Below are 230,686 nucleotides of genomic sequence, written 5' to 3'. Positions count from 1 at the left end.
AACCCGGGTAATTGATAGCAACGAACCTGAGAGTGATTTGGAAATTTATTTAAATAATGTTGCGATCCTTTCCAATCGCTCACCCATTAAGGTGAATGGGAAAACCGTCGGAGCCATTGCCGTCTTCCGGGATCTGACAGAAGTCCGGAAATTGGCAGAAGAGCTGACGGGAGTCAAGAGCTATGCAGATGGATTGCGGGCCAAAACGCACGAGTTCATGAACAAGCTGCAAACGCTATCAGGCCTTATAGAGCTGGAAGAATATGATGAAGCCAAGCGATACATTTACCAAACCACATCCAAGCAGCAGAAAATGCTGCAGTTTCTCAATCGGCAGATTCGCGATGCCAAAACCGCTGGTCTGCTGATTGGCAAGATTCAGCAAGCCGAAGAATTGAAGATAAGAATAACGATGGATCCCGGAAGCTATTTGGGAGAATTGCCACCTGCCATTTCCAGCGATACGCTGGTCCTGATCCTGGGCAACCTGCTGCAAAACGCGATGGATGCCTTAAAGCAGGAATGCGAAGGCGGAGAAATCATCATTAGCCTGGTCGATAACAAGGAAGAGATCTTAATCGTCATAGAGGATAATGGCCCGGGTATCCCTAAAGATAAACTCCCCTTGATTTTTCAGAAAGGCTATTCTTCCAAAGGGAATGATCGGGGTTATGGACTCTACTTAGTAAAGAATCAGGTAGAGCAGGTTGCCAAGGGCGAGATTCATGTATCCACGGATGTTGGTGAAGGGACAAGCTTTTTTGTCCGTCTTCCTAAAAACTGCAAATCCAAATCAACCGGGTAGGAGGTATAATCCATGAAGATTAACGTGCTGATTGTGGAAGATGACCCAATGGTTTCTAGCATCAATAAAAGGTTTTTGGGGAAAAGTCATGAGTTTTCGCTGATTGGAACCGCAAAAAATGGAAAAGAAGCCCTGGCCAAAATGGAAGATGCACCCATCGACCTTTTGCTGCTGGATATGTATATGCCTGTTTTGAACGGCATGGAATTGCTCAAGGAAATCCGCCATTCCGGATACCAATGCGATGTCATCATGATCACCGCAGCAGATGCTCCTGATGTGGTGGAGGAAGCCCTGCGGCTCGGGGTTGTCGATTTTATTCTTAAACCGTATGATTACAAGCGCTTTCAAGATGCGCTGATCGCTTACAAAAGAAGATATGATATGTTTCGGGCTCACTCCTCTGCCGTCAATCAGGAGGTGATTGATTCGCTGCATAGGCAGCCTGCAGCTAAACCTAACAGGGAAGACGAGCATACCCCTAAAGGAATCGACCCCATTACCTTGAATTTGGTTCGCGAAACGCTGCAACAGTCGGCTCAGCCTCTATCCGCACAAGACATCTCGGATCGAACTGACTTATCCAGAATTACGACCCGGAAATATTTGGAGTATTTGGCCGAGTTGAATGAAATCATCCTGGATCTGAAATACTCCAATCAAGGAAGACCTACGAAGCTCTATATTTATGCAAGATAAAATTCAAAAGGAAAAACGAGACCGTACGCGCAACAGTCTCGTTTTTCTCTCTATTCTATGATTCTCTCTTCCCTATATTTGCTTCCTTTTTCAACATAATGCCGGTTGGTTCCCCTCAGCATCTCCATATCCTTATCTGTCAATTCCCTGACCGCTTTGGCCGGCGAACCCATCACGAGGGTGTGTGGGGGAATCTTTTTCCCCTCAGGAACGAGAGCTCCCGCTGCTACTAAAGCATATTCCCCGATTTCTGCCCCATTCAAGATGACAGCTCCCATCCCGATCAAGGCTCCTTTCCGAACTGTACACCCATGAAGGATAACATGATGGCCAACGGATACATCATCCTCGATCACCATCGGATACCCCGCATCCACATGACACATCGTGAAATCCTGAATATTGACTCTCTCCCCTATTCTCATGCTGTCATTGTCTGAGCGCAGGACACTATTGAACCAAATCGACGAATCCTTTCCGATGGAAACATCCCCAATCAGTTTTGCCCCTGGCGCCACATAAACACTTGAATCTAGTATCGGCTTTTTTTCCTCAAATGAATATAGCATAACAAGATTCCTCCCACTTTCTAATGACTAGCTCGCGACTTCGCTTTCCTGATCCGCTGCTTTTTTCTTTCTTAACACTCGTCCGATGAGCGGAGATATGCAGATTAGGACAACGATGGACAGAATAGTAGCGGATATCGGGCTCTTGAAAAAGATGGATGGATCCCCATTGGATAAGTCCAGCGACTGACGGACAGACATCTCTAGCCTTGGAGCCAAAACAAACGCCAGAAGCAATGGGGCTACAGGATACTGATGGATGTTTAGGAAGAAGGCAACTAATCCTGCAAAGAGCATGAACCAAACATCGAACATATTGTTATTTACGCTATAGGCGCCTATGATGCAGAGAACCGCCACGACCGGAATCATAATCGCAGTAGGTATTTTCAGCATTTTAACGAGAATGGGAATAACCAATAAGGACGCCAGCAAGCTGATCAAATTCCCTACATACATGGAGGATATCAAGCCCCAGACAAAATCCGGACTTTCCGTAAATAATAATGGGCCTGGCTTTAATCCCCACATGATCAATCCGCCCAACAAGATCGCCGATGTTCCGGAACCCGGAATTCCAAGGGCAAGAAGCGGACCAAAGGAGCCTACGGCGGCCGCGTTATTGCCGGACTCTGCGGCAGCTACACCCGCCAAAGAGCCCTTCCCCATCGCCGTTCGATCTTTTCCCACTCGCTTTTCCAAAACATAGCATAAAAATGCTCCCGTGGTGGCTCCGGCCCCTGGCAAGATCCCGATGAAGTTGCCCAGCAGACCTGATCGAACGGATGGGCCCACAATCCCCTTCATCTCACTTTTATCCAGAAGGCTGTCCTTGAAGGATAATTTGGCCTTCAGGTCCTTGACATCCAGTTTTTGCGACATCATCTCCATCACCTGTGCAAAGCCGAACATCCCAATGACTAAAGGAATAAAAGAGATTCCGCTTAGGAGATTGATAGAGCCAAAGGTAAATCGCGTTTGACCCATGGCGGCATCGACCCCAACGGTGGCCAACAGCACCCCTAAAAAGGTGGTAACCATTCCTTTGGTCGGGCTATCCCCCAACAGCCACCCGATCGAACACAACGCCAGCAGGATGATTGCAAAAATTTCCGCCGGACCAAAGGCCAATCCGATATTGGCCAGCCAGGGCCCAATAAAAGTAAGGGCAATGATACCTATCGTTCCTCCAATAAACGAAGAAAGGTTTGAGGCATACAGCGCTTTGCCCGCTTTTCCCTTTTTGGTTAGAGCGTTTCCGTCGATGGCCGTCATCACAGCCGGCGAGTCTCCCGGAATATTGATTAGAATCGCGCTGAATGATCCGCCATACATGCAGCCGTAGTACAGGGCAGCTAGCATGATAATCCCTGTTATAGGGTCCATCTTGAAAGTCAACGGAAGCAGAAGCGCTACCCCCGTTACAGAACCTAGTCCAGGAAGGGCACCGACAACGATCCCCAGCAGGGCTCCGATTAAAGCGGCAAACAGGTTATCCAATGATAGAGCGGTACCGAAGCCGTTCATGAGTAATCCGAAAATCTCCAAACCGATCATCCCCTTCCGTAATCATTAAGTGCCTAACATACCCGTTGGAAGCGGCACATTCAGCCACACTTTAAAGATGAGATAAATGGCCACCGTCGTGCCTACCCCAATGGCTGAAGCTCGTCCGAGGCTATATTGCTCAAGGTATTTCAGCCAGGCAATGATGAACAGGCAGCAGGCAATCATCATTCCGAGATACTTGATGAAAAGCAGAACTATGAACACCGCGAACACGGGAGCAAAGTTCTTCCGCTGATAGGCCACCCTTACTTCCTTTTTCAACAGCGCAAGCAAGGAAGTAATGATTAGCAGCAACCCCATAACGGCGGGCAAAAAGCCTCCTCCTGGTCCCTTGTTGATCCAAAGCCCATACTCAAACGAACCCTTATAAGCCGCGTACCCTCCGATCAAAATCATGACAAGGGGAGTAATTTTGGTCATCATGGCATCTCTCCTTTGCAAAAATGGAACCGATAGGATAAACGAGCCCTCGCGCGAGGGCTCGTCCTCCAAGATCCTACTTGATTGTCCCTAATGCTTTATGGATATCAATATACTGATTCAAACTTTCTGTAAAATACTCCTTGCTTTCTGCCGCATCTTTAAAGGCTGGCTGCAAGCTGTACTTTTGAATGTAATTTTCCTGCCATTCCTTTGTTTCGCTTACTTTCTTGAAAACATCTGACCAGTATTTCACCGCTTCCGCCGGCATATCTGGCGGTCCTACAATGCCACGGTACATTTCGAGCACGACATCCGGATAGCCTAGTTCTTTGATCGTCGGCAGCTCGGCATAAGCTCCCGGCAAGCGCTCCGCCGATGAAGTGGCAAGAGCTCTAATTTTTCCGGCTTCGATTTGTGAGCCGATTTCATTCGGGTTCGACAGCACTACGTCGATATGTCCTCCTAGCAAAGCGGAAGTCGTCTCTCCTCCGCTATTGAATGTCACATATTTGAATTTCGCCCCAGTATGCTGGTTGATTAAGTAGAAGAGGAGATGATCCTCGTTTCCGACGCCTGAACCCCCTACAGCAATTTGATCCGGATTATCTTTCGAGGCTTGAACGAGTTCCTCCAGCGTCTTGTATTTACTCTCTGCATTCACCGAAACCAGGAACGAATCGACCGCCATAGTGGCAATAGGCGTTAAATTATCCAACGTCACATCATTGTTATTCACAACTGCAGAAGCCGCTTGACCGGATACCCAGGTTTGGATGGTATAGGGGTCTCCTTTCTTGCTAAAGGTATAGGCATTCCCTACCGCTCCCGATCCGCCCGGCTTGTTCACCACATTGATCTGCTTGTCGGTGAATTTGTTTTCTGTAATGACTTGGGCAAGCACCCGTGCATTCGTATCGCTTCCTCCACCGGCACTATAAGGAACTACAAATTCAAAATCCCGTTGCGGAACAAAGCCTGCCGCCGCTTCTTTGCTATCCGGTTTAGCGCTGCTATCTGTTTTTGGGCTGCTATCCGAACCTTGCTTGGCTGTATCGGTGCTTGATGAACAACCGGAAAGGAAAGAAACGGCAAGAACAGCTGATAATAGAACACCATAAACTTTTTTCACTGGAAAAACCCCCTATTTTAGTTTGAATTCCTTTGGTAAGCGTTTTCTTAATTTGAGTATATAACAATTCTAAAAATTTGCGCTTTTATGGAACTAAGATGTATTTATGTAACTTTTGATAAATCATTTAGAAAGATATGAATCTTTGAAAGCGGGAACCAAATCCTATCAAAATGCCAGAATGCACGATACCACCATTTGACATTATGGGCCGATCTCGTCGAAAAGCATACGGGCATCAGATTGCATGAAAAGCCCGGTGCTGGTGCTGCTGGAGGAATCGGTGGCGCCTTTCAGGCCTTTTTCCCATCGGTTACGAAGCGCGGCATCGATATCGTGATTGAATATACAGGGCTTAGCGAGAAGCTTTCCAGAGCTCATCTTGCTTTCAGCGGGGAAGGACAAATCGATTTTCAAACGGCCTCAGGAAAAACCCCCATGGGTGTAGCGCAGGTAGCCCAAAAGCTCGGGGTTCCTGTTTTTATTCTTGCGGGCTCCATCGGAAAAGGCATTGACAGCTTGTACCAATACGGCATTTGCAGCATACACAGTATCGTCAACGCTCCCATGTCTCTGCAGGAAGCCATGGAACGCGGACCTGAGCTCCTGTCCCTTGCAGCTGAACAGGTTCTTCGTACCTACCTAACTTCCTCCCCGAATCGTTAAAGTCTCAAGAAAAAAACGGCCCCATCCCTGGGGCCGCTATATTTATTTATTAATTAATTCTGTACCATATGAGTTATCAATTGCACACAGCCATTTGCCTTGTGAATTTTTCATGGTGAATATACCTGCAATGAAACCTAGTCGATGTCCTTCTTCTGTTGCGATCGGCAGCATCAGGAGAAATGTACCGATTAAAATTAATGTTCCAAATCCAAAAATCATCAGGTGAGCAGGGCGAAGTTCAATAATATTATCCTATATTTTTATTCGTCTAATGAGTCGCAACCACAGGCAGAAGTTATTCAGTAAATTCCCACTGCGGATTCCAGACTACTTCCCATAAATGACCATCAGGGTCTTGGAAATAGCCTGAATAACCACCCCAAAAAGTATCATGCGCCGTGACCGTTATAGTAGCACCAGCGTTCTTTGCCTGTTCCATGACCTTATCAACTTCATCTTTGCTACCCACATTGTGTCCAATTGTAAATTCTATAGGGCTTGGTCCAGTGTGCCTAAGCTTTGTATCATGTGCGATATCCTTCCGATTCCAGATTGCGAGCTTTAAGCCAGCTTGTAAGTCAAAAAAGGCAACTGCTCCATGTTCAAATTCTTTCCCAACGATTCCTTCTGTCGGCAACCCCAATCCATCTCGATAAAATTGCAAGGATTTTTCCAAATTATCTACACCAAGTGTAATCACCGAAATTCTTGGTTTCATACTACCCTCCCTAATATTTTACTTGTGATCCATTTCGACATCTAACAAATAATACCTTTTTTTATGGACATGTCCCAATCTATTAGGAAACGATTATGTATTTCGCCAGATAGAAGCATATTTTTTTCGATATTTGATTTCTTCTTCCGTTTCAATCAAATCTAATGCTGTTTGCTTAATATGTTCATCCTTAACTTTATCGAATAATTTTTTTAAGCCTTCCATTACATCGTATCGAATCAAAGTATAATTTTCCTCATGGGCACTTTTTTGAAAACGATCAACCAAATGATTCATTACCAGCTTTTTTTGTTCTGGTCCAGCTAAGCCTACTTTCCAAATAGATTGCAAGGCATGTCTAGCTGTAACAAATTTTGGATCTTTTGTAACTTCCCATAATGCTGAAAAATCATTGAGCATCCGACTTTCTGGGTCACTGATTGCTAGATGGGAGAGGAACTGAGCAGCTCTAGATCTTCGGTGATTATCCCGATCCTTTAGCCATTCCAGTAATAGATCCCAAACTTCATAAGCCCAATCCACTTCTTTTTCTGTTTCTGCTAATATATTTTTAAAAGCTTCATATTGGATATCCTTGTCCGCGGATTCTAAATCGTCAAAATATTTACCGATTAATGGTTCCACAACATCAACTCCTTGAAAGAACTAATCCTTATTTTTACACACTCATTGTTAAACTAAACCACTCTTTAATTCGATGTAAACAGAAGAACGGCTGCCAAAGCAGCCAGGTGGAAGTCCTGTACCTCTAAACGGAACCCGTTAACGTATCTTCTGATTTCTTCACGATAAATCTTCTGTCAATATAGAACGCGAGCAGTAACGCGATGAGCCCGGTCAGAAGAATATTGCCGTACGTTTCAAAAGGAAACGGTTGGCCATCAAGCTGGATATCATTCGCACGAAATTCGAGTCGTCTCACCGCATGTTCAGCCGTAAGAAGGTCTTCTTGCTTGGCTAAATCCTCGAATTGAACTTCAAAGATAAACCGGTTGGGCGATTCGCTGTGAACGAACTGAACTTCCTTGGTATTCCCTTTTTCGTTCCAGGCCTTAATCTCCTCCACAGCCAACGATTGGGCTTCTCTTCCCGGAATAATCATTTTATCTAATGCTGGGACATTCGAGAACACATATCTTGGAATCAAATTCAGGCCATGTTTCGTCACAATTGCTTGCTCGGAGCTGGAAATGGCAAGCACGTTGGTCGTTCCCGTGTCCGAATAGATATCAAAGACGGAAGCCAAAGCCATTTCCTCCACACCGTTATACAGCAGGACTCCCGCCTTGGTCTTGTTCCATTGATAGGCGTTATTCAAAAGATAGGTGCGCATATCGTAATCAAAAGGGTCCATTTTCGGATTTTGAACGTAGTGGTAGGAAGGATACTTCATCTCTTTGGCCATGTTTTCAGCCACGGAGTCGCCTAATCTTTGCGAAATCACATAGAGAACGGCATCGATACCAGATGAAACACCTGCCGAGGATACCACGTTTCCGTCATGAACCCAACGCTGATCTCTCAGCCAATTCGTCTCCGGATATTGCTTAGGGAAAAACGGCATGTTTTGCCAGTGCGATGCGGCTGACTTTCCTTTTACCAAACCTGTTTCTGCCAGATTTCCCGAACCCCCGCAAATGCTTAATAAAGTAGTTTCGGAATGTTGTTGGATCCAATTTCGAACGGGCTCAAACTTCTTTTCATCCTGCATGGTCATATAGGGGATGGCAATAATATCAGGGCTTTTTCCCAATAACTGATCCATCTCCTCAAAGGAGTAGTGCGGCACCACATCAAGGCCTCCCGTTAATGACCTCACCTGATTATCGGAGGCCACGGCATAAACATTAAATGCCCCTGTCTTAGAAAACAATTCGTAGGGAATGGCAAAATCGGAACCCTCTGTCGTTTCGTTCCCCAATAGGACGGCAACGGTTGGTTTACTCGGATCATATTTAGGCCTCACTACTCCTTGTAAAGAAGGGATGGGCATTTCGCGGATCGAACCGTAAAAATCTTTCCGGGAATGAATCAAACCGAACAACCCTACCCCGCCTACAAACACCGTAAAAACACAGACATAAACAACAATACGCAAGAATAACCTCTTCATATTTTCGTCCTCCTTTTATTTCTACTGTACCCCTGTAATGTATTTAGAAGTTATAAAAAAACCAACTTACCAACCGTTATTCACCCATGCCATCATGACATAACCGATGCCCACTAGCGATGAAATAACTGTCATCACAATCATTCCTTTATGCTTAAACCCATCTTTCACTACTTGGTAAACGGACCATAGTACAGATACGAGCGTTAGCACGATCATGACTCGCTGAACAGGCAGCATCGCATCCGCGCTCATGCTCATTAATTCATTGGCAGTACCTCCCAGCATGATAAAAAGAAGTCCATGCAGCCAGTGTTGAGTAGCTAAAAAAGTAATAATCATCGGCAGAAACGCTGATACTTTTTTTCCTGTTTTTATCTTCGCCCCCTTTTGTTCTGATTTCATCTTTGTGCAGCAGAGTTTCATTTTTCATTCCTCCTGTAAAATTTTTGCTTTAACTTCCTCTAAAGGTACTATAAACCAGCGATGTGAACTCAATATGAACGAACTAAACTAATTTTGTATTGAAAAAACCCTTCCTTGATCGTGTCTTTCCACGAAGGAAGGGTTGCACTTTATATTGGCCTATCCTTTATACTAAGCGTAACGATTCCCTTGGCTGAGATGTCGAATCAATAGATAATAGCCGATGGAGACCTTTTCATACGCTGTCAATTCGGCATAGGTGAAATGTTATTTTTTTCTTTTGATTTCAAAATTAGCATAGTCAATCACTACGATCTTTTTCTTTTTCTGTAAACGCAAATTTGCTCGCTTTGGTTTGCTATGGTGATGGGTGATCAGACGGTATTACACCTTTCTTTTTAAATTTGGAGATTAATTTAAAAAGTAGTTTTTTATATTTTTTTGATTTGGGGAATTTCCTTTTATATTTCACCATGACTAGCCAACCCTTGCCGTGATCTATAATTCTTGCAAGATATTTTTTTAGGGAGGATGGACATGATTTATATATTTTAACTTCACTTTTATTGAATCTTATTCCTTTCTTGTCTTTAGCTACCTTTAGCACTTTACCTTTTCCCATATCATATACTACTCGTCGTCTTCCAGCCCCCAGCAATTTTTTCTGCTTTATAATTTTTCTGACTCTTTTATGCAAGATTTTTAAAACTTTTTTGCTGATCTTCTTTTTCATTTAAATTCAGATCACCACCTTATAGTTTTTATATTATTTTTTATATGTTGCTGTATAGTAAGTGGTTTGTTAGATACATCATTTTTCCTCTAATAGGAGTTAATAGGACAATAAAAAGCCAAGGATACAAAATAGCTTGGATCCCTGCATATCTATCCGCCCAGCAGGAAAACAGAAAATGATTATATAGACTTGCCAAGAGGAATAGAATTTTCACAAACATTAAAATCATCCATGGATAAACATCCTTTTGGGTTAGGAGGAGGAAAAGATTGGGCTCAAGATCATTATTTGCCGAGTATGTGAGCTTAAACAAAAGAAAATATCTCTTCGGAGCGGTATTGCTCTCTATCTCTTGTCTATTGCAGCTTCTCATCCCGCGAATACTTGAAAAGTTTGCGAACGGGGTGCATGCCTTAACGATCAGTTCTCTTGGGATCCTCCAGTTTGCCCTGTTGATTAGTGCTGTCGGATTTGGGGTTGCTTTTTTTCGCTCGACGAGCCGGATTTATATTTTCCGCTTATCCCGGCAGCTGGAAAGAAGCATAAGGGATCGTCTGTTTCAACAATGGGAAAGGATGCCTCAAGAATATTACAAACGCCAGCGCATCGGAGATCTGATGTCTCATGCCATCAATGATGTGAATGTAACGAGGGATGTGGCCATGCAGGGGGTTTTCATGACGGTGGAGGCGGCCATCTTGATCAGCGTGACCGTCATCGCCATGTCGACGACCGTCCATGCCACCCTCACCCTCCTAGTCATGCTTCCTTTGCCTGCTCTCTCCTACATTGCCTATAAATTCAGGTTCGACATTCAGGAACGATCCCTCAAGGTTCAAGAAGCCATCGGTCTCCTAGCCAGCCGGGTTCAGGAGTTTTGTGCAGGAATCAGGGTGGTCAAAGCCTATGTACAGGAACAGGATCAGATGAAAAAGTTTATGGAGGATAATCAAAACAATGTCGCGGCCAATCGGAATTTGATTCGCTCCAACTCCTTGTTTACTTCCATCAGTCAAGGCATTGTCGGGTTAAGCTACCTGATTTCGGTTCTCTTCGGCGGGATCTTAACCATGATAGGCGCCATTACCATTGGGGAATTTGTCGCCTTCAATACATATCTATCGTTCCTGGTATCCCCTGTTGAAAATTTGGGGAAGGTCATTAATACCTTACAAAGAGGAAGAGCAGCCGATCTGCGATTACGAGAAATTCTAGCCATGAAGCCCCAAGTGGAAGATGAAAAAGATGTGCTGCCCATCACTTCGATAAAGGGCGGCATTCAAGTGTCCCATTTAACCTTCACGTATCCAGGCGATGATGCGCCAACACTCCTTGACATTAATCTCAGTATTCCCCCTCAAAGCAGCCTTGCGATCGTTGGCCGAATCGGCAGCGGAAAAACCACGCTCGTGAACCTTTTGATGAGAATGTACAATCCGCCGCGAGGCACGATTTTCATTGATGGCATGGAAATTTCCCAGATTCCTCTCCGGGTCTTGCGGGAAGGGATTGGGTTTGTTCCGCAAGAAAACTTTTTGTTTTCCACGACGATCGCTGAGAATATCGCCTTTGATCCTAAGCTCTACGAGCAAAGTCACATTGAAGAGGCGGCCAAACTGGCTCAGGTTTACGAAAATATCCTCCACTTTCCGCTGAAATTCGAGACTCCCTTAGGCGAACGGGGATCCTCTTTGTCTGGCGGACAGCGTCAGAGGGTGAGTATTGCTCGAGCGATCATCAAGGATCCGGCTATTCTGATCTTCGATGATAGCTTGTCCGCTGTCGATGCCCGAACTGAAGCCCGGATTCTGGAGGGGCTTAAGCAGGTCAAAAAAGGGAGAACCACCATTATGGTCAGCCATCGCATTTCCACCATCATGGATTGTGACCAGATTATCGTCATGGATCAAGGGAGAATCACTGAACAGGGAAATCACTATTCCCTTCTCCGGAAGGCAGGCTTGTATGCCCAAATGTACCGAATTCAGCAGGTAGGGTTTGACATCGATCCTCGTTCTTCTGATCTTGATATGCACCGAAGAAGCTAAATGAAGGAGGAACATCCAATGAGAGATCGGCAGTTATGGCAACAGCTGTTTCAGTTCGCCAAACCCTATCGAAACGTCATTATGTTGGCTATCTTCATGGCCGGTTTGATTGTCCTTGCTGCACTGGCCCGCCCCTATATCATCAAAGTAGCCATTGATGACCGAATCAACGGCATTCATCAACCGATGATTGCGGGAACCAAAGAAAATCTGGAAGAACATGGACTAAACGGCAGCATCGACTGGCATCAACGGGCCTTTGCTCGAGTCAATTCAACCGCCGCGCAAGAACAACTCAAGCAGGTTGAAGAGCTCTCCCCTGCGCAAATCGTTTATGTGCAAGAACAGTATTATCTGATTTTCGGATGGATCGAAAGTGGAAGTGACCTGATTCTATTAGAGAAAGGTCAGCAATGGCTCATTTCCTCAAATAACCACGTTTATTCTGCTTTAAAGCTAAGCGAAGCCGATCTTGACCTTTTTAGAGAACAGGATTTTTCGGGCTTGCTGTATTTAGGCTTCTTCTTCCTCCTTACGGTCGTCGGCGCTTCTTTGCTGGAATACTTCCAAACCAACCTGCTTCAATATTCAGGTCAGCGCATTATTTTTGATATCCGGGAAAAAGTGTTTCATCACCTTACCCAGATGCACATCGGATTTTTTGACCGCAATCCGGTGGGACGCATTGTAACGAGGGTTTCCCATGATGTGGAGGCCCTTAACCAGCTTTATTCCCAAGTCATCGCCAACCTCGTGAAAGAAGTTTGTATTCTCATCGGCATAGTCGTGATTATGCTTAACATGAGTATGAAGCTGACGATGGTCTGTTTTGCCGTCATTCCCATACTCATAGCCAGTACCCTCTACTATAAAAAAGTGACCCGGGAAGCTCAGCGATATATTCGCACGGTGCTTTCCCGCTTAAATTCCTATCTGGCGGAGAACCTTTCCGGAATGCAAATCATTCAGATGTTCACGCGAGAATTCAAGCAATGGGAAAAATTTAGGGATCTCAACGAAGAGCACTACAAGGCCGGCATGCGTACCACCGTGATCAATTCCATCTTCAATCCCCTCATCGGGCTGCTCGGCAACATCGCCCTTGCCCTGATCATCTGGTATGGAGGAAGATCCATGTTAGGCGGGGACATTACCTTTGGGATCGTCTATGCCTTCACCCACTATTCCCAAGAGTTCTTTCAGCCCCTTATGAACCTGGCCGATCGATATAACCAAATCCAGACGGCGCTGGCCTCATCCGAGCGCATCTTTGAAGTGCTGGATGAGAAACCAAACGTTGTCAATAAAGACCAGGTCACTCCCTTGCCGAGCAGGATTCAGGGAGCCATTGTCTTTGATCGCGTGTGGTTCGCTTATGAGGAGGAGAATTGGGTCCTGCAAGATCTGAGTTTCCGCATTGAGCCGGGAGAAACGGTTGCCTTTGTCGGCGCTACGGGCGCTGGCAAAAGCTCGATTATTAATCTCATCAATCGCTTTTATGACATTCAAAAGGGATCGATCCAGATCGATGGCTTCGATATCCGGGACATCTCCATGGAGGAATTAAGGGGCCATATCGGTGTGATCCAGCAGGATACGTTCATGTTTAGAGGCGACGTCGACTTTAATATCCGCTTAGATCATCCGGGTCTAACCGCTCAGGATATTAAACAAGCAGCCCAAGCCCTGCAAGCCGACGACTTTATTGAAAGGCTGCCTAACCAATATCAGACCCCTCTTGGGGAGCAAGGCTTAACCTTATCCTCCGGGCAACAGCAGCTGTTATCCTTTTTAAGAGCCTTCATTACCAAGCCGGATATCCTGATTCTTGATGAAGCCACAGCCCATATTGACACGGAAACCGAACAAAAAGTGCAGAAGGCGATCCGCCAAATTGCCAAAGGGCGAACGACGCTGATTGTAGCCCACCGTTTATCCACCATCCAGCATGCAGACAAAATCATCGTTCTTCACCAGGGCCGTATCCGCGAAATGGGAAACCACCATCAGCTGCTCAAGAAAAAAGGACTCTATGCTCGCCTGTACTATAAGCAAAACCGTGGACCTGACTCAACCTCCCGAATCCTTTAATTTTAAAAAGGGTGCTCCTGCTAAGCTTTCGGGACACCTTCCTCAAAGACCTTAAAATATGTTATTCTTTTGCTAATATTGACACTAAAGATAGGAGTCCAATCCAAGAAATGAGTATCATTCATGTTCAAAATGTAAATTATCGAAGAGAAGATCGGGAAATTTTGACGGATATATCCTGGCGGGTGGACGAGGGCAATTAAAATGGCGGAGTTTATATAAAAACACAAGCCACTATTTCCTAATCTTAAGGAAATAACGGCTTTATGTTTAACTTTGGCTATCTTTTTATATTCTATTTTTTTAATTACCATCAACCACTTCTTTGAACAGTTCATAAGAACGTATTTGCTTATCCTGATCGTAAATATAAGTTACCACCATGAGTTCATCCACGTTATACTTTTCTTGAAATTTCACCAACTGCTCTCGAATCGACGTTTTACTTCCTAAAAACGTCATGCTGCACATGGATGAAGCGATTGCTTTCTCCTGCGGAGTCCAATGGTAGTCCATGTTTTCCACTGGAGGACGCAAAAACTCTTGTGTGCCTCGTACAACATTGCAGAAAAATTGCTGCATCGTTGTCAATTCCAATTTTGCCTCTTCATCCGTTTCAGCTGCAATGACATTAAGACATACGATCATATTAGGAGAATCCAAGTATTCCGATGGCTTGAATTGGTTCCGATAAATGGAAATGGCTTCCTCCATATATCTTGGGGCAAAGTGGGAAGCGAATACGTATGGCAATCCCAATTTAGCTGCCAAAACAGCTGAATCCGTCGATGAACCAAGGATATAGATTGGAATATCCGTGCCAACAGCAGGATAGGCTTTCACATAATCTTGAACCTCTTCGGGACCAAAATACCGCAACAAGGCTTTTACATCTTCCGGAAACGCATAAACAGAATCATGTTGGGATCGTCTTAGCGCACTTGCTGTCCTCATGTCTGTTCCTGGCGCCCGGCCAAGACCCAAGTCCAATCGATCGGGATAGAGGGTTGCCATCGTTCCAAACTGCTCGGCTACTGCCAGAGCGGAATGGTTAGGGAGCATAATTCCGCCAGATCCAACCCGTATATGCTGCGTATGTTCCAAGGTATGTTTAATCAAGATAGAAGTAGCCGAACTCACTAGAGTCGGTGTATTATGATGCTCAGCAATCCAATAACGCGTATAGCCCAATTTCTCGGTTGCTTGCGCCAAATCCACCATGGCTTCAATGGCTTCCTTTGACCCTTGCCCTTCGCGAATAGGGGCCAGATTCAATACAGATACAGGTATTTTTATATTTGCCATTCATTAATCTCCTTGAATTTAAATATCTAGAAATATCGATATATATCTTAAAATAACATTACCGTTAAAAGAGCAGCTTTTTAAATTTCTTTTTCAAGAAATGCTGCAACCTTTCTTATAGTCTCTTCATTTCTTCGATAATATGTCCATTGACCATAACGCACGGCTTCTAACAGCCCTGCCTTCTGCATCATCGACAGATAATGGGAAATAGTTGACTGAGATAAATTTGCTTTTTCTTGGATAACGCCAACACACACACCACCTTCTATACTGACCTCCTTCGGAAGGTGTGCTTGCTGCTTTGGGAAATTTTTCTCAGGTTCTTTCAACCATTTCAATATATTAAGGCGCGTTTCGTTAGAAAGTGCTTTGAAAACATCGATGAGTTCCATGCGAAAGATTATATATCGATTTATATCGATATGTCAAATTCACTAATGCTTAATGTAATAATAATGCCATCTCATCACAGGAAATAATTACATAAAAAACGGCTGAATCCCATAACTTCCATCCATTATAGGTTAAATAACCGAAATATATTGTCGTCCATTCGAAGAAAGTGGAAAAGGAAGCCCGTAATAACCAATAGGAAACGAAGCGAGTAAAGTTAGATGGCATAAAGTTTAGAAAAGTAATGGCAAATAGCGGTGCCATAATTAGTTTTATGGCTACCGCTTCAGGACTAACTTTATTTTCTCCTGCAAAATAATACAAATCTAGAAGAGGAACCGCTAAAATGGTATCCATCAAAATTTCTATAAATGACGTAGTAATCCATATCATATAGATGTCCCGTCGGTCCATATACTTGGGCATGAACCAAACAATCAATAAAAGTATAACTAAAAATAGTATCATTCTTCATGTACCTTAATGCTCTGCCGCTACGCAGTAATATTCAATCGACTTGTCCCTAAAATGGTGGATGCTGATGCTCGAATAACCTGTTTCTTTTAGTAAGTTTTCGACTTCTTCTGCTTCCGGCGTATACAGAGAGAAATCATATTCACCGGATGTTCTTTGCGACATGATGGCTTTGGAACGAAATGTAATGACTAATCTTCCCCCCGGCTTGAGCACTCGTTTTATTTCTCGTAAGGCCAGAATGGGGTCAGACCAAAAGTAAATCGTGTTTACTGTGAATATTTTATCAAACAAGACATCGCCAAAAGGAATTTTTTCAATATCTCCCTGTTCGATATGAACTCTCCCTTGCTCTATGAAAGCCTTGTTGAGTTTAGTTGCAGTCTGTACCATCGCATCGGAAAAGTCCAGTCCATGCACATGAGTTCCCTTCACTTTTTGTATAATTTCTGCGATATATTTTCCGTTTCCAAAGCCGATTTCCAGCACATAATCTCCCTCATCAATACCGAGCAATTGGATCGTTGTTTCGTTCATTGGCGCATTGATTTTGAACATCAAAATACCCATTAATTTACCGATGATACCCTTGGGTCTACGGGATTGACTAGCTAGATACGTTTTAATAAATCCCATGCACCGCCCCTCCAATGCTTACTTAATCCAGATTTGATGTTGTGCAGCCATTTATTTATGCCCTCCATTTTTACCTTTCTCTTCTATATAATTTATAATTATGATTTCCTATCTTCAGTTAGTCTCAAAACAAAAAAGATTGTCGAAACAAATTAACAACCGCGATTCACAACAAAAAGGAACAGCTTAGACAGCAGTTCCTCAATTATTGACTCGGTCGCAAGGAGTTAAAAAGTGACTATCGTCATCCGATATCACCTTACTTAAAGCTATTGCAATTTCCTTCCAAACAAAACTACGAAATTAAAATACTTATAAATACAATCAACATCTGAGAATCCAACGGACTGGAGCCAATTTAGCTGATCGCCCAAAGTTGACATCTTATCCAATTTAGTCCTTTCGTAAGCAGATAATATTTCGTCTTTGGATAACCCGCTGCTTTCAACTTTCTTTTGCCAATCCAATTTATATAGGGATTCAATAAATGGAGTAGAACCGAGAACTTGATCTGCATTAAGAAATATACCATGGGGTGTCAATATGGAAAAAACCTTTGCATACAAGTCCTTCTTTTCTGTATCTGTTAAATGATGGATAGAAAGAGAAGATATAACAATATCAAATGTATCTTTAAATTCGTGTTTAATGTAATCATCCACAATGTATTTTACATTTGATTTGTTATGAAATCGCGACTTAGCCACTTCTAACATTTTTTCCGAAATGTCGATGAGAGTCACATTTGCTCTAGGATGCTTTTCCAGCATCTTGGCGGAGAATAATCCTGTTCCAGCTCCGATGTCCAATATATTGGGTGAATCGCTGTTCGTTTCTGCAATAGATACTGGAATTTGGTAAAAGTCATCAAAACATGGTATTAGCTTTCTTCTCTGTTTATCATAATCGCCAGCAATCTGATCAAACTCTATCCTTACTTTACTCGGTTTATGTTCCATCGTTCTTCTCCTCCGATCCTTTATTGTTCTACTAACAGGATAATGGAGTTATTTTCATAAAACCAATATTTAAAAGTAATACCGATTATTGTTTTAACCTATAGACATAATCTACCGCTATTACTTTTATCAATAATAAACGATACATATTTCTGCTTGATAGGAATTAAATGGAAATCCTTCCAACTAAACCTTTCAATCGTTCCTTTTCCTTGCAAATAGTTGGAAAATCTCCCACTATGGGCCGTGGAACAACCAAAATGAGGGAACTCGCTATATTAATTGGCATTTTTCCCACTATTTCATCTTTATCTTGGTTGCTTTGGGTTTTAAGTGTCATTTTTCCACCTATTCAACATGGGAGAAAAAATCGACCGTCCCCCTCCAGTCGGTTAGAAAGGAACTTCCTGCGATTAACATAAAGCAAGGGACGGATGTTGATCCCCTCCCCTGTTATCGACCCACTTTGTGAAGCCCCGTTATGCACTTACCGATCCCATTTAGCCATTTCTTCAATAATACGAATCATTCTATATAACTGCTCATTAATCGGTGTGGGTACGTCATATTTTTTCCCTAACTCGCATACCTTTCCGGCAAAATATTCGACTTCTGTTTTCCTTCCCGCTTCAACGTCTTGGAGCATAGAGGTTTTGCCCTTGGGTGAAAGATTATTAATAATCGGCCAAAACTTCTTTATATCTTCTTCCTTCAAATCAATGCCTACTTTTTGGGATAGCACAACCACTTCACGCATAGCGGACTCTACCCATTCATAGGCCATGGGCACTGACTGAAAGACTCCATATGGTGCTTTCAATACAGCAGATGTCTGGTTAATTCCAACGTTGATCATAAACTTCCACCACATCGTGCGTGAAATATTTTCAGAAATCTTGTAATCAATCCCAGCTCTTTCAAATAAATCTTGAACAGCTAAAACATCATCCGATAGTGAATTATTCCTTTCCCCATATTCAATTCTTCCGAGCGTACTAAAATGAATTTCATGATTATCTCGAACGGCATCAATCTCAACACTCATACTGTAAAGAATATGTTCATTTTCATAGGCAGCATAGATTTCTTCTTCACTTGATATTCCGTTTAATAGTGATAAGATGATCGTATCTGGTCCAACATGATGTTTTATATCTTCGATGGCTTGAGGCAGTTCCGCATTTTTCACGGCAAAAATGACAAGATCAGCGGGCTCCGTTTTGGTTTCTGGCGTTATGTAAGGAAAATGATAGACACGATCGTTAACCTTTATTCCATTGCTTTCATGTTTTTTGATTCGCTCTTCATTAGCAACAACTTGAAAAGAGTCTTTCAATAAATCATGCAGTTTGCTCCCATAAGCCGCTCCAATGGCACCCAGACCAACTAATGATACTTTTTCGATTTTTTTCACCGTGTTCTCCCCCACTTCTTCACTTATCCTTATGACACTGATTTTCCGATCAATCTCACTATACCAAAAACCAAGATGTTTTTTGAATATTTCAAGCATCTTGTCTATAACACGTAATTTTCAATTTTCTGTTCGAGGTCTCGATACGTGTTTAAGCTTACCTAAATCTTCCGTGCACTGTGTGGCATCCAATCGGGATTCGATGTCGATATTGACGCCGATGTGGGGCTTATTATCCCGGTATGTAGCCGTAACATCGGCATGAGACCGAAAAACGCGAATCGTTATCATCTTGTTTTTTTCACATGGAATGGCAAGGCTGGTTAGCCTTAATTTATTCTGTGTCCACTGATAATTTCGCTTATCTTTACGAAGCGGTCACGGGCTGGCGTCCTTCTGAAGAGATTTCCGCTTGATTTTCAGGAGCTTCACTGTTCATGAAGTGAGGGCGCGACTTCATCTGTCAAAGGGCAGCCGCACGGGACATCCTTCTGATCTTCCACAATAAATGGAGCCATGGGAGCCAAATAAGGAACCCAAACGAACGCAGACTGACGAGGAACAAAAAAGGAGTAGACATCATGCCTACTCCTGAACAATCGTATCCAATGAAAAGGCTCTATTGTTTCTAGCCTATCGGTGTACCGTTTCTAACAGGTTCATCTGGCTTTAGTAGCACCACATCACCTTCTTCCGGAATACCGCCAATGACCAACACCTCAGATTTAAAGCCTGCGATACGCCTTACAGGGAAATTTACTACTGCGACCACTTGCCGTCCAATCAGTTGTTCAGTTTCATATCTTCGCGTAATTTGAGCCGAGGAGAATTTAATCCCAACCTCTCCAAAATCAATCTCTAATTTTATGGCTGGATTTCGTGCCTCCGGAAATGGTTCTGCATTAATTACAGTACCCACGCGGATATCTAACTTCAAAAAGTCCTCAATAGTTACCATCAGTTTCCCCCCTTTTTTATCAGTTTTTTGATATTACCCTAAAATTGTTTTTCAGGCAATCCATTCCAATAAATTATCCCTTCTGATACATTGTCTTATATTTTATAGACGTATAATGGAGCATAAAATGTTTTATAAGATTAAAGAATTTAATTTCAGAGTACGAAAAAAAGCCCGTTCTTCCTTGACAGGATGAGCGGGCATTGTCAGTTCAGAAACTACAACCATTCCCATGAAGGATGGCAATCATTGTATTCCATTTTCTTAATATAACCTTAAAGGTTAGTTAACAAAGAATCCACCTGTGGGACACTGCTTCCATATATAATGGGTTGCAAGTAGAACGAATGCAGATAAGCTAGATACAAATGTTTACTTTTCTGGGGGGCAGACAACATGAATTACAACAGAGAAACTGGAAAAGAAATAATTAAAACATTGGGAACCAGTCCCTACGTTCTATGGTGTTACTTAAAGGATAGAAATTTTGTTACCCCTTCCATTAAAGAAATGGAGCAACACTTTGGCAGAAACCAAAGGACCATTAGAACTTGGATAAAAAAATTAGAAGAGCATGGGTATCTTAGTGATTCTGCTTAAATCGCGGTTGATTAGACGAACCACTTTCCCCTGTACATAAAAACGAGAATAGAGATGTTCTCGTTCTTTTTTACTTTATAAACTACTCCATAATCCCCATATGCAGCAAAACCAAATAATGTATTTGTGCTGTTATTGGCAAATTATGCTCCTTTTGATATAAACAAATCGACGTAGCCTATATCATCCGTGATATTGGACGAACCGTAACTGCTCCATTTAGATAAAAAGTTGTTTATAGACATGAAAAGGTTCAGTGTTTCATTAACACTGAACCTTTATTATATCTAAAACCGCTGATAGCCTGTCATCAGCGCTATTGAAATATTTATTTTGTCAAAACTTCCCTGTTGTTAAGCGGTTGAACTGGTCGATGGTTATCTGGGAATATGGCACCAAAGGCCTCAACTTGCTCTTTCGACATTTCTATAGGCTTTTCAAATAAGATCCATTTGACCCCTTCTGAACAAGGAGGAGTAGTTAATGACCCGCTATAACGGAATGTTTTCATTTCTTTAGGCAGCAAATTTACTAAATCAACTGGATTTTCTAACTCTACATCTTCTTTTGTTTGTTGCTTCGGTAGTTTAGACCAAATTTCGGCCAATTCCTTGTTCCCGTCGCCAACTTTTATTAAGAAACCGAGGACCGCAAGGTTTCCTTCACTATTTTTATGTACGAGATGCCCTTCCATGTCGAAGGTTTGTCCATTTATGGTGTTCTCGCTAGGCTTGTGAAAGTGCATTTGTACCAGTTTATATTCTTCACCTTCCACTACAATAGAATTGCTGCCTGACTTATCGTTGGCTTGAATGGTATGCCCGTTATTCATAACTGTAAAAGTAGTAGGGCTGTAATTAATTTCTATATCTTCTAAAGATTTATCCAACTTAACATTGGACAGCTCAATGTCGATGGGGGATTGCTCTCTTCCATCTGCACACGTTGAAAAACTGGGGTCTAATCCAGCCCATTTATTAGGTCCAGTTTCTCCTTCGTAGGACCAATGGGGTTTCGTGTGGGTTTCGCTGGTTTTGCTTGTGACGATAACCGCCTTTTGATTCGAATCCCACTCCACTTTGGCTCCAAGTTCCTCAGCAAGGAAGCGTGCAGGAACCATAGTCCGTCCGTTCATCATTTGTGGAGGCACATCTGAGTGAATTTCTTTTCCATTCACAATAAGTTTTACTTCGGAAGGCGCAGCAAAAGCAATCCCTGTAAACAGAATGGCTCCTACGGCAACCCCGCTTATAAAGTCTTTGGCTCTGATCTTTTTCAAACTCTCCAACCCCCAAGAAAATATTTTAATAATTAAATAACATCAATATTATACCAATGGGGGAAAAAATGTGTAATTTTGTTCATAAAAAAAATATTTACTATTAATTCAGAGAAGTTGTTAACTCAATAACAAAAAGAGGAGCCGTCTTCAACGCAGCTCCTCAATCTATCAATCCCTATTTTTCTTGGACATCAACTATGATGGTACCCAACAACTCTACTTCAATGTGAGCTTCTTAGTTTCCTTTTGAAGATAAATTCAAGTATTCTGCCGATTCAGCGTATTGTCTCCCGTTAGACAACGAATAATTCGCTTTTCATGACAGTTACGGCTTGTCCTCCCATGACAACCCTGTCGTTCTGCAAATTGATTTTAAGCACGCCGCCTCGTGCAGAAGCCTGATAGGCATACATTTCCGTTTTGCTCCAATAAGGTGCTAGGCCACAGTGCGCAGAGCCCGTAACGGGATCTTCATTGATCCCAACAGCCGGGAAAAAGCATCGCAAAATAAAATCAAATTCATTCGATTTGCTTGTTACAAGGATCCCTCTGGTTGGAATCGCCCCTAACAATGAAAAGTTAGGACTTAGATTCTTGATGACCTCTTCGGATTCAATTTCAATTAAGTAATCAAATCGATTTCTGCCCACGTATATAGGATCAATATGTACACGGGGTAACGGGGGTATTTAGGCTTGGAAATAGTGCGTAAAAATATGCACAATAATTTTTTATCTTCGGGGGTAGTGTTGAAACAACGTCAAAAAGTAAGGACTTCTTGAATCAGGAAAGAAAGTCATTCTGATACCTCTTTTACATGCTTCATAACCCACTTGTGGTGCATGTAAAACAAGCTAAATAAAATCCAATCACTAAGATAAGAATAACCCAAATTCCACCATAAGCCGTGTTCGATGTAATTGATTTTTAGGGATATCCACTCCAGTAGGATACATGGAATCGTCCAATAAAAAATATGTCGTGCTACCGTTATAAAAGTTTGTTTTCTTGGAAGTGCTTGAATAAACAAAAATACAACCACAGGATATACAGTGTACGTGTGAATCAATTGCTTAAAATACAAGTTCCACGAAGTTTGACTGGGATAATTCCACAATGGATAAGGAATCATTAGCAAATCGGTCATGGTAGCGATCAGTGAAGCAACCAAACATGTATGGATAAAAACAGGAAATTTAATCTTATCACCAAAAAATAAAAACAGAAGGAGTGACGTGATACACAGACCAATAGCAAAAGGCATATTTGCAACCTCGGTAATTAGGATAATAAGATATTTGTTTTTATTATCCCCAATTTTCCTCCTTTCTCCACCCTGCCACTTATACATGGGAGTACATGCGGAAGAACAAGCGGTCTCCCTGTTGAAATAAGAATTGAAAATACAGGGTTCCATTATTTCTTAAAGAAATAAAATTAGTCTCCGAATATCCTTTATCCAAGTTTTAGCGTGCATAGACCTTTTTACCTATTGGGAATCTATATTGAAATTATTAGTTTTTAGTTTCTTTGAACGCGAAGGTGAGTGGCTTTCAAACGATGGATAACAAGGTTACAACATACGAGGACTTAAAAAAAATACGAACAGAGTTAAAACATGCAATGTTGGAACAATGGAAGAATGACACAGTTTTGACATGGAAATGGTGGTTGCTTGTTTTTTTAACTGTCGTTACGTTTATCTGCCAAAAACGCACGCATAAAACAAGATCTTAAACGGGTTTCTACTCACCATATTTCCATTCAGAACTGTTAAGCCAAACGTTATTGTACAGATTACCTTTGAAGCGCCTAAAGGTGGAACTGTGATTAGTGCAGGACGGGATTTCATTGGTAAGATAGATCAACCGCTTGTCCAATCTAGTGCTCCGAAACCTAACAACCGTTGGTTTATGGCTGTCCTTAATTCAGGCAACACCAATAAATCATTCAGACCTTACCTAATAACGAAACAGGATAACTTTAAAAGCAAATAGAGAATCCACCCTCAGTTTCCAAGTCCAATGGGGGTATAGCTTACTACAATATTTTGTCGTACTAATTAAATCGTCCAATCAAAACTTATCATTCTACCGTCTAATATAATGAGGATTATATTATATTGCCACTTGGCAAGGGGTGGTTCGAATGATTATCGAAGTTCAGGAAATTGTCCCCCGAGTTAATGAACTACTAAAATACGGCCAAACGATAGCACCTACGGAACAGCATGCAAGCTTAATCATGCGGTGGCACATTTTGAAAGACAAAAAGTTCACGGTCGAAAAAATAGGAAATGGATGGCTGGTCAAAATTAATAAATAGCCTAATAAAGGAGGTACGTTTCCATATGGAGAGACGTGCCTCCCATTATTTCGCCTTTATCTTATTTGTTTTTGGTTTTAATTGACGATTTTCCATCTATTCACCATCCCCTTTTCCCGACCGGACCCACTGGCTCTCTAATATCCTTCCCCTTGATCAATTCGGAGGAAGTAAAAAAAAGCCTAACGGTTTTACCGTCAAGCTAATATGCATGCTATTGGATATCGAAAACTTGAATCATCCCTGTATCCTTTCCATCATGTCCGTGAACATGAGAGAGTAAGTGGCAGTGGAATAGCCATTTGCCTTTCTCATTCGCCGTAAATTCTATATCATATCGGTCACCAGGCATAAGATCAACCGTATCGGCCATATATTGAGCTGCCTCAGGAAGTTCATGGCCGTCTTTGGCTACGATCTTGAAAGAATGTCCATGCAGATGGAATGGATGAATTTGATTTCCTACATTGGCAAGGCGGACGCGCATCCATTGTAACAACAATAGATATAGTTTTATGTGAGAAATATCACATATAATGTGAAAATGTGATCATAAATAAATCCCCATTTCGTCTTCAAATATAAAAAGACCTGAATCGTTAAAACGATAGAGGTCAATGTAATCTGTAAAATTAGATTGCCACATAAAAAAAGCAAGCTATTCAGCCTGCTTAAATCTTGATGAATACATTACAGCCAGCTTCTCCTCTGATTCCGCGGATTTCTTGATCATCGTTCAAACATCGAACGGAACAGCACAGCATGAGCGACTTCTTCTGACTTCCCTAAACGGCCGATCGGATGTAAAGCAATCAGCTGATTCTTCGCTTCTTCATCTCAAGTGTGAAAAATTCCTCAATTCAGCCATCTTTTTTCACTAAAAGATCGACGATTTCCTCTCTTTCCCTTTCAGCAACAAGGGCGGACAGAACATGCCGCTTGGATAATTGGTCTACGGCTTCATGTTCGGCATACAGCACTTTCTTCATGGCCGTTTCAATCTGCTCTAGCTGCAGCTCAGGATGCATTTCGGACAATTCCTCCAATTTTTTGTAGGCCCCATCTAATTTATTCCTGTATTCGTGATCCAGCCGTGCAAACACCACTTGGGAGATGATCGCTTCCTCCCTCATCGCTTGCAATTCCTGTCGTCCCGCTAAATACCGATGAACTTTACTGATAGCCGCTTCGTATTCAGCGATTTCCTCCCCTTCACTTCGCACCCCTAGAATGGCAACGAGAGGCTTGATCGTAATCCCCTGGATGATGAGGGAAAATAGAACGACACCGAACGCAAGCACAATCACTTCTTCGCGGCCCGGAAACGTAAGGGGCAAACTCAAAGCCAAGGCAATTGAAAGCGAACCTTTTAAACCGCCCCAATTGAAAATATGCTTCCACGAAGAAGGAATATATTTACTAAAGGCCAAGCTGGCATAAACTGCAACACTTCTCGCGATGAGAACAACCACAATGGCCAAAGCGATCATCGTCCATTTATCGGACAAATCAATCCGCGTAATCTCCAACCCCACCATTAAGAAAACCAGGGAGTTCGCTACTAACGCTGTAACATCCCAAAAGGTTCCAATATTTAATTTCGTTGTAGGTGACATCCCAATTCGCGCTCCATAATTACCGAAAATAATTCCTGCAACAACAACTGCGATGACACCCGAGACGTGAAAATATTCCGCAATAAAGAAGCTTCCGTAAAACAAAATCATGGAAAATATAATCTCCAGCGGATAGTCATCGTAGAATCGGGTGACATGAGAAAAGATGTAGGCCAAAACCGCCCCGATCACGATGCCGCCGAATGCGACTTTAAAAAACAAACCGATTCCAAGGACGAGTCCTCCCCAGCCCATTTCCATGTATTGCAGCAAATACACAGAGGATATGCTAAAAAGAACGACAGCTACACCGTCATTGACAAGACTTTCCCCTTCCATAACAGTAGCCAGCCGGTGACTGACACCGAGTCGCTTGAAAATGGAAAGCACACTTACTGGGTCCGTGGCAGCCATCAGGGCTGCAAACGCGAATGCGACTTGCAGGGAAAGACCTAACAATTGAAAGGCCAAAAATCCCGTAACCATAAAACTGATCAAGGTCCCTGGAAGAGCCAAGGCAAGAATCGGTTTCCAGTTCTCCTTCAAATGGTAAAACGGGAGCTTCAAGGTCGCTTCACCCAACAGGGACGGCAAAAAGATGGATATGATGGCAAATCGAAATACTTCATCTTCGGCCACGAATTCCTTTAGTTCGTCCAATCCGGGAATGTGGACCAGACCGATAATAGTCCCTACGACAACCAGTGCGATCGGATACGGCTGATCCAGCTTTTTGGCGATCGCCGTGACTCCTGCTGCGATGGCAAGCAGCAAAAGCACTAATTCGAATTGACTTTCCATGAATATCACTCCACTCCATTTAGAACATAGCATTATTTTACCATTTATTTGTATTTGTTATTTTCACGGTGGAACCGGCTTTGTTGGTTTTGTTACAACATTGTCGCAATTGATATGACGACATTATTTAATAATCACGATTCCTGTAGGCATCCAAGAATAGCACATTGACGGTTATTGCGTCCAAATGGGCACAATAAAACCGAATAAATCTTGAGGAGTTGAAAACCGTGGAGAAAAAAGAATCCAGCCTAAGAAGGTTTATGGTTAGTGAGGATACCGTCCCTTTGGAAGCACCTGTTGTGGAGGATGGAAAAGACCCCATCATAACGAATCACCCTTATTTTACGGAAAGGCCTGCGGAAACCTTTCTTGATGAAGATGCTGCTGTCAATATTAATAATAGTGAGATGACAACAACCCCTAAAGAATACGAATAAACGAATAAATCCCCACCGCCGTGCGAGCAGTGGGGATATCCTATGTTATCACATAAACTAAACGTTATACTCTTCGATTTTTATTATTTTACCCGTATCTGAATCAATCAAGATAATTAATATTGCCGGATAATTGTAGCCATAGCTCCCTAAACTCACAAACCAGCAGCGTCCTTCTCTTAACTCGGTTTGGGTAATCCGAAAGGATTCTCTCTTAGTCTGAGGGTATTGCCTGTTGGCATATTCCATCGCAATCGCTTGAGCTTCAGTTAAGGTGACGCTTATCTCCGGAGTTTCCTCCGAATCGATATCCGTCAGAACAGGGATAAATATCGCAATAGCAATAGCAATGAAGAATGCTAATATAGCTAGGTTTAATCTATTCATTGCTGCTTCCCTCCCCGACCGATCAACTTTGTTTAATTTAAACTTTTCTATACACCCTATAATAAAACATACTCCATTTATTGCTCAATATAAAATAAAACAACACTGGAGTTCCTTCGAGGTTTTACCACAAAGACATACCACAACCCTTGGCACTGCTATAATTTAAATTGGCTTACCAGTCCTTCCAGTTGTTCCAAATCCTACTTCCTAACCGGAACCCAAACCTCACATTTATAATCCGATGCATAGATATCACCGGCTGGATAGACCTCAAGCTCTGGTGCACAATCATGCTGATATCCAGTCGAAGGGAACCACTCGGTGAATATCCTTCGTGTTACGTCCTGAATAGCGCCAGGCAAGGGTCCGACAGCTTCAAATACAGCCCAGGTTGCTGCCGGAATGGTTACGGAAGTATATCCTTTCGGAAGGGTGTCTTCGGGTGTCTCCGCTCCTATCATATAAGTGAAAAATCCTTGATTAAAGTTTTGCAAATCCATGCTTACCCCCAAGACACCTAACTGGCCTGCCTTTGAGCAAATCCACTCGTATGAGCCCTCGTTCATGCACTCCTCCCAGAATTTGGGCACCTGTTTGAAGTTTTCTCCATCAACTGCCGTTATTCTGGTTTGTTTGCCCACTACGGAAAAGCTTTCTTTATCCACAATTTTATAATTCATATTTTTATCTCCTTTAATTGAAATGTGAAAGGAGAGCTTGGGATAGGCCATGAGTTTCGCTCCCGGCTCGCGCGCAGCCGAAGGGCTTATTCCATGCATTTTCCTAAATGCTTTTGTGAATGCTTCTGGTGTTGTATATCCATACCGAAAAGCGACATCGATGATCTTTTCACCAGATAAAATATCCTGTGCAGCGAGCGTAAGCTTTCTTCTGCGTACATATTCAGCCACTGTCACACCCGTTAACATATAGTACATCCGCTGAAAGTGAAACGAAGATGACAAAGCAATTTTCGCTACCTTCTCCATTTCCAGCTTTTCTGTCATGTTAGCCTCAAGATATTCTACTGCATTGTTCATTGCGTTAAGCCAATCCATAAAATCTCTCCTCTCCATGTCTATCTTAAATGTTGCTTATTTATAATGTCCTGTCTTTAAATGCTACGCAGTGACAGGTATCGCTCCTTTAAAAGAAAAACAGCCGCCGGCAAAAGCGGGCAGCCTCAAAGTATATGACAAGATTCCGTTTATTGGATAGCCGTTTCATCCATATAGAAAACTTCCCAGATATGGCCATCAATGTCCTGGAAGCTCCAACCGTACATAAACCCGTGGTCCTGCGGATCGTTCGCCGGGCTTCCCCCAACAGAAAGTGCTTTGTTTACGATCTCATCAACCTGCGCCCGACTATCAGCGGACAGGGCTACAAGCACTTCCGTGCTTCTCGTCGCATCAGCAAGTTCTTTTTTCGTAAAGGTCTGAAAAAACGATTCCACCAGCAGCATCGCGTAGGTATTCTGGTTGATGACCATACAAGCAGCTTTGTCATCCGTAAACTGCAAATTAAACTCAAAACCGATTTGCGAAAAGAAGTCCATCGTTTTCTTGAGATCTTTGACCGGCAGGTTAATAAAGGTTTTGCTCAATTGGAGTGCCAACATGAATCACCTCAACGCATTATTGGAAATACAAATTTTTCCTCATCCCATTATAGCATATTTCATCTGCTAGATTTCTATATTTTAGCAATAGCACTGACAGTACAAGAAAAAAGAGTGACTCCTTATGACCGCAAATTGCGGAAGAGAGCCACTCTTTTCGAAAATATATTACTCAGTCATTTTAGTACACATCACGCTGGTAACGCCCTTGCTCTTGCATATCATTCAGATACGCTTCGGCTGCTTCACGGGTCATGGCGCCTTCTTTTTCGATCACATCGATCAACGCGCTGTGGACATCTTTCGCCATATATTGCTTATCTCCACAAACGTAGAAGTATGCTCCATTTTCTAGCCATGCGAACAACTCTTTGCTGTTTTCAAGCATTTTGTGCTGTACATATACTTTTTGCGCCGTATCGCGAGAGAATGCAGTATCGATTTTTGTCAGTACTCCATCTTTTTGATACTGTTCTAACTCGTCTTGATAAAGAAAATCGGAAGCGGCATGCTGGTCTCCGAAAAATAGCCATGATCTTCCTGGTGCTTTAGTCACTGCACGCTCCTGGATAAAGGAACGGAATGGTGCAATGCCTGTCCCTGGCCCAACCATAATGATATCTTTATCTTGAGATTCTGGCAGATGGAAGTGTTTATTTGGCTGAATAAATACTGGAAGCGTATCTCCTTCTGGAAGACGCTCAGCAACTAATACAGAACAAACTCCTTTTCTTTCGCGTCCGTGAGTCGTGTAGCGCACGGCACCGATGGTTAGATGCACTTCCTCAGGATTAGCGGCAATGCTACTTGCAATGGAATAAAGACGCGGTGTCATTTTTCTTAATAGAGACACAATGTCTTGGGCAGATGCGTTCCATGGACCGAAATCGCGCAGCATATCGAGCAAATCACGCCCGTTGGTATATTCTTTCAGTTGGTTTGCATTTTCAACCAGCAAAAGCTTTCGGAACTCTTCATTTTCTGTAAATTCCACGGCCTGCTGTAAGATCTTTTTCGACAGGAGGGTAATTTCAAAGTAGGTAGTTAGCGCTTCCTTCAGTGAAAGGGTATCCCCTTGCTTATTAATTTCTACTAGCGTTTCATCATCCCACTTCATTTCCTCAAGAAGGGCAGCCACTAGTTCTGGATCATTTGAAGGGATAATGCCAAGCGCATCACCCGGGATATACGAAAGGTCAGATCCTTTTAGCGATAACTCGAGATGCCTCGTTTCTTTACTGGAACCCGCACCATTTAAATTTACATTTTTGAGAACTTTCGCCTGAAATGGGTTGGTCCTAGAATATGTTGTTGGCACCTTATTGACTGCATTAACTTGCTCAGTAATTTGCATGCTCTTCACCCCATAAATGTTTATATAAATCTAGGATAACACAGGATGAGAAATTCAGATATATGTTTTTTTCACACAGATGTCAAATTTATTTATATTTATACATTGTAGCAAGTTAACAGTCTTATTATACTAACATCCCATTTGGGGATGACAAACGGAGCGATGATTCGCTCCCCGATACTGGATTTAGTTAAGAAGCCATTCCCACACTTCGCCATCTTCATCATCAAGAACAACACCTTGCAGATCAAAGCCATTTTTTCTTAGTATGGATTTAGATGCATTTTGTTCAGGCAATGTTCGGGCTGTAACCATAAGTTCTGGATCGAATGATTTAGCAATATGAACCAAAGCAGCACATGAAATGACCATATCCCTGACCCTCGTTCTTTTAAAAAGCGAAGTAACTGATCCAAGGCGGATTATAGCCTATTTTCTTATAATACTCATCCTGATTCTCTAGAACCATGGAACAATATGGGTCATCCGTTGCCAGTGGTTCACCGATGCCAATGGGTTTAAGGGTTAATTTCAACGTATTTTCCTCCATTTTATCAAATGAAGTATCCTCCGCTGCAATTCCACTTGGAGGATACTTAGTTAAGCTAAGACATCTTCTCCGTACACCATATTTCATCTCTCCTTGAATAAGACAAAATCATTCTATCAAATTTCTAAAATGGTCACCATTCCGCTCCATTACGCTTTAGCTTTGTTATATCCGCGCTCACCATAAGGCTGAAGCTGATCCAGCCACTTTTGTTCCAGCTTTTTCAACTCATCCTTTGCATCAAAGTATCCGTCCTCTTTCTTTTTTAGGGTTTCTAACACTTCAAAGACAAAGGCTTCTTCTCCAAATTGATTCCATTCCTCCTGAAGCAAGCGGTTGTAATGACTGCCTAATCTCAAGGTAAGGAGCTTTCCATTCATGGTTTTTAAATTCATTGTACTGTCGACAAAAGCCTTCTGATTTTTGGTATTTTTTATCTGGTAAACTCCTGCAGGTCTTTCCGTTTCTTTATATTGTTGTTTCAGTTCCTTTCGGCGATCCATGGGTGCCTCATCCTTCCTTTATCTCATTTTTTACGCCAATAAAGGCTGCCGTCAGCCTTTCGGTCTAAAAAGCCGTATTCGATCAAATATCTCCTGATCGTGACATAGTCACTATACACGCCTTTCAATATCTGATTGATTTCTTTCTCATCATAGGTTTGTTCACTTTGAAAATGCTTGGCAATCTCCCGCAGGACGATCAGCTTTTGTTTTTCTCTTGGGGGAAAGGTTTTCAATGGTCCCTTTGTGCCTTCCGGAAAGTATTTGTTCAAGATTTTATCGTTCTCTTCCTGGGTGACATTGTATCGATCATCGACCATCCTTGCCGTTTTATGAACTCCTATGAAGGTCGGGGCGTGTTCATCCTTCTCTTTCAAGAGCTCCATGATGGCCAAGAATACTTTCGACTGACGTTCCTTCTCTTTTAATACAAAGCGATGATTCCGAATCGTGGAAGCACTGCCGATGTTCATTTCCGCTTGGACTTCTCGATCACTTTTCCCCTGATAAAAAAGCTGGAGAAGAGTATTTTGATGCTCGGTCAAACCTGTGAGTTTCTTATCCAATCGGATCAGATAATCGAATACCGATTGATGTCCCTTTTCAATATGAGTGCGCATAAAACGTTCTGCTTCGTAGAAGATACCTTCATCTGAATAAATGATCCCTCTTTCCGTCACTGTGCCGCAAAGCAGGCAGCTATAGAGATCTCCCTCTTGTATATACCCACGTTTCAGTTCCTCCAGCGATGCATTCCAAAACTGTTCCGAAACATCCACTTTACAAACACTCCCTTAAATTGTTTGGTTATTATATAGACATATTACATTTTTATCCATTAATATTCAAGAAGGTATTTTAATACATGATCCGAACTCCCCGAGGTCGATCATTTTTTAGCGAAAGGTCGGTTTGAGTTGGAGATTCTCCAATTAAACGTTGAAATCATTACTTTTTCTTGTAAATAGGTGGAAAAAAGACCACTATTCGCGGTAATCGTACCAACAATATGGGACCTAGACTGAATTAGGTGGAGCCACTATTTCGCCTTTATCTTAGTTGATTTTGGTTTTAAGTGTCGTTATTCCACTTATTTAACCTTCGAACAATGGACCAGATCCCCAAAATGAAAAGGCTGCTCCCCAACAGATCGCTACCGACCTTTAGGGACAGCCTCATCCTTCATACCAAGCTCTTTAATACTTTTTCTAATTATGTTAATATTTGGTTGATTGGTAGACCAGCCATAATGATGAATTTATATCAGTTGAAGAAGGAGAAATCTTCGCATGCCTCAATCCATACTTATCGACCATTCGCAAAAAGAATTCCCGGAATTTTTGTATATGACATTGGACTCAAATAGCTATACTCAAACGATTTTCAAAAATGATATAGATATTTTTAGCTATAGGCTTTATATACCTAAAGGGATTCGAAGCCACTCCAGTGGAACATCAGTTCCCTTAGTCATCATGCTTCATGGGTGTGACCAAACGCCAGAAGAGTTTGCTGAAGAAACGCAAATGAACGAGCTTGCTGAAAAAGAAAACTTTATTGTCCTATATCCTGAGATGAATAACCTGGCAGATTGGTTTATTTTTAGGTCTTTGCTTTTTAATCCTTATCTTTTTTATTTCCTGACCCCTTTACAGATCAGATGGTTAAGGGATTATGTTCGACTACATGGACCGGTTCTAAAAAAGAATGTTCTTCAGTCTTACCCGGGTTTGTTGAATTGGGTCAGTCAGTATATCAAGATGTATCCATTTTTCAGTGACTATTATGAAGAATTGAATTCAACCGATTGCTGGAATTGGTTTTTTGATGAAAATCAGCATCGTGACAAAGGACAGCCTCAAATCATCATTGAAATCATCGACCAAGCGAAAAGCTTTTTAGAAGATGAATATCATATTCTGATTGATGAGAAAAAGACTTATGCTGCCGGTTTTTCCGCTGGCGCGGCGATGACAGCAATTCTCGGGGCCACTTATCCCGATAGATTTCATAAAATTGCGATCTGTGCTGGCGTACCGTACAATGCAGCAAAGCCACGCAACAGAAATGATCTTAAAAATATTTTTCAGGATGCGGCTTCTGTGATGGAGACTGGCGTCGAAGATCCCTATGAATGTGGTGACAAGGCCTTTGAGGAAATGGAAAAAGGATTTGAAAAAGCAGGAAAAAGAACTTTGCCTGTCCTTATTTTGCAGGGAACGGATGATAGCATCGTACGTCGAGTGAATGGGGATCAAGTTTTTATCCAATGGGCGCAAACCAATTTTCGCATTGAAGGTGGCCAGGGACGTGTACCGACCAGTTTCAGCCATCCTGTCCAAGCCCATGAAAATGGACGAGACTATAAAGAATATATTTATAAAGATAAAAATGGTTACCCTTTAGTCCAACTCCGGGTCATCGAAGGGCTAGAGCACAAATGGTCTGGCGGAAATGTTGAGGGTTCGTATACCGATCCCCATGGCCCCAAAGCAACAGAGCATATTTGGAGATTCTTTAACGAAAAAACTCCTTCATTGTAAACCCATACAAAAGAAGGAGCACTAAATTTATTTAAAACGAATCATCATACCAATAGAAAGGATGATCATCCCAGCTATGCCAATATAAAATACACTTTGCCAAAGTACATAATTCATTGATACTTACCCCCCATAAGTTTCACATGATATTTTCTTCATCTACAGATAATCTCACACTTCGTATCCTTGTCGTATTTTTTGGGGGTCGTTTCTATTTTTCTTTTTCTATATCGTTATTGTGGACTGTCAAATGAAAACAAAGGAACGGCATATGTTTGCCTGATGCAATAAAACGTAAAACCGCCTAACGGGTTAGACGGTTTTACAGGACTAAATATATAGCAAGCTAAGCACTAATAAATCATATAAAACCAACGGCAGGATAAACGCACTTCCCCATTGCCGACCATTCCCTTGCATTGCCGGAACGCTTAAGTACACATGGTTTCACCCATTCCCTACACGATTGGACGGATGTCTAGGATTTTCATTTTAGGCTCATATTTTAATGCCCATTGGTCCCCTTCGGAGTAAGAAACAGGACTACTACTTTAAAGGAATTGCAGGGATCCTTTGTTTCTCAACTTTTTAGTTCCCAAATAGCCATCGAATAGCCTCTTTCACTTTTCCTTTGATGTTCTTTTGGCGAATTTCCCTCTGAATTAAAGAGTACTCACGTCTCAGCTGTTTCAATATCCTCTTCTTTGCTTCTTCGCTCTCTGCAATAATTTCAAAAATTCTCATCTGTATCTTCCTTCCTAACCAGCCAATAGTAAATAGCTCTTAATAAGAAGACGGTTCAAGGAGGTAAAATGTTACAAAAGTACTATAAAAAGAAATAAAAAAAGAGGTTGTCCCAAAAGCTGGGATGAATATCTAGAAGGCTGGTTTCAGATAACAGGAGGAAGTCCGAATATTTTTAAAAACGGGAACCTTTCAGCTGAAATAAGCGGAGGGGATATATCCACAATACAACAAATATTCAAATTTTAAATATCAAACTCCGTTGCGGAGGAGAATCCCTTGACTAGCCTTAACCCAAATGCATAAACGGGCTGACTAGAACCAGCCCGTTACCCTCATCTGTCTAAGTGTTTATCCTCTCATACTGCATCCAGCCCGCTTCGGTCCTTGTTGCTTTATACTTTCCGTATGAAAGCAACTTCAGGGCCGATCGGTAGGCGACTCCAAACCCGACCGACAGCTTTTGGCCTTCATCCAAGCTCTCCGGGTATCCGGTCGATTCAAACACATAATAAGCTGCATGCAGGCAAGGCAACGTTTCTTCTGCATTAAAGCCGTATGAACCGGCATCCTCCAAAACAGAATCCAATACTGTTCTCCTCTGCCCCTTTGAATCTACCCATTCTCTTTGCAGCAAATCCCGTATCGGCTTTGACAAGATCGTTAACAATTCCTCTTTCACGAATTCAACCTCACTTGAATAAAAATGTTTGTCCTGTTGTATTATTCCAAGACCTTATCTTCCCAATTCTTAACCGTATATTGGTTTCAGCCCATAAATAAAAGGACTTGAGTCTCAAAGTAAGTTGCTTTTAGACTCAAGCCCCATTTCTTTATTTTTGGAAATCATTCAATAAGGGAAGTTGAATAGTAAAGACAGTGCCTTCTCCTTCTCTGGAAACAAAATGGATTTGTCCTTGATGTTGGCTGATGATATTATAACAAATCATTAATCCGAGCCCTGTCCCTTTAGCTTTTGTGGTATAGAAAGGCTCACCTAATTTGGCTTTAATATTTTCGGGAACCCCTTTTCCATTATCTGCTATTTTAATGATAACTTCATCTTGATGAGAATAAGCTGAGATCCAAATCGACCCGCCATCTTCAAGGGCTTCTATAGCATTTTTTATTAGATTCATAATAACTTGCTTGATTTGTTCTTCATTGCATTCGCAGTAGAGGTGGCGATCCACTTCTCTAAAATCTATCAAAACATTTTCCATATTCGCTTGAGACTGCATTAAAATGCATACGTCATTAAGAAGTTTGCCGACATCTGATTTTTTCATTTCTAAGGAAACGGGCTTGCCCAAGACTAAAAGCTCACTTGCGATGGTTTCAATCCGGTCAATCTCTGCATCGATAATGGGTTGGAAATCTGTAAAATTATTCGTTCCTTCATTGGCTAATTTCAGAAACCCTTTAATTGCTGTCAGCGGATTTCGGATTTCATGGGCAATGCTCGCAGCCAGTTGACCGGCAATTCCTAACTTTTCATTTCGGATAAGCAGCTTTTGATATTCTTTTCGTTCCCGAATATCCCTTACGATGGAAATCGTAGCTTCTTGTAAATCTTCAAAAACAAAGGGATACGATAAAACCTCTACATTAACCTTTTTTCCTTTTAATGTATTTAGTATTTGTTCAACAGCTTTAAAACCGGTTTCCTTCATTCCACCAGGAAAAGTAGGATCGGTCAGGTCCCGTAATGATTTTCCTATTAAAAGCTCTTTTTGCTCAGCTTCCATGAGTTTTAATGCTGATTTATTCGCATAGACAATCGTTCCGCTTGATATGATGAAAGTAGCATCCGGCATTTCTTCTATAAAATGCAAATAGTGAGCATGCGCGGCTTGGAGGTGAGAGATCGTCTCCACATAGTTTGCCTCCATCATAACGGAGGGAGAAAGTTTTTCCTCTTTATAAAAGCCGGATACGGTGAACTCTGTATCCGTCATGATGTATTGGTGATGCTTCATGAGTTCCATATAAAGATCCAATGGGAGCTTCATGCCATCATAGGCACATACTCCAAAGGAATTTACTTGATTTATAAATTCGTCTGCAGACATTTCGTATTTTTTTATCTTTTCCAAAAGGTCAACTTGCCCATCTAACCACTTTACCTTACCCCAGTGTCTAATCGGACCTTGTTCCAATAAGGGCTCTAACAGACTTGAAAATGTACGGATGACACTCTCCGTATCAAAAATTTCATTCGTTTTATAGAATTCATCATGATCATTAAAAATAATGGTCTCCAGCTGTTCCTTCGTATATCCTTTTTCAGTTAACCTTTGCTGGACAGCATGAAAAACAGACTGTTCATCTACAAAGATGATTCCCTGGTTTAACGACAACCCGCTAGATATAAAATGAAACGCATTTTCTAAGTACTTTTCCTTATCCATAGAAACATATAAAATATGTGTGCCATTTGTAATTTTCGTGTTACATGTAAGTGCTACTTCAGGGTGCAAAATATTTTTGGGCGTTAGGATAGCCATATAATCCCTCTCGATCCTCAAGCTTTACTACCCATTATAGCATGGAATGATAATCTCTGGTCTAAATGTCCGCATTGTGTCTCCTCCGCTATGGATTCCATCAGAAGGGAAAAAGAAAGGCCCTATCTCTAATTGATAGCGAAGCCCTCTATTCTTTCTACAATGAATCCATTTCCCAGACAGAATACAAGCCCATCACTCCTCAATGGCAATTTTAATTCCTTAAACAAATAACGCGCGGAATCCTTGTATCCCTCCGATACAAAAATCATGTTCTACAATGGAACATGCGATACACTTCCTCGTCCTACAATGTCTAATTTGAATGCGTTTCCAACTTGGCACACTTCTTGCTACTCATAACAAGTGTAAAAACAATTTCTTAGGAGGGATCCATGATGATCTATGTACAACCCAATCAAGCCGGCTCAAAAGTATCCTTTAAAAAACGCTATGAGAACTTCATCGGCGGCCAATGGGTCGCACCTGTCAAGGGACAATACTTCGATAATATTACGCCTGTGACAGGACAAGTATTTTGTGAAATTCCACGCTCTTCTGCAGAAGATATTGAACTTGCACTCGACGCGGCCCATGAAGCTAAATCAGCTTGGGGACGTACTTCCGTCACCGAAAGAGCCAACATGCTCCACAAGATTGCTGATCGAATCGAAGCCAATCTTGAAATGCTTGCTGTAGCAGAGACTTGGGATAATGGGAAGCCTATCCGCGAAACACTGGCAGCGGACATCCCTCTTGCGATTGATCATTTTCGATATTTTGCATCATGTATTCGCTCCCAAGAAGGCTCCCTTTCACAAATTGATAACAATACAGTAGCCTATCATTTCCAAGAGCCGCTTGGTGTGGTGGCACAAATTATTCCTTGGAATTTCCCTCTTCTCATGGCAACTTGGAAGCTCGCGCCAGCCCTTGCTGCCGGCAACTGTGTCGTACTCAAACCAGCAGAACAAACACCTGCTTCCATTCTTGTCTTAATGGAGCTCATAAGCGACTTGATTCCTCCGGGGGTAGTTAACGTTGTCAATGGCTTCGGCGTAGAAGCCGGCAAACCATTAGCTACTAGCAGCCGCATTGCAAAAGTAGCCTTTACTGGCGAAACGACGACAGGACGTCTCATCATGCAATACGCATCCCAGAACCTCATCCCCGTCACGCTGGAGCTTGGTGGCAAATCACCCAATATTTTCTTTGAGGATCTCCTTGCCAAAGATGATGCCTTCTTCAACAAGGCGATAGAAGGGTTTGTCCTGTTTGCCTTGAACCAAGGCGAAGTGTGCACATGCCCCTCTCGTGCCCTTATTCAAGAGTCGATCTATGATCAATTTATGGAACAAACCCTTGCTCGCGTAGCGAAGATTGTCCAAGGTAACCCTCTTGATACCACTACAATGATCGGCTCGCAAGCTTCAAGCGAACAATTGGATAAAATTCTCTCTTATATCTCCATCGGCCAGGCAGAGGGTGCTGAAATTCTTGCCGGCGGAAAAAGAAATCAGCTTGAGGGTGATCTTGCTGGCGGATTCTATGTGGAGCCCACTGTATTATTCGGCCATAACAAGATGAGGGTTTTCCAAGAAGAAATCTTCGGTCCAGTCGTCTGCGCGACTACCTTTAAAAATGCCAGCGATGCCCTCGAAATAGCCAATGATACGCTTTATGGCCTCGGTGCTGGCGTATGGACGCGCGATATGAATACCGCCTTCCGTATGGGCCGCGGTATTGAAGCGGGTCGGGTCTGGACGAACTGCTATCATGCTTACCCTGCTCATGCTGCTTTCGGCGGATATAAAATGTCTGGTATTGGTCGTGAAAACCATCGAATGATGCTTGACCATTACCAGCAAACGAAGAACCTCCTTGTCAGCTACAGCCCAAACGCCCTTGGTTTCTTCTAATACCAAAGGATATCTCCATTCGTTAAGATATCCTTTGGCAGGAAGGAGGTTCCTGATGATTCTAAAGGTCCTGGCAACAGAGGAAGCTTTCATCTTAATCGAGAAGCTAAAAAGTCAACATGGTCCTCTCCTCTTCCATCTATCCGGCGGATGCTGCGATGGAAGCGCGCCGACGCGCTATCCTCAATCGGATTAGATGATTGGCGATGCGGATGTTTAGCGATGAAGAATATGCTTTTCTCAGCCAAGAGTGGGAGTCATCCTCGTAATATGCGATCTGCCATGGTGAGCTTTCCATGGCAGATCCTTTTCAATTTAACCCTTGTGAAGTTAATTCGACGTTTTTTCTTCAGAATCCCACTCGAATATTCCCTCCTTTACTCTGATAAGGCTAGACCATAGCTATTGTTCAAAGTTCCCGATAATTCCCAATTCTCCATTCTTAAGAACCTCATAACTTCGATTTGTAAAGCACCTTGATATCGTGGTAAATACCAAGATGCCTTTTTCTATGTTTCCGTTCATATGGAGTTCACAAAGCTGATTTATGGTGTTCATAGAAGCCCATACGTCTTATAGATAAAATAAGGATTTTCAGATAAGACCAGAGAGGAAATGCAGAAACGACTTCGAATAAAATCATATGAAGCTTCTTCATTTCATTAACTGGGATCAACAAGGGGAGGATTCAATATGCCAAACGTATTCGCGGAGGATGATACCGCTCACCGCTGTAAGTTTTTGGAGGTTTATACGCGATGAAGTCACTGTATACTCGCATTGTTCTCATATTTGTCAGCATTGTCATGTTTAGCCTGTTCGCGGCGTTTATTCTGAGTTCCTGGCTGTTTGACAGCAGAGCTCAAATTTTAATAGAAGAGATTCTTGCCACGAACGGCAATCAAATGATACACACCTATCAATCCACACCCTCTGCACAATTGGTTCCGTTTATGCAAAACCTATCCGGTCTTTCCTTTACCCATCTCCAACTTTACGATCAGACCGGTAAGCCCCTGCTTGACCAAAGCGAGTGGACGGTTCAGGTTCAACCGGATGATATTAAGCGTGTGATTGCAGGCGAGAAGGTAAGCGATACCCATAGCGCTGGCCACATGGCTACCCTTCCGGTCATCGGACTTCCGTTTCAGGCGGATGGTCAGCCTTATGCCTTATTTGTCACGATGAAGAGGAATAGTGTGGACGAGGAACTCATGAATTCCGTTCATCTGATGTACGTCCTGATTCTGTTTTTAGGAAGTTTTCTAATTCTTGTTGCAGCACGTTATCTCGTAACTCCCATTCTTCGGCTAACGGAAGCAACCAAAAGGATGGCGAGAGGAAATTTCGATGTGGTATTGCCCACTAACCGCAAAGACGAAATCGGAATATTAAGCGTTAGCTTTAACCAGATGGCAAATGAACTAGCGAAGCTGGATCAAATGCGTCGAGATTTTGTATCCAACGTCTCCCATGAAATTCAATCTCCTCTAACTTCCATTTCAGGGTTTAGCAAGGCGTTAAAGCAGAAGAAAATGAGCGAGGAAAGCCGCCTCCATTATTTAACCATCATCGAAAAAGAGAGCGAGAGATTATCGCGGTTAGGTCAGAATTTGCTTCGTCTGTCTTTTTTGCAGCAAGAGAATGAACCGTTAAAGGTCAGTCGTTACCGATTGGATGAGCAGCTTCGAAAGGTTATGATTGCATTGGAGCCTCTATGGTCGGAAAAGCAAATCGAAATCGAGCTTCAGCTTGAACCTCTTACCGTTCAAGCGGATGAAGACCAGCTTAGTCAGGTGTGGGTGAATCTGCTGAGCAATAGTATAAAGTTCACTCCAACACAAGGGAAAATTTTAATCGAAGCGGTCATGAAAAATAATCAGCACATTGTCTCCATAACGGATAATGGAATCGGAATTCCGGAAGAAGAACGGAAAAATATTTTTAAGCCGTTCCATAAAGTTGACAAAGCTCGCAATTCATCTGTAAAAGGGAATGGCCTCGGTTTAGCGATCGTAAGAAAAATCATCGATATTCATAAAGGAGATATTCAAGTATCCGGAAAACTGGGAACAGGTGCCACTTTTGAAGTGACATTGCCGCAGTGATTTCAGGAATTGCCGCCATTTGCTCACTTCTCCCCAAAACGCTTCGCTAATAAAACACAGTGGCACGGCTCATATTACAGTTGAGCATTGCTGGAATATTTTCAAGTGATTTCAACCATGGTATTTTATTATCAGGCAGCTAAGGTAGCTGGTATCATAGATTCACAAGACATCTGAACATGATTGGGGTTAAAATAATGAAATTTGGATTTGATATCGATGATACTCTTATTAATTTAAGGGAACATGCATTTCATTTGTACAATCAGAAGTTGAACCAAAATGTATCTTTAGATGTTTTTAATTCCTTAAAAACGCTGGAAATCCATGAGGCATTTGGTTTATCTGCTGAGGAAGGAAACCGGATGTGGATGAATCTTGCAGACGAAATTTATTACTCTTCCTGTCCTTCATTTCCACATGCTGTAGAAACGCTGCAAGAATTAGACAAGCAAGGTCACGAAATCTATTACATAACCGCCAGAAAAAAGGAGCATGGGGAGCGAACCATGAAATGGTTAAAAGAAAAAGGCTTCCCCGTTCAGGAAAGCCGATTCTATTATGGAATGAATGATTCGGAAAAAGTGCATATTATTGAAAAATTGGGATTGGATTATTACTTTGATGATAAACCCGCTGTATTAGAAACATTATCCGACATCCCCTTAAAGGTATATGCCAAAGATACATCCTATAACAGGCATCTAAAAATTCCACGCATAACAACTTGGTCTGAATTAGAAAAAATTGTTGAACAAGATATGAAAGGAAGGCAAAAAAACTAAAAGAGAGTCTCAAAAATAATAGTTGAAAATCTCTTTACCGTAGTCGGCGGGAACTCGATCCCCGTCCCTATGGGCTGATAGGATTAACCAATTAAAATTTTCTCCTACTGTCCCGAAAGCCAAGAATTAATAATAGGGAAAAGTTTCCATTAAATATCTTTCCCCTAAAAAACAAAAAAAGCCATCGAAAGAGACACCGTTTTCATTGTTACTTAAATAATAAAATTCTATCAAGTTCTCTTTCTGAGAGAACTTTTTTGTTTTTATATTACTCATTTATTTAAAACTTTGCATGATTGTGATCAACTATAGAGCATATCGGAACGTTGGGATAGCCATCATACATATAGTTTGCCTAGCGCAAATAGTATGCGCAGATAAAAAAGTATTTTATTTATGAAAAAACATTTCTCTAGACCCACATAAATTTCCATTGCTATAATCACTAAGTATAGATCAACCGGAGGAAAAATTAATGGTTCTGAATAACGTGAACAATAAAGTTGAGTATGGGGTATGGATAAGTATAGGGGCGTATATCTTTCTATCTATCATCAAATTAATTATCGGATATATTTCAAATTCCGAAGCGCTGACAGCCGATGGATTAAATAATTCGACTGATATTATCCTCTCTATTGCGATATTAATTGGAATTCGAATATCGAAGAGACCGCCAGATGCAAATCATGCCTATGGACATTCTAAGGCTGAATCTATTGCTTCCTTAGTTGCGTCCTTTATTATGATTAGTGTTGGTCTGAATATTATGTTCAAGACATTGCAACAGGTATTCAATAACACAGTAACTGCTCCACCGAATTCTTTCGCAGCATGGATTGCTATATTTTGTGCTGCTGTTATGTATACGGTTTATCGTTACAACCGCAAGTTAGCACTCAAAACAAACAGTCAAGCTTTGCTTTCTGCGGCAAAAGATAATCTTTCTGATGTCTGGGTAAGTGTCGGTGCAGCGGTCGGAATTCTAGGGTCCCAACTAGATATGCCTTGGTTAGACCCTGTTGCAGCTTTTGTTGTCGGTCTTATGATCTGTAAAACCGCGTGGGAAATTTTTCGTGAATCTGCTCATGTGTTAACAGATGGATTTGACGAAGAAGAATTACCTCGATACACAGAAACTATTATGCAAATTAAGGACGTTAGAGTCGTTGATGATATAAAGGCTCGAAGCAATGGCACAGATATATTTGTCGATGTAGTTATACATGTTGACCCGAATATAGATATTGTGGAGTGTCATGATATCTGTGATAAGATTGAAGAACTAATGTTAGAAAAGCATAATGTTTCAAATGTACACATTCATATTGAACCTGACAGAAAATTCCCATTAACCTCTTAGCTAATAATCCTTAATCAGCAATTTCCCCTCTCACGTCGAGAGGGGATTGATTTCCCGGTAATAGTTCATTGAATATCCCCCCTTTCCTCCTGCTTCCTATTTATTTTGCTCCTGCTTGTATAGTATCATCTGCTTCTCTCCAATCATCAATATAGCTATTGGTCCCCGGATTCAGCTACTCTTTTAACTCGCTCTACAAATTGAATGACTACTTTTTCATTTGCAAACAACAACAGTAATTTTACGAACCATTTTAAGGGTCGGTTAGTTACTGTATATCTGAAAAGAGTTTTATTATTCATTTGAATCAGTTCATAGAGAGCGGTAATCTCAAACATGTTTGCAAGTGTAAAACCGACTTTTAGCTTTTTATTATTCTCGTCATCTAAAAATTCCAGAGTTTTTATATCATACTCTTCAATTCGGTTACCTTCTTTATATTTTTGGCGAAAAACACTCCCAACCCCTTCCTCTGTTATTTTGACAGGCTTGTGTTCAACAACTTGAGGCATAATTTTTTGCATGTTAGCGAACGAACCATCAAATAGCTTCCAAACCACTTCAATTGGAGCATTTATTACAATCTCTTTCGTCCATTGTTTCATTATTAACTCCTTTATCGTAATTTTAATCGCACACTATAAAATCCCATCGCTTCAAGACTACCTTCCGCATGAACTCTTTCCTCTTTTTCTTTATCTAAATCAATCAATGCCGCCTTTTAACTAGCCAATGCTGATGGGTCAAATAGGATATGTACCATGTTAGGAGCTCCTTTCAGTAAATCTTTAAAAAAAGATAAAGATCCTTGAAAAAGGATCTTACTTTATTTTTATCGGACTTCCATCTTTTATATGGAAAAAATATCGTTTACTGAAAAATAATGGGTATTGCCTATACATATATTATTCGCTTCCTTTGGTTTGGAATAACCGTTGCTCTTTTCATTTTGTTCCGCTTCGGCCAATGGGTGGCACGTATATTTTTTTCATTAAATGCAATATATTTTTATCAATTCTCTGTCCAAAGCGGACATCAAGGTGTCCGTGAAAGTAACCATAGGTAGTATGGGGCCTGTAAAATGACTTCCTTTGGTTCCCCATAAAAAAAGACGCCTTAAAAACACAAGGCGCTTCTTTTCCGTTGTTTCAGTTGCTAAAAAACCAGTTTACATCCGCTGAGCAGAATAATCATCGCCATTACCGTTCTTAAAGGTTTCGCTGGAACTTTTGCAGATAGCGTACTGCCTACGATAACACCAGGAATGGAACCAATCAACAGGTTAGCAGCCAGCAAATAATCCACATTACCAATCCCTGCATGCAATAGTCCAGCGACCGAAACCAAAAGGAAAGCGTGAGCTATATCTGTGCCAACTAACTCTGATGCAGTTAATCTATAGAGATAGAGCATGGCCAGAGCAAACAAGGATCCTGAACCAATCGAGGTCAAGCCCACTAAAAATCCCAATACAGCGCCGATCGCAATGGTCAAACCGCGCTTCTCATGCAAAGGCTTCATTTGAATACTGCTGAATTCTTTTGTATTCTTCATAAACGTTTTGATGAGAGTAGCTAATGCAACAAAAATCAATACGTACCCTAATGCATGCTTGATGATTTGTTCTTGATTATGAAAGAACGAATCAAATAAATGTAGTAATCCAACTGCACAAATAGCACTTGGAATACTTCCCAATGCCAGATACTTCATCAATTCGAGGTTGATCGTTTTTTGTCTCCAATGTTGAATGGATCCAAATAATTTGGTTACCGAATTATAAAGAAGATCTGTTCCCACTGCAATAGAAGGGCTAATTCCTAACATGATTAGCACCGGAGTAAGTAAAGCAGCTCCTCCAACTCCAGTCAAACCCACCAAAAAACCAATCATTAGCCCCATTAATACGATTCCGATACTCATGGATCATGCTCTCCTAATTCAAAGTACTCTGCTAGGATTATACTACATTAACCAGATTCCTGTATACAGATAATTCAATATATGGGGGAGCATCTTCATGTGTCCCTAAATTGAAGCATCTTTTCCCCTTCGATTTATCGATGTTTCATAGAAAAAGAATCTCGATAAAAAGACGCACCTGTTTTATAGGTGCGTCTTTTGTTTAAGCAATGGGCATTGGTCCTGTTGATGCCCTATCTCCCACAGCACTTTTTAAACTTCTTTCCACTCCCGCACGGGCATGGATCGTTTCGGCCCACTTTTTGCTTGGTTCGAAAATCGATTACCTTTCCGCCATCTTCCGGTAAAGGACGCAAAGACTTTCTTTCTCTAGACGCTAGCTCTTTGGGGGTATATCCCTTCAGAATCCATTGTCTCGTATTGTTCATCAAAGCAACCAACCGATCGACCAGATGTTGTACCTGTTCGAGCTTTTCTAGCTTCAGTTCACTTTGGAGGTATGGCACGATATCCCCTAATTCGTTTCCGTTAAGGATCCCCTCCATTACATCTCGGACGAGCACATCCGCTTCTTCCTCATGAATACCGCATTTCTTCTCGATAAATTCCTGAAAGGATTGATAAAAAGGGTTGCGGTCGACGAATTCCGGTATGGAGGCTTGAAGCAGCTGGTCCTTGGGAAAAGGGTAAAAGTCCAGATTGGATCTGGATTCCTGCTACATCTTTAGCCAGTCGGAGTCCCCGACCCTATAGTGAATAAAATCGTCTGCATTGCGCTGAAATTCCTGATAGTAAGAAGATGCATCAAGCAGCAGGGACAGGCAGTGACTGTTTTCTACCTGTTTACCCACTTACCATGTCTGCCAGTTGGTCGAATTCAAGCAAGCCGTAATAGAAAAGCAATCCGTGCGTGAGATGAATGTGCTCGGTATTTCTCGCCACAAGAGCATGCAGTGAATGTTCTTCCATCTGTTTGAAGGCTACCGAGATTTCCCTAGGCATAAACAAAACCTTTTGATCCTTATACAAACCGGAAAAAAACAGGCCAAACCCTCTGAAGTACTCGACTTGGTCATCCTCAAGATCAAAATCAAATAATAGTCCATCGCCATCCGCTAAACTATCCAGCAAATCATGCCTAGATTCGTCAAAGAGCTTAATCTTTGATTCCATATGCAACGGAATCTGGCGAACGAGCTCCTTCACCAGCTCTTGCTTAGAAAGCTGACTGACGTTTTTGATATTCAAATTCTTCCTTATGTGACCCAGCTCATCCTTCGTCAACATAGAAAGGGCCTCTTCAAGAGACATGGGCAAATCGATCCTGGTCCAAAGCCTGGATTCTTGTCTTTTTATCCTAGCTTCTTCCTCATCTAGCATGGCAATGAATCTGGAAGCCGCTTGATCTAAATCATGATTATTATTCATGGGTAGTCTCTTCCTTTGACAAAACATAGTTTCTTCTATTATGTTCAGCTCCAATGACAAAAGCAAGGAATTACCCCTAGAAGACACACACTTTCCCGGAGATCTTTGATGGATTTGGAGGATGATCGTTATAGAATGGAAGAAAGTTCTCCTCCAAGGCTTTGTCCCCACACCAAATAAAGGGAGATTAGGTAGAGGAAAATTCCTGCAAAGCAACTAGAGATGGCAATCATGATATGGAATAAGATGTTTTTCATAACGAATGGAACTCTCTGTTAAAGCAAGCTCATTTATTCTTTATTCTCTTTTCCCTTGCACTAAGCAAAACTAGAAACAAGAGCCCCTGAAAATAGGGGCTCTTGTTTCTTCGTACTAATATTTAAATCCACAATAATGATAGTGCCAACAAAGTATACAAGGGCAATACATAGTAACCGGGATAGACGCCGTAAGGACCGGGGCCATAATACTGAACGTTTTGATATTCAGGCTTTTCGGATTGAGCCGATCCCTGGACTTTTAATTTGTTCGATTTAGCTTTTACCGGAACGGCTCCAGGATCGATTCCTCTAAGTACGATATGATCCGAATTGACAGATTCCACTACGCCATAGTACCGTCTTCCTCCCGCACAATGCGCAATCACCGCGTGCCCAATAAAATTTCGACAGTAATGATAAGATAATCCCATGTGGACCCCCCTCATTTGCTAAACTAATATATACTATTAATCCATGGGAATGGGGGGACTAGACGATTGTACCATTATATAATTCTTCTTTCGCACAACTTGAAACTAACGAATATCCGCTAATGACTAGGAAATCCGCCCTTCCATTGTCTTGAATATGACATATGATAAAGTATCCCGAATGAAAGGAGGCACTATCTAATGAGTGCTTGTGGAGCAGGAGCGGGTGTATACGGAGGTATCGCGTTTATCCTTGTCCTTTACGTACTTCTAGTCATTGTTAGCCGCACGGGCTGGGCATACTAATTTATCCAATCTCAATTCCATCCTATCATTCCTATTTCCTTTTATTTAAGGGGGTGTAATTATGGGAGCAGCTGCTGGATATGTTGGAGGTAGCATTGCGTTTATCCTTGTCCTTTACGTACTTCTAGTCATTGTTAGCCGCACAGGTTGGGCTTACTAAAAGGAGACTAATCATGTCTCCTCTTTTTCATTGATTAAACCCAAATGAGGTTACACATTTCACAAAAAATCCACGTTTGCCTAATGCCTTATTCTACTTGCTTACATACTATATAATACCTCCAGCACCAAAAGGTACACTCATTAAATCCTCTTTTTCGAAAGAAACGACACGAAATCGGTCGTTTCTTTTTTAATTGCTGAAGAGCCGCTATTCCTTCAATCCGATTGCAACTCACGGCGCGAAATGGAATCAATCCCATATGCTGCTTCCTTTACCCATTGAGTTATATCTTGAGTAGGATGATCTTTTAGAAGATTGAGGGATATTTGAGCGAATGCCTGAAAATTCGCCAATAATCTAGGGTTAGATAATCCCATCATAGCACTATCTTGGTTCTCTATTTTTTCTTCAATATAGGACAAGATGTCAATTAATTGGTCTCTCGATAAAGCTTCATGATTATGTATTAATTGATCAAACGATTTTTGTTCCATGAAGTAGTCACCTCAAAATTTGGAATTCTTGCTATGCTACGATTTAATATTTTCCGTTTTTCTGAAAAGTATCCAGATGACGCAGCAGAACCTCATGAAGGTACCATAAAAAGTTGGTACCTTTTTTTATTTCCATCTTCCCTTATACTGTTGGCAAGAGCGATGGCCTGGAGGTTAATGATGAAAAAAGCCCTGTCGTTAGGCTTGTTAACCCTTTTATGCATACTCCAGTATGTACATACTAATCTCCCCGATCAAGATCCTTATTTGATCACCGATTATAGCCGTCTTCATCCTGTCAAAGTGGATCGTGTCATACCAGGGAGACAAGAAGAGCAATTGATGACGCTCGTAAGAGAAGCCAAAGAGAAAAAACTCAAGGTATCTATCGCTGGCCAGCGTCATAGTCAAGGAGGGCACACCTACTACAAGGACAGCATTGTGATCGATATGACCCCATATAACAAGATCCTTTCCCTTGACCCGCGCGCAAAAACCATACGCGTCCAATCCGGAGCCACATGGAGGGATATTCAAGAAGCAATTCATCCCTATGGGTTATCCGTGAGGACGATGCAATCCCAAAATATTTTTACGATTGGGGGTTCCATAAGCATTAATGCGCATGGGCGTGATATTCGCCATGGTTCAATGATTTCTTCCGTAGAATCCTTTCGGCTGTTGACGGCAGAGGGCGAGATTTGGGAAGTCAGCCGTACGCAGAACTCCGAGCTGTTTCCGTTGGCGCTTGGCGGCTATGGGTTGTTTGGCTTGATTTTGGATGTGACTTTGAGGCTTACGGATGATGCGATGTATGCGGTGACCATCGATGAGCTTACTGTTGAGGAATATAGCCGCTATTTCTTGGACCGCGTCCTGGCAAATCCGGATATCCGCATGCATATCGCCCGCCTATCCGTAGCCCCTGGAAGCTTTTTGAAGGAAATGTATGCGATCAACTATTCCATCGAGCCCTCGATTCCGCTAGAATCGCACCTCCCGCTGAATTTCCGGGAAAAATGGGTCATCCCCACCAAGCTTTTTTTTCATTTGAACCGGTCTTTCGATGGGGGGAAGGACTCTTTCTGGCAGGCACAAAAGTACTACTTTCGCACGAAGCAGAATTCTCTGATCAGCCGTAATCAAGCCATGGGCTCCGAGTCGGAATTTATGGAGTATAGGCAAATCGGGAAAAACGATCTGCTGCAGGAGTATTTTATCCCCGTCGAACAGTTTGCTGACTTTGTACAAAACCTAAAGCTGATCTTGCATGAAGAAGAGCTGAATCTATTGAACATTACCGTTCGTTATGTGAATCGCGATGAGGAAGCCGTGCTCTCCTATGCCAAAGAAGATATGCTCGCCCTCGTTTGCTTGTTTAACGTCCCGCTATCGGATCAAGAGCAAATCAAGTTTAAGCACAGTATCCAAAGGATTATTGATACCGTAATTGCCCATCGGGGGTCATATTATCTCCCGTACGCGGCTTATCCCAGCATCGAGCAATTCCAAACCGTTTATCCCCGGTACAAGGAGTTTTTTGCGAAGAAGTTGCTTTATGATCCAGAAGAGATCTTCACTAACTATTTTTATGAACAATACAAGGGGGAATAATGGTATGCCCGTCAACTGGCTCATTCGATCCCAAAGCCTTTTTACCCTGTCCGCTGGCATGATTTATCCGTACTACTTGCTTTTTCTGAAAAATCTGGGGAATAGCTACTCAAAGTATGGCTTGGCTTTTGCTGTGTTTACCATTAGCTCTGCCGCGATCTCGCAATGGATTCAGCGTCATTTGGATCAAAAAAGCCCACGGCTTCTCACTCTCAGCTCCCTCGGTATGATGATAGCCATGCTCGCTTTTCCCTGGATTTCCTCTTACTTGTGGGTGATTCTCCTGCAAGTGCTGATGGGAGCCTGCAATGCCATGCAAAAAATGAGCGAAAGGCAGCTCCTGGCTGACCATACGAAACCTGGTGCCCGCGGAGAAACGATCGGCTCTTATCACTTCTGGACCTCGGTCGCTTCCGGGTTGGCTGTCCTGATTGGCGGCTATGTGATCGACTGGCTGACCATCCAAGCGCTGTTTTGCACTAGCGCCCTCTTATATGGAATCAGCGCATGGGTTGTTTGGCGAAATTCGGGTCCAATCCTATAAAAAATAAAGGCATCTTCCCTTAATCAGAGAAGATGCCTTTATTTTTTATTCCTCAACTAAGCGGTTAAGCTGCTCCAAGCTAGGCATGTCTTTAAAATGGTGAACCTGGATTTCACCGCTTGCACCTACATATGAAGGAATGGTCCAAATGTGATTTTTACTGGCTAATGTGAAATCACGTTCTACCATTTCTATGTATTCTTTATTCGCCAAGGCTTCTTTAAAATCATTGGTGTCCAAACCAACTTCCTTTGCGATCGCACTTAAAACAACGATATCTTCAATGTCTTCATCCTTTTCCCATACCGCTTGGAATAGTCGGACATGATATTCATTAAATCTCCTATTTAAATGGGCATATTTGGCACCTACATGAGCGAGAAAGGTATCCCTTTTCTGGGACGGAGCTTGAATCGTTAATCCTCGCTCCTCAAATAAACTCTTCATAAATTGCTTAGCTTCCATCATATATCCATCAGGTTTTGCAGGTGGATTGGCATCCGCAGGCATCCGCCAAGCTTTCCATTCCACATGAACCCCTTTTTGTTCCAATGGTTTGAGAGACACCGTCTCCGTATAGCAAAAAGGTCATGTATAATCAAAATAAATTTGCAAAAATTTCTGCATAATGCCCCTCCTTACTTTTGATCGGTTAAATACGTGGAGAAACTATAACTTTGACGAAGTTCAGCACTGAAAGGTTTCGTGGCGTGCCTTGACTCATTTATAATAATCGAGCCATCCTTTTCGCTTGAACCATAAGAACATCCCTATACCCACGATGGCCATCACACCTAAAACGATAAAATAACCGTAACGCCAAGTTAATTCTGGCATATACTGGAAATTCATCCCATAAACCCCTGCAATAAAGGTCAAAGGGATAAAGATAGAAGAAATAATCGTTAGGGTCATCATAATGGTATTCATACGGTTAGACGTAATAGAAATATAACTGTCGCGCATATCCGAAGTTAAGTCACGGTTAGAGTCAATCATTTCCGTGAGTTTAAGCAAATGGTCATAGATATCAGCGAAGTATGGCTTGTGCTCTTGAATTTCCTTAATGCGATCAGAATTCAGTATGCGGTATAACAAATCCCGCATCGGAACAATGGTACGCCGCAAATGTAGCAAATCGCTTCTAATATCGAACACTTCATCCATGAGTATTCGTATGGATTGCTTTTTTTCTTTATTTTCTATTTCACTTAACTGGTCCTCGATTTGATAAACCGTTGGGAAGTAATCATCAACCAGTTTGTCGATTATCATATAAGATATGTAAGCCGAACCTTTACCCCAATATTCTGCATTAGATTCTACTCTATGCCAAACGGTGTCTACCTCCCGCAAAGGTGAAAAATGAAAGGTAATAATATATTTTTCTCCAATAAACATATCCACTTCGATCGGTTCTAATGTCTTATAATTTAAAGCATGCAGGACAAAAAAGTCATATCCCTCATAATAATCGAGCTTCGGACGTTGCAGAAAGTTAAAACAATCCTCAACCGCCAAGTGGTGGAAATGAAAATGATTGGATAACAACATACTTTCCTCTTCAGAGGGTTCGTTAAAATCAACCCAATACCAAGCGATTTCAAGATCGGATAACTTTTCTATCGGCAAATCTCGTAAGAGTTCAAGATTATGAGTGATGGCCAAGTTTCGAATCAAAAAAATCTCCCCTGATTACCCTTATAGTTGCTATAATCCTCACTCTATCCACCTGGTCTGACTATTATACTTATATAGCGTAAGTGTACAAATTCCATTTATAGGGTTATTATGAAGGTAAATCATTTTATCTTAAGAAGGGGATGATGCTCTCATGGATAGTCGAAGTTACAACGAACCCGAACCGGAACCGAATGAGGAAGTCATGAACCTGCCTCATTTCGGAAGTTTGATTCCAAATGTAAGCATCAACTCCTTTATGAATAGGTAATTTCTTTTCGTGACTTCCTCCAATCTGAAGAGGAGGTGTTTTCACATGCTAACAATCTATCAAACCCAAGATGCGGGAATCCTGCAGGAAACAAATGAAATAACCAGCGGCTGTTGGGTTCATATGATTGCACCTAACCAAGAAGAAATAAATCTGGTCACATCGAAATTGCAAATCCCCTTAGACGATATTAAAGATTCTCTTGATGAGGAAGAACGGTCCCGGATCGAAAAGGACGAAAACCATGTCTTAATCATTATAGATATGCCTATCGTTTTGCAGGATGAAAGCAAACCGCAAATCTATGATACCATTCCGCTGGGAATCATTATAACCAATGAATGTTTTGTAACGGTTTGTTTGAAAGAGAATCCTATTTTCATACATTTTCTCAAAAATAAGGTGAAGCGTTTCTCCACGAGCAAAAAAACGAGATTTGCCCTACAGATTTTATATTTAATTGCCACTTATTATTTAAAATACCTCAAACAAATCAACAAGATGACTAACGATATCGAAAACGAACTGCACCAATCCATGAAAAACAAAGAGCTATTTTCCTTATTAAATCTTGAAAAGAGCTTGGTCTATTTCACCACCTCACTTAAATCAAATAATATCGTTCTGCAAAAAATGCTAAAGGGAAATTATTTGGCGATGTTTAACGAGGATCAGGAACTCTTAGAAGACGTGATTGTGGAAAACCAGCAGGCCATTTCCATGGCCGAAACGTACAGCACGATACTAAGCGGAATGATGGATGCTTTTGCTTCAGTTATCTCCAACAATCTAACGATTGTAATGAAGTTTTTAACTTCTATTACCATTATCTTATCGCTGCCCACAATGGTCGCCAGCTTTTATGGGATGAACGTACCGATTCCCTTTCAGGAATACCCCCACGCTTTCTTTGTAGCCATTATTATTTCTGCCTGTCTTTCCAGTATTACAGCCCTGATTTTCTGGAAAAGGAAATACTTCTAAAAATTATGGGACTGCTTGAGTCATAAACACAAAAAATGATGAGCCCTTCTAGAAGGGGTTCATCATTTTTTAGATTGTTATATCGCTTAAACCTTTGCAAATCTATCCCTCATACATAAAAAGTGAGCAATCAAATAAGTATCTATTCCCTTGTTGGTATTCCGTATTTTTCAGGATGAGTGAAAATGTCTTGATAATTCCTCCGTTAGCTGGAGGGCTATTTTATCATGGGAATTTAAGTTATGGTATATTATAGAAAGAAAAAAAAGGAGGAGAAAAGTGAAACAGAAAGACCATTCAAGAGCGATCGGCTTGCCATTAGTCATTTCTATTATCGCCATATCGTTTGCAGCTATTTTCGTGAAATGGTCAGATGCACCAGCCACTATTTTAAGTATGTATCGCATGTGGCTAGCATCTATACTATTAATACCGATGGTTTGGCTAAAACGAGAGGAACTTCGAAATATACCAAAAAAAGATTGGTACTTTTTATTTTTTTCAGGTTTGTTCTTAGCCTTGCATTTCGCCCTTTGGTTCGGCTCTTTGAAGTTCACAACAGTAGCAAGTTCGACCATCATTCTCGCCTTGCAACCCATTGTAGCGTTGGTAGGCGGTTTTTTTCTGTTTGGGGAACGAACAACCGTTTCTGCATTGATAACGATGGGAACAGCAGTTACCGGTGCCGTGATGGTAGGCTGGGGCGACTTCGGATTAAGTAAGGAAGCCATTATTGGGGATATCCTTTCTTTTCTGAGCGTCATTGCGGTTGTCGGTTACTTATTAATCGGACAAAGCATAGTGAAAAAAGTATCCCATTGGATTTATAGCTTCTGTGTATTTATATTTGCATCCCTTGTATTGACTGTATACAACATCGCTGCAGGAGTGGCCCTTGGTGGATATGATGCCCAGGAATGGGGTATTTTTCTTTTATTGGCAATCGTCCCTACTATTGCTCATGTTATTCACAACTGGCTCTTAAACTATGTCAATGCAACGACGATCTCCATGAGCATTTTAGGAGAACCCGTAGGAGCGACGATTTTGGCGGCCCTATTATTAGGCGAGCTGCTAATCGGCTGGCAGATTGTCGGAGGCATTCTCGTGCTCACTGGTGTCTTTTTATTTTTGATTCAACCAAAGATCAAGGAATCCACCGCTTATTTAGAAAGCAATAGATTCCTCGATTAAACAGCCCATTAAGGCATATTCTTCTGTGGAATGTCGGGATTGATACTTTCATCATCAAATTGAATGGAAGGATCCACCGGAAATTGGAGATCTTCATTATCTCCTGAATTGCGGTCTATATTTTCGATCTGATATCGACTGGGTTGAATCGGTTCTTCATAGGTCCCGCACCCCATAAGAATAGAGAAGATCGAGCAGGATACAGTGAGAAAATGGAGTTTGGATTTCACGGCACTTACCTCGACTTTCAAGATGGTGTGATGTTATTATGATTCAATTCCCGTCCTAACCATTCATAAAATTTTACAATCCATCTACATTTCATCCACTTAATCTTTATACTTCTTTGTTAGAGTTAAAAAGGATGTTAAACGCAATAGGGGGGCTGGGACGGTGGATGTAAAAATTGAAACGGCAAGCAGAGAAGATTTCGTAGAAATGATTCAGCTGGCAGACATGACTCTTCCTGACCGCATGAATCTTCACGAGTTAAAAAAGTACTTTGAGTTGTTTCCCGAACTGATTTTCAAGGCTACATTTGATAACCGGTTAATTGGGTTTAGCTGTGCTGGGATTGATATGTATCAGCTGACAGGATGGCTTTTGTTCAGCAATGTGATCAAAGAGTTTCAAGGGCATGGAATTGGCAAAAAACTGATTGAAGCACGTTTAAGAGTTCTGCGTCAGTTTTCCACGCTCCGCAAAGTTCTTGTCACTGTCAGCGAAACCAACACATCGTCCATTCGTGCATTAGAATCATTTGGCTTCAAGCTCGCTCACGTTGAATGGGATTATTACGGTCCAAATAAACATCGAAATATTATGGAATTATCCATTGTTCCTAATCGTCCCCCCGTTATGCAAGAGTCAGTTCTTACAGTAGGAAGCCGTTTTATTTCATGAATAAAAATTGGTGAAAAGAAATAATGGAGGAAAACGTCATGTTAACCGCAGATGTGGGCAGAAGTAAGGAAGCTACGGGGATAGCGGAGTCGGTAAATCCTAAAACATCATTTATCGCCGGACATCTTCAGACCTTTTTGAATGCATCCTTGATTTTACTGGCTCTAATTTTATGTTACTTGCTATCTAAGGAAATTTATTTATTAATCAAGACCATTTTCATTGAGTATAACACCAACTTTCAACACTTTTTGGAACAAATCCTAGTCTTTTTCCTTTATTTTGAATTTATTGCTATGATAGTCAGATATTTTCAAGAGAATTATCATTTTCCTTTACGCTATCTTCTCTACATCGGGATTACTGCCATGATACGACTAATTATCGCCGACCATTATGATCCAATGAAGACGTTGATTTATACTTTCGTTATTTTAGTTTTGACTATCAGTTATTTTATTGTGAATTTCACTCCGTTGAAAAGGTAAAATGTATGTCGACGAGGGTGTCCCATGATTGTGGACACTCTGCTACAAAAGCTAGTACTCAATCCGTCACCTAGGTTAAATAAGTGGAGAATCTGAGACTTATATGTCTTTTCCGCATTTTGGACAAAAATCAAAATCATCCTGTACCTTTGTACCGCAAAACGGACAAAATCACCTTGATATTTCCGCACAGAATCGTTGACATTACCATCTTCTTCAGTAGATTGAGATGTAGAGGAGCTTCGATTGCCATTAAACCTAACATTTAAGGGATCTGGCTCTTCCCTCTCATCTGTAATATCCAAAAGAGACATTCTGTTTTTGGATGTAGCATTTTTATAATGGAATACTGTATTTGCAATTCCGATTCCAATAAACACGAAACCAAACAATGGAAAAATGATTCCAACCAGCGGAAACGGGGTATCCCTTGTAATGCTGAAAGCCATAATCGTCCAAAAAACACCGAATATGACTGCCCCTAAACTTCCCGCAGCCCCTACCGCTGAAGGTCCACGACCTGGTTTAATACTTTTCATCCCAATTCCTCCTTTCCCCATTTATTATATATACGGATAAAACTTCCTTTCGTTTCAACTTCCGTAAATATTCGGCATAACCGTTTTATGTTCGCATGAGGATTAACACCGAGTGTTTGAGTGATTAATTGGACAACCTATACTATTAAACTTGTCATTATTAGAGGTGAACAATGATCACTTGGAAAATGAATGAATGGGGTAATATCGAGATTTGGAACGGGGAGATAAACCTTCATCAGCCCGACATTCCTAAAAGAGCTATATTCTTGCAAGCGGAGACCGACGTAAGGGCCTTCCTGGAAATCATTGGCCTTTCCCATGATCAGGTAAAGCCAGGGCAATGGGGCTATGCGAAGGAAACCGGATACAATACCTATGATCCAAAAGAGGATGATGAGGATTGGTAGAAGTAAAAAAAGCCAAGCTCCGTATAACATGTTAGGGAAACTTTAGAGATTAAGCCACTTAGAAAGTAAGTAAAAAGACAGGATCATCGATCCTGCCTTCAGTTATATTAATGTATAATCCTTTTTCTCAGAGATGGCGGTGAATGAATTGTGAATGACTACCAAATGAAATTGTTTCATTTGAAGGCTTTCACATAACCTTCAAAGAAACTTAACTCCTTGTCCACATAAATAAGCCTACTTTCCGTTTATAATAGTAAACAGGAGAGGCGACAAACGTGGTCGCCATGACCGGACAGCGTAGGTGGGGCTGACGGTAACATTGTAATCGCACCAATCCATCCCCTTTAACCTAGCCCTTATGGGGCTTATTTTTTTTGACCAAAAAACAAATCCCCACCACCGAAGCGGTGATGCGGATTCCTGTCACTTTATTAAGACTTCAACAAAGTTTGTTTTCATGCTTTCAAAAATAAACCTTGATCCTTTTCATACGATTTCGCAGCATGACTAGATAAAGCACATCGAAGAAAAACGTAACAATATAAAGGTACATAAGGAGAACAGAGGACGGATAAAATGAATAGCTCAGTATAGATGCGAAAACCGTACCTATTAATTTAAAAACGGCAATATACATCGATTGCCCTCGAAGATCATTCCTGCGAAGGAGCATCGCAACAAACAGTAAGGACATCATAAGGTTCAATCCATAGGCTGAGTATCCGCCATCGAAATTGGAAAATTCTAGAGCAATAAAATAGTGGAGAGTGAAAGCGATGAAAAGAGCTGTAACGAGTGTGGAGAAGAAAAATCGGCCAGATAGCGGTTTAGGAAGATCATCCCTGGAATAAAGAATAAATTGAAATAAAATGACAACATCCAGTACTAGCCATAGAAAGATAATATAACTTGCAGGCGGTGGATGGGGAAAAATGAAAGTATAAATATATTCCCACGTGACATTTCCACACAGAGCGGCAAATGGCATACCGCAACGCTTATCTTTATACCCTTTTAAAATGATTATGACATATGTTAAAACCCAAAAAACACCAGCCATCAACGCAAGCCATAATTCCATTTCTGGCGGCAGCAAATGCTGTCTGGTCAGTGCCATATGATCCTCCTATTCTCCCATTTGGTTATTTAATTCATTATACATATTCGAACGATTAATTATGCTAATGCTTGATTGGGCGGAAAATGCCAATGATCAACAATATTTTTTCGCTAAGCACTCAAAACAAAAACCGCCTAACACAGTTAGACGGTCTAGTTATTGACCTTTCGCTTCACTCCGTCGATACCAAGCATTCTCTGTACAGTCCACGAAAGTTTAATTAGAAGCACAATGGCTGGCTCGACTAAATTCAATTATAGCTTGGCTTACAATATACTATTCTATTCACAAGCTAAATGTTAATAGAATCAAAGAAAAAAAAATCCCTTCATTTTTCCTTTTCTTCTTTAGAATGCTCTTGCTGGCCGGAACTTTTCCCAATGGAAGTGAAGGTGATAACAGATAAATGAATGTGCCGATAATATCGATTTTCCTCTATGCCCCTCCCATTGGCGAATCGTGATATAATCAAACTGGTAAAATTTTTGAAAAGGAGTATCCATATGCCTTTACTAGTCGTCAGAGGAATTGATGCAAATCAAATGAAAACCATCAGTACTTCCCTGGTGGAGAAATTAGCTAGCATTTGTGAATGTGATATCGATAACTTTACGATTGAATGTTTACATACAACCGCAGTTTTCGGTGGGGAAATCGTCGATTCCTTTCCTTTTATTGAGGTGGCCTGGTTTGATCGCGGTCAAGTGGTAAAGGACCATTTTGCCAAAGCCGTGTCTGATAGTGTAATGTCCTTAGGGATAAAAGAATTCGAGATGGCTTTTACCGCTTATCGTGAGGATAGTTACTATATTAATGGAAAACGTTTTTCTTAACCGTGGATTTAAAACAGGCTGTCCCGTTTATTCAGGACAGCCTGTCATCAGCTTACTTTTCAGTCTGAGACAACGAAAATGCAAATATCTGTGATTTTTTATACAGCCAAATTAAGAACAATCTATTCCACCATTGCAATGCATGAATTTGCCGTTTGAGAGTTATGATGCTCAACACAAAAAACAAGCCATGCGATTGCGAGGCTTGTTTTTTCTCTTTTGGCTACATCCTAAATACCCAATCCATTGGAAGCCGAATAAAATGGGGCATATAGCAGTCGGCCGCTACCATGCCGATCGGGTGGCTTGAACAAACTTTATACTGCAAACCCGTTTCTTGCATCATCACAACAAATGGCATGATTGATTCCCACTCTTCTACGGTATGAACCGTAAATTTCAATAGACAATCTTAATAATAAAAACGGTTACCGAATAGTGATTGACGGATACATTCCAACTGGCTTCCCTGTTGACAATCCTTCCGCTGTAGCTTTCGTTTGGATCCAGTTCCTGTGGTTCCCCTATGGTCTTTAGTTGTTCAATCGTGTTCGCTTTTGGCAAGCCAGTAGCCTACGGTGAGGAAGGCCGAAGCGACCATGTTCCGTTCGCGGTAGCCGGAATCGATGCCGCCCTTTGTTATATAAGAGCAGGGCGCTTTTCCCTTTAAGAATCATTTACACCCTTGTTCAAATAAACAGGTCCTTCGGCCATTATAACACGGTGTTCATACAAACGATCCGCCAAAAAGTTCTTCGTAAAAACATGGGTCTCAAAATGTTCGGTATCGACAACGGTGGCAACTATCCTGTATACCAAACCGTGCGCATTCATATAAAACTCATGGACCCCAAAGGAACGGAAGGCTTCCTCGGGTTCTCCATCGGCATTCCGGTAGAGAATGGGATCAAAACGTTCATTCAATTCCATGCATGAAGAGTCGAGTATTTCCCGTATACGCGCCGGATTTTCGCGGTAACTAATCACCATGCGAATATCAATCCTTCTCTTCGAAACATTTCCATTGGAAATGTTTCGAATTTCCCCATTGGAGATCGCAAAAAGGGTTCCGTCGATCAACCGAAGCTTCAGAGCCCGCAAACCTGGCTCCTCCACAAATCCTACCACAGTTTCGTTGACCGTAATCAAGTCTCCTTTATGAAATTGACGTTCATAGACAAAAAACAACCCATAAAAAAAGTCTTTGATTAAGCTTTGTGCTCCAAAACCAATGACCGCACCAAGGATCCCCGCTCCGGCCAGCACTTTTCCCAAATCAACGAAAGGAGAGACAGCAGCCACAATCACAATAATGATAGCGATGAGATTACTGCCCGTCCTAAAGATAATTTCGATAGTCTCCTCGCGTCTTTCATCCAGAAATTCCGTATTCTTAAAAAATAACCGGAGAGAACGCTGCAGCAGCATAACAATCAAATAAGTGCTGAACACAATGATGATAAACCGAACAAGTTCCCGATGATCTAAACCAAACATGGCATTAAGATCATAGAAAAAGGAAAGAGTCAGCAATAAACCGCCAAAAAAGATAAAAAATATCAGAAACCGAAAAATAAACTTTCTATTCACTGATGCCTCCTGCTCCTGTTCGTGATTACGCCCATCATCCACAAGATCTATAATGGGTAGGTTTTCCGTTATTTTGCATCTCTAATCACGAGTTCTCTTGGATACAAAAAACAGGTGCAGCGATAGTGTCATTATCTTAAATTACTTTGATATCCAATATAATGACTTATTCAATATATCTTTATCGCTTCCCTCTGTGGGAATTAGTTAGTTTACTTTTGCTTTTTTTCCATTCCTTTTGCTTTTCCATTAGCCTTCCAATATTTAACCGTTCCGGTATTAACGGCCTCATCCGCTGTGTCCCCTTCAACAGAAGATTCATCACTTTCTTTTGTCTTCACAGCGGTTCCGTCAGCTTTCTTTGCAGCCTGTCTTTCCATATTTCTCTTAATTACATCACGCGCGGTATCGTTTTTCAGCCCCTGATTTAAAGCATTCGCTAGACCCGTTTGCTTTTCAGTTGGCTTCTTTTCTTTGACTTCAGCAGGAGCAGATTTTTCTGTTTGAGTTTCGGTTTCTGTGGCGCTATCAGTAATTTTCTGATCGGTTGAATTCTGGGTTCCTTCTTCTGACTCTGTTTGATTTTTATAATCAGCGTCTTCATCAGCAGAAGTTTCATTTTCTGTTCCTTTTTCTTGGATTTTTACATGGACTGAATTTGTATTTTTATTCGCATGCGTTTTAGCTGCATCAGCTGCATCAGCTGCATTAGAAGATTGAGCAGCATATACTCCACCAGTTGCAACAGTAGCTGCTAGAATACCAGATAAAATAGTCAATTTTTTCATATAGCATTACCTCCAAGTTGTGATAATAGACTATTCGACTCTATTTTCCACTTATGGGGGGTTCGACTTTATAACAATTTCCGCTTAATAAAAACAACAATGGCGATCAATAAAATCACGGGTGAAAGGATTTCGGACAGTTCACTTGATTCAGGTAAAAATCCAAACTCTACAAAAATAGCCCAAATGGCATGTTCAAAAACCATGAAAAGAAATATTGTAATGGCCCCTACAATGAAGCCTAAGATGGTGTATAGGATGATTTTAAGTTTTATTATAATAAGCTCCTTTCGCGCTTGGAGATTTACTTTTTCATCCGTGAACTATAGATTGCCCAAGCCACAAAAGCAAAAAGCAGTGCCATGATGAATATCAACAACGCGTTAACCTTGTGGTAACCCAAATACTCGCGAGATCCATTAATGATTAACAATGACATAGCGATCAGAACGAAAAATCGACTTTTTAATTTGCTCATATTATCTCCGCGATTCATTTGCTGGAAATAGTATTGCCGTATTGCCAGACCTATAACGATTGAAATGAACACAAAAAGAAGAGCAGACGTTCAAATCTGCTCCTCCATCAATCCAAACTATTGTAATTTTCATATACATAAGATACCAAATAAGAAGCTAAGTAAAATAAGTAACTGAAACGTATTTTTACGCTTTTTCATTAGCTGTTATCAAGCTCCTTTAGTCAACAAAAAAGCGGTTACGGAAGCAACCACTTTAAATACGCTATTTAGTGTTACTCTAACTCGATATGTTGATCTGGTCCTTGGGTAATTAGATAGCTTCATTGTAAAGGTACTTATCTATCTGTTCATACGCTAAATCAATTAAATCATCAAGCTTATCCCGTTGAGTACTCAACATCTTGACCTGATGCCAAAACTCATCCCTATTATAGGGATCATTCCTATCTATAAGCTCATAAATTAAATCAATAGCATCGTCCAATTCGTCTCTCTTGGCATTCCATTCCTTAATTTGTACATATAATTTTTGTTGATAATAATTCACCTTTTCCACTCCTCCTCTTTTTGTTTGATATCCCAATTTATGGTTATCATAACACCTAACATAGAAGTTTATTCCATGACTTTCCATAAACGAGGTGACATATTAATGTCAGATTACAGTAAGAAATCGGTGGAAGAGCTTGAAGAATTAAGCGCTCATTATGAGCGTGAAAATTTCGAAATCATGAAAGAGTTGCTTCGCCGTGGTGTAGGTAAAGATTTACCCGATACGCTTGAACATCCAAGCATGTTCCCTACTGAAGAAGATTTTTAGGTTTATGAAGAACTTCAACTCATTAAAAGGGACTTCCTTAATCCGAGGACTACTAAGGTTATCACTTTCCTTACATCTCTGATAAAGGACTTTGATTTGGAAAGATTGTTGGTTCGTGAGAATGGAACGATTGTTTGTGACTAATTCTTAAAATTTGTGAGTTAGTGCCCTACTTGGGTGTGATCCCGCCTTTGCAGAGAACTTAATCAGGAATCATTACACCTTTAGGAGCAAAAAGGTCATTTCCGGGAGTAAATAACTCTTGCTATGAAAGTTTGCTGTCCTTTTTCGTGACAAAAACAGAGGATTTTGGGACCTTTTTTAAAAAATCGTATTTTTCGTCCCTATCAAGTTACCATCTGCCTGCCAAGATGCTCTTCCTCACGACACAAAAAAAAAACGACTACCCGATGTAGTCGTCATCCTGTCTAGCGTTTCAAAAATCCTATCACCTGTTCCGCAAAAGCCTGGGTCTTCTCGATTTGCGTCCAATGTCCGCATTGGGAGAAAACATGGAGTTCGGCATCAGGCAGCAGCTGGGCCAGCTTCCAGCTTGTTTGCTCGATTGGAATCACTCGATCCTCTCGTCCATGAATCAATAAGGCAGGAATGTTCATCTCTTTCAAAACCTCTTCACTCAGCGCTAAGGCATCGACACCCCGTTGCCGCGGAGCTGGGAACATGGCCGAAAAAGCTTCTTGGAACCCTTCCTGGATGCTGGCCTGATAGCGCAGCTCCACCAAATCATCGTTATCCGCCATGGACTGGTCGTAGGAAAAGATGCGAATGAGATTTTTCATATTTTCAAAGCTCGGTGTGTAGCCCCAAACTTGATCCAGTTCCTTTGTAAGAGGAAAGGATATGCCCGCACTGCCCATGAGAACCAGCTTGTTAATTAAGTCCGGACGACGGTGAGCGATATGAAGCGCTAAGGCTCCTCCCATCGAATTCCCAACAATGGAGACCCTGTCAAACTTTAACGTTTCAATAAAGTCAATCATATGATTGACCCAAACGTCCACAGAATATTGGATTCCATCTGGTCTTTTCGTATAACCGAACCCGACCACGTCTGGAGCGAATACGTGAAACTTCTGAGATAATATCGGCAGCACCAATCGCCAATTAGCCCAAGCCGATACGCCCGGTCCGGATCCATGAATCAAGATCAAAGGTTCCCCTTGACCTGCTTCATGGTAATGGGTCTCGATTCCACCCGCGATGATATATTTCCCTTGATCTGCCATCCTCTACCACTCCATTCTTTAAATGATATCCCTTGCTTTATTTTTAATAGGAAGGAACAACTTTACTTTGGCTTGCCGGGTACAATAAGTGCATGTTTTCATCGTATTCTTGGGCATAAATTCAACATGAGGGACGGAAATGGCTTTTAGCCCTCTTGTTACATGATCTTTACAAACCTTGAGAATTTTCCTCCCCTCCTTTCCAGGGACTCCAAGAGATAGAATAACCACGGCTAGGCTGTTCATAGGTAATGATTTTTTGTAAATTCTCTCGTACTTGTTCCAATTTTTCACCGACTTGGATGACTTCCGGGTCACTCATCCCCTTCAACTTGGCTAAATCTAGCATCTTCAAGCGATTCTTGCTTAAACTATTATTTAAATCCAGCACTTTTGACAATAACAAAGTATCTCCCCCATTCCTTCTTGCCTTTGAATGTTTAACTCTTCGCTATCTGATATGAGGTGGTGTGTTCCCTTTATCTCTCATCGCCCCATATCAGACAGCGATGATGAGAAAGTCTACAAATATGCCTTTAAAACACTCAAAGCGCTTTCTGCACAAAGGCTATCTTCTTCGGCAGAACCGCCGGAGACCCCAACTCCGCCAGCCAGCTGATCTCCAAAATAGATGGGAATCCCGCCGCCGAATATCGTAAGTCTGTTCGTATGAACAATTCCGTGCAGGAGCTCCGGCTCATCTTTGATAATCGGATACCATTCGGATGTAGGCTTGCCGAACGCGGACGCGGTATAAGCTTTGTTTTGGGATATTTCTGCACTTAATAGGGGAGCCCCATCCATTCGGATGAACCCTTTTAAGTTTCCTCCATCATCTGTGATGGCCACATTGACCTTGATTCCTAGCTCATCCGCCTTTTGGCAGGCGGCCTCAAGCATTTTCATGACAACCTGCTGCGTGATCGCCTTTTTTTCATAGCATATCTTCATGGGACACTCCCCCTTTTCTTTTTAGATCTCCAATTCTCCTAATACGATCAACGACTGCAAGGCCAGGTAAATCTGATGCATGACCGAAGGTTCGTTTATTTCCATTTTCAATATTTCAGTAAGGCGCTGTAAGCGGTATCTTAATCCCGTAACGGAAAAATTCATGACGTGTGCTGTTTTTTTCACATTGCAGCCATTATGGAGATAATGATAGAGCGTTTTCGTCAGTTCCATATTTTTGGCCTTGTCTTCTTGAAGCAAGCTTCCCAGCGTTTTATATGCGAATTTTTGCAAGCCTTCCTGATTTCGGGTTTGAAATAAAATCCCCACAATGCCTAAAGAATCAAAAAAGACGATGTCTTGATTGTGAACCGCGATATTCAGGCATGCCTGTGTTTCTTCATATAAATTAGAAGCGTCTTCAATGGAATCCGTGCTTGAACTAACTCCTAACTTTAACTGGTAATCCTTATACTTCTTTGAACAATAGTGAAGAAGTGTCGAACATAATTCTTCTTTCCCCCGCTGATCGGTCCACTTCTCCTCTTCCGTCATTAGAATAATGACATGACCGGACTTTTGCCCGATAATGGCATTTAAATCTCTACTGTAAAAGAAGTCGGACAGATCATTGATCAATTGATCGTTAAACTCCAACTCTTCTTTAATCGTTCGGTGACTGATCACCCGGTTAAAGGCAAGCATGAAGAAGCCGGTGTCACGCCATTGGAAATCAATATGATGAGCACGCTTCATGATTTCTGCCTTGGTAATTCGCTTGCTTAAGATGTCCTCCAGCAGGCTTCCTCGCATTCTCAGCTCCGCCTGGAGACGAGTGCGTTCATTTAGAAGGTAAAGCGAAGAGGCCATGGAAGCTTGCTCCAGGATTAATCGGTCCACTTCCGTTAGTGTCGAATCCGAGTGGAGAAAGGAACAATATCCAATAATCTTTTTTCGCAGATAAATCGGCGTAATCGCCCGCCGATGTTCAGAGGACACCTCTAATAACCGGGTTGTTGTTATTGGATTTGGATGCCGCTTTGACGGGCGGGACTGTTTTAACTGCTCCGAATACGTGTAAGCCTCTTCGGGTGACATGCCGCTGAAAGCCAGCAAATGAAAGCTGCTGTCCTCAATTAAAAAAGACCGGCCCGTATGTTGGTATATCACATTGGCGATGGATTCCAGATCGTTTTCGCGAAGAATTTCCGTCATCAGTTTCTGATGCACATGATAAGCCTTGCTTAGATTGTCGCGCTCGTATTTTAGATCTTGGTACGTTTGGTCCAATTCATCAATGATATTGTTAATTTCATAGTATTTAATCTCCTTCTCGATTTCCGCATCCCATTCTTCTTCGGTTTTGCAGACCCAATGACAGTGATCATGCCCCATCCCCTCGCATTGGACTTCTTTTGCAATGACCTTTTTCCCCATCACCAGAGAAAGGAATCCGCTTGCATATCCCGCAAGGGTATGACATACCGGCTGATCGCTGGGTCCAAATAGCTTCAAATGCTCCCGTGCCTCATAAGAGTTCTTCCAATGTCCCTCAAAATGGATAAGACCTTTCTTGAGATCGACCTCGGTGATCATTGGAATCACTTCCACATAACCATGGAGGGTATGAAGACGCGTACCGGCCAAGATCATTTCCTCATCATTCTCCCATGCCTTTTGCTTGGCCATCGACCCATCACTCACACCGCAATGCCATCCGTAGCGTAAAAGAAACCCTTTTGCACGCTCCGCCCCAATGGTTTCCATGAGTTCTCTGCGCAAAGTCCCTAGCGCCGAAGTGGGCACCGTGATCACGCGCTCGTAGTCTGATCCATAGCTTTCCAGGGATGGATACAGTTCTCTTAGATTCAGATCCAAAGCTTTCATTATTGTCTCACCACCAAAGAAGATTCGCTTTTATCCGGTTTGAATGCGTAGTTTGATATCACCCTTGGGGTACGTCTTGCAGGCCAAGGAATAGTTCATCGTTCTTTCCGTATCAGGCAGCACGTCTTTCGAGCTCAGCCCTCTTTCGAACAGGCCTTCCTCTACCTTGATCTTGCACATCCCGCACCCCCCGCCTTTGCAGGCGTAGGGGATGCGGATTCCTTGCAGGAGGGCGGCATCTAATAAGCTTTGAGAATGGTTGCATGTAAAAGCATCTTTTTCATGACTCGAATCGATAATCGAAACCTTGTACATATTCACCGTCTCCTATTTAAAATTCGTCATAGAGTATATCTGAACCTTTAATGCCGCCCTGACTTAATGCATCGACTGTTGTTTCTATCATAACAGGAGGCCCGCATAAAAAGGCATCCATATTCTTCATGCTTGTCATGGTTCTTTTGACTACCTCCGCAATAAATCCCGTCTCTCCCGTCCATCCATCCGAGGCATCCTGATGCGATAAAGCCGGTATAAAGCGGAAGTTCGCATGCTTTTTCTCCAATTCCCTCCACTCTTCCACCAGATACAAGTCCTTTTCGGTACGCGCTCCATAGAAAAACCAGGCATTTCCTTCATAGGGGGCGGAGAAAAGCTCCTCTATAAGCGCCTTGATCGGTGCCATTCCCGAACCGCCTGCAACAAAAATCATGTCCTTCGAGCGATCCCGCAGCTGCATTTTTCCGTAAGGGGCAGAACCGCTGACTTGATCCCCTGGCTTCAGCTCACACATGTAATTGGAGCCTTTTCCGTTCGGAATCCGCTTGATATGGAATTCAATGATCCCCTCCTCCGAACAAGGATTAGCCATCGAATAAGCCCTTGTATCATCCAGTCCCGGAATATCGAATTCAAAAAACTGTCCGGCTGCATACTGGATCCTATCGGGATCGTTCAGCTTGAGCTTGATCATATGAATATCCGGCGTGCAGGGCACATTTTCCACCACTTCGGCCTGAAAATCGTACACCGGAAAGAACGGGACATCCGATTCGTCTTCTTCAATCTCCACCACCAGATCGCTTTCCGCAACTGTGCTGCACAAGAGGACGAATCCTTCCTCCCTCTCAAAGCTCATGAGCGAATACTCCGATACGCGATCCATCAGCTGGTAGTCGCCCTCCAATACCTGCGCCTTGCAGGCCGAACAGCTGCCGTGCCGGCACCCGTACGGAATTTGAATGCCGTTGCGAATCGCAGCATCTAGCAGGGTTTGCCCTTCTTTTGCTATAATGGTTTTACCGCTAGGTTCCAAGGTGACTTCATACGTTTCTACTTTCGTGTTCGATAGACTCATGTTCGACTCTCCTTTCGGATCATGTGAGGTAGAACCCTCTTACAGGCCGCCACCTGAAAGAGGGAACGTGAAGAAATTAGCATGCCATGATTTCTAATGGATCACCGTTTCTTAGCCCGATTTCCCGGATGCTTTGATTCGAATCTAGTGGGATCTCTGTTTGCCGGTCAGCGCGTATCAAGCACAATTTATACTCCTGGTCCTTCTTCAGCTGCCATGCATCCAGACAAGCCTCCAACAGCTCTCTGCTCGTCATGTCATATCGGGCCCTGACTCCGATATTGCAGAAAAACAGATCGTTTTCAGCGTATTCTTTAAAGACCGGCCATACAATCAAGTGATTGGAATCTTTCAAGTAATTTGCCACGATAGTCACCTGCTTTCTTAATTAGCGTGTTATTAGAATTTTATCCATGCCTAAATGCTTGCGATGCTCCTTCCAGCGTGCGTGGTCTCGAGAAGAGTAGTATTCACCCGCCTCTTCTGGAGAAAAGCCGAAGTAATTGAATAAATCGCCAGGCAAATTCTCGCCGAATTCTCCGCTGATATACGCTTCGGCCGGCCACCAGAACTGCATATACTTGGTTGGTTCCTGATCGAAAATATGCTTGCATCCGGGAGAGCAGGTCATATACGTCTTATTGTTGTACTCACTGTATTGCGTCCACATTTTGGTTGGATTGTTCGGGTCCGGGAATTGAGTCGGAATTTGGCATACCGAGCAGACTGCCGGAATTCCCGGACTAGCTACCGCCAAAACGTGATCATCCATTCGACGGAAGAACGGGGCGTAATAGCGTTCAAATGTGTCTGGATATTCATTGGACAGCCATTCATAATCATCCGGCTGCAATTTGAAGCCTCTAAATACGTTGGCGTGCTTAAAGCAATCTAAAATCCGCATGACCGTATGCGAATAATGCTCTTTTTCTTTGATGCTGTCTTCGGCATGCAATGGCAAACGAATGCCGTATTTTCTTAAATCTTTAAACAGCCCGTCAAACACCTGATCTTCTACATAGATTTCGAACGCTTTCTTCCAGGAGATCGGGCGAATGCGCGGATAGTAGTCTACTAGAGTAGAGATCACGGAAAAGATGCGATAAGCTCTCCAGTACCATTTATCCAGCCATTTTTGAATAATCGGTATGTTCCGGTCGTCCTCCTCCAGCAGCATTTTCAGCGCAGACATCCCTAAGGCCATATGGCGGGATTCGTCAGATTGCACACTTTTTCCGATCGCGACAAAGCTGTCATCCCCAACGGCACCTGCTGACTGCGCAAAAGGCAGGAACAGGATATTCGTAAACACGTATTCGAATGAGAAGGAGATCGCCATCAGGGCTTCAAACGGACCGGATGTCATAGCATCGTCAAAGAAGGATTTCGGCACGGTATTGAACCAGTTGTTTTCATTCGTTTGGGCATACGCATGAAGGCCATCGATTTGCCGGCTCATATGCGCATAATGCTTAATCTCGATTTGCGCATGGCGCAATTCATCAATACATTGATTAAAGGTTGCAAAACGGATCGCTTCAATCGGGATATTCCTTCCTACATAAGCCATTAAGCGGTGGGCTTGGTACTCAGCCGGCTGAACGGCCACGGCAAACGCCTTCACCCCTTCATACCAGCGGCCATCAATGACCTTGGCATGTCCGTCGTTCGCTTCGAACGCATTCCGTACGGCGTGAAACAAAAGGTCTTTCTCTGCTTGAACCTTCACATATTGATTGTAAGCCATCCGGAACGGATCTTCCCACCGGCTCGGATCCTTCAGGATAATGCCTTCCTTCTCTAGCATCGGGTATACCCGATTCATGTCAAAATCTTTCGGATCCCACATCAGATCTCTGGTCATGGAATGATATTGCTGCTTGACTCCCATCTTTGCTGCCATTTTCCCGCCTCCCTTATTCTTCGTTATCCCAGCTTATAATCAAGCGCTCTTCGTCCCAATCCTCAATAAACCCAAAATAGGAGGTCATATACAGGTGGATTCCATCCATGTCCCAGTCACTGCCCAGGCATTCTTCCACGGTCTGGCGGCGCAGCACGATCTGACCCGGAGCCTTGACCTTTTTATAAACCGCGTAATCCTCCACCACAACGCCTTCATTATCTACTTGGATCGCCTCTATGATCGCGCGGATGATATCCCCTCCGCTTGTACTCAAATCCATCCCTACATACGCCTGTTTGGTTGTCATTGGCTTCCACTCCTTGTTCTCAGACTAATTGGTTACTTTTAAAAGGGACACCATGCTTTTTATAGGCTGGAATAATGTTTTCCTCTTCAATCTCCTTAAGGGCGGAAGGAACATCGATAGCGATCCCATGCTTCTCAAACAACGAAGATAAAGAGAGAACGGCTTCGAAAGCTTTCGGGTACCACTTGCTGACCCACTCCCCGATGATCTCGGCATTCGACAGCTCTTCTTCCGGAGTCTCCCGCGGATCGCTGAGCGTCAATCCCCAACGATAATCTCCCGGCCAATTCTCATACCCTAAGGATTTCAGATAATCCCAGCGGCTTTCCGCTGTATCCTTCGCCAGGTAGCCAAACAAGGAAAAGGCCCAATCCCGATGCCAGTCCATCTGCTTCTGGATCGTCAAATTCAGAATCGACAGATGCGTATCTCCATGCTTCATCGCTTCCTGATTCAATTTTCGGTACATCAGATTGCCCAGCAGCAAATCAAATGTCAGATTCTCCGCCACTAAAACCTCTGCCCAATCCTCCGTTACCAGGATTTCCTCGACATAGCTTCGCAAAGGCTGGTAAGCCGGCTCCTCCATCAACACCTGCTTGCCATGAGACAAGAAATCGCCATGATGCTCTTCCATGTTCATTCCCCAAAGCGAGATCCACTGGGCTCGCCCTGTTTTATCGTAGGCTTGAAAGGTGGCGCACTGCTCAATCGGCGTTCCTAGGGCATAGCGGATCACATACTGCATTTGCACATTTTCTCCGTATTCCAGATGGCGCAAGGGTGTATACAAATCTCTTAAAGCATTTACCCACTGAGGGCGAAGATTTTCAATGACCTGCAGCTCACGGGCATATTCAAATCCCTTTTCTACTTCTTCGGCTAATTTCTTCCGATTACTGACGTACGTCGTATACCAAAACTTTTTCGGATCCCGGAAACCCTCCCAATTGGAACACTTTAGTTTCGTATAGCGAGGATCAAAGACATCATAGTCACGCTGATCGTAGGCATTTCGGTAATGGCCATGAAGATAAGGCTGCTGGCGAAGCGTGACCTCTTCATATTCATTTTTCGTTTTCCAATCCCACGGCTGCTCGCGAATCGTTTTCTTAAAGGAAGTTTCTGCTGACATCGTGCTCTCCCCTTTCTGAAATTAGGTTAATGCTTTCCCAAAGGATTCCACCAATTCTCTTCGATGATAGAAGATCCCTTGACCGATCTTGTCTTCTGTCCACGTAATCGTCGGGAAATCCTGATACGTAATATAACCGCTTGCAAAAGCTTCGTTCCGGTTACCGGAAGGATCAAAGAAATACACGGTTTGGCCTCGGGTGATCCCATGCCTGGTTGGTGTGACTTCAATGGTAATATCGTTTCGGGCTAAAATATCTGCTGCCTTTAACACATCGTACCAGTTGTCCACAAAAAAGGCGGCATGGTGCAATTTCTTATCCGGACCCTTGACAAAGGCGATATCATGCGGCTTTCCGTTTCTCGCATGCATGAAGGATCCTACCATCACTTCTCCATCGACCGTCATAATTTTCTCGCTTTGATGCAGATCCAGCACCTCCGTAAAAAATCTTGTAGCCGTTTCCAAGTCATCTCCTGTCAAGAGGCAATGGTCCAAGCGATGCGGCGCAATTCCCCTGGTTTCTGTCGGCCAAGGATGCGGATTGACCACCCCTACTCTCGTACCGAGATGCTCAATCTCATGATATAACTCGAGCTGATGGCCCGTCGGGATCTCCACGCGAAGCGCTTCGCCTTCTCCGATTCTTGTTCCCTTAGAAATTCGTTTCACCGTGCAGCCAAACTGCTCGATTTTCTTTTCAAAGTGCTCCAGATCCTCTGCCTTTTCCACTTTAAAGCCCATATGATCCAAGCCTGCCGATTCCGCGTGCTGAAGAATAAGACTATGGTGATCCCATTCATCCCATGCTTTCAGATAAACTCTTTTATCATCCCGAGCCACAACATCCAACCCTATGATATTGGTGTAATAATCTACCGATTTCTCCAAATCCAGTACTTTCAATTCGGCTCGTCCCAATCTCATAATGCTCATCAAATCAACCCCCTTAGATTATTGGCTTCATGTAAGCGTATACCTATTCTAACCTACGGTATATTCAGAAAATAGATATGATTGTGCTGATTTTTTGGTGTTCTTAGTACTTTTAGTACTAATGGAACGGTTTTAAATGTCCTTATAATGAAATGAAAATTTGGACGCCATGTGATTATCACGTTTCATACAAAAACATGTTATTGATTAGACATATTGTGTCGTATTTTTACGAATCATCAATCAATTAAGATAAGCATACGCTTACAAACAATTTGAAGGAGGAACATTCATGGACGCGAAGGACACCCAAAAGAAGTCTGCCATGATGAAGGCGATGGCTTTCAGTTCAGCTGTGGCACTCGCCGCGAGCTTAACGGTAAGCTCAACGATCAGCTTTGCAGCCGAAAATCAGGGCTTAAGCAAAATGGAGGAAAAAACCGCTCACGTAGCAAAAGCACCTAAACCGAACATTGTCTATATCACCCTAGACGATTCAGGTTTTTCTGACCTAGCCAGTTATGGGTCAGAAATCAAAACGCCGAATATAGACAAGCTGGCTGCTAATGGGATACGCTATAACAATTTTAATGTCACCCCCCTATGCTCGCCGACTCGTGCTTCCCTTCTCACGGGGAGGAACAACCATGCCGTGGGAATGGGAACGGTAACAAATTTTGATTTGGGCCCGGATTACCCCAATAAACGCGGTCAGATTACGCCTGCTGCAGGAACCGTTGCCGAAATATTGAAGGAAAATAACTATAGCACCTTCGCCGTCGGCAAATGGCATTTGGCTCCAACCCATCAAATCACGCCAGCCGGACCGTTTCATAACTGGCCGCTGGGCAAAGGCTTTGAAAGGTACTATGGATTTATAGAAGATTCAACGGACCAATTCCGACCTGAGCTTGTCTATGATAATCATTCCATCGAAACGCCAAAGCGTGAGGACTACCATGTGTCCGAAGATGTGGTGGATCATGCCCGCCAGTTTGTGACGGATCAAATCTCGGTGGCGCCCGATAAGCCTTTCTTCCTCTATATGAATTTTGGTGCCCAGCACATGCCCCATCAGGTGCCGCAAAAGTACATAGACATGTACAAGGGGAAGTATGACAAGGGATGGGATAAAATCCGGGAAGAGCGATTTAGCCGGCAAAAACAGTTGGGGATCATTCCAAAGGATGCCGAGCTGACCCCCAATAATCCGGGCGTACAGCCCTGGGATAGCCTTACCGCGGCGGAGAAACGAGCTTTTGCCCGTTTTCAGGAGACGTACGCTGGCTTTCTCACCCATACGGATGAACAGATCGGCCGCTTCATCGATTACTTGGAATCTGTCGGTGAGTTGGAAAACACGATGATCGTACTGATCTCAGACAACGGCGCCAGCTCCATCGGCAAAAATACAGGATCGATCAACCATATGCTGGCTTATAACTTCATGCCGGAAAATTTGAACGATATCCTGCCTCGCCTAGATGAAATCGGCAGCGATAAAGCCGGTTCGGACTACCCTGCGGGTTGGGCTCAGGTAAGTAATACGCCATTTAAGTTATATAAGAATAGCGCTTATGCAGGGGGTACCCGTACACCGCTGATCATTTCCTGGCCAGCAAGGATCAAAGATAAGGGATCCATTCGTACCCAATATGCCCATGTAAGCGACATTACGCCTACGGTGCTTGATGTAGCAGGGATCACGGCACCTGAAACGCTAAAGGGAGTCCAACAGATGCCTTTGCATGGTACAAGTCTGGCTTACACTTTTGACGATGGGAAAGCCCCATCGCAAAAGAAAACCCAATACTTTGAAGTAACGGGACACCGGGCGATCTATCATGATGGCTGGAGAGCCATTGCGTTTCATAAGAAAGGAGATCCATACGAAAAAGATAAATGGGAACTCTATCACGTGGAGAAAGACTACGCAGAAGTGCACGACCTAGCCGCTCAATATCCGGACAAGCTAAAGGAATTGCAAGATCTATGGTGGGAGGAAGCCAAGCAATATAATGTCCTTCCGATTACGGATATCTTCATTGAAGGGTTTAAGAGCATCCCCGAAGACTCTTCGCGGGCGCGAGATACCTTTGTCTATTATCCTGGCATGTCCCATCTTAGCGATTCGGCTTCCCCTCCGATCATGGATCGTTCGTATACGATTTCGATTCCGATTGAGAGGTCAAAAACATCCGAACAAGGAGTTTTAATTGCTTTAGGGAGTCATGAAAGCGGATATACTCTCTACATCAAGGATAACAAGCTTTTCTATGACTATAATGCGGGTACGGCCATTTACAGAGTTGAGTCGAATGTGGAGGTTCCTCGAGGAAAAGCAGTCGTTCGCTATGAATTTAAGAGAACAGCCCCGAACAAAGGGGTAGGGACTCTCTATATCAATGACAAGAAAGTCGGGGAAGCTTCCATCGACCAGACGATCCCTTATAAAACTTCCTTTGAAGGACTAGATATCGGTCGGGATACCTTATATCCCGTGAGTCCGAATTATGCTGATCGGGATGAATTCACGTTTACCGGATCGATCGAAAGGGTGGTATATGATTTGCAAGATATGCCTTAATTGAGCATCCGTAAATGGGGGCGATCTTAAAGCCCCCTCTTCTTCATTCATCAAAGAAAGGGCGTAGAAATGCATGAAAACAAACCAATCCACTCTTCCGGGCTTTCATATCCTCGCTAAGCCAACAGGACCGCAATGTAATCTAGATTGTCATTATTGCTTTTATACAGAAAAAGAGACCCTATTTCCGGGTAAACCCAGTTTTCGGATGTCAGACGAGGTTCTGGAGGCTTTTATTCGAAATTATATTGATTCGCAACGGACTCCGGAGGTTTCGTTTGTTTGGCAGGGTGGAGAACCTACCCTTATGGGGCTAGATTATTTTCATAGGATCATAGAGCTGCAAGATAAATATTCCCAAGGAAAAAAGATCACGAATTCTTTGCAAACGAATGGTACGCTCCTCACTGATGAATGGTGTACCTTCTTAGCGAAGCATGACTTTCTGGTAGGACTGAGCCTGGATGGGCCGGAAGACCTTCATGATCACTACCGCGTGGATCGCGGGGGAAAGCCAACCTTTCATAAAGTCATGGATGCCCTGAAGCTATTGCAGGAATACGCGGTTCAGTTTAATGTCCTTTCTTGCGTCACCAAGGAGTCTTCGCAAAGACCTTTAGACGTTTATCGTTTCTTGAAAGCACAAGGGGTTAAGTTTATTCAATTTATTCCGATTATCGAACGAAAACCGGATACCACGGCACACCAACTTGGATTGCGCTGGGCTGCCCCTCCTGTTTTAAATGCGGTCGGCGTCCAAACGGCGGTAACCCCGTGGACCGTTGAACCTGTTGCTTACGGAGATTTTCTGATTCAGGTTTTTGATGAGTGGGTACGCCGGGACGTCGGCTCCATCCACATCATGAACTTCGAATGGGCCCTTTCTTCTTGGCTCGGCTTACCTTCGTCCATCTGTATTTTCTCCGAGCATTGCGGCCGTGCGGCTGTTATGGAACATAATGGGGATCTCTATTCATGCGACCACTTTGTCTATCCCGAGTACCGGTTGGGTAATGTCCTGACGGATGCCTTAAGTGATCTGATCGAAACGGAACAGCAAAAAAACTTTGGGACAAGCAAAAAAACAGCTCTTCCCAAAGCCTGCATCGCTTGTGAAGTACGTTTTGCCTGTCATGGAGAGTGCCCCAAGCATCGTTTTCTCCTCACGGACGATGGAGAACCGGGATTAAACTATCTCTGTGCGGGCTACAAGAAATACTTCCGGCACATCCATCCTTTCATGAAAGTAATGGTTCAGCTGCTTGAGCATGATCAGCCCGTTTCCAGGGTGATGGACGTTATCCGCGGACCGCTTGTGATAAGAGCGCAGTAAGAAAAACTCGCTCCTTCGAAACCTGTTCGGCAGGAGCGAGCCTATCCTTTCCCCCTATCACCTAACTCAAAGCGAATTGATTAGTCATAATCAAATATTTCAGCGCAAAGTATAGCTGAAAACGCTCTTCGGCCATAGTCAAGTCTCCTTGATACAGCTCGGCAATCCGTTTGAGCCGATAGCGGAAGCCTCCGACTGACATTTTCATTTCCTTGGCAGTTTTATGCAAATTGCATTCGTTCATCAAATAGAAATAAAGCGTTTTCGTTAATTCACTATTATTTTCTTGATCATAGCTAAGGAGCGGTCCTAGTTTCTGCTCAGCAAATCGATGTAATTCCGCCGGGTTCTCGTGCTGCAGTAAAATATGCAAAAGCCCAAGGTCCTCATAGGCCGCAACAGATTCAGTCTTTTTCAGCTGTTGGTGAATCTTCAGGACTTGTTTAGCCTCTTCATAGGCCCTCTTCACTTGGGAAACATCGCTGTATCTGGAACTGATTCCAATTTTCCACGCACTTGAATTTTGAGATAATAGCTTGAGCAAAACATCGGCCATCTCGTGTTTCGTTATTCGTTGTTTCTGCAAATAGGGTTCGGGAATAAGCAACAGAATAAAATGGGATCTTTCAGTAATCAGCCACTTTTCGCCTTGTCCTTGAAAATGACTTTGTAACCTCTTAATGAAGCTTTCTCTTCCATGAAAAGGCTCCTCCCTTTGGCCTCCTTCTATTAGGTATGCATATCCTGGAACCCCTAGATTGTATCCTAACATTTTCCCCTGCTTCAGCCATTTTTCTGCGGAAAGAGGATCAGAAAGCATTTCATCCAGGAACTTGTCCGCCATTCGGTATTCCATCTCGACGGTTGTCTTTTGCTGAAATAAATAAAGAGAGCAGGCCCACGATGCTCTTTCTAGACATAATAAGTGGCTTTCACTGGCACTAGGATCATCCGAAATAACGGATATATAGCCAAAAAGCTCATTTTTCAGCACAATCGGTGCGATGACGCGACGATGGCTTGCCCCATAACGTTCAGATACATGTAATTCAATCGGTTCCTTATGCTCAACTAATTGATGAAGTGACATGCGGGAAGAAGTTCGTTTATCCTGATCTTTCCAAAAATCTGATAAGGACTTGGAATAATTTGTGGACTCCAGTTTAGATAATCGCGCATAAGCCAGCGGCATAAAGTCTTGATTCTCAATGAGGACTGGGAGCTCGAGCAAGTCGCTTAAAATGCTGCTAATATCATCAAACCCGCCGCCATGAAGAATATTCTGCATGAGCTTTCTATGGATCCTATGGGTGAGCTGCAAAATCTCCTGCTGCTTTTCGATTTTCCGGTAAGCCTCGTCCAGCGGATCTTGCAGATTATGTTCTTCCAAATACCCCCTTTCCGCATCCACCTCACTTCCCCATTCCTCCACGGTTTTCCCTATCCATTGGCAGTATGGATCTCCCATCCCCCGGCATTTCACTTCTTTGAAGATTACTTGTCTATTGAAATGAGTCGAAACATATCCGCTGGCATAACCGGTCATGGTAGTACAGACAGGGTAAACCCCTTTTCCGAAATGCCTGATATATTCTTCTGACTCATAGGTATCTTTCCATATGCCTTCCATATAAAAATTCCCATTGGCCCTATCTATATCCGCTTGCAGGATTTCAACCTTGGCCACGCCAAGCATTTGGTTGATCTTCGGTCCCGCCAGCAGCCATTCGAGATCATCCTGATAACTGTAATTGTTCAAGACAATGCCGACATTGTGAACTCCGCGATTCCAGCCATGGCGAAACATAAAGCCCCTTGCGCGCTCAAACCCAAGCACATTGATTAAATCACGCCTGAGCAGACCAAGGGAACGATTATCAAAGAAAATGACGCGAGAATTATTCATCAAAATTTTCCCGTTTTCCGGGTCATACTGCAAGATATCCCGTATATCAAGATCCATCGCATTTTTTTGAAACATCCTTTTCTTATGCCCCTCTCCGGTGAAGTTTCAACTCATGCAAATTTCAATCTATTCTATCGATCCATTATACTATAAAGTAACACTCTTTTTGATTATGTAACGGTTAATGATATAATTTTACAAACAATCAATTAACAATAATTAGCAATTTAATGTTAAGGAGTGATTCATGTGGCTGTTGAAGCGTACATTAACTTTAATGGAAACTGTCGTGAAGCAGTATAGTTTTATGCTCAGGTTTTTGGAACAGAACAACCTCAATTTATGACCTTTGGAGATGCGCCACCTGACCCGAATTTTACCCTTCCAGAGGAAGCTGAAAATTTAATCATGCACACTAGGCTGAACATTAATGGAAGCAATGTGATGTTTTCTGATGTTTTTCCCGGAATGCCATATGTTGCCGGAAACAACATAAGCCTTGCAATAGTCAGTAAGAACATAGAAGAAATTAAGGCCTATTTCAGTAAACTGAAAGAAGAAGGCACTGTCCGCATGGATCTTCAAGAAACATTTTGGAGCAAATGCTACGGAAGTTTAACAGACAAGTATGGAATTGAATGGCAATTTAGCCACGATAGTGGCGAAATGAAAATGTAATTTTCCGAATTCATTTGGGAAAGGATATAAGCAAAACAAGGAAAAGACCCGTAGCGTAAATTACGGGTCTTTTCTCTCATCCCTCTATCTGCCTTGAGTAGACTCGGATGAACTATTGTTGTTATTGCGATATTCATTGTCATATCCATACCCGTACGGTGGTCTTCCGTAAGGGGGCCTTCCGAAGCCGCCAAAGAAAGGAAAAGGAAAAGGCAAGTAATAAGGTGGATAATAATAAGGAGGGTAGTATGGATATGGATAATAATAAGGCGGATAAATTGGTGGCCGTGGGCGAGGGAAAAAGAGCCCTAACTGTCGATCATCTGCCGGAACCTGCGCACTAACGGGAACAGCCTTTCTTTTCTTCAAGATAATGATTACCTCCTGTTTTTATCATGACATTCATCTATAGTTATATATGCCGGTTGATGAACAAATGCTTGGGCTCTTGCCAAAACTTTGGAGCAGTGCAGTCCAAAAGGATTGTTCCTTTTGGACTGTTGTACTATTAAAGCAATCCTTCCCTCGCTAGTTGCTCTATTACTTTATGGTCAGTTGGAAAAGCAAGCGAGGGTAACTCGTCGTAGCCAAAAAAATCAATTTCATCAAGGTCATCAGCAGGTGCCATTTGACCTTCCTTTACCTGAGCCAAATACCAGATTCCTACTGTGTGCTGTTTAGGATTATGAAAATTAGAATGTACAGCATAAACCCTTATTAAATCCACAGCCAAGCCTGTCTCTTCCTCAAACTCCCGTTTGCAAGCCTCTTCAACATCCTCTTTCCATTCTACATAGCCGCATGGAATGCACCAAAGCCCTTGATACGAAGCATTTCTTTTGCCAAGAAGGATCTTTCCATCGCATAACACGATGGCAGCCACCCCCACAATCGGGTTTTGATAGAAAACAAAACCACAACTTTCACACTGCGGTTTGTCTTGATCAGCCATCGTTCTTGCAAGGAGCTTTCCCCCACACTTTGGACAATAAGAGTAGCGTGTTGGAATCATGTTTTCACCTCCGATTCATTATGCCTGAATGTTAATCACCTTCACACCCCACCATTCGACATCCCTGTATAATAAGCTGTAGTAATTTGTCGAATTGTTTTATTACACAAATGCTTATCGTTATATTATATTGTATGTAATGCTTTTTGGTTGACCGTCAAACCAACAAGAAATTCTGACAGGATAAAAAAAAGCCGCAAATTGCGGCAATTAGGAGTTATGCTCACAATGAATGAGCATAGATGTAAAAACATAAAAACATTCGACAAGCAGTATCATATTAGAATTATTCTAATAAGTCAAGGGAAAACGTATATATATAACACATTGACGGTCATTAGGGTGCATGGTTTATTCCATGCACCCTTTAAGTTATACATAATACTATGATATCAGCTTCAGCCCAATGGCAGCCATTAGCACCATACTTATAAATAAAATCCGCTTCCAGTCTTTAGATTCTCCGTAAAAAAACATGCCTACAAGCGTTCCCCCTACCGTGCCAATTCCAGTCCAAACCGCATAGGAAGTTCCCATGGAGATGGTTTTCATGGCTTGAGTCAAGAATAGGAAGCTTAATAAAAAACCGCCGAACATCATGATAAATGACAGCAAGTTTCTATCCTTATTTACTTTATTCATGCCTGTAACCCCAACTACTTCAAACACACCTGCTAAGACAAGGTAAATCCAGCCCATTATGCTGCAGCTCCTTTCTCATCCCGCTCTTTCGTGACCACTTTCAGTCCGAATACACCAGATAACAATAAGAGAATAAGGAGCAATTTGAGCCAACTGAATGGTTCTCCGAAAAAAATCACTTCGATCAAGACCGTCCCCGCTGTTCCAATGCCTGTAAACACAGCATAAACAGTCCCGACCGGCAGCCTTTTCGAGGCGCGAATCAATACATAAAAGGAAATATAGATGGCTGCAATGGTTCCAATCCACTCCCACAAAGTATTGGAATGCTTGAGCCCAGTGACCCAGATGAATTCAAAAAAACCTGCAAGCACGACAAATATCCAATCTCGATCCATTGGATTTCCCCCTTAAATCTCTCTTTATTTTTTTGATAATCCTTGCCAGTATAGATACCAAGAGGCATCTATTCTTTTCTCCAGCCGCTCTGGACCTCCATATAACATTTCAACGAACACTCCATCTAATACCCCCAAGAAAGCAATAGCAGCACGCTCCGCACCAACAGGGCTAATTTCTCCTTCCCCCATCGCTTTATCCAAAATAGGCACAAGATAGGCTTCTAATCTGTCCAAGTATTCATAGACATCACTCATGATCTGATCGTAAAGATGCGCGGGCGGAAAGAAGGAGGTTCGCAGGCAGAGTTTTGTACTATCGTTCTGTTCATATCGCTCTTTATACTGCAGAAGAAAGCCATGAAGGCAATTTTCTATCGGCTGGTTCGCATGGCTTTCCAAATAATTGATAACGAATCTTAACTCATTAACAAACACATCTCTTATTACATGCAGGAAAAGCTCATCTTTTCCCTTAAAGTGCGTATAGATGGATTGTTTTTTAATTCCTACTTCCTCAGCGATCTGTCCCAATGATGCTCCTTCATATCCATTATTGGCAAAATGCTTGAGAGCAATTTCCTTAATGCGATTTCCAGTCATGCACCATACTCCTTCCGAACGTTCGTCAGGATCAGTTTATCACATATGTATATTTTCTTCAAAGCCATTTTTTCAGTGTGCTTCAGCTTGCTCAGCTTGCTTGGGCGAACACACCCTCTTTCAAGAAAGTTTGGTTATTGTTAAAATAGAGCAGGAGGCGATTAAAATGGCAAGATTACCTTTGTTACCTATCGACGGAAGCCCGTTTCAACAAGCGTTTGAAAATACGCCCAAGCTTCGAGCCGCTTTTCTGCAAATGGACGAGGCCTTAAAAGAGATTTTGGAACCAGAATTGCTGGAACGCATCCGTTTGCGAAGCGCTGCCAACAATCACTGCGAATACTGACAAGGGATTCGATATATTGCTCTGGATGAGCAATTGACCGAAAGAGAAAAAGCGGCACTTGAACTAACCGACCATATCATGGCTTATCACGGTCAGCTCCCTGAAGAACTCTATCAAAAGGTGAAATTACACTTCACGGATCAAGAGATTATTGCGTTATTTTGGCAAATTGGAAGTAAAAACGCGGCGAATTGGTTTTTGATTGCTATGCAGATAGAACAGTCCAAATGATGAACGTTTCAACGAAAAAACCTACCCAAGCGGTAGGCCTTTTTGTGTTGAACATTATGTGTCAAATGCATATCCTACGAGTTCCATAAACCCTTTTCCTTCTAGCGCTTTTCTCTTTCCATCAACCAAATCTCCAGTAAGGGGAGATGAGTACGACATTACCTATTTTTTGCTAGGTTCATTTTGGAGGTCATACAAAGCAGCCTGGCTCTCTGTTAACCCCCGAAAAGCAGGGTGGACCGTCAAATCATCTACTTTCTCCCCTCGAATCCAAATAACGGATTTTCTTTGTTTTAGTTTATTAATATAGTCTTAACCAGTCCTCATCGGCAACAGCCTGCACCTCCTGTCAAGTTCTGCCCTATATATTTGTATAGTTTATCCTGATATAGGTATAAGTGGTTACAACTTTGGGCAACAACTCACAGTAGGGTTATGCAGATTACTCGAAAGGCTATTCGTACACCTGCGGCCCTTTTTCCATTAATAGCCGTTTTTTGAGATCATAGAGCTCGTTGGATAAAGAAACAGGATAAATCTCTGGATTGGTCCGTCGTTTATACTCCGGCCACAGTCGCACCAGCTGCTGTTGGTGGAACGAGCGACTCTCTTCCAGGGATGGAAGATCCTTGACCGCCTCTCCTTTTTCGATAACGGGAGTTAACAAAGGATACAAGGTATAGGATTGGACGGTTTTTTGCAGGTACGGATGAGTCGGATGAACCATGTGAAGGGGTTTAGTCGGATCTAGCCTTTCATGTTCCATTGCAATCAAATCCCCTTTAAATTTACCTGTCTCTTCATCAATAATACGATACACTTGCTTGATTCCTGGATTTGGGATTTTTTCGGGGTTTTCCGATATTTTTATCACAGGCAGGTACGAATTATTTTTCTCACGAGCTGCGACCTTATAGACGCCACCTAAAGCCGGCTGTTCATAGGCCGTGATTAGCTTTGTACCCACACCCCATACATCGACTTGAGCTCCTTGCAGCTGAAGGTCTGCAATAATGTTTTCATCTAAATCATTCGAAGCCACAATTTGAACATAGGAAAGGCCGGCTTCATCCAGCATGTTTCGTGCCATTTTGGATAAGTAAGCAATATCCCCGCTATCTAAACGGATACCTTTTAGCTTTTCTCCACGCTGCTCCATTTCTTTGGCTACCCGAATGGCATTGGGGACACCGCTGCGCAGGGTATCATAGGTGTCTACCAGGAAGATTGAAGCATTGCCATAGAGGGAGGCATACTGACGGAACGCCTCTAACTCCGAGTCATGAGTTTGAATCCAAAAGTGAGCCATCGTCCCAACTGTAGGAATTCCGTACTTCTGTCCCGCATGCATGTTGCTGGTTCCCACCAAGCCAGCAAGATACGCCGCACGTGCCCCATCTATCGAGGCATCATTTCCTTGGGCACGACGTTTCCCTAATTCAATGATGGGTTTCCCCCCTGCTGCTTGCACCATGCGAGATGCCTTTGTCGCAAACAAGGATTGCGAATTGAAGAGCAGAAGCAATTGGGCCTCAATTAGAAGAGCTTCCCACATCGCAGTTTCGACCCGAAGAACCGGTTCGTTGGGGAAGATTACGTCTCCTTCCCGAGCTGCATAAACCGTTCCGGTAAAACGAAGAGTTTTCAAATCCTCTATAAAGGCTTGTTCAAAGAGAGGATCTTGACTAAGGAACGCAAGGGCTTCTTCGTCCACTTTTAAATCCTTTAGATAATCAATAATCGAGGTTAATCCCGCAAAAATGGTGTACCCATTGTGAAATGGATTTTTTCGAAAAAAGGCATCACAAACGACTTTTTCTTGGTGTCTTCCCTGCTTCCAGAATCCCTGCATCATCGTTAACGCATATTTATCGCAATCTAGCGCGGTGAAGCCCATCGTTTTTTCCTCCTGTTTCAGGTCAGGAGAAGGCGTTACCCTTCTGCCCGTATCACTTGAAATCCCAATTGGTTTTGAAAATGTCCTAATGCCCATTCATGTCCGGCGGGGTTAAAGCTGGCTACGGCATCTTCATGAATAATGACTTCATAACCCTTATTGTAAGCATCGACAGCGGTGTGAAGAATACAGATATCCGTGCAAACTCCCACCAAATGGATTTCTGTGATGCCTCGGACACGCAGAAAAACATCTAAATTGGTCCCAGCGAAAGCACTGTAACGGGTTTTATCCATCCAATGAACCCTATCAGGGTGATCCGATTGCAATTGTTCAAAGAGCGGCTGGAGTGTTCCATATAAATCTCGTCCCCATGTTCCTTTTATATTGTGAGGCGGATAAAGCTTCGATTCAGGATGGTATGGGTCTTCTTTCTTATGTGAATCGACCGCCATCACCACCGCATCGCCCTGATCCGCAAAGATTTGGGTTAAAGCGGCAATCCGATCTTCGATATCTTGGCCGGGCTTACCGCAAGTTAAAGCCCCTTTTTCATGAACAAAATCGTTTGTGTAATCAATGACAATTAAAGATTTCATGAGCGTACCTCCTGGGATTTTTGGATTGATATTGGGCATCAACACAGTCATATAGTTATTGGCATACATATTGTAGATACCAGACGAATTAGAGAGGCTGCTTACAAGCAAATCTGTTTAAACTCTTTCCCATCAACTGATGGTAGTTGGATTGTCTTTTATATTATGAAATCCAGTCACACCATATGGAAGAATTATAAAACCACCTGCATTCCTTCTTTTTATTATTGACCAACCCTTTTTATCATCTAATTTCCATAATATGTACATACCGTGGACCACACCAGTTTATGGCTTATAGGTGCTACAACAACCTGCCTAGAGAAGAATTGTATCTTCCATTTGCGAAGAATATCAAGCTGTTTCTCTAGTAGTACATCAACGAAATAGCGCTTAATTGAAAAAGAGGATAGGATGGAATTATTCCACCAACTCAATTATAATAAAATACTTTTAAAATCAGCACTTTAGAATTAAAATATAATAAAATGTTAATTATAGTATAAGAAATATTTACAGAAAGTGAGGTAAGCTAGTTTGTACTATTGTTTGGAATGCAAAGAATACCATCCAAAATCAACGGTAAGTAAACTTTTAAATACCGGATTCAGAACTGAAGATAGTTACCGAAAGAATGTTCCGCTAGGTTTCTGTCAAAAGACACCCAAGACCCCATCTCAATTAACGGAGAACCGCGTTTAATTCTATTTAAACGCGGTTCTTTTTGTCATTTCAAGAAAAGACTGCCGAAGCAGCCTTCTTGTCTTCTATCCTATCTAACCTCTAGCGGGATCATAAGAATCTCCCGAATTTCCTGCTCGGTTAATGCAGATAATTCCCGCTGTCCTTCCTGGATCACTTCCTCAATCAAGTCTTTCTTTTTCTGCTGGAGCTCGTACATCTTTTCCTCAATGGTGCCCTGTGCGACGAGGCGGATCACTTGGACTACGTTTTTCTGCCCGATACGATGGGCACGGTCGGCTGCTTGCTGTTCCACTGCGGGGTTCCACCATAGATCATAAAGGATGACGGTGTCTGCTCCCGTCAGGTTCAACCCAGTTCCTCCTGCCTTTAGGGATATGAGGAACAAGTCCCGCTCTCCTTGGTTAAACCTGCTGCATTGTTCTATCCGTTCGGAAGAAGGGGTTTGGCCGTCCAAGTAGAAATATGGCACTCCCTGATCGCCCAGCTCCCGCCCAATCAAGCCCAGCATCCCGGTAAATTGGGAGAATACCAGCAACCGCTTCCCTGCGCTCCGACATTCTGCCACAATTTCCATTAGCTGCTCGAATTTTGCTGAGCTTCCGGAATAGCCCTCGACGAACAGGGCAGGATGGCAACAGAGCTGCCGCAGCCGAGTCAAACCCGCTAGGATCTTGATCCGGTTTTTCTGAAAGCCTTTATTCAGATGCTTCACTGTTTCTTGTTGCAATTCGGCTAAATAGGCCACGTACAGCTTTTTCTGTTCTGGATGGAGTTCAGAGACCTGAAGAGTTTCAATCTTTTCCGGCAGCTCCTTCAGGACGTCGGTTTTTAACCGACGAAGCAGAAACGGACGAATCCTCTTCGCCACGACATCCCCGGATAACTCGTTGAACGCTTTTCTGCCCGGAAACAACTCGGAGAACACCACATTGAAAATGGACCAGAGTTCCTCTAGTCTGTTTTCCACCGGAGTACCGGTGAGAGCAAATCGGTAACGGGCCTTGATCTCCTTCACTGCTTTGGCCGTCTGAGTGGTGTGGTTCTTAAAGACCTGCGCCTCGTCCAGGATGAGGGTATGAAAGGATTGCGCCCCATACCATTCCATATCCCTGCGCAGAAGCGGATAAGAAGTGATGATCACGTCCGCCTGGTCTGCCTCCTGCAACGCACGGCTGCGCTCCGATCTGCCGCCGTCCACGACAACCGATAGAATCTCAGGGGCGAATTTCTTCATCTCATTTTGCCAATTGTACACCAGAGAAGAGGGAGCAACGATGACCGCCGGCAGCTTCTGATCTCGGATCGAGGGCAACTCGGAGACAATAAAAGCGATGCTTTGCAGAGTTTTTCCCAGCCCCATATCGTCTGCCAAAATACCACCGAAACGATAGTGCGCAAGTGTCTTTAGCCATTGAAACCCATACCTCTGATAGTCCCGAAGGATGGGGGCCAAACTGTCCGGAACGCGGAAGTCCAGATGATCTGGATTTCGTATGCTTTCCAAGAGCTCGCGGAACGATTTCCCTAAATTGACGGCATGTCCTTGTCTCTCATAATCAATCAACTGAATTCCGCGCGCTACTGGAAGGAGGATTTTCGCTCCCTTCACCTCCTTATTGCGAATGCCCATTTCGCTCATGAGCCGAATGATTTCCTGGAACTCTTCGCTTTCTAAAGGTAATAGCGCTCCGTTCGGCAATCGGAAGTATTTGCGCTTTTCTTCGAGGGACTTCAGCAGATTCCGGATTTCCGATTCGGGAATCCCTGCGATATCGAAACGGAATTCCAGCCAATCCAGTCGATCCGCCCAATCCACCGTTACCTTCGGGGAGGCTTGTCTCGTGAAAAGCCTCATTTTCACCGCGGTCGTGCCGTAGACCGTCGCCAACTTTTCCAGCTGTGGCAAGATATGGTAGAGAAAATCGTATTCGGCCTCTTCATCATGCATGATATATCCGCCTTCCGTCTTGGTGAAGGAGCTTTGGTCCATGAGCTCCAGAATTCTCCGTTCCTTGTCCCCATCCCGAATAAAAATACGTCCGGTGCGCTGTTTCTGCCCTTCTCCTTCTAACGGATTGATAACCAGATCTCCATATTGAAACTCCAACCCCGCGAGCAGTCGATCCTTCACTCGGTCCAAGAATAGTTTAGCCTTTAGCGGCGTTTGCCTAATCTGATTGGAAACGGCCGGAGCAAGGCGCACGCTGCCTAACTTCATCAAACCGGGTATCACCTTTTCCATGAAAAGCTCCATCTGCTCCGGAGGAATTTGGATTTGGTGCCGGCGGGAAGTTTCGAGCATTTGCTTAAGCTTGGAGAGACGCTGGCATAAATCCGCCTGCAGCTTCAGCAGCTTTCCTTCAAAAAGGACGACCCCGTACCATTCCATAACCGTAATTCTTTCCAAACCCCAAACGTCTAGCTGAAATCCTTCGTCTTTTGCCTGGTCGAACTCAAAGCGAAGAGGAATCGGTTCCTCTGATACGCGAAAGCCATCGAATGTCCTGCCATCCTGCTCAAGCTGTACCTTAGGAGCCTCCGAAAGCAAAGGAAAGAGGGATTCCCATGCATAAGGCGGAACGGGAAGGATTCGATCGCTGTTCACCGCGTTTTCGAGGTACACCTTTTCATTGTGATAGATTTGAATTAACTGTCGAATTACCACATCATTTTCTCTTTGAAAGCCGTGGAACTTCGGATCATAAATAAAATGCTGGGTGAATACAAAACCTTCTCTCCGCTCGATTCGGTCGAGAAAATCTCTTATATCCTTAACGGTGTACAGTCTCTTGGGCCCGACTTTCATTTCAATGCCGAACATGCGCTTCCGATCCTTACTAGGACAGGGTTTGCAAATGAACAGCACATCAAGGATTTCCCTGGTATCATAGAGATGTCGAGTATTGCTTGAACGAAGCGGGCTTTCCCCAAAAAGATCCAACATACGATTAGTCAGTTGGATATCTTCTACTTCATTCTCATTGTCGGTCTGCCCGTTTCCCCCCAAGAATCCGTCCTGTTGAAAGTCATGGATATTCAACAAAGCAGCCGCGATATGCTGGCAGTAATGATGGTAAGAATCCAGGGCAGGACAGGTGCACTCCGCATCTACATCTCCATTTTCTGCGATCCTGATGATAACCTGGAAGCTTTCTTTTCCTTTTACCATCGCTTCGTAATGCAAAGAATCGGGGGAGTACTTCGTCATAGTCACTTTTCCAGCTCGGTAGTAGGCTTCCCCTGTTTTAAAAGAGACCTGGCCGCATAGCGACTGAATAATCCCTATAGACAAAACAACATTCATTTCTTGATCCTTTCTTTGGAAGACATTAGTCTGCCGTTTCCTTTAGTTGAAAAAAACACTTTCAAATGCTATCCTAAATGTTATTATAAATTCAGTTGAACGCGCAGGTGATGAAAATGATTGAGATAAAAACTTCCCCGCTCAGTAATGGTGAATTCAATAGAGGAGTATTCGCGACACGCGATATAGCGAAAGGAAGTCTTATACATGAAGCGCCGGTCCTTCCTTACCCGAATGAGGAACATGTTTTCATAGAAAAAACAACTCTTGCTGATTACGTGTTTGAGTATGGTACTAATCATACTGCCATCCTCTTAGGATATGGCATGTTGTTTAACCATTCCTATACGCCCAATGCCACCTATGATATTAACTTTGAGAACCACACCTTTGACTTCTATGCTTATACGGATATTAAAGCAGGTGAAGAAATACTCATCAACTATAACGGTGATGTAGATAACAATGATCCTCTTTGGTTTAATGAATCAAATGGATAGGTAATTTGAAACTAAGGGGAAGGATATTCCTTAAACATTAATCTCTTCCCCTCTCGAGTGGGATTTATTCAGTTGAACAATATTAAGGGGTTTGGATGAGTATCCAAACCCCTGTTCCATATAGCTTTATTCTAGTTTGCTTCTGATCGTATTCATTACTTCTCCCTCATCTGGGAACCTCCCCAGCTCCTTTTTGGAGAAGATGATTTCGTTGTCCAGGGTTAGTTCGAATACTCCATCGGAACTCGGAATAAGTGAAAATTCTTTCACACTGTTTTTAAGCTCATTCAAGATTTCTTCCGTCAAACTGACGGCTTTAGGCAAGAAACCTCAGCCTGTTCAATATTCTAGGGATAATCTCTTTTGATCCATAGCGCCCAACTCCAATATAAATTTTGTTATTGAATTTTGTTATTGAATTCAGTTACTATCATCTCCGATTTTCGAATAACCCAAACGTTCTCCATTCTTTCCCATCTTGCATATCCCTTCATCTTTAGAATATAATGCAAACAAACGTTCTTGTTGGGAGGCGAATAAATTATGCTTCGTGATCTTCAGCGATACCTTACCTCCGGTCAGCTGGTTGAGATTATCTACCTGAATCAGCAAGGTCAGATTTCACAGCGAAAACTCAGACTTTACTCGATTGATGGCGATCAGCTCAAAGCCTACTGTTTGACCAGATCCTCGATCCGTTCATTTAGCATCAAAAACATTTTAGCCTTAGCCTCGGTGAAGATAGGGCGGGCTGGGTAGCATCAAGGTAATAGTTGCTTCACCAATCGCTTGGGTGCGGCTCTCAGATACGCTTCCTTTATCAATCCGTCCAGCTCGTTCCAATCAATCGGAAATCCGTTTTTGACAGATACCCACCCATGGTGACCGATATAAGGTGTTTTTAAAAAACGGCCCTGCTGTAATAGAATTTCCTGGGTTTCCCGGTCCGCCTTGAAAGAAAGACCCACATTGCCTTCGTTCTCCCCCATTATGATAAATGACTTCCGATGGACTTTAAACGTTGTATGACCGAACCCGTCGATAATTTCCTCTACCTCTGGCAAAGTTCTAGAAATTAGTCGCACCTTTTCCAGTATTTCAATCCCCTGTTCAGATTTTAAGCTTTTATCGTGTTTCACAATGGACCTCCTGAAACTAAATAATTGAAATTATTGAACCGAGAGCTTCGAAATCAAAATTGCTAATAAGGCAAAGGGAGCCTGTAGTTTCCTCAATATCGTGAACGAAATAAAGTGGCGGAAACAACCAAGCGAGCTTATTTAATGCTGGAACGTGCCCTGGAGTAAGCATCTTCGATCACCTTCTTATGGATCCCATATAACGTTAAAATGGGAGTCAAATAGACTCCCCTATTCAAGATCCTGAGCGGATATTTATTGAAGAGATTGCAAATGCTCAGCGAGGCGATCCCAAGTTTCAGTGACTCCTTGCAACATGCCCATATCTAAGACGGTTTTTAGCGCTTCAGCTGATTCGAACTGTGCCCGGTTAACGAGCTTTGTCCGCCCCTCGTCATCTGCAAAAGTCACCGTTATCAGTGTTGAAGGCATTCCCTCTGCTTCCTTGCCTTCTGCATCAGAAAAATAGTCGACGTATACAATCTTCTCTGCCTCTGCAATTTCTCGATAGACTCCTTTGCCCCAAGATTCATAACCATAAAAATCCCCTTGATTCTCGTCCATGCATTTCATGCAGTAGTGCCATATGCCGCCAGGCCGAAAATCCACCTTGCAAACCGTCAGCACCCAGCCTCGAGGACCCCACCAGTGCTTCAGATGTTCAGCTTCGGTGAACGCTTTGAATACGAGCTCGCGGGGCGCATCAAAAATACGCTCCAGAATTAGTTCCTGACCCTCTACTCTGGAAATCATTTCTTTCGACAATGTAATGTCCTCCTGAAATTTGGTTTTTTCTTTAAAACGCGTCTTCTGAAAGTAATTCAGCTTTTCATGGGGTAATGTACAAGATAGGCGAAGAGTGAAGAATATAATTTAATTTGAGGAGATAAGTGAGACACGCATCATGGGGTTGATCATAATTATCCTGTTGACTAGCTTTTTAATCTGAAAATTTGTTTCTCATGCTCTACTAATTTATAGTCATAAAACCGCATCCCATGTTTAATTTCTTGTACTTCACCTTGTAATTCCAGAATGGCTTGCCTATTTGCAAGAATCTCGGTTTTCAATCCCTCCTGTCCTTTTTCCAGTGACACAAGCTTCTCAAAAATCCGCTGCAGCATGTCGTCTTGACTCATCTTAATTCACCCCCCTTAACACATATTCTACCATAGCCTGTCCTTTCAGTGAAATACTCATCAGGGATAAAGCCGCCTCAAACAAGCCTAGCCCTTGGGCATTCACCCAATAGTCTAGCTGCTTTTCTTTTTAGATTAGGTCCATTTTTTTGCTTCAAAAAAATAACCCCGAGATTCGGGGCTACTTCTGCGCTGCTAGTTGCCAGTATACACTTCTTCAAAGATATTCAACATGTCTTCAGCAGTTATCGAACGAGTACCTCCTATATAGTCTTCTCCCAGTCCGCTCACTCGAACGGTTTCTTCCGCCATCATGCGAAGATCTTCTTTACGGATTCCTGCCTGTTCAAGTGTGTCATAGGCATTGATTTCCTTAAACCAGCGAATGACCGCCTGGATCGTTTCTTCCGCAGCTAACTCATCATTTTCTGCAGATACGTTGAATACGGTTCTTCCCAGACGGGCCAAACGATGGGGACGGTCTGCTATAACGATTTGGCGGAAATAAGCTGGTGTAAGAATAGCTAAGCCTCTCCCGTGGGAAATATCGTAGTGGGCCGAAAGCGTATGCTCCATTTGATGAACAGGAAAAGCCCCTCCTCTGCCGGTATTGGCAATTCCCATCAGCGCCAGGGTACTTGCCCATAACAAATGGGACCTCGCTTCGTAGTTTTCCGGAAAGTCGATCGCCTGCTTCGCATAACGTACCACGCTGCGGATTAAGCCTTCTGTAATTTCATCCTGAACATAAGCTTGCTCATCCCCGGTCATATACCCTTCATAAAGATGGGTAAAAATATCCACAGCGCCATCCGATGTATATCGGGCCGGTACGGTGTACGTTAATTCAGGATCTAAAACCGCAGCCTTCGGAAATAAAGCGGGACCGGAAATGCTGGATTTTTCTTTAGTTTCCCAGTTGGTAATGACCGCGCCGGAATTCGCCTCCGACCCGGTCGCAGCCAGAGTCGGGATCGTAATAATCGGAAGAGCTTGTTCAATGGGTAGCAAAGTTTTCCATAAACCTGTTCTGTTTCCTCGAATATATTCGTGAATAGGTCTTCCCGATACGGCAATCGCCGCAATCGCCTTAGCCGCATCCATCGCCGATCCACCGCCGAGACCCATGATCAGCTCACATTGCTCTTCCCTTGCCAACGCTCCGCCTTCATCTATTGTTGTGGCCCGCGGATTCGGCTCCACTCGATCAAACAAGACAACTTGAATCCCAGATCCCTGCAGGGAGTCCATGACCTTCTGCAGAGTTCCGGTTTTCTTCGTGGAGGAACGCCCCGTTACGAGCAGTACTTTCTTCGCATAATTTTTTACCACTTCTCCGGTCTGCCCCACAATCCCCTGGCCAAAGTGAATCTTTGTAGGTGAGTGCAATACAAAGTTCAACATATAATTCTTCCACTCCGTTTCTTAACGAACTTTAGAGAAAAGACGATATTCAAGCCATTTCAAAGTGTAATTTTAATGTATACAGTTAGTGAAGTCAATAAGCCTGCTTGCTATAACAAGAGAAACCCCGGTTATTATTTATACTCGTCCCATAATAAATAGCCTTATCCAATCGACTCCGTGGGTATCTAACGGTCAAACACATACAATCTCTCAAATTTAATATATATAAAAAATATAAACCGAAAACAGGAGTCTACTAAAAAATATGGATGCATCACACGGTCAGGCTATCGACATGCAGATCATCGCCAGTACAACTCTACTCCTTATTTTATTTGCTTTTAGCCTAAAGCGTTTTACCGCTTGTGATGAACTCCCACTCACTTTTGAGGGATTGCATGGGTTTTCACCTCCACAGTCATGCCAGGCAACAGTAGCTCATCCCTGGCAATATCGACGCGAATCAGGAAAGAGCTTAGGTCCGCTTGACCTTTCTCGCGGCTCATCCGATATCCGGCATATTGCGGAGCAGCGGTAATATAGCGAACTTTACCCTGATAGTCTTCATTTAACGCCACCATATGAGAAGGAACCTTTTGCCCAACTGCAAATTTGCTTACCTGCGTCTCATCTACGTAAAGGTCATAGTACAGTTGGTCCGTTTCGAGAATCATCACTGGCGCACCGGCTGATACGTTTTCGCCGACCTTCGATATGACCCGAATCACTTTTCCATCAACTGGAGCTTGAAGGACTAGACGATCTTTTTGGTTAAGTAATGTTTCGAATTGGACTTGTAAAGCTTCCCGCTGTTTTACAAGAAGGTCCACGTTGTATTCGCTGTTTGCCACTTCTTCTTTTTGCTGCTGGGCTTGCTTAAGAGCCACTTTTGCTTTTTCCGTAGATAACTTCGCTTGATTTCGCTCTTCGGCTGTTGCTCCGGACTCCAGCTTTTGAAGGGCAACTTCTTGCTGCCATAAAGTATTCTTTGCAGCAGTATATTGGGATTCCGCCGTATCCAGAATGGCTTGCGGTACGGCCCCTTGCTCAAGCAGTACCTGGGTACGGTGGAGGTTCAGTTCCACTGTTGCCAGAGCTTCTTTCGCTGCTTCAACCGCTAGTTTTTGACGGGCGATGTCTTCTTGGCGTGCTCCTTGGGCGACTTGCTGTTCTGCCGTTTTTGCCGTTTGGACGCCGATCTGCGCCTGTTCGATCTGGGTATTGATTTTGCTGTTTGCAACCGATATGCCATCCTTCGCTTGCTTGATTTTGACATCCATTTGAGCAATCTCAACCTTCATCTTAGCCAACTGATAATCGATGTCCGTAGGATCTAATTTCATAAGGACTTCGCCCTTTTTTACTCTCTGTTCCTCCGTTTTCATGATTTCAATGACTCGGCCTCCCACTTGTTGAAATGAGGCATTGACCGTATCTGCCGATAAGATAGCAGCCTTTTCCCCCTGTGCTGCGGTGACTGCATCATTCCCGTTTGCAGCCATCAGGTACCCCCCTGTACCTAAAGATAACGCCAATACCAATACCGGAATAAGTTTCTTTTTCTTTTTCATTGGTTGTTCCTCCACGCATTTAATATGTAACCATATAATCAGGAACCGAACTATATAAAAATATAAAAGATATGGATTTTAACCTCCACAAATAGTACGGTACCTAACTAAATAGGCAAGCGAGTAAATCTCTCTAAAGTCTAAGAAAAAATTATCGAGTGAAAACGGAATTCTCCTTCGACTGCTCTAACCCAACTCTCAATTTTTTCAGCAGACCCATGAGATGATGCTGTTCTTCTTTTGATAGTTCGGACATGATTTGTGCCGTATGGGTTGCATAAAGGGGCAGCAGGGTATCCATGACTTGTTTTCCCTTCTCCGTTAAATGAATAGCCACTTTTCTGCGATCATCCAAGGACCCTCTGCGAATCAGTTCGTCTTGTTCAAGCCCATCAATAAGACCAGTCATTGTGGAGCGGGTAACACCTGCGTAATCCGCCAACTCTGAAGGATTGAGGGGACGTTCATGCTCGAACAGGGACAACAGAATTCTAAACTTCCCTTGGGATAGACCATACTGAGCTAGTCTAGATGTCAATTCATGGTATACTTCATGGGACGTTTGGATGAGACCAAGTAATATTTCAGCAGGTTGAGTTTCTAAAGCAGGAAACCTCTTAATGATAAGCTCTAAATTCTGCTGCGTTTTGCGATTCATGTTCATCATCCCCTATTATTATTCGCCACTACATTGTACGGTTCCGTACTATTCATTGTCAAGTATCGGGGTAGCCCCCGAATTTTGCCAAATCCTAGCTCTTCATCCACTCCACCAATCTACTCATCGCTTCCTTCATTTCATGTTCAGGAAGATACACCCTGTGACCATGGCCGGGGAAAATCCACTCAAATGGTTCTTCGGCAAGCCGCTCCATGGATCTCGTTTGCTCCGTCCATGAATGCCAGCAATAGTCCCGATAGGCAGTCAGTCGAGCTTCTTCTCGGTCCCAAGCGAGATGGTCCCCTGTAAACAAGTATTTCTGGCGGTAAAGCATTACCATATGACCTTTTGAATGGCCCGGTACCATAATAAACTGAAAATCCGAGTGCCAAGCTATGCTGTCTGTTCCTTCAATAATGTGTTCGGCATGAGGCTGAGCAGATTTCTCCAAAGTATGGATGAACCGTTCCGCCCGAAAGTATTCGGCATATTTTCCGGCGTCCGCTACATCGTCCCGATGGGTCAAAAAGATATACTTCACACCGCCCATTTTCTCAAAGGCTTGCACGAGATAAGGAGACCAACGGGGAGCATCGACCAGCCAGTTTCCTTCGGGATGAGCGATGAAATAACTGCTTCCCCCATAGGAATCGCGAGAGGTAAACCCGCAATAATAAATATGTTCCGTAATCAGAAGCGGGAATGATTGTGCAGCTGACAAAAGACCTTCTTTCTTCTCGCTTTTGATCGCCCCTGTCGGACACGAAAGAAGCGCATGGAATGCTTTAGTTTCTTCCTCTGGGCTAGAAGGTTGCTTGGTCACCGCGGAATAGCGTCCCACCTCCGAGAAGAATTCCGGAGCAAGCTGCCGGCATTGATCACAATCGATGCAGGAAGTTGTGACATAAAAGCTCCCTTGTATGTTGGTGTCCAACCTTTTTCCTGTTCCCATCTGTTTTCCTCCTTTTGCAAACTGGATCATTCCGATTTTTTCAGCACCCAGTTGGTCATGCTTCTCTGCTGATGAACCAGAACGGTCTTGATTGGTTCCACAAAGCTCCCCTGCAGTTGATCCGTTAGATGAATCAGCATCTGCGCGTCCACCAAAAACCTTTCGGTTCCATCCGGCAATAAGGATCGCCCCCCTCGTAGAGGTTTGACTTGGTCTTCTATTCCGATATTCGATGCTAATCTAGCGAACCAAAAACCACCGGGTTTCAATCTTTTCCAAAGTTGATGAACCAGTTCCCTAAAATGCTTTTCGTCTTCAGCAAAATGAAGGACGGCATTGCAGATGATAGCATCAAAAAAAGGATCCGGAGGAAATGAAAGGTTTTCAATTCTTTCCACTCGAAAATGATGAGCAGGTGCCCATTTTTCTGCTAGCTTTTGCACATGGGCAATATTTTCCGGTACTGGATCCACTCCATACGCTTCAAAAGACTCCCGTATAAAATACAGCAGATTTCTTCCTTTTCCACAGCCAGCATCGAAGATTCGACTTCCGGGAACGAAGCGCCCTTTCATGATTTGATCTAATAGATAGATATCGATATTCCCGATCCAGTCACGAAGATTCATCGGTTTGCCTCCCTAATCCGGTTAATATAATTTTCCTGACAATTAATAAATTCCCCATTTAAAGAGTCAAGCATTAAGGAACTATTGAAAACCCAAAATTAAGGGGAGATCTTCATCCCCACCTTTCCTTATCTAAGCCGAGACATTAATTGGTTTAGGATGGCCGCAAAGTGAAGATCACTTAAACCGTCATTCGTTCTTTCCTGAGCGATGAACTGGGTGAAAGTACAACTCCTATCGCCGATAAAATCCATTGCTAATTTTTCCACTTCATTTAAACCTGTCTGGATGGAAGGAAAATAACTCATATGAGTTTGCATTGCTCTTTTCAAAAAAGGCAGTTCTTCTTTAGAGGCAGCTATCCATTTCTCCAATTCACGCGGGTTCGTTGAAGTATAGGCTTCCCATCCCGAAATTGCTTCATGGACTTGTTCATCAGAAATGGCTTGTTTAATCGTGTGAAAAAGTTCATTTTTTCCGACCACATCTCCATTTGCGATATGAATCATTCCAACACCTTCCTTTCATATTCACCTTTCGTGCAACACCGCCCCTACTCCCAGAGAACCCTGTCCTCTTGTTTAGGCTCGCAATCGGAATAGCGAAAACAGGTGCTAGATTCAAGCAACTAAGCCATAGTTTATTAATGGTGAAATGAATAAAAATGCCGCTATCAGTAGTAACCCTTGTTTTCTAAATATTAACGAGGTAATGAAATCTAACACATCCTTATTTCTAACAAATGCTTCTATAATTAGACGATTTGTATTTGGTTTTAGTTTCACGTCTTGATACCACAAATGGAAACTATGTTCCTCTCGATTTATTTCTCATCTTTAAAAATCTCAATGAGCAATACAGGATAATAAAAGATACGGTCACAAGTCCGACAAAACGTATGGAAACCAAGAACATCGGAGCTGGATACTGAAGAGCCTAATAGACTCCGGCACTCCACCAGCCCAGCCAAAAAAGGCCACTTATTATACCCCCAATGAAACTTCCTCTTCTACTCCTATTTCTTAAATAACCCCATAGGGACAAGCAGAGCACAAGAGAATAGCAATAAAACACTAGAGTTTCATACGTACTCGTAAGCTCGGGATCTTCTCCTAATACCATATGCCAAGCAAATTGGATAAACAAAGAGAAGAACAATATGATCGAAAATCCCAAACTAACCATTGCAGTCTCGCATTACTTGGTGTTTATTTGCTTCTATGTACCACATGGGAACTTCCATTAAGCCTCCTTCATCTTCCTCATGTCCAGTAGATAAAACCTCAAACACAATGGAAGCCTTTTTTACTTCTGCTACTTTTACTTTTATGCTCTCAAACGTTAAGGTTTCTCCTTTTTGAAAAATCATATCTTTGCACTCCTCTACATTTGCCTCTCATTCTTTTGCCATTTTCTATTCCAAACGACGATCCAAAAGAGATACTGAACGCTCGAACGACCCCTTCGAAATTCAAATCAGAAGGTTTAAAGATTGCTCCAAACATAATTATTAGTATGAATAAGCTAATAAAATACATGAAAAACCGTTTCAAAGTTTGTATCAAGTTTTCTTGCCTCCTGCCTATTATTATGCAAAATCCCTACGGTTGCTTGGACTTGATTTCTTTCGACAAAATTAGACTAAATTCATCTAAAGTGGTAAAGAATACTAACAATTCCTAAGAAAGGGAGGGACAAAAAATATGGAAGCCACGATGACAGCCGATGAAGTTCTTATGATGATTAGACAATTACAGGAGAATGGAACGGCAATAAGTAAAAAGAAAGCAAAACAATCACACCCCGATCTCATGAGAAGTGCGCTGTTTTACTTTCCAAGCTGGGAACATGCCATCCAAAACGTAGAAACATTAGGGTAAGCATTATGGAAATGAACATTGTATATTATTCCTTAACACTCAAAGAATTCCATGATGATTCAGCACATCTCATGGATCTTTCCGAAAACCGGTATAGGCTGTATGATGAACCCTATATTCCGGTACGCATGGATCACGGCATGTGCGTCAATATGACGTATGGTATATGATTTCCCAATCTAAACCTTGTCATACATTGGCAAGGTTTTTTACGAACATCGAAAAAGGGCTATCAGTTCAACACTGATAGCCCTTATACCTTACATTTATATTTTCTCCAGCGCATGATCCCATGAAGGAAAGTAAAATAGGGCATTCTTCATTAAGCGTGGGTGTTTTGCCTTTACCTTTTTCTTTGCTAAAGGTTCCCGATTTTTCTTCAGTGTCCTTAATGTTTCCAAAACTTCTTCCATCTTCATGTCAGCTTGCATCGACTTCACTCCCTTAAAGTTAGTGATGACTGTCATTCGATGTGTTTCTTAAGTAGAAGTTTATCAGAAGAAGTCGAAATAATCATACTTTTGTAAAGAAATATCACAAAGAAAATCAGAGATTAAACCCCGCGAAAACGGCTTAAGAACTCTTTCGTTCTCCTATGCTGAGGGTTATTGAAGATCTGATCCGGAGGTCCCTGCTCAGCGATTCGTCCTTCGTCAATAAATACAATCCGGTCGGCAATTTCGCGGGCAAAACCCATCTCGTGTGTAATCAAGAGCATGGCGGTTTCGCCTTCTTCCGCAATTTCTTTAATGACACTTAAGACTTCCCCTACTAGTTCGGGATCGAGAGCAGAGGTGGGTTCATCAAACAGCATTACCTTGGGCTGCATAACTAGAGCCCGAGCAATCGCTACCCTCTGCTGCTGCCCGCCGGATAATTGAGCAGGATAATGATTCATCCGATCTGTAAGTCCTACCTTATCCAGCATGGTTTTTGCCCGTTCCATGGCTTCCTCATTGGAGAGACCCAGGACATGAACCGGGGCTTCCATGCAATTTCGCAACACTGTCATATGCGGAAACAAATTGAACTGCTGGAAAACCATCCCGATATTCCCGCGGACGCGATGCAGATGCTTTTCGTCAGCTGGTACCAGTTTTCCATTCATCTGCTTATGCCATAAAAGTTCATCACCCACTGAGATCGTCCCTGAAGTTGGCTTTTCTAGCGTCATCAGCATGCGCAGCAAGGTTGTTTTTCCAGACCCGCTGGGTCCGATGACGCACACTTTTTCTCTAGGGGCGATATCCAGATTGACTTCCTTGAGAATCTGGGTTTTTCCAAACGATTTGCTGATTTTATCATAGCGCACAAGTGGCTTTGCATTAAGTTTTTCGGGGCTTTCTGCAGAATAAAGAGCTGTAGCAGGGTGTGCTGCACTCATCTTTTGATCCACTCCTTCTTACGTGTTTTTTCTTAAATAAGGCTGTTTTAACCGTTCTTCTAAATGACGGAAAATGAGGGAAGAAGGAAAACTTAAGAGCAGGAAAAGTAACCCGACAATCGTAAAGGCCTCGAAGTAACGAAAGGATTCGGACCCGATAATTTTCGCCATCCCTAACATCTCGACATACGTAATGGCCGAAAGCAGCGGTGTTTCCTTAAACATCACGATAAAGTAATTGCCGAGGATGGGGACAATCGGGGGAACCGCTTGAGGTAAAATGACTCCCAGCCAGGTTCTTCCTTTGGAGAAATTTAAGGCCGTACAAGCTTCCCACTGTCCCTTCGGTATCGCATCGATCCCGGAACGAAAGACCTCTGACAAATAGGTGCCATAATGAATCCCTAACCCGATCACTCCAGCGGCGCAAGGAGACAAGGTAAATCCCCATTGCGGAAAAACGTAAAAAATAAAATAAAGCTGAACGAGCAACGGCGTATTGCGGATAAATTCGATAAAGCCTTTCGTAATCAATTGTATCGGCTTAAAAGCGGATCGCCTGGCAATGGCCAGCAGAAGCCCGATGATGACGGCCAGCAGGAAACCCACGACCGTCGCCGAAACGGTCAGTTTCATCGCTTGAACCAAATCAGGCAGAATCGATAGGGCAAATTCTTGATTCCACATCTGTTTACAGCCTCCCCACAGACATTTTTTGCTCCAACCAACGCATGCCCCATGTGCAAGGATACGTAATGATAAAATAGATCAGCAGAAGGAAGGTAAAAATTTCAGTGGTCTGCATCGTCGTAGTACGCAGCAACATGCCCTGAAAGGTTAAATCGGACAAGGTAATTAAGGACACTAAAGCCGTTCCTTTAATCAGCTCAACCATCAGGTTTCCGAAAGGAGGCAGCATTCGCACAAATGCTTGCGGGAGAATCACTAGCCTCATTCGCTGCAAAGGGGTCATATTAAGGGCGATGGTCGCTTCGGTTTGGCCTTTCGGTATAGCCAAAATAGCGCTGCGCACGATTTCAGCCCCATAGGCCCCCATATTCATCCCCAAAGCCAACACCCCTGCAGCCATAGCTGATAATTCTACCCCCAATAAGGGAAGCGCAAAATAAACCCAGAATAATTGCACTAATAAAGAGGTACCACGAATAACTTCAACGTAGCATGCCGCCATGAATCGTATGGCTTTTAGATTCGATAAACGGGCTAAACCAAAAACAAAGGAAAGGATGAAACCCAAAAAGACAGAAAAAAGACTAATTTGTATCGTCACCCATGCACCTTTAAGCAAGGGCGGGACCAGTTGTATCAACGTTTCCAACTTACCACATCCTTTTAATCAAGCGTAAAATCCCCCCAAAGGGCATGGGGGGACTGAATTTATTCTGTCGAGAGTTCTTCTGCCGTCACATCGCCCGGCAGCTCCTGTTCCGTAAATCCAAATTGCTGCAGGATCTGCAAAAGCTCTCCAGATTCCTTCAGCAATTGCAGCTCACGGTTAAACGCTTGGCGGAATTCTTCATCCTCTATCCGGAACGCCGTTGCGCCATATCCTCGAACACTTTTCCCATCAATAACCGGCTGCTCAAAATCCATGACCCGCTCAATCTCCGCATCCTGGGCCGCATCCAGTAAGGCTTGCAGGGATGGACCTGTCATGGTGATGGCATCCACTCGACCGGATTGCAGCGCTGAGATCGCAGCTGGGTTATCCGGTACGGTAACAATCTGATCCCTACTGACTCCAGATTTCAATAAATATTCATTTTCAATGGCTCCACCCATTACCGCGATTTTGACATCCGGCTGATCAGCAATATCTTTATAGCTGTGTAAACCCTTCGGATTACTTGGTTTTACAGCTAACGCTTCCCCTATACTATATTCAGGATTGGCAAAGGCCACTTCTTTAGCCCGAACTGGCGTAATAAACATCCCCGCCGTAATCAGGTCGAACCGTCCCGCCTTCAGTCCCGGAATGAGTGAACCGAATTCGGTCAGCACGCCTTCCATTTCATTAATCCCCATATTTTTCAGTACAACGCGGGCAATCTCTACCGCTTCACCTGTCAGTTTCCCGTCCGGTGTCGCATAGGCATAGGGCTTTTCGTTGGCAAATCCTACTGTTACAACTCCTTCGCTTTTCACTCTTTCCAGCGTACTTTCACTGACTGCCTGAGAATCCTCGCCATTCGTTGAGGCTTCTTGCGAAGAGCCACAGGCAACCAGTGACATGGCTGTCATCCATGTTACCAGTACCGATACTAGCTTTTTCAAGCTAAAACCCCCTTTTCTTTGTCTGTTTTCCATGTCATAAAGTCATTCAAGCATACGACTAGGTTTATTGTATCGAAAAACAGAGTTTTCGTTCAATTCCCATATTCCAACTTCTCCCAGGATGAGGCCAGATATATCCTTCAGAGAGAGAATCACAAAGTCGATTCAGCCGATTCTTCCCATATCGTGACAGATCCTCCCATATGCTCCGGATTTGTTCGTTTGAAAGCTTAAAATAGCCGGAACAACTCCCGTTATCGCCCTAATGAACGCAAAAAAGACGTAGATGTCTGTCTACGTCTTTTTTAAGCCTTCGTCAATCCAGTGTTTGCTATCCCATGTCCCAATATTTATCCGTAGTTAAGAACCCAGCAAATTCTTTGCTTTCCACTCGTCGGGCTCTACGCATCTCCGCCCTCCCGGGCGCCATAGCGTGTAATTTCTTCTCCTCTTCGGTATCGGGAATGACGGGTGGAACTGGAACCGGTTTTCTGTTCTCATTTAAGGCCACAAAGGTTAAAAAGGATGTCGCTGCTATCCTTCTCTCTCCGCTAAATAGATTTTCCGCGACAACCTTTACGAACACCTCCATTGAGGTTTCTCCTGTAGAGATCACACAGGACTCCAAGCAGACGGAATCCTCCGGCGTGATCGGTGTCAAAAAGTCGACCGAGTCGGTCGAAGCCGTAACAACTGGCCTTCTTGAATGGCGTGTAGCCGATAAAGAAGCTACATCATCGATATACGACATAAGCTTTCCGCCAAATAAGGTATCATGAAGATTAGTGTCAGGTGGCATGACATGACTGGTTTTTACAATGCGCGATTCCCGGCAGCTTTTGGGCTCCATATAAATCCCTCATTTCTTCATCCGAAACCGAATTCATCGTAGGACTTCTATTTTGATTATATCCAATATCCTCCGGTCAAAACCCGCTGCTCGACTTAGTACGCACTACCTGCCAGCACCATGCGGTACTCCCAATGCTTGTCCCGAATCGTGTCAATCCGAACTCCTCCAGACTCTTTCGAATAGGTATGGAGGAGTTTTCCGTCACCCAGGTAAATTCCCACATGGGTAACTCTTTGGTTTTCTTTATTGATATAGGCATAATTGGCTTTTCTAGGTCCCTTATAGGACATAAAGAATAGGAGATCCCCAGGCTGAAGCTCATCCAAATTTGCCTTTATTTTCCCTACGCTTTTTACATATTCCGCTTGGGATCTTGAATCAGAGGGCAGCTTCATCCCCGCTCCATCCCAAAATGCCTGGCGAATAAAGTCGGAACAGTCAAAGGTACTCGTATCCAATCGGCTGGAACCAAATTCATAAGGGGTACCGATATAGTTCTTTCCCGCTGCAATCACCCGCGCGGCTGTGTTCGATTGATCAGCAGCCTCTGCGAAAGATACGCTAGGTTGGCCCATCGCACTTCCAAATAATACACTTGCTGCTAAAGTATAAGAAAGTAAAGTTAATCTTTTCATGTTGGTTCATCCTTTCTATGCTGTTTGTTCATGGTGTCGATAAACTTCCGATTGAGCAACACTAAAAACTGTAGTGTTATGAAACAAAAAAATTTAAGCAAGAACCACCACTATCATACTCATTAGCAGAAACAACACGTAAATCGAGATGACAACCGATGGTGCATCTGGTTTAACAGGAATCGTTTTCTTGGGCTCAAGCAGCTGTTGCAGCCGGTAATTCACGGATACATCCGAGAAATGCACGATAACAGGTGCGGAGTTGACTTGGAAGCCCTGCTTAATCAACTTGATCAAGGCGCTTCCCAAACCGAGTTCCGAACCCATTTTATGAACGGCGTATTCATCAGCTGATAGCTCACTGATAATTTTATAGTTCTCGTAGGACCACTTGGTCAAAGGAATATACCACATGGCCTGGGAAATTAATTGCAGCGCAAAAGTTTTAAGTGAATCATAGTTCTGCTGGTGGAAGGTTTCATGGTAAACGACGGCTTCCAGCTCTTGTCCATCAAGCATATCGATCAGTCCGGTGGAAAGGACAATGATAGGAATTCTAAACCCCATCGAAAACGCCAGAGGCTGATCATGATTGATAACAAGAATATCCTGATTCGGACGATTAAAATCTAGATTCAGGATAGAAGTATAATCTTCATTTCTCAGGGATAGGATTTTCTTTCGAAATCTTCTCAAGAGCACATATTGCTCCACGATCTTTATTGCTGTGATCAATATCGTATAAGCGATGATGGTATTCAATAGAAAGATAATGAGAAAATAGTAAAGCGAATCTTCTTTAAACAGACTGATGCAAAACTGGAAAAAGTTAACCGGAACATCTACGCCAAAGAAAAGGTGAGTCAGATAAATTCCCATTTGGCTCCATACCAGAGCAGCAATGAGCATACTCAATCCCGCAATCAGTATGGATGTTTGTCTCCATTTCATGTTTGATTATCCTTTTTCAATCTTTGTATTTTTTGCTCCAGTTTTTCAAGTACCGTTTGATCTACGTCCTTTATAGCATCAATCATATGATTGATGACGATTCCCCCAAACTCATCAAGCAAGTTTTCGGTTATTTTCTTGGACTGCTCTTCGATAAATTCCTCTTTGGATTGGATAGGACGGAATAGGGACAGTCGTCCTTGCATCCTTTTTTCCAATACCCCTTTTTCCAGCAACCGATTCATCACCGTCATGACTGTATTGAAGTTAACGGGCTTATCCTGGTGCTCTAAACGCTGTTGCACTTCTTTTATGCTCAGCTCTTCGGCTACCCAAAGTATGTCCATAATTTTCGCTTCGAGGGGACCAAAAAATCGATTAAGCCCAACGCCATCATACTTAAAATTCTTGATGTTCATCATTCTTCCCCCTTCATTACAGATTGTAGTGCATTATTTTAGGATTGGCAAGTGTTAGAAGATGGGATGCCTTTGAATAAGCTTCAGGTATTGACACCTGGTCCCGTTTCACACTACAATGTCTAGTGTAACAAATAACACTATATTGTGTAGTGTAAAACTCAATGAAACATACCATAAGGAGGACAAATATGTCTAAAAACACGGAGATCGCTTTGTTTGTAATGAGACTCGCCTTGGGAATCGTCTTTTTTGCTCATGGGCTCCAAAAGGTTCAAGGAATGGATGGGATTGTCGGATTCTTTGGAAAAATGGGGTTACCGGGAGCTATGGCTTATTTGGTAGCCGGAATTGAACTCATTGGCGGGATCTGCCTCATGCTTGGTCTAGGAACTCGCATTATTTCTGGGCTATTCATTTTCATTATGTTAGGCGCTATTTTCAAGGTTAAATTATCCGCAGGATTTCTGGGAGGATATGAGTTAGACTTTGTTTTATTATGTATGTCAATTGGACTGCTAATCAGCGGAAATAAACTCTGGTCTTTAGAGCACATCCTATTTCAAAGACAAGCCCCTTTAAAGGAAAGTACGAATTAAAAATCTTGCAGCCTGACAGTTTTTGTCAGGCTGCATCTGTTCATTCGCATATCCTTACCGAAGAAATTCCTCAACCGCCATAAGCGCTTCCCCCGCTTTACTATAGATGGCAAGATCAAATCGCTTGTCCTGATCCGTTGGCTCCAGATTAATGATAGCAATCTTCCCTTTTGTCATCTTGGGTAATTGGTTTACAGGGTACACTTGCAAGCTTGTCCCAATGACAACGACTAACTCCGCCATCCTTATTGCCGATATAGATTGATCCCAGGCTTCCTCAGGCAGCATTTCCCCAAATAAGACGACATTCGGCCGTAATTTCCCTCCGCATTTCCCGCATGGTTCCCCACCCAAGAACTGGTCCATTTCAACTGGAGCCGAACAATTGTGGCAACGGGCAGAACGAATCGAGCCATGCAATTCATATACTTTTTGACTCCCAGCTTTTTGGTGAAATCCATCCACGTTCTGGGTAGCAATGGCGCGAACGAGTCCTCTTTTTTCCCATTGGGCCAGAATGAAATGCCCCTCATGGGGTTGGCTATGTCCCAAGTCTTCCATTCTTGTTTTATAAAACTCATGGAACAAAGCATAGTTATCTTTCAAAGCTTGGACGGAAGCAACGGTTGTGGGGTCAATATTTTTCCACCAGCCGCTTTTTGACCGAAAATCCGGGAGACCGCTTTCCGTAGACATGCCTGCACCGGTTAAAACAACCGTATTATTGGATTCTTTCAGCCAAGCTGCTAATTGAGCCTCGGACTCGTTCATGATTTATCCCTCCAAAGGATATAAATGAATGGCGGGTTTCCCCATTTGAAAATTATACCACTCCAAATTATCTTACAAAAAGTCCCCCTGACTTAAGGAGGACTTCAAGGTGGTTAATCCCTGCTTCTAAACTTCGCAAGGAGCCTTAAGATCTCTAGATATAGCCAGACTAACGTAACGATGAGTCCAAAGGCCCCGTACCATTCCATATATTTGGGCGAACCATAATACGAGCCTTTTTCGATAAAGTCAAAGTCTAGCACAAGGTTTAGGGCCGCAATGATGACAATAAATATACTAATTCCGATCCCCATCCAACCGTTTTCATGAAGAAATGGTACCGACATACCCCAAAAGGAAAGTATGATATTTGCCAGATAAACTAATGCAATCGCTCCCGTAGCCGCTACAACCCCCAGCCTAAAGTTGTGTGTCACATTGATCATCCTAGACTTATAAGCCAATAGGAGAACAAACAACGTTCCAAAGGTAAGTGATACGGCTTGCATGGTAATGCCTCCAAAAGCCGCTTCATACCTGGCCGAAAGAGCGCCAATGAACAATCCTTCCAAAATGGCATAAATGGGAACCGTCACAGGTGAAAAAGAGGGCTTGAAGATCGTAATCAAAGCGACAAGGAAGCCACCAATGGTTCCAGTTAGCAGCCAAGGGCCGACATCTCCCCCTTCAAAATACATTTTCCATGTCAACCCTGCTGCTGCAATCAATAATATGAGGGCGATCAGGGTTTTGTTGACCGTTCCGGCCAACGTCATGACTTGGCCGATTTTTTGATACTTATACGATGCAAAGGTTGATTCCTTGAGCACCGGATTTCCGCTTCTCATACTTATCCCTCCCTATTGCTATATACGTCTTATGATAGAATATGATTCATTTTGTAAAATAAATCCGAGTTTCTGACATCTAGATCACCTGTAAAATTTCATCTGGTGCATCGACCATGTAGTCTGGCTTTTCTGCGTGAACCACCTCGATAGCGTCATACCCCCAGCTAACCCATATGATTCTAACCCCCGTTTTTTTGCAAGCCACTATATCTCTATGCTCGTCACCGACATATATAACTTCCGATGCTTCCAACTGGTTCCCTTTCAAAAATTTCGCAATCAGCTTATCTTTTCCGAAGATGCGACTGGAACATAGCACATGTGTGACATTTTCTATATGGTTCCGCTTTAAAAAGTTTCTAATAATATCCTCTGAATTCGAAGAGATGATTGCTATTTTATATCCTTTTTTCCCTAACTCTGTTAACAATTCCTTGACACCGCTATACAAATGAATATCTTGTATAGATTGTCGGTACAATTGATAGAGCTGCGGGATGATGATGGGCATCTTATACATAGGGAAATGCAATAGCTTGCTTCGTTCTTTAATAGATAATTTCTTCAAAGCGTCTAATTCATAAAGCTTCAGTTCTTTAAAATGATGTTTTTCAGCAAGCCGATTCCAAGCGGATACCATCACCCTCTTGGAATCAGCAAGTGTTCCATCAAAATCAAAAATAACGTATTTCAGCATACCTAGCTCCTTGCTCTCTTATTTTTTCCAGACCATAACATATTCCTTTTCAGATGTCTCGGCGTCCAGGGTCTCTTCTTTGATCACCCATTCATTCAGTAAATAAAAATTCACGGCTTGATGATTTTGTTGGTAAACTTTCAGCTTAATATGTTGATGATTATGTTTAACAAACTCTACTAAACGTTTTCCGTATCCTTTCTTCTGATGATCCGTATCCACAAACAAAGCTGCTAAATAATGATCTACCATCGATACAAAGCCGAGAATCCTTTCATCTTCTTCTAAAACATAGGTATCAGACTGGGGAAGATATGTATCCTTCATCTCTGGCTTCTTCGATGACCAATATTTCGGACTAATAAAATGATGGGCTTTAATAGATCCTTTAAACCAGATTTCAACGAGACGCTCTACATCTTCCTCACGGAATTTTCTTATTCGCATAGTAATTATACATCCTTTACTTTTTAACTTTGTCATCTTGTAGGACGAATCCTCAGCCAAAAAAATTACAAAGGATTCCAAATCCATCTTCCCTGCCTTGATTTTTCTTTCAGCTCTGTTAAACTGTGCTTATTTACGGTACCTTAACTACTTGGAGGGGAATCTCATGCATTTTCGGGAAATCAAACCGGATGAATTCGAGCATGTTTATGAAATGGGTTACAAAGAGTGGACAAAAGGAAGAACCTATGAGCAGTACGTGAAAGAAAATCAAAAAGAAGAAAAAAACGGTTCTCGTTTTGTGCTAGCTGATGATACGGATAAAATCATTGGCTCGCTGATCGTAATCACCTTCCGGATCCGTTTGTTTGATCAGACTCTTCCTCTCTACGGACTGGGCTCCGTCGCAATTGAGCAAGAAGAGCGAGGCAAAGGATACGGCAAGAGGTTGTTGGAGGAATGCTTGGCTGCCTTTGGTAAATCCGATAACTCCATCTTTATGCTATATAGTGATATCCACCCCAGCTTTTACCACCCTTTTCACTTTAAGGAGCTGCCTCATCACCTCCAGCGGTATGAAAAATCCATTTGTATGGTTCGCGCCCAGGATCCTATTTATCATGCGATTTGCCAACTGCCGGTGACACAGCTTCCAGCTTATTTTTAATCCTTATCCTGCCTTGGAAAAATTTTCTTTATAAGACTGAAACAAAAGCCGCTATTCGCGCGTTAAGAGTAATAGAACAGCCAAAGGATGGTGGTAAGATGAAAAAGTTAAGATATTGTGCCTTACCGTTGCTCGTTGCTCTTATGGTTAGCGGATGCGCTCCTGCAACAGAAAGCGGGCAACCAACCGCTCCCCCTTCTCATGATGCAGAATCATTTAAAACGTTAGAAAAAGAACAAATTCTTTCCTTAATGTCAGAAGCTACTGCCAAGGATCAAGCCTTTTACTCGGTGGAGTCCCATACTACGGACGAGATTTATTCGCACTTTGACACCCACTTTACTCGAAATTATATTGATTCGATTATACTTGGCGGAGGTAACCTGAAAAAGGAAAATGAAAAGTGGGTGCTTGCTCATATAGGCGGAGAATTTCTGGAAGGTACGTATTGGAATGAAATCAATCCAGACCTTGTGAAAATTGAAACTTCAAGTGATGGAAAGACCATCACTGTCACAAACCCGGTAGGAGACGGTCTTTACGCCCTACACCAGGAGATTATCACCATCGTGTATTCCGATAATACATGGAAAATAGATCAACTTGAGTGGGTGAAGGAATAACACCAAGGCTATTGGATCATATCAAACTAAAGAACTATACATTTTTCCATATTAGGGAATATTCATTGTGAACCCTTAATAGGGATTGAGATAATGGTCAGGAAACCTTTAAACAACATGGGGAGGGATTTCACCTGCTATTCTTTCTACCGCTTATTATAGGGTTCATCACGGTGTTTTTTCCATTGGCTGCCTTGGACATTCATAGATTGTCAAACATTTCGTTCGGATTTTTTGCCCTTTGGGTTGTCGTCTGGATGGGTTGGATGTCTATAGCCACTATTATCTCGCTGCTTCGTTCCTTTAAGGCATCTTCCACGAAAAGACAGACCAAAAAACGAACTGCAGCTTCAAGTGACAGTGGCAGCGGCTACTTTTCCTGGTCTAGCTCCGATTGTGATAACAACACAGCTTCTGGAAGCGATGGCGGGGGAGATTCGGGCGGCGGTGGGGGCGGAGACTAATCCCTATTCCATTTCATACGCCAGCCATTCCGATAATTGACCGCCCATTTTTTCATAAAGAGATTGAGCTGCCACATTATCCTTTGCAGTTTCCCATGTCATATGGGCAAAGTCATTGTCTCTTATATACGCTATTCCCCTTCAGTTGTTCCTTTATTTATTTCTACATTTGCTCATTCTATCACGAGGTTAGATATTCCCGGAAGGGTTGCAGGTTGTAAAAAAATCAAAAAGGATGCCGATTTCAATCGACACCCTTGCCAATCAATGAGCATTTTTTTATCGTTTGCTAGCGGTACGCTTCGGGCTAACGGGCTTGTTGGTTAAAACTCTTGATGCCCTTCGAACATTTCGAGCGAAGACTAGCGGCTCTTGTATGGCCTGCCAATGGATGTACCATATGTTTGGATTTGTAGACAGCCAGTGGTTATGAAGTGCCGATACTTGTATGCCTGCTCTCCGGAGTCGAGAGATAAAGGGGTTTATTTCCTGAGTAAGTATCACGGACTCGCCAAGACATAAAGCCCTGCCGTCTGCTCCCATACTCTCAAAGGAAATGCCGAAGGGAAGCGTGAATAGACCCTGGGAACGTCGGCCCATTATATTTACGTTGATATTGGTACGCAGCTTAGTTGCCACACACACCCCATTGACAACCTGTGCTTCACCGCCAAAAATTTCCCCAAACCGTCTGCAAAGTCGACTTACGCCCATTTTTTTACCACCTTTCTATTAGATAAGGTATTGTATTGGAAGATGATGACTTAAGAAACGGCGTTTGTCATGATAAGTCGAAATTGTGTCACCCGGCCATTGTCGCTCATGAGCACGTTCCCTTTTGTTAAATGGGCGGTGTGCTGAGCTTTCAAGGTATCCGGCATATTATAGCGCTCGGTGGTATCCTGGGCGTTGTATAAAAGTAAAGATACATTGGCGCCGTCTTCTAGCGCAGTAAACGTAAGCTGCTTTTTCCTCTTCCGATGCGGCTGGACCACTTTCCGCCAGCAGGGATGATTTTCGATGAAATAATACTCATAACGATCAGCCCTTTTTTGTATGAAAAAAAGGATAAAAGCCTGGGAGTCATTTATCTCCCAGGCTTTTATCCTTCCGTGTATACAGCATCCGCTGCACGCTTTCTCTTGGTCCAGGCTTTAAAGATGAAACTTTAAACGGAACCCCAGAGAGCAAGTTTTGTTCTCGATTATCTTAACGAGAACCCGTATGTAGTTCTTACTTTGGAGTATACACGGTTAGGGCTAAGCCTGAAGTGGTGATGTCAGATTTACTCACATAGAATTTCTATTCTTCCTTATTCAAATGCTTTCTGTCAAGAGTTTGAGGCGGCGATTCCAGCCAGCCATTTTGGATCATAAGCTCGGCTCCATCCAGAGTATACTCACCAACCTCTGTTGAAAGACGAACATAATTGGCAGCTATATCTTTTCTAAAGCTCGCAGCAGAGGCAGTAGCTAAATTGGATAGTCCTGATGCCCCTAAAACCCCAACATGAAACATCAATAGTTTATCTGAAAACGGTGGTACAGTGGAGTCCGAAACATCCATATCCCACTCCATCGGGGCGGAAACGTCATATTCGAGCAGTGTGTCAGAAAATATTTGTACTTGTTTTTTACTTAATTCTTTCCCCCTTATCATATACTCGTAAACTTGTCTTGATTTTGCGACTTGAGCAAATCCGGTTACTAAAGTTTGAGCTACTCGATTCGCCTCTAAGTTCGCGTAAAGGTGGGTAATTTCGATTACATTAAGGGGTCTTGTGCTCGAAAAAAAACTACCCAGATAACTCTGTTTTTGAACAAAGTCCACTTCATTGGATATATAAACGAATGGGGTCCTTATAAATAGTCCTTTTGATAAAAGCAGATTTGCAGTTTTATTGTAGAGGGTAACAGAAGAGGCTATCCATTCGCTAAATAAATCACGAATGTCAGAACGTGCCAGTGTCGCCAAAGTCACTCCGTATATAGACGCTCCTATCTTAGCCATATGTTTCAGATAATACATGTGAAAGTAATCGGAGAACAAGCGTGGCGCATCAGCATTGACATCTTCGCCTCTAAAGCCCATCGGAATATATATTTTTTCTTCCTGGAGCACTTCAACGATTTGACTGACAATTTTTTTCGAAGTATTTAACGCATATTCTAAAACGGATTTTATATCTTGGTCCTCTGTATTCTTTATGAAATAATGAATTACACAAATAGACATGGTGTTATTCATATAGGCACTCCACAAGCTTCCTATCTCTGAAGAAGTGAGCTTTGCTGTATGCTCTGATGCCATCTGTTTCCTCCTCCGTATGGATATATTTCTTTCGATTATTTTCTCCCATCACAGGAATTTCATTTGTTAAAATTAAAAAAGTTCACCTGCATGAGGTGAACCTTTTTAAAGTTACACGGTCAATCGGTATCCTGCTCCCCAAATCGTCTCGATATATTTGGGATTGGATGGGTCCATCTCAATTTTTTCGCGCAATTTTCGAACATGAACGGTAACCGTCGCAATATCCCCAGTCGATTCATAGCCCCAAATCTGTTCAAAGAGATGCTCCTTGCTGAAGACCTGGTTTGGGTGCAGCACTAAAAATGTAAGGAGATCGAATTCTTTTGCCGTTAGCATGACCTCCTTTTCGTTTACGTGGACCCTTCGTGATTTCCTGTCGATGCGCAGACCCCGAATTACCAATTCATCACCCCGCTGTGGGTCCCGATTCCCAGACAACCGGTCATACCGCGATAGATGGGCTTTTACCCTGGCAACCAATTCTCCAGGACTAAACGGCTTCATGACATAATCATCCCCGCCTAAGCCAAGGGCCCTAATCTTATCAATCTCCTCTTTCTTAGCCGATACAAATAAAATAGGAATATCCTTCTGGGCTCGCAGCCTCCTGCAAATTTCAAATCCATCGATATTAGGCAACATGATATCCAAAATTACCAAATCATATGGCTCTTTTAATGACTGTTTTACGCCTTGTTCCCCGTCATGCTGAATGTCCACTGAAAAACCATGAATCTCTAGATAATCTCTTTGCAATTCGGCAATGCTTGCCTCATCTTCAATGATCAAGATCCTTTTCAATCTGATCCACCTTCCTGTCTACCTTCAACAAAGTAAAGAAAATGGCCGTTCCTCTTCCCCGTTGGCTTGCTGCCCAAATTTTTCCGCCGTGCTGCTCGATAATGTGTTTAGCAATCGCTAACCCTAAACCACTTCCTCCCGTTATACTGCTCCTTGACAGCTCCTCGCGAAAAAAACGGTCAAAAATATAAGGGATAGCATCCTCCGAAATACCTGAACCATTATCCTCAATTTGAATCATGATTTGATTCGGGGATGGGGCTTGTGATAGGCGTAGCCTAAGGCTTTTATGTTCCTTATCCATATACTTCATACTGTTTTCGATTACATTAGAGAAAACGCGCTTCAGCTTTTCCCTGTCAGCCCGAACAAAAACCGGATCATCGAACTCATGGTCAAACTCTAGCCTGATTCCTTTTTCCCCTAAGTCAAAATGAAGCTCTTCAATATAATCGGAGACGAACTGAACGATTTCTACTTCATCGAATGTAAAAGGATCTTTCTTTAAATCGAGTTTAGAGAACAAAAACAATTCATCAATCAACTGATTCATGGCGACCGTTTTCGAGTAGATTGTAGCAAGATATTTTTCCATTTTCTCCGGGGTATTGGCCACTCCATCCCGAATTCCTTCCACATACCCCTTTATCGTTGTGATGGGAGTTTTTAAATCATGAGAAATGTTTGAAAGCAGTTCTTTTCGGTTCTTTTCATATTGAAATTGCAGCTCAATCGAATCTTTTAGCCTCCTTCGCATTTCTTCAAAGGCGACAACCAATTTTCCAATCTCGTCATTCGATCTTGTTCTTAAGCCGCTTTGCAAATGACCTTCTTTAATTTTCTCTGCGGCAACTTTTAGTTCCTCCAAAGGCTTAATGATGCTTCGGGATACTAGATAATTTAACAGTCCGTTCGTTAGAATAATAACCGCGATAAAAATCGCAACGAGAATAGGAAGCCATTTTCTTGCCAACTCTCCGTAAGGACTGACTTCCTTGAGAACATATAGACTCCCTCTACTTTGTTCATCAAAATTAAAATCAAATTTGACATACGTAAAGAATTGATTTCCGTTTTCTAACGTATCTCTTACCTTAATATTGGCCATTTCATACGGAGGAAGCGTCCATTCCATAGGGTTCACGTGCAGCGAGGGAGAGGAATAGAGAATCTCCTCTTCCCTTCTGACCACTAGCCCCGATGAAACCGATATCAGCCTATGGTCAATCTCTCTTAGCAGTTTAATATCCAACAGCCTCTCCGGATTTTTTTTGGCCAAATATTTCGCGTCCAAAAATACGCTTTCCTCCTGAGGGGTTAGTGGCTTTATGAGATATTGACTGGTGTAAAACTGCTGTACCCCCTTCAAATCTCCTGTATTGGCAATGGCTATCACAAAGCCCAAGCTGACAATCGACAAAATCGTAACCATCAGCATGGCCGAATAAGCCAATAATAGACGTTGCTTAATGGACATATTCATCCCCTCGGTCCAAGGTGAGTCTCTTCTACTGAGTATAGGTATCCGTGCTTTATTTTTTTACTTTGAGGAAAATCCCATCAGCCTTGGCCCACTTCCCTACCGGCTCGATTTGGTAAGTCATTCCCGGAGTAAATGCGCCATCACCTTTGATCATGAATAGACCCGTATCTCCCTTTCGCGACTGCAATTCATATTCCGCCATCATTTCGGTACCGTCCGTACCTTTAAGCTTCACTTGGCGAAACGCAAACATCTCATCCTTTGGATCCTCTTTCAACGTTACAGCAAATTTGCTAGCGTCCACTTGGTCTGCCCTCTTTATCTCCAGGGGAGCCGTATCAACGGCTACAAAGCTTGCCTCTTTAATTGTCATCCAATCGGAAGTAACAGTATACTTGACGCCAGGCTTCAGCTCCATACCTTGAGGCAATCGGAATTTGGGCTCTTGTTTACCGTCCGTCGATTGGGTGAAACCGACATAGTTGGCTACCATAGGTTCTTCACCTTCAGGAGTAATGGTAACGCTTCTGTTCCTTAACGAAGATATAACTTCATAGCTTTTTCCTTGATTATGGCTAAGATCATCCAAGATCAACGCATGCTTGCCACGCATAGCCGAATAAGCGGAAATTACATATCCGTAATCAACTACACCGTCTTCTTTCAGCGAGTCAACTTCAAATGTATCGAACGCTACCTGACGCGCCTCATTCATCGTAATTTTTTCCTCACTTCCGCCAAAGCTAACCGCTTGCTTTCCTTTGTAATTAAGCATATAAGCTATATCCGGATTCTGTGTCGCCGTAGGTACGATATAAGTGGCAAGCGAACCCGTTTTAAGGCGCGGTTGATTGACGATCGTCAAACCATGGTCAAATGCAAAATTTCCGATCGCGGTCTCAAGGCTTTCATCCTTTAAGGTAAGAGGTGCAGAGAATTTGATCTGCAGTGTAATTTTGTTTAACGGCTGCATTTCCACAATTTCGGCATTTTCAGAACGTATGGATTTTTGTGCTGTGATAAGCAGCTGAGCCACTTCACCGCGCGTAACTTGGTTCTTGTCCGAGTTGAAATCGTTCATCCAATATTTTACGGACATCACATCCCTTTGCAAAGCCTTCGCAACGATTTCGGCTAGCTCATCCTGAGTAACAGGAGCATGTGGATGAAACTTCCCGTTCTCTTTTTCCATAATTCCTAACGCTAATACCTTATTTACATTTTCATAATACCATTGGTTTGATTCTGTTGCATTTAAGCCATCGGTAGCTCCTGCATGATCTTTTAAACCTAAAGACAGGACGATCATATGGGCCAACTCTGCTTGGGTTACCCGTTTTTCAGGCTTTAACGTTCCGTCTCCATATCCAACAAGCACACCTTGCTGTACAAGCTGTTGAACAGCCATTTCCCCTTTATTCTCCTCCGCCAGCGTGTGAAAAGGAACAAGTGAATGAATTCCGACCATAACGGTCGCAGCGAGTGCTATCCCCATTTTCTTTCTATTTAACATTGTGATCTCCCCTTTATCCTTATTTTAATTCTACGAGTTCATATTAACTCTCAGATATTAATAAACGAGATATGAGAAATTAAATTTTTCTTAACAACATCTAATGTTTTTATAAAAAGAAGGCAGCCGTTTCGTCGTTTCCCTAATAGTCTCGATGTTTAAAGTGCTTGAAAATTATCCATCCTTATACTTAGACCTTTTAACTCCAAAGGAAGGAATGTTTCAATGTACTCTTATATTGATATCGGCATAAGGGCTGTCCTTTCCTTCTTTGTCCTCATGCTCCTCATTCGTTTTCAAGGAAAAAAGCAAATTGCCCAGTTCACTTATTTTAACTATGTCAATGGAATCGTGATCGGTTCGTTGGCGGCCAATATTATTTGGATCAGGGATGTATCGCTATTGGAAGGTATTTATATTATTTTTCTGTGGGGAAGCATTACTTGGTTTATTAACTTTTTATCGCTAAAAAGTCTTTTTCTTCGGAAGCTATTTGAAGGAGAACCGATCTATTTAGTGAAGGACGGTCATATTCTTGAACCGAATTTAAGAAGGGAGAATCTGACATTAGAAGACTTAACCTCGATGATTCGGCATCAGAATAACTTTGCTTTAGCAGACGTTGAACTCGCCATCCTGGAAATTGATGGCGGCTTAAGTGTACAAACCAAAAGTAATGCGCAAATTGTTACCCGTGGGGATTTAAATCTGGAAGAAAAGCGATTCGGCATTGCCTTGCCTATTATTATCGATGGTGTTTTATTGGAACATAACTTAAAGTCCAATCATATTTCAAAACATTGGGTCGAAAAGACTTTGGCTAATAAAAACGTAAACCTCGAGGATGTATTTTATATGGAACTGGGGATAAATGGCGAAGTGAAATTGGAAAAGAAAGATAGCGATAGTTTACCGCAGTCTTAAAATAAGTATAATATGGTAATAACTGTAAAAGAGGAGGTGTCATCTTGCCAAACTATATCGAAGCCCTTCGGAGTGTTTTTAATACTATTGTTGACGATGAACCTAAACCCTTGTTAAATATTATTGAAGCTTCCTTTTCTTGGCTATATTACGGGGTTGTCAAGGAAGCCATGGCATTTGAAGAAGCAGGGCTAAATACCACTGTGGATGATGAACTAAAAGGCATGCTAAAGGATGCGATAAAACTATGTTCTGACCATGCCAAACAATTGGAGAAATTTATGAGGGAAGAAGGAATCTCACTGCCACCCGTGTCTGAGCCAAAACCATTTTCTGACCCAAATGATATCCCCTTAGGGGTCAAATTAACCGATGACGAAATCTCAAATGGCTTAGCATTAAAAATCATGGCCATGTCTACCAATGCCTCAACGGCAGCGGCCCAATGCGTCAGAACAGACGTGGGAGCAATGTGGGTCCAAATTTTGAATGAATCCCTCGCCTATGGGATGACCTTAAAAACAAAGATGAGAAAAAGAGGGTGGGCTAAGCTGCCGCCAGCCTATACGCCGCCAGGAGTTTAAAGTGTCAGTTTATCCATATTTTGAATGGTTACATAAATGAAAAATGTGCTTATAATATAAAAGGAACAATTAATGATTCCAATCCGATAGGTTACTATAGGTTGCAGCCCCCTGCTGCATATGTTGATGCTGGTCTTCATGGCCGGCATCTTTTTTTATGATCTTTAATTAAATTAAATCAGCTTGAATCCTAAAGTATTGACTAGTATTTTAGATTCCCTCTTCAATGTTAGGGCTTTCATCAAGGGTTGTCCGTATAGCCAAGCTGGTAATGTTCATGTATAATTCACAATTAGGTACAACGGCTCCGACTTTTCTGAGAGAGAAAAGTCATTTATTAAAAAATTAAATAGGAAGAGGTTAATTATGAACTTGAAGCAAGAATGGTTCTGTAACATTCGAGGTGACGTACTGGCAGGGATCACTGTGGCACTAGCCTTGATACCGGAGGCAATTGCGTTTTCCATCATTGCAGGAGTTGACCCGATGGTGGGGCTATACGCATCGTTCTGTATTGCTGTAGTCATCGCTTTTGTTGGTGGGCGTCCAGCGATGATTTCAGCAGCAACGGGGGCCATGGCATTACTCATGGTTAACCTGGTAAAGGATCATGGCTTAGAGTATTTGCTCGCCGCAACGGTATTAACCGGGATCATACAGCTTATCCTGGGTTTCCTGAAGGTGGGCAGATTTATTACCTTTGTCCCTCACTCTGTCATGATTGGATTCGTGAATGCTCTAGCCATCCTAATCTTCATGGCTCAATTGCCGCACTTTGTCGGTGAGTCATGGCAAATGTATGTGATGGTAGCAGCGACATTAGCTATTATTTATATCTTACCTCGTTTCACAAAAGCTGTTCCATCTGCACTGGTTGCCATTATCATCATGACGGCGATCGCGATTTATGGCGGATTCAACGGACGCACGGTAGGTGATATGGGAGAGATTACTCGTGCTTTGCCTGTATTCCACCTGCCTAACATTGAATTATCTCTGCAAACCTTATGGATTATCCTGCCGTATTCCATCACGCTGGCCATTGTCGGTTTGTTGGAATCCTTATTAACGGCTACCATTATTGATGAAATGACAGAAACTAAAAGCTCGAAAGATAAAGAGGTTAGAGGTCAAGGAATCGCCAATATGGTCACAGGATTTTTTGGAGGAATGGCCGGTTGCGCCATGATAGGCCAATCCGTCATTAATGTCCAATCGGGAGCTAGAGGACGTTTATCTACTCTTGTAGCGGGTGTATTCCTCCTGTTCCTCATTATCGTTCTAGGCGATGTCGTCAAGCAGATTCCGATGGCTGCCCTGGTTGGGGTCATGATTATGGTTTCTATCGGAACGTTTGATTGGCAATCCCTTAAGACATTACCACGGACGCCGCGACCGGACGCTGTCGTTATGATTGTTACCGTAGCAATCGTAGTAGCTACTCACGACCTGGCTAAAGGAGTCATTGCTGGCGTAATCATGAGTGCCCTCAACTTCGGATGGAAAATGGCTCGCATGAAGACAATGACAAGCATGGAGAATGGAGCAAAAGTCTACAAAATATCCGGTCAAATGTTCTTTGGCACAATGAACCATTTCGTTGAAGAGTTTAATTACAACGAAGATCCGGATTGCATTGTAATTGACTTCAGCAACTCCCACGTTTGGGATCATTCCGCTGTAACGGCAATCGCGAAAGTGATTTATAAATACCAAAAACTCAATAAGCGTGTAGAAATTATCGGTTTGAATGAAGAAAGTCAGCAATTGGTTAACCAGGTCGGCTTATCTTCTCCCTCAGGGCATTAGTAGCATTGAGCCTTGCTTGTACCTTGAATAAAAGAGACAGGATTCCTGTCTCTTTGTTTTTGCAGCAAAAATAAAAAAGAGTCCGTTTGATGAACTCTTTTACATCTTTCTGCATTCATTGCTGCATAAAAATTGCAGTTAATAAAGCTGCAGCATATTTAAGAGGATGATATTTAAGATGCCGATTTTTCTCAAGGATTTCTTTCAGTTCCTTTTTTGATTCTTCTTTGTCGCTCTCCCATGACTCAAGGGCTTTCCTACGATATTGAGATTCAAAAATCACTATCAATCCCCCAATCGGTCATACTTTGAAAACGCTTACCATCATTATACGCTTTATGATACATTAATCCAAATGATTTTTGTTTGAATATTCAATATTTATATCAACTCCAATTCAAAGGAACGGGAGCCCCTTCCTCTTTTTTCAATACTTCTATTTCTTCCCTTCATGCGCTAGAGGAAAAATCACCTCAATCGTGGTTCCAAGGTTTACTTCGCTCATAATATGTACTTCGCCCCAGTGGTTTTCAATGATTTCCTTGCTGACCATATAACCTAATCCTGTTCCTTTTTCTTTTGTCGTAAAGAAAGGCTGACCTAGCTTCGCGCGCACCTCTTCTGGCATGCCAACCCCCTCATCAATAAAACGGATGGCGATTTGGTCATCATGGATTACCCTGGTTTGAATTACTAATTTACCGCCTGTAGGCATTGCTTCAATCGCATTCTTGATGTAATTAATAAAGACTTGCTTGAGTTGGTTCTCGTCACAATTAATATAGTTGTCGCCCGTTTGAAACTCTGAAACCATCTCCACATTGTTTAGAATGGCTTGCGTATCTAGGAGCGTGATGACCTGAGCCAATAATCCTTTAATTTCTTTTCGTTCGAATTTGCTGATCTGGGGCTTTGCAAGCATCAACAGTTCACTTAGAATCTGTTCTATCCGTTCAATTTCAGAAGACATAATATCAAAATATTCCGTCTTGTTACCGACTCCGGATTTCATTAACTGGACAAACCCTTTGATGGCCGTAATCGGATTTCGGATCTCATGGGCGATGCCGGCAGCCAATTGCCCTGCCACCGATAATTTCTCGGTGTGTTTCAAAATTTCCTGGGATTTCTTCCACTCCGTGATGTCCCTCAACGTTATCGACCAGCCATCCATCTGCCCTTCTACATCGTTGATTGGCGAAATGGATAACTGTACATTCAAGGCAGACCCATCTTTTCGCAAATGAATGGTTTCTGCCCCTATAATCGAATTTCCTTTTTTGACCTCAGATTCAAATTTCATCACTTCATCGATACCTTGAGATGGGACAAATGGCAATTCCTTTAATCCTAAGCCGATGATCTCTTGTTTGGTCCAGCCAAACGTTTTTTCAAACGCCCGATTCGTACGCAATATAGTCCCTTCCATATCAAAAACCAAAATCGCATCCACCATATTTTCAATAAAGGATTCTAATTGTTTGGTTTTCTCTTTCAGTCTATCCTCAACTTTTTTTCTGGGCGTGATATCACGACAAGTGCCTGTGATCCCTACCACTCTCCCTTGGCTGTCAACAATAGGAGAGAGCGCTGCACTGACATCAAGTAAGCTTCCGTCTCTCCTCTGGCGAATGGTTTCTATACCCGCCATGGAGATCCCTTTCTTTACGCGTTCATGGTTATGTTGAATGGACTCTTTCAGAAAATCCGGTACAATCGGTAACTTTCTTCCGAGCACGTCCTCAGCAGACCAATCAAAAAGCGTCTCGAAGGCGGGATTGATCTCCAAAACCCGATCTTCCATATCAATGACCCAAATCGCATCGGCATTATTCATAACTAACGATTGAAGTCTATCTTTCGCCTTCCTCAGTTCATCGTCAGCTAGTTTGCGATCTGTAATATCACGGCTGATTCCTATAGCATGGAATTTTTCCCCTTGCTCGTTTGTCCTGGTCTTAACCGATGTTTCAATCCAAACGTAGTGACCGTTTTTATGCTTGATGCGGCGGACCAAAATGTCCTCGTTGGCGTTGTCTGTCAGGTTTCCCTTTTTAAATTCCTTTGCATCGTCTGGATGCCAAAAATCATACCTGATCGAACCGATCACTTCCTCCGGTTCGTACCCCAGCAGCGCTCGGATCGAAGGGGATACATATGATATCCGGCCTTCGGGAGATGTAATAGAAATAATATCCCGAGAATTTTCAGAGATGAGTTGGAATAATTCCTCGCTTTGCCTCAAACTTTCCTGTTCAGCAATGCGCTCCGTAATGTCTTTAGCAATGCCGTATACCCCAACAACCTCATCATCGACGATGATGGGCATATTCGCCACATCGACATGGACGATGCGTCCGTTTTTGTGTATTGCTTTTGTTTGGTATCTCTGCGTCATGCCATTGGCAGCAGTCCGATAGTGCTGGATGGTTCTCTCCAGGTCATCTTCAGGCACGAGCGGAATAAACGATTGCTGCAACAATTCCTCTTCACTGTAGCCTAGCAGCTTGACCATGGCTGGATTCACACTAAGGTAATTTCCGTCCAAATCAAAAGAAAATACTGCATCCGGATTATGCTGGAAAAGCGATTGATAATGTTCTTCTTTTTGGGCGACTGCCATCTTTTTCTTTGTAACATCCTGAAAATATACGCTCAAACCATTTTCTGACGGATAAGCCCTCACATCAAACCATGTTTTCAGAGGCGGAAAAAAAGCATCGAATGTAACCGGCGCTTGTTCACAAACCGCTTTATGATACCATTCATAAAACGGTAAATGGATGGCATCCGGGAATTCGGACCATACATGCTTGCCAATCAAATCATCACGACTCCGAAACAGTAGACGAGAAGCTTCCGCATTAACATAGGTAAATTTCCAGTACTCATCTAAGGCAAAAAATCCATCCTTAATCCTCTCTAGTATTTCGAACGCATCTACTGGTGGGGTGTCCATCCGTAAACCCTCCTTAAGTTTCGCCTTTATACCCTTATGCGTATAAAAAAAGCCAAAATAGAACGCATCATGCTTTCTATTTTGGCTTATGTAATAGCTCAATTAAAAATTGTCTATACCATCATCCAAAAATCGTATTAAAAAGTATCTTTTTCATGGATTGGGGAGTACATAGGAAACTTGAGATCATGTCTTTTTACCATGGCATCCATTTTAATAATAATTTAATTAATCAATAATTTCAACAGAATAGGGAAATATATATTACGACATTTCCTCGATTCGCTCCAGAAAGTGAGGTTTCATCCCTATGTCATCCATAAGTCAGCAAAAATTATTGGACATTATCAGCTTTACAAGCAAATTGTTGAGAAAAAATTTTGGCCGGGGTCCAGAATCTTGCCAAGCCTTTGTCAATCATCAATATCTTGTTTTTTACATACGAGGATTTCTATCTCCGATGGAGTCTGTTTTACTTGAAAATGGAAATGCAGATAATATTGATATTTCACGCGGCATCGTCATGCAGTCCGTTCTCGCTCAATTGAAAGGCGCACTCGAGCTCCAATTTGAACAAGATGTAAGAGACTTTTATCATGATTGGAATTATCCCAATAATACGGGAACCATAATCGTCGTATTTGAACGTGAGCTTACAGCCCTTGATCCGAATATAGAACAGTTCCCTGAATCCACAGCTCTAAAAGAAGAAGTTTCTCGAATTAGCTTCTTGGTTGAAAAAGTTCCAGAACAAGTCGAAGCTTATCGAATTTCACCCAAACTTTATCTCGTCAAACGTGTAGGGATTCTTGTGCCCATTGAAAAAGCATTGATTGCGAAAGGATTCCAAAATACGCTTGTCGCTACCAAGGATGATTTGGAGAAAGCCCTATTACCACAGGGACGGACGATTCGAAGAGATCTTCAACCAGTCTGTAGCTGATATTTTTGTAGATTGGAATCTGCATGAAGACAATAGCATGATGTGCTTTGTGCTTAAATAACAAGGGGGGAAGGGAGCCATTAAACTCATGCAGGATATGAAAGAACAACAGGAAAAGATGGCAGACTACATCTCCTCTTTGCTGAAAGAAAGCTTCGGTAAAGCACCTGATGATGTTTCCGTTACTTTCAACGGGACATTTTTCACGATTTATTTGCGAAATTTCCTCTCCCCTTCCGAAAATGCGCTATTGGAGCAGGATCAAGAAGTATCATGGTTTTTATTTTAAACCCCAAGGAATTAAAAAGAAAAAGCGACTTAGATAATGCAGAGCTAGTCTAAGGAGTGGAGATACTGCCACTCCTTCACATATCCTTTGACTTGACTGGGAGCTACAGTTACCTTAGGACAAAACAAGCCAAACTATTATCTTCAATTAAATTACTATCAACAAAGATATCAGCTATAGGCTGCTTAAAGACATCTTTAAAACGGCCATCTGGTTCATAGTAGCTTTTCTCTAAATCAGTAATGGTTTCAAGAAGAAGCTGCAGGTAGCCTTTTGCGATTAACGCTTTTTCAAGGGGAATCAAAATCCCTGTACGCTTCACAAGATACAGCTTGGGAGAAATTCGATAAACATCTGTTTTTTCCGGTTTCTTTTGAATAAGAGCGCTGATCCGCTCGACTTCATCAATTAAAGGATGGCGTTCGGGGAATTGTTCCAATTCCTCATTAACAAGTGTAATATTCCCCTCAAAAACTACGGTAATCATCCCCGTGTTCCTAACGTAATTCCAATCGTGGTAAAAATCCTGCACATCTTGCTCGAACTCCAGTTCAAGAATCCCTTGTAAATTGGCAAGAACGGCTTTCATAACAATATTTCGTGAAAAATTGATGTGATCAACGTTTCCGTTGGCAAGCAAGATCGCTTCCATCGGTGACAAAAATCCACGGATATAAAAAACGAGATAACGATGATTAACGAATGCATTGCAGGAGTCTGGCCCTCTGCCAAAATTTTTTCTTAGCAGCTTGCTGGTTAAACCACTGATGTCAACTAACTTTTGCTGGATTGGGGCTGACATATCGTTAAAGCCTCACTTTCGACAACCGAATAAAGGTGCAAATTTTTATAATAGCCATTCCTATTTTCCTAACCAAACGAAAAGCTCCTACAATGCGGAGTTCACAATGTGGGAGCTTTGTATTGCATTCAATTGTCTAAGGACGACCCGTTTCTATAAGGCCCCTTGGAAATAGGCAACACACAGTTCACGAATATTTACTATATTCTATGATTTATATTACTGATGAACCACCCCTCTGCAAAAAAATAAAAATAGCCAAAATAGAAGCTATAATGCTTCTACTTTGGCTATGAATTAGCGCAATAATCATTGTCTATAACATCTTCCAAAAGTGAAAAGTATATCCTATTTTTACGAGTTTAATTTCAACAGTATTAAAATCGTGGCTTCCATCCAACGATTCTTTTCTATATTATCTTAAATTCTTTACAAGATCAATAAAGTTTATAGGAAAATGAAATGTAAATACGAACAGCGAGGCTTCCTTACAAGTACCCATGCCTACTTACTGGCTTTGACTCTCATCCTTAACGCCTTTTTCATCCTTAAGGAAACTGAAGGTTCAGCTTGAATCGGAGCTTGTCCTGACACCAGCTCCAGCCGGTACCTTTGAGCTATGAGGATAAGGATCAGGATGGCCTCCATAGTCGCGAATTGATTTCCGATACAGGATCTTGAACCTGCACCGAAAGGCAGATAGGCATATCTTGGCAAGTCCTTGAAATAATGAGCAGCAAAACGATCGGGCCAAAACTGCTCGGGCTGCTCAAAAAAAACGCGGGTTCCGATGAAAAATATCCCCGATACCCAAAACCCCAGTCATAAACCCCAAAGGATCTCTCTGGAAGTGCAGGAAATTTTGCAAACGCGGACCCGTAATTTCCACTAGTCTACTCAAAGGTGGTTACCCTCCCATCTGTCGTCATTCCAAACCTATTATTTTTCAAAGTATTTATACAAAAAGACATAAAATGCTTACAATTTGAACATATTGCCTTGTTAATATTGGAACAAGGGATGGAAAGGAGAGAATCAAATTGAGTGAACAACCAGCAGTTCAACAGGAGAAAAGAGCTAAAAGAACAGGCTCTAATCTAGGATGGATCTGGCTTATCGTTGCTTTCATCGGCATTGGCGTCCTCTTTTTTGGCTTTTCAAATCTAACCGAACAAATGACAGGGATCAATCAATCAATTCAGGAAAATACTCAAGCCCTCTTAGATCAAGATCACATCTTAGCTGACATTCAACACGGGATTCAGCAGTTAATTCTTGAGATAAAAGATTCTGTAGATGGGATTATCCAGTCTAGTTAATTATGAGATTCATCTACCTGGAAACAAATCGATTTCCCTCTACCCAAAAACGCCAGGGATACCCTCTGGCTTCTCCGCTGTTCTCAATGCCAATCCTTGGACCAACAGTAACAGACTCTATTGATTTTCCTTCAGCAATAAAAAGCGGAGGCTTAAAGAAAGGCCGCCCGTAATCTTCTTTTACGATACCGAGAGCTCGGGCCAGTTTCCCAGGACCATTGGTCAGATCCTGTTCCCTCTTCACCTTTCCCCGCCGTTCATACATCAGCTCAATTCCCGTATGGGGTTCTACAGCTCGAATCAAGACCGCCTCCGGATAGCCAAGCTTCCCGCTCACGACGTTCACCAGACAATGCGTATGCATGACGTATGTGTACACATACCCGGGAGGCCCAAACATTACCTCTGTTCTAGGCGTCCTTCGGTTTCCAAAGCTGTGTGCCGCACGATCCTCCGGTCCGATGTAGGCTTCCGTCTCAACAATCCATCCAGAAGTAGTCCCCAAGGGGGTTTCCTTTACAAGGATCATCCCTAACAAGGAACGAGCCAATTCCAATGTAGGCTGTTGAAAAAAGGCTTGATCTATGGGGTTAAACGTCATGATGATCACCTCTAAGCCTCATGGTCTACCAAACTCTTATGGATCCAGATCGCCGCTTGCGAACCGTCTCCCATCGCAATGGCAACCTGCTCCGAGTGCGCAACCACATCACCCGCCGCCCATAAGTGGGGAACATTGGTCATCTTGGTTCGCGGATCAACGACAATATGCTGATTGTCTAAAAGTTCCACCCCTAATTGCTTTGCTAATCGGGACTTCACTTCGTTCCCCCCGAAAGCAATGAACCCTCGTTCCCCCATGATTTCCTGCCCACTCTCCAGTCTAACCCCCTTCAGACCGGAGTCTTCTGCTATGATTTCTTGAATGGATTCTTCGATATAGCGGATATTGTGTTCTTGCAGTTGGCTTAACAGTTGGGATTCGATCTCAGCCTGCTCATGATTAATGTACACCAGATCCTTGGTCCAGTATAAAAGCGCCAAAGCCATCCTTGCCCCGACATTCCCCGACCCCATGACAATCGTCCTTTGGTTTCTTACTTCATAACCATCACAATCCGGACAAACATAAACGCTGATTCCTAAACAAGGATAAAGAGAGGAGAAATTAGGTATCCGATCCATGACACCAGTTGCTAAGAGTACTCGCTTCGCTTCATAGGATTGACCTCTTTTTGCCTTGAGTAAAAATCCTTCTTCTGCGAAATGGGCATCAACCACTTCATCAGCCACAAAATGGACACCTAACTTTTCCGCTTGGCTTTTTCCCAATTGACGAAGTTCTTGCCCACTGACGCCATCCGGCCAACCCAGTATATTATGGTAGCTTCTGCATAGGGTTGAGCGGCCGCGATCGGAATCAATGACCAAAACCTGATGCTGATACCGCCCCAATTGAATGGCTGCTTGAAGACCAGCAACCCCACCACCCACAACAATACAATCGTACGTCACAGCAAAGTCCCCTTTTCCGCCAAATGCTTAGCTTAAGTTTGTCTTCACGTATTGAAGTACTTCATCCACATGACCCTGAACCTTCACTTTACGAAATTCCTTCACGACATTGCCTTCTATATCAATAATGAAAGTAGACCGTTCAATCCCCATCTTTTCTTGCCCAAAGCTTTTCTTGAGCTTCCAAACCCCGTATGACTCAGCGGCTTGATGATCCACATCTGAGAGAAGAAGGAAGTTCAAATTATGTTTAGCGATAAACTTTTGATGTTTATCTATCGGATCTGGGCTAATGCCAAGTATAATCGTATCCAACGAGGTAAACGGCTCAAAAGAATCACGGAAATTGCATGCTTCTGTCGTACAGCCCGGTGTCATATCTTTTGGGTAAAAATACAGCACAACGTTTTTGCCTCGGAAATCTGATAATTTCACTTCTTCTCCACTCGTGCTCGGTAACGAAAAGTCTGGCGCCTTCTGTCCTATTTCGATCATCTTCAATACCCTCCCCACTCCAAGTCTTCAAGTTTTTGTTATCTCATTATACAAAAGCAAGCATCTGTTATCAAAGTTATAAGAAAGCATTATCAAATCAGCGTAAAGAATAAATAAACAGTCGTTCCCCACATAATAAAGGCCGATATTTTATTTAAGATTCCCATAAATCTTCCGGATACCTGGAAAGGCGAGACCCAAAGGCGTCTGCGCTGAAATCAGTCGCGCGAGCGATTGTCTAGGAAGGCTGTGAATTCGTCGATTGGGCAACCCCGTAAGCGTATCATAAAAAGCCAAGCGTTCCATCTGCTTTTCGCGTTGCTTTTGCTCGGTAATATCGGTGCTGATCGTCAGGACTTCATAAGACTGCACATCAGATGAAAGAATCGGTATTTTGGTTTCATGGCCAAAATTTTTGCCCTTTAGATTTGAAAAGCTAGAAGGATACGCGGTAATGACGCGGCCTTGGTTATCCATGATCGTGGCTAAGTCTATAACCAACGAAGAATGGATCGTCTCCCCAAGTTCCTGAAGAAGCTCGCCTTCCGCATCGGATAGTAAGGTTTCATTATATTGCATCGTTTCTGCCGTGTACCTTAATTTCCCCATAAGGACGGACATCTGCTGACTCACCCGATCCGCTGCCTGATCCGTCAACTCCTTACTCTGCTCGCGTGAGATTTCAGGAAGAAGGGAGGCAGCAGAAAGGCTGATAATCATCAAGACTGCGAGAGTGAGAAAAAGATTCAGTAAATAGGTTCGCCAAAAAAGACTTCCCTTGATTTTTTTAAGTTTATCACTGCCATCCTCCATCGATGCTACCCCTTCTAGTACCCTTCCCCAGAATATGTTTAGGGAAGTTTTATATGTATTTTCTTTGCTCTTATTTACAAAATTCTACAAAGTTCCACATCACTTTGTATCATAGTTCAATCCCCTAACACTCGTGAACTTTTTGCCTTTTTTTCGCTAAGTACAAAAAAAGAGGAGCCATCAGCACCCCCGACTTTAGTGACATCGTCTCTATTTACTGAACTCAAGTATGACCTTTTTCTTTGTAGCCTTCTCCAGATGTTTAACCTGTCTTTCCGCTTTATAACTCTCAGCCAGCCACTCTTTATTACAGAGGATCCTGACGTGAATATGTCGGTTGCTGACGGTCATTTGAATATTTTCAACAATCCTTCGGTTAGTATGGTTTAGGCTATAGGCTAACTTTAATAGGGTTCCAAGAAAAACGATCTTCTGTTGTTCATCCTTGGTAAACCAGTCTTTAAAATCCTTTATGTATTTTTTGAATATAGACTTTGAAGAAAAGGAAGCCAGCAAAGCCAATTTCAGACGTTCCTTGTGTGAAAAGCCATCTAGATTTTGATTGGTCAATAAATAAAAAGTATGCTGACCGCTAGCGTTCAGGTCGATAAATCTGCCTAAATGAAAGACATAGGCCGCTTGTTCCAGATCCTTTCGATCGTCATCCGACAATGAAAAGCCGTTGTGTTTTTCGCATTCCTGGAACAGCATAAGGGCGACCCTTTTCACCTCCTCCTGAACCGGCTCCAGGCTGATATCGTAAGCGGCAGCCACCCCCTTCAAGCTTTGCTCGGAAACATCAGGAATCATTTTTTGCTCCTGCTCCCGGAAAAGCCCATCAAAATAAACCCCTTCGCGAAGCCCTTTATTGCTTAATAAGAAGGTTGGAGAAAGAACGCATTCCATTAAAGCCTGAAAGATCTTTGCGGAAGGAATAATGATATCAGCACGATCCTTGGATAATCCCTCCAGCTCTCGCAGCTGTTCAATGGAGAGAGAAGATATTCTCTCGATCAGCCTAAACATCTCCCCTGTCTCCATTTCATACTGATGAAGGCCGCCTAGCGGATACCGATTCATGACTTGATGGATCTTGACAAGATTTCGGGCACTTCCCCCGATGCCCACAACAGGAAGTCGTTTTCCTTGTACCCAATCCAATTGTTGAAACTGCTCCGATAAATAAGCTGACAGCCTCCTGAGCTTCTCTTGGGTCGGCACGTCATTCTGGATAAACTTTTCTTTTAATGAGACCGCTCCAAAAGGGAAGCTATGGTAGTGGACCAGTTTCCTGTCCGAGAACAAGGTAACTTCCGTGCTTCCTCCCCCTACATCAATAGAAATGCCGTTTTCTAGGCTGGTTGAGTTAATCACGGCTAAAAAACCATAATAAGCTTCCTGATATTCTGAGAGAATCTCCATCTTTAAACCGGTTTTTTCCGCCACTGCATCTAGGATCTGATCCTGGTTTCGAGACTGCCGTATGGCTGCCGTCGCAACCACCTTCAGCTCTGACATCTGGTGATGACGAGCAATCTCCCGAAAGTTCTCTAATGTTTCGCACAAGACATGAATGCCTTCCTCACTCAAGCGGCCTTCTTCATCCAAATGGGTACTTAGCCGGGATACGACTTTAAAATTTTCTATTTCCTTAAACGATTGGTTTCTGCCTTGTTTAAAAATGACCAACCGTATAGAATTAGAGCCTATATCAATGACTCCGAATTTCATTTCCAATTTACCGATCCTCCTTTTCCCCTGATTTCAAGCTGGCTTACATGTCAGAAGGCTCACAATAGACTGGTTTTCTTTACACTTCGTCTTCGACAGCCTTATAGGCCAAGTCATATAATAGGATTTGAGAATCAATTTCTGGTTCATCAGCGTTCCGTTGGACATAATGATACTCTCCGGACGAATCTTGTTCACGGGCTTTCACATTATCACTCAACATCAGACGAAGGGTATTTTTCACTTTCTCCTTATGATCTTCATTATAAATCGGAAAACTGATCTCCACTCTTTTGATCATGTTTCGAGTCATCCAATCCGCTGACGAGAGATAAATCTTTTCTTCTCCGTTGTGATGAAAATAAAACACCCGGCTATGCTCCAGAAACCTTCCAACAATGCTTCTTACCCGAATATGATCACTGACCTCTTTAATGCCAGGGCGCAGACAGCATATTCCTCGCACAATCAAATCGATTTTTACTCCAGCACGGGAAGCTTCATATAGCTTCATCATTAAAGTTTTATCGGTAAGCGAATTCATTTGCGCTATAATTCGGCCATTATCGTATCGTTTGTGCATCTCAATTTCCTGATCAATTAGATCTATAAAATGACTGCGGATATCGTTTGGCGAAATCGTAAAGTGAGATAAAGAGGGCTTTGCCGTGTATCCGCTCAAATAATTGAAGAAATGAGACGCATCTTCTCCGAATTCCGAGTGGGAAGTCAGCAGCCCGAAATCAGTATATATTTTAGCCGTCGAATCATTATAATTTCCTGTGCCTAAATGTACATAACGCTCGATTTGTCCCTGATTCCGGCGTACAACTAACGTAATCTTGCTATGGGTCTTTAATTCAGTCACTCCATAGATCACATGACAGCCGGCCTTTTCCAATTCCTTGGCCCAATGAACATTATGTTCTTCATCAAAGCGGGCTTTCAATTCGACAAGGACTAATACTTGCTTCCCATTTTCCCCTGCATTCTTTAGAGCTTCAATAATCGGCGAATCCTTACTGACCCGGTAAAGTGTTTGTTTAATAGCTAGCACATTCGGGTCTTCAGCCGCCTGCTTCACAAATTCAATGACCGCATCAAAGGATTCATAGGGATGGTGAAGGAGAACATCCTTTTGATTCAGGATCTCGAATATATTATCACCGAAAAGAATATCCTTTGATGGTTGAGGAATTAAGGGAGAGTAGGCCAGATGTTCTTTCTCCTTGACGATATCGTTGTAAAAAGAAAATAAAAAGGTGAGATCAAGCGGTCCATGGAGAACATAGACATCTTTTTCATGAATTTCTAATTCATCGGCTAAGTATGGAAGCGTCTCTTCTTCCGCTAACTCTTCTTCGATTTCAAGTCGAACGACATTTCCCGACTTTCGCTTTTTCAACTCTTCTTCAATGACCTTTAATAAATCCTCCGCTCCCTCTTCATGCAATTCCAGATCAGCGTTTCTTGTAATTCTGAAGGTCGTTGCAGACTCTACTTCATATCCGATAAAAAGCTTGTATATAAAGTGACGAATAATGTCTTCCAAAAAAACGAAGTGCATTTCCTTATTTATCGTTGGTAGTGCTATGAAACGTTCAAGCCCCCTTGGCACCTGGACAAGGGCCCGTTTTTTTATCCCATGCTCCTTGTCCGAGCTTTTCAAAACCACGGCGATATTAATGCTCTTATTTAACAGCATCGGAAAAGGGTGATAGGCATCGACGGCCAATGGAGTTAAAACGGGAGAAATCAAACCATCGAACAACCGTTCCACGAAACTCATTTGCTCTTCATCTAAGTCGTTGATCCTAAAAAATTTAATTCCTTCATTTGAAAGCTGTGCAAGCATTTTGCGGTAAGTATCATATTGAACCTGGGCAAGTTTGTGATTGATATCGGATATGCTTTTTAATTGCTCTTTTGGGGTTAACCCCGCTTTATTTTCCGGAACCGTAAAGCCCGCATCTACCTGATCCTTCAAACCAGCAACACGAACCATAAAAAATTCATCCAAATTTGAACTGAAGATCGCCAAAAACTTCAGCCGCTCCAGTAACGGATTTTTTTCATCCAGCGCTTCTTCTAGTACGCGTTTATTGAAGCCTAGCCAGCTTATTTCCCGATTGTTATAAAAGGTGGGGTTGCTTAAATCAACGGGGTCTATTTGTTTATTTTTTATTTCCATGATACACACTTCCTAAAGATGAATTTAATAATAAATTATATTATTAATTTGTAAATCTAATATTAACTTATTGTAAATAACAATAGAGTATGAGCATCTTGACCTGAAATTAGACCCTTGTAGCAGAATAATTCCTGCTTGCAATACGTCCCATAATAAATTAAAGAGGCTTCCCTCTCCAAGCTCTCGATTGGTAAGCCTCTTCGTATGTTATCCTCCTGTTCGCTGGCCGCCTAATTCGACAATAAGATTTTGTAAGATTTGAAAGTCCTCATTCCCTGCTAATCGACGAATACGAGTTTGCTCATCATCTGATAGATCTCGATCCAGCCGGCTTTGCAGCAGCTGAACGAAAGCCTCATACCTTTCTTCCGGATTCAATATGGGCAAGGATGCCACCCCTTTTCTATGTTTACTTGCTAAAGCCATATTTCCTTTCTTTACCTTTCCCACTTAAAGAAAAATTATTTTTATTTTCGTTCTTTCAAAAAGCTTTTGGTTCGAATCCCCGCTCGCCTTAGCATCACGGTTGTATGAACGTCAACCTTCATTCGAGCAAACTCTTCATTCCAATTGTCTTTTACCTTTTCAAATTGCTCAAAGTGCTGCCGATTCAGGTCATCTCCAAAGCCAAAAGCATCGACTTGGAATTTCTTTTGAACCCGCTTGATGGTGCTTTCCACTTCGTGCGAAACGCTCTTACTCATCATTTTCTCGTATTTCACATACGTTTCCGGCTTGCTTAAATCATCGCCGCATTGAGTGGAGTCTAAACGGCCCTCCAAGAACAGCTCGATCTTCGCATGAGGTGTTCCGCCGAAATATTCGACTTTCCGTTTAGAAGAGGCATTATATACGCGAACAGCCAAAAAATTCTTATTTCCGCAAGGGATGGTGAAAGAAGTTAATTTCACATCTCCTTGGATTAACAAGTAATTTCGTGAGTCCCCCATATTCAGATCCCCAATATACCGATCATCTTTAAAGACGGCAAGTCCATCTACAACTACGATTGCATTAGGATCTACCTTCTTCATATTCTCAACGCTGCCCCCTTTCTCTTTCTCCCCTTGTATGCGAATCTTGGTCAAAACCGGTGATCTGCCCGGTGATGTAGCGGCATCGATCATGTGCTTCAAGCGAATATCGGGGTCACCGCCCCAATTTTGAGCCATCGTGGGCAATTGGGCTGCAATTTTCAGGCTTGACGCTTTTTGGATAGGGTATGTCACTTTTAAGATATCTTCTGCTTTCCCCTCTGATAAAAGAAACATAAAATCATCCCGGATTTCCCGGTTTCGCTCTAAGAAATCCAAAAACTCCAGGAGTCCGGTACGGGCTAATTCCTGACTGATAACCACAGTCCGAACATGGGAATATACCGTCTTCCGTGAGATGGCTGTGTTCATCTTTTGACTTAGTTCTGCTATCGTATCCCCTTCAAGGCTATAGACAATAGAGGGAGCATCTCCTCTCGCGGTCTTATTATTCAATTCCGCCGCATTCATGCCTTCAATGGTAAGTTTATATCTTTTACGCTCCCCTTTGTCGATCCCCATCCCTGTAACTACGGTGATATCTCCAAGCTCTCTAGCATCCCAGCAACCGGATAACAATGAAAGAAGCAACAACAGCCCGATAATTTGGATCCCTTTCTTCATGAAGGATCCCCCTTTGGCGGAGGGGTTGGCGTTTTGCTGTCCGGTTGTCTTGCAGGGGCTTGAGTGTGAAGATAGCGTGGTCTTTTTTTCATCCCCCAGATCGGAAAGCGGACAAAGACATCATTCTGATCCTCCCATATAAAAGGAGCCACCGGAGCGAGATAAGGAACACCGAAGGAACGAAGGCTGCTTAAGTGGGCAACCATAACAATCAGACCGACCAGCATCCCATATAATCCAAAAACCGCGGACAAAAACATTAAGGAAAACGCAATAATCGAGAAGCCGAGGCAAAGCTGTAGACAGGCGATACGAAGTTGGCAATGGCAGTAATGGCCACTGTCCAGGTTTTGTCCGCAATAAATTCCTCAATATTGCCTGATTCGAAGATGGCACTCGTTTTAATATTTCGAATCCTTTTCATGACTTCTTGCAGCATCTCCGGATCAACGATATTGTCAATGTAGCCAACATACACTGTGGTCCGCGTGTCTTTGCCAATTTCAAACGATTCAAATTGCAAATGAGGATTTTTTACGCGTCTGCGGATCAAACTCACATTGACCATAATGGACTCCACAAAGCCATCCTTTGGCCCTCACGACCGTTTGCGTGGTCGGTTCCACGATGCTGCGCTTTTCGCCGGTCTGGAGATTAATGGCTACCGCTTCTTCAATGCCCTCCAGTACCAAAACGACCGATCCGTTTAAGATCTCCCTGACTAAATCATGTTCCACCGAATACAACTGATAAGAGGAACCAGAAAAGAATTCCTGACAAAAATGGTGCAAATCGTTTTTGTTTTTCACTTTCCATTGTTTGGCAGACGGTTCACTTAGGGTTTTCATAATGACCTGCTGGATTTCTTTACTATCCGTCATACTATCAAGATATAAAGCAATCCCCTTTCTCCCCCCAACCCACACTTCTCCATCCTTGTAGTCTGCACTTTTCCCGAATACCCATTGAAACTCTGCTCGGATCTGCTCGAGATCATGATGTAAGACATTTCTAACTCCCTTATCGGAAACGAATTCATCAGAAGTTGTTTTTATCTGCTCAAAACGGGATGGAAAAAGGGTCTTGCGAATCCATTTCAGCACTAGCTTTCACTGCCTTTCGGCTTTTTATATTTTCGCAATCTAATAAATGTCACAACGAAAAGTATGACCGGAATGACATACGCCATAGGGAAGATAAAATAAGGAACGTTGTAATTTAATCCTTCCTCCACATGTTCAGCAAAATTAAAGGCAATGATCACAGTAAATAGAGAAACGACCATTGTAATCGGGAAAACGAAAGGCCGATAAGGCATCCTGAACACGTATTCTAGTCCTTTCAACCCTGCAAACATAAAAACGGAAGACTTAATCAAAATCCCCAGCATCATAATGAAGACAACGAAGGCATCAATCCTTTCAATAAATTGCGCTACGGATACTTCACGCGCTGCACTCAATAGAGGAAAGTTTGATCGAGCAGTCGAATCCACCCCCAACACCATCAGCTGCATGGCTACGGAAAAGCTTAATAGAGCCCCAGCGATGGCTACACCTAGCATGGCCACCTTCCCTGCATACTTAAATTTTGTCGTATAACAAATAATGACCGTAAAGACCACCATTTCTCCAAACGGAAACGACATGAGATCTCTAAAAACGGACTTCAAGATCGGTCCCCAGCCGTGTGATAACATAGGCTGCAGGCGGATAAATTTTATATCCCCGCTCACCCATAGGAGAATACTCAATAGCCCAAAGAAGAGGATAATGTAAGGAGAAAAAATCTCAGCCGTTCGCGCTAAGGGTTCAGTCCTAAATAGAGGATATAGGCAATCAGAAACATTAATAACAAGTTGATCGCTTCGATAGGAGTGTTTGGCAATATAGCTGCGGTCATCAGCTCTCCAAAATCACGCGAGACCCTTGCCGAAACATAAAAGAAAAAAACAGAATTAAAGAAGGGAAAAGCCAATCGCTAAGGTTCTTCCAAAAGAGAACTCCATGATTTCATACAAATTTTTACCCGGCCGCAACGCTAGAAGCTTGTAATAAAAATAAGCCGCTCCGACCCCTAAAGCCGTCCCCATTAGCACAGCGATCCATGCGTCTTGCCGGGCATGCCCTCCAATTCCCACCACTATGGCGCTTCCGATTTCAAAATTAATGACTAAAGCAAGCAATTGAATAACCGACACGTTTTCTTGTAATCTCATCCTATTACCTCAAGAAACATCCGTTTCAGGAGCCTTCTTTCTTTTTTTACGTTTAAATAATCGGTAATCAACAACCATGGCAGTCACTAATCCCAATGCTGCCCCTATATAAGCAAGGTATCTCCCGGCTCCTACGAAGGCATACAAAAGCATATGCAGAGTATCCGTTACGTCTTTTTTATAGATCAGCATATCGAAAATGGTAGTAACAACGAGCAATAGCGTAAAAATCAAAAAAAAACAAAAGGTGACCATTTAACCACTTCCATTCCCATTGTCATTCCCGTCTTCATCTCTTTTTACTTTTTATTTTTTACAAAAAGCTCCTATCTATCCATGATATGGTGACTTAATGCTCATGTACCCTTATAAAAATTTTCCATTTTATTTTTATGTTTGTTGCATATAGAAGAACGGTGGTGTTGTAAAAACAACAATCTAATTTTATAATTATTTACAAGAGTTTTAAAAATATTAACAATAGTAGGAGGATTAAAATGCAAACACAAACCATAGCAAATCGAGTCAAAGCCATCGATTGCAAGCACTTTATCAACGGTCAATATATAGATTCTCTCAGCGGAAAGACATTTGATAATATTAATCCAGCAAACCAAGAGGTTTTAGGCGCCGTTGCCATGGGAGGAAAAGATGAAGTTGATCTCGCGGTTGCCTCAGCTAAAAGCGCTTTAAACGGACCATGGAAGAAAATGACCACTCACGAGCGAATTGCCGTGATTCGACGCATCGGCGACATCATATTGGAAAGACAAGATGAATTGGCGCAATTGGAGGCGTTGGATACTGGAAAACCTTACTGGCTTTCCAATTCAATCGATATACCGCGCTCCGCTTACAACTTCCACTTCTTTGCCGACTATCTTCGTTCTCTAGGAACGGAAGCTTACCAAACCGATGATACAGCTATCAATTACTCGATCCGCCGTCCGGTTGGAGTTGTTGGATTGATTGGTCCTTGGAATCTTCCCCTCCTGCTCATGACATGGAAACTAGCTCCTTGTCTTGCTGCGGGCAACACAGCGGTCATCAAGCCAGCTAAATTAACCCCGATGACAGCCACTCTCTTAGGAGAAATCTGCCGCGAAGCCGGAGTTCCTGATGGGGTTGTAAATATTGTTAACGGGTTAGGTACGGCTGTAGGAACCGCATTGACGGAGCATCCGGATGTGGATGCCATTACCTTTACCGGTGAAACTTCTACTGGAAAAACCATTATGACCTCTGCAGCGCAAACTCTAAAAAGACTTTCTTATGAGCTCGGTGGAAAAAATCCTAACATTATCTTTGCCGATTCGGATCTCGATGAAGTGATTGAGACCACCATTAAATCCAGCTTTATTAACCAAGGACAAGTATGTCTGTGCGGTTCGCGTATTTATGTTGAACGCCCTGCTTACGAAGCTTTTCTCGAGAAATTTGTAGCCAAGACAAAAGAGTTGGTTGTCGGGGATCCGTTTGATCCAAAGACAAAAGTTGGAGCTTTGATTGGGAAGGACCACTACAAAAATGTCACGAACTATATCAACTTGGCCATTGAAGAAGGCGGACAAATCCTGACCGGGGGCAAGCGCCCTGAAGGATTGGAACACGGATATTACTTGGAGCCAACGATTATTGTCGGTCTAGACCAGAACTGCCGTGTTGTTCGTGAGGAGATCTTTGGACCAGTGGTTACCGTGATTCCTTTTGATACGGAAGAGGAAGTAATCGCCCAAGCCAATGATACCCATTATGGATTGAGCGCCTCCATTTGGACGAACGATCTTCGCCGAGCTCATCGCGTCGCTGGCCAAATCGAAGCCGGTATCGTGTGGGTAAATACCTGGTTCCTTCGCGACTTGCGCACTCCGTTTGGCGGAATGAAGCAAAGCGGGATTGGTCGCGAAGGCGGTATGCATAGTTTTGAGTTTTATAGTGAATTAACGAATATCTGCATTAAGCTTTAAGATTTGATAGAAAGGGCTTCCCCTTCAGAAACCTAACGGTCTCCTGGGGATAGCCCTTTTTCCTTTCCCTCATAGTACAAGGAGACTGTCGAAAAAAGACGAAAACTCACCAGATACTTTAGGAAGAAATTGGAAACAGTATACTATAGTTACTTAAATACTTACTAAGAAAATCACAAAACTACAAGGTGATGGAATGAACAAACACCAAGAATCCTTGAAAGTCCAAATTGTTGAGCCAAGACGGCCTAAAATGCATATATCCCCGTTCGGGACCAATCATTTTCGACGTTCACATCCTTGGATAGCCGCTTGGTTATCTGCTACAATACCTGGATTTGGGCAAATATATCTTGGTATGCATCTCAAAGGTCTCATCCTTTTGAGTTTGGAAATGCTTCTTAATACTTTTGGAAAGGTTAATCTCGCGATATTGTATACCTTTACTTTGCAATTCGAGAAGGTGCATCAAGTCGTCAATTACAATTGGGCTCTAGTGTATGCCGCCATTTATGTATTTGCAATTTGGGATGCCTACCGCGTGAGTGTAGAGACGAATAAACTAAGTTTCTTGGAATCTAAACAAAACATTAGAAATCTAAAGAGTGCCATGGTAAACGCGTTTGAGATCAATTTTCTGGATAAGCGGAATCCTTGGGTTGCTGCTGTGTTGTCCGCTTCTTTTATTGGGCTTGGGCATTTATATTGCCATCGGTTAATCACAGGGTTTACACTGATCGGCTGGAATTTAGCCATTATTTATTTTACACATCTGCCTGAGTTGATCATCTGTACCTTCACCGGTCAATTTCAGCTTATTCCAAGTCGAGTAGACTATCAATGGCTCATGTTTTACCCTTCCTTATACACTTTCAATATTTATGATTCCTATGCAGCGACGGTTTCGAATAACCGAATGTTTGAGGAAGAACAAATCTATTATTTGAATGGAAAATATGGAGTCAATAAACTGAAGGTTCATCAACCAGATTAAAATCAATTAAGGTGAGATCGCTATGTATGTAATCGCTGGATTCGAAAGCAGTCTATTTGTTGAATTCGCTATCGAAGAACTTAAAGAAGAAGGCATTCATGAAAAAGATATTGTCATGGTTAAAATGGAAAATGCGGAACAATACCGTAATTTATTTGACTCTATCCACCATTCGGATGGAGTTAGTTTGTTTGATGGAATGGCAGCCCTAGGAGGAGCAGGCATGACTCTAGGTATCATCGTTGGTTCACAAATCGCCATCGGTCCCGTAGCTATAGGTCTTCTCGGTCTTTTCATCGGCGCCGCGATCGGCTACTTTTTGGACAAAAAAATCAGTAAAGTCAAGAAATCTACAAAGCAGCAGCAATATATTGCTCTGTTACTTTTAATTAATTGCAAAGAGGACCAAAAAAATATGGTGACGACGGTTTTCCATAAGCACGATGTCCTAACGCTAGGAATCCTTATGTAGCACAATTGATAAAGGATAATATTGGAACCTACTAGTGAAATACGGTAAAATGAGTGTGTTGATTGAATACCAATTCCAATGGAAAGGAAGCAAAATATGAGCACTGATCAAGCTTTACAAAGCTTCAAATCACTTGAGGAGAGAATATGCCATTTGAATAGCATTTCCTCTCTGGTTCATTGGGATATGGAAACCGCTTCTCCGAAACTAGGACTTTCTTACATGTCAGAAGCCGTAGGAACTCTTTCAATGGAAATTTTTCGCCTGACGACTTCTGATGAGATGAAAAATTGCCTAGACGTTCTGATGGAATCTGGCGCCTATAGCCAATTAGACCAAGCTACACAAGCCTCGCTCCGCGAAGCCAAGCGAAACTATGACCAGACCAAAAAAATTCCAGAAGAGCTTTATAAAGAGTATTCCATACTTACTGCGAAGGCCCAGAATATATGGGTTGAAGCCAAAGAAACGAATCAGTTTTCGCTATTTGAGCCTACCCTTCAACGCATCATCGAAATGAATCGTCAATTTGCCCAGTACTACGGCTATGAGGACCATCCTTACGATGCTTTGCTCGATCAATATGAGCCCGGATATACAGTAAAGAAATTAGATCCTTTGTTTAAAGATTTGCGACAAAAGACCATCGATTTGCTTCACCGGATTCAACAATCTTCTTGCCAGCCCGATACCCGTTTTCCCCAGCGTCCCTATCCAAAGGAGAAACAAAAAGAGTTTTGCCGGCTTCTTTTATCAAAGATGGGATTTAATACGGAAGCTGGGGTATTAGCAGAAAGCGCCCATCCTTTTGCCACCGGGATATCTCTTCAGAATGTGCGAATCACCACGAATTACGATCAAAACGATGTTCGTTCGTCTATCACTGGTGTAATCCATGAATTGGGTCATGCCGTATATGAGCAAAACGTCTCCCCGGAATTCGAAGGGACATTCTTGCGGGACGGGGCCTCTATGGGTATTCATGAGTCTCAATCTCGATTTTATGAGAATATGGTCGGAAGAAGCGAAGCATTCTGGAGCTATCTCTATCCTTTGCTGCAGCAGACTTTTCCTGCGGAATTAGCTCAGGTCTCACTTAAGGATTTCCATGGTTCCTTAAACATGGTAGAACCTTCTCTCATTCGCATCCATGCGGATGAATTGACGTACAATCTGCACATTATGCTTCGTTATGAGCTAGAAAAACTCATGATGGCTGGGGAGTTGAATGCCAAGGATCTGCCTGAGGCTTGGAACAAAAGAATGGAGGACTATCTGGGACTCGTTCCTCCCACCGATTCGGCCGGCGTTCTTCAGGATGTTCACTGGTGTTTCTCGATCGGATACTTCCCGTCATACACTCTTGGCAACTTATATTCGGCTCAGCTCTACCATACAATCCAAAAAGACATCCCATCCTTCGACCAGCTTCTTACCGAAGGAAACCTTTCACCGATTGTCGATTGGCTGCGAACCCATATTCACCAATATGGAAAGCTGTATACTCCTTCTGAGCTGATCGAGAAAGTGACGGGTGAGGAGTTAAACGCGGATTATCTGATTCGATATTTTGAGGATAAGTTCAGTAGAATTTATGATTTAAAGTAAATGGTTTGTTAGTCACAAAAAAGGGTGTTCCAAAAGCCTTGCTTTTCCGGAACACCCTTTTTTTCACGTCATGCAATTTTACCACGAAGCAAGCTCTGCTCGTTTCCACGTATTCGGCGCAACGCAAATATATAAAAATCCGCTGTCCCAGGCAATCTCACCAACGTTTCCTGGTGCAGATGCGGATGCGGGAGTAAAAGATTTTCTGATGCGAAGGCTATCATCATTCACGTCGAGCTTCGTCGCAGGATCTGTATTCCCAATACCGACATTTCCATTGCTGCGGCTAATAGAGAACGGGGTATCCAAGGCTTCTCCAGCATCCGAATATCGGATGATACCGAAGTTCGAACCCGTGTCAGATCCCGATTCCTCTGCATTGTCAGCTCTTAGCGTCCATCGCGGGGTTGTGGCATTCCCGGATTCGGTTTTTGCAAGCTGCAAGTCCCGATGGACACCCTCTGATCCGGCTATTCTCATAATCCCATCCACAACATTGAAATTTGAGGAATGAGTCCGAATCTCTGCTACGTCCTGATCGAATGGAATCTCCAATCTTGTGAAAAGCTCATTCGGGTGTTTTCCCGTAGGGGACATAGTCGTTTCAATAGAAATATGATTGTGGTCTGGCTGGTTCGGATCATTGGCCTTCGCATGTGAGACGATCGCCGATTTGTCCATTCCTTTTTCATCGGCCCAAGAGATCGCAGGTTTGGCTTGGTCTTCTGTCCACTGCAAACGAATGAGATCGGACAAATGCCCTTGAGAGTAGATCCATTTTTGATCTGTAGATAGATGGAATCTTTGATTGTGGGGAACTTTGATCCCTCCTCCCGGCAAAGATGACTCGGTGTATTCCGGTTTTGCATCGACACCGCTGCCGGCCGCCTGAACCATCCCAAATACTCCCAGTGCTACCCCTATTGCTAGGGAAACCGCCATTCCAAGTAACTTCATCTCCCATCTCTCCTTTCATCTAAAGCCTCCCAGCTTTTATAGTCATGAACCGCAAATCCTGCAAAGCTCGGATAACGGGATAACTCCTTTTTTGCTATTTGTAATTCCTCTTCCATGGCACCTGTACTCTTGGTATAAAACGTCGTATGATCCCCTTCATTAGTTGGGGCGGTTTCCACAGCAATGATCACCTGTTTTTTAAGAGCGGATGCTTCCCTTATGATCCCATGGGCGTTAGCCACGATTCCGTTATTTCCTAAGGAAAAATTTCTATAGTCCATGACCACAAGGGAATCGAATTTTTCTAATAACCATGCGCTAAAGGTATATTCGGAGTTAGGAACTTTGATTTTATGAATCCAAAAAGGAACATCCAAGGAAATTTTCAAGCCCGACCCTTGGGTTTCTTTCTCAATGAATCGCAGGTTAGCCATCCAATTTTTTAAGACCAGATTATTTTCTGTTTTCCATTCTTGTAACGTGTAGGGTTCGATATCAAGGTGCAGGCCTTGAAATCTCTCTTTCGGATCCACCGAAGCATTGTATTTTGTGATCCAAGTGATCATTTCTCTAATAAGAGCTTGATTGTCTTTAAAAGCCCAATAGGGATTGCCAGCAAGGGCTTCTACCTGAATCTGCTGGAGATGGGCATTTCGGATGAAGCTTTGGTAATCTTGCAGGCTAACATCCCTATTTATCTGAAGGTAAATCGCAGTCAAATTGTTTTCACTAGCAAATTTCAAGATTTCTTCTTGGTCCGTTTGGATGATTTCGGCATCCCAAATCCATGTGCCTTTTTCCACCTTTGCCGCTTGTGTCACAACCGCCAGATCACGTTCTTCCTTCCATTCGACCTGAGCTTCGAACAATTCGCTGATAAAGCGCAGCGGAACCATCGTGCGGTCATTCTTGATCACGGCTGGTGCATCCATCAAGATATCCTTTCCGTTCACTCGCGCTTGCTTTTGGCCAATGGTTAAAATAATGGTTCGTCCTTTATGCAAAAATGTCACTTGTTCCAATGTGCCATTCCACTCTACCTTGGCACCCAGCTTCTCTGCTACGAATCTTGCAGGAACCATCGTGCGTCCAGAAGCATGATCGATATACGGTTGCACGTCGGGGAAAGACACATACTGCCCATCCACAACGACGTGAACTTGGGAAGCGGCAACAAGCCGGACGAAGAGAACAAGACTTAAGGGAATGGACAAACTGCTCGCCAACCGTAATTTCTTCAATGATTCTCTCCGCATGTTCGTTCGTTATAAGCCCGTTCTGCTTCCGCCAATTGTTCACGGCTATTGATTCCCATCACTTCGATCGGATCTTCCAGTATAACTGTTTCAAATCTCTTGCCTCTCATGGCCTCGATAATGTCGGTTAAATAATACTCTTTCTGGGCATTGTCATTTCCGATATTCGGCAGCGCTTGGAACAAGCTTTGATTATCAAAGCAGAAAATGCCTGTATTTACTTCTTGAATCCGCTTTTGTTCAGGAGTCGCATCTTTTTCTTCGACAATGCCGATCACGCGTTTGGTCTCTTGGTCACGAAGGATTCTTCCGTATCCTGTCGGATCATCTTGCTTGGCAGTTAATACGACTCCTGCACACTGGGTTTCGAATTGAAGCCTGAGGAGGTTCTGGATTGTTGTCGATTCGATCAAGGGAGTGTCACCGGTAAGCACAAGAGTGGCTCCTCGCTTATCTTTTAATAGGGATTCGCACTGGCGGACCGCATGGGCGGTTCCCAACTGTTCGGCTTGTTCAACATAGGAAACCCGCTCACCCAAATGCTCTTTAATGAGTTCTCCTTTGTGCCCAACCACGACGATGATTTCATCGATCTTCATCTGTTCCAGCTTGTTGACGAGATGCTCCACCATCGGCATCCCGCCTATAGGGTGCAAAACCTTCGGCAAGTCAGATTTCATGCGCGTTCCTTTTCCTGCTGCTAAAATAATGGCGTATGTTTTCAAGGCTTTTCTCCTTTTTTATTAGTCTGATAAGAGGACTTCCAGTCTGGGAAGCCATGAACCGCAAACCCACGGAATCCAGGTTGTTTTCGGAAATGACGGTGGGCCTCTTCCAGCTCATTCTCCATCTCTTGATAGCCTTCTTCGAAGAATGTCGCTTTATCCCCTTCACCGCTTTTGGCCATCTCCACGCCGACGATCACCGATTTCCCCATGGAGGAAGCTTCCTTGACCATGTCAAGTGCATTGGAAACAATCCCGTCTTCTCCTTCGGCAAAGTCTCGATAATCCATCAGGACCACCGTATCAAACCGCTTCAGCATCCAAGTGCTTACGGAGTAGTCCAGATAACCAGGCACATCGATTTTATTGACCCAAAAAGGCAAGTCGACCGTGATCTGTAATCGTTTAATGGAACGGACCTCCTTTGCGGCAAACTCGAGATTAGAAAGCCACTCCTCTATCACGCGGTCTTGATCATCCTTCCATTCAGGCAGCAAGTAAGGTTCGATATCCAAATGGATTCCCGTAAACCTTTCATCCATGTTCACATTCCGATTGTAACTCTCCACCCATTCGATCAGCTCTTGAATGTTGGGTCTCTTTTCTTTCCATCCCCAAGAGGGATCTCCTCCCAGTGCCTCGACCTTGATATCCTGCTTGGACGCCTCTTTGATAAATTGTGCATAATCATGGGGAGTAACATTCTTTCGATCAATATATAGATAGAGATGGGTCACGTCATTTTGACTGGCGAAGGCCAGGATCTCTTCGCTTTGAGTGGTAATCGCTGGAGTATCCCAGATCCATGTCCCTTTCTGCTGTTGAGGCTTGTTGCCGAGGTACTCGGCAAGCAGCAAAACAGAGATGACGGCTACCATTAAGACCAATAGAATATTTTTTTTATTCATAGGATCAACCCCTCATTTGAAAAAAGAGCCCCAGCGATTAAACCGGGGCAAAGGAACATTACTCTACTGTTACGCTCTTGGCTAGATTCCGGGGTTTATCGATATCGTTGCCCAACGCCAAAGAGGTGTAATACGAGATTAACTGTAAAGGAATGACGGACAGGATCGGCGCCAACAGGGGTGACGTCTTGGGAATAAAGCAAACCTCATCCACGACATTGAACAATTCCACATTTCCTTCCACCGTTACGCCCATGACATGGGCTCCGCGAGCCTTCACTTCTTTAATATTACTGACTGTTTTCTCATAGAGATCCTGATGAGTAACCAGAGCAATAACGGGTGTCCCCTCTTCTATTAAAGCCAGGCTTCCATGCTTCAATTCACCGGCTGCATACGCCTCCGAGTGGATATAGGAAATTTCTTTTAATTTCAAAGAACCTTCTAGTGCGACGGCAAAATCCAATCCCCGCCCGATGAAGAACAAACTCTTCTGATCCTTAATTGACTCCGCAAACCATTTGACCTCATTTGCGTTTTCTAATACTTTCTCTACCTGGACAGGAAGCTCTTTAAGTTCCTTTACCCACTCTGCGCAAATCTCCTGTTCCAGCGTTTCCTTCTCTTGGGCAAAGTAAATCCCTAGCAAGTAGAACGCAAGCAATTGCGCGGTGTAGGCCTTTGTCGATGCGACTGCAATTTCAGGACCCGCCATCGTCGGGATTACATAGTCTGCATCACGGGCAATCGAGCTGCTGGACACATTCGTAATGGCCAGCACTTTCGCTCCGCGGCGCTTGCTTTCCTGCAAGGCGGCAAGCGTATCCGCCGTTTCCCCGGATTGGCTGACAACAATCACCAGGGTTTTGTCCGTTACGATCGGGTCCCGATAGCGGAATTCCGAAGCGATATCCACCTCTACCGGGATGCGTGTTATCTTTTCAATCACGGTTTTTCCTATTAAACCTGCATGATAGGCCGTACCGCAAGCGACGATGAAAATCTTTTCAATCCCTTGGATCTGCTCAGCCGTAAGCCCCAATCCTTTGAACACTACACGATTTTCGCTGTTAATGCGCCCCCGCATGGTATTTCTTAACGTTAACGGCTGCTCATGAATTTCTTTTAACATGAAGTGTTCGAATTGCCCCTTTTTTACCTGCTCTACATCCCAATGAACAAGCATCCTTTCTCGTTCCACCAGTTCGCCGGACTGCGCATTCATAATGGAAATGTCATCAGCCGTTAGGATCGCCATTTCCCCATCTTCTAGGATGTACACATGCTTGGTATGCTCGATCAAGGCTGAGATATCCGAGGCAATAAAGTTTTCCCCATTCCCTTCCCCGATGACTAAAGGGCTTGCTTGGCGTACAGCGACCAGTTTATCCGGTTCATATTCGGTAATAACCCCTATGGAATAAGCGCCAAGGAGCCTTTCGGTCACTGCACGGACGGTGGAGACAATATCCCCGTCATACAGGTCAGCCAACAAATGGGCGATAACTTCCGTATCGGTCTCCGATTCAAACACAATCCCTTTGCTGATGAGCTCTTCCTTCAAGTCCATGTAGTTTTCAATAATTCCATTATGGACAACGGAAAACTTCCCTGACATATCCGTATGGGGATGGGAGTTCGCATCGGATGGCCTGCCATGCGTCGCCCAACGCGTATGCCCAATTCCAATGGTTCCTCTAAGTGGGTGTTTTTCCAATTTGCCAGCTAAGTTAGCCAGCCGCCCTTCTGCTTTTCTTACATCTAGACTTTTGCGTTCCAATACCGCAATCCCAGCGGAGTCGTATCCGCGATATTCCAATTTGCTTAATCCATCTATTAAGATAGGCTGCACGTCACGATTGCCTATATATCCTACAATTCCACACATATGTTTTAGCTCCTTTCATCATAACCGGGCACCGATAGCAGTGCCCCCACAAATTAGATGCCTACTGGCACTTTCACTTCTTTTCTCTTAATCCCCGTGCCCAGTTTATAGATGTTATCGGATTTAATCTCGGCAAAAGCATTGCGCGTATCAATGATCGGCACCCCTAAATCAGCGAGTTCATGGTAGCTGAAGCTGCGGTGGTTGGTTATAAATACCATGCAATCGTACCCGGCGAAAGCGGCAGCATCGTATTTTACCGATTCTACGATATTTCCGTCCTCATCACGGAAAGACGTCGCATATGGATCATAATAATCAACCTTTGCTCCGCTTTCCTTGAACAATTGATAGACTTCTAATCCTGGAGATTCCCGAAGATCATCCACATCCGGCTTATACGCCATGCCCAAGATGAGCACCTTTGAATTGCGAATCGACTTCGCATACATATTGAGTACCTGAGCGGCCTTATTCACGACATACTCTGGCATGTTATCATTGATCGATTGGGCCAGCTCGATAAACTTGCTGTAGAAACGAAATTCCTTAGCTTTCCACGACAAGTACATCGGATCCAGCGGAATGCAGTGACCGCCGATTCCCGGTCCCGGGTGAAAAGGCATGAAGCCGAATGGTTTCGTAGAAGCAGCCCGAATGACCTCCCATACATCGATGCTCATCTTATCGCACATCATCGCCAATTCATTGACGAAAGCAATATTGACGCTCCTAAAGGTGTTCTCCAACAGCTTGGACATTTCAGCCACTTTCGGAGAAGAAACGGGAACGACGGTTTTCACCACATGGCTGTATAAAAGAACACCTAACTCTTTGCAAGCTTCCGTTGTCCCTCCAATGACCTTTGGCGTGTTATACGTGTTATAATTGCGGTTGCCCGGATCCACGCGCTCCGGCGAGAAGCAAAGGAAGAAATCAGTACCCACGCTCAACCCTTGGGCTTCCAGCTCAAATTGAATCAATTCTTCCGTTGTTCCTGGGTAGGTCGTACTTTCCAGAACGATCAGCGTACCCTTTTTCATATATTTCTTGATCTCATGGACTACGCTCTTAATAAACGAGGTATCCGGATCTTGATTTTCACTTAATGGCGTCGGTACGCAAATGCTGATCATGTCCAGCTGTTGGATCACACTATAATCGGACGTAGGAAGAAACTTGCCGACAGAAATCGCCTCAGCCACAACAGAGCTGGGAACGTCTTGAATGTAAGACTTTCCATTCAAAAGGGAATTCACTTTTCGGATATCCAAATCGATGCCGTATACCGTGAACCCGCCCTTCACCATCTCCATAGCCAATGGCAATCCGACATACCCCAATCCAATTACCCCAACCCTGCTGGTTTTATTTTGCAATTTCTCCTTTAATGCGCTGTAATAGATCATTCTATGATTCCACCTTCGTATTAATTTTTTAGTTTCTTGATTCTCCACTCTAGCTCCGTGATCGAAAAAGGCTTCGTGACATAATCGGAAGCCCCTAATTCAAAGGCGCGGTTCATGTCTTTGGATAACTGCTTATCCGTCAATACGATAACTTCCCCTTCATTTTCCCCATTGTTCTTGATTTTGTTGATTAATTGATACCCATCCAAGATCGGGAGATTCAATTCGGTAATGACGAGATCTGGAGACAATTGAGAATACTTCTCGAAAGCCTCATAACCGTCTTTTGCTTCATGAACCTCGTATCCTTTTAATTCAAGCCGCAACTTCACAAACTCACGGCTCACTTCATCGGTATCCACCACAAGGATCGATGAAACCCCTTCTTTTGCGGTTTCATCCACATAGAGCTGAATATCCTTGTTTTCCCCCTTGGCCCTCATAACAGTGTGCGACAATTGCGATAAGGTTTGTTCTGTCGGCTCCCCGCTTTCCGGGAAGCTGGCCACCACCATTTGTCCTTCAAGAAGGCCATGGCGATCCAGGAATTCTTTGATGACTAAGGATGCATAATGTGTTCCTGCCAGTTTCCGGTCATCCAGAACCACCCCAAGAATATGGTTTTGTTCATCCACGATATATTGAGCGGAAAGCTCTTGCTCGTTTTTGCTTAGGAAAGCTTTCAACAGATCCAGCGCCTTTTGGCTCAAGTTAGCGCAAGGAGCCAGAACCACTCCGCATGATAGGTGATTGACATAGGAAACTTGGGTGAACTGCAAAAGCTGTTGGGTTAATTCTTGAATAGGATCCCGAACTAAAATGGCCATGTTCTCCACTCCTTTTATTTATTTATTGAAATTGGTTCTTACCATCGTTCCCCACGAATTGTTGTTGCGCAAGAAGTCAATATGGCCCCTGAATCTCCACCAGACGCCCACTTGGCGATAGCCGATGAACATCAGGAAAGAGTAGAGGATCAATTTGTTCAAATCACTGAGCTTCGGATATCGGCTAAAGGCCGATTCTTCGATGAACAGGGCTCCCAGACTAAGAAGGAAACAGGATAGGAAGTTCACCAGGGCGAAGACGGCCAGCGTAGTCCAATCCGTCATGTTTAGCATCCAATACCCCAAGATGGCGAATAATCCCGTGATGCGGAAGTAAGGATTCAGTGTTTCAAAAATGATGTTATAAGGCAGAGTCACCATGCCAAACACTTTATATTTTGGACGGAAAACCATATGAATGCCTTCCTCCACCATATTCTTCAAGTTTCCCCGGCCCCAGCGCATGCGTTGGCTGCTTAGGATACGATAAGTATCCGGAGCCTGCGTCCAGCACACCGCATCCGGGCAGAAAGCGACCCGATAGGGAATGTTGTTCTCCAAACAATAACGGTGCAGCTTAATGACAATATTCATGTCCTCGCCTGGGTATCCGCCGCGATAGCCCCCTACGGCAATGACTTTTTCCTTTTGGAACACGCCAAAGGCTCCCGATACGATAATTAATCCGTTAATCGCACTCCATCCAATGCGTCCTCCCAAGAACGCTTTGATATATTCCACATTTTGCAGGGCGGGAAACAATTGTTTTGGAAATCTAACATTTTTTACGATTCCATCCTCCACCGTGCAGCTGTTGACGATACGGACATTTCCCCCTACGGCTACCGTATCCTCGGGATTTTCCATATAGACTCTAGCAATTCGCGTTAAGGCATCCTTTTCGAGCAGCGAATCCGCATCGATGGTGGAGATCAATGGATAGTGGGATAAGTTTATCCCTGCGTTTAAGGAATCTGCCTTTCCCCCATTCTCTTTATCAATGAAATAGAGGGATGGATATTCCGGATTGTGGTAAATCCCTCTCACCTTTCCGGTTTTGATATGATTCGAGACAATGGGATCGATTTTTTCCAATTGGAACTCCTCGAGCATGACCTTAAAGGTATCATCCTTCGAACCGTCATTGACGACGATCACTTCATATTCCGGATAATTCAGGGCCAAGAGGGATCGAACATTCTCGATAATAGTCAATTCCTCATTATAGGCAGGAACGAGCAGGGATACCGGAGGAACATGCCCGGACCCTGATAATTTATTGATTCGGTTATATTGAATCCCCCGTTTGATCGGAAAAGCATGTCGAATCGATAGACCGAAGATTAGAAAATAGATTACGGTGATTGCCATCACGTAGTACATGGCAAAGTAGCCGTAGGCCAACAGGAATTCCCGAAGGGCATTCACAACGGCATCCTTTTGAAGGTAATATTCTATAATTCTCATTTTTTACACCACACGATAGATTCGTTTATTTTTGTCAAACATCTTTTCATACGTAAACCTCAGCGCATTATAGCGAGTGAGTTTATCCAAATCCTGAAGATCGTCCCATAATTTGTTGATTTCTTCCTCAATGAGACCTTGGATGTATTCCCCCTGCTCTTTGCCTCTGGCTTGCAGTGCCCCCTCACAAAGCGCCGAAATTCCTTCTTGGCCCTGGTAGGTCAAAGCCATGGCACTGGCATAAACGACCTGTTTGTCCGGATCGTTTAAAGACTGTTTTAACAGGGGGACATAGGCGCCATTTCTTAAGTCCGTTAGAGCCTGTACCGTTAAGAGACGAATGTCTGCCTTCGTATGGCCAAGCAGCTTGCTTACCACATTTCGAGGCAATATAGAAGAAGATTTCAGATACACTTCTGCGGCTTTTCTTTGAATTTCTTCATTCCTCGAGCCCAACAACCGATGGACGGCAGAAGCAGCGCTTGGATTCGTATATTCTTTCAGCCCGGTTAAACCGATCTGGATGAGAGCTGGATTGCTGTCAAGGATAAATTCGGTAAAGAGGGCCGTCTGGTCGATCGGCGCTTCTTCGATCATGTCGACGATGAGATCATGGAATCCCTTCTGATGCTTAAGCAGAATATAGACCATTTCTTTGACGTCCCGCTCATGGCGGGCAGACTTGGCAATCGCCCGGGCAATAATAAAAAGACAAGAATCCAGCTTATGTCGACGCAATAATTCCAAAAGGTCGGGGACGGCATCTTTCACCCTCATGCAGCCCAAATGATAAGCGGCGTCTATTTTGATCCGATAGGAACCGCTCCCCAAGCGATTCAAGTGGTAAGAAATGAATCCCAATTCCCCACAAAGATCAATGAGCTTCTGTCTCTGTTCCCCTGCAAAGGATTCGATCATATCATTCAATCGGTCCTGCAACGCCTTTGACTCGGTCGGATTCATTTTGAGCGGCGGCACTCTTAATCGTTCATCGCTGTCGATATTCGCTTGAATGTACGTTAGATAATCCTTAAACTTCCATTGAAACTGATCATAGATCTTTTTATTCCTAATGTTCTTGATCTTCAGCCCGTAAATCGCCAAAGCAAAGATGAGATTTAATCCCACAAGAACAGTTAGGAAATATATGGCTATGTTGATATTGATATACACACGGTTGAACTCCTTCCCCTTACTTCACTCCACGCATGGCTTCCTGCATGATAAAGTAGCTTTGTTTCGGTCGTTCCACATAGTTCACATCCACATCCTCCCATCCCTTCCATGTATAGAGCGGAAGCTGAGATACAGGGTACGGCGTCGTTCCTTCCCACCCCATTGCCTCTCCGTTTTTCACGATCCACGGGACAATCCGAACTCCTTTCACTTTGCTGACTTGTAGCTTAGTTCGGGTGGGTTTCTCGTAATTGATCACGCTCAGGGAGCTGGGGTCGCTGAATCCGAGAAGCATCCATGGGATGCGGATCTCCAACACTTCTCCCTTTGCCTGCCACATGGTCTTGGAATTGTACTCTGGATGAGACGGATCGCTGTTTCCCCGGAGCAAATCTCCTACGGCGATATCCGTAAAGGGATGGTCAAACCGGGAGTCGGGAGGCTCTAGGAGGTAGTTCACCACCAGTTTCCATGGTTTAAATATCCCTGAGTTATCTTCCAGCTCTTTCGGATCGACAGGCGGCATTCCCGCCTCCCGAAACAAGCGAGTATGGAAATCGTAATTGGAAGCGATCATGATGCTCCCTTTTTCTTCATCCGAAAGTTCAACCAGGGTCTCCAGACCTTCATCGAGGGTTTTCCCGTGGAGCTGCGGGGCATGGCGGTTCCCGCCTTTAATCGTATCGGCGCCAAAATATACTGCTTGTTTCGAAGGGTCGAAAGGCTCCGACAGCTTAGCCATTAGGTAAAGGTAGCCTTCATCATGGGATGCCCAGATTCCATCGAACCCTTTGGCCTGCATGTCCAGCATTTGCTTTTCATCCTTTCCCAGCTGGTCCCAATCGGAGGCATCACCATCAATGAAAATGTCATCATCCTTGCTTGGAAACATTCCCAGAAGCCCAAAGAAGGATTCATTGGTCAAGGTGTTGTACCAGTAAGCCCGCCGATCGGGTATGTCGTAGTATAGCGTATTCCAGGTTTTCTTGAACCACTCGTCCTGCCACGTAAAAAGGATAGCGCCGGAATAGCCTTCTTGATGGATTTGGCGGAACATGTCCGCATTGATTTCCCCTTGCTTTTTCTCATCATGTCCCCCCTGGTTTCTCCCAAGAGGTCCCGTATGAGCGGTACCCTGTGACGCAGGAACGCCGAACTCGGTGATCATGATGGGAATGTCCTTGTGATATTCTTTTAATTGATGAAGATAGGTTTTATAACTATCAATTTCCCCTTTCTCGTTTTTCATCGTTTGGAAGCTCTTATCAAAAGTAAAGAAATCCGGATAGTAGGGATAAACATGATAGGAAGCAAAATACCCGGCATCCCACTGGACAGGTTCAATATGTAGAGGATCTAAGCTTACCATATCTTCCTCAATCAGCGGTTCTCCCGGATGCTGCAGCGGATCGGTCGTTACCCAATTCGAAAAGGCGATCGGGTGCTGCCAACCATGATTGGCCTCAGCTTCAGCTGTAATATCTGCCATTTCCGCCAACCACTTTTCAAACGGATGAGCCCCGGGCTTGCTTCTGAAATAGGTTCCCTTATAATCCGGAACATCCGCATGCAGTTCGTTCGTCGCTTTCACCATCTTGGGATCCCATTCTGTACCGATAATCCACCCCATGAGATAAGGCCCCGCATTATAGATGTAGGTCCCGCTGGCTTTTCCGGAGTAGGGTGGCGACTCAATCTTCACTTTTCCGTATACAGCTCCAACCGCATCCCTTATTTCTTGCTCAAATCTTTGTTTGACTTTAGGGTCGAATGCATCTTGGCCTTCGATTAATTGCTCTTCCGGGCTCCACACCCCTTGGATAAAGAACAAGGGGTCATCCTGATGCTTTGCATTATAGTCAACCAGCGCTTCATAAAACTCAGGCTTTAAGATGGTATAGACCCGAATGACGTTGGCCCCCATCTCGTGAATCATCTCAAACCACTTTTCATAATCGTCTTTTGATATGGGCAATTCTCCTGGAAAATGTCCGGGGATAGTCGCTCCCATGTTTACCCCTTTCGCAAAATAAGGTTTCCATGCCTGATCCGCATATTCTTCGATATGGGAGCCGTTCGCCCGGAATTTCACCTGTATCCCGCTATCCAGCTCAGCACTTTCTACTTTTGCCGTTGGGGGCCACAGCCAATAAGCGAATGCTCCTGCTGCAACCGCCCCTGCAAGGCCTAGTTTGGCAAGGCTTTTGAACAACATTTTGATTTCATCCTTCCTCGTTTCAAAACGATGCATTGTTGCCTTCAGTTCCTTCGCATGAATGTCATGTTACGGTATTAGGGTGCTGTTTGTCTGTGTTCTATCTTTTAAAAATTATGATCAAATGATGAATATTGTTCTCTTTTGATGAACATTATGAGCATTCTTCGAAGTTTGTTGAGTTTTCATGAAAGATGTAAAGGTAAAATAAAAAAACCATCACATTATGAGTGATGGCTTAATATTCTTTATTACCGGCTAGAAAGAGCCTCTAATCATAAAACAGCCTTAAGCGGCGAACAAATTCATCAACCACGTGCTTTCCCTTCATGGTCTTGTCTTGCACGCCTTTCTCGCAGATCTGAATCATCATATCTATTAATACTTTATGATTGAGATTAGGAGACTTTTCCAAGCTGCCCTTCGTTTTATCCAAACCTTCCAACTCCTTCACCAAAGTAGTCCTTCTTGTGGTGTCAAACGCCTACAGGGTTGAATTATAAAGGTTGAATGTAAAGGGACTATGACCAATACGTTAAAAATAAAGGACAAAACATGATCATTATTTGTCCTATTAAGGCTTCATATCCATCCAAGTCATCAAATGATGAATGGCTAAGCCATTAAAAGAGACATCTTGACTGTATTTCCCGGATACCTCCTCCAATTGCTGGTGCATGTAGGCCGAGCCTTCTTCATAGAAGGAAATCCTATCCCCTTCGGCACTTTCCCGAGTTTCGACCGCAATGTTGACTTGCTTGCTGTGATGATTGGCCCACCGGACTTCCTGTTCTACTAGCGGATTAATCTGTTGGGCTTGATCACGGTAAGCCATAATAACCACTTCATCAGAATTCAAAATGATCCACTCCGCTAAAATTCCATCTCCATACGAGTTGGAAAACGATCGATTGTCAAACCAGAATGGTACGGCAAGGGTGAATTTCAAATCCATATCCCGCGCTTTCGTATAGGAAGCAACAATCATATCCTGATACCTGAAGACCGTTCCTTGATAATCTTCCTTCCACCCCTGATCCAGATAGGGTTCCACATCGAGCTGGATTCCTTTAAATTGCTGGGCGGGTACAGAAGACTGTTGGTATGCTTTAAGCCAATCGAAAAATTGGCGGCTAAACCTCTCCCCTCCGGGTGATGCCCAATTCGGCGCTCCATCCAGTGCAAACACTTCGATGCCCCGAACTGAAGCTTGCTCAATAAAGGTTTGGTAGCTTTGGAGACTGAGTTTCCTGCTAATTTGTAAATAGAGCTTGTTTACCTGCTGCTTCTGCAGAAATGCAAGGATTCCTTCACCATTGGTTTCAATAGTTGAAGCATTCCATAACCAGGTACCCAAAACCTTTCGCTGCCCAGACGAATCAGCCGGTTCGGTGGTATAGCCTACAGGTGATGGAAAAATAACCATACCTAAGATGATTCCTATGAATAACATGTTCCATTTTCTCATCAATGCACTCCCCCTTCATCTTATTTCAGGGGAGCGACACTTCTCTCAGAACCCCGTATAAATCAATTAAAGGAAAATTTTTCTTTCGATTGATCACTTCTATATATTAGTAGGAATTTAGACATTTTTTAATGCGTCTTTTTACCCAAATTATTCATCATCACACAAATAAAAGGATTACAATGGGGTATTTTTTCCCATCTTGTAATCCTTTTTCTAGATACAATCATGCATTAATAGAAAATACTTATCAGCTATTTTTCGATGGTGTAAATATTTTTGACGATATTGTTCGTACATGGGATCGATCTTTTCAATTTTCTCACACTTAAGCACAAATTCATGACATTTTAACAGTTCTTTCACATACCTTGAATAAACCTTTTCTTTATCCATCTCAGTTCCACCTTCACCCAAAGTATGATTGCTCAAGATTATCTTACGTGGCCCATTTATTGAATATGACTTTAGATGAATACCGCTACTTCACACTACTCTAAAATGTTTGAGCCGTCTTTCCCTGGTCAAGAATAGGACCGAGGTGATCCTATGAAAATCCTTATGGTGATTATGTGCAAACATTGAGAAATCAATTATTCCAGTTAGATAAAAAAGGATATAAAGCTTATAAGGACCTGCAAGGAAAAGTCTATCATGGGGATGGCTGGCTCCTTCATATGGATTATATCCAAGGAGATCCTTTTGCCAGTCCCTCCCGTATCCGACTCGAAATGAACCAAAACCAAGCGCAGTATAAACTAGAATGGATCCATCCAGACTCTCGCCGTACGGCATTTGAGGATTTTATTGCAAGGCAGGCCGCTCGGCGAATCGATCAGATAGAAACGAAAAGAAAAGGGACCGGGAAAAGCGGGCTCATTCATATCGACAAGCCTGGGCAGGAAATTTTACAGAGAACGGCGGTGAAAGTCGATGACAAGACCATTGAGCTCCGTTTATCTGTCGGGTTGCCTGCAGCAGGAAGAACGATTTTGGGCAGAGAGGCGGTCAAACTTTTATGTGAGGATGTCCCCCTGCTCCTTCATCAAACGATGTTTGAATGGGAACCCCAACAGTTGATTGAGCAATTGAAGCTGATGGATCAGCAAGTAGCCATCCGAGAATACTTGAGAGAACACCGCTATATTTGCTTTGTAGCCAATGGATCGATTTTGCCACGACAAAGCGGAGTCAGTAATCGCCCGCTGCCAGGCTCACAAGTGGTGCCATTCCACTCTCCGTCTACGCTGGAAATCGAAATTCCCGTTCCCCATCGTCAACCCATTAAAGGAATGGCCTTACCAATTGGAGTCCATTTAATAGTAGGCGGCGGTTATCATGGGAAAAGTACCTTGCTTAAAGCGATAGAAAGAGGAGTCTATCATCATGTGAAGGGAGATGGCAGAGAGCTCGTGATCACCGAAGAATCAGCCACGAAAATTAGAGCAGAAGATGGCAGACGAGTGGAAAAGGTCAACATTTCTCCTTTTATCTCCAATCTGCCGTTTGGAAAGGATACGCATCAATTTTCCACCGTTGATGCCAGCGGAAGCACGTCACAGGCTACTAATATCATAGAAGCCATCGAAATAGGAGCCAAAGTCCTGCTTATCGATGAAGATACAAGTGCAACCAATTTTATGATTCGGGACGGGAGAATGCAGGCCCTCATCTCCAAGGAAAAAGAGCCGATTACCCCCTTCGTCGACAAGGTTCGCCAGCTCTATGAAGAATACGGGATCTCCACTCTTCTCGTATTAGGCGGTTCCGGTGATTATTTCGAAGCCGCAGATACCGTGACGATGATGGATGAATACCGCCCCTTCGATGTTACCATCGAAGCGAAGAGGATCGCCCATGAGTTAAAGGAAAAACGACTGTTGGAAGGAGGGGCTAGCTTTGGCCAGTTTGCGCCTAGAATCCTATCATCCAAAAGCTTCGATCCACGCAGAGGAAACAAGGAAAAGATCGATGCCAAAGGACTTCATACGATACTCTACGGGACGACAGAAATAGATTTGTCCTATCTTGAGCAGCTAGTCGATCCTAGCCAAACCCGAGCCATTGCCGAGATCCTTCTCTACCTTAGTAAGAAGATGAACCAAAGCAGTGCTTCATTAGAAGAGTTGCTTGATCAATTGTTCCGCCGCATTCAAGATCAAGGCTTAGACGCCATCTCCCGATATCACGGAAAGCACCCAGGGGACCTCGCCCTTCCCAGGAAAATGGAGGTTGGGGCGGCTATTAATCGGATGAGAACTTTAGTTATTAAATGAGCCGTGCCAAACAGTCTAGGGATAAGAAATCTGTCTTATCCCTGTTCGGCCTGTTTAAAGCAGTAGAATAATTGATTATCCAATTCGCACCTCTGCACAACGGCTGGGTTGGGGAAACATCTTATCCGGATTCAATAGGTTTTGCGGGTTAAAGACATCTCGAATCAACAGCTGAGCCGCCAATTCGGCTTCGGTGAAGATAAAGCGCATTTCCTGCTGTTTTTCGATGCCTACGCCATGTTCTCCCGTAATCGACCCGCCCACATCAGCACATACTTTTAGAACTTCGGAACCGACCTGTGCCGCCCTTTGCGTTTCTCCTGGATTGCGGGCATCGAACAAAATCAGCGGATGAAGATTTCCATCCCCAGCATGAAATACATTCGCGATCCGCAACCCTGAACGAGTACTGATTTCCTCAATTTTTTCCAGTACTTCAGGTAAGCGGCTCCGTGGAATTACCCCGTCCTGGACTAAATAATCGGGAGAAATCGAGCCCATCGCCGGAAAGGCCGTCTTCCGATTAGCCCACCATCTGGCGCGTTCTTGCTCCGTTTCTGCCACTTTGACCTCAGTCACTTGCCTGCGCTTGCATACCGCCACAATTTCCTCAATCTGCTCTTCAATTCCCGCAGCAATGCCATCTACTTCAATTAGCAAGAGGGCTTTTAATCCTTCCGGATGGCCTACTGGATAATTCCCCTTTTCTACCCCGATAATGGCCACTTCATCCATCATTTCTAGAGCTGCCGGGACGATTCCCGCGGCGATGATGTCAGATACGGCATAACTGGCATCGTCCACCCGGTCAAAATAAGCCAGGACCGTTCGCTTGTCTTCCGGATTTTTCAGGATGCGGACGGTAATTTGTGTCACGATGGCAAGCGTGCCTTCAGATCCTGTAAGCAAGCCCATCAGGTCATAGCCTGGTGCATCAGGGACCCCTCCGATTTCTACAATATCCCCATTAGCCAACACCAGCTCCATGCCTAGAACATGATTGGTTGTTACCCCATACTTGAGGCAATGGGCTCCCCCTGCATTTTCTGCTACATTGCCGCCAATGGTACATGCGTACTGACTGGATGGATCAGGGGCATAATAATACCCTTTGCTGGCTACCGAATTCGTTAGCTTCAAATTGACAAAGCCCGGCTGCACGACGGCCAACCGGTTTTCCAAGTCGACATGCAGCAACTTTTTCATTTTAACTAAACTGATAATGACCTCTCCCCCAAGCGGTGTAGCTCCGCCACTCAGTCCCGTCCCCGCTCCGCGGGGGATGAAAGGAATGTTATTTTCGTAGAGAAGCTTAACGACCTGAGATACTTCCTCCGTCGTAGACGGAAACACCACGGCTCGGGGAGGCTGTTTATGAATGGTGTAGCCATCACATTCATACGCAATCATTTCTTCTTTTCGAAATAAGACTGCTCCGGTTCCGACAATGCCGGCTAATTTGCCAACTATAGGATCATGCATGCTCACGCGCTACACCTCTTTTCCTGCAGCTACTTGTTGGACTACATTATTTTCTTGATTGCCGCCAACCTCTTCCTCGACTTGATAAGCCCGATCCAGGAGCTGAATCGTATGCACGACTTTAGCGCTTCTTCCATACTTCATCACGCCCATGCTCATTTGCAGCATGCAACCAGGGTTGCCCATAGAGATCAAATCGATTTCTTCCGGTACGAAAGTCATTTTTTCATCCAATACCTTTCTCGCCATTTCGGGATTCGTGATATTGTAGATGCCGGCACTGCCGCAGCAGCGATCCGCGTTAGGCATCTCCACCAGCTGAACCCCGGGTATAGCCTGCAGCAGTTGTCTGGGCTCCTGCCGAATCCCTTGGCCATGAGCCAAGTGGCAGGCATCATGATAGGTAATGCGGGTGTCAAGACGTCCCTGCGGCTTGTGGTAACCCTGTTCGACTAAAAACTTCGATACATCCTCCACCTTGTCAGCGAAAGCTTCTGCTTTTTCCCGATACTCGTCATCATGGCGAAGGAGCTCCGGATATTCCTTTAAAGCACAGCCGCATCCAGCTGCGTTCACGACAACAGTGTCCACGCCCGCCTCTAAAAAAGCATCAATATTTTGTTTGGCTAATCGTTTCCCTTCTTCTCTGTCCCCGGCATGGATATGAAGCGCTCCGCAGCAGCGCTGGCCTCGGGGAACAACGACCTCGTATCCGTTACGGGTCAGGACACGAACAGTGGCTTCGTTTATGTCGCCAAACATCACATCCATAACACATCCGGTGAGCAATGCCACTCTTTTCCTGCTTTCTCCTTCTGCGGCTATCACTTCCGGATATTTTTTCATGACAGGATCTTGGATGTTAGGCATAATCGTTTCCATCTCTTGAAGATGGGGAGGAATCACCTTCAACAGGCCCGTTTTTCGAACCAGCGACTGAAGCCCGCTTTTTTGGTAGATTTTTAGTACGCGACCTAATGCATGCAATCGGCTCGGCTGCGGAAAAACGCCTCGCAGAAATAGTTTGCTGACACCGGCCTTCCAGCCTTTAAGAGGCATCGCTTGGCGAATTTGTCCGCGCGCTTCCTCAATTAAAGCCCCCACCTGAACACCGGACGGACAGGCGGTTTCACAGGCCCGGCAATCCAGACAGGTAAACACAGGATCCTCAAACGCTTCATTGACTTCCATCTTCCCCTGGGCAACCGCTTTGATGAGATGGACACGTCCTCGGGGAGATTGATGCTCATGGCCAGTCTCCAAGTAGGTAGGACAGGATTCGAGACAAAGCCCGCAATGTACACACGCAGAAAATTTATCTTCATCCGGCGGGTCATCCCAGAAAAAATTGGTTTTCGATGGGCACTCCGCCTCCACCTTGCCTGGGATCGTCATCTAAATCCCTCCTACGAATCGTTTTGGATTTAACACCCGATGCGGATCAATTGCTTTTTTTATTCCTTCAAGTAGGGAAAAATAGGCCGGTTGTTCGCCCCAAACCTCTACCTGTTGTCGCAAGGCAAGAGATGCATGCTGTACCACCGCATACCCTCCCTTCAGCTGAGCAAAACGGCGGATTTCCTCCGTACATTGGACCAATTCCTCCTCGTGTCCTCGAATAAACACACGAGAAATCCCGTGACCAGCTCCTCCATGACAGAAAACCACCAGCTGCCGCTTTCTTCCAAGCTCATCACAAAACGAAACGATCTCGAAGACATCCCTATTCTTGCTTCCCAGCTTCAACCCTAACACTGGCTGCAATTCAGCCTGCGTTCCGTTAGGGGAAATGCGAGAAAACATCTCCCACCATTTCACAGTGTCTTCCTCTGACAACACCCGGATGCGAGTCCCTTGGGGCACGCGATTTTTTATCCATTCAATTTGGCAAAGGACGGCTTTTTCCATATCTGCAAAGGTAATGGCTAACCCAAAGCCCTCTTCCCCGTTGCAATGATTATGCAGTGCCGGATTGAGCATTTCGATGGAAACCGGTTCATTCGTAGAGTCCAACAGGGCGGTCACAAAAGATGGGATAGATGACAACATGGATTCCGGAAAGGAAAGCAAAACCAGTCTCTCACACTTTGGCTTCGGCCGAAGCTTGAGCGTGACTTCGCTCATTACAGCCAGTGTTCCCATCGAACCAATAAAGAGCTTATTCATATCGTAGCCCGCTACATTCTTAACCACCTTTCCTCCGGTACGAAGAATCTTCCCATCCGGATAGACGATACGCATTCCAATGACCAAGTCGCGAGCGGAACCGTATCGGCAGCGTTTCGGACCGCTATCGTTTGCCGCTATAACTCCGCCAATCGTGGCATCCTCCGGCCATGCAGGATCTAGAGGAAGCATTTGGCGATTTTCTGAAAGGAACTGCTGGATTTCCTTCATGGTCGTTCCGGCCTTTACTGTCATTGTTAGATCCCCTTCGGAATACTCGACGATCCCTCGGTATTCCGCAAGAGACAGCAACAGATCGGCCTTTTCTTCTATTCCGCCAAACCCCCTCTTTGTCCCTCTCCCCGTCGGGATAACCTTTAAGCCTTGGTCGTGGGCATAGCGTAATATGGCAGCGATTTGTTCTTCTGACTGGGGGTAAGCGATAAGCGCCCCGCTATTGCCAAGGGGATGGAGCTCTCCAGGTACACTAGGAATGCCTTCTCTGAGTAAAAGTGAATCAAAAGAAGCTAACAACAAACCGTCACCCCCAAACATTTATAAATAAAACTCAAAATTTGCACTAGTCAGTTTTCATAAAATATAGATCCTTTTTTCCACTAGATAGCTACTTATCACATATGTGATAAGTCTCTCGTCGACGTAACCTACCTTTCATTTTATTTACTAGGTTTTTCTATGTCAATTAATTAATTTAAATATTTAATCTGTTATTAATGTTCCGTAAATATTATGCATAAAAATTTTAACTCCTCTTTAATAACCTTTCCACATAAGTCAAATGTTCGATTACACAAACCTTTGCCCAATCCGCCTGTCCTGTTTCAATGGCTTCATAAATCTTTTCATGCTGCTGAATCACTGTCTGCGCTAGGACTGGGTCATCAAGGATCATTTGATGGCAGTCCCTTATCGCCTTTTTCATTGTTGCAGAAATCGTTTCCAACAATTGGACCAATATCTCATTTTGTGTCACTTCGGCGATGGCTAAGTGGAATTCATAGTCTGCTTTCCACCCTTCAATGGTCTCTGTCGTTTTCATCTGCTCGATGCATGCTTTCATTTTATCCAATTGAATGGGGTCTCGAACTCGAGCGGCCATTTCCGCAATCCCGACCTCCAATATCTGCCGAACACTAAATAGCTTCTGAATATCAGTCGCGTTTAATAGCCTTAAGCCCTCAAACAACTGGGAACTATCAAACCGCTGAACAAAGGTGCCTTCTCCCCTTCTCACATCGACAAAACCTTTCCCTTTTAATGTCGTAATCGCATCACGAATCGCCGTTCGTCCCACATTAAACGAAGCACAAAGTTCGCGGACAGAAGGAAGCTTTTCTCCTGGCTGGACTTTTCCGGAGACAATCCAGTGCTGAAGCTGCTCTGCCACGAGCTCAGAAATTTTCTTATTAGAGATTTTTTGGATCTCGACCTCCATGCCTGCATCACTCCCTATTCCCTTCCGCATTTTATGGCTTAACACCATATTAACTGATAATTCATAACTTTTCTACCAAATTCTGAACATTAACGATTGAAAAACGGTAAAGGAATCGCTATATTATTTACAATGAATATGGAGGTTCGTTTTTATGGGTAAAGTTATTCCTTTTCCAATCCAAGTGAATATACATTGGAACGGCCGCCCTCTAACTGAAGACGAAATAAAGTATGTTCGGGAATTTTTGTTATCCGTGTCTAGACGAGTGAGAATCAAAAGAATTCGTTTTTCCGGAGTAGATTTCTACGGGAATGACATTAAAGCGATTATCGATCAGCTTTATGAAAAACATCTTATTTTGGATGAGGAGAAACAGCGCATCTATCAAAAGTTAGAGGCTAAGCCGATGAATTCCTTATAATAGGAACCATCGGCTTTTAACATTTTGAGTATAGCACGCTAGCTATTGTTGTTCTTTTTCTACTGACATAACCCCTTTTTCAAAATGAAAACGGTTAACTTGTTGCATCATTCTCAATCTAACGGTTTAATGGTAAAGAAGGAGGGGATACATCCATGTTGTCGGTTCGAACAGCCACCTTAGAAGACGTAGAAGACATGATGAAATGGGATTATCGCTATTATCCGCAAGAATGGCGTGTAAATCTGGAATCGGTAAAACAAACGTTCCGAAATGGAACCCAGCTCGCGCGCGTTGTAGAAACAGCAGAGGGCATAAAAGGATATTATGCTCAGCTTCCTTTGCCTAAGGATGCCTACGAGCAAATCTTGCGTGGGGAACTTCACGAAGGGGAACTCTCTGAACACGTTTTACACTACGATTTTGTAAAAGAAGTCTATTTATATAGCGTTTCTTTTATTGTAGATATCGAAGATCCACAAAAAAAGTCTTACAGCAAAGCCTTGATTCAGGACATGCCTCATTTTTATAGCTCCCTTACCAGGAGCGGGGTAGACATTAAAGAACTAGGAGCAATTGTCGTCTCTAAGGACGGCAAGCGGATAGCTGAAAGCATGGGATACCGTCATCTGGGGGAAACTCTAACCCACGAAGGCAAAGATTATCCCATTTACCGGGCCCAGCTGAAAAATATTCTTGAAGCCATTCAAAGGCACCCAGCTACCGCTTTATAAAAAACTGGAGGTTGTCCCAAAAGTAGTGAAGTAAAGGTGGAGCCAACAGAATAGTTGGAAATTCGCCACTTACAATAAAGCTTTATGAGATTTCGTATGAAATAGTTGGAAATTTTCCTATTAATTACGATAAAAACTCCGTTTTGGACCGTTTTATCATTGATAAGTGGACTTTTTCCAACTATCCCCTTACTATTTTTCTTTATTTTTAAAGTAAGTGGAGTTTTTCCCATTAAGCCGTCCATATGGACCAACTTTTGAGACACCCTCTTCAGACTACACTCTTTATATTTTGGGATTGATTTTTTACTACAGCATACAAGCAAGAAGTTGCTACAAGAAAAGGTAGGAAAGCAAAATGAATATAAGAAGAAATGATCCTTGCCCGTGCGGCAGCGGACGAAAATACAAGGTTTGTTGCCTAAAGAAGCAAGATATCATGGAGTTCCGTCAATTACAAGCCAATCGTTTTTTTGATTCGAAACATTCTTTAACGGTCAAAATGCTAGAATTTCTACATACCTATGTTCCTTCTCAAGAACGTTCAGCGGCAAACCGTCTCTTTAAGGAAGTTCATGAGTTGCCGTCGTCTTCCAAATTGGTTGACTACTACAGCAAATTTTGGCTTTGTTATTTTTATACGTTTAGCAATGGGTTACGCGGGGTGGAGTGGTTTTCCCAAAAAGGAAAACTGCTCTCGCCCTCCGAACAGGCATTGCTTGCCACCTGGGTGCAGATGAAGCCTCGCTTGCTTCAGGTGACAGGAGAGGAAACCGATGGGATTACGGTAACCGACTTAATTACTAAAGAAACGTTTTTCTTGCCTTACTGTGAAACTCTTAAGCAAGTTTGGCCATGGGGCCTAGCTCTCGCAATGCTTGAGCCGTTCGGTGAGCATCATTGCATCCATGGGATATCTTCCTTTGAATCGCCGATCTTTGCGAATAAGCTTGCAGATATGATACTAGAAAAAATGCAAGAAACCGGGGAGTCTTACCCCGCTGTCATGCAACAGCATTTCCTCCAGCTCGTTCAATGCACCTTTAGCCAGTCTGAAGAGCAGACCGTTACAGAGGAAGAAACCACTTTAGTTTACCAAGTGTTTGATTTTAAGCAGGCCGTGCTCTTTCTTCAAGATCACAAAGCAGGCTTGTATTCCGATCACTTTGAGAAAGAGAACAAGAAAGCTCAATTTTCATGGACGGGACCCTGGTACCAATATACTGACAGTTCATTCCCTGGGATTATCCAGGCAAGTGAAGTCCATGCCTCCATTGATTTATCGGATCAACGGCTAACCTTCAAAACGAAGTACCCGGAAATAGTAAAAGAATTTATGTCCAATGCGGATCGGTTTTTCTCCGTTCTCAAATTAATGGAGCAATCCAAAGAAACCATTTCCATATCAAAAGATATGAGCCTAAGGACAACCAACCTTCGTTTAGAGCGTGAAGATACACCGCCGTGGTTTACCCTTTACGCGCAGAAATTAATGCATATGAAACTTGGGGTAAACAAACCGAGATTCACTGAACAATCTGGTGAAAACAACGCGTTGGAGGCATGGCTAAGAGAAGCTGAGTATCGGATGATGAAGCTGATGAGAGGTCAATTCCCAACGAATGATCAGCCTTTTGATCCGAATCCGCTTCGCCGAGAGCTTGGCTTACCTCGTTCGCCCTTTGTGTCCAAGGATCGGCACTGTTCCATCGTCCAGGTTGAGGTAGTTGCTCCTCAGATTGAGGTCATCCCTGATGATGATGTACCCTATTACCAACAATTCGGCCTCACGCCTGAGACCGCCTTTTCGTTTTATGCAAGCGATCTGGTGCAATTTTTCAAATTCAAGACAACAGGGAAATCTTCGAGTACCCTCAAGAAATATCAGTGGGGAATCGAAAAGCTTGTTCATTACTTCCTCTCGCTCAATCAAGAACAGCCTGAGGACTGGAATCAATGTGATCGTCCTTTCTGGGAAAATCTAATTGCAGGCTTTTATGTTTTGGACAGCTATCAAGGCAGCATGAGCCAGGCCCAAGCCTTCCTTTCCGTGATGAAACAGTTGGCCGCATGGTTAGATCAAAAATATGCCGCCGAGCACGGAGCTCTCGTTAGGGAAATCTTAAAAGAATCTGAGGAAGAATTATTAGCCGCTGTGACTGCAAATCGTGCTTCCATCAACCTTACCCCTGATAAAATGATGTACCAGCAGGTTCATGAGGGTTACTTGGAGGTCATGTCCGTCCATGCCAATGAAGTGGCCTTAAGGCCACTTCATCATGACAATGTTTTTATAGTCGGCTGGCTCGATGCCGACAATTTGCGAACGGGCATGCTTGTACATGGGATACTTGGGGAAAAGGGTGCCAACAAAGCAGTAATAATAGAGATCAAGGCAATCTATCCTTCTTGCGCTCGTCATTTTTTGGGCTGCTCTGAAGAACTCGTGTTGGTCAAGTAATATTAGTCTAGAAACAAAAAAGAGAGTCCCCTGTTAGCATGGGACTCTCTTTTGATTTTTTAAGGAGGCTGGCTTAGTCGCTAACTCCTCTCCCTCTGTCAAGTAACATTCTACGATATCAAACCCTTTTCGCCGTAAAAATCGCACGGAAAGATTGAGCAGCAGCTGATCCGATGCAACAACCACAATGGCTTTGTTGTTGATTTCCCCATAATGTCTTTTTAGATAGGCATAGGGTAACTGAAAAACGCCTTTAACTGGATATTGGTCAGCTATATTGTAATCTCGAACATCCAAATAAGTGACATGCTCCTGTTTGAATTCGTTTGCCATAGCCAGGCGGGGAACCCCAGAAACCGGAATATACCTTTTATACATAGAAAGCAGTAAACCTAGTAATAAAACGAACAGGATAAACGTAAGCATGTTTGATCGACCTCGGGTTAGTATTGTCTGATTCTTTTATTCACATCCGTCGATTCCGCACACGAGACCTTCTGGTTGAACGGGTAGGAGTGTTTTTGCCAGTTCCTGATCAATGACCTGCTCTAGAGAATCCTTGCTATAAAGGCCCGGTAATTTGCGATCCCCAATGATGAGGGTAGGAACCGCTTGGATGTTCGCTTCCTCATAGGCATGCCGAAGGGCTTTTTGATGAATATCTTTGTACTTTCTAGTCTCTAATGCGTCCCGAAAATCCTTGGGACTCAATCCTGCTTCCTCTGCTATTTGGACAAGGACATCGATTTCTCCAATATCCCTTTCGTCTTGGAAGAAGGCAGCCATTACCCGATGGTTATATTCGTTCCCTAGCCCTTGTTCTTTCGCAAATTGGAATCCTTCGAAAGCTAAGTGTGTGTATGGCTGGGGCGATACGCGCGGCAGTACCATCTTGATCCCAAAGCGTTCTGCTGTAGGATAAACCGACTTTTTCCAAGCATTCTGCAAGTAATCTTCCTCAGGCTTTAAGGTCGGATGGGGAAACGGCCGTAATTCGAAAGGCATCCATTCCACTTCCACATCTTTGCCTTTAATCGCTTCTTCCAGCGGACCCTCCGCTATAAAACAATACGGTCAAACATAATCAGAATACACGCGAATTTTTAAAGTCATTCTTAAGACCTCCGCATAGAATGTATCTTAGAATTTAAAAACTTTCCTTTATCAGTACATCGCTTAAAGGAAAACGACTCGTCTGGTGTGCTGGTTCCTCACTATATCCTAACGAAATCATCAGGACTGGAATATAACGTTCCGGGATATTGAGCTCCTCCCGCAAAGCAACCGGATTATAACCTCCCATTGGACATGAATCCACACCATTCGCTTTGGCTGCAAGCATCAATTGCATCGCAGCAAAGGAAGCATTTCGAATCGCTTCATGAACCCCAATATTCTCAACATGCTCGTATGCGCTGTTTATGTTGTTCACTAGCTTATTCTTGGCTTCTTCTGTCATGTAACCCGAACGCACTGCTTCTTCATATACCGTTTCCGCGTTCTTATTCGCTTCCGTGTCTCCAAGTACGACGACAACCGCAGAAGCATCTGCCACTTGTTGTTGATTATTCGCAATAGGGTATAATCGATTCTTACGTTCTTGATCCTGTATTACAAGAAACTTCCAATGCTGAAGATTCCACGATGAAGGGGCCGTTCCTGCACCTTCTATAATTTGGTTTAGCGTCTGCTGAGGGATCGCAGCTCCTTTCTTATATTTTCTTACACTGCTCCGTTCCTTCATGACGTCCATGACACTAAGTTGTTCTGTAACAGTCATTTTGCCCACCTCTAAATAGAATAATTTTTATTACAGTTTATACAGAGAAACAAACTTACAAATGATCTTTCACCAAGCTGACCAGACGCTCTTTAGGTTGAAAGCCAACGATTTTCTCCACCACTTGCCCGTCTTTAAATAGCAATAGTGTAGGAATACTCATCACGCCAAAATGCGCCGTTGTGTTCGGGTTATGGTCGACATTGATCTTTCCAATCTTAATCTGACCCCCAATTTCACTGTCCATTTCTTCAAGAACAGGGGCAATCATTTTGCAAGGCCCGCACCATGGTGCCCAAAAATCCGCTAATACGATACCGGATGAAACTTCGCTTTGAAAATTTTGATCATTAAGTTCTACTATAGCCATATTGTTTACCTCATTTCTAAATTTATTAAATCCTTCCCTGTGTTCCTACTTCAAGCCCGAGGTACCTAATCGATTTCTTAACGTTGAGTCATGGACGAATCTCTGTCCGTTTCCGGAAGATCCTTGTTTAAAGGCTTTTAATTTCTCAGTCAACTCCATAAACCACACTTCATCTTTGCTAGCTAAAGCGACATCAATGACATCACGAATTTGTTCTTCATTGTAATAAGACGCGATGGGCAGTTTTTCCACCCAGGAGCTTGGGGTTTCCACCGTTTTGCCAATCGTTTCAGCATTATCCGATTCAACCACAGTAACCTTTACAACCCCGTGGTACGAATCCGTATCTTCGATATAACCTCGGATCAATTCCCCATTCTTTGACTTTCCCTTCACCCAGTCGCCAACTTCGAATTGGTTGCTCTTCCTCATAGCTAATAGTCCCCCCATTCATATTGTCACTTTTTTTATTACAGTTATTCTATAACAAAAATAAATTACATTAAAACCTAAAGTAGCATATGAATTTCTTTTCCTGCTTCATACTGTAATCATAATCTATACAGTTAATGCAGTCAATAAGATTTTGAGGATTTGGGCGTAACTGTAATCTAATTCATTACAATTAATTCAAAAAATTAAACAATATCATGGACATTGTTTAATTTTTTTCAATACGGAATCGATTGTAATTTGATCCAAATATTTTTCAAAATAAGCATCGGCTTCATCAAATATTTCGTCCATTACGCCTTGGATATTGGAAGAAATGAGACACGATTCTTCCGGATCGCCAGTGCACCAGTGTGGCTTGATCGTCCCGCATGACACGTTGCGATAGATTTGTGCTAGCGTAATATCTTGCGGATCACCGTTAAGAATATAGCCTCCGCCTATTCCCTCTTTGGTCTTCACAAATCCGCCTTTGCGCAAGCAACCCATTACTTTTCTGATTCTTGCTGGATTAGTGGCCACATTTTTTGCTATCAAATCGCTGCTTGCCATATGATCAGGCAAATAAGCTAAAAACACCAAGCTGTGAACGGCAATCGTAAATTCACTATTCAAAGGAATCATTTCCTCCCTATGTGAAGGATACTGTAATTTTAGGTTATACAGTTCCTAAAGTCAATATCCGTTGAGGCTTCTTAGTGGATTAAGAAGAGCCCTCCATGAATTTAGGACTCTTCTCCCTACTTTTCTACCTCGACGCTCAGTCCATCCGGAAAGATCAACATATAAGGTCCGTATTCCAAAGGTTCTTTGCAACAGCGGCTTATCAGTTTCTTTCGCGGCTTTTTCTCCAATCCCGTAAAGGTCCTGCAGCTCTTACATCTTGTGACATAACCTTCTTTCATGGCGAGGGCAAACAAAGGGGCACCAATCCGTCGGCATTCCTTTTTAAACGTATCATCCTCATCCCGAAAAGGTTTCCCTTCCATAAATAAATGATAATGAGCAAGCTCATGCTTCAGGGTTCCGATCACATGCTGAGCCCCGAATTGATTGTATTGCCACATGCTTTGAACAATGCGCAGCGGCTTTTGGGATCGTTGGTCAAAGGAAAAGAAACCGGCAGCTCCTTTTAAAGTTTTATCCCACTCTATCGGCACTTTACATGGACGCCCAAAATACTTAAGGCTTAACAGATTCCCAATCCCATCAAGTTCTTTATCCGTATTTGTATCAATGCTTCGAATCAGCCTTTCATGAAATGAACCATCTGTTAAAGAATCTTTAGCCATTTCTTTTGCTGTTCGCTTTAATCGGTCGATCTCGATTTTCGCTTTTTCATAGTTTATCTCCGTCAGCCAGGAACCGGGGTTTTCCCCTACCTCGAGGAGCAGGGAATACAATGCTTTCATCATGATTGCAGTCGGTTTATCGTAGTTCATCTTGATATTTTAGTAGAGCGGCTGTTTTTTGACAACCCAAAATAACTTAAAAAAAGTGTGAAATTATCTGACATAAGAAATGAAATCTTTGTGAATAATGAGTATTATGGATTCATACCTTAATTGTATGATGATTTTTGCCAAAAATATTTCAACCAAGGAGGACAGCATATGAACAAAATATCCATGGATAAACTCAATCAGCTTGAATTGGAGCTTTTGAACAGCGACCAAGCAAAAGAAATCACGGTGGAACTCGCTCAAGAGTATATGCTGGCTGACTTGTTTTCCGGTACACACCCACAATCCTAATGAAACATTTTTTGATGCATTCCCATTAGGCTAGATCGGTTTTGCCGATAGTTAAAAGACTACACCTGTTTTGTGCCAGAGTGGCATCGTTGCTGGCTTACAGCATTTCATGAGCCAAAGGCTTCAGCTTTACCTAAGAAAACATCAGAGGCTATCCTTAAAGAGTCGCTTAACCAGAACTTTGAGGATAGCCTTTTCTTTTTGTTTACTATATAACGCCTTCGTATTAGGAAAAAAGTGAGTCAAAAAACCTCCCCAATCCTTTATGATGAGGGAGGTTTTTCTTTATCCTTTCTGATCCTGAAAAGCTAGTTTTAAACCTAGGGCAATATAAATGGAACCCACAATCTTCCCTTGCAAGCGGGAAAAATACTGGTTCTTCGGGATAAGCCAAGGACCTATCGAAGCTGAGAGAATGACTAAAAGAGTTGTATACATGAAACTCATAAGTACAAAAGTAAGTCCTAGAATTAAAAGCTGTAGGACGACAGAGGACCCATCATTGCGAACAAATTGCGGTAAAGGCTAAGAAAAAAAGAGCGGTTTTCGGATTGAGCAATTCAATGAGCACAGCCTGGCGAAAAGACAACGCAGGACTAGTTTTTGTCTTGTACGGTTGGTCATCTTTCTTCGACTTTTCCAGTATGGCACTGATTCCCAAATAAATTAAGTAGATGGCACCTAAATACTTGACAATCTGAAAAGCCAAAGCTGAAGTCATTAATATAGCCGAAAGACCAAGCACTGCCGCCACCGTATGAAGCAAATCCCCTGCAGCAATTCCAACCCCTGTGATAATTCCAGCCTTCTTCCCACCTCTAACCGTTTGGGATATGGTTAGAAAAACAGCAGGCCCTGGGATCAGAAATAGCATAAGGACAACAGATACAAAGGTCAGCATTTTCACTCTCTCCTATTTGAAATGATAATCCTATCTTACCAGAGTTTCTCTGAAATATGCTTTTTAAAATAAAAACAGGGTCTCTTTCATAAGTAGAGGCCTATTTTTCCTATCGCACGCTATTTTCCCTGCACCCAATCCCCGCTTTCGATAATCTCTAAGTCTAAAATATTATCATCGGCATAAACATAAAGCTGTGCTAAAATTTCTCGATTCCCGCTGTACACAATCTGACTTATCCGATCATAGAGATTGTTTTTCCCTGGACCGCAGTAGCCCTCCAGTTCATCCAACCGCTCTAATTCCTCATCCGTAACGGCATAGACTTCACCTATAACTCGCTGCTGGGCATGGGGGAGCATACAAGGATAGCCTTCACCCGTGTCATAAAGGACTCCATAGGTCCAGCAGTGCGGCAGAACCAGTTTAGCCTTTGAAAGGAGAAAGTGATTGCATTCGCCTTTTCGTAAGGTACCATAGACAAAAACATGATGTTGGTTCATTTCGACCTCCTGTTTTCTTGTTATTCCATTCCTTGACGAAATTAGGGGAATTAAATTCCCTTATTACAAATATTCATAAAGAAACACTATAAATAAAGGAAGAAACTTCCCTTTGGGCTGAGCCCATACTAGTTTCAAAGACTTTTGACAAATTTCATTTCCTAGGTTTATAGTAAAGCTTATTATCTTACCTATCATCTGAGGAGAATACCATGAATCAAGGAATTATTTATGCTATCCTCGCCTATCTCTCGTGGGGATTATTGCCGTTGTATTGGAAGCTGTTCTCGTCCATGACCGCATGGGAAACCCTATCGCATCGGGTCGTTTGGTCTTTTCTGACAATAGCCCTCATTATTTCGTTGCGCGCGGGATGGAAGAAAGCAAGAGCCGCGATTCAAGATCGCAGGCAAATTATAGGCATCACGGCCTGTTCGATCATGATTGCCATCAATTGGGTTATTTTCATCTGGGCCGTCAATGTAGGGCGAGTTGTTGAAACAAGTCTTGGCTATTACATTAATCCCTTAATCAGTGTGGTTGTGGGTGTTTTTCTGTTGAAAGAAAAGCTTCATAAAGGCCAATGGCTGGCCATCTTCATAGCCGCGCTCGGAGTCACTTTCATGACCTTTAGTTATGGGCAGGTTCCTTGGATTTCTCTTACGTTGGCTCTCAGCTTCGCTTTATATGGATTTTTTAAAAAATCAGTCCCCGTTGAGCCTATGATCGGACTATTATGGGAAACATTGATTGCCTTTCCGGTCGCTCTGCTTTATCTAAGCTACATGCAATACAAAGGGACGGAAACCTTTTTCCAACAATCCCTTCCCGTGCTGATAGCGATGGCCGTTGCCGGAATTGCTACGCTGCTTCCCTTGCTCTGGTTTGCCGAAGCCGCAAAACGTTTACCGTTAAGTACCGTCGGTTTCATTCAATACCTAGCCCCGACCACCACCTTGCTGTTGGCCATTTTTGTTTTTCATGAACCTTTTACCAAGACTGAGCTCTTTAGCTTTTCTCTTATTTGGCTATCCTTAGTCATTTATACCTTTAGCACATGGAATTCACGGATTAAGCCCCAGCCCAAAGAGCCTTTATCGGCTTAAACGCATAAAGAAGCAAAAACGGCCCTTGTCACCAAGGGCCCCTTTTAATTATTTTGAAGTCACGCGATTTAGAAAGTCAAGAGCCCTTGAGAAAGCATCCCGTGAACAGTTCACGTCATAAGTCGGATTGGTGTCATTGAAAAACGCATGTTTCGCCTCAGGATACACCACGGCCTCAAACGATTTGCCTTGATTCTTCATTTCCTCTTCGAAGGCAGGGATCAAGTTGGTGATGTTTGGATCTTGTCCACCGTATAAGTAACTCTTCCATTCTACCACATTTTTGCATAAAAAATCCCCCAAAGGGAAAGAGACAATCACATCACAAACGGACTCCATTTCCCTACCGAATACAGGTGCAGCTCATGCATCGCCCTCGTACACGCGGTATAAAACAATTTCCGTTCACGTTCTTCCCCATATACCTTCTCGGAGGCATTGTAGATCAGGACCGCGTCAAACTCCACTCCTTTGGCCAGATAAGAGGGGAGGATCACGATACCAGTCTGAAGAGAAGCCATGTCTTTCTTGATCAAATGTAGCGGAAGCTCTCGGCTTAATTGATCATACGCTTCTTGAGATTCCTTAGCCGTCTTGCAAATCACAGCAATGGTCTGGTAGCCTATCACCTGCAGAGTACGGAGGCGCTCAACCATTTTCTTTACCAGCTCCTCCGAGTTAGCCACTTGGGTACAGGTTGGGGAAATCCCCTCCCGGTTAAAGGGCTCAATGGATCCTCCCCCATGAAGGAGCCTGCGGGTAAATTCCACGATCGGACGAGTGGAACGGTAGGTCCGCTTAAGAACAACCTTTTCCGTTTGCTCGGGGGAAAAGAAGGAGTACAGCGATCTCCAGCCTTCCTCGTCATGCGAATGGGTGAAAATAGCTTGATTCCAATCCCCTAGCACCGTCATTTTACTGTGCGGGAATAGCTTCTTAATGAAAGCAAACTGAAAGGCTGAGTAGTCTTGCGCTTCATCGATAAACACATGGCGAATAGACGGATTGGACTGAAACCCTTCAGCCGCTCTTTGAGATATAAATAAGGAGTGGCATCCTCATGCTTCAGCACCCTCTCATCCAAGTCATTTACGGTTTGCTTGCAAATCTCCGCCCACTGTTTGGGCCAATGAATTTCCGGAATCCATTCACAGATCTTTTGCGGATCAAGAAACAGCGCTCGATACATCGAAGCGACATCGATAAACTGAAGTTGATCAACAAACCGATATACGGGTTTAAAATGCTTTTGGACCACTTTTTTGGCAAGCAGCTCCTGTTCACTGTCAAAATCATCAAAAGTATGCTCCGTGTATTTTTCTTGCTTCTTTAGTTCCTTGTAGGCCCATTGATACGCTTCTTTCCCCAGCAGCTCCACTTCCTCTTCTACCCATGACTCGCTTCTTTCCCTGCCTTCATGCTCTTGGAGTTGGCTGTGCAGTCTCTCAGTTAACAGCGCTAGCCGATTAGGAATCGCAACCGTATGGTCGAGGGCATAGAATTGCTCCTCTATCCTTCCAGCTGGGATCAGAACCCTCCCACGAAATGTGATGTCCTGAAACACCATCCCTTTCCTTTCCAGGCAAGAAACATAATGGTTGATCAAGTCGAGAAACGCGGCACTCGCTTTGAATTTCATTGCTTCAATCCGAGCCGCATAGCTTGATTCGGCATGGGAAGTCAGGACGTATTCCATCTGCTCCAAGGGGTCCTCTAAGATAAAGGTGCTACCCAGACGATGCTCAATATATTCCTGAAAGGTAGTTTGCTGCATATTCTTCTCCCCGAGCTCAGGAAGGACGGACGAAACATAGCTATTAAATAGGTTATTGGGGGAAAAAAGAACGATCTGATCAGCGGTCAGACTGCCGCGGTATCGGTAAAGCAAGTAGGCCACTCGCTGGAGGGCCGCTGAGGTCTTTCCGCTTCCGGCAGCCCCTTGGACAACGAGCAATGGACTCCGATCGTTGCGGATAATCTCGTTTTGCTCCCGCTGGATCGTAGCCACAATACTTTTCATTTGCGCATCCGCTTGTTGCTTTCCAAGAACTTGCTGAAGGAGTTCGTCCCCAATGGTCACGCCCGTGTCAAACATACTGAGTAAGGATCCGTTCCGGATGATATACTGTCTCTTCCCCTTCATGGTGCCAGCTATCCTGCCTCCTGGCGTCTCGTACTCCGCAGGCCGGGCAAGCAGTCATAGTACAAGCTGGCAACAGGGGCCCGCCAATCATAAACAAGGAAATCGAGATCGTCTTCATCCATTAAGGAAACCACCCCAATATACACCCGTTCCTCTCTCGGAAAACCCTCTTCTTGAAAATCGATCCGTCCGAAATAAGGGCTATCCTGTAAACGCTTAAGGGCGTAAAGCTGTTTTTTCGCTTGGCGATGGATTCTCTCTCTTTCCGAAAGAACCTCCGCCTGTTGCTTGACGCTAGCGATCGTATCGGCCATCTCATGGGAATCATCCACATTGATGGTGACATCATCCCAAAAGCTTTTCCGATATTCTATGACATTTTCTCTTTCTTCTTGGACCTCTTGCTCAAGACGTTGAATTTTCGTCTGGATTTCCTGAATAACCCGCTCCACCCGCTGATGTTCTTCCCGATTGACATCCTCCATCATCATCTGCCAGCCTCCCCCAAGTTATGGACGATATTCAAGACCTGCAAAATACGGTGTAACAGCCGAAAAGCTTCCAGGAGCCGCTCCCAGCATTTTTTCGTAGATCTCTCCTACCGCACGAACCTTCTCAGTAAACTGTTCCTTTGAACAGGAAAATAAACTGGGATCCAGCATAAAGTGCATCCCTGCGAGCAAAAACTCGGTCACTTGCTCTGGATAACTCGTGTGAAAACAGCCTTCCTGCACGCCTTGCTCGACGATGCCGGCCATAATCGGAACATAGTCCTTGATCATTTGAATCTTTAATCGTTGATGATACAGGGAATTCCTTTCATGATGCAAAACTTTCATCAGTCCAGACTGATAATTCTTTGCCGCTTTCTGCAAGAAAGCCTCTGTGACTTGAAGAAATTTATTCAGCGCCGGTTCACCCTTTCGCCCAGCAATCTCTTGGAACAAAGGAATACTTTCCTCAATCTGCACTTGGATCACCGCATCAGCAATTTCCTCCTTGGATTTGAAATAATGATAAAAAGTCCCTTTCGCCACACCAATCTTTAGAATAATATCGTTAACTGAGGTCTTTTCATAACCTTGTTCAGAAAATAATTCAGTTGCCGCTTGAATGAGTTCCCATCTTCTTTCTTCCGGTTTCTTTACTGTTCGGGTCAAGGCACTTCCTCCCATCCTTTTCTACATATAGAATAAATTATTGACCGACGGTCAGTCAATAATTTAGTTGGAAAATTATACAAATACAAAAAGACCCGGTGAAAATACACCGGGCCATTCTATTATACAGACACTCCATCTAATACTTTCTTTACTTCTTCCGTTAGTAAAGGAACCACTTCAAACAAATCTCCTACGATGCCATAGTCGGCCACTTGGAAAATCGGGGCTTCAGGATCCTTATTAATGGCGACGATCACTTTCGAATTCGACATCCCTGCCAAGTGCTGGATCGCTCCCGAAATCCCGCAAGCGATGTACAAATCAGGAGTAACCACCTTTCCCGTTTGTCCGATCTGCATAGAATAGTCGCAATATTCAGCATCACAAGCTCCACGAGAGGCACCCACGGCTCCTCCTAACACATCGGCTAATGCTTGAAGCGTTTTGAATCCTTCCGCACTCTTCACTCCGCGTCCTCCAGAGATGACCACCTTGGCTTCGCTTAAATCGACTCCTCCCACTGCCTTACGAACCACTTCTTTTACGACAGTCCGAAGGTCCTGAATTGTAGGTTGGAAAGGCCTCACCTCGATTTGACTTGGTGATTCTTTTAATTCGAAGTTATTTGGACGAAGGGTAGCAAAGATGGTTCCTTCCTTGAAGCTCTTCTTTTGGAAGGCCTTCCCCGCATAGATAGGTCGGTTAAACTGAATGCTTCCATCCACTACTTCTATCCCAGTGCTATCGGTAATCAGACCTAATCCTAAACGAGCAGCCACTCTTGGAGCCAAATCTTTACCAATTGCGGTGTGTCCCATTAGGATCACATCCGCTTGTACCTCTTGGATCAACTGAACGAGAGCTTGGGCATAAGCATCTGTCGTATAAACCGCTAAGCTTTCCGCTGTACTGCCATATAATTTGTTGGCTCCAAACTGGGAGAGCTCCTTCTGATAAGTGCTAGAATCTGCTCCAAACAAGGCGGCGATAATTTCTCCGCCTTCTGCCAGTTGCTGAGCGACAGATAAAGACTCCAATGAAACCCGGCGCAGTTTTCCTTCTTTTACTTCGGTGAGTACGAGTACTTTTCTTCCCATGGCTTCTCCCTCCTTAGATCACTTTCGCTTCTGAACGAAGTAACTGGACTAATTCACTGACTTGCAGTTTGACATCCCCTTGAAGGACACGACCTGCTTCTTTTTTGGCCGGCAAATATTGATCGATAACTGTTGTACGCGAAGTAGAATCCTCACTATTGATACCGAGGTCCGCTAGGGTGACAACCTCCAGCGGCTTCTTCTTAGCTTTCATAATTCCCGGTAGAGAAGGATATCGCGGTTCATTCAACCCTTGTTGGGCCGTGACCAGGACTGGTAAGGAGACTTCCATTTTTTCCAGATCCCCTTCCACATCCCGTTCAATGGTTGCCTTGCTTCCCTCAATGGTCAGCTTCGTAATGGTGGATACATGGGCAATGTTCAATTCCTCCGCTACACGAATGGCCACCTGGCCAGAACCTGAATCTACTGCCATGTTTCCGCCAAGAATTAAATCGAATGGACGGTTTTTGATTGCTGCAGCCAACCATTTGGCCACCACATATTCATCAGCTTCCGCTTCACTAGGCTCAATTCGGACGGCTTGATCTGCCCCCATTGCCAGTGCAGTGCGCAAGGCACTTTCCGCGCGGGCCGGACCAACCGTCAGAACGGTAACTTCTCCGCCGTTTTCCTCTTTTAATTTCACAGCTTCTTCGATGGCATACTCATCATAAGGGTTGATGATGAATTCGACTCCATCCTCACTGATCTGGCCGTTATGGATTCCAATTTTTTCTTCGGTGTCAAAGGTTTGTTTTAACAAAACCAAAATGTTCATAAGTATGTTCCCTCCTCACGTCTTTAGGCACTTACCCACGGGTTTAACTGATTACTTTCGGATAACTTATCCAACATTAAAATTCCCTTTACATCATCAGGAATGGGGACTGCCGAAATGCCATCTTCCGTTCTCTTCACCCATCCGCGAACCTCATAGCCGTAGCCGGTTCTCACGTCACCGCGAAACACCTCATGTTCAAATCGGATCGTTTTTCGATGTATTTCAGCGACCATGGTCTTAATCGTAATGATGTCATCATAATATAAAGGGTTTTCGAAAGAACCTCGAACATCCAGTATGGGAAGAATAATATTTTGTTTGCTTTCGAGCTCCGACATCGGAAGTCCGATACGGCGAAATAATTGATGGGATGCGATATCAAACCATTTAAAGTAATTGGGATAAAATACGATCCCTGCTTTATCCGTATCTCCGAAATTGACGATGAGTTGAAATTCATTTCGTCTCACGTTTACACCAACTCCCAAATCGCTGCAATTCCTTGACCGCCGCCAATGCAAAGGGAGGAAGCACCATATTTCTTTCCTCTGCGACGAAGCTCATAGATCATCGAAAGGGTAATTCTCGTTCCGCTAGCCGCTAGGGGGTGACCTAAAGCTATGGCCCCTCCATTGACATTCCCGATTTCCGGATCGAAATCCAATAATTTTTGACATCCTAGATACTGGGCCGCAAAAGCTTCATTAATTTCAATGAGATCGAGATCCTGTACCTTCATATCCGCTTTTGACAAGGCCTGCTGTATTGCGGAAACCGGCCCGATTCCCATTAATTTTGGCTCTACTCCTGTAATCCCCCACGAAACTAAACGAGCGATCGGCTTTAAATTTCTTCGTTCGGCATATTCAGAGGAAGCAAGGATGACGGACGCTGCCCCATCGACCAAACCGCTGGCATTTCCTGGAGTTACAACTCCGTCTTTTACAAATCGGGCAGAAAGCTTTGATAATCCTTCGAATGTCGTCGGACGCACATGCTCATCTTTGTCAATGACGGTTTCACCTTTTCTTGTCTTAATGGAGACGGGTGCAATCTCTTCTGCCAGATAACCCTTTTCGATAGCTGCAAGGGCTCTCTCATGGCTTCTCACCGCATGGGCATCTGTCATCTCTCTCGTAATGCCATATTCCTTCGCTATGTTCTCAGCCGTAATGGCCATTGTACAATCGCCATACGGATCATACAACGCTTCCCACAAATAGTCTGCCATTGGAGCTTGGCCCAGGGGAATTCCCCATCTGGCTCCGCGAATGACATGGGGGATTTGGCTCATATTTTCCGTACCGCCAGCTACCGCTAACTGAGAATCTCCCACCATGATCGATTGGGCAGCTGTTATGATAGCCTGCAATCCGGATCCGCACAGCCGATTTACCGTCAACCCTGGAACGTGCTTAGGAATTCCAGCCTTCAATCCCACATGACGGCCTACAAAAACCGCATCAGGGCTCGACTGTATGACATTCCCCATCACGACTTGATCCACTTCTTCCGGATCCACCTTAGAGCGAATCATCGCTTCCTTCGCAGAAGCAGCTCCTAAATCAATCGCGGATACATCTCTAAATGATCCTCCGAATTCAGCAAAGGCCGTCCGCGCCCCTTCAACCAAAACGATTTCACTTTTCCCCATTACGCTCACCCTCCTTATGCTCCAACAAAATTCGGTTTCCGTTTCTCTACGAAAGATTGCATTCCTTCTTTGCGATCTTCACTAGCGAAGGCATTTCCGAAGCAAGCCCCTTCCAGATCCAAACCAGAATCTAGGTCTACTTTTGCTCCTGTGTTCACTGCTGTTTTCATCATTCTCATCGCAATTACTGGCTTTTCAGCTAATTTCGCTGCCCATTGTTTAGCAAAATCAAGCAACTCTCCCATCGGGACCACTTTATTAACGAGACCTACTTGATAAGCTCTTTCCGCATCCATCATTTCCCCAAAGTAAAGCATTTCCTTCGCTACGGTGTGTCCAAGAAGCCGCTGAGAGCGCTGGGTTCCGCCAGCACCTGGGATAATTCCAAGGTTAATTTCCGGGAAGCCAAATTTCGCATTCTCCGAGCAAACCCGCAAGTCGCAGGCTAAAGCGAGCTCAGCTCCGCCTCCTAAAGCTAACCCGTTAACCGCCGCGATAATAGGCTTGGAAAGTCTCTCCATTTTCCCAAAGGTAGTACGGCACATTTCATTCTTTTCCATGATTTCTAAAGGTGTCAGATGCATCATATCGCGGATATCCGCTCCGGCAGCAAACGCTCTGTCTCCTTTTCCGGTAAGGATGATGGCCCTTACTTGACGATCCTGCTCAAGTCCATCCATCAGCCTGGACAATTCCTCAAATAACTGCCAGTTTAACGGATTATACGGAGGACGATTTAAGGAAACGATCGCCACATTTTCTTCCACAATACATTCCAATAGCTCTAATTGCATCTCTTTTTCTTCCTTCCTATTTGTTATAGTCATAGAAACCAGCCCCTGTCTTTTTCCCTAGTCTACCAGCGCGAACGAGTTGACGAATTAATAGAGGAGCGGCAAATCTATCATCTTTGAACTCATCATAGAAGTAATCCATCACAAACAGTCCCACTTCTACTCCGCCAAAATCTTGCAGCTCAAACGGCCCCATTGGGTAGTTCAACCCAAGCTTAACGGCTTTATCCACGTCCTCCATGCTGGCGACGCCTTCTTCAACCAAGCGAATGGCTTCGATAAATTGCGGAATCATGATGCGGTTCACGATAAATCCTGGAGTATCCTTTTTGACTTCGATCGGTTCTTTACCCATTTCTCTAGCCAAATGTATCAGCTTTTGTACGGTATCATCACTTGTCTTGTACCCACGGACGACTTCAACTAGCTTCATAATTTGCGGAGGATTGAAAAAGTGCATACCGGCAACGCGATCCTGCCTTTTGGTAGCCTCTGCGATGACTGTGATGGACATGGACGATGTATTCGTGGCCAAAATCGCATCTTCTGGCATAATCTCATCCAATTGAGCAAACACTTTCTTTTTCGCCTCTAAATTTTCAATAATAGCTTCAATGACGATTCCTGCTTTTTTCATTTCTTCCAGATGAGTGGTGCAGGTTACACGCTCCAAAACGTCAGCCTTCTGTTCAATTGTCATTTTCCCTCTGGAGATGCTTTTATCCATGAATTGTTCCATACGTTCCACAGCTCGTTGCAAAAACTTATCTTCCACATCACACAAAATCACTTGAAAACCCGCCATAGCGGCAAGATGAGCAATCGCTCCACCCATTGTTCCAGATCCTACTACACCTACGGTTTGCATACTCATATTACTTCCTCCATTCTTTTGGTTAACTGATTAAGATAAGATTTCCTTTGCGATAATCACGCGTTGAATTTGGTTGGTTCCTTCATAAATTTGCATGATCTTAGCGTCTCTGAAGTATTTCTCTACGGGATACTCGCGAATAAAGCCATAGCCTCCGAAAATCTGCACGGCATCCGTGGCCACTTTCATCGCTGTATCGGCTGCAAAGCATTTAGCAAAAGCCGCATGGGTAGGAGAAGGACGCCCCTCTTGCAGAAGGTATACCGACTTATGGACTAACAAGCGGGCGGCTTCGATATTCATAGCCATATCGGCTAACATAAATTGAATCGCTTGAAAGTTCGATATCGGTTTACCAAATTGCTTTCGTTCTTTTGCGTAAGCCAAGGCTGCCTCATAAGCTCCTTGAGCCACCCCAACGGATTGGGCACCGACCATCGGTCTGGCGTGGGATAAGGCTTTCATGAAAATCTTGAAGCCCTCGCCCTCGACCCCGATGCGGTTGGCAACAGGAACGCGGACTTCGTCAAAATGGACGGAATTGGTATCTGAAGCGCGCAGCCCCATTTTCTTTTCCTTCTCCCCTACACTAACCCCGTTCCATTCCCTCTCGACAATCAGCGCCGTAAAGCACTTCGAATCTCCTGATCCCTTTTGCTTTGCTAGCACCACATAAAAATCAGCATAGCTGGCATTCGTAATAAAGCATTTGCTTCCATTCAGGATATACTCCTCCCCGACCCTTTCCACAGTTGTAGACATACCCGAAACATCACTGCCTGCACCAGGCTCCGTAAGGGCAAAAGCAGCAAACTGTCCATCTTGGGTTAATCGGTTCAAGTATTTCATTTTCAGTTCCTCATCCGCACCTACAAGAATGGGGTAGGAAGCTAAAGAGTTTGCTTCAGCTGAAGTGGCAATCCCTGCACATCCTCTAGCAAGCTCCTCTACGATTAAAGCATGGGAAATCTTATCGATCCCTGGGCCCCCATAAGTTTCAGGTATGGAAAGATTGAACAGTCCGCACTCTCGCAATTTTTCCATAATTTCCATCGGAAACTGTTCTGCCTCGTCATACTTCCTCGCTACAGGAATAATTTCTTCATTAATAAACTCTTTGGCCAGCGAACGAATCGCTTGATGCTCTTCTGTTAAGTTAAAGTTCAAAATGCTTCACCTCCAAAAGGATTCTTTGGTTACTCGGTTGGTTTATAAGTAGATTATATAATTGACAAGAGGTCCCTTATAGGTACACCGTGTACGAATTGAATTCTGACTATTGGATCATGATTGACCAATGCGAGTGTAAAAAAAAGTAACTTTATAAGTTCCTGGAAATATGATTCACATCCATTTGGCCATTCTTGTATCGAATAAATGGAAAAGCTCCACTTAAAATCAAAATCAGCCAAGATAAAGTGGAAATAGTGGCAGAAGCGCCATCTATTTGAACAAAACCTCATAATTCTGGCCGTTTTATTGACATTAATGGGAGTTATTCCATTTATTTGCAAGAAAAAATATTGTTATAGTGGTTTAATTGAACAATCTCCACCTAATTCAAGTCTTGCCAGCCCTGCCAAGCCCTCAATCACAAAAAAGGCCGCCCCTAAAGTCATTACCGACCATAGGAACAGCCTTTTCTCCTCGAGGGTTTATTTTAGTTGTTATAATATAAATCATAAAGCTTATAAGCGATCATTAAATTTAACCGATGCTCCGCATCATCCAGATCCAACTCCAGAATATCCCTAATCCTCTCTATCCGATACCGCAGGGTGCTGCGATGAATAAACAGGGAATCCATCGTTTCTTTTAGATTTCCGTTGCAGAAGAGGTACATACGAAGCGTATTAAAGAGGTCAGCCCCTTTCCCCTCCGTATAGTTGAGAATGGGATCCAGGTATTTTTGAACAAATAAGTGGGCGATGGCCGGATCCTGCAAGTTATTTAATAACGTATACGCCCCTGACTCTTCGAACAAAGCAAATCCATCATTACGAAACCGAAGAGAAACCACGTTATGGGCTTGAACGGCTTGTTTATAGCAGTAATAGCAGTCGCTAATTTTCGTCGTTTTCCCACCGACGCCAAGGTATACCCGACTTTGAGGGCTCTCACTTCGAACAAACTGATTGGCTAGCTGATAAAGCGCTTCCCAATAGTTCTTCACGCCTTCCGCTTCCTTCAGCGCCGGAACGATGAGGATGAATTCGTCCCCTTTACGCGTAAGCATCATTACCTTTTCAAACATAGCCAAGCGGTCCTTCAACTGCTCCCACAACCAAGATTTTTTGGCCTCCCGGTCGAGTAAATCCGTTTCACGATTCTCTTCCCCCCCCATTTGAATCGTCAAAACCCCGATTCGGTGCGGCTCGAACATGTTCCATTTAAATAGATTAGCGTATTCTATGATTTTATCCTGATCCTCTACCTTTTCTTCAAACAACCGATTGATTACACTATCTTTTACTTGTTCTCTCGTATCCAATACAAGCTTTTGTTTGATAAAGTGAATGGCATACACGTTTAGGGCGTGCTCCACCGTCAGACGCAGAACATCGTCTAATTCTTCTTGGCGGATATGCACAGCCAAATACCCTAACAGATCTCCGCTGCCTATGACAGGCCAGACCCCAATATCATGATCCTCCGCAGTCAATCGTTCCAGCCAGATCCCTTTCTTTTTCATGCTTCTAATCTGCTTCCCCAGATCGTATATACGATTTAAAATGGCCTCAGGCCCAGAGTCGCCTCCAGATATATGAAATGAAATGGGTCTCAGGAAGCGATCCAATAACACAACCGATCGGGAAAACAAATGGCTGAGTGTATGGGAAATAACATCAAAGTTCTCCCCTTCTACCGTTTGCTTCATCAACTCCTGCTGGTGTCCCATGAAGGTTTGGAGACGCTGCTTCAGATCAATTTCAATATTGTACAATCGGGCATTTTCTAGTAAAGCAGACGCATGGGTAGATAGAAATTCAAGAAGCTCCAAATCATTTTGAGAGAAAGTGCCTAATCGCTTATGAGCAATGTGAAGTATACCAATCGTTCTCAGATTAACCACTAAAGGAACCGTTAGTTCATTCTTTCCGGGATGTCCAAGAAACGGAAAGCAATCAGTCAGGACACCGTGTTTTTCTACCTTTATCTTTTCTGGCATAATCATCGGACCGACTGCTGGGGGCTGGAAGGAAAATTCACTCTGAGACTCATCATACAGATAGATGCAGGCAAATTCAGCGTGGGTGCCTTGACAAGCTTGTTCTACTATTTTCTCTACCAGCTGTTCAATCGGTGATCCGGGAAAAATATTTTCATTAAACCATTGGATCCCCTTCATTTTCTTACTGCCCATTTCTTTGCTTTGAGCCAACTCCATCGCAACAGCAATGTCTTTCCCAAATTCGAGGAAAATACGCTCGGTCTCCATAATCATCGGAATAAACTGCTGAAATCCAATTACACAAAATCCTAGACTATTCGTATCATCCTTAACGGGAACGGCAAACCATGTCGAGATCTTTTCCTTGTTCATCACTTGATGGAAAGCACAAGGTTGTTCCTCTTCCATTCTTTCTGTATCCCAACCAGTCTCACCAAGTTTCGGAGAGCACTGGTTCAATGCAATCGGAAAGTTACTGGCAAACTGCTCAGACCCTCCCTTCCATGCTTTGGGGATCAAGCCTTGCTTTTCGTCTTTAAGAATAATCGCGACAAAATCACACGTAAACTCCATCCAAAACGAATCTAATAAATAGTTTAACGTCTCTTCCATTGTATCGAATTTGACCAGATGCCTGGCCGTACGACGAAGATGTGATTCAATCTTTTCGACGAGCTTTTCACGCTTGCTGCTCATAAAAACCTCCTTTCCCCCAGACATGGAATATGGACTCAGTTCGCCTGATAGCCAAAACTGGCGGAGATCTCTCTGCTTGCCTCGAGGAGATACCGGCTCAAACTCTCTTCCTCATTCTGTGGAATCATTTGGGAGAATCCTACAACGGTTACGGTCCCCAATAAATTTTTCTTGAAATTAAATACCGGAAAGGCAACGGAATTCACGAATTGAACGAGCGGCTCCCTAGCAAAGGAAATTTCTTTCTCCAATATTGTTTTACGGTCCTCTTCGAGCTGCTTGATTTTTTCATCAGAGATCGATTTCAGCTCTTTTTCCTTCCACTCCCTGATGGTATGATCATCCATAAAGGTGTAAAACAATTTGCCCGATGCCGAAAGAATCGGTAACAGAGTACCGATTTGTGCCCCAATGTTGAGTCCCTGGCTGGCATTAAACATTCGAACGACCATCGGTCCATTATGTGTCCAAACACAATACAAAACGGTACTGGAGCATTTTTGATTAATTTCCTGTAAATAAGGAGCTATACGATCCAACACATTCTCCTGGTCTATGGCAGCCATTCCGTATTGGATGAGCTTACTACCCAGAGTATACGTGCCTGATTCCTTTTCCCGATAGAGAATTCCCAATTGGGTAAACGTATTGAGGTACTTGTATAGGTTGCTTTTCGTAACTTGCGTCAGCTCTTGAATATCGGAAAACCTGAGCGGTCTTCCTTGCTTGGCTATTATATCTACAATATTCATCCCCACCTGCAGGGATTGAATCGTTGTTCCACTTTTGTTCATTTCCGCCATGACGATCTCCTGCCTATTAAATGATAATTAAAATGATGCCACCAAAATGGTTCGCCTCCATCCTATTCTACTTTATAGCGGAACTGAAAAAAAGGGAGATAACAGCGAAACGGAAGAATATCCGTTCTTCCGTTTCCATTTAGCATCTATACAACAAATAGTCTTTTATTTCTTAATCGGCTAGGCTTTTTTTGGAATGGATATCTTTCCATTCTATTTTCTTCTTTGTAGCAATCCATACAATAATTGAATTTCTCGGTAAATTCAAAATAGGTTAGTTTTGTTCCACATTGCTTGCAGGTTTGGTCGACTAAAGTTAGTTTCATTTTGTCATCGATCCTTTCGTTTTTTATGTTTTGAATTTTATCTTCCTATCCTAATGCTTAGGTACAATGGGAAAGTTAAAGATAATCTTTTGATATCGGTTAATCAGTTCATCTAACCCTTGACTCATCATGATCACTTCAGGGTGCGTTAATCCCTCGTTTAAAGCTAATTGATGCATGTCCTCTCGTAATTTGTTCATGCTGTCCGTAAGTTTCACTAATTCATGCAGTATCATGTAACCCTGTGCCTCCTAATTTTCTCTCCACTAGTTTTATATTTACTAGTCTAATAAGCAATTTTCATGCCAATATAAATCCCTTTAAAACCAACCATTTCATTACAAAACATCCCTCATTCCGTTTCTTATGAAACAAATTAGTTACAATCTGTTTCATAACAAGGAACACAAAAAAAGGGAAGAATATCACCGATATTCTTCCTTAAGGAGTGGGGAAACTATCAAAATATCAGAGCGTAAAAACCCTCCATGGAGGGTGTCCCAAGAAAGGCACACCCTCTAGCAGGCTTTTACTAATGTTCAAGGGATTTTTCCACGATTTCAGCGATATCTAAGGTTTTAACATGTTCCGCTTCTTTCGCCTTTGTTCCATCACTCATCATCGTTAAGCAGTATGGACAGTTGCTTCCGATCGTCGTTGGGTTTAAACGAAGCGCTTGTTCTGTACGTTCGATGTTAATGCGTTTCCCTTGTGTCTCTTCCATCCACATATTTCCGCCACCGGCTCCACAGCACATGGCATCCTGCTTGTTTCTCTCCATTTCTAGCACGTTGACGCCAGGAATGGCTTTTAAAATTTGCCGCGGGATATCATAAATATCATTAATATCTGCCGATGTAGCACGAATCGTGATAAGCTATGGCTTCTTGTACTTCTTCGGTAGGCTTAATACGGCCTTCCTGAATGAGCTTGAATATGAGTTCGGTATGATGAAACACTTCCGCTTCTAAGCCAAACTCCGGATATTCATGCTTAAAGGTATTGTACGTATGAGGACAAATCGTCACGATTTTCTTGACATTATTAGCTTGGAAATTAGCGATGTTTTCTTGGCATAACTGCTGGAACAAAAATTCATTTCCCATTCGGCGGGCCGTATCGCCTGAATTACGTTCTTCGTTCCCTAAGATCGCAAACTTTACCCCAGCCACATTCATGATTTTGGCAAAGGATTGGGCAATTTTCTGACTGCGGTTGTCAAACGATCCCATCGAACCGACGAAAAACAGATACTCAAAATCCTCCACTTCATCCACGGTAGGCACCACAATGTCGTCCCGGCATTCGCGCCATTTGATGCGTTCCTTCCGGTTAATCCCCCATGGATTGCTTTGTCTCTCAATATTTTGGAAGTAACGTGTCGCTTCATGGGCCATGTTCCCTTCCGTTAACACGAGGTAACGACGCATATCGATAATTTTATCGACATGCTCATTGGCTACTGGACATTGATCCTCACAAGTACGGCAGGTCGTACACGCCCAAATCTCTTCTTCCGTGATCACATCGCCAATCAAGTTGGGGAATTCGAGAGTAGCTGCCACCTCCGATGAAGCCGCCCCTTGGATGGCCAATTGGTTGGCATGCGTGTTCTTCAAAGCAAAATCCGGCATCCAAGGAGAACGGGAAGTGATCGCAGCTCCTTTTTCCGTCAGGTGATCCCTCATCTTTACGATGAGATCCATCGGAGATAACGTCTTGCCCGTTCCGGAAGCTGGACACATATTCGTACATCGTCCACATTCCGCACAGGCATACAGATCGATCAGCTGATGTTGGGTAAAGTTCTCAATTTTCCCAACCCCATATTCCTCCACTTCTTCATCTTCAAAATCGATCTTGCTCAATTTCCCTACGGGTCCGACTTTCTTGAAGAAGATATTGAACATCGCAAATAGCTCATGCGCTTGCTTGGACTGCGGGACAAACACCATGAAGGACAACACGATCAGCATGTGCACCCACCAGAATACATAGAACAAAACGGTGGCTGCTGTTGTTCCGATGCCGAAGAACACCAACGCAACGACTCCGGAGAAAGGAGCATACACCAAATCCGGTTCATGCCCGAGCATCACGGTTTCAAAGCCCAGCGCAAGCAGGATCGACAGGGTCAGAATAGTTAACCCGATATAAACAAAGGCCGCTTTGCCATTCCGCTTCCATTGCAATCGCTTCAGCTTCTCCACATAGCGGCGGAAGGCCGCATATCCCACGGCGCACAGCATGAGGAAGGTCGTCCACTCCTGCAGAAGACTAAAATATTTATGTCCATCGCCAAACGGGAACTCGTACCCTTTACTAAATCCCTTAATGACCAGTTCGATCAGTCCCACTTGGATAATCATAAAACCATAAAACAAGATCAAGTGCATACAGCCGCTTTTCTTGTCTTTAAACAGTTTTCTCTGCCCGAACCCATTGATTAACACAGCATTGATTCGTTCTTTGAGATTCGGTTCATAAGCAGCTTTCTTGCCAAGCTTCACAAACAGATAGCGGCTGTATATCACATGGAGAAACAAGTAGACGGCATAACCCGTTACCGCCAGCAAAGCTAATAGGTTAAGTAATGCTAACATTTCTCTTTCCTCCTTTTTAATCTAGTTTAACGCAAAATCCGTGCCAACGGTTTTCATGTGAGTAATCTACCTTTTTCACCTCCGAGATGGGCTTCGTTCGTTTCTAGTGAAACACGAGTATGTTTCATCCATTTCACGTAATAAAACTAGATTTGCTCTTTTAACCTTGCATTGTTCTTTTTATCCTGTCAACTGCCGATTGCGAGTCTTCTTCATTCGATGTCCTTAGTGGAATTTCTTTAAGAAATAAAGTAAGAATGAAAGCTAATACCACCATTCCCGTCCCAAACCAAAACACTTCGGATAAGGCGTAGTTCAGCGCCTCCTTCGATGTCTCCAGCAATTGTTCAACATGCGGATATAACTCTGCAGGCACCTTTTGTTTCATTTCTTCTGCAGCATGCGGACTCATAAGAAGCTGAGGATTTAGTAGATCTTCTCTGGCCATAGATCCGGGTAAAGAGGTTTCGGCCAGCTTTTGCGACATCTTGGTGGTCATAATCAACCCCATGACAGATACCCCAACCGTTGCTCCCATTTGCCGAAATAATTGAGAAGTCGCTGTCGCTACCCCTAAGTATTTATGCTCGACTGCATTTTGTACAATTAATGGGTACACGGGCATCGTCAAACCCATGCCGACTCCACTTATGACCAAATAGAAAACCAGCCAATTCAAATCGGTTTCAGGCGTTAATCGCGTATTTAGAAAAACACCCGTTGCCATTAGGAAAAAACCCGCTAATCCAAGCCCTTTATATTTCCCAGTTCTCGTGATAATTTGTCCAGCTATCGTACTAAAACTTACCATGCAAAGTGTCATGACCATTTCCATGAGTCCGGAGATGGTTGCTGATTTTCCAAGTACCCCTTGGACGTAAAACGGAATGTACATCACGAGGCCAAACATTCCCATTCCGAACAGAAACAATACAATATACGAAAGAATAATGACGCTATTTTTAAATAAAAAGAGGGGGACGACAGGACTCTTCACTTTATTTTCAATTAAAACAAAAAGAAAGGAAAAACCGAAAAAGCAGCTGAATAATCCGATAATAATGGTGGAATGCCAAGCATATTCGGTTCCAGCCCAGCTTAAACCGAGCAGGAAGGTAAGGATCGTGAGGGTTAGAAGGAAAGAACCCAGATAATCGATTTGTTCTTTTTCTTTACGCTGAACCGGAGGATATAGTTTCAAGATCATCATAAAAGCGAACAAACCAATAGGAAGGAAAATCCAAAATACCCACGACCAATTCATATGATCGACGATATATCCTCCTACTGTAGGGCCAATCAGGCTTGAAACACCCATCACTCCTGCCATCACGCCTTGCCATCTGCCTCTCTCACGAGGGGAAAACAAATCACCGACGGTTGTCACAGCAGAGGACATAATCATCCCTCCACCGGCTCCCTGCATTCCTCTAAATAAAATGAGCTGGCTAATGGATTGAGAGAATCCGCTTAACAAAGATCCGATCATAAAAATACAAATCCCTGTCAGAATAAAAATTTTTCTCCCATAGATGTCCGATAACTTACCAACCAAGCTGGCGGTCACACTCGAGGTTAGCATATAAATGCTGAACACCCAGTTAAAATACTCCATTCCGCCGATTTCTGCTACGATCTTCGGCAAGGAGGTCCCCATAATGGTCATATTTAAAGAGGCAAAGAACATGGCCGACATAATAGCAATAATAATCGTTATTTTTTTCTTCAAAGCTAACTGTTCCAAGGTAAACGCCTCTCATTCCTGAATTTTCTCTCCCTTAACTTGTTTAGAGAGAGAAATAAAATGAAACAACTTGAATTGTGCTTTTTCTTCACAGAACCTGCATAAGCCTCTTTCCTTATCAGTTATTTTTTTAATATGAGGGGTATAAATGACTTTAAGGCCTTCTGTGACATGATCCTTACAGACGAACATCCTCTTTTCAATCCCCCATGTAATGCCACCGACCATCAGGACGGTGAAGTCCCCCCCATATCTCTCCTTCCATTTCAGGGCTTTTTTAATGATCAACTCATCTTCCTGATTAAAATGAATTTTCCCCCCATGGGCAGTGACCATTCCATTTTGAATCAAGCTTTTTTCATCCAATTGAAAGGTTTGTTTTAACTGAGGTAACATCTTCATCCCATTCCCCTCTTCCAATCAACTTTATAGTCAGTTAATAAAATTACAAGCAATTTCCATGCCAAAAAGAATGTTCGAGGCCTGACTGAGTTGTATTTTATATTTTCCGTTCCCTGTTTCTGTTGAAACATTTTATGTTTCAATTGTTTCAAATCGATGTACGGTAAACCAAAACAAAAAAGACCCTTATTAGTAAAGGATCAGCTAGGACATGAATCAGTAGAAACGACCAATCTTTACACCCATTTATCCAATACTCAACGTAAAAGAGCCCTGGAACATATGAACCGCGGTGGTTTTATTGTAAGAAGGGCTCTATCCTCTTCTCTCTTTAAATTATCTATTTAATAAAACTTCAAATAGAACTTATTACCTATTTTTTGATCTGTAACATTCTTGTAATCTTTTACAGTTATAATAGAGTTAAGTTTTCAAGTATTGACCCCCTTATAATATATATTTCAAGGACTTGCTTCATATAAGCAAGTCTATTTTTTTTAATAAATAATTATTAGAGTTACAAAATAGGCAAAATCTTGACTACTGACCCCAAAACCTTGACAGACAGGAATTGTACGTTGTATATGACCATAACGTGAGCCTCGGTCAGACATCTTTACCTTTGACGAAAGTTATAAACCCTAAACAACGTACAGTTTTCAGCTAAAAACCATTCTTTGTGTACGTTTAAGACGATGGATGAAGGTGGTATAGTTTTTGCCTATTGTGTTACGTGCGTTTTGTTTCCAGTTAAATCATATTCTTTAGGCCCAAATTGAAAATTAAGTGGAGAGAGTCCAACTATTCCAGCAACCTCCACACCCACCTCGCGAAAAATTGCAAAAAAATCATGAAGCTATACACTTAAAATGCATAGCCTCATGATTTGTCTCTTGTTATTCAAACAGATTCGGCAGCCATAGTGATATTTGCGGAATGAAGCTAATGAGCAATAGATCCACAATGAGCACCACGATAAAAGGCAAGATGGCCTTCGTTATATCCTCCAATTTAATCTGGGCGATCTGACAGGAGATAAATAGGTTTACACCGACAGGAGGAGTACACATCCCCATGGCTAAGTTGACAATCATGATCATCCCGAAATGGACCGGGTCGATGCCAAATTTCATAGCTACTGGTGCCAAAAGCGGCGCTAAGATGATGATGGAAGCACCGGTTTCAAAAAACATACCAACCATAAATAAAAGAAGGTTGACGCAAAGCAAGAAAATAATTGGATTGGGCGAGATATTGGTGAAGAATTCGGCTACCATTTGAGGTACTCCTTCACGGCTTAGAATCCAGCCGAATAATCCCGCATTGGCAATGATAAACATAATGATGGCCGAGGTAACCGTAGAATGGCCAAGGATAGGGAGTAAATCCTTCCATTTAATTTCCTTATAAATAAATACACCGACAATAAAGGCATAAGCAACCGCTACCCCTGCAGCCTCCGTAGGGGTAAAAATCCCTCCGTAAATCCCCCCAAGGATAATGACAGGCATAAATAAAGCTAAAATGGCATCCTTAAATGCTTGCCAGCGCTCTGCCCAGCTCATCCGCTGTTCGCTGGCATAGCCTCGTTTTTTGGCTATAAAATAGACCGTAATCATTAAAGAAAGACCAATCATCAGGCCGGGAACAACACCTGCCATGAACATGTCCCCTATCGATGTTTCCGTTGTAACGGCGTATAATATCATCGGAATACTAGGAGGGATAATTACGCCCAGCTCCCCGGACACCGCCTGAACGGCACCTCCAAAATTCCGGTGATAGCCTCGCTTAACCATGGCTGGAATGAGGATGGATCCTAGTGCGGCGACCGTTGCGGCGCTTGAACCGGATATTGCCGCAAAAAACATGGATGTTACTACAGCTACCAGCCCTAATCCGCCTGTGATATGACCGGTCAAAGAGTTGGCAAAATGGACTAACCTTCTCGATATTCCCCCCGTTTCCATTAGGGCTCCCGCTAAAATAAAGAAGGGGACGGCCATGAGCGGAAAAGAATCGATCGAAGTAAAGGCCCTCTGCGCCAGAATGATCAGGGGAATCCCTCCACCCCACCAGACCGCGATGGCCGACGACAATCCTAAAGCGATGGCGATCGGCACCCCCACGCCAAGCAAGCCTAATAATGAAAGAAATAAGACGGCTGCCATTTACGCCTCACCTTCCTTTTTCGCGACCATTTCGATCATGACGGCAATGGCATTCATGATCAGGAGTGCTGCTCCAATAGGAATGCAACTATATGAAACCGACATAGGCAGACGCAAAGCAGCAGATTGCTGGGCATGGACTTTCCCCATCATTTCAATCCCTTTAACAAACAGCAAAGCAAAAAATATAATGGCGATAATATGAATGATAAACTTCAACACTTTTCTTTTTTGCGGCGTGAGTCGCTCGGACACAAACTCAACGGCAATAAGCTGTTGATTGCGGAGAGCTATAGCGGAACCTATAAATATGGTATAGGCCATGATCAAACGAGCCAGCTCTTCAGACCATGGAAGGGGAAGGCCGAGAAAGAAACGGGAAAATATTTGGAAGATAATAACCGCAGACATAATCCCTAATAGAATACCGAGAAGGATTAGAATCCCTTTATTTATGTAATCGATGCCGCGCAAGATGGCCGTCATAGGTATGTCTCACACCTTTCCTTTTTAATAGATAGAAGGAAAGCAGAAGTTAGAACCTCTGCTCTCCCTGTCGAGCCTGCTTACTTTGCTTCGCGAATTCTCTTGAGATAATCGCCATACTCACCGTCATACTTTTGATAAACCTTTTCCGAAGCAGCTACGAACGCATCCCGGTCAAACTCACTTTGCGGAAGGACTTGCATTCCACCGTCAGTAGCCGTTTTCAAAAACTTTTCGTTCATCGTGGCAATGAATTCGCGTTCATGATCCCTTGCTGCTTCTGCTGCGGATTGAAGAATCTTTTGCTGGTCCGGTGTCAGGCTATCAAATTTAGCTTGATTGATGATAAAAGGTGCTGCTTGATAGAAATGCTCGGAAAGAGTGATATATTTCTGAACTTCATAGAATTTGTTCGGCACGATAACGGACAGCGGATTTTCTTCCCCATCGACTACCCCTTGCTGCATCGCTGTAAACAGCTCCGTGAAGGACATCGGTGTTGGGTCTGCTCCATAATCGCGGAAGGTATCCAGATGAATCTTGTTTTCCTGGGTCCGAATCTTAATTCCTTTCAGATCATCCGGCGTCTTGACCGGTCTTGTGTTATTCGTAATATTCCGGAAGCCATTTTCAGCCCAAACCACCAGCTTCATTCCGGAACTTTCAAGCTGCTTGCCGATCTCTGCGCCAATTTCACCATCCAATACTTTATAGGCGTGTGTACGATCATTGAATAAGAAAGGAAAATCAAGGGCACTGGACAATGGGGCAAAGTTTCCTAGCGGTCCGGATCCCGAAATCACAGCGTCCAGGGTCCCTAACTGAACGGCTTCAATCATTTCTCTTTCTCCACCCAATTCTCCATTCGCGTGGATCTCGATCTTAACCGTACCGTTCGTTTCCTTTTCTACCTGTTCCTTTAGCTTGACCAGAAATTGCTGATAGTGAGACGTTTCCGTATCAGGTGCGGCGCTGCCAACGGCAATCGTTACGCTCTCCCCTTGGCCGCCGCCGCTTGAAGCGGTTGATTCGGCAGCGGGTTTGGAAGCATTGGAGGATTCCGATGCGTTGCTTCCACACCCTACTAAACTGCCAACAGATAATAATGTGACTAAAAGATACGATAATCCTTTTTTCATCTTTTTTCCCCCTGATTTATGTAAGATAGGAGTGCTTCATCGTGTGTGCATGTTTTCAAGCTGAAATGGACTTAGCAGGTTTCCATCCTGATCAAATTGAATCGGCTCCGCTTCCCCTGCTATTTTAAGATCTTCCCGATGACGAAGATCTTCCAAATAGGGTTCTGACACGTAAATATGCTCAAGATCCAGCGTGTTTTTAATCCAAACGATTTTTATCTTGTCCATGGTGATCCGGTTGCATGTTTTGGCAGCCACAGCGAGCGCTTCCATGTCATTCTGAAGAACGATCGGTATTTTGGCTGCGGTTAGCAAAGTAGATGTGATGGTGTTCGCATATGTATACGCAAAATCAATCTTTTCCAAGCATCTCTTGGTAATCACATCCGCGGCTCCCAAGCCTGTCGCGTTTCCGTGCGTTTTCTCAGTCAAATCTCTAACCACGATTTTCTGAATCGGAGGCGCGTCCAATCCTTCGTTTAATCCGGAAAGGGTTCTGCCGGTAATATTCGGATCCATTCCAGCCCCGCTAATATCCTTGCCGATTTCGTCCACGACAAGGACATCAATACGGTCTACCAAAAGCTTGGCCATCGCTTGTTTTGCCTGTTTCAATAAGTGCGGCTCCGTATCCATGATTTTCTCAGCCGGCACGGCGATCAGCTGATAGGTCTCATCATAGGCATTTTCAATCACCGCCAAGCCTATCGCGATCTTGGTCTTTTCAATGAGGGCCTGGCCGGCAGCCGGAATCAGCTCATGGAATCGATCGAAACCATAGGAATGCATGACGGAGGCACCTTTGTGCTTGCCCAATCCGATCACAAGCATTTTTAGCAATCCGCTTTCAATCGGACCTTTAAAGTCGGTGTGAGGTTTTACGCGGCCGATGGCCACGATCGCATCACTTTCATAAGCAAATTGATCAAAATAGAGAGGCAGCCCGTTGGGTAGTTGTCCGACTTGAACGGTTTGCATGGAGGAAAGAATGGGGCAGCCCATGCTTTCCTCTGTTATTCCGTATTGCTGCAGGATTTCAAGCTGGCCTTCTGCTGTCGCCCCTCCATGGCTCCCCATGGCCGGAACAATAAAGGGCTCTCCGCCAAGCCCTTTAATTTCCTTGACCGTAGAGAAAGCAATCTGCTGCAAATTGGCGATTCCCCTGCTGCCTACAGCGACGGCTACCCTCATGCCCGGTTTGATTTTGACTCGTACATCTTCCTTTAAAAATTGTTGGCGGATGGCTTCATCAATATGATCGATTTTCACGTCCTGGAATTTTTGCCGAACCCGTATCATCCTAGGATAGGAAACATCGAATCCACCCTCGATCTTCACCTGTTGACTAAACATCGGAAGCCTCCTTGTCTCTTGTTTATGGAGTGAGGAAAATTTTCGCTTTGTCTACACGTCCCTGTACAAGATCTTGGAAAGCTTGATTTCCTTCTTCTAAGGAACGGATTTCCGACCATTCTGTTTCATCGATTCTTCCGCTTTTTAGCAATTCCAGTGCGTCGTGGAAATCTTGGGCATGATAGGAGAAAGAACCTAGGATGCTGATTTCATTGCGGACGCAGACATTCAGCGGAACCTGGGTCTGATCGATGCCCAGCCCAATATTCATAATCGTTCCACCAGGATTAATCAATTCAATGGCCGCACTGCGGGTTGGCTGGAATCCTACCGCATCGATAATGACATCGATTCCGGATGGTCCCATCGCATCCTTTATTTTCTGAATGTACCCGGGTTGATCCGGAGAAATGGTTCCTGTTGCCCCGAGACGATCCGGTGTTTTTAAACGCCCTTCATTTTTATCCACAACTATGACACGGGATGCCCCTAGAATTTGGGCGGTAAGGAACGCTAACAAACCGATGGTGCCGGCTCCAAATACTACCACATTAGAAAAAGGATGGTTTTCCATCGCCCTGCGGGCAGCCCGCAGGGAACATGCCAATGGCTCAGTCAAAGAAGCGCGGTAGGGATTCATGGTGTCCGGAATCACATGGACAGCCGATGCCGGAACGTTTACATACTCCGCAAAAGCACCCGGGCGATGAATGCCGACAATGGCTCGTTCTTTGCACAGCTGAACCAAGCCTTTCCGGCAGGAATTGCATCTTCCGCAGGAGATCAAGGGGTTGATGACCACTTTTTGCCCCTTTGAAAGTGCACTAACCCTTGAACCCATATCCTGGATGGTACCGCTAAATTCATGGCCCATAGTTAAAGGAGGTACGCGCAGGCTGTTATGTCCCAAATACCCTTCAATTTCAGAACCGCAGATCCCTACAGCATCGACCTTTACCAGCACTTCGTCTTCTAGGAAAGCAGGGATGCTTGCCTCCTGCATTTCCATCCATTCCGCTTTTGTCCACACTAAACTTTTCACACTGATGCACTCCTGTCTTTTGTAAACTGTTAAACTAGCAGACTACTTTTGGAAACGATTGGTTAAACGTCCTAGTTTTCCAATTTCAATGGTGACCTCATCGCCGTCTTTGAGCCAAATCTGCTTTTCTTCCGGATAGCCCATAATGACCCCTTCTGGCGTACCCGTAAGAATGATATCCCCGGGATTCAGGGTAAAATGCTGAGAAATGTAGCTAATGATCTCATCGCAATAGAAAATCATATCCGAGGTGTGCGAATTCTGGCGAACCTCTCCATTCACAATGGATCGGATCTCGAGGTCATTCGGGTTGCCCACTTCCTCGACGCTTACCAGGTAGGGCCCGATCGGCGAAAACTTGTCACAGGTTTTTCCCAATAACCACTGGGATGTTTTCATTTGCAGATCACGGGCGGAAACATCATCGGCCGTAGCATAACCATATACAAAGGAGAGAGCTTCTTCCTTCTTGACATTCTTCGCTTCCTTCCCGATGATGATAGCCAATTCCGCTTCATAATCAACCTGGGAGGCCTTTTCCGGCAGAGGAATCACATCCCCGTGTCCGGCTAGAGTATTGTTAAATTTACTGAACAATAGAGGGGCCGGCGGGTAAGGCAGATTACATTCATCCGCATGCTTTTTATAATTCAGTCCTACACAGATAATCTTTTGCGGTTCCGGTACACAAGGACCGAAGGCAAGAGCTTCTTCGGCATAGAATAAAGCAGTTTCCTGGTAGCTCTTATCCACTAATGTCATTAAAGCTTGCTTTCCTTCTTCGCCTCGAGAAATCAGTTCTTTGACAGAAAGGGGGGCTTGAACTTCCGGATAGTGAACGGAAGCGGCTTCTACATCCATAATTCCCTTTTCTGTTTTCACCCCAAGTAGTGTTTTTTGATCTTTTATAAATGTAACCGTTATCATTGTAAACCTCCTATTTTAGAATGATGGGCCAACGCGCCAAATTCCAAAATCGTGCTGCTTTAAGATCTCCGCCTTCGTCATCTTTCCTGAGCTTACTCGAGCAATTTCATCAAAGAGGCGCTGCCCGACAGAATCGATGGATTCCTTTCCTTCAATAATCGTACCGGCATCAATGTCCATGTTATCGCTCATTCTCTCAAACATCGCGCTGTTGGTTGCAATCTTAATGACCGGTGCGATCGGTGAACCCGTCGGCGTTCCTCTTCCACTTGTAAATAGAACCACTTGGGCTCCTCCAGCGACCATTCCGGTTAATTGCTCGATATCGTGGCCTGGCGTATCCATCCAGACTAAGCCCTTTTTTGTTGGCTTTTGCGCATAATCGATCAATTCCTGCAAAGGTCTCGTACCCGCTTTATTGGCGGCACCCAAGGACTTTTCTTCGAGTGAACTCAGCCCGCCTTTAATATTTCCAGGACTTGGGTTCCCCGTGCGGATATCAACTCCCATGAGGAAAGCGCGTTGTTCCATTGCTTCTATTACTTCATAGACTCTTTTCGCTACCTTCTCATCAATGGCTCTGGCAGCAAGCAGATGCTCCGCTCCGATTAACTCCGTTGTTTCCGCTAAGATAGCGGTTCCACCAAAATCTACGATCATGTCGCTGACAACGCCGACAGCCGGGTTGGCCGATAATCCCGAACAGGCATCGGATCCGCCGCATTCCGTTCCAATGATCAGCTCACTTAAATCGCACAATTCACGAATTTGCGCGGAGGCATCCTGGACCATCTTGGCCGCAATTTTTGCTCCTTGAGCGATAGCCATCAAGGTTCCGCCATGGTCTTGAATCGATACCAACTCAACCGGTTTGCCGCTCTTGGCGATTTCTTGGGCGATGCTTCTGCCTTGATGTGTTTCACATCCCAGCCCCAGGACGACTACTCCATATACATTGGGATTATTCCCCATCCCTACATAGGTGCGGAACGTTTGATCATAGTCCACTCCGACCTGCCCGCAACCATGCTGATGGATAAAAGAGACGGTCCCTTGAACCAGCTCTGTAATTTTCACGGCTGCCTGAGTAGCACAGGTGATGGTCGGCAGAATTAAAACATGATTTCTTACCCCAACTTGTCCATCGTGACGTCGAAATCCCCAAAACTTGCCGCTAGGTATTGCTGACAAGGCGATCCCCTCTCCCTCTTTTGCCATCTAGATTATGAATATGTACGTGTTCCCCCACACCCACTTCTTTGATCGCTACACCGATGACCTCACCATATTTGCGGATATCTTCCCCATTGGCGATCGGCCTAACGGCAAATTTATGTCCAAAATCAATGGCATCCCGCAGCTCAACGATAAACGTTTGATCTTGGCAAGCCACCGTAACCTTCGATCCCTGCGGTATATTTTCTAAAGCAATCGCAACATGATCCTGCGGCTTCATCATCACAGTCTTATAAGTCGTTTCCAATTCCCTCATCTCCTTGAGTAGTCTCCGGATACTGAGCCTCCATAGGCTGGGCTCCCATCACCCCTTTCATTTTTTATGAATGTATTTTATTAATGCTAAAGTACAGCATAATGTGCGTTTGAAATGCCGCCTTGGCCTTTTCAACATCTCCAGTAGCCAGAATATGGACTAGCCGTTTATGATCCCCATACATCTCAGCCTTCTTGTACTGTATGTTAGGCTGCATATAAGCATTAAATCGGAGGATATGACCATACAGCATATTCCATATGCGATTGTAAGTTTCAATCTTACCCCACTGGATGATCTTCGAATGAAATTCCAAGTCCAAAGCAGAAAGACTTGCATCATCCTCAGTATTTTCATTGATTTGCATTTTTTCTACGATTTCATCCAGCTCTGCCAGCTGCTGCTTGGTTAGTTTCGGCAAAATCATTTCTATTACATTGGATTCTATTTCCGAACGCAGCAAGAAGATATGATAGATTTCTGAAGGATCGATTTCCGTTACAAAAGCCCCTTTATATTTAACCGTTCTTACAAGCCCTTCTTCTTCCAGCCCTCTAAGCGCTTCACGGACGGGAACTTGACTAATGCTAAACTTTTTTGCGATTTCTGTTTCAACAATCCGTTCACCCGGTTTTAATTTATTGGATATAATCGCGGTGCGAATTTCATGTTTGACTTCATCCTTTAAAGAACTGACTGACAATACATTTTTATTAAAAATACTCAGCGGAATCCCTCCTTTTTGCTGTCAGTATATATTGTTGTACATAAAAGGAATTTGGTCGATTGAATGATCCTGGGGAAAATGTAATGGATGATATCTAAACTATTAAATTTAAATGATTATATATAATCTATGATTTTATATTATATAATTAATAAAATTAAGTCAATACAAAATATTTAAAAATTAATATAGATCAAAAAAGTCAATTTGCCTTTGGCTACCACTTGATGATGCTGATTTTCAGCAAAAACCTCAAAAACATGAAGAACTCCCTTCACTTCTTCCGCTTTCGACTTCCAAACAGCTCGGGCCATGAGTTGATGTCCGATAAATACTTTTCTGTGAAACCGAAGGGAAAATTCCCGGAACATCCCCCGATCGATATACGGAGAAAAAAGCCTGGCGATCAACCCCATGGTTAGCAATCCGTGGGCGATAACTCCGGGTAGACCGGCTTTGAAGGCCTCTTCATCCATCATATGAATCGGATTAAAATCCCCGGAGGCACCGGCATATTTAAATAAGCTGCAAGCGACTGATGGGTTCAAAGGTGATCGCCTCGGCAAATTTGCGTACAGCTCCTTTTTCCACTTCATTGACAACAGGCAAGGATTTCTTCCCGATAAAATCGATTAATATGCTCATGTCTTTTCCCTCCGTTCTAATAAAACTGGCCAGACAAAATCGTCCGGCCGGAAAGGGATCATAAACTACCATCCTAGTAGATCTCTTAAATCAGTACATCCTGCTCATATTTTTTCAACATCTAAAAGGGATTCAAGTTTAGTAAAGTAAATTTTTCATAGGGATCTTATGCTGTTCGCAGAAATCCTGATAAAGTTTTAGCTTGGTAAACACGTCATCCTGATAAATGATCTGATCTTCATCATCTAGATATTGAATACTTCCTTCTAAAATAAATAGCGTGATCATCTCTTCATCCCCGTCGACGACAAGGGTATGAATATCTCCTGGTGGTTCATATACAAATGTGCCAGGCTTAGCGACCCATGTTCTTTCCAAATAACGCCACTCCCCTTGGAGTGTATAAGCCATGACCTGACCACCCGTATGACGATGACGATTAACCTTTCCACCTGGCAAAATTTTAAGCAAATTAATCCATCTTCCTGTAGAAAGATCAAAACGAACGGGTTTAAACCATGAGCGTTCAGACTGAGGAACCCAAGGAATATCATTAATATCAATCGCTTGGTCGGGAAGACCAACTTGTTTAGTGAATTCATTAAGTAAATTTAACATAGGTGGTTTCCTCCATTTTTTTATAAATATTTTTTTACGCTGGCGGGAATAAGGATGGGTCTCCAGCAAGCAGACCACCATCAATCGGTAATACGACTCCTGTGATAAAACTTGCTTCTGCTGAGCATAAAAAATCAATCGCAGCTGCAACCTCTTCGGGTTTTCCATATCTTCTTTGCGGAGTTCTAGAAAGAATTCTTTCATTAAATACTGGGTCCTTCGTGGCACCTGATGATAAAGGCGTTTCAATATACCCCGGGCTGACTGCGTTTACACGAATGTTGTTTTCCGCCCAATCAACCGCTAAACACTTGGTTATTTGAACTATTCCGCCCTTGGAAGCAGCATAAGATAGCAGGTTTTTGCTGCCATAATGGGCTAACATAGAGGAAAAATTAACAATGGCACCTTGACCACCTTTGTCCATATACGGATGAACCGCTTGACACATGTAAATGGTACCATTCAAGTTCACATCAAGTACCATTTTTAATTCTTGGTCCTTGACATTCACATGAGGTGTTCTCCGAATAATCCCTGCTGCATTCACGAGAATATGAATGTTTTCATTTTTATCGAAGATTTGCTTAGTAACTTCCAAGACTTGGTCTTGTTGGGTAACATCCCCCTGATAAAAATGAACATCGTATCCATCATCTCTTAAAATCGATTCCTGGAGTTTTCCATTTTCGTGAGAGATATCGATCATGGCAACCGTGTATCCCTTTTGAGCAAACCGTTTCACTACAGCAAGTCCCAGTCCCGATGCTCCACCCGTTACAATCGAAATCATTTTATTCTCCTTTTCATCCGTAAGTTTAGGAAATGGTTACATCTCAACGTCGCTGGCAAGAATCCCTCTCTTTTTCGTGAAACCAGCTATGATACTAACGACAAGAATAACAAACGAAATACTTAGTAAAGCCATTGAAATGGGCCTTTCGAAAAATCCCAAAAGGCTGCCTTGGAATAAAACGAGCGACTGCAATAGGGAACTCTCGATTAACTTTCCTAACACGAAGGTCAGCACAATAGGAGCCATCGGGATGTCCATTTTTTTCATAACATAGCCTACGATACCAAATATAAACATCAATCCGACATCCCAAAGGCTGTTGCTCACCGTGTAGGCTCCCAATACGGAAATTATGAGGATGATCGGATAAAGTAATTTCGGTGGGATCAGCGCAATTTTGGCCCACCACCCTGCCATAGGCAAGTTCATGACTAATAGAATCGTGTTCCCGATAAACATACTGGCAATCACGGCCCACACAAAATCCGGATTACTCTGGAACAAAGCTGGACCCGGTGTTAGTCCATGCATCATGAAAGCTCCTAAAATGATCGCGATCGTTGGAGAACTCGGAATCCCTAATGTTAACAGGGGTATCAGCGCAGCACCACAATAAGAATTGTTCGCTGTTTCCGGACCTGCCACCCCTTCAACCGCACCGTTTCCAAAGCGTGATGGATCCTTGGCTAGCTTTTTTTCCAAAGAGTAGGAAAGAATCGCTGGAATAACGGAGTTCGTTCCCGGGATCAACCCGATTAGAAAACCTAAACCCGTACCTCTCCCGATGGCTTTTAAGGTAGGATTCCATTCTTCCCTTTTAGGCAATAACCCCTTCACTTTGGGTGGTTTCTCGGCATTCATCATATTTTCGACACCGATTAAAATTTCGGATAGACCGAACAGCCCCATAGCAATCGTGACAAAATCCAATCCACCCATCATATGGGGCTCTCCAAATGTGAAACGGACGGCTCCCGAAACGGGATCCATTCCAACCAAGGATAAGGTCAACCCCATGATCGCTGAGATCATGCCGCGTACCAAGGACTTGCCCATAAGACCAATCACCATGATCAGCCCTAGCACCATGAGCGCAAAAAACTCCGGCGGGCCAAATCGCAAGGCAAACTCAGCCAATGGAGGACCGATAAAAGCCAGACCGATAATGGAAATCGTTCCGCCAATGAAGGATCCCAGCCCGGCCACCCCTAACGCAGTACCCGCTCTTCCTTGTTTAGCCAATGGATGCCCATCTAGACAAGTGATGACCGAAGCCGGTTCACCCGGCGTATTAATTAACACGGACGTGATCGTTCCGCCATACATCGAACCATAATAGATACCGGATAACATAATAATGGCCGATACAGGTTCCATCCCAAAGGTGATCGGAAGCAAAAGAGCCGTACCCGTCGTTGGGCCTAATCCCGGCAGAACTCCTACAAGCATTCCGAAGGTAACTCCAATTAAACAATAGAGTAAATTATACCACGTAAGCGCTGTCTCAAAACCGTGAAGCAATTGCCCTAGTGACTCCATTTTTTCTCCTCCTTACCAACCGAATGCATTGACAGGCAAAGGTATTCCTAAGAGTGTTTGGAAGATGACAAACAGCACGACTGACACTCCCACTGAAATTCCCAATCCTAAATACCATTTGTATTCCCTGGCCAACACAATAAAGAGCAGGACGGTACCCGCTATGATAAATCCTGTGAAGTTCACTATCAGCATAAAGATTAACAAAGACCCTGAGTAAAACAGAAGGTTTCTTAATCCCTTTCCTTTCGGAAGGACATCCGCAAAAATAACCACTTCTTTACTCACACATTCCCAAATATAAATCAGTGCAAGAATAATTAATCCCCCGCTTAGCCATAACGGAAGTAAACCAGGTCCCGGACCAAGACCCGTATAATAATCTAAAAGTAGGGACTGCCAAAAGATCACTCCAGCAAATCCAAGGATGACAATACCCGTCCAAAATCCCGCGTTTTTCACCTCAACACATCCTTTTGCGCTAATTTGCTTCCAATACCGCAACGACCTCCGGATTAACCAGATTCACTGGTTTTTTCCCTGACAGGCCGGCTACCATATTCTCAGCGGCTTTCATCGCCATCTTTAAGCGTGTTTCCGACGTAGCGCTTCCAATGTGAGGTAAGGTAACCACATTGGGCATGGTCAGCAAAGGATTGTTTTTATCGACCGGCTCTTTTTCAAAAACGTCAAGGGCTGCACCTGCGATCCGACCTTCCTGTAAAGCGCGAATCAAGGCCTGCTCGTCTACCGTTGCCCCCCGTGAAGCGTTAACCAAGATAGCATCGTTCTTCATGAACCCCAACTCACGCTCGCCTATCAATCTATTAGATTCCGGTCCTAGAGGAACCAAAACCACCACATAATCGGAACGTTGCAAGAGTTCATCTAAAGATGCATAGGCAGCCCCTAATTTAGCCTCGGCTTCCGGCTTTCGTGAGCGATTATAGTAAAGAATGTTCATATCGAACCCTTTAGCCCGACGGGCGACCGCTTCCCCAATCCTTCCCATCCCGATAATCCCAATCGTAGCCCCATAGACATCTTTACCTAACATTAAACTGGGCAGCCATCCTTCCCACTGTCCTTTTTTTACGAACTGATCGGCTTCGGTCACTCGTCTGGCTGCTGCCATCAAAATGCTGAAGGTGAGATCCGCCGTGGTTTCGGTCAATACCTCAGGCGTATTGGTAGCCATAATGCCTCGCTTTGTCAATTCTTGGAGGTCTAAGTTGTCATAACCGACCGCGATATTACTAACTACCTTTAGGCCAGCGGCATGATCGAGTATGGAAGAACGAATTTTCTGGCGAGAATAGATCATTAACCCATCCGCTCGTTGAAGCCCCTCGATGAACTCTTGTTCAGGAAGCATCTCTTCAACATCCCGATAGTCTACTTCACAATATTCTTCGAGGTAGCGAATAACTTTTTCCGGGACCCGATTCGGAACAAAAACGATAGGTTTGCTCATGTTACATCCTCCCTAATCTACTGTATCAATACCAAGTTTCACCTGGAAAAAACAAGGCTGAGTAAACTCAGCCTTCAGCCTTATTTCTTAATTCCTAACTCCGGAATGATCTTCCCAAATGCTTCATGGGCTTCTTTCATGAGACTCTCAAAACCTTTGGAATCCTTAATCACTAAACCAAGGCCATTTTTCTTCATGTAATCTTTAAACTCTTGCTCTTCAGCACCCTTCATAAATGCGTCGGTTAATACCTTCACCACATCATCTGGCGTATCCTTTGGAACGACTAGACCTCTCCAAGGACCTACATAAAGGGTTTTGATGCCTGTTTCCTCTTCCAATGTCTTGATTCCTGGCAATGCTTCGGATTGTTTTGCATCGACAATCGCCAGCGTTCTTAATTTCCCGGATTCTACATTGGCCTTTACCTCGGCAGGGCTGACTGGCACAGCGTCAATATGGCCACCTAGAAGGGCCGTCACCGCAGGAGCTGCTCCGTCGAATGGAACGTGATTAAATTTAATTCCAGCATCCTTTTCGATAGCAGCAGCCGCTAAATGCCAGATTGAACCTGCTCCCGAATTCCCCACCTTGACTTTAGAAGGATTTGCCTCGGCATAATCAAGGAACTCTTGCACCGTTTTCCAAGGAGCATCCGCTCGAACGGTAATGGCTGCCGGGTCAAAGTTAAGTTGTGCGATCGGCTTGAAATTTTCATAAGTGACAGGCGAACGTCCTAGATGAGGAAGCGTTGTCAATTCTACGGTTACCATCGTAACGGTATAACCATCCTTTTTGGCGTTTGCACCTTCTGCAAATCCTACGGCTCCGCCCCCACCCGTCTTATTCACGACTACAATCGGTTGTCCGAGATGTTTTTCCGCTGCTTTGGCAATTGCACGAGCGGTTGAATCCGTTCCCCCTCCGGCCGCATAAGGTACAATGAGCGTTACATCTTTTTTCGGAAAGTCGCTTTTCGCAGGCGCTGCTGTTTCGGACCCTTTATTGTCAGCATTCGTTCCTCCTGTAGCATTACTTCCACCGCCTCCACAAGCGGTAAGCGCCAACATTCCAAGGATGGTTGCAGATGCAGCAAGACTTCTCAACGTAAACTTTTTCAATTCTCTTTCCCCCTTTTTTCTTCAAGCGACATTTTTATAGAAATAGGGTATGGGATGCTTCCCTTTCCCTAAAATCTAACTCTTCGATCAAAATATAATAACGCTTTCAATTCAATTAGTTTTATATTATAAAACTAAGTTTTTGTGTTAGAAGGATAAAGAAAAAAGGATTTATATTAACCCTCACATTTCTAAATCTATCAAACCTTAAATTGTTTTATAATATAAAACCCAGTTTAGTAATTGTTAATACATGGTTATTATAATATTTATAAAATAAACAATCAATGTTTTTTTCAAAACTATCTTTCACTACCCCTGGTGTGTCCACTGAAACTTCCTCCTGTAAAACGCATAGGCACCAATAAGTACCTATAGTACAAAAAAAGTACGTACTTTTCTTATTATTTTATATATTGCATAATACATGTAATGAATAATATTTGCCACTTTCTTCTAAATACTTAATTTAGAAATCCATATTTAGCAGCATTCAATCTATCTCAATCTTTTTTGGAAGAAGTCCCTCCACATGCTATTTAGTCCTTATACAATAAAAGATTTACAGTTAAAAAATCGAATTGTGATGCCTCCGATGTGCCAATATTCCGTTCCAAGGATGGAAAAGCAAATGATTGGCACTACATTCATTATGTAAGCAGAGCGATTGGCGGAACCGGTTTAATTATTATGGAGATGACGGATATTGAACCAAACGGTCGCACGACCGAGCAGGATTTAGGGATTTGGTCTGATGAACACATCCCTGCTTTTGCCCGCATCATTGATGCCGTTCATCACTATCAAGCAAAGATTGGGATTTAAATTGCTCACGCTGGCCGTAAATCACAGAATGCAGAAGTACCGGTTGCCCCATCCCCCATTGCTATGGAAGGATATAAAACACCGAGGGAATTAACCACAGCAGAAGTAAAAGAGATGGTCCAAAAATATAAAGATGCCGCCCGGCGTGCTGTAGCAGCAGGAGTGGATTTGATTGAAATCCACGGTGCCCATGGTTACCTGATTCATCAGTTTGTTTCGCCATTAACCAATCAACGAACGGTTGAATATGGGAAGGACCTACCCATGTTTGGCGTTGAAGTAATAAAAGCGGTAAAAGAAGTGATTCCTGAGTCAATGCCTCTTTGCATACGGGTATCCGCTGTCGAATATATCCAAGGGGGATGCGGTTTGGACTATATGATTGACGTTTGCCACCGTTACCGAAAGGCAGGCGTGGATATCTTTCACGTTTCCTCAGGTGGTGAAGGGCCCATTCCTTCATTTGCTCGTCCACATGTCCATGAAGGTTATCAAGTGCCGTTGGCACGCGCAATCAAACAAGCGTTAGATGTGCCGGTGATCGCGGTTGGCATGCTTGATAATCCGATTCTTGCCAAATCGATCATCGCAAACGCGGATGCAGATCTAGTAGCAATAGGCTGAGGGATTTTAAGAGATCCTTATTGGGCCGCCAATGCTGTGCTTGATTTGCAGACAAAACCGGATAGCCGGAGCAATATGTTCGCGCATTTACGTAAAAATCTTAAGCATGAACGATACAGTGAAAATGATTCCAGAATTTTCGAGACAGAGCGAGATACAAATTGAAATTTTATACGAGTATCATCAACTTTAACTAAAGAAAACTTCCACAGAGACGTTTTTTTAGTTGATCCTTTTTCAAAATTAGATTTTGAACCGCAAGAAAAATGAAGACATCTTTATCTTAAAACCCAAAATGATTTTTCTTTATAACACTAAAGTGAAATTGACATACGGGCAGCATTCAAAAAGCTCGTTTTTAAGCAGCTGCCTTATTTCTTTCGGTCTTCGCCATAGCCAATGCGGATGCTACTAGGACAATAGCGTTCAGGTAAACGTGGGTTTTAACTTTCTCAACACCACCTACATGGACATCATTAGCAGTTAGATTCTCTTTGAATCGAGAATTGAAGCGTTCTACACATTCGGCATTCATACATTTGAAACATCAACGATGTGGTCAGAAGTAAGGCAAGCAATTAAATTGATGAGAAAGTTCCCTCCTTTCCCTTTTATGTTCAAGAATTTATCCAACACAAATTAGGCAAATCTTCTCCTCAGACCATTCATGAATATCTATACGATTATCGCACATTCTTTGAATGGTTGCTTACGAAACATGACTATAAATCAATACAGGAGATTCCTCTCCTTGTACTGGAACAGTTACGTGTCAAAGATATCACGGAATTCGAAAACTATCTTCGTATTCGCCTTCGTAATGCGGATCTCACCGTGAATCGTAAGCTTTCCTCCCTAAAAAGCCTCTTCCACTACCTTTCCCAGATTGCCGAAGACGAGAATCTTTATCCTTACCTCAAAAGGAATGTCATGGCGAAAGTGGAGATGGCTTCAGTTCGTGTTTCGGTATCAAAGAAGGCCGAAAAAATCGAAAATCAATTCTCCGAACCAACGATACGAAAGATGAATTTACGGATTTCATCCAATTTGTGGTAGAAGGATACCCGAAACTCTATGAGTCACAGCTTACTAGAGATGCAAAAAAAGACCGAGGAGCTAACCGGGTGATCCAATTTCATCGAATGAACAAGGAACGAGATGTGGCTATCCTCTCCCTCTTTCTTGGATCCGGTCTCCGTATTTCAGAGTTGGTGAATTTAGATATTGATGATGTCAATAGACACAACCGAAGGTTGAATGTTCTCCGCAAAGGAAATAAAGAGGATATCGTGGATTTTGATAAGCAAGCGTTGATTGACCTGGAAGAGTATTTAGAAGTTCGATGTGAACGATATAGTTTATCCCTGGATTTTAAACCTTTGTTCGTCCCATCAAAGGTTGGTCGTAAAGGAAACGGTAGGATGACGGTGCGTGGGGTTCAAAAAATGATTGAATACGTGGATGCTTATCAGGACCGAATTTAAACGCCCATAAGTTACGCCATTCATTTGCAACTCGTCTATACGAGAACTCTAAAGATATTGTACTGGTAAAGGATCAGCTAGGGCATGAATCGGTGGAAACCACCAACCTTTATACTCATCTATCCAATACCCAACGGAAAAGAGCCCTGGAACATATGAACCGCGGTGGTTTTATCGAATAAGGAAGGGATCTATCCTCTTCTTTCTATAAATCATCTTATAAATAAAATTTCAGATATGACTTATTACCTATTTTTTGATCTGTAACATTCTTGTAATCTTTTACAGTTATAATAGAGTTAAGTTTTCACGTATTGACCCCCTTATAATATATATTTTCAAGGACTTGCTTCATAAAGCAAGTCTCTTTTTTTAATAAATAATTATTAGAGTTACAAAAGAATGGTTTTGTTACGTTATCTAAAATTAGTAGACATTGTATTTATTTCTTATCTTGTCCACGACACAAACTTCATCAATTTGGTTTGTCCTGAGAAAAGCTGTAACAGAAATGACAGAACTAATAATCAAATTAATCTTTACGAAATAAATGAATGTTAACATGAGGGCTGATGAAATGATGGATACGATTTGCCTTCTATTATGCAAACTAAACACAGAATAGAAAGCCGTTTGGTTTCGCTCCAGTTGTTGGCCCCATTTACAACAAATCCTTACAAGGATGCCGGAGGGGACTTCGATCACTAAGTAACATGAAAGGGATGGTTTCTATACCATCCCTTTTATTCTTGTAGTTTTCGAAGCTAAACATTAATCCCGCGGGAATTTTCTTCCGCAATATAGTGACTCTTCACCATATTTAGAGTCCCTAATCATACCGTACCGCATAAAGCGATTGTTGATTGCGCCACTCTGCATAAACGACCTCTTTGTAGTCCGCAATATTTTGCATCGATAATTGGCTTTTTAACCATTGTTCATCGACACCGGCTTCCTTTAGATTATTGTAAACCACTTCTCCATCTATAATTAACGTCACGGGCAATTCAACGGGATGGATAGGCATATTAAAATCGCTCTTGCTTGGAGTAGCGTATTGACTTTTCGGCAAAACACTAACCATTCCATTGGTTTCTAAGATGGCGTATTCTACCTGATCTAATGAAAAATACCCTTGTAGTCGAATCAGACCTTTTAATTGATTTAGATCCATATTGCTTTTTTTTAGTGTATCATACTTAATCTCTCCCCTACGGATAACGATATTAGGCTCGCCCTCTAGAAATTTCCGCGTACCTTTATATTTTTGTGTAATTTTTTCCACAGAAAAGATAAGCGTACCCCACAAAGTAACAGCAAACAATATCTCTGTCATTTTAACTTCATGATCATATACGGCATTTCCTAACAGCTCCCCTAATATCAAGGCGGAAATAAAATTGAAGGGGGTAATTTGAGAAAATTGGTTCTTACCTAATAATTTCATCAGGAAAAACAAGGCAAAAAAACCTAAAATCAATTCAATAGTTAGCGTTAAGTAGTGATTCATATTGACACTTCCTCTATTGCTAATGGGCGAAATATTTTACCATTACCTTTTTAAATTAACCTAATTTTTCCTAGCTTATTTAGGATGACAAATATTCCTTAGTGGTCATCAACTAACGTGTCACATAAAAAAAGAGTCTCCTGTATACAGTAATCACATCAAAATTTGCAGACAAAATCAAAAAAAGAAGGACTTCTTTAAATTTGTTTGTGTTATTGAACTATCGATCCTCGTCCCTCGGTATTAAGGGGGTTTCTCACATATGCTCGCTCATTCGCAGGATTTCATCACCTCGAAATAGATGAGTCGATGGAAAGTAAGTCGGATCGAACCGGTGGTGGTGAATTTGGGCATATTTAAATAGAAGAAACGATGTCGATTCCCCTTGGAAATCTTTTACTGCACGTATCCTCCACAATATAACCTTTGGAGGTTCACCCTCCCACAGCTCAACGGGTCATTGCCCTTACATTCCTTCGTTACACCTGTCCAAGGTGTGGAGACCGATTACGGTTTAGCGAACGGGTCTGTGCCCTTCTGAGGATCGAACTCGGTCCTCCGTGCTTTCTTTGTAAAATCCTGCGAACGAGCCAATTTACGTTAGGTAAAATATCGTGAAATTAGAGGATGTAGCTCCGTAGCGAACCTGACCGAAGGGAAGGTGAGCTAGGAGAACATCTTTTTCTAAGCCGCCTGATCGTAGACAGGAGCAGCTTTATCTGGACAAAAGGATTCTCCATGATGAACGATTCCGATTAAGATTCGGGCTAACTTTCCTAGCAATTTAAATATGGAGCGTTGTTTCTTCATGTGCTTGTTTTGTACGTTATGCTCATGCCATTGTTTAAAGGCTGGATTATTAGCAACCAGTTGAGTCGTAGCCAAATACATATACTTTCGAAGGGTAGCATCTCCACATTTAGAGAGAATAATCTGCCCTTTTCGCTTTCTCGACGTACTTTCAGCCAAGTTTAATCCTGCTCTTCGGAGTAATTGGCGACCATGAGCATATTGTTTGAGATCACCTGCACCAGCTAGAATGGCTGCCGTGAAGATAGGTCCAAGACCCTTAACGGATCGTATTTGCTCGGCCATAGGAATCTCACCAAGTAGAGCTAAGATCTCTTTTTCGATCTTGTCTAGGATTTCAACGATACGTTCATACTGCTCTACTAACCGTTGTAAATCTTGTTTAGCTTCATAGAGAGCTACCGTGTCTCCGATGCTATGTTTCGCTTCATAAAGGAGGTAAGAAGCTCGTTGAATACCCGTCGCACCATTGGGTCGCTTCATATGCTTTTTCCAACGTTGAATCACTTCTTCTACCTTTAAGGACTTAAGGTCGGTTGGAGTAGGAAACTCCTTTAGCGTGGCCATCGATCGTTGGCACGTCCAGTCTTTAAACACGGAAGAATACTCTGGGAACCGAATATCTAACCATCGAATGATTCGATTCTGCAATCGGACACTGTTCGTGATCCAAAACTCCCGATCACTCATGATGGTTTTCAACCTCTGAAAGGACTGTTCTTGACGTTTGTAATCCGAATAATAGCCTCGACTGACGACATCGGCGATGACCAGTGCGTCTTTCGGGTCACTCTTGGAAGGGGTATTGTCGCGATTCTCTTTGTTTCGCTTGGTGGTTGCCGGATTCACTAAGACGACGTTGATTCCCTTGTCTAGAAGCCAGTTTGCTAGATTAAACCAGTAATGTCCGGTTGGTTCCATACCAATAATGAGGTTATTCAGGCGATGCTTTTGCTGAAGTCCCTTCATTCAACGTTCCAGTTTGGTGAATTCTTCTAGTTCATTGTTGAAGGTCAGATGTCGATTGGAAAGGACGATCCCACGAAAGTTCGTGGCTTGGGCCACATGTCTTTCTTTCGCCATGTCGATTCCAACGACAAGATGAGAAGGGGTAATTCTTTCTATCCGTTGATTTTGACCATGAGATTGTTTAAACTTCATAGTAAGAGCGCCTCCTTGATGGGTTTTTAGGGCTTTAACCCTGTGTACACCCCCATCATATCGAGGCGCTCCTTTTTTGGCAAAGACGATTTCTTAGCCTATACAGGAATGTTTAGTAAAGTATTAAAGTTCTTTACCAAGTTGTTTTTTCATAGAGACCACTCGTATTTTTATTCCATTCGGTTTATTAACCACTTCTTCGGCGTAAATATAATAGCCTAGAGAATTATATAATTTGATATTTCTTGGTATTGTCAAACGAACCTTACAAAAAATACTTGGTTTTGAATTTTTTATTGCATAACCCTCTAACCAGTTCAATATGGCTTTGGCTATCCCTTTTCCCTGCTTTTCTGGTAGCACTGACAGCCTATAAAAGTAAACACCATTTTCTTTGAATTTAAAACGTACGAGACCTACTGGCTTGCTATCTTTATAACAAATGGCAGCCTGTTCATCCTCTTTCTGTAAAGCATCAGTAATGGATTCAATCGTTTCATATAATGCACTCGAAGGTGGAATTTCATTTTTGTATTCCAAAAATGCTTTAATCATCACTTCATGTATTAAGGATGCATCTCCTACTTCCGCTAATCTAATATATAAGTTCATTTGTATAAATCACCCCTCTCCCTACTATCGATCTCAAATAGCCTTAATAAGCGGGGAAAAGTGAAACTACCTCTAAGCCATATGAATGATGTTGAGTTTATGCCATCGTGCTTCCCAATTTTTTTTATGTAACCTATCTTCGTAAATTTTAGCTTTAATAAAATTGTTTTGGATAAAATGTTTCGTTGGTCTAACTATCAAGTTTATAAGGTCTTCAATTCCGCAAGGTGTTAGCAAGTCAATGCTATTTTCCTCATTCAAACGAACAGCAATTGCTGTTGCTGTTTCAGGAAATTTAGATACTGCATCTTCTGTTGATTTATAAGGATGGTCACCATTTCGCCTGTGCATCCTTGCTTGATTTTTTACTGACCAGTTTATTTTCGGATTTACGGCGCATAATCTTTCTTCAATAGACTTATCTATTTCTCCATCAATATGGCTTAAATCAAAATAAATCACATCGACATCTGTTATCTCGGTTGGTTCTTCAAAACCATGCAAAGCATCCCAAATCTTGTTACGAATAATCCCTGCACAAACCCAACAATCTAACAGTTTAAGGGACTTAACTATATTAAGTATCTCCATTATCATGTCATCGTTTTGTATTAAATCAACTATATCTTTGTGATTTTTTATCATCATTCACCACCGCTGAAAAGTTTAAAAATACCTCTTTATTATACCATATATATCCAATCTGAATTTCAACAGTTTAACTAAACTGCTTCGTTACCGCAGCAACGAAACAGGGAACGGATGCCGATTACGTTCCCATGCTATCGATCTCCGTTAGCGTTGAAGATGAAATGGCTACTTTATTTTTACTGCTTTTCCACCCTTTGATTCATAAAGTTTCAATGACTTTCCCTGTTCTGTTCGCGGATAATACTCTACTTCACAATAATAATTTCCTTCTTCTGCTTTTCGATAATCTTGTGTCGGAAATATTATACTACGGTCTTCAAAGTTGGCTTCCAATCGCCCTCCTCTGCCACTGAATATAACAATCTCACAGTTTCCTTCGTATCGTTCTGTCTTATCAGCCAAAACATTAGGCAGGTCTGTTAGAAAATGAACGAATAGAGACCCTGATAGCAGAATAAAGAAAGTGACTACAAGAGTGTCCTTAATCGGCATTTTATAAGAATCTCCATTTTTCTTTTTCATTTTGTAAAGATGCCACAGATATGCTGACATACCCATAAGCATCGCGAATGACAATATCAAATAAAAGAAATACTGAGTCATTTTCTCACTTCCAAGTCATTTTGGTTTCAATCCGTATTAAACTGCCCCGTTAACTCAATAACTACCTGAATACATTTTAATGCTGTTTCTATTTTTTGGAAAAAATAGAAACAGCAAGGGAGATGCCTTTTATCATCCCTTGCCTTCTTACTGACGTTTATTTCTCTTGTTGCTTTTTCTTATACATCTCTTTTAGTACATCTGGTTCAGGGATGTTATTTAATATCTTTATTAGTGCATCTACACATTTTTTACTTGTAAAGTCACCTTTTTCATCTTTTGCCATTTCTAAATAAGCTGCGGTCATCATTACAATGCTTTTAGCATCTGACTCATCCAAAGCAATGATTTTTTCTCTTGTTTTATCTAAATCGAACATAGAATTATCTCCCTAAATTTGATTAAATGTATATTAGTAACCTGCCCTTTAGCAGAACAAAAACTGGACTGCCGGATGCAGCCCAGTTGTCGAACAATCGAAACCCGATAGTGGAATAATTTTATTTGTACTTTTTATCCCATTCTTGCTGCCATGTTGTCAAATCTTTGCCTTGTACTTCTTCAAGTGTTTTTCCGTCCAATGACCAATACCCGCCTCTTACTGATACATCATCTGTAACAGGTAATGAAGTGCCTCCGATAGCTTTGCCATCAACAACATAAACATACACTTCTGTTTTACCTTTCGATTTAACATTATTTGATTCCCAATTATCAAGCGGATGATTTTCCACAACGAATTTTTGAATATCAACTGTTTTTCCAAAATATTCACTTGGTTCAACCGTTTGTAATCCCCAAGCAATCGCGTATGGTGAGGTTGTGATTTTTTCTTTTGATAATTCATAGGTTTCAACGCTGCCTTCGATAGAAAGCACCTTGTATCCTTTTTGTTCAAGATATTGAGCAACTGGATTTTTAGACGAAGATGATGGAGTATCATTTTTTTCTTTAAATTGCTTTAATAACGTGCTTTTTAAAATTTCACCATTTTCTTTATCTAATTTTCCATAACCTTCTTTTTCATTATTACTGATAATGGTTGCAGTACCGTCACTATTAAACCAAATCCTATATTCAGGCATATTTTTATCAAATTCGAAAAATAAAGTAGCTAATACATCCTCTTTTCTAGACATTTCAACTTTCGTGTTCGATTCCCACTTCACTTTTTCAAAAGTCGTTCTTAATAAATCGATCGATTCCTTGTCTGTAATCGTAGCAAAGTTTTCACCGTATTTTCCATCTGAATTGATTTCTTGAACATCCACTCTTTTTAATGTTTCCTGTTCGCTACAACCCACTAGCATCATCATAAAAACAGAAAGTAGAGCAAAATACAATATTATTTTTTTCATCACACACCTCCATATATCAGTTATTTGTTAGACGTTTGCGGTTATCCTTGGGTTACTTTTTAATTTTACGATAATTTTCCAAATACGAACGAAATAAAAAAAGAATCACGAAAGCTCGGCAAATGCCGAGCTTTTTGTCATTATTTTTCTTTTTTAAAATAGAACCCTGTCCCTTTTTCCTGCGGAACAAACCCTGCTAAAGTTGACGAATTCTCTACCATTTCTTGTTCTTCTGCTGTTATAACCGTAGTAACGTCCCTTTTTTCTCGCATTTCTTGTTCCTCCACTGTTACAACTCTATATTGATCTCCATCTTCAATGTTTGCTCCTAAAGACGCAATTTCTGATATTGGTTGTTCTTTTACCAATACTTCTGTGCTTTCAAAGTCATTCATAAATCCAATTGATAGTGCGAGAACTCCTACAAAACCAAGAACAGAAACTAATTTTCTTTTCATAAATAAACCTCCGAGTAAGTTTTTTTCCAAATTGTTACATCCTATTGCTGTAAACATAATACCATGACTTCCTTTTAGCTGAACAAAAAAAGAACTGCCGAACGAAGCCCACCTTATCTAACAATCGATCTCCGTTACTTAAATAAAAAAAAGAGGAGTGATTCATATCGACTCCTCGAAAGTCAATTTCCAATTATAACTTCTAGCGTTTTTCATCAACGTATTTGTAAAATTCCCACGCTTTTTTATATTGTTCTCGATACTCTATTGGAACATCGTTTGCATCATAAATCGGATTCATCCCTGTCTTTGCCCTGATTTTTTCCATGGTCATTTCAGCTTCTAAGTACATTACAAATTCTTGCGCAGTCAATACCTCTTTTGTTGATTTTTCACCATTTAATTCATCAAAATATGGCTGTATAGCTGCTTTCGCTTTCTTAATTTCATCAATTTTTTCTTTTGGTAAATGATCGTAATCAATATCTCCGTTCTTGTTTCCATATTCCATTTTTGCCGAAGTCACTGCTTTTACCAAAGTTTTAAATTCGTCGTACTTTTTATCACCAAGTTCCGATTTAGCTGTGGTTAATTTGGCGTTGAAAAGCAGATATTTCTCCATGGTAGCCGTTGCAATCTTCATCTTCAATCGATCAAACGATCCATATATATCATCTGCTAACAAACTATAAGCGAGTGCAGATGTGGGGATCAAGAGCATGGCAGCTAACACAAAGGTCAGTAAAGGTTTTCTCTGTTTCCCTTTACTTTCCCCATAAAGATGTAACTCGTAAGATGTACGAACACGTTGATCGAGTTCATTTGGGAATTTCATTTTCTTGGCATGGTTATGTAACTTTTCGCGTAATTGATTTTCAATGGACATCAAATAAACTCACCTTTCCTTCCTTTAAGTTTCCGCACTTTTTACGAAGTTCTTTTATCGCTAGATTATGCCTTGACTTAACCGTACCAATAGGTATCTCAAGCAGTGTGGCAATTTCCTCAAGTGTATAGTCATGAAAATATCGTAGTGTAATAACAGCTCGAAGTTTGTACGATAACTTTTGAACTTCTGAAACAATTTCATCGCGTGTTTCATTTTGTAAAGTATGGTCGTCAGTCTGAACGATTGTTTCACCCGTACTCATTTCTTTTTGTCGATTTATTAATCGGAGTCTCCTCCAAATTTTCCTTCGCCAATCATGAACTTGACGAACGACTAATCCATGCAACCAATAACGAAAAGGACGACTCGAATCGTATTTAGTTAGTGATTTCCATAACTGAATATAGACTTCATTTACGATGTCGTTTACATCGTGCGGATTACCCGCGAGAAAAGATACCGTTCTATAAACATCATCACGGGTGTACAAATATATCTTTTCAAAAGCGAGTCCATCCCCATTAACAGCCTGTTCCAACCAGCATCTTAGTTCTTGATCACTCATGATTTCATCCTTTCACTTCCTGTTCGAATGATTTCTTCACTCTATATTCGCTCTGAGTTTAAAAATGGTTCAGTAAAAATATGATTTATTTCCAATGAATTTATTTCGCTATTCTAATGCCCGGTTTTTCAACAATGTAAAAGAGGAGCTGTTGTCGTCCCAGCTCCTCAACTATAGATCTCCGTTAGTTCAGGAAAAAGTTATTTTCGGTAATTTACTTCTTATAATTGTAAACAGTTCTTTCCAAAACTCCATTTGTTATAAAACCTCTAACTAACTTAACTATTTTTCCTTCTTCATCAAGTTCTACCTCATATTTTTGTTCATCGTACAATTCAATTTGTGGAGTTACATTAAATACACTTACTTCCGAAAATATATTGTTTTTGTAGAAGTAATCTTCGTAATAAAGGTCTGCGTACTCTTGCAATCCACAAACGCAATATTCATATTTAACGATATTTCCATTGTCATAGGTACATCTGGACACTGTATTTATTTGTCCCATATTATCAAACCCTAACCCGATAACAATGTTTTTGTTGTAAATCAAATACTCTTCATCATATCGACTATCTGGAGTCGTAAACTCATTTACTCCTCTTACCCTAATCAGCCTATTTTCCATGTCAAAACCGTATTCATAAGAATATTTTCCAAAGTCAGGTTTTCTTTTCAAAAGTCTTCCTCTTTTAGCATTACCAACGATTAAATCTAAAACTGGACTTGGACAATAATATCCTCTATGTAATACTTCACCACCCTTTGAATATTCAAACTTAAGAATATCCTTTTCAGTTGAAGTTCGTAATTGAGGAAGTTTATGTGCATATTCATTTCTGATGTTTACTAACTCTGAAATAATGTTTTTGAAGTTATTTAATTTATCTTCATCGATTTGAATGTTTGAATTTTTTATTTCTTCTCTTGATGATTGGAGCATTTTTTCCAACATACGTTCAAAATCGTCCATATAATCACCTGTTTTTATTTTTTACATTATTTAGTTGATTATAATACTTTTTTATCCTTTATTTAAACTATGCCCGTTACCGCAACAATGCAGCAAGGGACGGATCACGATCCTGTCCCCTGCTATCGAATCCCGTTTGTTCAATTCATCGATTGTAATTTTTTTCGTGTTTCCTCTATATTTAAGATTTCATAGTCCAGAACGAACTTAGAATGAGGAAGATAACGAATGATAATCCACCTATCGGGAGATTCTTCAATATCCCCAAAACGGAATTCAACATTATCAACCACAACTTCCCAATAGCTTGATTGTCGAGATAAGTAGTATTCAAACTTACTAGGAACTCCTTCGACTACTTCATATTCATTTTTAAAAAAAGAGGGTAAGTCAACCCATTCTTGAGAAATTCCCATCATACCCATTGCTAAAAAAAGTTGAACGTATCGTTGTTTTCCGAATTCCTTGCGAAAAAGGATTATAATACTGATTACTGCAAGTAAGACAATCGGCATTGTTACAACCCAGTACACTGTTATCAATGAGCGGAAAGATGTAAATAACGAAACTAGAAAGATCACGAACCAAACAATATTGAGTGTTTTATCGAAAGGTTTTAATTTCGCGTTTATCTCTAACAAAAACGGTAACGGAGAGTCCTGCCAAATAAATTTCCAAATGCGTTTTCTCCAAGAGTTGTTATGAAGGTCTTTTTCTTCTTTTTCCACGGTCCATCACCTTATCACTTTGGTTTCGTATAGTATGGAACAAAAGTAATTAGTTGTATCATTTAGTTTTCTTGTTGAACTAATCTCCCGTTACCGTAGCAGCGAAGCAGGGTACGGATGCCGATCCCGTTCCCCTGCTATCGAATCCCGATAGCTTAATAACTAATCAAATATCATCTATGTTAAAAAGCCCTTCATATGACAATTTAAGGGCTAAAAAATTTATTCAATCTTCTTTTTGATGAAGTTTTTTATTACCGATTTCAACACCTTTGTAATCATTATTGTTATATTTCATGATACCAAATACCAAAAATTAACACTCTATTAATATACTAAAGGTATAAGGTTAAGGTTTAATTGGTAATATGATACTAAAAATTAGGAGGAATAAAAGATGGTTCAAGAGAAAGTGTTAATCAAATTAAAGAATGGTCTTCAATCACGTCAAGCCGCTTTTTTTGTTCAAGAAGCAAGCCGTTTTGCTTCAGAAATATATATCGAGGATGGAAACAAAAAATTAAATGCAAAAAGTATTATAGGCGTTATGAGTTTAGCCGTTAGATCAGGATCGGAGGTGATTATTTCTGCTAAAGGCTCTGATGCGATGGATGCGGTTAAAAGCCTGAAACAGTTAGTTAGCAAAGAAGGATAGTTATTTTCAGTATATCGATACGAAGTCATAGTTGGTTGCCTTAACAGTGGTTTCTTGACCCTTCTTCTTCCTCTGTTTGTTTTGAGGATGCAAGGAACCGTTAGAAATAAAAGGGATATGGCTTTTCCGGCCCATTTTCCTAAAATGATCTGACTATATTCAACCAAGGTCATACGGGGAAAGAGTTTCCCTAGCGTGTTGTATAACCATACCAATAATAAACCTGCGCAGGTGCCAATAATAGCAGCGACCCAAGCATCTTGTTTGGCTTCGGTTGCAAGAAGGGATGGTGTAAGCAAGATGGAAGTCCCTACAGTAAACATGATCACTAATATCATAAATTGACGTGCCTTTATTTTTCCGTTTTCAAGCATCTTTTCATCGTTCCTTTTAAATGACTGAAATTATATCAGCAAGTGTTTGTCAAAAAACAGTAATTGGCTCATCGTCTTATAAACATTTGTTCGACGTTCCTGTCCCCTGCTTTTTTCGAAATGCAGCCACTCCCGCCAATAAAATCGGGAAGAACAGTCCAAAAGTTAAGGAATAAGGTGTCCAAATCTTTGCAATGAATGATTGAAAATAGACAATATTAGGATAGTTTGTAATAGATAAGACGATAATGATCATCCCCAAGGGAAAGATCAGAAAGCGATAATCCTTCAGTTTGAACGTTTGGGCAAAGGAAACGGTAGATACATAAAAAACAATGGCCAGCTTGAAATAGATCGTAATAAACCAAATACCTGCTACCATAGCCTCTACCCGCTGCAAAAAGTTACCCACATTGATTTTTTTGGCTAATGTATAGCTTGGATACATTTGTCTCTCAGTAAGATCCGGACCAAGAACTAAAATACTCAGCGATGTGATGACAATTAATAGGATACCTCCCATCAATGTTCCCAGCAAAAAGGCTTTTTTGGCTTCTTGGTTTCGATTAACATATGGAAATATCATTAATAACATCACCAGTTGTAAGTAAGGAAGGCCAAGAACTTGAAAGGTACCTGCCATGACAGGTTTGATTCCCTCTTCCAGTATAGGTTGTATTTTTTGCAATTCTATTTGAGGGGCAATGGATAGAACCAAAATAAAAAACAGAAATAGCACCCAGGGAAGTAAAATTTCTGATGCACGGGCAAACGTCTCAAGTCCTAAACGCACCCCCATCACGACAATCATGAAGAAAATGATATGAATCGCTTGAATCGGCGTTTCCGGCAGAATTTGTGTTGTCATAAAATCCCCAATAGCGCGAAGCAACCCGGCAGCATGAAGAAAAAAATAGATAAAAAATAGGAAGGAAACAATTTTCCCCAGCCACTTCCCCAGAATTTCCTCGCAATATTCAGCAAGAGTCATCTCCGGAAACCGACTGCCGAGATGGCTGTACAATAACACTAATAATAACCCTATCGCTACTCCTACTATGGAAGCAATCCAAGCGTCTTGTTTCGCTTGAGAAACAAGTTGGGATGGAGCTACCAAGACACTGCCGCCGATGGTAAACATAATGACTAGTATAGTAAATTGCTTTATCCCGATTTTACCGTTCTCTAACATTTTTTCACCCCTTTCTACTTCAACAAACCGTAGAGGAAATCACTGAATGGTTTATAAAGGGCCGTGATCCAATCGAGGGGGTTCGGGATCTCCTTATTAAGTACCATCGCGATGCTGAGTCCGGTGCCACATACAAGTAGGATGGAAAATACCCACAATTCCTTTCGTAGCTTTTTTTTAAAAAGCGAAGGAACTTCCATCATGGCCAAAATACCGCTTATGAAAAGGATTCCTACAGTTGCCCACATTCAATCTACTCCTTTAACTCTTTTAAAAACGAATTGTTAACCGTACCGATCCGACGGATTTTTACTTCTACCTTTACATTCACCGGCAAGTCTGAAAAGGTCTGATCCCAATTCTTCTTTTTCTTTTTCCAATATGGAGGGTCTGCGCGATGGATCGCTTCCCCAAAACCGAATATATCCGCCTTATATTTTTTTTGAGCCTTGTTTATAACGGCTTCTATTTGATCTTGGATTTCCTTTTCCGTTCTCGTTTCCAGATCATATATCGTTTGGGTCTTGGTTAAATCCAGATCTTTACATTCTACATCCCCTACATTCGCTTCCGACCGAACTTTCACATCGATTTCGGGTTTTCCTTGTTTTACCTTCCCCTCGACATGGGTTTTGCTTCGTATGATTTCCACACCCAGCTTCCCCCCTTTAGGGCATGGAAAGGCCACAATCGTACTTTGCACTTTATCGTCGATAAAGGAAAACCCTTTACTTTCCGTCTCATTAAGCCAGCCCATTAATTTATCCTTTTTAAACGCAGCCAGGCCAGCATAAGTTAATTTCGCAGGAGAATCAATCTGTTCTATATTCTGTTTGCTTTCCCCCAACCCTTGCTCCCCTTTGATGTAAATTCCGGTCAGCATCGGATGCTTTCCCTCGCTAACCATATTAGAGATTAGTTCGTCTAATGTAATACTTATCGTTGGTGCCCATGCTTTCTCTGAGGATTCTAAGGAAGAGAACATCTTATTCGCCGGGATGTTTTCCATAGGGGTTAATACTTTCAAAATCTCTTTAGCTTGGATCCCTTTAGAAACTACAATGTAAAAATCAGTCCGTATTTCCGCTTCCCTGGAGAACAGATCCAGTGTTTCGCCTATGCCTTCCTTGGCCAATTCCTCTCCGATGATCAGCATACGGAGATGGGCGCCATATAACTTTCGCGGAGCCACCGTTGTCATTTTTCGAATGGCCTCAAAGACGGTTCCTGCTTTCTCTTGATACACCGATACCGGGGTACCACCCGTTCCCCCTTTTTGACTAGCCACTTCGCCGGGATTCACCACTTGAGCAGTCACGACATATTGATCTCCCAATTTATCGAAGGCAAAAGCAGTTACAATAGCCAATTCGTTCAATTCCCGACGATTCCAGCAACCGGTCAGAAGGGGGATCAACAGGATCAAGATGAACCCTATTCGACATGTTCGATTCATCGATGTTCCTCCTTTTTCAGGTTTTCCTTTTTTGTTCCCGGGGATCGGGTTTTGCGGTTGGAGGATTATCCTCCCGGATCACGTTTTTCTGACTGATTAACCGGGGACGAGAAAACATCCCCCACAAGGGTACACGGAAAATCATGTCTTTCTGGTCGGAAAGAATAAAGGGAGCAAAGGGGCTCATATACGGAACACCGAAGGAGCGCAAACTACACAGATGAAGAACGAGAGCAATTAAGCCTATGGTAATCCCGAATAATCCAAAAGAAGCGGCTAACCCCATGAGCCCAAAACGCAAAATTCTCACGGAGATCGCCATATTAAAAGACGGAAAAACAAAACTAGCAATCGCAGTAATCGATACGACGATGACCATGGCCGCGGATACGATTCCCGCTTCTACAGCCGCTTGTCCGATCACCAAGGCTCCCACAATGGATACCGCTTGTCCAACCGCTCTCGGCATGCGCACCCCAGCCTCACGCAAGATTTCAAAGGTCACTTCCATCATAATCGCCTCGATAAAAGCGGGAAAAGGAACACCCTCACGTTGAGCGGCCAGACTGATCAAGAGCTGGGTCGGAAGCATTTCCTGATGAAAAGTAGTCACAGCAATATAGAGGGACGGACCCATCAAGGCTATGAAAAAACAAATATAGCGCAGCAATCGCAGCAGAATTCCGATATCCGCACGTTGATAGTAGTCTTCCGAAGCCTGATAGAACATCCCGAAAAGCGCCGGAACAACCAGGACAAACGGGGTACCATCCACCAAAATGGCGATACGCCCCTCAAGAAGACTAGCAGCAACCGCATCCGGACGTTCTGTATTGTATATGGTAGGAAAGGGAGTATAGGTTTCATCCTGGATCAATTCCTCGATATAGCCGCTTTCGAGAATTCCGTCAATATCAATCCGATCTAAACGGGTGCGGACTTCCTCAATAATCTTGTCATTGGCGATTCCTTTTATATACATAATAGCCACATTGGTTTTGGTGACCCTACCAATCTGACGAGTTTCCAGCCATAGGTTTGGATCTTTAATTTTTCTCCTTATCAGGGCCGTATTCGTTCGAATATTCTCCGAAAACCCCTCTCTAGGTCCCCGAACCACCGTTTGAGCGGAAGGTTCCGTTACCCCGCGGTCTTCCCATCCCTTCAATCCAATGGTAAAACCAGAGTTATATCCATCCACCAGGATCACGGTATCCCCGGATAACACCGCCGTGAATAAAGATTCAAAATCCGCAACCTCTTTGATTTCAGCTACGGTTAATACGAAATCTTTTAAAATGGAGAGTGGATCTTTACTGGAGGAAATTTTCTGATCGAGGTCGATTTTACGCATGTCCAACATCAGGGATTCCATGATGAAATTGTTTACGGATTTGGTGTCTGCCAAACCATCCGTATAAAAAACCGCCGCTCTGATCCTTCCTTGTGTTCCGATTAAAATCTCTCGAATAACGATATCGCTGCTGTTTCCAAGTGAATCTTTTACCTTCTGAATATTTGTCCGTAAGCTAGTAGATAATGGCTCCTTGTCTTTGGCCTCTTGATTCGGAGAATCTTTTTCATGGGAGCGACGTTTAAAAATATTTTTGAAAGTCCGCTTAATAAAGCCCATACCTGTCCCTCTCTACTATGAATTTCAACCCTATTATTAACGAGATGTCATCTTAATAAACTCCCTATTATTAATTTTTCGCCTGTATCCTCTTTTCTGATAATTTGTTTCGCGATCCATTCCTTCACCTTATATAATCGTGAATCAAAAGCCATTTGGAATAGACCGGTGAGTCTGTATTGGAAAAAATATTTTTTTCTTAAATTTTTTATTGCTTCTTGATAGGAAGAAAAACCAATTTCCTCAAAAAGAAGAACGTCCATTCTTTGTTTCACATGGATTGGATTCTTCCAATAATTCATCGGGACATTTGAAAACTGCCATGGATGAAATTGATCCGGATAGATTGCATTGATGACTCGATAAGGTGAATCATTAAATAGACGAATAATGCCAAGAAGCCCACGTTCTCTAAAAAAGTGATGGTTTATCTTTTGAGGGATTTCTTGATGAGGAATGTTGCATTTTACTTCAATTACATATTTGACCGTTTCGATTGCTCTTGTTCGCCCTCCCGTTCCACACCAGTAATGATTCGAAACTTGACGAAACTCCCAAGGTTGAAATTTTCCAGGATAAGCGTTTTGAATTACGTCAAGGAAGTTCCATCCGAAAAACTGGGCTGGAGGACGCAACCGGTGGTTCCAAAGGATTTCTGCTTTCACTCGTTTGGAAATGTCTTTAACGGGAATATTCAAATATTCTTCTAGTAGATAACGAGTTAAGTAGGCTAAATACTTCTTGCCTTGTTCCCCAACGAAAAAATGATTAGGAAATCTAGCTCTATGCCCTTTCAATATTTGACGGTAAATGTCAATGACTTTCTCTTTTTCCGTCATCTTTGGTCTCTCCTCTCGACTTTATACTTTTATTCTCCCCAATTGTTATGATTTTCAATCTATTCAGTTATAATGGTTTTTTCGAGTAGTCTGGAAACCTTTTAATGAATTTCAACAAGGAAAATTAAGACTCGTTCCTGACGGTCTTTTCAATTTACTTTCAAGAGCAATGACTAGATAACACTTGATCGAATTTGTTGTATTAACGGGGTCCGATAGCAGTGAAATAACAGAGACCAGTTACACGTGTTTGTTTAAGATCCAAAAGAGCAACTATAAAAATTAGAAGACCCCTTCCATTGCATTGAAGGGGTTTGATTTCCAAGTTAGATCTCAAATTGTCTTAACTGTTCATCCGTTAGCTCTGACTAGTCAATTCCATGTTCTAAACAATATTGATACATTTTCCAAACATTGGTATCGAGGTGCCCTCGTTTCTTGTGGGATGGAGTATAGACCGTCAGGAAATCCACTATCAAATGAACTATCGTTCCATTCAGCTTTTTTCACAAATTGAACCTTCAAGCCGGTTTCGGTCCGAGTCGTGAATGAGATTCGATCTTTTCTAGCCATAAAAGAAACACCTCTTTTTAAATTTGACATTCAGTCACTAAGCGTTGGGCTGTGTATTATCAAAAAATAAATCATGGCTCTTTCCGATTTGAGTTGCACCCTAATCCAATATAGTAGGGAATCCTCTCCGTTTTGGAGGTCAACTGCATAAATCCTTCGAAACCAGATTCGATACTCCGTTTAAAAGCAAAAGCAATGAAGTGTTTCCCAACTCCTCTATAATGCGTTTTTTGAAATTAATTGTGTCTCAGGAGATGAAGGCTTATCCTTTATCCAGTCCCTTAGGGAAATGTTCGTAATGATGTTCTAGACTCCTTTAAGGGGTACCGCCGACAAAACGTGAAAAACGTACGTTAATACATATTATGGAAATTAAAAAGACGATTCTCCTACTGCTTATTATCAAGAACCGTCTTTTTTTGTTTATTTCGCTATCGAATCCGGCTTTAGTATCGGTTCATAAAAGAATGAATTTAGAAGATATATTAAAACTTCAAAATTTAATTGTATAATCCATATTGTCATCATATAATTAGTTAGGAAACTAAATAATTGCATACAAGGGTGGGATAAGGATGATGAATAACCTCTTTGGACATAGAGTGAATATTTTGGGTAGATTGGTATCTAAAAAACTAAATAAAATGATCTCTTATACGGGGCTTACAGGTAGCCAGTGGCCCGTAATTGTACGATTATTACTCAGCGAAGAGTTAACCCAATCTGAGATTTGCGAACAACTTTCCATTGAGGCATCCACAGCGTCCCAAACTCTCTATAGAATGGAACAAATGGGTTGGGTTACTCGCATTGATGGAACAGACAAACGGGAAAAGAAAGTTATATTAACCAAGAAGGCAAAAGATCACCTATCCCTATGGTTTCAGGATACAAATTCCCTTGAAAAAAAACTGATGGATGAGATTCCGCTAGAAGATATAGCTGTATTTGATCGAGTTTTAGATAAGATGATTGATAACATGCGAAAAGAAAAATAAAAGTATACAATTTCAACTAAGGGGTCTGAGATCATATGTGGGAACTGATTTTGGTATTAGCCATTTTATTTATCGGCAGTTTTATTCAAGGGGCAAGCGGATTTGGTTTTGGTTTATTCTCTATGGGACTTCTCCCTACTTTGTTAAGTTTAAAGAATAGCACATTATTAGTATTGGCTTTGACTGTCATTTTGTCTTTAAACATAGCTATTAAATTCGCAAAATACATTCAAGTCAAAGAACTTATTTATATTGTAAGTTCTGCTTTAGCTGGTCGTGTTTTATCATTCTTTTTCCTTAATTTCTTTGGTGACATGGATATTATGAAAAAACTATTAGGTTTTGTTCTTATTGGGATGGTAATTTATCTATATTTAAATGGAAAACAAACTTATACCCCAGCCTTCGAAAAACCAATATTCCCCATCTTAATCGGTTTTATTGGGGGGGTAATTGGAGGGGTATTTGCAGTAGGAGGACCCTTTTTCGTATTCTATTTCCTTCTTCGTTATGCAGAAAAAACTAGCTATAATGCCAATCTTCAAGCGTCCTTTGTTATTATGAATTGTTTTACAATCGTTCTTCATGGGATAAATGGGGATTTTAATAATAACTTATTCCTTTATTTATTGTTAGGAACGGTTGCTGTATTGTTCGGCGTAAACTTAGGGCTTAAATATTTTGAACGTCTACCTCGTGAATTAATAAAAAAACTTGCTTCTTTTATTGTGTTAATTGCAGGTTTAAATCTAATAATCTTTTCGTAACTAAGAAAAGCAAGATAAAATTAAGAATCATTGGGGTCAACTAACCCGATGATTCTTTATATAAATTATATCTGGTTATTAAACTATTCTACTCTTTAACTCAACAAATTCAATTATTATCCAGATCGGATAATCGTCTATACAAAGCTGACCTTGAAACATTTGTAATTTCACATATTTGCTTCACGGTCATTTTTCCTTCTTTATAGAGCTTTACTGCATAGTTAATCCCGGCATGTTTTTGGTGATACTTCTTGACTCTTCCACGGTATTTCCCTTCCTTTTTGGCAAGATCAATTCCCTCACGTTGACGCATTCGAATAAGATCACGCTCCAATTGATTTACTCCACCCATCACGGTCATAAGGAATTGACTGTAAGGATTTTCTTCGGATAGATCAAGCCATGAGTCTTTTAGGGGTAGTACCAACTTTTCGCGGAAAACATACGCTAAGGAATGAATCCTTGATACATAAGGATTTTTACACTCATCTCAAAAACGCAGGAATATGAGACTACTGAAATCTACTCTTAAAAGCACCTGTTATTGTACTTAAAACTGTTTCAAAACTCATCTTAAAATCAAAATCTCAATACCCTATATGGCTTAGAGTAAAGAAATCGTCTTTTTACCTTCCAAATAATGTCTTAGCGTATGTTTTCCGCGTTTGGTTGACTCTACCCCATATACAAAATAATTAAAGGAATGCAATTTGTTAAACTCTGGTGTGAAGAAACGGTAAAACCATCAATCTATATTATTCGAAGAATTTGGTTTTGAAAAAGAGCAATAAAAAGAAGAGCTCGGGATTTCCATAACTCTTCTTTTTATTAAAAGGGAAAATCAGAGTATGATATCAAAAATATTGACATAATTTTCCTATTATAATATACTGATATTAATGAATTTTATAATAATTTTTAGAAAGGAGGTAGATAAAATGTCTAAACCCTGTGCCTGTGGAAACACCCAAAACGCCCAAGGAAATTGTGATGGTTCCCACAACAACAAAAAGAAGGAAAAGAAATAAATAATGATGAAAAAACCTACTCGTTAGAGTAGGTTTTATTATTTCGTTTGTATTTCCTCTAATCCTAATACCTCTTCTTCCAAATCAGTAAGTAACGCCTGTCCTTCTATTGTTGGATGGACATCTCCATCTAGGGGTAGTACCACATGCCCATCAAGCTAAAATAAATCATTACCCTAAAAAGAA

The 230,686-nt window shown here is 42.8% G+C and carries 247 protein-coding genes, 13 pseudogenes and 1 riboswitch (1 of these 261 cut by a window edge); of the genes and pseudogenes, 62 read left to right on the top strand and 198 right to left on the bottom strand.

All coding sequences use genetic code 11. The features are described from left to right. Together dcuS and ABLT31_RS14885 are read left to right on the top strand one after the other, a co-directional pair. On the top strand, positions 1-805 hold the 3' end of the coding sequence (dcuS, locus tag ABLT31_RS14890; RefSeq protein ID WP_367752868.1) for a DcuS/MalK family sensor histidine kinase. Its footprint begins 809 nt before the window's first position; only the last 805 of its 1,614 coding nucleotides appear in the window; its start codon lies beyond the left edge, outside the window; its stop codon occupies positions 803-805. A 12-nt stretch (positions 806-817) separates the two neighbouring features. Beyond that, positions 818-1,504, top strand: coding sequence for a response regulator (locus tag ABLT31_RS14885; protein WP_367752866.1), 687 nt, complete (start codon positions 818-820; stop codon positions 1,502-1,504). Between the two features lie 50 nt (positions 1,505-1,554). Here ABLT31_RS14885 and ABLT31_RS14880 read toward each other — a convergent pair whose 3' ends face one another. From ABLT31_RS14880 to ABLT31_RS14865, 4 genes are all read right to left on the bottom strand, one after another. Continuing rightward, positions 1,555-2,073: a gamma carbonic anhydrase family protein gene (locus tag ABLT31_RS14880; RefSeq protein WP_367752864.1), complete on the bottom strand. Its 519-nt coding sequence runs from the start codon at positions 2,071-2,073 to the stop codon at positions 1,555-1,557. Positions 2,074-2,100: 27 nt separating this feature from the next. Continuing rightward, the gene (locus ABLT31_RS14875; RefSeq protein ID WP_367752862.1) at positions 2,101-3,621 is read right to left on the bottom strand and encodes a tripartite tricarboxylate transporter permease; all 1,521 of its coding nucleotides are present in this window, start codon (positions 3,619-3,621) and stop codon (positions 2,101-2,103) included. 24 nt (positions 3,622-3,645) lie between these two features. Then, positions 3,646-4,065 carry a tripartite tricarboxylate transporter TctB family protein gene (locus tag ABLT31_RS14870; RefSeq protein WP_367752860.1) on the bottom strand — a complete coding sequence of 140 codons (420 nt, stop codon included), beginning with the start codon at positions 4,063-4,065 and terminating at the stop codon, positions 3,646-3,648. A gap of 73 nt (positions 4,066-4,138) precedes the next feature. Next, positions 4,139-5,194: a Bug family tripartite tricarboxylate transporter substrate binding protein gene (locus tag ABLT31_RS14865; protein ID WP_367752858.1), complete on the bottom strand. Its 1,056-nt coding sequence runs from the start codon at positions 5,192-5,194 to the stop codon at positions 4,139-4,141. A 198-nt stretch (positions 5,195-5,392) separates the two neighbouring features. On the opposite strand from ABLT31_RS14865, the gene ABLT31_RS14860 reads away from it, so the two are divergent. Beyond that, the gene (locus ABLT31_RS14860) at positions 5,393-5,860 is read left to right on the top strand and encodes a glycerate kinase (protein WP_367752856.1); all 468 of its coding nucleotides are present in this window, start codon (positions 5,393-5,395) and stop codon (positions 5,858-5,860) included. A gap of 42 nt (positions 5,861-5,902) precedes the next feature. Here ABLT31_RS14860 and ABLT31_RS14855 read toward each other — a convergent pair whose 3' ends face one another. The 6 genes from ABLT31_RS14855 to ABLT31_RS14830 form a co-directional block, all read right to left on the bottom strand. Next, positions 5,903-6,082 (bottom strand): hypothetical protein, encoded by a 180-nt coding sequence (locus ABLT31_RS14855; protein ID WP_367752854.1) that lies wholly within the window; start codon positions 6,080-6,082, stop codon positions 5,903-5,905. A gap of 76 nt (positions 6,083-6,158) precedes the next feature. Then, positions 6,159-6,581, bottom strand: a complete 423-nt coding sequence (locus tag ABLT31_RS14850) for a VOC family protein (RefSeq protein WP_367752852.1) — start codon at positions 6,579-6,581, stop codon at positions 6,159-6,161. 93 nt (positions 6,582-6,674) lie between these two features. Next, on the bottom strand, positions 6,675-7,226 hold the full coding sequence (locus ABLT31_RS14845; RefSeq protein WP_367752850.1) for a hypothetical protein: 552 nt from the start codon (positions 7,224-7,226) through the stop codon (positions 6,675-6,677). Positions 7,227-7,350: 124 nt separating this feature from the next. Further along, positions 7,351-8,715: a DJ-1/PfpI family protein gene (locus tag ABLT31_RS14840; RefSeq protein ID WP_367752848.1), complete on the bottom strand. Its 1,365-nt coding sequence runs from the start codon at positions 8,713-8,715 to the stop codon at positions 7,351-7,353. Positions 8,716-8,781: 66 nt separating this feature from the next. Continuing rightward, positions 8,782-9,141 (bottom strand): hypothetical protein, encoded by a 360-nt coding sequence (locus ABLT31_RS14835; protein WP_367752845.1) that lies wholly within the window; start codon positions 9,139-9,141, stop codon positions 8,782-8,784. Positions 9,142-9,499: 358 nt separating this feature from the next. Next, positions 9,500-9,874 (bottom strand): hypothetical protein, encoded by a 375-nt coding sequence (locus ABLT31_RS14830; protein WP_367752843.1) that lies wholly within the window; start codon positions 9,872-9,874, stop codon positions 9,500-9,502. A gap of 272 nt (positions 9,875-10,146) precedes the next feature. On the opposite strand from ABLT31_RS14830, the gene ABLT31_RS14825 reads away from it, so the two are divergent. After that, positions 10,147-11,925, top strand: coding sequence for an ABC transporter ATP-binding protein (locus ABLT31_RS14825; protein ID WP_367752841.1), 1,779 nt, complete (start codon positions 10,147-10,149; stop codon positions 11,923-11,925). 18 nt (positions 11,926-11,943) lie between these two features. Beyond that, positions 11,944-14,016, top strand: a complete 2,073-nt coding sequence (locus tag ABLT31_RS14820; RefSeq protein ID WP_367752839.1) for an ABC transporter ATP-binding protein — start codon at positions 11,944-11,946, stop codon at positions 14,014-14,016. A gap of 303 nt (positions 14,017-14,319) precedes the next feature. Here ABLT31_RS14820 and ABLT31_RS14815 read toward each other — a convergent pair whose 3' ends face one another. The 8 genes and pseudogenes from ABLT31_RS14815 to csaA all read right to left on the bottom strand — a co-directional run bounded on the left by ABLT31_RS14815 (position 14,320) and on the right by csaA (position 20,158). Further along, entirely contained in the window at positions 14,320-15,321 is a 1,002-nt protein-coding gene (locus ABLT31_RS14815; RefSeq protein WP_367752837.1) for an LLM class flavin-dependent oxidoreductase, read from the bottom strand. Positions 15,322-15,401: 80 nt separating this feature from the next. After that, entirely contained in the window at positions 15,402-15,716 is a 315-nt protein-coding gene (locus tag ABLT31_RS14810) for an ArsR/SmtB family transcription factor (RefSeq protein ID WP_367752835.1), read from the bottom strand. A 49-nt stretch (positions 15,717-15,765) separates the two neighbouring features. Further along, entirely contained in the window at positions 15,766-16,143 is a 378-nt protein-coding gene (locus ABLT31_RS14805; RefSeq protein WP_367752833.1) for a hypothetical protein, read from the bottom strand. A gap of 54 nt (positions 16,144-16,197) precedes the next feature. Then, positions 16,198-16,827 (bottom strand): class I SAM-dependent methyltransferase, encoded by a 630-nt coding sequence (locus ABLT31_RS14800; RefSeq protein ID WP_367752831.1) that lies wholly within the window; start codon positions 16,825-16,827, stop codon positions 16,198-16,200. 269 nt (positions 16,828-17,096) lie between these two features. Then, positions 17,097-17,786: a class I SAM-dependent methyltransferase gene (locus ABLT31_RS14795; RefSeq protein ID WP_367752829.1), complete on the bottom strand. Its 690-nt coding sequence runs from the start codon at positions 17,784-17,786 to the stop codon at positions 17,097-17,099. Positions 17,787-18,273: 487 nt separating this feature from the next. Beyond that, the gene (locus tag ABLT31_RS14790; protein WP_367752827.1) at positions 18,274-19,200 is read right to left on the bottom strand and encodes a ketopantoate reductase family protein; all 927 of its coding nucleotides are present in this window, start codon (positions 19,198-19,200) and stop codon (positions 18,274-18,276) included. A 120-nt stretch (positions 19,201-19,320) separates the two neighbouring features. Continuing rightward, positions 19,321-19,554, bottom strand: a pseudogene (locus tag ABLT31_RS14785) (Ger(x)C family spore germination C-terminal domain-containing protein); the annotation flags it as partial. A 274-nt stretch (positions 19,555-19,828) separates the two neighbouring features. Further along, positions 19,829-20,158, bottom strand: a complete 330-nt coding sequence (csaA, locus tag ABLT31_RS14780) for a chaperone CsaA (RefSeq protein ID WP_367752825.1) — start codon at positions 20,156-20,158, stop codon at positions 19,829-19,831. Between the two features lie 396 nt (positions 20,159-20,554). Here csaA and ABLT31_RS14775 point away from each other — a divergent pair, with 396 nt between their 5' ends. Further along, complete coding sequence (locus ABLT31_RS14775) at positions 20,555-20,758, top strand: helix-turn-helix domain-containing protein (protein WP_367752823.1); 204 nt, start codon at positions 20,555-20,557, stop codon at positions 20,756-20,758. A 328-nt stretch (positions 20,759-21,086) separates the two neighbouring features. Here the strand turns inward: ABLT31_RS14775 and ABLT31_RS14770 are convergent, their stop codons facing one another. From ABLT31_RS14770 to ABLT31_RS14760, 3 genes are all read right to left on the bottom strand, one after another. Next, on the bottom strand, positions 21,087-22,037 hold the full coding sequence (locus ABLT31_RS14770) for a carbonic anhydrase family protein (protein WP_367752821.1): 951 nt from the start codon (positions 22,035-22,037) through the stop codon (positions 21,087-21,089). 296 nt (positions 22,038-22,333) lie between these two features. Next, positions 22,334-22,690 (bottom strand): PhzF family phenazine biosynthesis protein, encoded by a 357-nt coding sequence (locus ABLT31_RS14765; RefSeq protein WP_367752819.1) that lies wholly within the window; start codon positions 22,688-22,690, stop codon positions 22,334-22,336. 146 nt (positions 22,691-22,836) lie between these two features. Next, positions 22,837-23,304: a CBO0543 family protein gene (locus ABLT31_RS14760; RefSeq protein ID WP_367752963.1), complete on the bottom strand. Its 468-nt coding sequence runs from the start codon at positions 23,302-23,304 to the stop codon at positions 22,837-22,839. Positions 23,305-24,188: 884 nt separating this feature from the next. Here ABLT31_RS14760 and ABLT31_RS14755 point away from each other — a divergent pair. Beyond that, entirely contained in the window at positions 24,189-24,365 is a 177-nt protein-coding gene (locus ABLT31_RS14755) for a hypothetical protein (RefSeq protein WP_367752817.1), read from the top strand. 214 nt (positions 24,366-24,579) lie between these two features. Here ABLT31_RS14755 and ABLT31_RS14750 read toward each other — a convergent pair whose 3' ends face one another. Then, positions 24,580-24,864, bottom strand: a complete 285-nt coding sequence (locus ABLT31_RS14750) for a multicopper oxidase domain-containing protein (protein ID WP_367752815.1) — start codon at positions 24,862-24,864, stop codon at positions 24,580-24,582. A 361-nt stretch (positions 24,865-25,225) separates the two neighbouring features. Further along, positions 25,226-26,782 (bottom strand): cation:proton antiporter, encoded by a 1,557-nt coding sequence (locus ABLT31_RS14745; protein ID WP_367752813.1) that lies wholly within the window; start codon positions 26,780-26,782, stop codon positions 25,226-25,228. A gap of 230 nt (positions 26,783-27,012) precedes the next feature. Here ABLT31_RS14745 and ABLT31_RS14740 point away from each other — a divergent pair, with 230 nt between their 5' ends. After that, positions 27,013-27,222 (top strand): hypothetical protein, encoded by a 210-nt coding sequence (locus ABLT31_RS14740; protein WP_367752811.1) that lies wholly within the window; start codon positions 27,013-27,015, stop codon positions 27,220-27,222. Positions 27,223-27,279: 57 nt separating this feature from the next. On the opposite strand, the gene ABLT31_RS14735 is transcribed toward ABLT31_RS14740, so the two are convergent. From ABLT31_RS14735 to ABLT31_RS14700, 8 genes are all read right to left on the bottom strand, one after another. Continuing rightward, positions 27,280-27,609 carry a hypothetical protein gene (locus ABLT31_RS14735; RefSeq protein ID WP_367752809.1) on the bottom strand — a complete coding sequence of 110 codons (330 nt, stop codon included), beginning with the start codon at positions 27,607-27,609 and terminating at the stop codon, positions 27,280-27,282. A 203-nt stretch (positions 27,610-27,812) separates the two neighbouring features. After that, positions 27,813-28,670, bottom strand: a complete 858-nt coding sequence (locus ABLT31_RS14730; RefSeq protein ID WP_367752807.1) for an AraC family transcriptional regulator — start codon at positions 28,668-28,670, stop codon at positions 27,813-27,815. Positions 28,671-28,819: 149 nt separating this feature from the next. Next, positions 28,820-29,230 carry a VOC family protein gene (locus tag ABLT31_RS14725; RefSeq protein WP_367752961.1) on the bottom strand — a complete coding sequence of 137 codons (411 nt, stop codon included), beginning with the start codon at positions 29,228-29,230 and terminating at the stop codon, positions 28,820-28,822. Positions 29,231-29,414: 184 nt separating this feature from the next. Further along, entirely contained in the window at positions 29,415-30,587 is a 1,173-nt protein-coding gene (locus ABLT31_RS14720) for a sulfite reductase subunit alpha (protein ID WP_367752805.1), read from the bottom strand. Between the two features lie 189 nt (positions 30,588-30,776). Beyond that, complete coding sequence (locus ABLT31_RS14715) at positions 30,777-30,962, bottom strand: hypothetical protein (protein WP_367752804.1); 186 nt, start codon at positions 30,960-30,962, stop codon at positions 30,777-30,779. Between the two features lie 19 nt (positions 30,963-30,981). Continuing rightward, positions 30,982-31,125: a hypothetical protein gene (locus ABLT31_RS14710; RefSeq protein ID WP_367752802.1), complete on the bottom strand. Its 144-nt coding sequence runs from the start codon at positions 31,123-31,125 to the stop codon at positions 30,982-30,984. Between the two features lie 164 nt (positions 31,126-31,289). Further along, positions 31,290-31,643, bottom strand: a complete 354-nt coding sequence (locus tag ABLT31_RS14705; protein ID WP_367752800.1) for a GIY-YIG nuclease family protein — start codon at positions 31,641-31,643, stop codon at positions 31,290-31,292. A gap of 23 nt (positions 31,644-31,666) precedes the next feature. Then, the gene (locus ABLT31_RS14700) at positions 31,667-32,422 is read right to left on the bottom strand and encodes a DUF2087 domain-containing protein (RefSeq protein ID WP_367752798.1); all 756 of its coding nucleotides are present in this window, start codon (positions 32,420-32,422) and stop codon (positions 31,667-31,669) included. 510 nt (positions 32,423-32,932) lie between these two features. Between ABLT31_RS14700 and ABLT31_RS14695 the strand changes: the two genes are divergently transcribed. Next, positions 32,933-34,186: an extracellular catalytic domain type 1 short-chain-length polyhydroxyalkanoate depolymerase gene (locus ABLT31_RS14695; RefSeq protein WP_367752796.1), complete on the top strand. Its 1,254-nt coding sequence runs from the start codon at positions 32,933-32,935 to the stop codon at positions 34,184-34,186. 588 nt (positions 34,187-34,774) lie between these two features. Here ABLT31_RS14695 and ABLT31_RS14690 read toward each other — a convergent pair. From ABLT31_RS14690 to ABLT31_RS14675, 4 genes are all read right to left on the bottom strand, one after another. Then, on the bottom strand, positions 34,775-34,930 hold the full coding sequence (locus ABLT31_RS14690; protein ID WP_367752794.1) for a hypothetical protein: 156 nt from the start codon (positions 34,928-34,930) through the stop codon (positions 34,775-34,777). A gap of 343 nt (positions 34,931-35,273) precedes the next feature. Next, positions 35,274-35,612, bottom strand: coding sequence for a hypothetical protein (locus ABLT31_RS14685; protein WP_367752792.1), 339 nt, complete (start codon positions 35,610-35,612; stop codon positions 35,274-35,276). 151 nt (positions 35,613-35,763) lie between these two features. After that, entirely contained in the window at positions 35,764-37,437 is a 1,674-nt protein-coding gene (locus ABLT31_RS14680) for an ATP-binding protein (protein WP_367752790.1), read from the bottom strand. A 128-nt stretch (positions 37,438-37,565) separates the two neighbouring features. Next, a complete protein-coding gene (locus ABLT31_RS14675) occupies positions 37,566-37,709 on the bottom strand; it encodes a hypothetical protein (protein WP_367752788.1) in 144 nt (47 codons plus the stop codon). Between the two features lie 126 nt (positions 37,710-37,835). On the opposite strand from ABLT31_RS14675, the gene exaC reads away from it, so the two are divergent. The 5 genes and pseudogenes from exaC (at position 37,836) to ABLT31_RS14650 (ending at position 43,612) form a co-directional block, all read left to right on the top strand. Beyond that, entirely contained in the window at positions 37,836-39,356 is a 1,521-nt protein-coding gene (exaC, locus tag ABLT31_RS14670; protein WP_367752959.1) for an acetaldehyde dehydrogenase ExaC, read from the top strand. A gap of 55 nt (positions 39,357-39,411) precedes the next feature. Then, positions 39,412-39,549 (top strand): annotated as a pseudogene (locus ABLT31_RS14665) (DUF779 domain-containing protein); the annotation flags it as partial. Between the two features lie 565 nt (positions 39,550-40,114). Next, on the top strand, positions 40,115-41,464 hold the full coding sequence (locus ABLT31_RS14660; RefSeq protein WP_367752786.1) for a sensor histidine kinase: 1,350 nt from the start codon (positions 40,115-40,117) through the stop codon (positions 41,462-41,464). 197 nt (positions 41,465-41,661) lie between these two features. After that, positions 41,662-42,249 carry a 5' nucleotidase, NT5C type gene (locus tag ABLT31_RS14655; protein WP_367752784.1) on the top strand — a complete coding sequence of 196 codons (588 nt, stop codon included), beginning with the start codon at positions 41,662-41,664 and terminating at the stop codon, positions 42,247-42,249. Positions 42,250-42,739: 490 nt separating this feature from the next. Beyond that, on the top strand, positions 42,740-43,612 hold the full coding sequence (locus tag ABLT31_RS14650; protein WP_367752782.1) for a cation diffusion facilitator family transporter: 873 nt from the start codon (positions 42,740-42,742) through the stop codon (positions 43,610-43,612). A 155-nt stretch (positions 43,613-43,767) separates the two neighbouring features. Here ABLT31_RS14650 and ABLT31_RS14645 read toward each other — a convergent pair whose 3' ends face one another. From ABLT31_RS14645 to ABLT31_RS14620, 6 genes are all read right to left on the bottom strand, one after another. Then, a complete protein-coding gene (locus ABLT31_RS14645; protein ID WP_367752780.1) occupies positions 43,768-44,217 on the bottom strand; it encodes an SRPBCC family protein in 450 nt (149 codons plus the stop codon). 550 nt (positions 44,218-44,767) lie between these two features. Next, positions 44,768-45,535 (bottom strand): sulfite exporter TauE/SafE family protein, encoded by a 768-nt coding sequence (locus ABLT31_RS14640; protein ID WP_367752778.1) that lies wholly within the window; start codon positions 45,533-45,535, stop codon positions 44,768-44,770. A 233-nt stretch (positions 45,536-45,768) separates the two neighbouring features. Beyond that, positions 45,769-46,080 carry an SEC-C metal-binding domain-containing protein gene (locus ABLT31_RS14635; protein WP_367752776.1) on the bottom strand — a complete coding sequence of 104 codons (312 nt, stop codon included), beginning with the start codon at positions 46,078-46,080 and terminating at the stop codon, positions 45,769-45,771. 171 nt (positions 46,081-46,251) lie between these two features. Further along, on the bottom strand, positions 46,252-46,386 hold the full coding sequence (locus tag ABLT31_RS14630; RefSeq protein WP_367752774.1) for a hypothetical protein: 135 nt from the start codon (positions 46,384-46,386) through the stop codon (positions 46,252-46,254). Next, entirely contained in the window at positions 46,379-46,963 is a 585-nt protein-coding gene (locus tag ABLT31_RS14625; protein ID WP_367752772.1) for a hypothetical protein, read from the bottom strand. The genes ABLT31_RS14630 and ABLT31_RS14625 overlap by 8 nt, the downstream gene beginning before the upstream one ends. 379 nt (positions 46,964-47,342) lie before the next feature. Further along, positions 47,343-47,654 carry a hypothetical protein gene (locus tag ABLT31_RS14620; RefSeq protein WP_367752770.1) on the bottom strand — a complete coding sequence of 104 codons (312 nt, stop codon included), beginning with the start codon at positions 47,652-47,654 and terminating at the stop codon, positions 47,343-47,345. A gap of 201 nt (positions 47,655-47,855) precedes the next feature. Here ABLT31_RS14620 and ABLT31_RS14615 point away from each other — a divergent pair, with 201 nt between their 5' ends. After that, positions 47,856-47,960, top strand: coding sequence for a sporulation protein YjcZ (locus ABLT31_RS14615; protein WP_367752768.1), 105 nt, complete (start codon positions 47,856-47,858; stop codon positions 47,958-47,960). 61 nt (positions 47,961-48,021) lie between these two features. Beyond that, positions 48,022-48,120 carry a sporulation protein YjcZ gene (locus tag ABLT31_RS14610; protein ID WP_367752766.1) on the top strand — a complete coding sequence of 33 codons (99 nt, stop codon included), beginning with the start codon at positions 48,022-48,024 and terminating at the stop codon, positions 48,118-48,120. Positions 48,121-48,338: 218 nt separating this feature from the next. On the opposite strand, the gene ABLT31_RS14605 is transcribed toward ABLT31_RS14610, so the two are convergent. Further along, positions 48,339-48,617, bottom strand: a complete 279-nt coding sequence (locus ABLT31_RS14605; protein ID WP_367752764.1) for a hypothetical protein — start codon at positions 48,615-48,617, stop codon at positions 48,339-48,341. Positions 48,618-48,797: 180 nt separating this feature from the next. Between ABLT31_RS14605 and ABLT31_RS14600 the strand changes: the two genes are divergently transcribed. After that, positions 48,798-50,231: an FAD-binding oxidoreductase gene (locus tag ABLT31_RS14600; protein WP_367752762.1), complete on the top strand. Its 1,434-nt coding sequence runs from the start codon at positions 48,798-48,800 to the stop codon at positions 50,229-50,231. A 4-nt stretch (positions 50,232-50,235) separates the two neighbouring features. Further along, positions 50,236-50,775 carry an MFS transporter gene (locus tag ABLT31_RS14595; RefSeq protein WP_367752760.1) on the top strand — a complete coding sequence of 180 codons (540 nt, stop codon included), beginning with the start codon at positions 50,236-50,238 and terminating at the stop codon, positions 50,773-50,775. A 45-nt stretch (positions 50,776-50,820) separates the two neighbouring features. Here the strand turns inward: ABLT31_RS14595 and ABLT31_RS14590 are convergent. Both ABLT31_RS14590 and corA read right to left on the bottom strand, forming a co-directional pair. Beyond that, positions 50,821-51,351 (bottom strand): annotated as a pseudogene (locus ABLT31_RS14590) (DsbA family oxidoreductase); the annotation flags it as partial. 144 nt (positions 51,352-51,495) lie between these two features. Further along, entirely contained in the window at positions 51,496-52,455 is a 960-nt protein-coding gene (gene corA, locus ABLT31_RS14585; protein WP_367752758.1) for a magnesium/cobalt transporter CorA, read from the bottom strand. 316 nt (positions 52,456-52,771) lie between these two features. Here corA and ABLT31_RS14580 point away from each other — a divergent pair, with 316 nt between their 5' ends. Beyond that, positions 52,772-53,710, top strand: a complete 939-nt coding sequence (locus tag ABLT31_RS14580) for a magnesium transporter CorA family protein (RefSeq protein WP_367752756.1) — start codon at positions 52,772-52,774, stop codon at positions 53,708-53,710. Between the two features lie 279 nt (positions 53,711-53,989). Continuing rightward, positions 53,990-54,904, top strand: a complete 915-nt coding sequence (locus ABLT31_RS14575; RefSeq protein ID WP_367752754.1) for a DMT family transporter — start codon at positions 53,990-53,992, stop codon at positions 54,902-54,904. A gap of 8 nt (positions 54,905-54,912) precedes the next feature. Here the strand turns inward: ABLT31_RS14575 and ABLT31_RS14570 are convergent, their stop codons facing one another. Next, complete coding sequence (locus ABLT31_RS14570; protein ID WP_367752752.1) at positions 54,913-55,155, bottom strand: hypothetical protein; 243 nt, start codon at positions 55,153-55,155, stop codon at positions 54,913-54,915. A gap of 142 nt (positions 55,156-55,297) precedes the next feature. Here ABLT31_RS14570 and ABLT31_RS14565 point away from each other — a divergent pair, with 142 nt between their 5' ends. Both ABLT31_RS14565 and ABLT31_RS14560 read left to right on the top strand, forming a co-directional pair. Continuing rightward, entirely contained in the window at positions 55,298-55,807 is a 510-nt protein-coding gene (locus ABLT31_RS14565; protein WP_367752750.1) for a GNAT family N-acetyltransferase, read from the top strand. Between the two features lie 38 nt (positions 55,808-55,845). Then, positions 55,846-56,295: a phosphate-starvation-inducible protein PsiE gene (locus ABLT31_RS14560; protein WP_367752748.1), complete on the top strand. Its 450-nt coding sequence runs from the start codon at positions 55,846-55,848 to the stop codon at positions 56,293-56,295. Here ABLT31_RS14560 and ABLT31_RS14555 read toward each other — a convergent pair. Continuing rightward, entirely contained in the window at positions 56,259-56,834 is a 576-nt protein-coding gene (locus ABLT31_RS14555; RefSeq protein ID WP_462976492.1) for a hypothetical protein, read from the bottom strand. The two genes, ABLT31_RS14560 and ABLT31_RS14555, sit on opposite strands and share 37 nt — an antisense overlap. A 173-nt stretch (positions 56,835-57,007) precedes the next feature. Here ABLT31_RS14555 and ABLT31_RS14550 point away from each other — a divergent pair, with 173 nt between their 5' ends. Further along, positions 57,008-57,244, top strand: coding sequence for a hypothetical protein (locus tag ABLT31_RS14550; protein ID WP_367752746.1), 237 nt, complete (start codon positions 57,008-57,010; stop codon positions 57,242-57,244). 466 nt (positions 57,245-57,710) lie between these two features. On the opposite strand, the gene ABLT31_RS14545 is transcribed toward ABLT31_RS14550, so the two are convergent. Next, the gene (locus ABLT31_RS14545; protein ID WP_367752744.1) at positions 57,711-58,364 is read right to left on the bottom strand and encodes a transmembrane-type terpene cyclase; all 654 of its coding nucleotides are present in this window, start codon (positions 58,362-58,364) and stop codon (positions 57,711-57,713) included. A 506-nt stretch (positions 58,365-58,870) separates the two neighbouring features. Between ABLT31_RS14545 and ABLT31_RS14540 the strand changes: the two genes are divergently transcribed. Continuing rightward, positions 58,871-59,200 (top strand): DUF1904 family protein, encoded by a 330-nt coding sequence (locus tag ABLT31_RS14540; protein ID WP_367752742.1) that lies wholly within the window; start codon positions 58,871-58,873, stop codon positions 59,198-59,200. A gap of 223 nt (positions 59,201-59,423) precedes the next feature. On the opposite strand, the gene ABLT31_RS14535 is transcribed toward ABLT31_RS14540, so the two are convergent. Then, positions 59,424-59,603, bottom strand: a complete 180-nt coding sequence (locus ABLT31_RS14535; protein ID WP_367752741.1) for a hypothetical protein — start codon at positions 59,601-59,603, stop codon at positions 59,424-59,426. 123 nt (positions 59,604-59,726) lie between these two features. Between ABLT31_RS14535 and ABLT31_RS14530 the strand changes: the two genes are divergently transcribed. Next, entirely contained in the window at positions 59,727-59,870 is a 144-nt protein-coding gene (locus ABLT31_RS14530; RefSeq protein ID WP_367752739.1) for a hypothetical protein, read from the top strand. On the opposite strand, the gene ABLT31_RS14525 is transcribed toward ABLT31_RS14530, so the two are convergent. From ABLT31_RS14525 to ABLT31_RS14510, 4 genes are all read right to left on the bottom strand, one after another. Then, complete coding sequence (locus ABLT31_RS14525) at positions 59,867-60,790, bottom strand: mechanosensitive ion channel family protein (protein ID WP_367752737.1); 924 nt, start codon at positions 60,788-60,790, stop codon at positions 59,867-59,869. The genes ABLT31_RS14530 and ABLT31_RS14525 overlap by 4 nt on opposite strands. A gap of 212 nt (positions 60,791-61,002) precedes the next feature. Continuing rightward, on the bottom strand, positions 61,003-61,578 hold the full coding sequence (locus ABLT31_RS14520; protein WP_367752735.1) for a hypothetical protein: 576 nt from the start codon (positions 61,576-61,578) through the stop codon (positions 61,003-61,005). Between the two features lie 304 nt (positions 61,579-61,882). After that, a complete protein-coding gene (locus ABLT31_RS14515) occupies positions 61,883-62,128 on the bottom strand; it encodes a hypothetical protein (RefSeq protein WP_367752733.1) in 246 nt (81 codons plus the stop codon). Between the two features lie 241 nt (positions 62,129-62,369). Further along, on the bottom strand, positions 62,370-62,606 hold the full coding sequence (locus ABLT31_RS14510) for a hypothetical protein (protein ID WP_367752731.1): 237 nt from the start codon (positions 62,604-62,606) through the stop codon (positions 62,370-62,372). Positions 62,607-62,711: 105 nt separating this feature from the next. Between ABLT31_RS14510 and ABLT31_RS14505 the strand changes: the two genes are divergently transcribed. Next, positions 62,712-62,879, top strand: a complete 168-nt coding sequence (locus tag ABLT31_RS14505; protein ID WP_367752729.1) for a hypothetical protein — start codon at positions 62,712-62,714, stop codon at positions 62,877-62,879. A gap of 428 nt (positions 62,880-63,307) precedes the next feature. Here ABLT31_RS14505 and ABLT31_RS14500 read toward each other — a convergent pair whose 3' ends face one another. The 11 genes from ABLT31_RS14500 to ABLT31_RS14450 all read right to left on the bottom strand — a co-directional run bounded on the left by ABLT31_RS14500 (position 63,308) and on the right by ABLT31_RS14450 (position 72,608). Continuing rightward, positions 63,308-64,126, bottom strand: a complete 819-nt coding sequence (locus tag ABLT31_RS14500) for an alpha/beta fold hydrolase (RefSeq protein ID WP_367752727.1) — start codon at positions 64,124-64,126, stop codon at positions 63,308-63,310. Positions 64,127-64,295: 169 nt separating this feature from the next. Continuing rightward, entirely contained in the window at positions 64,296-64,532 is a 237-nt protein-coding gene (locus tag ABLT31_RS14495) for a hypothetical protein (RefSeq protein ID WP_367752725.1), read from the bottom strand. Between the two features lie 116 nt (positions 64,533-64,648). Next, entirely contained in the window at positions 64,649-65,077 is a 429-nt protein-coding gene (locus ABLT31_RS14490; protein ID WP_367752723.1) for a GlcG/HbpS family heme-binding protein, read from the bottom strand. Between the two features lie 21 nt (positions 65,078-65,098). Next, positions 65,099-66,964, bottom strand: coding sequence for a XylR N-terminal domain-containing protein (locus ABLT31_RS14485; protein WP_367752721.1), 1,866 nt, complete (start codon positions 66,962-66,964; stop codon positions 65,099-65,101). A 30-nt stretch (positions 66,965-66,994) separates the two neighbouring features. Next, positions 66,995-67,279, bottom strand: a complete 285-nt coding sequence (locus tag ABLT31_RS14480; protein WP_367752719.1) for a 2Fe-2S iron-sulfur cluster-binding protein — start codon at positions 67,277-67,279, stop codon at positions 66,995-66,997. A gap of 16 nt (positions 67,280-67,295) precedes the next feature. Next, positions 67,296-68,321 carry an NADH:ubiquinone reductase (Na(+)-transporting) subunit F gene (locus ABLT31_RS14475; RefSeq protein WP_367752717.1) on the bottom strand — a complete coding sequence of 342 codons (1,026 nt, stop codon included), beginning with the start codon at positions 68,319-68,321 and terminating at the stop codon, positions 67,296-67,298. A 76-nt stretch (positions 68,322-68,397) separates the two neighbouring features. After that, positions 68,398-68,688: a hypothetical protein gene (locus tag ABLT31_RS14470; protein WP_367752715.1), complete on the bottom strand. Its 291-nt coding sequence runs from the start codon at positions 68,686-68,688 to the stop codon at positions 68,398-68,400. Between the two features lie 21 nt (positions 68,689-68,709). Beyond that, positions 68,710-70,224, bottom strand: coding sequence for a ferritin family protein (locus tag ABLT31_RS14465; RefSeq protein ID WP_367752712.1), 1,515 nt, complete (start codon positions 70,222-70,224; stop codon positions 68,710-68,712). Between the two features lie 13 nt (positions 70,225-70,237). Continuing rightward, the gene (locus ABLT31_RS14460; RefSeq protein WP_367752710.1) at positions 70,238-70,534 is read right to left on the bottom strand and encodes an MmoB/DmpM family protein; all 297 of its coding nucleotides are present in this window, start codon (positions 70,532-70,534) and stop codon (positions 70,238-70,240) included. A gap of 19 nt (positions 70,535-70,553) precedes the next feature. Beyond that, a complete protein-coding gene (locus ABLT31_RS14455) occupies positions 70,554-71,669 on the bottom strand; it encodes a ferritin family protein (protein ID WP_367752707.1) in 1,116 nt (371 codons plus the stop codon). 21 nt (positions 71,670-71,690) lie between these two features. Beyond that, positions 71,691-72,608, bottom strand: a complete 918-nt coding sequence (locus ABLT31_RS14450; RefSeq protein ID WP_367752704.1) for a catechol 2,3-dioxygenase — start codon at positions 72,606-72,608, stop codon at positions 71,691-71,693. Between the two features lie 289 nt (positions 72,609-72,897). On the opposite strand from ABLT31_RS14450, the gene ABLT31_RS14445 reads away from it, so the two are divergent. Together ABLT31_RS14445 and ABLT31_RS14440 are read left to right on the top strand one after the other, a co-directional pair. After that, complete coding sequence (locus ABLT31_RS14445; protein ID WP_367752702.1) at positions 72,898-75,192, top strand: arylsulfatase; 2,295 nt, start codon at positions 72,898-72,900, stop codon at positions 75,190-75,192. A gap of 73 nt (positions 75,193-75,265) precedes the next feature. Continuing rightward, on the top strand, positions 75,266-76,525 hold the full coding sequence (locus tag ABLT31_RS14440; protein ID WP_367752700.1) for an anaerobic sulfatase maturase: 1,260 nt from the start codon (positions 75,266-75,268) through the stop codon (positions 76,523-76,525). A 61-nt stretch (positions 76,526-76,586) separates the two neighbouring features. On the opposite strand, the gene ABLT31_RS14435 is transcribed toward ABLT31_RS14440, so the two are convergent. Next, on the bottom strand, positions 76,587-78,506 hold the full coding sequence (locus ABLT31_RS14435) for a XylR N-terminal domain-containing protein (protein WP_367752697.1): 1,920 nt from the start codon (positions 78,504-78,506) through the stop codon (positions 76,587-76,589). A gap of 174 nt (positions 78,507-78,680) precedes the next feature. Here ABLT31_RS14435 and ABLT31_RS14430 point away from each other — a divergent pair. Further along, positions 78,681-79,109, top strand: a pseudogene (locus tag ABLT31_RS14430) (VOC family protein). A gap of 84 nt (positions 79,110-79,193) precedes the next feature. Here the strand turns inward: ABLT31_RS14430 and ABLT31_RS14425 are convergent. From ABLT31_RS14425 to ABLT31_RS14405, 5 genes are all read right to left on the bottom strand, one after another. After that, entirely contained in the window at positions 79,194-79,478 is a 285-nt protein-coding gene (locus ABLT31_RS14425; RefSeq protein ID WP_367752695.1) for a hypothetical protein, read from the bottom strand. 139 nt (positions 79,479-79,617) lie between these two features. Next, positions 79,618-80,121, bottom strand: coding sequence for a nucleotide triphosphate diphosphatase NUDT15 (locus tag ABLT31_RS14420; RefSeq protein ID WP_367752693.1), 504 nt, complete (start codon positions 80,119-80,121; stop codon positions 79,618-79,620). A gap of 384 nt (positions 80,122-80,505) precedes the next feature. Beyond that, complete coding sequence (locus ABLT31_RS14415; protein ID WP_367752691.1) at positions 80,506-80,820, bottom strand: DMT family transporter; 315 nt, start codon at positions 80,818-80,820, stop codon at positions 80,506-80,508. Further along, a complete protein-coding gene (locus ABLT31_RS14410; RefSeq protein WP_367752689.1) occupies positions 80,820-81,161 on the bottom strand; it encodes a DMT family transporter in 342 nt (113 codons plus the stop codon). The genes ABLT31_RS14415 and ABLT31_RS14410 overlap by 1 nt, the downstream gene beginning before the upstream one ends. Positions 81,162-81,185: 24 nt before the next feature. Further along, complete coding sequence (locus tag ABLT31_RS14405; protein WP_367752687.1) at positions 81,186-81,764, bottom strand: TetR/AcrR family transcriptional regulator; 579 nt, start codon at positions 81,762-81,764, stop codon at positions 81,186-81,188. Between the two features lie 166 nt (positions 81,765-81,930). On the opposite strand from ABLT31_RS14405, the gene ABLT31_RS14400 reads away from it, so the two are divergent. Beyond that, the gene (locus ABLT31_RS14400; RefSeq protein WP_367752685.1) at positions 81,931-82,110 is read left to right on the top strand and encodes a hypothetical protein; all 180 of its coding nucleotides are present in this window, start codon (positions 81,931-81,933) and stop codon (positions 82,108-82,110) included. Positions 82,111-82,143: 33 nt separating this feature from the next. Further along, positions 82,144-82,341 (top strand): carboxymuconolactone decarboxylase family protein, encoded by a 198-nt coding sequence (locus ABLT31_RS14395; RefSeq protein WP_367752683.1) that lies wholly within the window; start codon positions 82,144-82,146, stop codon positions 82,339-82,341. Positions 82,342-82,503: 162 nt separating this feature from the next. Here the strand turns inward: ABLT31_RS14395 and ABLT31_RS14390 are convergent, their stop codons facing one another. The 4 genes from ABLT31_RS14390 to ABLT31_RS14375 all read right to left on the bottom strand — a co-directional run bounded on the left by ABLT31_RS14390 (position 82,504) and on the right by ABLT31_RS14375 (position 88,846). Then, positions 82,504-82,647 carry a 4-hydroxyphenylacetate 3-hydroxylase N-terminal domain-containing protein gene (locus tag ABLT31_RS14390; RefSeq protein ID WP_367752957.1) on the bottom strand — a complete coding sequence of 48 codons (144 nt, stop codon included), beginning with the start codon at positions 82,645-82,647 and terminating at the stop codon, positions 82,504-82,506. 148 nt (positions 82,648-82,795) lie between these two features. Then, positions 82,796-84,238, bottom strand: coding sequence for a nicotinate phosphoribosyltransferase (locus ABLT31_RS14385; protein ID WP_367752681.1), 1,443 nt, complete (start codon positions 84,236-84,238; stop codon positions 82,796-82,798). A gap of 35 nt (positions 84,239-84,273) precedes the next feature. Further along, positions 84,274-84,837, bottom strand: coding sequence for a cysteine hydrolase family protein (locus ABLT31_RS14380; RefSeq protein WP_367752679.1), 564 nt, complete (start codon positions 84,835-84,837; stop codon positions 84,274-84,276). Positions 84,838-85,609: 772 nt separating this feature from the next. Continuing rightward, on the bottom strand, positions 85,610-88,846 hold the full coding sequence (locus tag ABLT31_RS14375; RefSeq protein WP_367752677.1) for a DEAD/DEAH box helicase: 3,237 nt from the start codon (positions 88,844-88,846) through the stop codon (positions 85,610-85,612). Positions 88,847-88,962: 116 nt separating this feature from the next. On the opposite strand from ABLT31_RS14375, the gene ABLT31_RS14370 reads away from it, so the two are divergent. Further along, positions 88,963-89,346: an SET domain-containing protein gene (locus ABLT31_RS14370; RefSeq protein ID WP_367752674.1), complete on the top strand. Its 384-nt coding sequence runs from the start codon at positions 88,963-88,965 to the stop codon at positions 89,344-89,346. 126 nt (positions 89,347-89,472) lie between these two features. On the opposite strand, the gene ABLT31_RS14365 is transcribed toward ABLT31_RS14370, so the two are convergent. After that, positions 89,473-89,670 carry a SelT/SelW/SelH family protein gene (locus ABLT31_RS14365; protein WP_367752672.1) on the bottom strand — a complete coding sequence of 66 codons (198 nt, stop codon included), beginning with the start codon at positions 89,668-89,670 and terminating at the stop codon, positions 89,473-89,475. A gap of 219 nt (positions 89,671-89,889) precedes the next feature. Here ABLT31_RS14365 and ABLT31_RS14360 point away from each other — a divergent pair, with 219 nt between their 5' ends. Next, complete coding sequence (locus tag ABLT31_RS14360; protein ID WP_367752670.1) at positions 89,890-90,105, top strand: WYL domain-containing protein; 216 nt, start codon at positions 89,890-89,892, stop codon at positions 90,103-90,105. Positions 90,106-90,107: 2 nt separating this feature from the next. Here the strand turns inward: ABLT31_RS14360 and ABLT31_RS14355 are convergent, their stop codons facing one another. From ABLT31_RS14355 to ABLT31_RS14310, 10 genes are all read right to left on the bottom strand, one after another. Then, a complete protein-coding gene (locus tag ABLT31_RS14355; RefSeq protein WP_367752667.1) occupies positions 90,108-90,485 on the bottom strand; it encodes an MmcQ/YjbR family DNA-binding protein in 378 nt (125 codons plus the stop codon). Between the two features lie 255 nt (positions 90,486-90,740). After that, on the bottom strand, positions 90,741-91,238 hold the full coding sequence (locus tag ABLT31_RS14350) for an SRPBCC domain-containing protein (RefSeq protein ID WP_367752955.1): 498 nt from the start codon (positions 91,236-91,238) through the stop codon (positions 90,741-90,743). A 179-nt stretch (positions 91,239-91,417) separates the two neighbouring features. Beyond that, positions 91,418-91,624 carry a hypothetical protein gene (locus ABLT31_RS14345; protein WP_367752665.1) on the bottom strand — a complete coding sequence of 69 codons (207 nt, stop codon included), beginning with the start codon at positions 91,622-91,624 and terminating at the stop codon, positions 91,418-91,420. Between the two features lie 195 nt (positions 91,625-91,819). Next, positions 91,820-93,028, bottom strand: coding sequence for an iron-containing alcohol dehydrogenase (locus tag ABLT31_RS14340; RefSeq protein WP_367752663.1), 1,209 nt, complete (start codon positions 93,026-93,028; stop codon positions 91,820-91,822). Between the two features lie 383 nt (positions 93,029-93,411). Then, positions 93,412-94,602, bottom strand: a complete 1,191-nt coding sequence (locus ABLT31_RS14335; RefSeq protein ID WP_367752661.1) for an HlyD family secretion protein — start codon at positions 94,600-94,602, stop codon at positions 93,412-93,414. Positions 94,603-94,753: 151 nt separating this feature from the next. After that, positions 94,754-95,260 (bottom strand): MarR family winged helix-turn-helix transcriptional regulator, encoded by a 507-nt coding sequence (locus ABLT31_RS14330; protein ID WP_367752659.1) that lies wholly within the window; start codon positions 95,258-95,260, stop codon positions 94,754-94,756. A gap of 94 nt (positions 95,261-95,354) precedes the next feature. Next, a complete protein-coding gene (locus ABLT31_RS14325) occupies positions 95,355-96,215 on the bottom strand; it encodes an MBL fold metallo-hydrolase (RefSeq protein ID WP_367752657.1) in 861 nt (286 codons plus the stop codon). A gap of 26 nt (positions 96,216-96,241) precedes the next feature. After that, on the bottom strand, positions 96,242-96,844 hold the full coding sequence (locus ABLT31_RS14320; RefSeq protein ID WP_367752655.1) for a class I SAM-dependent methyltransferase: 603 nt from the start codon (positions 96,842-96,844) through the stop codon (positions 96,242-96,244). Positions 96,845-96,972: 128 nt separating this feature from the next. Further along, the gene (locus ABLT31_RS14315) at positions 96,973-97,353 is read right to left on the bottom strand and encodes a hypothetical protein (protein ID WP_367752652.1); all 381 of its coding nucleotides are present in this window, start codon (positions 97,351-97,353) and stop codon (positions 96,973-96,975) included. A 668-nt stretch (positions 97,354-98,021) separates the two neighbouring features. Beyond that, on the bottom strand, positions 98,022-98,213 hold the full coding sequence (locus tag ABLT31_RS14310; RefSeq protein WP_367752650.1) for a hypothetical protein: 192 nt from the start codon (positions 98,211-98,213) through the stop codon (positions 98,022-98,024). A gap of 334 nt (positions 98,214-98,547) precedes the next feature. Between ABLT31_RS14310 and ABLT31_RS14305 the strand changes: the two genes are divergently transcribed. Together ABLT31_RS14305 and ABLT31_RS14300 are read left to right on the top strand one after the other, a co-directional pair. Next, positions 98,548-98,724 carry a hypothetical protein gene (locus ABLT31_RS14305; RefSeq protein ID WP_367752648.1) on the top strand — a complete coding sequence of 59 codons (177 nt, stop codon included), beginning with the start codon at positions 98,548-98,550 and terminating at the stop codon, positions 98,722-98,724. A 5-nt stretch (positions 98,725-98,729) separates the two neighbouring features. Then, positions 98,730-98,894 (top strand): hypothetical protein, encoded by a 165-nt coding sequence (locus ABLT31_RS14300; protein WP_367752646.1) that lies wholly within the window; start codon positions 98,730-98,732, stop codon positions 98,892-98,894. A 96-nt stretch (positions 98,895-98,990) separates the two neighbouring features. On the opposite strand, the gene ABLT31_RS14295 is transcribed toward ABLT31_RS14300, so the two are convergent. From ABLT31_RS14295 to ABLT31_RS14255, 9 genes are all read right to left on the bottom strand, one after another. After that, positions 98,991-99,155 carry a hypothetical protein gene (locus ABLT31_RS14295; protein WP_367752644.1) on the bottom strand — a complete coding sequence of 55 codons (165 nt, stop codon included), beginning with the start codon at positions 99,153-99,155 and terminating at the stop codon, positions 98,991-98,993. Between the two features lie 122 nt (positions 99,156-99,277). Next, positions 99,278-100,108, bottom strand: a complete 831-nt coding sequence (gene ehuA, locus ABLT31_RS14290; protein WP_367752642.1) for an ectoine/hydroxyectoine ABC transporter ATP-binding protein EhuA — start codon at positions 100,106-100,108, stop codon at positions 99,278-99,280. An 18-nt stretch (positions 100,109-100,126) separates the two neighbouring features. After that, the gene (gene ehuD / locus ABLT31_RS14285) at positions 100,127-100,795 is read right to left on the bottom strand and encodes an ectoine/hydroxyectoine ABC transporter permease subunit EhuD (RefSeq protein WP_367752640.1); all 669 of its coding nucleotides are present in this window, start codon (positions 100,793-100,795) and stop codon (positions 100,127-100,129) included. A 4-nt stretch (positions 100,796-100,799) separates the two neighbouring features. Further along, the gene (gene ehuC, locus ABLT31_RS14280) at positions 100,800-101,447 is read right to left on the bottom strand and encodes an ectoine/hydroxyectoine ABC transporter permease subunit EhuC (protein ID WP_367752638.1); all 648 of its coding nucleotides are present in this window, start codon (positions 101,445-101,447) and stop codon (positions 100,800-100,802) included. Between the two features lie 59 nt (positions 101,448-101,506). Beyond that, entirely contained in the window at positions 101,507-102,403 is an 897-nt protein-coding gene (gene ehuB, locus ABLT31_RS14275; protein WP_367752636.1) for an ectoine/hydroxyectoine ABC transporter substrate-binding protein EhuB, read from the bottom strand. A 331-nt stretch (positions 102,404-102,734) separates the two neighbouring features. Beyond that, a complete protein-coding gene (locus ABLT31_RS14270; RefSeq protein ID WP_367752634.1) occupies positions 102,735-103,253 on the bottom strand; it encodes an acyl-CoA thioesterase in 519 nt (172 codons plus the stop codon). A gap of 95 nt (positions 103,254-103,348) precedes the next feature. Continuing rightward, positions 103,349-103,891, bottom strand: a complete 543-nt coding sequence (locus ABLT31_RS14265) for a C40 family peptidase (RefSeq protein ID WP_367752632.1) — start codon at positions 103,889-103,891, stop codon at positions 103,349-103,351. Between the two features lie 93 nt (positions 103,892-103,984). Beyond that, positions 103,985-104,842, bottom strand: a complete 858-nt coding sequence (locus tag ABLT31_RS14260) for a M56 family metallopeptidase (protein WP_367752630.1) — start codon at positions 104,840-104,842, stop codon at positions 103,985-103,987. Next, positions 104,839-105,261, bottom strand: coding sequence for a BlaI/MecI/CopY family transcriptional regulator (locus tag ABLT31_RS14255; RefSeq protein WP_367752628.1), 423 nt, complete (start codon positions 105,259-105,261; stop codon positions 104,839-104,841). The genes ABLT31_RS14260 and ABLT31_RS14255 overlap by 4 nt, the downstream gene beginning before the upstream one ends. 191 nt (positions 105,262-105,452) lie before the next feature. Between ABLT31_RS14255 and ABLT31_RS14250 the strand changes: the two genes are divergently transcribed. Then, a complete protein-coding gene (locus ABLT31_RS14250; RefSeq protein WP_367752626.1) occupies positions 105,453-105,860 on the top strand; it encodes a DoxX family protein in 408 nt (135 codons plus the stop codon). A 54-nt stretch (positions 105,861-105,914) separates the two neighbouring features. Here ABLT31_RS14250 and ABLT31_RS14245 read toward each other — a convergent pair whose 3' ends face one another. The 4 genes from ABLT31_RS14245 to ABLT31_RS14230 form a co-directional block, all read right to left on the bottom strand. Beyond that, a complete protein-coding gene (locus ABLT31_RS14245; protein ID WP_367752624.1) occupies positions 105,915-106,631 on the bottom strand; it encodes an SIR2 family NAD-dependent protein deacylase in 717 nt (238 codons plus the stop codon). 113 nt (positions 106,632-106,744) lie between these two features. Beyond that, complete coding sequence (locus ABLT31_RS14240) at positions 106,745-107,479, bottom strand: Bax inhibitor-1/YccA family protein (protein ID WP_367752622.1); 735 nt, start codon at positions 107,477-107,479, stop codon at positions 106,745-106,747. A 79-nt stretch (positions 107,480-107,558) separates the two neighbouring features. After that, positions 107,559-108,179 carry an HAD-IA family hydrolase gene (locus ABLT31_RS14235; RefSeq protein ID WP_367752620.1) on the bottom strand — a complete coding sequence of 207 codons (621 nt, stop codon included), beginning with the start codon at positions 108,177-108,179 and terminating at the stop codon, positions 107,559-107,561. An 18-nt stretch (positions 108,180-108,197) separates the two neighbouring features. Next, the gene (locus ABLT31_RS14230; protein ID WP_367752618.1) at positions 108,198-108,626 is read right to left on the bottom strand and encodes an N-acetyltransferase; all 429 of its coding nucleotides are present in this window, start codon (positions 108,624-108,626) and stop codon (positions 108,198-108,200) included. Between the two features lie 166 nt (positions 108,627-108,792). On the opposite strand from ABLT31_RS14230, the gene ABLT31_RS14225 reads away from it, so the two are divergent. The 3 genes from ABLT31_RS14225 to ABLT31_RS14215 all read left to right on the top strand — a co-directional run bounded on the left by ABLT31_RS14225 (position 108,793) and on the right by ABLT31_RS14215 (position 110,380). Continuing rightward, positions 108,793-109,293, top strand: coding sequence for a GNAT family N-acetyltransferase (locus ABLT31_RS14225; protein WP_367752616.1), 501 nt, complete (start codon positions 108,793-108,795; stop codon positions 109,291-109,293). Positions 109,294-109,391: 98 nt separating this feature from the next. Continuing rightward, positions 109,392-109,916, top strand: coding sequence for a hypothetical protein (locus ABLT31_RS14220; protein ID WP_367752614.1), 525 nt, complete (start codon positions 109,392-109,394; stop codon positions 109,914-109,916). 173 nt (positions 109,917-110,089) lie between these two features. Continuing rightward, positions 110,090-110,380, top strand: a complete 291-nt coding sequence (locus ABLT31_RS14215) for a hypothetical protein (RefSeq protein ID WP_367752612.1) — start codon at positions 110,090-110,092, stop codon at positions 110,378-110,380. Positions 110,381-110,659: 279 nt separating this feature from the next. Here ABLT31_RS14215 and ABLT31_RS14210 read toward each other — a convergent pair whose 3' ends face one another. The 6 genes and pseudogenes from ABLT31_RS14210 to ABLT31_RS14185 all read right to left on the bottom strand — a co-directional run bounded on the left by ABLT31_RS14210 (position 110,660) and on the right by ABLT31_RS14185 (position 116,490). Next, positions 110,660-111,094, bottom strand: a complete 435-nt coding sequence (locus ABLT31_RS14210) for a DUF1259 domain-containing protein (RefSeq protein WP_367752610.1) — start codon at positions 111,092-111,094, stop codon at positions 110,660-110,662. Between the two features lie 89 nt (positions 111,095-111,183). Next, positions 111,184-111,416 (bottom strand): annotated as a pseudogene (locus tag ABLT31_RS14205) (DUF1989 domain-containing protein); the annotation flags it as partial. Positions 111,417-111,469: 53 nt separating this feature from the next. Continuing rightward, a riboswitch (guanidine-I (ykkC/yxkD leader) is annotated at positions 111,470-111,575 on the bottom strand. Positions 111,576-111,682: 107 nt separating this feature from the next. Continuing rightward, the gene (locus ABLT31_RS14200) at positions 111,683-112,690 is read right to left on the bottom strand and encodes a DUF3231 family protein (RefSeq protein WP_367752608.1); all 1,008 of its coding nucleotides are present in this window, start codon (positions 112,688-112,690) and stop codon (positions 111,683-111,685) included. A 111-nt stretch (positions 112,691-112,801) separates the two neighbouring features. Beyond that, positions 112,802-113,494, bottom strand: a complete 693-nt coding sequence (locus ABLT31_RS14195) for a response regulator transcription factor (RefSeq protein ID WP_367752606.1) — start codon at positions 113,492-113,494, stop codon at positions 112,802-112,804. Continuing rightward, positions 113,472-114,971, bottom strand: a complete 1,500-nt coding sequence (locus tag ABLT31_RS14190) for a sensor histidine kinase (protein ID WP_367752604.1) — start codon at positions 114,969-114,971, stop codon at positions 113,472-113,474. The genes ABLT31_RS14195 and ABLT31_RS14190 overlap by 23 nt, the downstream gene beginning before the upstream one ends. 55 nt (positions 114,972-115,026) lie before the next feature. Beyond that, positions 115,027-116,490 carry an S-layer homology domain-containing protein gene (locus ABLT31_RS14185; RefSeq protein ID WP_367752602.1) on the bottom strand — a complete coding sequence of 488 codons (1,464 nt, stop codon included), beginning with the start codon at positions 116,488-116,490 and terminating at the stop codon, positions 115,027-115,029. 225 nt (positions 116,491-116,715) lie between these two features. Here ABLT31_RS14185 and ABLT31_RS14180 point away from each other — a divergent pair, with 225 nt between their 5' ends. From ABLT31_RS14180 to ABLT31_RS14170, 3 genes are all read left to right on the top strand, one after another. Beyond that, on the top strand, positions 116,716-117,414 hold the full coding sequence (locus ABLT31_RS14180; RefSeq protein WP_367752600.1) for a DUF421 domain-containing protein: 699 nt from the start codon (positions 116,716-116,718) through the stop codon (positions 117,412-117,414). 44 nt (positions 117,415-117,458) lie between these two features. Next, positions 117,459-117,998, top strand: a complete 540-nt coding sequence (locus ABLT31_RS14175; RefSeq protein ID WP_367752598.1) for a DUF3231 family protein — start codon at positions 117,459-117,461, stop codon at positions 117,996-117,998. Between the two features lie 366 nt (positions 117,999-118,364). After that, a complete protein-coding gene (locus tag ABLT31_RS14170; protein ID WP_367752596.1) occupies positions 118,365-119,807 on the top strand; it encodes a SulP family inorganic anion transporter in 1,443 nt (480 codons plus the stop codon). 115 nt (positions 119,808-119,922) lie between these two features. On the opposite strand, the gene ABLT31_RS14165 is transcribed toward ABLT31_RS14170, so the two are convergent. Then, positions 119,923-120,090 carry a hypothetical protein gene (locus ABLT31_RS14165; RefSeq protein ID WP_367752594.1) on the bottom strand — a complete coding sequence of 56 codons (168 nt, stop codon included), beginning with the start codon at positions 120,088-120,090 and terminating at the stop codon, positions 119,923-119,925. Positions 120,091-120,243: 153 nt separating this feature from the next. After that, the gene (locus tag ABLT31_RS14160; RefSeq protein WP_367752592.1) at positions 120,244-122,766 is read right to left on the bottom strand and encodes a PAS domain S-box protein; all 2,523 of its coding nucleotides are present in this window, start codon (positions 122,764-122,766) and stop codon (positions 120,244-120,246) included. A 310-nt stretch (positions 122,767-123,076) separates the two neighbouring features. Between ABLT31_RS14160 and ABLT31_RS14155 the strand changes: the two genes are divergently transcribed. Together ABLT31_RS14155 and ABLT31_RS14150 are read left to right on the top strand one after the other, a co-directional pair. Continuing rightward, positions 123,077-123,709, top strand: a complete 633-nt coding sequence (locus ABLT31_RS14155) for a Na-translocating system protein MpsC family protein (protein WP_367752590.1) — start codon at positions 123,077-123,079, stop codon at positions 123,707-123,709. A gap of 88 nt (positions 123,710-123,797) precedes the next feature. Then, positions 123,798-123,998, top strand: coding sequence for a Na-translocating system protein MpsC family protein (locus tag ABLT31_RS14150; RefSeq protein WP_367752588.1), 201 nt, complete (start codon positions 123,798-123,800; stop codon positions 123,996-123,998). A 109-nt stretch (positions 123,999-124,107) separates the two neighbouring features. Here the strand turns inward: ABLT31_RS14150 and ABLT31_RS14145 are convergent, their stop codons facing one another. Together ABLT31_RS14145 and ABLT31_RS14140 are read right to left on the bottom strand one after the other, a co-directional pair. Further along, positions 124,108-124,800, bottom strand: coding sequence for a Na-translocating system protein MpsC family protein (locus ABLT31_RS14145; RefSeq protein WP_367752586.1), 693 nt, complete (start codon positions 124,798-124,800; stop codon positions 124,108-124,110). 504 nt (positions 124,801-125,304) lie between these two features. Next, positions 125,305-125,592 carry a cytochrome P450 gene (locus ABLT31_RS14140; RefSeq protein ID WP_367752953.1) on the bottom strand — a complete coding sequence of 96 codons (288 nt, stop codon included), beginning with the start codon at positions 125,590-125,592 and terminating at the stop codon, positions 125,305-125,307. Positions 125,593-125,840: 248 nt separating this feature from the next. Here ABLT31_RS14140 and ABLT31_RS14135 point away from each other — a divergent pair, with 248 nt between their 5' ends. Beyond that, on the top strand, positions 125,841-126,119 hold the full coding sequence (locus ABLT31_RS14135) for a hypothetical protein (protein WP_367752584.1): 279 nt from the start codon (positions 125,841-125,843) through the stop codon (positions 126,117-126,119). Positions 126,120-126,132: 13 nt separating this feature from the next. Here ABLT31_RS14135 and ABLT31_RS14130 read toward each other — a convergent pair whose 3' ends face one another. The 14 genes and pseudogenes from ABLT31_RS14130 to ABLT31_RS14065 all read right to left on the bottom strand — a co-directional run bounded on the left by ABLT31_RS14130 (position 126,133) and on the right by ABLT31_RS14065 (position 136,977). After that, on the bottom strand, positions 126,133-126,720 hold the full coding sequence (locus ABLT31_RS14130) for a DNA-3-methyladenine glycosylase (RefSeq protein ID WP_367752951.1): 588 nt from the start codon (positions 126,718-126,720) through the stop codon (positions 126,133-126,135). An 11-nt stretch (positions 126,721-126,731) separates the two neighbouring features. Beyond that, complete coding sequence (locus ABLT31_RS14125) at positions 126,732-127,634, bottom strand: NAD(P)/FAD-dependent oxidoreductase (RefSeq protein WP_367752582.1); 903 nt, start codon at positions 127,632-127,634, stop codon at positions 126,732-126,734. Positions 127,635-127,661: 27 nt separating this feature from the next. After that, positions 127,662-128,129 carry a thioredoxin-dependent thiol peroxidase gene (gene bcp, locus ABLT31_RS14120; RefSeq protein WP_367752580.1) on the bottom strand — a complete coding sequence of 156 codons (468 nt, stop codon included), beginning with the start codon at positions 128,127-128,129 and terminating at the stop codon, positions 127,662-127,664. A gap of 150 nt (positions 128,130-128,279) precedes the next feature. Next, positions 128,280-128,942 carry a hypothetical protein gene (locus ABLT31_RS14115; RefSeq protein ID WP_367752578.1) on the bottom strand — a complete coding sequence of 221 codons (663 nt, stop codon included), beginning with the start codon at positions 128,940-128,942 and terminating at the stop codon, positions 128,280-128,282. Between the two features lie 210 nt (positions 128,943-129,152). Further along, a complete protein-coding gene (gene ppx / locus ABLT31_RS14110; protein WP_367752949.1) occupies positions 129,153-130,673 on the bottom strand; it encodes an exopolyphosphatase in 1,521 nt (506 codons plus the stop codon). A gap of 79 nt (positions 130,674-130,752) precedes the next feature. After that, positions 130,753-132,864: an RNA degradosome polyphosphate kinase gene (locus tag ABLT31_RS14105; RefSeq protein WP_367752576.1), complete on the bottom strand. Its 2,112-nt coding sequence runs from the start codon at positions 132,862-132,864 to the stop codon at positions 130,753-130,755. A gap of 210 nt (positions 132,865-133,074) precedes the next feature. After that, positions 133,075-133,317, bottom strand: coding sequence for a hypothetical protein (locus ABLT31_RS14100; RefSeq protein WP_367752574.1), 243 nt, complete (start codon positions 133,315-133,317; stop codon positions 133,075-133,077). A 17-nt stretch (positions 133,318-133,334) separates the two neighbouring features. Continuing rightward, positions 133,335-134,525 carry a Ger(x)C family spore germination protein gene (locus ABLT31_RS14095; protein ID WP_367752572.1) on the bottom strand — a complete coding sequence of 397 codons (1,191 nt, stop codon included), beginning with the start codon at positions 134,523-134,525 and terminating at the stop codon, positions 133,335-133,337. Continuing rightward, the gene (locus ABLT31_RS14090) at positions 134,522-134,785 is read right to left on the bottom strand and encodes a spore germination protein (protein WP_367752570.1); all 264 of its coding nucleotides are present in this window, start codon (positions 134,783-134,785) and stop codon (positions 134,522-134,524) included. The genes ABLT31_RS14095 and ABLT31_RS14090 overlap by 4 nt, the downstream gene beginning before the upstream one ends. Continuing rightward, positions 134,785-135,451: pseudogene (locus ABLT31_RS14085) on the bottom strand (spore germination protein). The gene ABLT31_RS14090 and the pseudogene ABLT31_RS14085 overlap by 1 nt, the downstream one beginning before the upstream one ends. 176 nt (positions 135,452-135,627) lie before the next feature. Further along, positions 135,628-136,377, bottom strand: a complete 750-nt coding sequence (locus ABLT31_RS14080; protein WP_367752947.1) for a GerAB/ArcD/ProY family transporter — start codon at positions 136,375-136,377, stop codon at positions 135,628-135,630. Next, the gene (locus ABLT31_RS14075; protein ID WP_367752568.1) at positions 136,329-136,502 is read right to left on the bottom strand and encodes a GerAB/ArcD/ProY family transporter; all 174 of its coding nucleotides are present in this window, start codon (positions 136,500-136,502) and stop codon (positions 136,329-136,331) included. The genes ABLT31_RS14080 and ABLT31_RS14075 overlap by 49 nt, the downstream gene beginning before the upstream one ends. Continuing rightward, on the bottom strand, positions 136,483-136,743 hold the full coding sequence (locus tag ABLT31_RS14070; RefSeq protein WP_367752566.1) for a GerAB/ArcD/ProY family transporter: 261 nt from the start codon (positions 136,741-136,743) through the stop codon (positions 136,483-136,485). The genes ABLT31_RS14075 and ABLT31_RS14070 overlap by 20 nt, the downstream gene beginning before the upstream one ends. Positions 136,744-136,752: 9 nt before the next feature. Next, complete coding sequence (locus tag ABLT31_RS14065; protein WP_367752564.1) at positions 136,753-136,977, bottom strand: hypothetical protein; 225 nt, start codon at positions 136,975-136,977, stop codon at positions 136,753-136,755. A gap of 263 nt (positions 136,978-137,240) precedes the next feature. Between ABLT31_RS14065 and ABLT31_RS14060 the strand changes: the two genes are divergently transcribed. From ABLT31_RS14060 to ABLT31_RS14045, 4 genes are all read left to right on the top strand, one after another. Then, positions 137,241-138,710 (top strand): aldehyde dehydrogenase, encoded by a 1,470-nt coding sequence (locus ABLT31_RS14060; protein WP_367752562.1) that lies wholly within the window; start codon positions 137,241-137,243, stop codon positions 138,708-138,710. A 448-nt stretch (positions 138,711-139,158) separates the two neighbouring features. Continuing rightward, entirely contained in the window at positions 139,159-139,704 is a 546-nt protein-coding gene (locus tag ABLT31_RS14055) for a hypothetical protein (protein ID WP_367752560.1), read from the top strand. Between the two features lie 22 nt (positions 139,705-139,726). Continuing rightward, positions 139,727-140,176, top strand: a complete 450-nt coding sequence (locus ABLT31_RS14050) for a hypothetical protein (RefSeq protein WP_367752558.1) — start codon at positions 139,727-139,729, stop codon at positions 140,174-140,176. Positions 140,177-140,272: 96 nt separating this feature from the next. After that, positions 140,273-141,784 carry a carboxypeptidase M32 gene (locus tag ABLT31_RS14045; protein WP_367752556.1) on the top strand — a complete coding sequence of 504 codons (1,512 nt, stop codon included), beginning with the start codon at positions 140,273-140,275 and terminating at the stop codon, positions 141,782-141,784. 78 nt (positions 141,785-141,862) lie between these two features. Here the strand turns inward: ABLT31_RS14045 and ABLT31_RS14040 are convergent, their stop codons facing one another. The 12 genes from ABLT31_RS14040 to ABLT31_RS13985 form a co-directional block, all read right to left on the bottom strand. Next, positions 141,863-142,741, bottom strand: coding sequence for a hypothetical protein (locus ABLT31_RS14040; RefSeq protein WP_367752554.1), 879 nt, complete (start codon positions 142,739-142,741; stop codon positions 141,863-141,865). Continuing rightward, positions 142,738-143,982 carry a copper amine oxidase N-terminal domain-containing protein gene (locus ABLT31_RS14035; protein WP_367752552.1) on the bottom strand — a complete coding sequence of 415 codons (1,245 nt, stop codon included), beginning with the start codon at positions 143,980-143,982 and terminating at the stop codon, positions 142,738-142,740. Before ABLT31_RS14035 ends, ABLT31_RS14040 begins: the two co-directional genes overlap by 4 nt. Beyond that, positions 143,979-144,722, bottom strand: coding sequence for a sugar phosphate nucleotidyltransferase (locus ABLT31_RS14030; RefSeq protein ID WP_367752550.1), 744 nt, complete (start codon positions 144,720-144,722; stop codon positions 143,979-143,981). Before ABLT31_RS14030 ends, ABLT31_RS14035 begins: the two co-directional genes overlap by 4 nt. Continuing rightward, complete coding sequence (locus ABLT31_RS14025) at positions 144,719-145,630, bottom strand: hypothetical protein (protein WP_367752548.1); 912 nt, start codon at positions 145,628-145,630, stop codon at positions 144,719-144,721. The genes ABLT31_RS14030 and ABLT31_RS14025 overlap by 4 nt, the downstream gene beginning before the upstream one ends. Positions 145,631-145,688: 58 nt before the next feature. Then, the gene (gene glmS, locus ABLT31_RS14020; RefSeq protein WP_367752546.1) at positions 145,689-147,518 is read right to left on the bottom strand and encodes a glutamine--fructose-6-phosphate transaminase (isomerizing); all 1,830 of its coding nucleotides are present in this window, start codon (positions 147,516-147,518) and stop codon (positions 145,689-145,691) included. A gap of 53 nt (positions 147,519-147,571) precedes the next feature. Next, positions 147,572-148,927 carry a nucleotide sugar dehydrogenase gene (locus tag ABLT31_RS14015; RefSeq protein ID WP_367752544.1) on the bottom strand — a complete coding sequence of 452 codons (1,356 nt, stop codon included), beginning with the start codon at positions 148,925-148,927 and terminating at the stop codon, positions 147,572-147,574. Between the two features lie 20 nt (positions 148,928-148,947). After that, entirely contained in the window at positions 148,948-149,754 is an 807-nt protein-coding gene (locus tag ABLT31_RS14010) for a response regulator (RefSeq protein ID WP_367752542.1), read from the bottom strand. Positions 149,755-149,772: 18 nt separating this feature from the next. After that, positions 149,773-151,221 carry a glycosyltransferase family 2 protein gene (locus ABLT31_RS14005; protein ID WP_367752540.1) on the bottom strand — a complete coding sequence of 483 codons (1,449 nt, stop codon included), beginning with the start codon at positions 151,219-151,221 and terminating at the stop codon, positions 149,773-149,775. Positions 151,222-151,224: 3 nt separating this feature from the next. Then, complete coding sequence (locus ABLT31_RS14000; RefSeq protein WP_367752538.1) at positions 151,225-152,394, bottom strand: HEAT repeat domain-containing protein; 1,170 nt, start codon at positions 152,392-152,394, stop codon at positions 151,225-151,227. Positions 152,395-152,413: 19 nt separating this feature from the next. After that, positions 152,414-154,612: a hypothetical protein gene (locus ABLT31_RS13995; RefSeq protein ID WP_367752536.1), complete on the bottom strand. Its 2,199-nt coding sequence runs from the start codon at positions 154,610-154,612 to the stop codon at positions 152,414-152,416. A 271-nt stretch (positions 154,613-154,883) separates the two neighbouring features. Continuing rightward, positions 154,884-155,048, bottom strand: coding sequence for a hypothetical protein (locus ABLT31_RS13990; RefSeq protein ID WP_367752534.1), 165 nt, complete (start codon positions 155,046-155,048; stop codon positions 154,884-154,886). Positions 155,049-155,186: 138 nt separating this feature from the next. Further along, positions 155,187-156,080 (bottom strand): amidase, encoded by an 894-nt coding sequence (locus ABLT31_RS13985; protein ID WP_367752532.1) that lies wholly within the window; start codon positions 156,078-156,080, stop codon positions 155,187-155,189. Positions 156,081-156,652: 572 nt separating this feature from the next. Between ABLT31_RS13985 and ABLT31_RS13980 the strand changes: the two genes are divergently transcribed. Next, positions 156,653-158,356: an ABC-ATPase domain-containing protein gene (locus tag ABLT31_RS13980; protein ID WP_367752530.1), complete on the top strand. Its 1,704-nt coding sequence runs from the start codon at positions 156,653-156,655 to the stop codon at positions 158,354-158,356. Positions 158,357-158,431: 75 nt separating this feature from the next. On the opposite strand, the gene ABLT31_RS13975 is transcribed toward ABLT31_RS13980, so the two are convergent. The 4 genes from ABLT31_RS13975 to ABLT31_RS13960 form a co-directional block, all read right to left on the bottom strand. Beyond that, complete coding sequence (locus tag ABLT31_RS13975) at positions 158,432-159,838, bottom strand: FAD-linked oxidase C-terminal domain-containing protein (RefSeq protein WP_367752945.1); 1,407 nt, start codon at positions 159,836-159,838, stop codon at positions 158,432-158,434. Between the two features lie 9 nt (positions 159,839-159,847). Next, complete coding sequence (locus tag ABLT31_RS13970; protein WP_367752528.1) at positions 159,848-161,233, bottom strand: (Fe-S)-binding protein; 1,386 nt, start codon at positions 161,231-161,233, stop codon at positions 159,848-159,850. Beyond that, the gene (locus ABLT31_RS13965; protein WP_367752526.1) at positions 161,234-162,541 is read right to left on the bottom strand and encodes an FAD-binding oxidoreductase; all 1,308 of its coding nucleotides are present in this window, start codon (positions 162,539-162,541) and stop codon (positions 161,234-161,236) included. A gap of 226 nt (positions 162,542-162,767) precedes the next feature. After that, a complete protein-coding gene (locus ABLT31_RS13960) occupies positions 162,768-163,460 on the bottom strand; it encodes a FadR/GntR family transcriptional regulator (protein WP_367752524.1) in 693 nt (230 codons plus the stop codon). A 154-nt stretch (positions 163,461-163,614) separates the two neighbouring features. Between ABLT31_RS13960 and ABLT31_RS13955 the strand changes: the two genes are divergently transcribed. From ABLT31_RS13955 to ABLT31_RS13945, 3 genes are all read left to right on the top strand, one after another. Then, positions 163,615-163,884 carry a hypothetical protein gene (locus ABLT31_RS13955; protein WP_367752522.1) on the top strand — a complete coding sequence of 90 codons (270 nt, stop codon included), beginning with the start codon at positions 163,615-163,617 and terminating at the stop codon, positions 163,882-163,884. Between the two features lie 155 nt (positions 163,885-164,039). Next, entirely contained in the window at positions 164,040-164,618 is a 579-nt protein-coding gene (locus ABLT31_RS13950) for a hypothetical protein (protein ID WP_367752520.1), read from the top strand. 358 nt (positions 164,619-164,976) lie between these two features. Next, on the top strand, positions 164,977-167,079 hold the full coding sequence (locus tag ABLT31_RS13945; protein WP_367752518.1) for a YecA family protein: 2,103 nt from the start codon (positions 164,977-164,979) through the stop codon (positions 167,077-167,079). Positions 167,080-167,112: 33 nt separating this feature from the next. Here the strand turns inward: ABLT31_RS13945 and ABLT31_RS13940 are convergent, their stop codons facing one another. The 7 genes from ABLT31_RS13940 to ABLT31_RS13910 form a co-directional block, all read right to left on the bottom strand. Further along, positions 167,113-167,505 (bottom strand): sulfurtransferase, encoded by a 393-nt coding sequence (locus ABLT31_RS13940; RefSeq protein WP_367752516.1) that lies wholly within the window; start codon positions 167,503-167,505, stop codon positions 167,113-167,115. A gap of 36 nt (positions 167,506-167,541) precedes the next feature. Next, positions 167,542-168,192: a DsbA family oxidoreductase gene (locus tag ABLT31_RS13935; RefSeq protein WP_367752514.1), complete on the bottom strand. Its 651-nt coding sequence runs from the start codon at positions 168,190-168,192 to the stop codon at positions 167,542-167,544. Positions 168,193-168,226: 34 nt separating this feature from the next. Then, the gene (locus ABLT31_RS13930) at positions 168,227-168,859 is read right to left on the bottom strand and encodes a nitroreductase family protein (RefSeq protein WP_367752512.1); all 633 of its coding nucleotides are present in this window, start codon (positions 168,857-168,859) and stop codon (positions 168,227-168,229) included. 55 nt (positions 168,860-168,914) lie between these two features. Beyond that, positions 168,915-169,229, bottom strand: coding sequence for a thioredoxin (trxA, locus tag ABLT31_RS13925; protein WP_367752510.1), 315 nt, complete (start codon positions 169,227-169,229; stop codon positions 168,915-168,917). A gap of 45 nt (positions 169,230-169,274) precedes the next feature. Beyond that, positions 169,275-169,661, bottom strand: coding sequence for an IDEAL domain-containing protein (locus ABLT31_RS13920; protein ID WP_367752508.1), 387 nt, complete (start codon positions 169,659-169,661; stop codon positions 169,275-169,277). A 216-nt stretch (positions 169,662-169,877) separates the two neighbouring features. Then, positions 169,878-170,297, bottom strand: coding sequence for an Rrf2 family transcriptional regulator (locus ABLT31_RS13915; RefSeq protein WP_367752506.1), 420 nt, complete (start codon positions 170,295-170,297; stop codon positions 169,878-169,880). A 125-nt stretch (positions 170,298-170,422) separates the two neighbouring features. Beyond that, entirely contained in the window at positions 170,423-171,124 is a 702-nt protein-coding gene (locus tag ABLT31_RS13910) for a SprT family zinc-dependent metalloprotease (RefSeq protein ID WP_367752504.1), read from the bottom strand. 171 nt (positions 171,125-171,295) lie between these two features. On the opposite strand from ABLT31_RS13910, the gene ABLT31_RS13905 reads away from it, so the two are divergent. Continuing rightward, positions 171,296-171,436: a hypothetical protein gene (locus ABLT31_RS13905; RefSeq protein ID WP_367752502.1), complete on the top strand. Its 141-nt coding sequence runs from the start codon at positions 171,296-171,298 to the stop codon at positions 171,434-171,436. A 285-nt stretch (positions 171,437-171,721) separates the two neighbouring features. On the opposite strand, the pseudogene ABLT31_RS13900 reads toward ABLT31_RS13905, so the two are convergent. Beyond that, positions 171,722-172,337, bottom strand: a pseudogene (locus ABLT31_RS13900) (LysE family translocator). A 119-nt stretch (positions 172,338-172,456) separates the two neighbouring features. Then, positions 172,457-172,840: a gamma-glutamylcyclotransferase family protein gene (locus tag ABLT31_RS13895; protein ID WP_367752500.1), complete on the bottom strand. Its 384-nt coding sequence runs from the start codon at positions 172,838-172,840 to the stop codon at positions 172,457-172,459. A gap of 212 nt (positions 172,841-173,052) precedes the next feature. On the opposite strand from ABLT31_RS13895, the gene rarD reads away from it, so the two are divergent. Continuing rightward, entirely contained in the window at positions 173,053-173,946 is an 894-nt protein-coding gene (gene rarD / locus ABLT31_RS13890; RefSeq protein WP_367752498.1) for an EamA family transporter RarD, read from the top strand. A 48-nt stretch (positions 173,947-173,994) separates the two neighbouring features. Here rarD and ABLT31_RS13885 read toward each other — a convergent pair whose 3' ends face one another. The 33 genes and pseudogenes from ABLT31_RS13885 to ABLT31_RS13725 form a co-directional block, all read right to left on the bottom strand. Next, the gene (locus ABLT31_RS13885; protein WP_367752496.1) at positions 173,995-174,249 is read right to left on the bottom strand and encodes a dienelactone hydrolase family protein; all 255 of its coding nucleotides are present in this window, start codon (positions 174,247-174,249) and stop codon (positions 173,995-173,997) included. 14 nt (positions 174,250-174,263) lie between these two features. After that, positions 174,264-176,580, bottom strand: a pseudogene (helD, locus tag ABLT31_RS13880) (RNA polymerase recycling motor HelD). Positions 176,581-176,598: 18 nt separating this feature from the next. Then, positions 176,599-177,249 carry a TetR/AcrR family transcriptional regulator gene (locus tag ABLT31_RS13875; RefSeq protein ID WP_367752494.1) on the bottom strand — a complete coding sequence of 217 codons (651 nt, stop codon included), beginning with the start codon at positions 177,247-177,249 and terminating at the stop codon, positions 176,599-176,601. 122 nt (positions 177,250-177,371) lie between these two features. After that, positions 177,372-178,349, bottom strand: coding sequence for an electron transfer flavoprotein subunit alpha/FixB family protein (locus tag ABLT31_RS13870; RefSeq protein ID WP_367752492.1), 978 nt, complete (start codon positions 178,347-178,349; stop codon positions 177,372-177,374). A gap of 13 nt (positions 178,350-178,362) precedes the next feature. After that, entirely contained in the window at positions 178,363-179,130 is a 768-nt protein-coding gene (locus tag ABLT31_RS13865; RefSeq protein ID WP_367752490.1) for an electron transfer flavoprotein subunit beta/FixA family protein, read from the bottom strand. A 23-nt stretch (positions 179,131-179,153) separates the two neighbouring features. Continuing rightward, positions 179,154-179,603, bottom strand: a complete 450-nt coding sequence (locus ABLT31_RS13860) for an acyl-CoA thioesterase (protein WP_367752488.1) — start codon at positions 179,601-179,603, stop codon at positions 179,154-179,156. Between the two features lie 2 nt (positions 179,604-179,605). Next, positions 179,606-180,787, bottom strand: coding sequence for an acetyl-CoA C-acetyltransferase (locus ABLT31_RS13855; protein WP_367752486.1), 1,182 nt, complete (start codon positions 180,785-180,787; stop codon positions 179,606-179,608). Between the two features lie 14 nt (positions 180,788-180,801). After that, on the bottom strand, positions 180,802-181,581 hold the full coding sequence (locus ABLT31_RS13850; RefSeq protein WP_367752943.1) for an enoyl-CoA hydratase/isomerase family protein: 780 nt from the start codon (positions 181,579-181,581) through the stop codon (positions 180,802-180,804). A gap of 16 nt (positions 181,582-181,597) precedes the next feature. Further along, positions 181,598-182,455 carry a 3-hydroxyacyl-CoA dehydrogenase family protein gene (locus ABLT31_RS13845; RefSeq protein ID WP_367752484.1) on the bottom strand — a complete coding sequence of 286 codons (858 nt, stop codon included), beginning with the start codon at positions 182,453-182,455 and terminating at the stop codon, positions 181,598-181,600. 30 nt (positions 182,456-182,485) lie between these two features. Continuing rightward, positions 182,486-183,622 carry an acyl-CoA dehydrogenase family protein gene (locus tag ABLT31_RS13840; protein WP_367752482.1) on the bottom strand — a complete coding sequence of 379 codons (1,137 nt, stop codon included), beginning with the start codon at positions 183,620-183,622 and terminating at the stop codon, positions 182,486-182,488. Positions 183,623-184,115: 493 nt separating this feature from the next. Continuing rightward, positions 184,116-186,323: a helix-turn-helix domain-containing protein gene (locus tag ABLT31_RS13835; RefSeq protein WP_367752480.1), complete on the bottom strand. Its 2,208-nt coding sequence runs from the start codon at positions 186,321-186,323 to the stop codon at positions 184,116-184,118. 35 nt (positions 186,324-186,358) lie between these two features. Continuing rightward, positions 186,359-187,126 (bottom strand): IclR family transcriptional regulator, encoded by a 768-nt coding sequence (locus ABLT31_RS13830; protein WP_367752478.1) that lies wholly within the window; start codon positions 187,124-187,126, stop codon positions 186,359-186,361. Positions 187,127-187,502: 376 nt separating this feature from the next. Beyond that, positions 187,503-187,688: an aspartyl-phosphate phosphatase Spo0E family protein gene (locus ABLT31_RS13825; RefSeq protein WP_367752476.1), complete on the bottom strand. Its 186-nt coding sequence runs from the start codon at positions 187,686-187,688 to the stop codon at positions 187,503-187,505. 296 nt (positions 187,689-187,984) lie between these two features. Beyond that, a pseudogene (locus ABLT31_RS13820) lies at positions 187,985-190,055 on the bottom strand ((Fe-S)-binding protein). Positions 190,056-190,215: 160 nt separating this feature from the next. Then, positions 190,216-191,799 (bottom strand): MDR family MFS transporter, encoded by a 1,584-nt coding sequence (locus tag ABLT31_RS13815; protein ID WP_367752474.1) that lies wholly within the window; start codon positions 191,797-191,799, stop codon positions 190,216-190,218. 12 nt (positions 191,800-191,811) lie between these two features. After that, positions 191,812-192,201: a hypothetical protein gene (locus tag ABLT31_RS13810; protein ID WP_367752472.1), complete on the bottom strand. Its 390-nt coding sequence runs from the start codon at positions 192,199-192,201 to the stop codon at positions 191,812-191,814. An 896-nt stretch (positions 192,202-193,097) separates the two neighbouring features. Continuing rightward, positions 193,098-194,372: a TRAP transporter large permease gene (locus tag ABLT31_RS13805; protein ID WP_367752470.1), complete on the bottom strand. Its 1,275-nt coding sequence runs from the start codon at positions 194,370-194,372 to the stop codon at positions 193,098-193,100. After that, on the bottom strand, positions 194,373-194,858 hold the full coding sequence (locus ABLT31_RS13800) for a TRAP transporter small permease (protein WP_367752468.1): 486 nt from the start codon (positions 194,856-194,858) through the stop codon (positions 194,373-194,375). A gap of 80 nt (positions 194,859-194,938) precedes the next feature. Beyond that, the gene (locus ABLT31_RS13795; protein ID WP_367752466.1) at positions 194,939-195,997 is read right to left on the bottom strand and encodes a TRAP transporter substrate-binding protein; all 1,059 of its coding nucleotides are present in this window, start codon (positions 195,995-195,997) and stop codon (positions 194,939-194,941) included. Between the two features lie 36 nt (positions 195,998-196,033). Beyond that, positions 196,034-197,350 carry a nickel pincer cofactor-dependent isomerase, group 22 gene (locus ABLT31_RS13790; RefSeq protein ID WP_367752464.1) on the bottom strand — a complete coding sequence of 439 codons (1,317 nt, stop codon included), beginning with the start codon at positions 197,348-197,350 and terminating at the stop codon, positions 196,034-196,036. 22 nt (positions 197,351-197,372) lie between these two features. Then, entirely contained in the window at positions 197,373-198,392 is a 1,020-nt protein-coding gene (locus tag ABLT31_RS13785; RefSeq protein WP_367752462.1) for a galactitol-1-phosphate 5-dehydrogenase, read from the bottom strand. 42 nt (positions 198,393-198,434) lie between these two features. Beyond that, complete coding sequence (locus ABLT31_RS13780) at positions 198,435-199,319, bottom strand: fumarylacetoacetate hydrolase family protein (RefSeq protein ID WP_367752460.1); 885 nt, start codon at positions 199,317-199,319, stop codon at positions 198,435-198,437. Positions 199,320-199,334: 15 nt separating this feature from the next. After that, a complete protein-coding gene (locus tag ABLT31_RS13775) occupies positions 199,335-200,537 on the bottom strand; it encodes a UxaA family hydrolase (protein WP_367752458.1) in 1,203 nt (400 codons plus the stop codon). After that, on the bottom strand, positions 200,494-200,802 hold the full coding sequence (locus ABLT31_RS13770) for a UxaA family hydrolase (RefSeq protein ID WP_367752456.1): 309 nt from the start codon (positions 200,800-200,802) through the stop codon (positions 200,494-200,496). The genes ABLT31_RS13775 and ABLT31_RS13770 overlap by 44 nt, the downstream gene beginning before the upstream one ends. A 73-nt stretch (positions 200,803-200,875) precedes the next feature. Next, positions 200,876-201,514, bottom strand: coding sequence for a GntR family transcriptional regulator (locus ABLT31_RS13765; protein WP_367752454.1), 639 nt, complete (start codon positions 201,512-201,514; stop codon positions 200,876-200,878). 200 nt (positions 201,515-201,714) lie between these two features. Beyond that, positions 201,715-202,086: a MaoC/PaaZ C-terminal domain-containing protein gene (locus ABLT31_RS13760; protein WP_367752452.1), complete on the bottom strand. Its 372-nt coding sequence runs from the start codon at positions 202,084-202,086 to the stop codon at positions 201,715-201,717. Further along, on the bottom strand, positions 202,055-202,183 hold the full coding sequence (locus tag ABLT31_RS13755; protein ID WP_367752450.1) for a hypothetical protein: 129 nt from the start codon (positions 202,181-202,183) through the stop codon (positions 202,055-202,057). The genes ABLT31_RS13760 and ABLT31_RS13755 overlap by 32 nt, the downstream gene beginning before the upstream one ends. 138 nt (positions 202,184-202,321) lie before the next feature. Further along, positions 202,322-202,801: a 2,4'-dihydroxyacetophenone dioxygenase family protein gene (locus tag ABLT31_RS13750; RefSeq protein WP_367752448.1), complete on the bottom strand. Its 480-nt coding sequence runs from the start codon at positions 202,799-202,801 to the stop codon at positions 202,322-202,324. 34 nt (positions 202,802-202,835) lie between these two features. Beyond that, positions 202,836-203,594, bottom strand: coding sequence for an SDR family NAD(P)-dependent oxidoreductase (locus ABLT31_RS13745; RefSeq protein ID WP_367752446.1), 759 nt, complete (start codon positions 203,592-203,594; stop codon positions 202,836-202,838). A gap of 36 nt (positions 203,595-203,630) precedes the next feature. Then, the gene (locus ABLT31_RS13740) at positions 203,631-205,136 is read right to left on the bottom strand and encodes a tripartite tricarboxylate transporter permease (protein ID WP_367752444.1); all 1,506 of its coding nucleotides are present in this window, start codon (positions 205,134-205,136) and stop codon (positions 203,631-203,633) included. A 12-nt stretch (positions 205,137-205,148) separates the two neighbouring features. Continuing rightward, positions 205,149-205,598: a tripartite tricarboxylate transporter TctB family protein gene (locus ABLT31_RS13735; RefSeq protein ID WP_367752442.1), complete on the bottom strand. Its 450-nt coding sequence runs from the start codon at positions 205,596-205,598 to the stop codon at positions 205,149-205,151. Between the two features lie 19 nt (positions 205,599-205,617). Beyond that, the gene (locus tag ABLT31_RS13730; RefSeq protein WP_367752440.1) at positions 205,618-206,610 is read right to left on the bottom strand and encodes a 2-hydroxyacid dehydrogenase; all 993 of its coding nucleotides are present in this window, start codon (positions 206,608-206,610) and stop codon (positions 205,618-205,620) included. Between the two features lie 80 nt (positions 206,611-206,690). Beyond that, a complete protein-coding gene (locus ABLT31_RS13725) occupies positions 206,691-207,731 on the bottom strand; it encodes a tripartite tricarboxylate transporter substrate binding protein (RefSeq protein WP_367752438.1) in 1,041 nt (346 codons plus the stop codon). A 532-nt stretch (positions 207,732-208,263) separates the two neighbouring features. On the opposite strand from ABLT31_RS13725, the pseudogene ABLT31_RS13720 reads away from it, so the two are divergent. The 4 genes and pseudogenes from ABLT31_RS13720 (at position 208,264) to ABLT31_RS13705 (ending at position 210,846) form a co-directional block, all read left to right on the top strand. Then, positions 208,264-209,275: pseudogene (locus tag ABLT31_RS13720) on the top strand (oxidoreductase). Between the two features lie 610 nt (positions 209,276-209,885). Continuing rightward, the gene (locus tag ABLT31_RS13715; protein ID WP_367752436.1) at positions 209,886-210,236 is read left to right on the top strand and encodes a site-specific integrase; all 351 of its coding nucleotides are present in this window, start codon (positions 209,886-209,888) and stop codon (positions 210,234-210,236) included. Positions 210,237-210,304: 68 nt separating this feature from the next. Next, a complete protein-coding gene (locus ABLT31_RS13710) occupies positions 210,305-210,664 on the top strand; it encodes a tyrosine-type recombinase/integrase (protein ID WP_367752434.1) in 360 nt (119 codons plus the stop codon). After that, positions 210,634-210,846 (top strand): tyrosine-type recombinase/integrase, encoded by a 213-nt coding sequence (locus tag ABLT31_RS13705; RefSeq protein WP_367752941.1) that lies wholly within the window; start codon positions 210,634-210,636, stop codon positions 210,844-210,846. Before ABLT31_RS13710 ends, ABLT31_RS13705 begins: the two co-directional genes overlap by 31 nt. Positions 210,847-211,493: 647 nt before the next feature. Here the strand turns inward: ABLT31_RS13705 and ABLT31_RS13700 are convergent. The 12 genes and pseudogenes from ABLT31_RS13700 to ABLT31_RS13640 form a co-directional block, all read right to left on the bottom strand. Further along, the gene (locus tag ABLT31_RS13700) at positions 211,494-212,174 is read right to left on the bottom strand and encodes a YetF domain-containing protein (protein WP_367752432.1); all 681 of its coding nucleotides are present in this window, start codon (positions 212,172-212,174) and stop codon (positions 211,494-211,496) included. Positions 212,175-212,858: 684 nt separating this feature from the next. Continuing rightward, a pseudogene (locus ABLT31_RS13695) lies at positions 212,859-214,145 on the bottom strand (IS110 family RNA-guided transposase). Positions 214,146-214,268: 123 nt separating this feature from the next. Continuing rightward, positions 214,269-214,757, bottom strand: coding sequence for a GNAT family N-acetyltransferase (locus tag ABLT31_RS13685; RefSeq protein WP_367752426.1), 489 nt, complete (start codon positions 214,755-214,757; stop codon positions 214,269-214,271). 72 nt (positions 214,758-214,829) lie between these two features. Next, the gene (locus ABLT31_RS13680) at positions 214,830-215,402 is read right to left on the bottom strand and encodes a nucleotidyltransferase family protein (protein ID WP_462976491.1); all 573 of its coding nucleotides are present in this window, start codon (positions 215,400-215,402) and stop codon (positions 214,830-214,832) included. Positions 215,403-215,573: 171 nt separating this feature from the next. Further along, positions 215,574-215,930 carry a hypothetical protein gene (locus ABLT31_RS13675; RefSeq protein ID WP_367752422.1) on the bottom strand — a complete coding sequence of 119 codons (357 nt, stop codon included), beginning with the start codon at positions 215,928-215,930 and terminating at the stop codon, positions 215,574-215,576. Positions 215,931-216,168: 238 nt separating this feature from the next. Then, positions 216,169-216,390 (bottom strand): hypothetical protein, encoded by a 222-nt coding sequence (locus ABLT31_RS13670; protein ID WP_367752420.1) that lies wholly within the window; start codon positions 216,388-216,390, stop codon positions 216,169-216,171. A gap of 121 nt (positions 216,391-216,511) precedes the next feature. After that, positions 216,512-217,369, bottom strand: coding sequence for a hypothetical protein (locus ABLT31_RS13665; RefSeq protein ID WP_367752418.1), 858 nt, complete (start codon positions 217,367-217,369; stop codon positions 216,512-216,514). 140 nt (positions 217,370-217,509) lie between these two features. Continuing rightward, positions 217,510-217,827, bottom strand: coding sequence for a hypothetical protein (locus ABLT31_RS13660; RefSeq protein WP_367752416.1), 318 nt, complete (start codon positions 217,825-217,827; stop codon positions 217,510-217,512). Between the two features lie 202 nt (positions 217,828-218,029). Beyond that, entirely contained in the window at positions 218,030-218,713 is a 684-nt protein-coding gene (locus ABLT31_RS13655; protein WP_367752414.1) for a DUF3600 domain-containing protein, read from the bottom strand. Beyond that, complete coding sequence (locus tag ABLT31_RS13650) at positions 218,703-219,281, bottom strand: sigma-70 family RNA polymerase sigma factor (RefSeq protein WP_367752412.1); 579 nt, start codon at positions 219,279-219,281, stop codon at positions 218,703-218,705. The genes ABLT31_RS13655 and ABLT31_RS13650 overlap by 11 nt, the downstream gene beginning before the upstream one ends. Before the next feature lie 214 nt (positions 219,282-219,495). After that, positions 219,496-220,254 (bottom strand): hypothetical protein, encoded by a 759-nt coding sequence (locus ABLT31_RS13645; RefSeq protein ID WP_367752410.1) that lies wholly within the window; start codon positions 220,252-220,254, stop codon positions 219,496-219,498. 140 nt (positions 220,255-220,394) lie between these two features. Next, positions 220,395-220,982 carry a hypothetical protein gene (locus ABLT31_RS13640; protein WP_367752408.1) on the bottom strand — a complete coding sequence of 196 codons (588 nt, stop codon included), beginning with the start codon at positions 220,980-220,982 and terminating at the stop codon, positions 220,395-220,397. A gap of 397 nt (positions 220,983-221,379) precedes the next feature. On the opposite strand from ABLT31_RS13640, the gene ABLT31_RS13635 reads away from it, so the two are divergent. Further along, positions 221,380-221,637 carry an HPr family phosphocarrier protein gene (locus tag ABLT31_RS13635; protein WP_367752406.1) on the top strand — a complete coding sequence of 86 codons (258 nt, stop codon included), beginning with the start codon at positions 221,380-221,382 and terminating at the stop codon, positions 221,635-221,637. A gap of 110 nt (positions 221,638-221,747) precedes the next feature. Here ABLT31_RS13635 and ABLT31_RS13630 read toward each other — a convergent pair. The 6 genes and pseudogenes from ABLT31_RS13630 to ABLT31_RS13605 form a co-directional block, all read right to left on the bottom strand. Then, positions 221,748-222,011: pseudogene (locus ABLT31_RS13630) on the bottom strand (GerAB/ArcD/ProY family transporter); the annotation flags it as partial. Between the two features lie 76 nt (positions 222,012-222,087). Next, on the bottom strand, positions 222,088-223,203 hold the full coding sequence (locus ABLT31_RS13625; protein WP_367752404.1) for a GerAB/ArcD/ProY family transporter: 1,116 nt from the start codon (positions 223,201-223,203) through the stop codon (positions 222,088-222,090). A gap of 14 nt (positions 223,204-223,217) precedes the next feature. Next, positions 223,218-223,451, bottom strand: a complete 234-nt coding sequence (locus tag ABLT31_RS13620; protein WP_367752402.1) for a hypothetical protein — start codon at positions 223,449-223,451, stop codon at positions 223,218-223,220. 5 nt (positions 223,452-223,456) lie between these two features. Beyond that, positions 223,457-224,659, bottom strand: coding sequence for a Ger(x)C family spore germination protein (locus ABLT31_RS13615; RefSeq protein ID WP_367752400.1), 1,203 nt, complete (start codon positions 224,657-224,659; stop codon positions 223,457-223,459). A 16-nt stretch (positions 224,660-224,675) separates the two neighbouring features. Further along, a complete protein-coding gene (locus tag ABLT31_RS13610) occupies positions 224,676-226,292 on the bottom strand; it encodes a spore germination protein (RefSeq protein WP_367752398.1) in 1,617 nt (538 codons plus the stop codon). Positions 226,293-226,339: 47 nt separating this feature from the next. Further along, the gene (locus ABLT31_RS13605; RefSeq protein ID WP_367752396.1) at positions 226,340-227,131 is read right to left on the bottom strand and encodes a hypothetical protein; all 792 of its coding nucleotides are present in this window, start codon (positions 227,129-227,131) and stop codon (positions 226,340-226,342) included. A 1,148-nt stretch (positions 227,132-228,279) separates the two neighbouring features. Here ABLT31_RS13605 and ABLT31_RS13600 point away from each other — a divergent pair. Continuing rightward, on the top strand, positions 228,280-228,702 hold the full coding sequence (locus ABLT31_RS13600) for a MarR family winged helix-turn-helix transcriptional regulator (protein WP_367752394.1): 423 nt from the start codon (positions 228,280-228,282) through the stop codon (positions 228,700-228,702). Positions 228,703-228,737: 35 nt separating this feature from the next. Continuing rightward, positions 228,738-229,469: a TSUP family transporter gene (locus ABLT31_RS13595; RefSeq protein ID WP_367752392.1), complete on the top strand. Its 732-nt coding sequence runs from the start codon at positions 228,738-228,740 to the stop codon at positions 229,467-229,469. 109 nt (positions 229,470-229,578) lie between these two features. Here the strand turns inward: ABLT31_RS13595 and ABLT31_RS13590 are convergent. Further along, positions 229,579-229,887: pseudogene (locus ABLT31_RS13590) on the bottom strand (helix-turn-helix domain-containing protein); the annotation flags it as partial. Positions 229,888-230,686 lie beyond the last annotated feature (799 nt).

The organism is Ammoniphilus soli, assembly GCF_040813775.1.
The sequence above is the reverse complement of the archived record's forward strand: the minus strand, read 5'-3'. Positions and strand labels throughout refer to the sequence as shown.

What these genes read in the sequence shown, in the direction of transcription:
- ABLT31_RS13800 (WP_367752468.1), bottom strand. Translation starts at nt 194,858, where the DNA reads ATGACGGCCATCTTGCGCGGCATCGATTACATAAATAAAGGGATTCTA.
- ABLT31_RS14705 (WP_367752800.1), bottom strand. Translation starts at nt 31,643, where the DNA reads ATGGATCGCCGAAAGGAACTGAAACAACAATATAAAGAAACGGAAAGA.
- ABLT31_RS14610 (WP_367752766.1), top strand. Translation starts at nt 48,022, where the DNA reads ATGGGAGCAGCTGCTGGATATGTTGGAGGTAGCATTGCGTTTATCCTT.
- ABLT31_RS14760 (WP_367752963.1), bottom strand. Translation starts at nt 23,304, where the DNA reads ATGCCTTTTGCTATTGGTCTGTGTATCACGTCACTCCTTCTGTTTTTA.
- ABLT31_RS14345 (WP_367752665.1), bottom strand. Translation starts at nt 91,624, where the DNA reads ATGAGTCAAGACGACATGCTGCAGCGGATTTTTGAGAAGCTTGTGTCA.
- ABLT31_RS14440 (WP_367752700.1), top strand. Translation starts at nt 75,266, where the DNA reads ATGAAAACAAACCAATCCACTCTTCCGGGCTTTCATATCCTCGCTAAG.
- ABLT31_RS14690 (WP_367752794.1), bottom strand. Translation starts at nt 34,930, where the DNA reads ATGAGAATTTTTGAAATTATTGCAGAGAGCGAAGAAGCAAAGAAGAGG.
- ABLT31_RS14010 (WP_367752542.1), bottom strand. Translation starts at nt 149,754, where the DNA reads ATGGCCATTTTAGTTCGGGATCCTATTCAAGAATTAACCCAACAGCTT.
- ABLT31_RS14240 (WP_367752622.1), bottom strand. Translation starts at nt 107,479, where the DNA reads ATGAGAAGCGGAAATCCGGTGCTCAAGGAATCAACCTTTGCATCGTAT.
- ABLT31_RS14625 (WP_367752772.1), bottom strand. Translation starts at nt 46,963, where the DNA reads ATGAATAATAATCATGATTTAGATCAAGCGGCTTCCAGATTCATTGCC.
- ABLT31_RS13730 (WP_367752440.1), bottom strand. Translation starts at nt 206,610, where the DNA reads ATGAGCAAACCTATCGTTTTTGTTCCGAATCGGGTCCCGGAAAAAGTT.
- ABLT31_RS13830 (WP_367752478.1), bottom strand. Translation starts at nt 187,126, where the DNA reads ATGGCGGAAATGAACAAAAGTGGAACAACGATTCAATCCCTGCAGGTG.
- ABLT31_RS14350 (WP_367752955.1), bottom strand. Translation starts at nt 91,238, where the DNA reads ATGATTTCCAGAGTAGAGGGTCAGGAACTAATTCTGGAGCGTATTTTT.
- ABLT31_RS14045 (WP_367752556.1), top strand. Translation starts at nt 140,273, where the DNA reads ATGAGCACTGATCAAGCTTTACAAAGCTTCAAATCACTTGAGGAGAGA.
- ABLT31_RS13870 (WP_367752492.1), bottom strand. Translation starts at nt 178,349, where the DNA reads ATGGGAAGAAAAGTACTCGTACTCACCGAAGTAAAAGAAGGAAAACTG.
- ABLT31_RS14540 (WP_367752742.1), top strand. Translation starts at nt 58,871, where the DNA reads ATGCCTTTACTAGTCGTCAGAGGAATTGATGCAAATCAAATGAAAACC.
- ABLT31_RS14460 (WP_367752710.1), bottom strand. Translation starts at nt 70,534, where the DNA reads ATGACAACCAAACAGGCGTATGTAGGGATGGATTTGAGTACAAGCGGA.
- ABLT31_RS13930 (WP_367752512.1), bottom strand. Translation starts at nt 168,859, where the DNA reads ATGACTGTTACAGAACAACTTAGTGTCATGGACGTCATGAAGGAACGG.
- ABLT31_RS14180 (WP_367752600.1), top strand. Translation starts at nt 116,716, where the DNA reads ATGTACTCTTATATTGATATCGGCATAAGGGCTGTCCTTTCCTTCTTT.
- ABLT31_RS13845 (WP_367752484.1), bottom strand. Translation starts at nt 182,455, where the DNA reads ATGAGTATGCAAACCGTAGGTGTAGTAGGATCTGGAACAATGGGTGGA.
- ABLT31_RS13950 (WP_367752520.1), top strand. Translation starts at nt 164,040, where the DNA reads ATGTTGTCGGTTCGAACAGCCACCTTAGAAGACGTAGAAGACATGATG.
- ABLT31_RS13945 (WP_367752518.1), top strand. Translation starts at nt 164,977, where the DNA reads ATGAATATAAGAAGAAATGATCCTTGCCCGTGCGGCAGCGGACGAAAA.
- ABLT31_RS14155 (WP_367752590.1), top strand. Translation starts at nt 123,077, where the DNA reads ATGTCATCCATAAGTCAGCAAAAATTATTGGACATTATCAGCTTTACA.
- ABLT31_RS14695 (WP_367752796.1), top strand. Translation starts at nt 32,933, where the DNA reads ATGCCTCAATCCATACTTATCGACCATTCGCAAAAAGAATTCCCGGAA.
- ehuD (WP_367752640.1), bottom strand. Translation starts at nt 100,795, where the DNA reads ATGTGGAATCAAGAATTTGCCCTATCGATTCTGCCTGATTTGGTTCAA.
- ABLT31_RS13600 (WP_367752394.1), top strand. Translation starts at nt 228,280, where the DNA reads ATGATGAATAACCTCTTTGGACATAGAGTGAATATTTTGGGTAGATTG.
- ABLT31_RS14245 (WP_367752624.1), bottom strand. Translation starts at nt 106,631, where the DNA reads ATGAACGAGTCCGAGGCTCAATTAGCAGCTTGGCTGAAAGAATCCAAT.
- ABLT31_RS14810 (WP_367752835.1), bottom strand. Translation starts at nt 15,716, where the DNA reads ATGGAACTCATCGATGTTTTCAAAGCACTTTCTAACGAAACGCGCCTT.
- ABLT31_RS14025 (WP_367752548.1), bottom strand. Translation starts at nt 145,630, where the DNA reads ATGAATAAAAAAAATATTCTATTGGTCTTAATGGTAGCCGTCATCTCT.
- ABLT31_RS14305 (WP_367752648.1), top strand. Translation starts at nt 98,548, where the DNA reads ATGGAAGCCACGATGACAGCCGATGAAGTTCTTATGATGATTAGACAA.
- ABLT31_RS14380 (WP_367752679.1), bottom strand. Translation starts at nt 84,837, where the DNA reads ATGAAATCTTTAATTGTCATTGATTACACAAACGATTTTGTTCATGAA.
- ABLT31_RS14235 (WP_367752620.1), bottom strand. Translation starts at nt 108,179, where the DNA reads ATGCTGAAATACGTTATTTTTGATTTTGATGGAACACTTGCTGATTCC.
- ABLT31_RS14635 (WP_367752776.1), bottom strand. Translation starts at nt 46,080, where the DNA reads ATGGAGGGGATCCTTAACGGAAACGAATTAGGGGATATCGTGCCATAC.
- ABLT31_RS14415 (WP_367752691.1), bottom strand. Translation starts at nt 80,820, where the DNA reads ATGGGCTGGATTTACCTTGTCTTAGCAGGTGTGTTTGAAGTAGTTGGG.
- ABLT31_RS13645 (WP_367752410.1), bottom strand. Translation starts at nt 220,254, where the DNA reads ATGGACGATTTTGAACGTATGTTGGAAAAAATGCTCCAATCATCAAGA.
- ABLT31_RS14200 (WP_367752608.1), bottom strand. Translation starts at nt 112,690, where the DNA reads ATGGCATCAGAGCATACAGCAAAGCTCACTTCTTCAGAGATAGGAAGC.
- ABLT31_RS14800 (WP_367752831.1), bottom strand. Translation starts at nt 16,827, where the DNA reads ATGGGATTTATTAAAACGTATCTAGCTAGTCAATCCCGTAGACCCAAG.
- ABLT31_RS14015 (WP_367752544.1), bottom strand. Translation starts at nt 148,927, where the DNA reads ATGATCTATTACAGCGCATTAAAGGAGAAATTGCAAAATAAAACCAGC.
- ABLT31_RS14555 (WP_462976492.1), bottom strand. Translation starts at nt 56,834, where the DNA reads ATGAAAAGTATTAAACCAGGTCGTGGACCTTCAGCGGTAGGGGCTGCG.
- ABLT31_RS13635 (WP_367752406.1), top strand. Translation starts at nt 221,380, where the DNA reads ATGGTTCAAGAGAAAGTGTTAATCAAATTAAAGAATGGTCTTCAATCA.
- ABLT31_RS14645 (WP_367752780.1), bottom strand. Translation starts at nt 44,217, where the DNA reads ATGAAACAATGGACGAAAGAGATTGTAATAAATGCTCCAATTGAAGTG.
- rarD (WP_367752498.1), top strand. Translation starts at nt 173,053, where the DNA reads ATGAATCAAGGAATTATTTATGCTATCCTCGCCTATCTCTCGTGGGGA.
- ABLT31_RS13610 (WP_367752398.1), bottom strand. Translation starts at nt 226,292, where the DNA reads ATGGGCTTTATTAAGCGGACTTTCAAAAATATTTTTAAACGTCGCTCC.
- ABLT31_RS14840 (WP_367752848.1), bottom strand. Translation starts at nt 8,715, where the DNA reads ATGAAGAGGTTATTCTTGCGTATTGTTGTTTATGTCTGTGTTTTTACG.
- ABLT31_RS14295 (WP_367752644.1), bottom strand. Translation starts at nt 99,155, where the DNA reads ATGCAAGCTGACATGAAGATGGAAGAAGTTTTGGAAACATTAAGGACA.
- glmS (WP_367752546.1), bottom strand. Translation starts at nt 147,518, where the DNA reads ATGTGTGGAATTGTAGGATATATAGGCAATCGTGACGTGCAGCCTATC.
- ABLT31_RS14405 (WP_367752687.1), bottom strand. Translation starts at nt 81,764, where the DNA reads ATGACTGGAAATCGCATTAAGGAAATTGCTCTCAAGCATTTTGCCAAT.
- ABLT31_RS13750 (WP_367752448.1), bottom strand. Translation starts at nt 202,801, where the DNA reads ATGTTAAATTTACTTAATGAATTCACTAAACAAGTTGGTCTTCCCGAC.
- ABLT31_RS13660 (WP_367752416.1), bottom strand. Translation starts at nt 217,827, where the DNA reads ATGAAAAGAAAATTAGTTTCTGTTCTTGGTTTTGTAGGAGTTCTCGCA.
- ABLT31_RS14300 (WP_367752646.1), top strand. Translation starts at nt 98,730, where the DNA reads ATGGAAATGAACATTGTATATTATTCCTTAACACTCAAAGAATTCCAT.
- ABLT31_RS13895 (WP_367752500.1), bottom strand. Translation starts at nt 172,840, where the DNA reads ATGAACCAACATCATGTTTTTGTCTATGGTACCTTACGAAAAGGCGAA.
- ABLT31_RS14560 (WP_367752748.1), top strand. Translation starts at nt 55,846, where the DNA reads ATGTTAACCGCAGATGTGGGCAGAAGTAAGGAAGCTACGGGGATAGCG.
- ABLT31_RS13685 (WP_367752426.1), bottom strand. Translation starts at nt 214,757, where the DNA reads ATGAACTTATATATTAGATTAGCGGAAGTAGGAGATGCATCCTTAATA.
- ABLT31_RS13745 (WP_367752446.1), bottom strand. Translation starts at nt 203,594, where the DNA reads ATGATTTCGATTGTAACGGGTGGAGCATCGGGACTGGGACTTGCTGTA.
- ABLT31_RS13865 (WP_367752490.1), bottom strand. Translation starts at nt 179,130, where the DNA reads ATGAACATTTTGGTTTTGTTAAAACAAACCTTTGACACCGAAGAAAAA.
- ABLT31_RS14375 (WP_367752677.1), bottom strand. Translation starts at nt 88,846, where the DNA reads ATGAATGTTGTTTTGTCTATAGGGATTATTCAGTCGCTATGCGGCCAG.
- ABLT31_RS14115 (WP_367752578.1), bottom strand. Translation starts at nt 128,942, where the DNA reads ATGGAGGATGGCAGTGATAAACTTAAAAAAATCAAGGGAAGTCTTTTT.
- ABLT31_RS14475 (WP_367752717.1), bottom strand. Translation starts at nt 68,321, where the DNA reads ATGAGTCTATCGAACACGAAAGTAGAAACGTATGAAGTCACCTTGGAA.
- ABLT31_RS14160 (WP_367752592.1), bottom strand. Translation starts at nt 122,766, where the DNA reads ATGGACACCCCACCAGTAGATGCGTTCGAAATACTAGAGAGGATTAAG.
- ABLT31_RS13940 (WP_367752516.1), bottom strand. Translation starts at nt 167,505, where the DNA reads ATGCTTACGTTTATCCTGTTCGTTTTATTACTAGGTTTACTGCTTTCT.
- ppx (WP_367752949.1), bottom strand. Translation starts at nt 130,673, where the DNA reads ATGAAATTCGGAGTCATTGATATAGGCTCTAATTCTATACGGTTGGTC.
- ABLT31_RS14335 (WP_367752661.1), bottom strand. Translation starts at nt 94,602, where the DNA reads ATGAAAAAGAAAAAGAAACTTATTCCGGTATTGGTATTGGCGTTATCT.
- ABLT31_RS14755 (WP_367752817.1), top strand. Translation starts at nt 24,189, where the DNA reads ATGATTATCGAAGTTCAGGAAATTGTCCCCCGAGTTAATGAACTACTA.
- ABLT31_RS14730 (WP_367752807.1), bottom strand. Translation starts at nt 28,670, where the DNA reads ATGGATTGGCTTAACGCAATGAACAATGCAGTAGAATATCTTGAGGCT.
- ABLT31_RS13675 (WP_367752422.1), bottom strand. Translation starts at nt 215,930, where the DNA reads ATGAAAAAGAAAAATGGAGATTCTTATAAAATGCCGATTAAGGACACT.
- ABLT31_RS13795 (WP_367752466.1), bottom strand. Translation starts at nt 195,997, where the DNA reads ATGAAAAAAGGATTATCGTATCTTTTAGTCACATTATTATCTGTTGGC.
- ABLT31_RS14400 (WP_367752685.1), top strand. Translation starts at nt 81,931, where the DNA reads ATGGCAAGATTACCTTTGTTACCTATCGACGGAAGCCCGTTTCAACAA.
- ABLT31_RS13970 (WP_367752528.1), bottom strand. Translation starts at nt 161,233, where the DNA reads ATGACGATCCCAGGCAAGGTGGAGGCGGAGTGCCCATCGAAAACCAAT.
- ABLT31_RS14775 (WP_367752823.1), top strand. Translation starts at nt 20,555, where the DNA reads ATGAATTACAACAGAGAAACTGGAAAAGAAATAATTAAAACATTGGGA.
- ABLT31_RS14370 (WP_367752674.1), top strand. Translation starts at nt 88,963, where the DNA reads ATGATTGAGATAAAAACTTCCCCGCTCAGTAATGGTGAATTCAATAGA.
- ABLT31_RS13905 (WP_367752502.1), top strand. Translation starts at nt 171,296, where the DNA reads ATGAACAAAATATCCATGGATAAACTCAATCAGCTTGAATTGGAGCTT.
- ABLT31_RS14410 (WP_367752689.1), bottom strand. Translation starts at nt 81,161, where the DNA reads ATGGATCGAGATTGGATATTTGTCGTGCTTGCAGGTTTTTTTGAATTC.
- ABLT31_RS13665 (WP_367752418.1), bottom strand. Translation starts at nt 217,369, where the DNA reads ATGAAAAAAATAATATTGTATTTTGCTCTACTTTCTGTTTTTATGATG.
- ABLT31_RS14720 (WP_367752805.1), bottom strand. Translation starts at nt 30,587, where the DNA reads ATGCAAATTACTGAGCAAGTTAATGCAGTCAATAAGGTGCCAACAACA.
- ABLT31_RS14105 (WP_367752576.1), bottom strand. Translation starts at nt 132,864, where the DNA reads ATGGAAATAAAAAATAAACAAATAGACCCCGTTGATTTAAGCAACCCC.
- ABLT31_RS14255 (WP_367752628.1), bottom strand. Translation starts at nt 105,261, where the DNA reads ATGAACATCAAGAATTTTAAGTATGATGGCGTTGGGCTTAATCGATTT.
- ABLT31_RS14250 (WP_367752626.1), top strand. Translation starts at nt 105,453, where the DNA reads ATGTCTAAAAACACGGAGATCGCTTTGTTTGTAATGAGACTCGCCTTG.
- ABLT31_RS14820 (WP_367752839.1), top strand. Translation starts at nt 11,944, where the DNA reads ATGAGAGATCGGCAGTTATGGCAACAGCTGTTTCAGTTCGCCAAACCC.
- ABLT31_RS13650 (WP_367752412.1), bottom strand. Translation starts at nt 219,281, where the DNA reads ATGAGTGATCAAGAACTAAGATGCTGGTTGGAACAGGCTGTTAATGGG.
- ABLT31_RS13985 (WP_367752532.1), bottom strand. Translation starts at nt 156,080, where the DNA reads ATGAGAAAATGGAACATGTTATTCATAGGAATCATCTTAGGTATGGTT.
- csaA (WP_367752825.1), bottom strand. Translation starts at nt 20,158, where the DNA reads ATGGTAACTATTGAGGACTTTTTGAAGTTAGATATCCGCGTGGGTACT.
- ABLT31_RS14455 (WP_367752707.1), bottom strand. Translation starts at nt 71,669, where the DNA reads ATGTCAGCAGAAACTTCCTTTAAGAAAACGATTCGCGAGCAGCCGTGG.
- ABLT31_RS14150 (WP_367752588.1), top strand. Translation starts at nt 123,798, where the DNA reads ATGCAGGATATGAAAGAACAACAGGAAAAGATGGCAGACTACATCTCC.
- trxA (WP_367752510.1), bottom strand. Translation starts at nt 169,229, where the DNA reads ATGGCTATAGTAGAACTTAATGATCAAAATTTTCAAAGCGAAGTTTCA.
- ABLT31_RS14330 (WP_367752659.1), bottom strand. Translation starts at nt 95,260, where the DNA reads ATGAATCGCAAAACGCAGCAGAATTTAGAGCTTATCATTAAGAGGTTT.
- ABLT31_RS14490 (WP_367752723.1), bottom strand. Translation starts at nt 65,077, where the DNA reads ATGAAGATATGCTATGAAAAAAAGGCGATCACGCAGCAGGTTGTCATG.
- ABLT31_RS14265 (WP_367752632.1), bottom strand. Translation starts at nt 103,891, where the DNA reads ATGAAAAGATTAACTTTACTTTCTTATACTTTAGCAGCAAGTGTATTA.
- ABLT31_RS14885 (WP_367752866.1), top strand. Translation starts at nt 818, where the DNA reads ATGAAGATTAACGTGCTGATTGTGGAAGATGACCCAATGGTTTCTAGC.
- ABLT31_RS14545 (WP_367752744.1), bottom strand. Translation starts at nt 58,364, where the DNA reads ATGGCACTGACCAGACAGCATTTGCTGCCGCCAGAAATGGAATTATGG.
- ABLT31_RS13805 (WP_367752470.1), bottom strand. Translation starts at nt 194,372, where the DNA reads ATGGCAGCCGTCTTATTTCTTTCATTATTAGGCTTGCTTGGCGTGGGG.
- ABLT31_RS14445 (WP_367752702.1), top strand. Translation starts at nt 72,898, where the DNA reads ATGGACGCGAAGGACACCCAAAAGAAGTCTGCCATGATGAAGGCGATG.
- ABLT31_RS13975 (WP_367752945.1), bottom strand. Translation starts at nt 159,838, where the DNA reads ATGCATGATCCTATAGTTGGCAAATTAGCCGGCATTGTCGGAACCGGA.
- ABLT31_RS14190 (WP_367752604.1), bottom strand. Translation starts at nt 114,971, where the DNA reads ATGTCCATTAAGCAACGTCTATTATTGGCTTATTCGGCCATGCTGATG.
- ABLT31_RS14805 (WP_367752833.1), bottom strand. Translation starts at nt 16,143, where the DNA reads ATGCCCAAGTATATGGACCGACGGGACATCTATATGATATGGATTACT.
- ABLT31_RS13995 (WP_367752536.1), bottom strand. Translation starts at nt 154,612, where the DNA reads ATGTTGTTCAAAAGCCTTGCCAAACTAGGCCTTGCAGGGGCGGTTGCA.
- ABLT31_RS14270 (WP_367752634.1), bottom strand. Translation starts at nt 103,253, where the DNA reads ATGGAGCCCAAAAGCTGCCGGGAATCGCGCATTGTAAAAACCAGTCAT.
- ABLT31_RS13670 (WP_367752420.1), bottom strand. Translation starts at nt 216,390, where the DNA reads ATGTTCGATTTAGATAAAACAAGAGAAAAAATCATTGCTTTGGATGAG.
- ABLT31_RS14480 (WP_367752719.1), bottom strand. Translation starts at nt 67,279, where the DNA reads ATGTACAAGGTTTCGATTATCGATTCGAGTCATGAAAAAGATGCTTTT.
- ABLT31_RS14850 (WP_367752852.1), bottom strand. Translation starts at nt 6,581, where the DNA reads ATGAAACCAAGAATTTCGGTGATTACACTTGGTGTAGATAATTTGGAA.
- ABLT31_RS14260 (WP_367752630.1), bottom strand. Translation starts at nt 104,842, where the DNA reads ATGAAATGGAGACAAACATCCATACTGATTGCGGGATTGAGTATGCTC.
- ABLT31_RS13740 (WP_367752444.1), bottom strand. Translation starts at nt 205,136, where the DNA reads ATGGAGTCACTAGGGCAATTGCTTCACGGTTTTGAGACAGCGCTTACG.
- ABLT31_RS14185 (WP_367752602.1), bottom strand. Translation starts at nt 116,490, where the DNA reads ATGTTAAATAGAAAGAAAATGGGGATAGCACTCGCTGCGACCGTTATG.
- ABLT31_RS13955 (WP_367752522.1), top strand. Translation starts at nt 163,615, where the DNA reads ATGGGTAAAGTTATTCCTTTTCCAATCCAAGTGAATATACATTGGAAC.
- ABLT31_RS14050 (WP_367752558.1), top strand. Translation starts at nt 139,727, where the DNA reads ATGTATGTAATCGCTGGATTCGAAAGCAGTCTATTTGTTGAATTCGCT.
- ABLT31_RS13960 (WP_367752524.1), bottom strand. Translation starts at nt 163,460, where the DNA reads ATGGAGGTCGAGATCCAAAAAATCTCTAATAAGAAAATTTCTGAGCTC.
- ABLT31_RS14605 (WP_367752764.1), bottom strand. Translation starts at nt 48,617, where the DNA reads ATGGAACAAAAATCGTTTGATCAATTAATACATAATCATGAAGCTTTA.
- ABLT31_RS13910 (WP_367752504.1), bottom strand. Translation starts at nt 171,124, where the DNA reads ATGAACTACGATAAACCGACTGCAATCATGATGAAAGCATTGTATTCC.
- ABLT31_RS14640 (WP_367752778.1), bottom strand. Translation starts at nt 45,535, where the DNA reads ATGAGTATCGGAATCGTATTAATGGGGCTAATGATTGGTTTTTTGGTG.
- ABLT31_RS13780 (WP_367752460.1), bottom strand. Translation starts at nt 199,319, where the DNA reads ATGATAACGGTTACATTTATAAAAGATCAAAAAACACTACTTGGGGTG.
- ABLT31_RS14880 (WP_367752864.1), bottom strand. Translation starts at nt 2,073, where the DNA reads ATGCTATATTCATTTGAGGAAAAAAAGCCGATACTAGATTCAAGTGTT.
- ABLT31_RS14815 (WP_367752837.1), bottom strand. Translation starts at nt 15,321, where the DNA reads ATGGCAAATATAAAAATACCTGTATCTGTATTGAATCTGGCCCCTATT.
- ABLT31_RS13920 (WP_367752508.1), bottom strand. Translation starts at nt 169,661, where the DNA reads ATGAGGAAGAGCAACCAATTCGAAGTTGGCGACTGGGTGAAGGGAAAG.
- ABLT31_RS14795 (WP_367752829.1), bottom strand. Translation starts at nt 17,786, where the DNA reads ATGGAACATAAACCGAGTAAAGTAAGGATAGAGTTTGATCAGATTGCT.
- ABLT31_RS14500 (WP_367752727.1), bottom strand. Translation starts at nt 64,126, where the DNA reads ATGGCAGATCAAGGGAAATATATCATCGCGGGTGGAATCGAGACCCAT.
- ABLT31_RS14435 (WP_367752697.1), bottom strand. Translation starts at nt 78,506, where the DNA reads ATGTTTCAAAAAAATGCGATGGATCTTGATATACGGGATATCTTGCAG.
- ABLT31_RS14745 (WP_367752813.1), bottom strand. Translation starts at nt 26,782, where the DNA reads ATGGAAAGTCAATTCGAATTAGTGCTTTTGCTGCTTGCCATCGCAGCA.
- ABLT31_RS14360 (WP_367752670.1), top strand. Translation starts at nt 89,890, where the DNA reads ATGCTTCGTGATCTTCAGCGATACCTTACCTCCGGTCAGCTGGTTGAG.
- ABLT31_RS14855 (WP_367752854.1), bottom strand. Translation starts at nt 6,082, where the DNA reads ATGATTTTTGGATTTGGAACATTAATTTTAATCGGTACATTTCTCCTG.
- ABLT31_RS14675 (WP_367752788.1), bottom strand. Translation starts at nt 37,709, where the DNA reads ATGATTTTTGTATCGGAGGGATACAAGGATTCCGCGCGTTATTTGTTT.
- ABLT31_RS14530 (WP_367752739.1), top strand. Translation starts at nt 59,727, where the DNA reads ATGGTCTTTAGTTGTTCAATCGTGTTCGCTTTTGGCAAGCCAGTAGCC.
- ABLT31_RS14870 (WP_367752860.1), bottom strand. Translation starts at nt 4,065, where the DNA reads ATGATGACCAAAATTACTCCCCTTGTCATGATTTTGATCGGAGGGTAC.
- ABLT31_RS14615 (WP_367752768.1), top strand. Translation starts at nt 47,856, where the DNA reads ATGAGTGCTTGTGGAGCAGGAGCGGGTGTATACGGAGGTATCGCGTTT.
- ABLT31_RS14225 (WP_367752616.1), top strand. Translation starts at nt 108,793, where the DNA reads ATGCATTTTCGGGAAATCAAACCGGATGAATTCGAGCATGTTTATGAA.
- ABLT31_RS14005 (WP_367752540.1), bottom strand. Translation starts at nt 151,221, where the DNA reads ATGAGAATTATAGAATATTACCTTCAAAAGGATGCCGTTGTGAATGCC.
- exaC (WP_367752959.1), top strand. Translation starts at nt 37,836, where the DNA reads ATGATCTATGTACAACCCAATCAAGCCGGCTCAAAAGTATCCTTTAAA.
- ABLT31_RS14060 (WP_367752562.1), top strand. Translation starts at nt 137,241, where the DNA reads ATGCAAACACAAACCATAGCAAATCGAGTCAAAGCCATCGATTGCAAG.
- ABLT31_RS14580 (WP_367752756.1), top strand. Translation starts at nt 52,772, where the DNA reads ATGCTAACAATCTATCAAACCCAAGATGCGGGAATCCTGCAGGAAACA.
- ABLT31_RS14130 (WP_367752951.1), bottom strand. Translation starts at nt 126,720, where the DNA reads ATGACGTTTAACCCCATAGATCAAGCCTTTTTTCAACAGCCTACATTG.
- ABLT31_RS14655 (WP_367752784.1), top strand. Translation starts at nt 41,662, where the DNA reads ATGAAATTTGGATTTGATATCGATGATACTCTTATTAATTTAAGGGAA.
- ABLT31_RS13855 (WP_367752486.1), bottom strand. Translation starts at nt 180,787, where the DNA reads ATGGGGAAAAGTGAAATCGTTTTGGTTGAAGGGGCGCGGACGGCCTTT.
- ABLT31_RS14660 (WP_367752786.1), top strand. Translation starts at nt 40,115, where the DNA reads ATGAAGTCACTGTATACTCGCATTGTTCTCATATTTGTCAGCATTGTC.
- ABLT31_RS14170 (WP_367752596.1), top strand. Translation starts at nt 118,365, where the DNA reads ATGAACTTGAAGCAAGAATGGTTCTGTAACATTCGAGGTGACGTACTG.
- ABLT31_RS14315 (WP_367752652.1), bottom strand. Translation starts at nt 97,353, where the DNA reads ATGATTCATATCGCAAATGGAGATGTGGTCGGAAAAAATGAACTTTTT.
- ABLT31_RS13595 (WP_367752392.1), top strand. Translation starts at nt 228,738, where the DNA reads ATGTGGGAACTGATTTTGGTATTAGCCATTTTATTTATCGGCAGTTTT.
- ABLT31_RS14520 (WP_367752735.1), bottom strand. Translation starts at nt 61,578, where the DNA reads ATGAAAAAATTGACTATTTTATCTGGTATTCTAGCAGCTACTGTTGCA.
- ABLT31_RS14835 (WP_367752845.1), bottom strand. Translation starts at nt 9,141, where the DNA reads ATGAAACTCTGCTGCACAAAGATGAAATCAGAACAAAAGGGGGCGAAG.
- ABLT31_RS14090 (WP_367752570.1), bottom strand. Translation starts at nt 134,785, where the DNA reads ATGTTTTTGTCCGCGGTTTTTGGATTATATGGGATGCTGGTCGGTCTG.
- ABLT31_RS13790 (WP_367752464.1), bottom strand. Translation starts at nt 197,350, where the DNA reads ATGTTTAGTCAACAGGTGAAGATCGAGGGTGGATTCGATGTTTCCTAT.
- ABLT31_RS14070 (WP_367752566.1), bottom strand. Translation starts at nt 136,743, where the DNA reads ATGAGATTACAAGAAAACGTGTCGGTTATTCAATTGCTTGCTTTAGTC.
- ABLT31_RS13655 (WP_367752414.1), bottom strand. Translation starts at nt 218,713, where the DNA reads ATGTCCATTGAAAATCAATTACGCGAAAAGTTACATAACCATGCCAAG.
- ABLT31_RS14620 (WP_367752770.1), bottom strand. Translation starts at nt 47,654, where the DNA reads ATGGGATTATCTTATCATTACTGTCGAAATTTTATTGGGCACGCGGTG.
- ABLT31_RS14505 (WP_367752729.1), top strand. Translation starts at nt 62,712, where the DNA reads ATGTCAGATTACAGTAAGAAATCGGTGGAAGAGCTTGAAGAATTAAGC.
- ABLT31_RS13835 (WP_367752480.1), bottom strand. Translation starts at nt 186,323, where the DNA reads ATGAGCAGCAAGCGTGAAAAGCTCGTCGAAAAGATTGAATCACATCTT.
- ABLT31_RS14095 (WP_367752572.1), bottom strand. Translation starts at nt 134,525, where the DNA reads ATGAAGAAAGGGATCCAAATTATCGGGCTGTTGTTGCTTCTTTCATTG.
- ABLT31_RS13680 (WP_462976491.1), bottom strand. Translation starts at nt 215,402, where the DNA reads ATGATAAAAAATCACAAAGATATAGTTGATTTAATACAAAACGATGAC.
- ABLT31_RS14420 (WP_367752693.1), bottom strand. Translation starts at nt 80,121, where the DNA reads ATGATTCCAACACGCTACTCTTATTGTCCAAAGTGTGGGGGAAAGCTC.
- ABLT31_RS13615 (WP_367752400.1), bottom strand. Translation starts at nt 224,659, where the DNA reads ATGAATCGAACATGTCGAATAGGGTTCATCTTGATCCTGTTGATCCCC.
- ehuA (WP_367752642.1), bottom strand. Translation starts at nt 100,108, where the DNA reads ATGAGTGCAGCACACCCTGCTACAGCTCTTTATTCTGCAGAAAGCCCC.
- ABLT31_RS13605 (WP_367752396.1), bottom strand. Translation starts at nt 227,131, where the DNA reads ATGACGGAAAAAGAGAAAGTCATTGACATTTACCGTCAAATATTGAAA.
- ABLT31_RS14310 (WP_367752650.1), bottom strand. Translation starts at nt 98,213, where the DNA reads ATGATTTTTCAAAAAGGAGAAACCTTAACGTTTGAGAGCATAAAAGTA.
- ABLT31_RS14210 (WP_367752610.1), bottom strand. Translation starts at nt 111,094, where the DNA reads ATGGGCGTAAGTCGACTTTGCAGACGGTTTGGGGAAATTTTTGGCGGT.
- ABLT31_RS14830 (WP_367752843.1), bottom strand. Translation starts at nt 9,874, where the DNA reads ATGAAAAAGAAGATCAGCAAAAAAGTTTTAAAAATCTTGCATAAAAGA.
- bcp (WP_367752580.1), bottom strand. Translation starts at nt 128,129, where the DNA reads ATGATCGAAATAGGACAGAAGGCGCCAGACTTTTCGTTACCGAGCACG.
- ABLT31_RS14465 (WP_367752712.1), bottom strand. Translation starts at nt 70,224, where the DNA reads ATGGCAGCAAAGATGGGAGTCAAGCAGCAATATCATTCCATGACCAGA.
- ABLT31_RS13755 (WP_367752450.1), bottom strand. Translation starts at nt 202,183, where the DNA reads ATGAGCATATTAATCGATTTTATCGGGAAGAAATCCTTGCCTGTTGTC.
- ABLT31_RS13625 (WP_367752404.1), bottom strand. Translation starts at nt 223,203, where the DNA reads ATGTTAGAGAACGGTAAAATCGGGATAAAGCAATTTACTATACTAGTC.
- ABLT31_RS14485 (WP_367752721.1), bottom strand. Translation starts at nt 66,964, where the DNA reads ATGAAAGCTTTGGATCTGAATCTAAGAGAACTGTATCCATCCCTGGAA.
- ABLT31_RS14220 (WP_367752614.1), top strand. Translation starts at nt 109,392, where the DNA reads ATGAAAAAGTTAAGATATTGTGCCTTACCGTTGCTCGTTGCTCTTATG.
- ABLT31_RS14680 (WP_367752790.1), bottom strand. Translation starts at nt 37,437, where the DNA reads ATGGCTATCCTAACGCCCAAAAATATTTTGCACCCTGAAGTAGCACTT.
- ABLT31_RS14040 (WP_367752554.1), bottom strand. Translation starts at nt 142,741, where the DNA reads ATGAAGTTACTTGGAATGGCGGTTTCCCTAGCAATAGGGGTAGCACTG.
- ABLT31_RS13620 (WP_367752402.1), bottom strand. Translation starts at nt 223,451, where the DNA reads ATGTGGGCAACTGTAGGAATCCTTTTCATAAGCGGTATTTTGGCCATG.
- ABLT31_RS14595 (WP_367752760.1), top strand. Translation starts at nt 50,236, where the DNA reads ATGCCCGTCAACTGGCTCATTCGATCCCAAAGCCTTTTTACCCTGTCC.
- ABLT31_RS14340 (WP_367752663.1), bottom strand. Translation starts at nt 93,028, where the DNA reads ATGTTGAACTTTGTATTGCACTCACCTACAAAGATTCACTTTGGCCAG.
- ABLT31_RS14550 (WP_367752746.1), top strand. Translation starts at nt 57,008, where the DNA reads ATGATCACTTGGAAAATGAATGAATGGGGTAATATCGAGATTTGGAAC.
- ABLT31_RS13810 (WP_367752472.1), bottom strand. Translation starts at nt 192,201, where the DNA reads ATGAAGATGTTACCTCAGTTAAAACAAACCTTTCAATTGGATGAAAAA.
- ABLT31_RS14230 (WP_367752618.1), bottom strand. Translation starts at nt 108,626, where the DNA reads ATGCGAATAAGAAAATTCCGTGAGGAAGATGTAGAGCGTCTCGTTGAA.
- ABLT31_RS13775 (WP_367752458.1), bottom strand. Translation starts at nt 200,537, where the DNA reads ATGGCAAAAGAGGGAGAGGGGATCGCCTTGTCAGCAATACCTAGCGGC.
- ABLT31_RS14320 (WP_367752655.1), bottom strand. Translation starts at nt 96,844, where the DNA reads ATGAATCTTCGTGACTGGATCGGGAATATCGATATCTATCTATTAGAT.
- ABLT31_RS14145 (WP_367752586.1), bottom strand. Translation starts at nt 124,800, where the DNA reads ATGTCAGCCCCAATCCAGCAAAAGTTAGTTGACATCAGTGGTTTAACC.
- ABLT31_RS13825 (WP_367752476.1), bottom strand. Translation starts at nt 187,688, where the DNA reads ATGATACTGCATGAATTAGTGAAACTTACGGACAGCATGAACAAATTA.
- ABLT31_RS14325 (WP_367752657.1), bottom strand. Translation starts at nt 96,215, where the DNA reads ATGGGAACAGGAAAAAGGTTGGACACCAACATACAAGGGAGCTTTTAT.
- ABLT31_RS14735 (WP_367752809.1), bottom strand. Translation starts at nt 27,609, where the DNA reads ATGAATAGATTAAACCTAGCTATATTAGCATTCTTCATTGCTATTGCT.
- ABLT31_RS13850 (WP_367752943.1), bottom strand. Translation starts at nt 181,581, where the DNA reads ATGCAATTAGAGCTATTGGAATGTATTGTGGAAGAAAATGTGGCGATC.
- ABLT31_RS14715 (WP_367752804.1), bottom strand. Translation starts at nt 30,962, where the DNA reads ATGGTCATTTCATGTGCTGCTTTGGTTCATATTGCTAAATCATTCGAT.
- ABLT31_RS14600 (WP_367752762.1), top strand. Translation starts at nt 48,798, where the DNA reads ATGAAAAAAGCCCTGTCGTTAGGCTTGTTAACCCTTTTATGCATACTC.
- ABLT31_RS14385 (WP_367752681.1), bottom strand. Translation starts at nt 84,238, where the DNA reads ATGGGCTTCACCGCGCTAGATTGCGATAAATATGCGTTAACGATGATG.
- ABLT31_RS13700 (WP_367752432.1), bottom strand. Translation starts at nt 212,174, where the DNA reads ATGAATCACTACTTAACGCTAACTATTGAATTGATTTTAGGTTTTTTT.